This is a genomic window from Streptomyces sclerotialus (genome assembly GCF_040907265.1).
Lineage (GTDB): Bacteria > Actinomycetota > Actinomycetes > Streptomycetales > Streptomycetaceae > Streptomyces > Streptomyces sclerotialus.
Genome location: NZ_JBFOHP010000002.1, coordinates 4,659,765 through 4,888,189, shown reverse-complemented (window position 1 = coordinate 4,888,189; position 228,425 = coordinate 4,659,765). Strand labels below are relative to the sequence as shown.

202 protein-coding genes, 1 tRNA gene, 3 rRNA genes, 2 pseudogenes and 1 riboswitch (2 of these 209 cut by a window edge) are annotated in these 228,425 nt (G+C 71.9%); of the genes and pseudogenes, 102 read left to right on the top strand and 106 right to left on the bottom strand.

Going from position 1 to position 228,425, the window contains the following annotated elements; all coding sequences use genetic code 11:
- Nucleotides 1-224: the 3' portion of a DUF2530 domain-containing protein gene (locus AAC944_RS21770; RefSeq protein ID WP_037771498.1), read on the top strand. The gene continues 61 nt to the left of window position 1, outside the view; only the last 224 of its 285 coding nucleotides appear in the window; the start codon falls outside the window, past its left edge; it ends in the stop codon at nt 222-224.
- A 51-nt stretch (nt 225-275) separates the two neighbouring features.
- Here AAC944_RS21770 and AAC944_RS21765 read toward each other — a convergent pair whose 3' ends face one another.
- Together AAC944_RS21765 and AAC944_RS21760 are read right to left on the bottom strand one after the other, a co-directional pair.
- On the bottom strand, nt 276-3,557 hold the full coding sequence (locus AAC944_RS21765) for a sacsin N-terminal ATP-binding-like domain-containing protein (protein WP_030609990.1): 3,282 nt from the start codon (nt 3,555-3,557) through the stop codon (nt 276-278).
- Nucleotides 3,558-3,801: 244 nt separating this feature from the next.
- The gene (locus AAC944_RS21760) at nt 3,802-4,854 is read right to left on the bottom strand and encodes a DUF3027 domain-containing protein (RefSeq protein ID WP_030610001.1); all 1,053 of its coding nucleotides are present in this window, start codon (nt 4,852-4,854) and stop codon (nt 3,802-3,804) included.
- A gap of 339 nt (nt 4,855-5,193) precedes the next feature.
- On the opposite strand from AAC944_RS21760, the gene AAC944_RS21755 reads away from it, so the two are divergent.
- From AAC944_RS21755 to AAC944_RS21740, 4 genes are all read left to right on the top strand, one after another.
- On the top strand, nt 5,194-6,645 hold the full coding sequence (locus AAC944_RS21755; protein WP_196942839.1) for an MFS transporter: 1,452 nt from the start codon (nt 5,194-5,196) through the stop codon (nt 6,643-6,645).
- 95 nt (nt 6,646-6,740) lie between these two features.
- On the top strand, nt 6,741-7,256 hold the full coding sequence (locus AAC944_RS21750; protein ID WP_030610005.1) for a hypothetical protein: 516 nt from the start codon (nt 6,741-6,743) through the stop codon (nt 7,254-7,256).
- Nucleotides 7,257-7,285: 29 nt separating this feature from the next.
- Nucleotides 7,286-8,017 (top strand): futalosine hydrolase, encoded by a 732-nt coding sequence (locus tag AAC944_RS21745; RefSeq protein ID WP_030610007.1) that lies wholly within the window; start codon nt 7,286-7,288, stop codon nt 8,015-8,017.
- The gene (locus AAC944_RS21740) at nt 8,014-8,865 is read left to right on the top strand and encodes a 1,4-dihydroxy-6-naphtoate synthase (RefSeq protein ID WP_030610009.1); all 852 of its coding nucleotides are present in this window, start codon (nt 8,014-8,016) and stop codon (nt 8,863-8,865) included. Before AAC944_RS21745 ends, AAC944_RS21740 begins: the two co-directional genes overlap by 4 nt.
- Nucleotides 8,866-8,923: 58 nt before the next feature.
- Here the strand turns inward: AAC944_RS21740 and AAC944_RS21735 are convergent, their stop codons facing one another.
- A complete protein-coding gene (locus AAC944_RS21735; RefSeq protein ID WP_030254499.1) occupies nt 8,924-9,307 on the bottom strand; it encodes a cold-shock protein in 384 nt (127 codons plus the stop codon).
- A gap of 181 nt (nt 9,308-9,488) precedes the next feature.
- On the opposite strand from AAC944_RS21735, the gene AAC944_RS21730 reads away from it, so the two are divergent.
- Nucleotides 9,489-9,788 (top strand): SUR7/PalI family protein, encoded by a 300-nt coding sequence (locus AAC944_RS21730; RefSeq protein WP_037771502.1) that lies wholly within the window; start codon nt 9,489-9,491, stop codon nt 9,786-9,788.
- On the opposite strand, the gene AAC944_RS21725 is transcribed toward AAC944_RS21730, so the two are convergent.
- The gene (locus AAC944_RS21725) at nt 9,761-10,390 is read right to left on the bottom strand and encodes an HAD family hydrolase (RefSeq protein ID WP_030610012.1); all 630 of its coding nucleotides are present in this window, start codon (nt 10,388-10,390) and stop codon (nt 9,761-9,763) included. The genes AAC944_RS21730 and AAC944_RS21725 overlap by 28 nt on opposite strands.
- A gap of 132 nt (nt 10,391-10,522) precedes the next feature.
- Between AAC944_RS21725 and AAC944_RS21720 the strand changes: the two genes are divergently transcribed.
- The 4 genes from AAC944_RS21720 (at nt 10,523) to AAC944_RS21705 (ending at nt 14,574) form a co-directional block, all read left to right on the top strand.
- The gene (locus AAC944_RS21720; protein WP_438272747.1) at nt 10,523-11,560 is read left to right on the top strand and encodes a FecCD family ABC transporter permease; all 1,038 of its coding nucleotides are present in this window, start codon (nt 10,523-10,525) and stop codon (nt 11,558-11,560) included.
- The gene (locus AAC944_RS21715) at nt 11,557-12,657 is read left to right on the top strand and encodes a FecCD family ABC transporter permease (protein ID WP_030610016.1); all 1,101 of its coding nucleotides are present in this window, start codon (nt 11,557-11,559) and stop codon (nt 12,655-12,657) included. Before AAC944_RS21720 ends, AAC944_RS21715 begins: the two co-directional genes overlap by 4 nt.
- The gene (locus AAC944_RS21710) at nt 12,654-13,478 is read left to right on the top strand and encodes an ABC transporter ATP-binding protein (RefSeq protein WP_030610019.1); all 825 of its coding nucleotides are present in this window, start codon (nt 12,654-12,656) and stop codon (nt 13,476-13,478) included. Before AAC944_RS21715 ends, AAC944_RS21710 begins: the two co-directional genes overlap by 4 nt.
- Before the next feature lie 70 nt (nt 13,479-13,548).
- Nucleotides 13,549-14,574 (top strand): ABC transporter substrate-binding protein, encoded by a 1,026-nt coding sequence (locus AAC944_RS21705; protein WP_030610021.1) that lies wholly within the window; start codon nt 13,549-13,551, stop codon nt 14,572-14,574.
- 97 nt (nt 14,575-14,671) lie between these two features.
- On the opposite strand, the gene AAC944_RS21700 is transcribed toward AAC944_RS21705, so the two are convergent.
- A complete protein-coding gene (locus tag AAC944_RS21700) occupies nt 14,672-15,769 on the bottom strand; it encodes a hypothetical protein (RefSeq protein WP_030610025.1) in 1,098 nt (365 codons plus the stop codon).
- Nucleotides 15,770-15,962: 193 nt separating this feature from the next.
- Between AAC944_RS21700 and AAC944_RS21695 the strand changes: the two genes are divergently transcribed.
- The gene (locus tag AAC944_RS21695) at nt 15,963-18,509 is read left to right on the top strand and encodes a helicase-associated domain-containing protein (RefSeq protein WP_030610027.1); all 2,547 of its coding nucleotides are present in this window, start codon (nt 15,963-15,965) and stop codon (nt 18,507-18,509) included.
- 206 nt (nt 18,510-18,715) lie between these two features.
- Nucleotides 18,716-20,364: pseudogene (locus tag AAC944_RS21690) on the top strand (DNA repair helicase XPB).
- Between the two features lie 199 nt (nt 20,365-20,563).
- Here the strand turns inward: AAC944_RS21690 and AAC944_RS21685 are convergent.
- The gene (locus AAC944_RS21685; RefSeq protein ID WP_490368268.1) at nt 20,564-21,916 is read right to left on the bottom strand and encodes a glycosyltransferase 87 family protein; all 1,353 of its coding nucleotides are present in this window, start codon (nt 21,914-21,916) and stop codon (nt 20,564-20,566) included.
- A gap of 103 nt (nt 21,917-22,019) precedes the next feature.
- Nucleotides 22,020-22,232: a hypothetical protein gene (locus AAC944_RS21680; RefSeq protein WP_030610033.1), complete on the bottom strand. Its 213-nt coding sequence runs from the start codon at nt 22,230-22,232 to the stop codon at nt 22,020-22,022.
- A gap of 261 nt (nt 22,233-22,493) precedes the next feature.
- Between AAC944_RS21680 and AAC944_RS21675 the strand changes: the two genes are divergently transcribed.
- The gene (locus tag AAC944_RS21675; RefSeq protein WP_051871491.1) at nt 22,494-24,581 is read left to right on the top strand and encodes a HelD family protein; all 2,088 of its coding nucleotides are present in this window, start codon (nt 22,494-22,496) and stop codon (nt 24,579-24,581) included.
- A gap of 28 nt (nt 24,582-24,609) precedes the next feature.
- Here the strand turns inward: AAC944_RS21675 and AAC944_RS21670 are convergent, their stop codons facing one another.
- Nucleotides 24,610-25,311, bottom strand: coding sequence for a copper homeostasis protein CutC (locus AAC944_RS21670; protein WP_030610039.1), 702 nt, complete (start codon nt 25,309-25,311; stop codon nt 24,610-24,612).
- A gap of 150 nt (nt 25,312-25,461) precedes the next feature.
- Between AAC944_RS21670 and AAC944_RS21665 the strand changes: the two genes are divergently transcribed.
- The gene (locus tag AAC944_RS21665) at nt 25,462-26,175 is read left to right on the top strand and encodes an HD domain-containing protein (protein WP_030610042.1); all 714 of its coding nucleotides are present in this window, start codon (nt 25,462-25,464) and stop codon (nt 26,173-26,175) included.
- A 74-nt stretch (nt 26,176-26,249) separates the two neighbouring features.
- Here AAC944_RS21665 and AAC944_RS21660 read toward each other — a convergent pair whose 3' ends face one another.
- Nucleotides 26,250-26,480, bottom strand: a complete 231-nt coding sequence (locus tag AAC944_RS21660; RefSeq protein ID WP_030610045.1) for a hypothetical protein — start codon at nt 26,478-26,480, stop codon at nt 26,250-26,252.
- 159 nt (nt 26,481-26,639) lie between these two features.
- Here AAC944_RS21660 and AAC944_RS21655 point away from each other — a divergent pair, with 159 nt between their 5' ends.
- The 3 genes from AAC944_RS21655 (at nt 26,640) to AAC944_RS21645 (ending at nt 29,198) form a co-directional block, all read left to right on the top strand.
- Nucleotides 26,640-27,476 (top strand): helix-turn-helix domain-containing protein, encoded by an 837-nt coding sequence (locus AAC944_RS21655; protein ID WP_030610049.1) that lies wholly within the window; start codon nt 26,640-26,642, stop codon nt 27,474-27,476.
- Nucleotides 27,469-27,780 carry a DUF397 domain-containing protein gene (locus AAC944_RS21650; RefSeq protein WP_078888370.1) on the top strand — a complete coding sequence of 104 codons (312 nt, stop codon included), beginning with the start codon at nt 27,469-27,471 and terminating at the stop codon, nt 27,778-27,780. Before AAC944_RS21655 ends, AAC944_RS21650 begins: the two co-directional genes overlap by 8 nt.
- A gap of 167 nt (nt 27,781-27,947) precedes the next feature.
- On the top strand, nt 27,948-29,198 hold the full coding sequence (locus AAC944_RS21645) for a Cmx/CmrA family chloramphenicol efflux MFS transporter (protein ID WP_107054081.1): 1,251 nt from the start codon (nt 27,948-27,950) through the stop codon (nt 29,196-29,198).
- Between the two features lie 46 nt (nt 29,199-29,244).
- On the opposite strand, the gene AAC944_RS21640 is transcribed toward AAC944_RS21645, so the two are convergent.
- Complete coding sequence (locus tag AAC944_RS21640) at nt 29,245-29,514, bottom strand: DUF4031 domain-containing protein (protein WP_030610057.1); 270 nt, start codon at nt 29,512-29,514, stop codon at nt 29,245-29,247.
- Nucleotides 29,515-29,524: 10 nt separating this feature from the next.
- Nucleotides 29,525-29,887: a DUF8819 family protein gene (locus AAC944_RS21635; protein WP_030610060.1), complete on the bottom strand. Its 363-nt coding sequence runs from the start codon at nt 29,885-29,887 to the stop codon at nt 29,525-29,527.
- Between the two features lie 124 nt (nt 29,888-30,011).
- On the opposite strand from AAC944_RS21635, the gene AAC944_RS21630 reads away from it, so the two are divergent.
- The 3 genes from AAC944_RS21630 (at nt 30,012) to AAC944_RS21620 (ending at nt 33,793) form a co-directional block, all read left to right on the top strand.
- A complete protein-coding gene (locus AAC944_RS21630) occupies nt 30,012-30,995 on the top strand; it encodes a MurR/RpiR family transcriptional regulator (protein ID WP_438272746.1) in 984 nt (327 codons plus the stop codon).
- A 52-nt stretch (nt 30,996-31,047) separates the two neighbouring features.
- Nucleotides 31,048-31,989: an N-acetylmuramic acid 6-phosphate etherase gene (murQ, locus tag AAC944_RS21625; protein ID WP_030610067.1), complete on the top strand. Its 942-nt coding sequence runs from the start codon at nt 31,048-31,050 to the stop codon at nt 31,987-31,989.
- Between the two features lie 121 nt (nt 31,990-32,110).
- Nucleotides 32,111-33,793 carry a PTS transporter subunit EIIC gene (locus AAC944_RS21620; RefSeq protein WP_030610069.1) on the top strand — a complete coding sequence of 561 codons (1,683 nt, stop codon included), beginning with the start codon at nt 32,111-32,113 and terminating at the stop codon, nt 33,791-33,793.
- Nucleotides 33,794-33,912: 119 nt separating this feature from the next.
- On the opposite strand, the gene groL is transcribed toward AAC944_RS21620, so the two are convergent.
- From groL to thrC, 4 genes are all read right to left on the bottom strand, one after another.
- A complete protein-coding gene (gene groL, locus AAC944_RS21615; RefSeq protein WP_030610071.1) occupies nt 33,913-35,535 on the bottom strand; it encodes a chaperonin GroEL in 1,623 nt (540 codons plus the stop codon).
- Nucleotides 35,536-35,833: 298 nt separating this feature from the next.
- A complete protein-coding gene (locus tag AAC944_RS21610; protein ID WP_003986833.1) occupies nt 35,834-36,037 on the bottom strand; it encodes a cold-shock protein in 204 nt (67 codons plus the stop codon).
- Between the two features lie 456 nt (nt 36,038-36,493).
- Entirely contained in the window at nt 36,494-36,772 is a 279-nt protein-coding gene (locus tag AAC944_RS21605; RefSeq protein WP_030610080.1) for a MoaD/ThiS family protein, read from the bottom strand.
- Nucleotides 36,773-36,840: 68 nt separating this feature from the next.
- Nucleotides 36,841-38,124: a threonine synthase gene (gene thrC, locus AAC944_RS21600; protein WP_030610082.1), complete on the bottom strand. Its 1,284-nt coding sequence runs from the start codon at nt 38,122-38,124 to the stop codon at nt 36,841-36,843.
- 17 nt (nt 38,125-38,141) lie between these two features.
- Nucleotides 38,142-38,300, bottom strand: a riboswitch (SAM riboswitch).
- A 180-nt stretch (nt 38,301-38,480) separates the two neighbouring features.
- Between thrC and AAC944_RS21595 the strand changes: the two genes are divergently transcribed.
- Together AAC944_RS21595 and AAC944_RS21590 are read left to right on the top strand one after the other, a co-directional pair.
- Nucleotides 38,481-39,446, top strand: a complete 966-nt coding sequence (locus AAC944_RS21595) for a glucosyl-3-phosphoglycerate synthase (RefSeq protein WP_030610084.1) — start codon at nt 38,481-38,483, stop codon at nt 39,444-39,446.
- Nucleotides 39,447-39,580: 134 nt separating this feature from the next.
- A complete protein-coding gene (locus tag AAC944_RS21590) occupies nt 39,581-41,062 on the top strand; it encodes an alpha,alpha-trehalose-phosphate synthase (UDP-forming) (protein ID WP_030610087.1) in 1,482 nt (493 codons plus the stop codon).
- Nucleotides 41,063-41,209: 147 nt separating this feature from the next.
- Here AAC944_RS21590 and otsB read toward each other — a convergent pair whose 3' ends face one another.
- From otsB to AAC944_RS21575, 3 genes are all read right to left on the bottom strand, one after another.
- Nucleotides 41,210-42,085, bottom strand: coding sequence for a trehalose-phosphatase (otsB, locus tag AAC944_RS21585; RefSeq protein ID WP_030610090.1), 876 nt, complete (start codon nt 42,083-42,085; stop codon nt 41,210-41,212).
- 68 nt (nt 42,086-42,153) lie between these two features.
- Nucleotides 42,154-42,399 (bottom strand): DUF3263 domain-containing protein, encoded by a 246-nt coding sequence (locus AAC944_RS21580; RefSeq protein WP_051871492.1) that lies wholly within the window; start codon nt 42,397-42,399, stop codon nt 42,154-42,156.
- A gap of 92 nt (nt 42,400-42,491) precedes the next feature.
- Entirely contained in the window at nt 42,492-43,715 is a 1,224-nt protein-coding gene (locus AAC944_RS21575; RefSeq protein ID WP_078888355.1) for an extracellular solute-binding protein, read from the bottom strand.
- Nucleotides 43,716-44,129: 414 nt separating this feature from the next.
- On the opposite strand from AAC944_RS21575, the gene AAC944_RS21570 reads away from it, so the two are divergent.
- The 3 genes from AAC944_RS21570 (at nt 44,130) to pfkB (ending at nt 47,392) form a co-directional block, all read left to right on the top strand.
- Nucleotides 44,130-45,119: an ROK family protein gene (locus AAC944_RS21570; protein ID WP_030610099.1), complete on the top strand. Its 990-nt coding sequence runs from the start codon at nt 44,130-44,132 to the stop codon at nt 45,117-45,119.
- Nucleotides 45,119-46,276 (top strand): N-acetylglucosamine-6-phosphate deacetylase, encoded by a 1,158-nt coding sequence (nagA, locus tag AAC944_RS21565; RefSeq protein WP_030610102.1) that lies wholly within the window; start codon nt 45,119-45,121, stop codon nt 46,274-46,276. The genes AAC944_RS21570 and nagA overlap by 1 nt, the downstream gene beginning before the upstream one ends.
- Nucleotides 46,277-46,462: 186 nt before the next feature.
- The gene (gene pfkB / locus AAC944_RS21560) at nt 46,463-47,392 is read left to right on the top strand and encodes a 1-phosphofructokinase (protein WP_030610104.1); all 930 of its coding nucleotides are present in this window, start codon (nt 46,463-46,465) and stop codon (nt 47,390-47,392) included.
- A 70-nt stretch (nt 47,393-47,462) separates the two neighbouring features.
- Here pfkB and AAC944_RS21555 read toward each other — a convergent pair whose 3' ends face one another.
- Complete coding sequence (locus tag AAC944_RS21555) at nt 47,463-48,419, bottom strand: carbohydrate-binding protein (RefSeq protein ID WP_030610106.1); 957 nt, start codon at nt 48,417-48,419, stop codon at nt 47,463-47,465.
- 369 nt (nt 48,420-48,788) lie between these two features.
- A complete protein-coding gene (cdgB, locus tag AAC944_RS21550; protein ID WP_030610108.1) occupies nt 48,789-50,453 on the bottom strand; it encodes a diguanylate cyclase CdgB in 1,665 nt (554 codons plus the stop codon).
- Nucleotides 50,454-50,959: 506 nt separating this feature from the next.
- Here cdgB and AAC944_RS21545 point away from each other — a divergent pair.
- A complete protein-coding gene (locus AAC944_RS21545; protein WP_438272833.1) occupies nt 50,960-51,595 on the top strand; it encodes a flavin reductase family protein in 636 nt (211 codons plus the stop codon).
- Between the two features lie 387 nt (nt 51,596-51,982).
- Here AAC944_RS21545 and arfB read toward each other — a convergent pair whose 3' ends face one another.
- A complete protein-coding gene (arfB, locus tag AAC944_RS21540; RefSeq protein ID WP_030610111.1) occupies nt 51,983-52,420 on the bottom strand; it encodes an alternative ribosome rescue aminoacyl-tRNA hydrolase ArfB in 438 nt (145 codons plus the stop codon).
- A 225-nt stretch (nt 52,421-52,645) separates the two neighbouring features.
- Here arfB and AAC944_RS21535 point away from each other — a divergent pair, with 225 nt between their 5' ends.
- Nucleotides 52,646-53,221 carry a TerD family protein gene (locus tag AAC944_RS21535; protein ID WP_030610113.1) on the top strand — a complete coding sequence of 192 codons (576 nt, stop codon included), beginning with the start codon at nt 52,646-52,648 and terminating at the stop codon, nt 53,219-53,221.
- 349 nt (nt 53,222-53,570) lie between these two features.
- On the opposite strand, the gene AAC944_RS21530 is transcribed toward AAC944_RS21535, so the two are convergent.
- Complete coding sequence (locus AAC944_RS21530; protein ID WP_030610115.1) at nt 53,571-53,894, bottom strand: helix-turn-helix domain-containing protein; 324 nt, start codon at nt 53,892-53,894, stop codon at nt 53,571-53,573.
- A 148-nt stretch (nt 53,895-54,042) separates the two neighbouring features.
- On the opposite strand from AAC944_RS21530, the gene map reads away from it, so the two are divergent.
- Nucleotides 54,043-54,810: a type I methionyl aminopeptidase gene (gene map / locus AAC944_RS21525; protein WP_030610117.1), complete on the top strand. Its 768-nt coding sequence runs from the start codon at nt 54,043-54,045 to the stop codon at nt 54,808-54,810.
- A gap of 224 nt (nt 54,811-55,034) precedes the next feature.
- On the top strand, nt 55,035-55,532 hold the full coding sequence (locus AAC944_RS21520) for a hypothetical protein (protein ID WP_030610119.1): 498 nt from the start codon (nt 55,035-55,037) through the stop codon (nt 55,530-55,532).
- 80 nt (nt 55,533-55,612) lie between these two features.
- Here the strand turns inward: AAC944_RS21520 and AAC944_RS21515 are convergent, their stop codons facing one another.
- From AAC944_RS21515 to AAC944_RS21495, 5 genes are all read right to left on the bottom strand, one after another.
- Entirely contained in the window at nt 55,613-56,359 is a 747-nt protein-coding gene (locus AAC944_RS21515) for a pentapeptide repeat-containing protein (RefSeq protein ID WP_078888356.1), read from the bottom strand.
- Nucleotides 56,360-56,673: 314 nt separating this feature from the next.
- Nucleotides 56,674-57,807 (bottom strand): aminopeptidase P family protein, encoded by a 1,134-nt coding sequence (locus AAC944_RS21510; protein ID WP_030610125.1) that lies wholly within the window; start codon nt 57,805-57,807, stop codon nt 56,674-56,676.
- 212 nt (nt 57,808-58,019) lie between these two features.
- Nucleotides 58,020-59,585 (bottom strand): ABC transporter permease, encoded by a 1,566-nt coding sequence (locus AAC944_RS21505; RefSeq protein WP_368396394.1) that lies wholly within the window; start codon nt 59,583-59,585, stop codon nt 58,020-58,022.
- A 5-nt stretch (nt 59,586-59,590) separates the two neighbouring features.
- A complete protein-coding gene (locus tag AAC944_RS21500; RefSeq protein ID WP_030610130.1) occupies nt 59,591-60,652 on the bottom strand; it encodes a nucleoside hydrolase in 1,062 nt (353 codons plus the stop codon).
- Nucleotides 60,653-61,141: 489 nt separating this feature from the next.
- Nucleotides 61,142-61,215 (bottom strand) — tRNA-Thr (locus AAC944_RS21495).
- Nucleotides 61,216-61,420: 205 nt separating this feature from the next.
- On the opposite strand from AAC944_RS21495, the gene AAC944_RS21490 reads away from it, so the two are divergent.
- The 3 genes from AAC944_RS21490 to AAC944_RS21480 all read left to right on the top strand — a co-directional run bounded on the left by AAC944_RS21490 (nt 61,421) and on the right by AAC944_RS21480 (nt 64,675).
- On the top strand, nt 61,421-62,557 hold the full coding sequence (locus tag AAC944_RS21490; RefSeq protein WP_030610133.1) for an ABC transporter ATP-binding protein: 1,137 nt from the start codon (nt 61,421-61,423) through the stop codon (nt 62,555-62,557).
- Nucleotides 62,558-63,067: 510 nt separating this feature from the next.
- Nucleotides 63,068-63,499, top strand: a complete 432-nt coding sequence (locus tag AAC944_RS21485; protein ID WP_030610136.1) for a hypothetical protein — start codon at nt 63,068-63,070, stop codon at nt 63,497-63,499.
- A gap of 435 nt (nt 63,500-63,934) precedes the next feature.
- Nucleotides 63,935-64,675: a nucleotidyltransferase family protein gene (locus AAC944_RS21480; RefSeq protein WP_030610140.1), complete on the top strand. Its 741-nt coding sequence runs from the start codon at nt 63,935-63,937 to the stop codon at nt 64,673-64,675.
- 382 nt (nt 64,676-65,057) lie between these two features.
- Here the strand turns inward: AAC944_RS21480 and AAC944_RS21475 are convergent, their stop codons facing one another.
- The 6 genes from AAC944_RS21475 to AAC944_RS21450 form a co-directional block, all read right to left on the bottom strand.
- Nucleotides 65,058-66,917, bottom strand: coding sequence for a DoxX family protein (locus tag AAC944_RS21475; protein ID WP_078888358.1), 1,860 nt, complete (start codon nt 66,915-66,917; stop codon nt 65,058-65,060).
- A gap of 268 nt (nt 66,918-67,185) precedes the next feature.
- Nucleotides 67,186-68,139, bottom strand: coding sequence for a 23S rRNA (guanosine(2251)-2'-O)-methyltransferase RlmB (gene rlmB, locus AAC944_RS21470; RefSeq protein ID WP_030610146.1), 954 nt, complete (start codon nt 68,137-68,139; stop codon nt 67,186-67,188).
- A 151-nt stretch (nt 68,140-68,290) separates the two neighbouring features.
- Complete coding sequence (gene cysS, locus AAC944_RS21465) at nt 68,291-69,688, bottom strand: cysteine--tRNA ligase (protein ID WP_030610149.1); 1,398 nt, start codon at nt 69,686-69,688, stop codon at nt 68,291-68,293.
- A 237-nt stretch (nt 69,689-69,925) separates the two neighbouring features.
- The gene (ispF, locus tag AAC944_RS21460; protein ID WP_030610152.1) at nt 69,926-70,417 is read right to left on the bottom strand and encodes a 2-C-methyl-D-erythritol 2,4-cyclodiphosphate synthase; all 492 of its coding nucleotides are present in this window, start codon (nt 70,415-70,417) and stop codon (nt 69,926-69,928) included.
- Nucleotides 70,418-70,550: 133 nt separating this feature from the next.
- The gene (gene ispD, locus AAC944_RS21455; protein WP_030610155.1) at nt 70,551-71,300 is read right to left on the bottom strand and encodes a 2-C-methyl-D-erythritol 4-phosphate cytidylyltransferase; all 750 of its coding nucleotides are present in this window, start codon (nt 71,298-71,300) and stop codon (nt 70,551-70,553) included.
- A 446-nt stretch (nt 71,301-71,746) separates the two neighbouring features.
- The gene (locus AAC944_RS21450; protein ID WP_003953493.1) at nt 71,747-72,229 is read right to left on the bottom strand and encodes a CarD family transcriptional regulator; all 483 of its coding nucleotides are present in this window, start codon (nt 72,227-72,229) and stop codon (nt 71,747-71,749) included.
- Between the two features lie 750 nt (nt 72,230-72,979).
- Here AAC944_RS21450 and AAC944_RS21445 point away from each other — a divergent pair.
- The gene (locus AAC944_RS21445) at nt 72,980-73,630 is read left to right on the top strand and encodes a copper chaperone PCu(A)C domain-containing protein (protein ID WP_030610158.1); all 651 of its coding nucleotides are present in this window, start codon (nt 72,980-72,982) and stop codon (nt 73,628-73,630) included.
- Between the two features lie 233 nt (nt 73,631-73,863).
- On the opposite strand, the gene phoP is transcribed toward AAC944_RS21445, so the two are convergent.
- Nucleotides 73,864-74,535: a two-component system response regulator PhoP gene (gene phoP / locus AAC944_RS21440; protein ID WP_465270440.1), complete on the bottom strand. Its 672-nt coding sequence runs from the start codon at nt 74,533-74,535 to the stop codon at nt 73,864-73,866.
- Nucleotides 74,536-74,540: 5 nt separating this feature from the next.
- A complete protein-coding gene (gene phoR, locus AAC944_RS21435) occupies nt 74,541-75,854 on the bottom strand; it encodes a two-component system sensor histidine kinase PhoR (protein ID WP_030610162.1) in 1,314 nt (437 codons plus the stop codon).
- Between the two features lie 297 nt (nt 75,855-76,151).
- Between phoR and phoU the strand changes: the two genes are divergently transcribed.
- Nucleotides 76,152-76,829 (top strand): phosphate signaling complex protein PhoU, encoded by a 678-nt coding sequence (phoU, locus tag AAC944_RS21430; RefSeq protein ID WP_030610165.1) that lies wholly within the window; start codon nt 76,152-76,154, stop codon nt 76,827-76,829.
- 370 nt (nt 76,830-77,199) lie between these two features.
- Here phoU and AAC944_RS21425 read toward each other — a convergent pair whose 3' ends face one another.
- Nucleotides 77,200-77,961, bottom strand: coding sequence for a phosphoglyceromutase (locus tag AAC944_RS21425; protein ID WP_030610168.1), 762 nt, complete (start codon nt 77,959-77,961; stop codon nt 77,200-77,202).
- A 165-nt stretch (nt 77,962-78,126) separates the two neighbouring features.
- Here AAC944_RS21425 and AAC944_RS21420 point away from each other — a divergent pair, with 165 nt between their 5' ends.
- Nucleotides 78,127-79,428: an MDR family MFS transporter gene (locus AAC944_RS21420; RefSeq protein WP_030610172.1), complete on the top strand. Its 1,302-nt coding sequence runs from the start codon at nt 78,127-78,129 to the stop codon at nt 79,426-79,428.
- Here AAC944_RS21420 and AAC944_RS21415 read toward each other — a convergent pair.
- The 3 genes from AAC944_RS21415 to mshA form a co-directional block, all read right to left on the bottom strand.
- A complete protein-coding gene (locus AAC944_RS21415) occupies nt 79,382-81,031 on the bottom strand; it encodes a glycosyl hydrolase family 28-related protein (RefSeq protein ID WP_030610175.1) in 1,650 nt (549 codons plus the stop codon). The two genes, AAC944_RS21420 and AAC944_RS21415, sit on opposite strands and share 47 nt — an antisense overlap.
- Before the next feature lie 117 nt (nt 81,032-81,148).
- The gene (locus tag AAC944_RS21410; RefSeq protein WP_030610178.1) at nt 81,149-81,655 is read right to left on the bottom strand and encodes a type III secretion system chaperone family protein; all 507 of its coding nucleotides are present in this window, start codon (nt 81,653-81,655) and stop codon (nt 81,149-81,151) included.
- A complete protein-coding gene (mshA, locus tag AAC944_RS21405) occupies nt 81,648-83,027 on the bottom strand; it encodes a D-inositol-3-phosphate glycosyltransferase (protein WP_030610181.1) in 1,380 nt (459 codons plus the stop codon). The genes AAC944_RS21410 and mshA overlap by 8 nt, the downstream gene beginning before the upstream one ends.
- A 176-nt stretch (nt 83,028-83,203) precedes the next feature.
- On the opposite strand from mshA, the gene AAC944_RS21400 reads away from it, so the two are divergent.
- Entirely contained in the window at nt 83,204-84,031 is an 828-nt protein-coding gene (locus AAC944_RS21400; protein ID WP_030610184.1) for a class I SAM-dependent methyltransferase, read from the top strand.
- A gap of 85 nt (nt 84,032-84,116) precedes the next feature.
- Here the strand turns inward: AAC944_RS21400 and AAC944_RS21395 are convergent, their stop codons facing one another.
- The 5 genes from AAC944_RS21395 to mshD all read right to left on the bottom strand — a co-directional run bounded on the left by AAC944_RS21395 (nt 84,117) and on the right by mshD (nt 89,788).
- A complete protein-coding gene (locus AAC944_RS21395; protein ID WP_030610187.1) occupies nt 84,117-84,542 on the bottom strand; it encodes an Hsp20/alpha crystallin family protein in 426 nt (141 codons plus the stop codon).
- A gap of 137 nt (nt 84,543-84,679) precedes the next feature.
- Nucleotides 84,680-85,096, bottom strand: coding sequence for an NUDIX hydrolase (locus AAC944_RS21390; protein ID WP_030610190.1), 417 nt, complete (start codon nt 85,094-85,096; stop codon nt 84,680-84,682).
- Complete coding sequence (locus AAC944_RS21385; protein ID WP_078888372.1) at nt 85,093-86,217, bottom strand: CHAD domain-containing protein; 1,125 nt, start codon at nt 86,215-86,217, stop codon at nt 85,093-85,095. The genes AAC944_RS21390 and AAC944_RS21385 overlap by 4 nt, the downstream gene beginning before the upstream one ends.
- 111 nt (nt 86,218-86,328) lie before the next feature.
- Nucleotides 86,329-88,581: an RNA degradosome polyphosphate kinase gene (locus tag AAC944_RS21380; protein ID WP_030610196.1), complete on the bottom strand. Its 2,253-nt coding sequence runs from the start codon at nt 88,579-88,581 to the stop codon at nt 86,329-86,331.
- A 277-nt stretch (nt 88,582-88,858) separates the two neighbouring features.
- Nucleotides 88,859-89,788 (bottom strand): mycothiol synthase, encoded by a 930-nt coding sequence (gene mshD / locus AAC944_RS21375; RefSeq protein ID WP_030610199.1) that lies wholly within the window; start codon nt 89,786-89,788, stop codon nt 88,859-88,861.
- Between the two features lie 256 nt (nt 89,789-90,044).
- On the opposite strand from mshD, the gene AAC944_RS21370 reads away from it, so the two are divergent.
- The 3 genes from AAC944_RS21370 to AAC944_RS21360 all read left to right on the top strand — a co-directional run bounded on the left by AAC944_RS21370 (nt 90,045) and on the right by AAC944_RS21360 (nt 94,833).
- Nucleotides 90,045-91,850: a bifunctional metallophosphatase/5'-nucleotidase gene (locus tag AAC944_RS21370; protein WP_051871493.1), complete on the top strand. Its 1,806-nt coding sequence runs from the start codon at nt 90,045-90,047 to the stop codon at nt 91,848-91,850.
- Nucleotides 91,851-92,027: 177 nt separating this feature from the next.
- Complete coding sequence (locus AAC944_RS21365; protein WP_368396390.1) at nt 92,028-93,257, top strand: LmeA family phospholipid-binding protein; 1,230 nt, start codon at nt 92,028-92,030, stop codon at nt 93,255-93,257.
- Between the two features lie 118 nt (nt 93,258-93,375).
- Nucleotides 93,376-94,833, top strand: a complete 1,458-nt coding sequence (locus tag AAC944_RS21360) for an FG-GAP and VCBS repeat-containing protein (RefSeq protein WP_030610207.1) — start codon at nt 93,376-93,378, stop codon at nt 94,831-94,833.
- A 3-nt stretch (nt 94,834-94,836) separates the two neighbouring features.
- Here AAC944_RS21360 and AAC944_RS21355 read toward each other — a convergent pair whose 3' ends face one another.
- The 5 genes from AAC944_RS21355 to AAC944_RS21335 form a co-directional block, all read right to left on the bottom strand.
- Nucleotides 94,837-96,225 (bottom strand): sensor histidine kinase, encoded by a 1,389-nt coding sequence (locus AAC944_RS21355; RefSeq protein ID WP_078888373.1) that lies wholly within the window; start codon nt 96,223-96,225, stop codon nt 94,837-94,839.
- A 59-nt stretch (nt 96,226-96,284) separates the two neighbouring features.
- On the bottom strand, nt 96,285-97,019 hold the full coding sequence (locus AAC944_RS21350) for a response regulator transcription factor (RefSeq protein WP_030610213.1): 735 nt from the start codon (nt 97,017-97,019) through the stop codon (nt 96,285-96,287).
- Between the two features lie 122 nt (nt 97,020-97,141).
- Complete coding sequence (locus AAC944_RS21345) at nt 97,142-98,197, bottom strand: S1C family serine protease (RefSeq protein ID WP_030610216.1); 1,056 nt, start codon at nt 98,195-98,197, stop codon at nt 97,142-97,144.
- A 100-nt stretch (nt 98,198-98,297) separates the two neighbouring features.
- Nucleotides 98,298-99,323 carry a LacI family DNA-binding transcriptional regulator gene (locus AAC944_RS21340; RefSeq protein WP_030610219.1) on the bottom strand — a complete coding sequence of 342 codons (1,026 nt, stop codon included), beginning with the start codon at nt 99,321-99,323 and terminating at the stop codon, nt 98,298-98,300.
- Between the two features lie 24 nt (nt 99,324-99,347).
- Nucleotides 99,348-100,160 (bottom strand): response regulator transcription factor, encoded by an 813-nt coding sequence (locus AAC944_RS21335; RefSeq protein ID WP_030610223.1) that lies wholly within the window; start codon nt 100,158-100,160, stop codon nt 99,348-99,350.
- A gap of 299 nt (nt 100,161-100,459) precedes the next feature.
- Here AAC944_RS21335 and AAC944_RS21330 point away from each other — a divergent pair, with 299 nt between their 5' ends.
- Nucleotides 100,460-101,326 (top strand): alpha/beta hydrolase, encoded by an 867-nt coding sequence (locus AAC944_RS21330; protein ID WP_030610225.1) that lies wholly within the window; start codon nt 100,460-100,462, stop codon nt 101,324-101,326.
- Here AAC944_RS21330 and AAC944_RS21325 read toward each other — a convergent pair.
- Nucleotides 101,286-102,158, bottom strand: coding sequence for an NAD(P)-dependent oxidoreductase (locus tag AAC944_RS21325; RefSeq protein WP_037771515.1), 873 nt, complete (start codon nt 102,156-102,158; stop codon nt 101,286-101,288). The genes AAC944_RS21330 and AAC944_RS21325 overlap by 41 nt on opposite strands.
- 119 nt (nt 102,159-102,277) lie before the next feature.
- Between AAC944_RS21325 and AAC944_RS21320 the strand changes: the two genes are divergently transcribed.
- Nucleotides 102,278-102,898 (top strand): TetR/AcrR family transcriptional regulator, encoded by a 621-nt coding sequence (locus tag AAC944_RS21320; RefSeq protein ID WP_051871504.1) that lies wholly within the window; start codon nt 102,278-102,280, stop codon nt 102,896-102,898.
- 38 nt (nt 102,899-102,936) lie between these two features.
- Here the strand turns inward: AAC944_RS21320 and AAC944_RS21315 are convergent, their stop codons facing one another.
- A complete protein-coding gene (locus AAC944_RS21315) occupies nt 102,937-104,838 on the bottom strand; it encodes an ABC transporter ATP-binding protein (protein ID WP_030610234.1) in 1,902 nt (633 codons plus the stop codon).
- A 131-nt stretch (nt 104,839-104,969) separates the two neighbouring features.
- Nucleotides 104,970-106,703 carry an ABC transporter ATP-binding protein gene (locus AAC944_RS21310; protein WP_030610237.1) on the bottom strand — a complete coding sequence of 578 codons (1,734 nt, stop codon included), beginning with the start codon at nt 106,701-106,703 and terminating at the stop codon, nt 104,970-104,972.
- A gap of 168 nt (nt 106,704-106,871) precedes the next feature.
- Here AAC944_RS21310 and AAC944_RS21305 point away from each other — a divergent pair, with 168 nt between their 5' ends.
- From AAC944_RS21305 to ygfZ, 10 genes are all read left to right on the top strand, one after another.
- A complete protein-coding gene (locus AAC944_RS21305) occupies nt 106,872-107,117 on the top strand; it encodes a MoaD/ThiS family protein (RefSeq protein WP_037771517.1) in 246 nt (81 codons plus the stop codon).
- Nucleotides 107,118-107,125: 8 nt separating this feature from the next.
- Complete coding sequence (locus AAC944_RS21300; RefSeq protein ID WP_030610243.1) at nt 107,126-108,343, top strand: hypothetical protein; 1,218 nt, start codon at nt 107,126-107,128, stop codon at nt 108,341-108,343.
- A gap of 138 nt (nt 108,344-108,481) precedes the next feature.
- Nucleotides 108,482-109,183, top strand: coding sequence for an LmeA family phospholipid-binding protein (locus AAC944_RS21295; protein ID WP_030610246.1), 702 nt, complete (start codon nt 108,482-108,484; stop codon nt 109,181-109,183).
- A gap of 242 nt (nt 109,184-109,425) precedes the next feature.
- On the top strand, nt 109,426-109,533 hold the full coding sequence (locus AAC944_RS21290) for a putative leader peptide (protein ID WP_361558979.1): 108 nt from the start codon (nt 109,426-109,428) through the stop codon (nt 109,531-109,533).
- Nucleotides 109,534-109,680: 147 nt separating this feature from the next.
- Entirely contained in the window at nt 109,681-110,526 is an 846-nt protein-coding gene (locus AAC944_RS21285; RefSeq protein ID WP_030610248.1) for a sulfurtransferase, read from the top strand.
- Nucleotides 110,527-110,562: 36 nt separating this feature from the next.
- Nucleotides 110,563-110,850 (top strand): DUF1416 domain-containing protein, encoded by a 288-nt coding sequence (locus tag AAC944_RS21280; protein ID WP_030610252.1) that lies wholly within the window; start codon nt 110,563-110,565, stop codon nt 110,848-110,850.
- 168 nt (nt 110,851-111,018) lie between these two features.
- Nucleotides 111,019-111,279 (top strand): DUF3099 domain-containing protein, encoded by a 261-nt coding sequence (locus tag AAC944_RS21275; protein WP_030610255.1) that lies wholly within the window; start codon nt 111,019-111,021, stop codon nt 111,277-111,279.
- 294 nt (nt 111,280-111,573) lie between these two features.
- Nucleotides 111,574-112,167 carry a heme-binding beta-barrel domain-containing protein gene (locus tag AAC944_RS21270; RefSeq protein ID WP_030610260.1) on the top strand — a complete coding sequence of 198 codons (594 nt, stop codon included), beginning with the start codon at nt 111,574-111,576 and terminating at the stop codon, nt 112,165-112,167.
- A gap of 34 nt (nt 112,168-112,201) precedes the next feature.
- Entirely contained in the window at nt 112,202-112,660 is a 459-nt protein-coding gene (locus AAC944_RS21265) for a Fur family transcriptional regulator (RefSeq protein WP_030610263.1), read from the top strand.
- A gap of 67 nt (nt 112,661-112,727) precedes the next feature.
- Nucleotides 112,728-113,696, top strand: a complete 969-nt coding sequence (ygfZ, locus tag AAC944_RS21260) for a CAF17-like 4Fe-4S cluster assembly/insertion protein YgfZ (protein ID WP_030610266.1) — start codon at nt 112,728-112,730, stop codon at nt 113,694-113,696.
- A 14-nt stretch (nt 113,697-113,710) separates the two neighbouring features.
- Here the strand turns inward: ygfZ and dtd are convergent, their stop codons facing one another.
- Nucleotides 113,711-114,136 carry a D-aminoacyl-tRNA deacylase gene (gene dtd / locus AAC944_RS21255; protein WP_030610269.1) on the bottom strand — a complete coding sequence of 142 codons (426 nt, stop codon included), beginning with the start codon at nt 114,134-114,136 and terminating at the stop codon, nt 113,711-113,713.
- A gap of 406 nt (nt 114,137-114,542) precedes the next feature.
- Here dtd and AAC944_RS21250 point away from each other — a divergent pair, with 406 nt between their 5' ends.
- The 5 genes from AAC944_RS21250 to AAC944_RS21230 all read left to right on the top strand — a co-directional run bounded on the left by AAC944_RS21250 (nt 114,543) and on the right by AAC944_RS21230 (nt 118,901).
- The gene (locus tag AAC944_RS21250; RefSeq protein WP_030610272.1) at nt 114,543-115,085 is read left to right on the top strand and encodes an RsiG family protein; all 543 of its coding nucleotides are present in this window, start codon (nt 114,543-114,545) and stop codon (nt 115,083-115,085) included.
- A gap of 260 nt (nt 115,086-115,345) precedes the next feature.
- Nucleotides 115,346-116,278 carry an asparaginase gene (locus AAC944_RS21245; protein WP_037771520.1) on the top strand — a complete coding sequence of 311 codons (933 nt, stop codon included), beginning with the start codon at nt 115,346-115,348 and terminating at the stop codon, nt 116,276-116,278.
- A 79-nt stretch (nt 116,279-116,357) separates the two neighbouring features.
- Complete coding sequence (locus tag AAC944_RS21240) at nt 116,358-117,599, top strand: GNAT family N-acetyltransferase (protein ID WP_030610277.1); 1,242 nt, start codon at nt 116,358-116,360, stop codon at nt 117,597-117,599.
- 79 nt (nt 117,600-117,678) lie between these two features.
- Nucleotides 117,679-118,110, top strand: coding sequence for an ankyrin repeat domain-containing protein (locus AAC944_RS21235; RefSeq protein WP_030610280.1), 432 nt, complete (start codon nt 117,679-117,681; stop codon nt 118,108-118,110).
- Nucleotides 118,111-118,337: 227 nt separating this feature from the next.
- Nucleotides 118,338-118,901 (top strand): NADPH-dependent FMN reductase, encoded by a 564-nt coding sequence (locus AAC944_RS21230; protein ID WP_030610285.1) that lies wholly within the window; start codon nt 118,338-118,340, stop codon nt 118,899-118,901.
- A gap of 80 nt (nt 118,902-118,981) precedes the next feature.
- On the opposite strand, the gene AAC944_RS21225 is transcribed toward AAC944_RS21230, so the two are convergent.
- A complete protein-coding gene (locus AAC944_RS21225) occupies nt 118,982-119,563 on the bottom strand; it encodes a TetR/AcrR family transcriptional regulator (RefSeq protein ID WP_030610287.1) in 582 nt (193 codons plus the stop codon).
- A 170-nt stretch (nt 119,564-119,733) separates the two neighbouring features.
- On the opposite strand from AAC944_RS21225, the gene AAC944_RS21220 reads away from it, so the two are divergent.
- On the top strand, nt 119,734-120,147 hold the full coding sequence (locus AAC944_RS21220; protein WP_030610290.1) for a VOC family protein: 414 nt from the start codon (nt 119,734-119,736) through the stop codon (nt 120,145-120,147).
- A gap of 351 nt (nt 120,148-120,498) precedes the next feature.
- Entirely contained in the window at nt 120,499-121,146 is a 648-nt protein-coding gene (locus AAC944_RS21215) for a class I SAM-dependent DNA methyltransferase (RefSeq protein WP_030610293.1), read from the top strand.
- Nucleotides 121,147-121,259: 113 nt separating this feature from the next.
- Here AAC944_RS21215 and AAC944_RS21210 read toward each other — a convergent pair whose 3' ends face one another.
- The 3 genes from AAC944_RS21210 to AAC944_RS21200 all read right to left on the bottom strand — a co-directional run bounded on the left by AAC944_RS21210 (nt 121,260) and on the right by AAC944_RS21200 (nt 123,921).
- Nucleotides 121,260-121,667, bottom strand: a complete 408-nt coding sequence (locus tag AAC944_RS21210; RefSeq protein ID WP_030610295.1) for an RNA-binding S4 domain-containing protein — start codon at nt 121,665-121,667, stop codon at nt 121,260-121,262.
- A 358-nt stretch (nt 121,668-122,025) separates the two neighbouring features.
- Nucleotides 122,026-123,012 carry an aldo/keto reductase gene (locus AAC944_RS21205; protein ID WP_030610297.1) on the bottom strand — a complete coding sequence of 329 codons (987 nt, stop codon included), beginning with the start codon at nt 123,010-123,012 and terminating at the stop codon, nt 122,026-122,028.
- Nucleotides 123,013-123,159: 147 nt separating this feature from the next.
- A complete protein-coding gene (locus AAC944_RS21200; protein WP_030610299.1) occupies nt 123,160-123,921 on the bottom strand; it encodes a class I SAM-dependent methyltransferase in 762 nt (253 codons plus the stop codon).
- 239 nt (nt 123,922-124,160) lie between these two features.
- Between AAC944_RS21200 and AAC944_RS21195 the strand changes: the two genes are divergently transcribed.
- The 5 genes from AAC944_RS21195 to AAC944_RS21175 all read left to right on the top strand — a co-directional run bounded on the left by AAC944_RS21195 (nt 124,161) and on the right by AAC944_RS21175 (nt 128,876).
- Complete coding sequence (locus AAC944_RS21195) at nt 124,161-125,222, top strand: M20 family metallopeptidase (protein WP_078888374.1); 1,062 nt, start codon at nt 124,161-124,163, stop codon at nt 125,220-125,222.
- A gap of 118 nt (nt 125,223-125,340) precedes the next feature.
- Complete coding sequence (locus tag AAC944_RS21190) at nt 125,341-125,913, top strand: DinB family protein (protein WP_078888362.1); 573 nt, start codon at nt 125,341-125,343, stop codon at nt 125,911-125,913.
- A 180-nt stretch (nt 125,914-126,093) separates the two neighbouring features.
- Nucleotides 126,094-127,017: an alpha/beta hydrolase gene (locus AAC944_RS21185; protein WP_030610304.1), complete on the top strand. Its 924-nt coding sequence runs from the start codon at nt 126,094-126,096 to the stop codon at nt 127,015-127,017.
- Nucleotides 127,018-127,118: 101 nt separating this feature from the next.
- Nucleotides 127,119-127,859: a MerR family transcriptional regulator gene (locus tag AAC944_RS21180; RefSeq protein ID WP_030610306.1), complete on the top strand. Its 741-nt coding sequence runs from the start codon at nt 127,119-127,121 to the stop codon at nt 127,857-127,859.
- A gap of 183 nt (nt 127,860-128,042) precedes the next feature.
- Nucleotides 128,043-128,876 (top strand): NAD(P)H-binding protein, encoded by an 834-nt coding sequence (locus AAC944_RS21175; RefSeq protein ID WP_030610308.1) that lies wholly within the window; start codon nt 128,043-128,045, stop codon nt 128,874-128,876.
- Nucleotides 128,877-128,994: 118 nt separating this feature from the next.
- Here the strand turns inward: AAC944_RS21175 and AAC944_RS21170 are convergent, their stop codons facing one another.
- A complete protein-coding gene (locus AAC944_RS21170; protein ID WP_030610311.1) occupies nt 128,995-129,369 on the bottom strand; it encodes a VOC family protein in 375 nt (124 codons plus the stop codon).
- A gap of 271 nt (nt 129,370-129,640) precedes the next feature.
- On the opposite strand from AAC944_RS21170, the gene AAC944_RS21165 reads away from it, so the two are divergent.
- The 3 genes from AAC944_RS21165 to AAC944_RS21155 all read left to right on the top strand — a co-directional run bounded on the left by AAC944_RS21165 (nt 129,641) and on the right by AAC944_RS21155 (nt 131,313).
- Nucleotides 129,641-130,138, top strand: a complete 498-nt coding sequence (locus AAC944_RS21165; protein ID WP_037771523.1) for a helix-turn-helix domain-containing protein — start codon at nt 129,641-129,643, stop codon at nt 130,136-130,138.
- Between the two features lie 28 nt (nt 130,139-130,166).
- Nucleotides 130,167-130,868, top strand: coding sequence for a hypothetical protein (locus AAC944_RS21160; RefSeq protein ID WP_030610316.1), 702 nt, complete (start codon nt 130,167-130,169; stop codon nt 130,866-130,868).
- A gap of 103 nt (nt 130,869-130,971) precedes the next feature.
- Nucleotides 130,972-131,313 (top strand): DUF2516 family protein, encoded by a 342-nt coding sequence (locus AAC944_RS21155; protein ID WP_030610318.1) that lies wholly within the window; start codon nt 130,972-130,974, stop codon nt 131,311-131,313.
- A gap of 151 nt (nt 131,314-131,464) precedes the next feature.
- Here AAC944_RS21155 and AAC944_RS21150 read toward each other — a convergent pair whose 3' ends face one another.
- Nucleotides 131,465-132,943, bottom strand: a complete 1,479-nt coding sequence (locus AAC944_RS21150) for a PP2C family protein-serine/threonine phosphatase (RefSeq protein WP_030610321.1) — start codon at nt 132,941-132,943, stop codon at nt 131,465-131,467.
- A 345-nt stretch (nt 132,944-133,288) separates the two neighbouring features.
- Nucleotides 133,289-134,350 (bottom strand): C40 family peptidase, encoded by a 1,062-nt coding sequence (locus tag AAC944_RS21145; RefSeq protein ID WP_368396388.1) that lies wholly within the window; start codon nt 134,348-134,350, stop codon nt 133,289-133,291.
- A 415-nt stretch (nt 134,351-134,765) separates the two neighbouring features.
- Here AAC944_RS21145 and pstS point away from each other — a divergent pair, with 415 nt between their 5' ends.
- The 4 genes from pstS (at nt 134,766) to pstB (ending at nt 138,892) form a co-directional block, all read left to right on the top strand.
- Nucleotides 134,766-135,884, top strand: a complete 1,119-nt coding sequence (gene pstS / locus AAC944_RS21140) for a phosphate ABC transporter substrate-binding protein PstS (RefSeq protein ID WP_030610328.1) — start codon at nt 134,766-134,768, stop codon at nt 135,882-135,884.
- 95 nt (nt 135,885-135,979) lie between these two features.
- On the top strand, nt 135,980-136,975 hold the full coding sequence (pstC, locus tag AAC944_RS21135) for a phosphate ABC transporter permease subunit PstC (RefSeq protein WP_030610330.1): 996 nt from the start codon (nt 135,980-135,982) through the stop codon (nt 136,973-136,975).
- A complete protein-coding gene (gene pstA / locus AAC944_RS21130; protein ID WP_030610332.1) occupies nt 136,972-138,054 on the top strand; it encodes a phosphate ABC transporter permease PstA in 1,083 nt (360 codons plus the stop codon). The genes pstC and pstA overlap by 4 nt, the downstream gene beginning before the upstream one ends.
- 58 nt (nt 138,055-138,112) lie before the next feature.
- Nucleotides 138,113-138,892: a phosphate ABC transporter ATP-binding protein PstB gene (gene pstB / locus AAC944_RS21125; protein ID WP_030610333.1), complete on the top strand. Its 780-nt coding sequence runs from the start codon at nt 138,113-138,115 to the stop codon at nt 138,890-138,892.
- 152 nt (nt 138,893-139,044) lie between these two features.
- Here pstB and AAC944_RS21120 read toward each other — a convergent pair whose 3' ends face one another.
- Together AAC944_RS21120 and AAC944_RS21115 are read right to left on the bottom strand one after the other, a co-directional pair.
- Nucleotides 139,045-140,043 carry an inorganic phosphate transporter gene (locus AAC944_RS21120; protein ID WP_030610335.1) on the bottom strand — a complete coding sequence of 333 codons (999 nt, stop codon included), beginning with the start codon at nt 140,041-140,043 and terminating at the stop codon, nt 139,045-139,047.
- Between the two features lie 9 nt (nt 140,044-140,052).
- Complete coding sequence (locus AAC944_RS21115; protein ID WP_030267458.1) at nt 140,053-140,673, bottom strand: DUF47 domain-containing protein; 621 nt, start codon at nt 140,671-140,673, stop codon at nt 140,053-140,055.
- A 219-nt stretch (nt 140,674-140,892) separates the two neighbouring features.
- On the opposite strand from AAC944_RS21115, the gene AAC944_RS21110 reads away from it, so the two are divergent.
- On the top strand, nt 140,893-141,294 hold the full coding sequence (locus tag AAC944_RS21110; protein ID WP_030610337.1) for a metal-sensitive transcriptional regulator: 402 nt from the start codon (nt 140,893-140,895) through the stop codon (nt 141,292-141,294).
- A gap of 121 nt (nt 141,295-141,415) precedes the next feature.
- Here the strand turns inward: AAC944_RS21110 and AAC944_RS21105 are convergent, their stop codons facing one another.
- Both AAC944_RS21105 and AAC944_RS21100 read right to left on the bottom strand, forming a co-directional pair.
- On the bottom strand, nt 141,416-141,661 hold the full coding sequence (locus tag AAC944_RS21105; RefSeq protein ID WP_368396386.1) for a hypothetical protein: 246 nt from the start codon (nt 141,659-141,661) through the stop codon (nt 141,416-141,418).
- A 144-nt stretch (nt 141,662-141,805) separates the two neighbouring features.
- A complete protein-coding gene (locus tag AAC944_RS21100) occupies nt 141,806-142,663 on the bottom strand; it encodes an SCO4651 family lipoprotein (RefSeq protein ID WP_030610342.1) in 858 nt (285 codons plus the stop codon).
- Nucleotides 142,664-142,811: 148 nt separating this feature from the next.
- On the opposite strand from AAC944_RS21100, the gene AAC944_RS21095 reads away from it, so the two are divergent.
- Both AAC944_RS21095 and AAC944_RS21090 read left to right on the top strand, forming a co-directional pair.
- Complete coding sequence (locus tag AAC944_RS21095; protein ID WP_051871507.1) at nt 142,812-143,027, top strand: hypothetical protein; 216 nt, start codon at nt 142,812-142,814, stop codon at nt 143,025-143,027.
- A 188-nt stretch (nt 143,028-143,215) separates the two neighbouring features.
- Nucleotides 143,216-144,751 carry an FAD-binding oxidoreductase gene (locus tag AAC944_RS21090; protein WP_030610345.1) on the top strand — a complete coding sequence of 512 codons (1,536 nt, stop codon included), beginning with the start codon at nt 143,216-143,218 and terminating at the stop codon, nt 144,749-144,751.
- Between the two features lie 99 nt (nt 144,752-144,850).
- Here AAC944_RS21090 and AAC944_RS21085 read toward each other — a convergent pair whose 3' ends face one another.
- Together AAC944_RS21085 and AAC944_RS21080 are read right to left on the bottom strand one after the other, a co-directional pair.
- Entirely contained in the window at nt 144,851-145,642 is a 792-nt protein-coding gene (locus tag AAC944_RS21085; RefSeq protein WP_030610348.1) for a phosphatase PAP2 family protein, read from the bottom strand.
- A 231-nt stretch (nt 145,643-145,873) separates the two neighbouring features.
- Nucleotides 145,874-146,878 carry a bifunctional lytic transglycosylase/C40 family peptidase gene (locus AAC944_RS21080; protein WP_030610352.1) on the bottom strand — a complete coding sequence of 335 codons (1,005 nt, stop codon included), beginning with the start codon at nt 146,876-146,878 and terminating at the stop codon, nt 145,874-145,876.
- Between the two features lie 378 nt (nt 146,879-147,256).
- On the opposite strand from AAC944_RS21080, the gene AAC944_RS21075 reads away from it, so the two are divergent.
- The 6 genes from AAC944_RS21075 (at nt 147,257) to AAC944_RS21050 (ending at nt 155,335) form a co-directional block, all read left to right on the top strand.
- The gene (locus tag AAC944_RS21075) at nt 147,257-147,565 is read left to right on the top strand and encodes a DUF8827 family protein (protein ID WP_030610355.1); all 309 of its coding nucleotides are present in this window, start codon (nt 147,257-147,259) and stop codon (nt 147,563-147,565) included.
- Nucleotides 147,566-148,004: 439 nt separating this feature from the next.
- Nucleotides 148,005-148,865: a hypothetical protein gene (locus tag AAC944_RS21070; protein WP_030610358.1), complete on the top strand. Its 861-nt coding sequence runs from the start codon at nt 148,005-148,007 to the stop codon at nt 148,863-148,865.
- Nucleotides 148,855-150,192, top strand: a complete 1,338-nt coding sequence (locus AAC944_RS21065; protein WP_030610361.1) for a hypothetical protein — start codon at nt 148,855-148,857, stop codon at nt 150,190-150,192. Before AAC944_RS21070 ends, AAC944_RS21065 begins: the two co-directional genes overlap by 11 nt.
- Nucleotides 150,189-151,751, top strand: coding sequence for an SCO6880 family protein (locus tag AAC944_RS21060; RefSeq protein ID WP_030610363.1), 1,563 nt, complete (start codon nt 150,189-150,191; stop codon nt 151,749-151,751). The genes AAC944_RS21065 and AAC944_RS21060 overlap by 4 nt, the downstream gene beginning before the upstream one ends.
- 28 nt (nt 151,752-151,779) lie before the next feature.
- Nucleotides 151,780-153,246, top strand: a complete 1,467-nt coding sequence (locus AAC944_RS21055) for an ATP-binding protein (protein ID WP_030610365.1) — start codon at nt 151,780-151,782, stop codon at nt 153,244-153,246.
- 181 nt (nt 153,247-153,427) lie between these two features.
- Nucleotides 153,428-155,335 carry a type VI secretion protein gene (locus tag AAC944_RS21050; protein WP_368396385.1) on the top strand — a complete coding sequence of 636 codons (1,908 nt, stop codon included), beginning with the start codon at nt 153,428-153,430 and terminating at the stop codon, nt 155,333-155,335.
- A gap of 66 nt (nt 155,336-155,401) precedes the next feature.
- Here AAC944_RS21050 and AAC944_RS21045 read toward each other — a convergent pair whose 3' ends face one another.
- The 4 genes from AAC944_RS21045 to AAC944_RS21030 form a co-directional block, all read right to left on the bottom strand.
- Nucleotides 155,402-155,914 (bottom strand): GNAT family N-acetyltransferase, encoded by a 513-nt coding sequence (locus AAC944_RS21045; protein WP_030610371.1) that lies wholly within the window; start codon nt 155,912-155,914, stop codon nt 155,402-155,404.
- A gap of 63 nt (nt 155,915-155,977) precedes the next feature.
- A 5S ribosomal RNA gene (rrf, locus tag AAC944_RS21040) occupies nt 155,978-156,094 on the bottom strand.
- A gap of 76 nt (nt 156,095-156,170) precedes the next feature.
- A 23S ribosomal RNA gene (locus AAC944_RS21035) occupies nt 156,171-159,292 on the bottom strand.
- 310 nt (nt 159,293-159,602) lie between these two features.
- Nucleotides 159,603-161,131, bottom strand: a 16S ribosomal RNA gene (locus AAC944_RS21030).
- The 16S, 23S and 5S rRNA genes sit together here, the layout of an rRNA operon.
- Before the next feature lie 934 nt (nt 161,132-162,065).
- Here AAC944_RS21030 and trpS point away from each other — a divergent pair.
- Nucleotides 162,066-163,058: a tryptophan--tRNA ligase gene (gene trpS / locus AAC944_RS21025; RefSeq protein ID WP_030621634.1), complete on the top strand. Its 993-nt coding sequence runs from the start codon at nt 162,066-162,068 to the stop codon at nt 163,056-163,058.
- Between the two features lie 151 nt (nt 163,059-163,209).
- Here trpS and proC read toward each other — a convergent pair whose 3' ends face one another.
- Together proC and AAC944_RS21015 are read right to left on the bottom strand one after the other, a co-directional pair.
- On the bottom strand, nt 163,210-164,019 hold the full coding sequence (gene proC / locus AAC944_RS21020; protein WP_030621635.1) for a pyrroline-5-carboxylate reductase: 810 nt from the start codon (nt 164,017-164,019) through the stop codon (nt 163,210-163,212).
- Nucleotides 164,020-164,113: 94 nt separating this feature from the next.
- Entirely contained in the window at nt 164,114-165,202 is a 1,089-nt protein-coding gene (locus tag AAC944_RS21015) for a helix-turn-helix domain-containing protein (RefSeq protein ID WP_051872219.1), read from the bottom strand.
- 338 nt (nt 165,203-165,540) lie between these two features.
- On the opposite strand from AAC944_RS21015, the gene AAC944_RS21010 reads away from it, so the two are divergent.
- Nucleotides 165,541-165,912 (top strand): SH3 domain-containing protein, encoded by a 372-nt coding sequence (locus tag AAC944_RS21010; protein WP_051872220.1) that lies wholly within the window; start codon nt 165,541-165,543, stop codon nt 165,910-165,912.
- Nucleotides 165,913-165,992: 80 nt separating this feature from the next.
- Here the strand turns inward: AAC944_RS21010 and AAC944_RS21005 are convergent, their stop codons facing one another.
- Together AAC944_RS21005 and AAC944_RS21000 are read right to left on the bottom strand one after the other, a co-directional pair.
- Nucleotides 165,993-166,907, bottom strand: coding sequence for an ABC transporter permease (locus AAC944_RS21005; protein WP_368396384.1), 915 nt, complete (start codon nt 166,905-166,907; stop codon nt 165,993-165,995).
- Nucleotides 166,908-166,917: 10 nt separating this feature from the next.
- Nucleotides 166,918-167,796: pseudogene (locus AAC944_RS21000) on the bottom strand (ABC transporter ATP-binding protein); the annotation flags it as partial.
- Nucleotides 167,797-168,100: 304 nt separating this feature from the next.
- On the opposite strand from AAC944_RS21000, the gene AAC944_RS20995 reads away from it, so the two are divergent.
- The 3 genes from AAC944_RS20995 to AAC944_RS20985 all read left to right on the top strand — a co-directional run bounded on the left by AAC944_RS20995 (nt 168,101) and on the right by AAC944_RS20985 (nt 172,050).
- Nucleotides 168,101-168,511 (top strand): hypothetical protein, encoded by a 411-nt coding sequence (locus AAC944_RS20995; RefSeq protein ID WP_030621643.1) that lies wholly within the window; start codon nt 168,101-168,103, stop codon nt 168,509-168,511.
- A gap of 265 nt (nt 168,512-168,776) precedes the next feature.
- A complete protein-coding gene (locus AAC944_RS20990) occupies nt 168,777-170,462 on the top strand; it encodes a SulP family inorganic anion transporter (RefSeq protein WP_078888853.1) in 1,686 nt (561 codons plus the stop codon).
- A gap of 175 nt (nt 170,463-170,637) precedes the next feature.
- A complete protein-coding gene (locus AAC944_RS20985) occupies nt 170,638-172,050 on the top strand; it encodes a M1 family metallopeptidase (protein ID WP_030621648.1) in 1,413 nt (470 codons plus the stop codon).
- Nucleotides 172,051-172,172: 122 nt separating this feature from the next.
- Here AAC944_RS20985 and AAC944_RS20980 read toward each other — a convergent pair whose 3' ends face one another.
- Both AAC944_RS20980 and AAC944_RS20975 read right to left on the bottom strand, forming a co-directional pair.
- On the bottom strand, nt 172,173-172,721 hold the full coding sequence (locus tag AAC944_RS20980) for a hypothetical protein (RefSeq protein WP_030621650.1): 549 nt from the start codon (nt 172,719-172,721) through the stop codon (nt 172,173-172,175).
- Nucleotides 172,722-172,808: 87 nt separating this feature from the next.
- On the bottom strand, nt 172,809-173,120 hold the full coding sequence (locus tag AAC944_RS20975; RefSeq protein ID WP_030621653.1) for an SH3 domain-containing protein: 312 nt from the start codon (nt 173,118-173,120) through the stop codon (nt 172,809-172,811).
- Nucleotides 173,121-173,329: 209 nt separating this feature from the next.
- On the opposite strand from AAC944_RS20975, the gene AAC944_RS20970 reads away from it, so the two are divergent.
- Nucleotides 173,330-175,690 carry a protein kinase domain-containing protein gene (locus AAC944_RS20970; protein WP_030621655.1) on the top strand — a complete coding sequence of 787 codons (2,361 nt, stop codon included), beginning with the start codon at nt 173,330-173,332 and terminating at the stop codon, nt 175,688-175,690.
- 62 nt (nt 175,691-175,752) lie between these two features.
- Here AAC944_RS20970 and ilvD read toward each other — a convergent pair whose 3' ends face one another.
- The 4 genes from ilvD to AAC944_RS20950 form a co-directional block, all read right to left on the bottom strand.
- Nucleotides 175,753-177,606 carry a dihydroxy-acid dehydratase gene (gene ilvD / locus AAC944_RS20965; protein WP_030621658.1) on the bottom strand — a complete coding sequence of 618 codons (1,854 nt, stop codon included), beginning with the start codon at nt 177,604-177,606 and terminating at the stop codon, nt 175,753-175,755.
- 219 nt (nt 177,607-177,825) lie between these two features.
- Nucleotides 177,826-178,452 carry a TetR/AcrR family transcriptional regulator gene (locus tag AAC944_RS20960; RefSeq protein ID WP_030621660.1) on the bottom strand — a complete coding sequence of 209 codons (627 nt, stop codon included), beginning with the start codon at nt 178,450-178,452 and terminating at the stop codon, nt 177,826-177,828.
- Between the two features lie 2 nt (nt 178,453-178,454).
- Complete coding sequence (locus AAC944_RS20955; protein WP_196943225.1) at nt 178,455-179,279, bottom strand: sugar phosphate isomerase/epimerase family protein; 825 nt, start codon at nt 179,277-179,279, stop codon at nt 178,455-178,457.
- 144 nt (nt 179,280-179,423) lie between these two features.
- A complete protein-coding gene (locus AAC944_RS20950; protein WP_030621663.1) occupies nt 179,424-180,365 on the bottom strand; it encodes a Ppx/GppA family phosphatase in 942 nt (313 codons plus the stop codon).
- Nucleotides 180,366-180,410: 45 nt separating this feature from the next.
- On the opposite strand from AAC944_RS20950, the gene AAC944_RS20945 reads away from it, so the two are divergent.
- The gene (locus AAC944_RS20945; protein WP_030621664.1) at nt 180,411-181,274 is read left to right on the top strand and encodes a DUF3109 family protein; all 864 of its coding nucleotides are present in this window, start codon (nt 180,411-180,413) and stop codon (nt 181,272-181,274) included.
- Nucleotides 181,275-181,364: 90 nt separating this feature from the next.
- Here the strand turns inward: AAC944_RS20945 and AAC944_RS20940 are convergent, their stop codons facing one another.
- A complete protein-coding gene (locus tag AAC944_RS20940; RefSeq protein WP_030621665.1) occupies nt 181,365-183,113 on the bottom strand; it encodes a sigma-70 family RNA polymerase sigma factor in 1,749 nt (582 codons plus the stop codon).
- Between the two features lie 232 nt (nt 183,114-183,345).
- On the opposite strand from AAC944_RS20940, the gene radA reads away from it, so the two are divergent.
- Both radA and disA read left to right on the top strand, forming a co-directional pair.
- Nucleotides 183,346-184,788: a DNA repair protein RadA gene (gene radA / locus AAC944_RS20935; protein ID WP_030621667.1), complete on the top strand. Its 1,443-nt coding sequence runs from the start codon at nt 183,346-183,348 to the stop codon at nt 184,786-184,788.
- Nucleotides 184,789-185,012: 224 nt separating this feature from the next.
- On the top strand, nt 185,013-186,137 hold the full coding sequence (disA, locus tag AAC944_RS20930) for a DNA integrity scanning diadenylate cyclase DisA (RefSeq protein WP_030621669.1): 1,125 nt from the start codon (nt 185,013-185,015) through the stop codon (nt 186,135-186,137).
- A 96-nt stretch (nt 186,138-186,233) separates the two neighbouring features.
- Here disA and AAC944_RS20925 read toward each other — a convergent pair whose 3' ends face one another.
- Together AAC944_RS20925 and AAC944_RS20920 are read right to left on the bottom strand one after the other, a co-directional pair.
- Complete coding sequence (locus AAC944_RS20925; RefSeq protein WP_030621670.1) at nt 186,234-187,064, bottom strand: hypothetical protein; 831 nt, start codon at nt 187,062-187,064, stop codon at nt 186,234-186,236.
- A gap of 156 nt (nt 187,065-187,220) precedes the next feature.
- Nucleotides 187,221-187,703, bottom strand: a complete 483-nt coding sequence (locus tag AAC944_RS20920; protein ID WP_030621672.1) for a pyridoxamine 5'-phosphate oxidase family protein — start codon at nt 187,701-187,703, stop codon at nt 187,221-187,223.
- Nucleotides 187,704-187,946: 243 nt separating this feature from the next.
- On the opposite strand from AAC944_RS20920, the gene AAC944_RS20915 reads away from it, so the two are divergent.
- Nucleotides 187,947-188,996, top strand: a complete 1,050-nt coding sequence (locus AAC944_RS20915; protein WP_078888855.1) for an HhH-GPD family protein — start codon at nt 187,947-187,949, stop codon at nt 188,994-188,996.
- A 52-nt stretch (nt 188,997-189,048) separates the two neighbouring features.
- Here AAC944_RS20915 and AAC944_RS20910 read toward each other — a convergent pair whose 3' ends face one another.
- On the bottom strand, nt 189,049-190,068 hold the full coding sequence (locus AAC944_RS20910; protein WP_368396382.1) for a YncE family protein: 1,020 nt from the start codon (nt 190,066-190,068) through the stop codon (nt 189,049-189,051).
- A 461-nt stretch (nt 190,069-190,529) separates the two neighbouring features.
- Between AAC944_RS20910 and AAC944_RS20905 the strand changes: the two genes are divergently transcribed.
- From AAC944_RS20905 to cseC, 4 genes are all read left to right on the top strand, one after another.
- Nucleotides 190,530-191,081 carry a SigE family RNA polymerase sigma factor gene (locus tag AAC944_RS20905; RefSeq protein WP_030621679.1) on the top strand — a complete coding sequence of 184 codons (552 nt, stop codon included), beginning with the start codon at nt 190,530-190,532 and terminating at the stop codon, nt 191,079-191,081.
- 66 nt (nt 191,082-191,147) lie between these two features.
- Nucleotides 191,148-191,849, top strand: a complete 702-nt coding sequence (locus AAC944_RS20900; protein ID WP_368396381.1) for a hypothetical protein — start codon at nt 191,148-191,150, stop codon at nt 191,847-191,849.
- Between the two features lie 8 nt (nt 191,850-191,857).
- Entirely contained in the window at nt 191,858-192,571 is a 714-nt protein-coding gene (cseB, locus tag AAC944_RS20895; protein ID WP_030621684.1) for a two-component system response regulator CseB, read from the top strand.
- 6 nt (nt 192,572-192,577) lie between these two features.
- Nucleotides 192,578-193,885, top strand: a complete 1,308-nt coding sequence (cseC, locus tag AAC944_RS20890) for a two-component system sensor histidine kinase CseC (RefSeq protein ID WP_030621685.1) — start codon at nt 192,578-192,580, stop codon at nt 193,883-193,885.
- A 28-nt stretch (nt 193,886-193,913) separates the two neighbouring features.
- On the opposite strand, the gene AAC944_RS20885 is transcribed toward cseC, so the two are convergent.
- The gene (locus AAC944_RS20885) at nt 193,914-194,261 is read right to left on the bottom strand and encodes a hypothetical protein (protein WP_196943226.1); all 348 of its coding nucleotides are present in this window, start codon (nt 194,259-194,261) and stop codon (nt 193,914-193,916) included.
- Between the two features lie 230 nt (nt 194,262-194,491).
- Nucleotides 194,492-196,078, bottom strand: a complete 1,587-nt coding sequence (locus tag AAC944_RS20880; protein ID WP_051872222.1) for an MDR family MFS transporter — start codon at nt 196,076-196,078, stop codon at nt 194,492-194,494.
- A gap of 156 nt (nt 196,079-196,234) precedes the next feature.
- Here AAC944_RS20880 and AAC944_RS20875 point away from each other — a divergent pair, with 156 nt between their 5' ends.
- The gene (locus AAC944_RS20875) at nt 196,235-196,819 is read left to right on the top strand and encodes a TetR/AcrR family transcriptional regulator (protein WP_037773057.1); all 585 of its coding nucleotides are present in this window, start codon (nt 196,235-196,237) and stop codon (nt 196,817-196,819) included.
- 20 nt (nt 196,820-196,839) lie between these two features.
- Here AAC944_RS20875 and AAC944_RS20870 read toward each other — a convergent pair whose 3' ends face one another.
- Entirely contained in the window at nt 196,840-197,550 is a 711-nt protein-coding gene (locus tag AAC944_RS20870) for a M23 family metallopeptidase (RefSeq protein ID WP_030621692.1), read from the bottom strand.
- Between the two features lie 499 nt (nt 197,551-198,049).
- Between AAC944_RS20870 and AAC944_RS20865 the strand changes: the two genes are divergently transcribed.
- Together AAC944_RS20865 and AAC944_RS20860 are read left to right on the top strand one after the other, a co-directional pair.
- Complete coding sequence (locus AAC944_RS20865; RefSeq protein ID WP_051872223.1) at nt 198,050-201,172, top strand: NACHT domain-containing protein; 3,123 nt, start codon at nt 198,050-198,052, stop codon at nt 201,170-201,172.
- Nucleotides 201,173-201,247: 75 nt separating this feature from the next.
- Nucleotides 201,248-203,887: an NACHT domain-containing protein gene (locus tag AAC944_RS20860; RefSeq protein WP_030621696.1), complete on the top strand. Its 2,640-nt coding sequence runs from the start codon at nt 201,248-201,250 to the stop codon at nt 203,885-203,887.
- Between the two features lie 78 nt (nt 203,888-203,965).
- On the opposite strand, the gene AAC944_RS20855 is transcribed toward AAC944_RS20860, so the two are convergent.
- On the bottom strand, nt 203,966-206,491 hold the full coding sequence (locus AAC944_RS20855) for an ATP-dependent Clp protease ATP-binding subunit (protein ID WP_030621698.1): 2,526 nt from the start codon (nt 206,489-206,491) through the stop codon (nt 203,966-203,968).
- A 488-nt stretch (nt 206,492-206,979) separates the two neighbouring features.
- Between AAC944_RS20855 and AAC944_RS20850 the strand changes: the two genes are divergently transcribed.
- Nucleotides 206,980-207,675, top strand: a complete 696-nt coding sequence (locus AAC944_RS20850; RefSeq protein WP_438272745.1) for an SCO3374 family protein — start codon at nt 206,980-206,982, stop codon at nt 207,673-207,675.
- Here the strand turns inward: AAC944_RS20850 and AAC944_RS20845 are convergent, their stop codons facing one another.
- The 10 genes from AAC944_RS20845 to AAC944_RS20800 all read right to left on the bottom strand — a co-directional run bounded on the left by AAC944_RS20845 (nt 207,676) and on the right by AAC944_RS20800 (nt 215,877).
- The gene (locus AAC944_RS20845) at nt 207,676-208,008 is read right to left on the bottom strand and encodes a histone-like nucleoid-structuring protein Lsr2 (RefSeq protein ID WP_030621700.1); all 333 of its coding nucleotides are present in this window, start codon (nt 208,006-208,008) and stop codon (nt 207,676-207,678) included.
- Between the two features lie 156 nt (nt 208,009-208,164).
- The gene (locus AAC944_RS20840; protein WP_051872224.1) at nt 208,165-208,683 is read right to left on the bottom strand and encodes an amino-acid N-acetyltransferase; all 519 of its coding nucleotides are present in this window, start codon (nt 208,681-208,683) and stop codon (nt 208,165-208,167) included.
- A gap of 9 nt (nt 208,684-208,692) precedes the next feature.
- Entirely contained in the window at nt 208,693-209,106 is a 414-nt protein-coding gene (locus tag AAC944_RS20835; protein ID WP_078888858.1) for a BlaI/MecI/CopY family transcriptional regulator, read from the bottom strand.
- Nucleotides 209,107-209,269: 163 nt separating this feature from the next.
- Nucleotides 209,270-209,449 (bottom strand): hypothetical protein, encoded by a 180-nt coding sequence (locus tag AAC944_RS20830; RefSeq protein WP_030621706.1) that lies wholly within the window; start codon nt 209,447-209,449, stop codon nt 209,270-209,272.
- A 47-nt stretch (nt 209,450-209,496) separates the two neighbouring features.
- Nucleotides 209,497-210,141, bottom strand: coding sequence for a hypothetical protein (locus tag AAC944_RS20825; protein WP_196943227.1), 645 nt, complete (start codon nt 210,139-210,141; stop codon nt 209,497-209,499).
- Nucleotides 210,142-210,254: 113 nt separating this feature from the next.
- On the bottom strand, nt 210,255-211,052 hold the full coding sequence (locus AAC944_RS20820; protein WP_030621709.1) for a type III pantothenate kinase: 798 nt from the start codon (nt 211,050-211,052) through the stop codon (nt 210,255-210,257).
- A complete protein-coding gene (gene nadC / locus AAC944_RS20815; protein WP_030621711.1) occupies nt 211,052-212,080 on the bottom strand; it encodes a carboxylating nicotinate-nucleotide diphosphorylase in 1,029 nt (342 codons plus the stop codon). The genes AAC944_RS20820 and nadC overlap by 1 nt, the downstream gene beginning before the upstream one ends.
- Nucleotides 212,077-213,789, bottom strand: coding sequence for an L-aspartate oxidase (locus tag AAC944_RS20810; RefSeq protein WP_030621713.1), 1,713 nt, complete (start codon nt 213,787-213,789; stop codon nt 212,077-212,079). The genes nadC and AAC944_RS20810 overlap by 4 nt, the downstream gene beginning before the upstream one ends.
- A gap of 16 nt (nt 213,790-213,805) precedes the next feature.
- Complete coding sequence (gene panC / locus AAC944_RS20805; protein ID WP_078888859.1) at nt 213,806-214,951, bottom strand: pantoate--beta-alanine ligase; 1,146 nt, start codon at nt 214,949-214,951, stop codon at nt 213,806-213,808.
- Nucleotides 214,948-215,877: a Rossmann-like and DUF2520 domain-containing protein gene (locus AAC944_RS20800; protein ID WP_030621716.1), complete on the bottom strand. Its 930-nt coding sequence runs from the start codon at nt 215,875-215,877 to the stop codon at nt 214,948-214,950. The genes panC and AAC944_RS20800 overlap by 4 nt, the downstream gene beginning before the upstream one ends.
- Nucleotides 215,878-216,091: 214 nt before the next feature.
- Here AAC944_RS20800 and AAC944_RS20795 point away from each other — a divergent pair, with 214 nt between their 5' ends.
- Nucleotides 216,092-217,246, top strand: coding sequence for a threonine aldolase family protein (locus tag AAC944_RS20795; RefSeq protein WP_037773059.1), 1,155 nt, complete (start codon nt 216,092-216,094; stop codon nt 217,244-217,246).
- Here AAC944_RS20795 and AAC944_RS20790 read toward each other — a convergent pair.
- Nucleotides 217,157-217,459, bottom strand: coding sequence for a hypothetical protein (locus tag AAC944_RS20790; RefSeq protein ID WP_063760005.1), 303 nt, complete (start codon nt 217,457-217,459; stop codon nt 217,157-217,159). The genes AAC944_RS20795 and AAC944_RS20790 overlap by 90 nt on opposite strands.
- A gap of 145 nt (nt 217,460-217,604) precedes the next feature.
- Between AAC944_RS20790 and AAC944_RS20785 the strand changes: the two genes are divergently transcribed.
- Nucleotides 217,605-218,717 (top strand): DUF5937 family protein, encoded by a 1,113-nt coding sequence (locus AAC944_RS20785; RefSeq protein ID WP_037773081.1) that lies wholly within the window; start codon nt 217,605-217,607, stop codon nt 218,715-218,717.
- A 42-nt stretch (nt 218,718-218,759) separates the two neighbouring features.
- Here AAC944_RS20785 and AAC944_RS20780 read toward each other — a convergent pair whose 3' ends face one another.
- The 3 genes from AAC944_RS20780 to AAC944_RS20770 all read right to left on the bottom strand — a co-directional run bounded on the left by AAC944_RS20780 (nt 218,760) and on the right by AAC944_RS20770 (nt 221,188).
- Nucleotides 218,760-219,185: a DnaJ family domain-containing protein gene (locus AAC944_RS20780; RefSeq protein ID WP_030621723.1), complete on the bottom strand. Its 426-nt coding sequence runs from the start codon at nt 219,183-219,185 to the stop codon at nt 218,760-218,762.
- Between the two features lie 36 nt (nt 219,186-219,221).
- On the bottom strand, nt 219,222-219,905 hold the full coding sequence (locus AAC944_RS20775) for a response regulator (RefSeq protein ID WP_030621725.1): 684 nt from the start codon (nt 219,903-219,905) through the stop codon (nt 219,222-219,224).
- Between the two features lie 77 nt (nt 219,906-219,982).
- Nucleotides 219,983-221,188, bottom strand: coding sequence for a sensor histidine kinase (locus AAC944_RS20770; RefSeq protein ID WP_030621727.1), 1,206 nt, complete (start codon nt 221,186-221,188; stop codon nt 219,983-219,985).
- Nucleotides 221,189-221,312: 124 nt separating this feature from the next.
- On the opposite strand from AAC944_RS20770, the gene AAC944_RS20765 reads away from it, so the two are divergent.
- Together AAC944_RS20765 and AAC944_RS20760 are read left to right on the top strand one after the other, a co-directional pair.
- Nucleotides 221,313-222,374, top strand: coding sequence for an SAM-dependent methyltransferase (locus AAC944_RS20765; protein WP_030621729.1), 1,062 nt, complete (start codon nt 221,313-221,315; stop codon nt 222,372-222,374).
- The gene (locus AAC944_RS20760; RefSeq protein ID WP_030621730.1) at nt 222,371-223,513 is read left to right on the top strand and encodes an NADH-quinone oxidoreductase subunit D; all 1,143 of its coding nucleotides are present in this window, start codon (nt 222,371-222,373) and stop codon (nt 223,511-223,513) included. The genes AAC944_RS20765 and AAC944_RS20760 overlap by 4 nt, the downstream gene beginning before the upstream one ends.
- A 149-nt stretch (nt 223,514-223,662) precedes the next feature.
- Here AAC944_RS20760 and AAC944_RS20755 read toward each other — a convergent pair whose 3' ends face one another.
- From AAC944_RS20755 to AAC944_RS20740, 4 genes are all read right to left on the bottom strand, one after another.
- Complete coding sequence (locus AAC944_RS20755) at nt 223,663-225,024, bottom strand: hypothetical protein (protein ID WP_078888860.1); 1,362 nt, start codon at nt 225,022-225,024, stop codon at nt 223,663-223,665.
- Nucleotides 225,025-225,088: 64 nt separating this feature from the next.
- A complete protein-coding gene (locus AAC944_RS20750) occupies nt 225,089-226,042 on the bottom strand; it encodes an ABC transporter substrate-binding protein (RefSeq protein ID WP_030621735.1) in 954 nt (317 codons plus the stop codon).
- A gap of 61 nt (nt 226,043-226,103) precedes the next feature.
- Nucleotides 226,104-226,850 carry an ABC transporter permease gene (locus AAC944_RS20745; protein ID WP_030621737.1) on the bottom strand — a complete coding sequence of 249 codons (747 nt, stop codon included), beginning with the start codon at nt 226,848-226,850 and terminating at the stop codon, nt 226,104-226,106.
- Between the two features lie 3 nt (nt 226,851-226,853).
- Nucleotides 226,854-227,642 (bottom strand): ABC transporter permease, encoded by a 789-nt coding sequence (locus tag AAC944_RS20740; RefSeq protein ID WP_051872225.1) that lies wholly within the window; start codon nt 227,640-227,642, stop codon nt 226,854-226,856.
- Between the two features lie 159 nt (nt 227,643-227,801).
- Here AAC944_RS20740 and AAC944_RS20735 point away from each other — a divergent pair, with 159 nt between their 5' ends.
- Nucleotides 227,802-228,425: the 5' portion of a betaine/proline/choline family ABC transporter ATP-binding protein gene (locus tag AAC944_RS20735; RefSeq protein WP_030621741.1), read on the top strand. Its footprint extends 540 nt past the window's final position; only the first 624 of its 1,164 coding nucleotides appear in the window; it begins with the start codon at nt 227,802-227,804; its stop codon lies off the right edge, out of view.

Below are 228,425 nucleotides of genomic sequence, written 5' to 3'. Positions count from 1 at the left end.
CCATCACCGGCGGCACCGTCATCTGGTTCGTGCTCTTCCTGGCCCAGCTCCCCTTCTACGGCTGGTTCGACGACCGGGGCACCACCTGGTGGGTCTGGACCTGCCTGGCCGGCGGCGGTCTCGGCCTGCTCGGCGTCTGGTACGTCCGCAAGCGCGACGCCGCGATAAAGCGCGCCGCGGCGGCGAAAAGCGCCGAGGGCCAGGCCGCCGTTCCCGACGCCTGACCCTCGGATGATCCGGGCCCCCGCCCGCCGTCCGGTCCCGGACTCCGTCCGTCAGTCGAACCAGCGGGCCCGCGCCAGTTCCTCCGTACGGGTCGGGTCCTCCAGCAGCGCCGCCACCTCGAAGCGGCGCGGCCACTGACCGGTGGCCCAGGCCAGCCCGGCCGCCACGCCTTCGAACGTGGCCGCGTGCACCGTGCCGTCGGCGGCCCGCCGCCAGTCCAGCCCGGTGTCCCCGGCGTCCGCCGCCACCAGCAGTTCGTCGTGCTCGACGTACGTAGCGGGCGTGTCGGGGCCCAGCAGGGCGCGTACCGCGTCCGGCACCTCGCGCACCGTGCCCTCGCTCCGCACCTCGGCGGTGCACTCCTCGCTCAGCCGGCGTACCTGGAGCAGCTCGGCCAGGGCCGCGGCGCGGGCCGGACCGACCGGCAGCAGCGGCCGGTCACCGGCCAGCGGCAGCAGATCCGGCGCGTCCGCGATCACCGCGTCGGCCGCGTCCACCACCCGTACCGCGTCCCCCACCACGGCCCGCAGCTCGTCCGGCAGCGTCACCTGTTCGGGGTCCAGCCCGGCCAGCGCGCCGTACAGGGCGTGCAGCTGAGCGGGCGTCACCTCGGAGTCCTCGTCGGCCAGCCGGGAGAGCAGTTCGGCGGCGCCGCCCGGCTCGTCCAGCAGCGCCGCCACCGAGGTCCGCACGCCGAGCGCGCGCAGCACCTGCGCGTCCACCTCGCCGGCGTCCGCCGACTCGTACAGGCCCGCCAGCAGCGGATCGCCGCCCGCCGCGCGCAGACCGGCGGGGCGCCGGCCGTCGAGCACGGGGTGGCCGCGCAGCCACCACGCCGTGTACGGGCGCACCGTCTCCGTCGTGCCGTCCGGGAGCAGCACCCGGACCGGCGCGGTGAGCGCGTCCCGCAGCGGCGGCTGCGACAGCATGGCCAGCACCTGCGGCCAGGCGTCGTCGTCGACCAGTTCCAGGTCGCGGACGGCGACGATCTCGGTGGCGACCGGCGGCACGGGAGTCTCCGGCAGGCCGTCGAGGACGTCCTCGCACCAGACGTCGACCGCGTCCAGCAGGCCGACGTCGTCCGGCTCGGCGAAGTCGCCGTCCCGGGGCTCCAGCTCGTCCGGGTCCAGGACCACGTCCTGGGCGCGGACCAGCGCGAAGTCCGCCAGCACGCCCACCGCGGTCAGCGGCTGCTCGCCCCAGCGGGCCGCCAGCTCCTCGTCCACGCAGGCCAGTTCGCCGTCCCGGATGACCCGCTCGAACGCGCTGCCCGGGTAGACCAGCTCCCCCGCCGGGGCCGGCTCGCCGTCCTCGTCGGGCAGCGCGAGCGCGCCCAGCCACGGCTCGTCGCCCGGGGCCAGCCCCGCGTCGCGGACCAGTCCGAGCACGGCCTCGGCCAGCTCCTCGCCGCTCAGGGCGCCGCCGGGGCCGTCCGCCGGCTCCTCCTCGAAGACGTCGTACTCGTCCTCGGCCGCCTCCAGGGAATGCGCGACCGCGGCGCGTACCTGGGGGGTCCGCAGGACGGCGCGCGGCGTGGCGGACACCGCGCCCAGCTTCTCCAGCAGCGGGTGCACCGCGTCCGGGTGCGCGACCTTCAGGCCCAGCCGGGCCAGGGTGCGGTGCCGGGACGCCGCTTCCGTCCCCGTGTCCGGAAGGGGCAGCAGGACCTGGCGGGGGCCGATCGTCGTCCGGACGCCCCCGCCCTCCTGGGACGGGCCGCCCGCGAGCGGTACGGGGAGCCCGCTCAGCCGGTCCGGGTCGGTGCCGGCCAGCGACTCGTACAGCCGCCACCACCAGGACGGCGTGCGCTCCACCCCGGCCAGCCGGTCGATCACCTCGCCCAGCGGCACCCGGGCCACGCCCAGCGCGCGCAGCTCGGGCCGCCGCTCCAGGCCGGCGGGGAGCAGGCTGGGGAAGAGCTCGGCCAGGACGGCGACGGTCCCGGCGCCCGCGCCCTCGACCAGCTCGGCCTCGACGGGGCGCAGCACGTACGGCCCGTCGGTCCCGGTGCCGGCCGGTTCGCCGGCCTCCGGCCAGGTGTCGAGCGCGTGGCCGGCCTCCCGGCGCACCGCGGCGCCCGTCGCGGCGCTGGGCAGGAACGGCACCCGCGGCAGCCGTTCCAGCACCAGCCGCCGCAGCTCGCCGTCCAGGCCGCCCTTGCCGAGCGGCCCCGGCACGAGGCCGATGGTGCCGACGGAGGCCGGCTCCCAGTCCCGCAGCAGCGTGGCGTACGTGTCGGCGGCGCGCTCGGCCAGGAAGTCCGCGAGCGGGCCCGGCGCGACGTGGCGGCGGGTCGGCTCCAGCGGCAGCGAGGCGATGAGCAGCGCGGGCAGCCCCAGCGGTTCGTCCGTGGGGGTCGGCGCGTGCAGCACGGGCGCGGTGGCGGGGCGTACCGGCTCGCCCTCGGCGTCCACCGGGACCGCCCACGTCACCGACCAGGCGGGCCGCAGCCGTTCCTCGACGGGGCGGTCACTCAGCAGTGCGGGGTCCAGCGGACCGCCGTCGGAGGCGACCCGCCACCGGACCGTGCCGCGCACGCTGTCCTCGACGACGACGTACGGGCCGTCGGCGCCGCGGCGCAGCTCGCGCACGCCCTCCGGGGTCTCGATGACCACCTCGGCCAGCCCCGGCAGGGTCAGCAGCAGCGCGTCGTCGGCGGCGGCCAGCAGACGGCGCGTCAGGTCCTCGGCCGCGCCGTCCCGGAGCGGCAGCACCACGGCGGTGTCGTACCCCTCGGGGGCCGTCCCCTCGGCCGGCAGCGGCAGCCGCAGCAGCGGCACATGGCCGTCCCGGCGCCGCAGTTCGTTGCCCAGGCCCGGACTGTGGGCCGCGACGTCCAGCGCCATCGACCGGGCCTCGGCCAGCGACCAGCGCACTCCGCCGGTCCGGCCGACCACCGCCGGCTCGTCGGTCACCGCCAGCACGGCGGCGAAGCCGACGCCGAAGCGGCCGACCGCGCCGGAGGCCGCGTCGCTGTCCCGCTTGGCGGAGGCGCGCAGGGTGGAGAGCGACTCGACGCCCGCCGCGTCCAGCGGCGCGCCCGTGTTGGAGGCCACCAGGACCGCGTGCGCGCCGTCCTCGCCCGGATGCAGCGTCAGGCGCAGCCGGCCGGGCACTCCGGCACGCGCGGCCGCGTCGGCGGCGTTCTGGGCCAGCTCGACCACGAGCCGGTCGCGGTACCCGCCGAGGGCGAGGTCCTCCTCGGCGTTGGCGTCCTCGCGGAAGCGGGCCGGGGAGCCGGCCCAGGCGTCCAGCACACCCCGCCGCAACCGCGCGGCTCCGAAGGGGTCCGCACCATCGACGGGATTCCGGACGGTCGCCCTACGGCTCACGACTGCTCCCTCGCACACAGCTTCCCGCCCCGCGGCGGCTTCACGTGTCATTCTTCCGCCTCGGGTGCCCCGCCGACGGCCGGGGTACGACATGCCGCACCAACGGGGCGCGAACGTGACCCAGGGCCCGGGGCCCCGGTGTGCGGCGGCCGGCAGGTGACCCACGGCACCCCGGAGCGTGTCGCGCGCCGGGGGCCGGTGCGGCCGGCGGCCGGTACTGCTGCGGTTCGGGAGGCCGGCCGGCTCAGCTGTGGCCGAGCTCCTCGGCCGGTTCGCCCTCCGAGACCGAGCCGCCCGTGCGGTCCGGACGGAGCGGCAGCGGCTCGACGACCGTCTCGTCGATGACCGGCGGCGCCGGGCGCGGCGGCTTCGGCATCACGGCGGCCTCGGAGTGGCCACCGCAGCCGTACGCCAGCGAGACGACCCGGCCGTCCGCCGGGGAGAACTCGTTCGCGCAGACGCCGAAGGCCTGCCGGAGCGAGCCGGCGAGCGGTACGAGGAAGCCGCAGCTCATGCAGGCGGCGGGGGCGGCCTGCGCCATCGGGGTCTTGGCGCCGTACGCCTCCTCCCAGCGGTCAGCCGCGGTGTGCAGCCCGTACCGGGAGAGCACCCGGTGCCGGGCCATGCCCAGCTCCTCGGCGACCGCGGCGATGCTGCCGCGGGCCGGGGCCGTGGCCTGGTGTGCGGGAGTCCCGGCGACGACGTCCGCGTCCTCCGCCTCGGCCAGCTCCGCGAGCGGACCCCTGGCGGCCTCGGCGGCCTCCGCGGCGTCCGCGGCTCCGGCCTCCCGCGCGGAAGCGGAACGGGCGGCGCGCGCCGCGTCGGCGCGGTCCGCCGCCGTCGGACCGGTGGCCTCGGCGTCCGGCGAGCCGGGGGCGACGGGCGAGACGACCACGCCGCCGTTGTCGCCGAACGTCTCGTCGGCCATGAACCCCGGCTCCAGCCGCAGGTCCTCCGCCTCCGTCGGCAGCAGGTCGCCCGGGCCCATGTCGCCGGGGCGCAGCCGCTCGCTCCACGGAACCCATTCGGGGGCCAGCAGGGCGTCGGGGCCGGGCAGCAGGACCGACTCGTCGAGCGTGACGACCTTGGCGCGGGAGGCACGGGCGACGGTGACGGCCCAGCGCCAGCCCCGGTAACCCGGCTCCCGGCACTCGAACAGATGGGTGACGACGCGGTCCCCGTCGGCGACTGCGTCGACGTGCTCACCGACCATGCCCGGCAGGGCGGCCTCCTCGGCCGCCGCACGGGCGAGTTCGACGGCCTCGGCGCAGAGGCGGTCGGGCGTACGGCTTCGCATCGCAGCACTCACAAGAATCGATTCTCTCTTCCACGCCGTCTCACGAGCGCGCCGGCCGGAGCCGTCCTGAACCTGTCCGGACGACCGACGGGCCGGGGCGGGCGGAGCGGACCTGGGGACCGCGTCGACGTCCGCGCCCGATCAGCCCTCCAGAAGCAGCGCGCCTATACGAACCATTCTGCGGGATCGCGGCAAGGCGCGCGGCCAAGAGCGACCGCCGGTGGCGCGCTACACACGCTACCCCTTCAATCGTGTACGACCCCCCGGCGGGAGCGGCAAATGTCACCGGCAGCCGCCACGGGCCCGTCCGCCACCCCCTGCCCGCCGGGGCAGGAACCCATGGAAACTCATGGAAACTGGCATCAGCTGGGCGAGTTGGGGCGGCGTTTCGGGCAGTATGACGACGTGGCCGCCGCCAGGGCATCGACCGAAGGCAGCGGCCCGGTCCGTGGCGCGGGCCGGGCCGTGGGCCGCGCGGGCCGGGCCGCGGGGGCCGCGGTACGCCGGCCGTTCACCGCCACCGGGCGCGCCGTCCGCCGGGCGACGCACGCGCACGGCGCGGGCGAGTCGGGCCTCGGCAAGCTGATCGAACTGCACGCGGTGAACTCCGCGGGCGACGTACTGATCACCGTCGCGCTCGCCTCCACCGTCTTCTTCTCCGTCCCCACGGACCAGGCGCGCGGCCGGGTGGCGCTGTATCTCGCGGTCACCATGGCGCCGTTCGCGCTCCTCGCGCCCGTCGTCGGCCCGCTGCTGGACCGGATACCGCACGGCCGGCGCGCCGCGATGGCCGGGGCGATGCTGGCCCGTGCGGTACTGGCGCTCACCATGTCGGGCGCGGTGGCCACCGGCGGGCTGGAGCTGTACCCGGCCGCGCTCGGCGTGCTGGTGTCGTCCAAGGCGTACGGCGTGGTGCGTTCGGCGGTGGTGCCCAGACTGCTGCCGCGCCGCTTCTCCCTCGTGAAGGCGAATTCCAGAGTCACCCTCGCGGGGCTGCTGGCCACCGGCGCGGCGGCCCCGCTGGGTGCCGGGCTGCACCAGCTCGGCCCGGCCTGGCCGCTGTACGGCGCGTGCGCGGTGTTCGCCGCCGGCACGTTCCTGTCCTTCTCACTGCCGCACAAGGTCGACTCGGCGCGCGGCGAGGCGGAGGCCCCGGTGGGGCGGCGCGCGGGCCGCCCCCGGCCCGGACTGCGCACGGTGGGCCGGTCCGTGCTGCGCGGCCTCCAGGCGAACGCCGCGCTGCGCGCGCTCTCCGGCTTCCTCACCTTCTTCCTGGCGTTCCTGCTGCGCGAGCATCCGCTGGGCGGGCTGAGTCCGGCGATGTCGCTGGGGCTGGTGGCGGTGGCGGCGGGCACCGGGAACGCGCTGGGGACGGCGATCGGGGCCTGGCTGCGGGCGCGCGGCCCGGAAGTGATCATCGCGGTGGTGCTGGCGCTGGCCCTCGGCGTCACGGTCGCCGCCGCCCTGCTCCACGCCGTACTGGCGAGCGTGATGGTGACCGCCACGGCCGCGGCCGCCGGGCTGTGCCAGGCGCTGGCGAAGCTGTCACTGGACGCGCTGATCCAGCGGGACGTGCCGGAGTCCTTCCGTACGTCCGCCTTCGCCCGGTCCGAGACGCTGCTCCAGCTGTCGTGGGTGGTGGGCGGGGCGCTGGGCATCGCCCTGCCGCTGCACGGCGTACTGGGCCTCGCGGTGGCCTCCGCCGGCCTCGCCGTGGCGGCCGCCACGACCGTACGGGGGCTGCTCACCGCGGCCCGCCGGCACGGCGCGGCACGCCCCCGCGTGGCGTAACCCGCGCACACGAAGTGGCGTAACCCGCGGCACACGAAGGAGCGCGCACCGTACCCCGGCGTCGTGCGGGCCGGACGGCCAGATAGCCTGCCCGCATGACCGCGTTCTCCTCCTCGCTCCGGGGCAAGGGCCGCCGTGCCGTCGCCGCCGCGGGCGCCGTGTCCCTGGGACTGCTCGTCCTCTCCGCCTGTGACCAGCCCACGCCGCGGGCCACCGTGACCGCCGGCCAGGACAGCGTCACGGCCGAAGCCTCCTGCTACGAGGACGGCAAGACCCTCGGTGACCTCACTTCCAAGAAGAAGGCCGAGCAGGCCAAGTTCGAGAAGTGCATGACCGCGGAGCCGGAGCAGACGCTCACCGTGCACCCCGGTGACAAGGTGCGCCTCGGCGTCGAGCCGGACATGGCCGAGCAGGGCTGGATCGCGATGTCCAACGGCATGCCGATGACCAGCCTGAGCAAGCAGACGTACACCTCGCTGGAGAGCGACCGCGTCTTCTACAGCCAGCAGACCCAGCAGATGTCGGACTCCGCGACGATCTCGATCATGACGTCCAAGGGCGGCAAGTACACCGGCGTCTGGAACATCAAGCTCAAGCGCGCCGACTCCTGAGCGCCGCCGCTGAACCGCCCGGTCACCTGATGCACATCCTGGTCGTCACCGCCGTCCCCGCCGAACGCGACGCGGTCACCGCCGCGGCGGCGGGACGGCCCGAGCGCATCCCCGTACCGGGCGGCTTCGCGCTGCACCGCACTGTGCGGCCCGAATCCCCCGAGGGCCCGTACGCCCTCGACGCCCTCGCCGCCGGCGTGGGCCCGGCCGCCGCCGCGGCCGGCACCGCCACGGCCCTCACGGCCGCCGCGCTGTCCCCCGCGACCTCGTACGACCTCGTCGTCTCGGCCGGCATCGGCGGCGGCTTCGCGCCCGGCGCGCCCGTCGGCTCGCTGGTCGTCGCCGAGGAGATCGCCGCCGCCGATCTCGGCGCCGAGACCCCCGACGGCTTCCTGCCGGTCACCGCGCTCGGCTTCGGCACGGACGCGCACCGCCCGCCCGAGGACCTGGTCGCGGCCGTCGCCGCGGCCACCGGCGCGCTGCCCGGCACCGTCCTCACCGGCTCCACCGTCACCGGCAGCGCGGCCCGCGCGAAGGAGCTGCTGGCCCGCCACCCGCGTGCGCTCGCCGAGGCGATGGAGGGCTTCGGCGTCGCCGAGGCCGCCGCCGCGCACGGCCTGCCCGTGCTGGAACTCCGTACGATCTCCAACCCCGTCGGCCCGCGGGACCGCGCCGCCTGGCGGATCGGGGAGGCGCTCGCCGCCCTCACCGCCGCCTTCGCCGATCTGCCGCGAGCCCTGTCCGCAAGGAGCACGCCATGAGCCAGGCGCTCAAGATCGCGTTTTCGCCCTGCCCGAACGACACGTTCGTCTTCCACGCCTGGGCGCACGGCAAGGTCCCCGGCGCCGCGGCGCCGGAGGTCACCTTCGCGGACATCGACCTCACCAACGGCATGGCCGAGCGCGGCGAGCTGGACGTGCTGAAGGTGTCCTACGCCGAACTGCCCTGGGTACTGGACGAGTACGCGCTGCTGCCCTGCGGCGGCGCGCTCGGCCGCGGCTGCGGCCCGCTGGTGCTGACCAAGGACGCGGCCACGCCGGCGGACCTCAAGGGCCGTACGGTCGCCGTGCCCAGCGAGCGGTCCACGGCGTACCTGCTGTTCCGGCTGTGGGCGGCGGACCAGGTGCCCGGCGGCGTGGGTGAGGTCCGGGTCATGCCGTTCGACGAGATCATGCCCGCGGTGCGGGACGGGCTCGTCGACGCGGGGCTGGTCATCCACGAGGCCCGCTTCACGTACCAGAACTTCGGCCTGACCTGCCTCGCCGACATGGGCGAGCACTGGGAGACCACGACCGGGCTGCCGATCCCGCTCGGCGCGATCATCGCCAAGCGCTCGCTGGGCGAGGAGACGCTGCGCGAGCTGGCCCGGACGATCACCACGTCCGTACGCATGGCGTGGGAGGACCCCGAGGCCTCCCGCGCCTGGGTCCTGGAGCACGCGCAGGAGATGGACCCGGCCGTCGCCGACCAGCACATCGGGCTGTACGTGAACGAGTTCAGCGCGGACCTGGGCGAGGACGGCTACGCGGCGGTGCGCGGGCTGCTCACCCGGGCCGCGGCCGAGGGACTCGTACCGCCCCTCGGCCCGGATGCGCTGAAGTTCGTATGACGTCCGCACCCCCGCGGGAATCCCGCGGGGGTGTCCCGGGCCGGCCGGTGCGCCCTCCTCAGACGTCCAGCTGGTCCGCGACCGCGCGCAGCATGCCCGCGATCTTGCCGCCGTGTGCCTTGTCGGGGTAGCGGCCGCGCTCCAGCTGCTGCGCGACGCCTTCCAGGAGCGTGGTGAGGTCCTGCACGATCGACGCCAGCTCGTCGGGCTTGCGCCGCTGGGCCGCCGCGACGGAGGGCGCGGGGTCGAGGAGGGTCACCGAAAGTGCCTGGTCACCGCGCTGGCCTGCCACCACGCCGAATTCGACGCGCTGGCCCGGCTTGAGTGCGTCCACGCCGGCGGGCAGCACCGAAGAGTGCACGAAGACGTCACCGCCGTCGTCGCGGGAGAGAAAGCCGAAGCCCTTCTCGCTGTTGAACCACTTGACCTTGCCGGTAGGCACGTCTGTCCTCGTCCTCGTACTCGTCGGGAAAAATGGGATAGCTGCGCACACAACAGCTCTGGAATAGCAGTGCAGCGGGTCTCGGACCCGCCGCTACCCAAGGCTAATGGTCCGGGGCCTGGTGACAAGACGTCGCCGGGTGGTTCCTCAGCGCTTCCGGGCGGGGACTTACCCTGGTCGTGTGTCTGACAACCCTCCCGTCCGGGGTGCGACCCCGGAGACCGCCGAAGGTCCGCGCGCCGGGGACGCCCTCGTCCGGATCGGCGCGATCGTGTTCCTTATTGGCGCCTTCGCCACGCTCGCGACGATGATGCCCCTTTTCCTCGGCTCCGACCCTTTGCCGTGGGTCTTCTACTGGGTCTGCATGCTCATGGGCGCGGGCTTCCTGATCGCCGCCGCCGGAGTACTGCGCTCCGTCGCGGCCCAGCGCCGTCAGGCGCGCGAGGCGCCGGCTCAGCCGCGCGAGGCGTCCGCGAGGTAGCCCTCCAGCCAGGCCGGGAAGGCGCTCAGGCCGGGCAGGACGACGTCCGCGCCGGCCTCCCGCAGCTCCTCCTCGGAGCACGGCCCGGTGGCCACCGCGACCGACAGGGCGCCCGCAGCGCGGGCGCCGCGCACGTCCCCGGTGTGGTCGCCGACGTAGACGCTCGCGCCGTACTCGCGCAGCGCCTCGGCCTTGCCCTCGGCCCACAGCGAGCCGACGACCGCGTCCGCGTTGATGTCCAGGTGCTTGAGATGCAGCTTGGCGTTGGGCTCGTACTTCGCGGTGACCACAATGGCGCGCCCGCCCAGGCGCTGCACTCCCTCGATCGCCTCGCGGGCGCCCTCCATGGCGAGCGTGCCGGTGATGGCGTGCTCGGGGTAGAGCGCGCGGTAACGGTCGGCGATCTCGGCGACCCGCTCCTCGGGGAACCAGTTGCGGATCTCCTGCTCCAGCGGCGGCCCGAGCCGGGTGGTCACGAGGTCGGTGTCGATGTACGTACCGGTGGCCGCGGAGAGCGCGGCATAGGCGTCCTTGATGCCCGGCCGGGAGTCGATCAGGGTCATGTCGAGGTCGAAGCCGACCGTCAAGGTATGCGTGGCCATGGCACCCATTGTGCCTCTGGCCCTCAAGCCCACGATCCGTACACTTAGCGTAGCCTTACCTTCATCCTCTGCAGCGGACGCCGCTCCTCCGGTACGTGTGCCTGCACCATCTGAACACTGCGCTCCCGCGAAATGGAACCGATGTCAGTCGCCCTGGCCGGCAGCCCCAGAACCTCTCTGGCGCGGCGCCGCATCTGCTGGACTGCCGCAGCGGCACTCGCGCTGCTGCTCGCGATGCTCCTCTCGCTCGCGGTGGGCAGCCGCGCCATCGCGCCCGGCGAGGTCCTCGACGCGCTCTTCCACGGCGGCAACAGCGAGGCGGCCCAGATCGTGCTGCTCCTGCGGCTGCCGCGCACCCTCGTCGGGCTGCTGGTCGGCGCCGCGCTCGCACTGGCCGGCACGGCGATGCAGGGCATCACCCGCAATCCGATCGCCGACCCCGGGGTCCTCGGCATCAGCCAGGGCGCCTCGGCCGCCGTCGTCCTGGCCATCGCCTTCGCGGGCGTCCACACGCTCTCCGGCTACGTCGGCGCCGCCTTCGCCGGTGCCGCGCTCGCGGCCGTCCTCGTGTACGCCGTCGCCGCGCGCGGCCGCGGCGGGGCCACCCCCGTCAAGCTCGCGCTGGCCGGCGCCGCGATCAACGCGCTGCTGGTCGCGGTGACCATGGCGGTACTGACGACCCGGGCGGCCGCGCTGGACGAGTTCCGGTTCTGGCAGGTCGGCTCACTGACCGGCCGGGACGCCGCGGTGGCCGCGCAGATCTGGCCGTTCCTGCTGGTGGGCGCGGTGCTGGTACTGGCCGTCGCCCGCGGTCTGGACGCCCTGGCACTCGGCGAGGACGTCGCCAAGGGGCTGGGCCAGAAAGTCGCCACCGTACGCATCGTGGGCGGACTCGGCGCCGCCGTGCTGACCGGCGCGGGTGTCGCGGCGGCAGGCCCGGTCGCCTTCGTCGGCCTCGCCGTGCCGCACCTGGCCCGCGCCCTCGTGGGCAGCGACCACCGCTGGGTGCTGCCGACGGCCGCGCTGCTCGGCCCGGTGATGGTGCTGGTCGCCGACACCGTGGGCCGCCTCCCCTTCCCGCCCTCCGAAGTGCCCGCCGGGGTGATGACCGCCCTGATCGGCGTCCCGTTCCTGGTCGCACTGGTCCGCCGGAAGGCGGTGGCCGCATGACCCCGGCCCCGGCGTCCGCCGCCCCGGCTCCGATACGTCCGGTCCGTCCCGCCGGGTACGCGCTGCTGCGCGCCGGCCGCGCCGCCTTCCTGGTCCACCGCAGGGCCGCGCTCGTCGCCACCGTGCTCACCGCCGTACTGGCCGCCGCCTGCGTCGCCTACCTCTCCCTCGGCGAGCGCGCCGTCGCGCCCGGCGAGGTGGTCAGGGTCGTACTGGGACAGCCCTCGCCGGACGAGCTGGTGGTCGGCACGCTGCGGCTGCCCCGGATGTGCGTCGGACTGCTGGCCGGAGCCGCCTTCGGCGTGGCCGGCGCGCTCATCCAGACCCTCGCCCGCAACCCGCTCGCCAGCCCCGACATCATCGGCATCACCCAGGGCGCGAGCGCGCTGACCGTCGGCGCGATGACCTTCGGGATCAGCTCGTACGCCGTACTGCCGTACCTGTCCGTCGCGGGCGGACTGCTCGCCGCGGCGCTGGTCTACGTCTTCGCCTGGCGCGGCGGACTGCACGCCACCCGCTTCGTCCTCATCGGCATCGGCTTCGCCGTCGCGCTGCGCTCGGTCACCCAGCTGTTCCTGACCAAGGGCGACTACCTCGTGGCGCAGAAGGCCCAGGTCTGGATGGTCGGCTCGCTCAACGGCCGGGGCTGGGCCGAGGCCGTGCCGCTCGCCTGGGCACTGCTCGTCCTGGTCCCCTTCGTCCTGTGGGCGGCCCGCGCGCAGCGCACCGTCTCGATGGACGACGACACCGCGACCGCGCTCGGCGTCCGGCTGGGCCGCACCCGGCTGGGCCTCGCGACCCTCGGCGTCCTGCTGGCCGCGCTCGCCACCGGCGCGGCCGGTCCGGTCGACTTCGTGGCGCTGCTGGCGCCGCAGATCGCCCGCCGGCTGACCCGTACCGCGCAGATACCGCTGCTCTGCTCGGCGCTGCTGGGCGCCTGCGTCGTGGTCATCGGCGACCTGCCGGCCCGCATGCTGTTCGCGCCGACCGAGCTGCCGGTCGGCGTGCTGACCGCGGCCATCGGCGCCCCGTACCTGATCCGTCTGCTCGTGAGAGGGCACAGCGTCCGGCGCCGTGCCGCGGGAGGAAGAGCGTGACCACCACCGGCGACCGCACCGCGAGCAGGCTCACCGCACGCGGACTGACCCTCGCCTACGAGGACCGCACCGTCGTCGACGGCCTGCACCTGGACGTCCCGCACGGTGCCGTCACCATCATCGTCGGCCCGAACGCCTGCGGCAAGTCCACGCTGCTGCGGGCGCTGGGGCGGCTGCTGAAGCCGCGCGCGGGCGCGGTACTGCTCGACGGGACGGACCTCGCGCGCATCCCCACCAAGAAGATCGCCCAGTCCGTCGGCCTGCTGCCGCAGACGCCGGTCGCGCCCGAGGCGATCACCGTCGCCGACCTGGTCGCGCGCGGCCGCCAGCCGCACCAGCACTGGTGGCAGCAGTGGTCGGAGGCCGACGAGCGGGCGGTCACCGAGGCGATGGCCCGTACCGACGTCGCCGACCTCGCCGACCGGCCCGTCGACGAGCTCTCCGGCGGCCAGCGGCAGCGCGTCTGGATCGCGATGGCGCTCGCCCAGGAGACCGACCTGCTCCTCCTCGACGAGCCCACCACCTACCTGGACATCTCCCACCAGGTCGAGGTGCTGGACCTGGTACGCCAGCTGAACCACGAGCGCGGCCGCACCGTCGTCGCCGTCCTGCACGACCTCAACCAGGCCGCGCGCTACGCCGACCACCTGGTGGCGATGAAGGCCGGGCGGATCATCGCCCAGGGCCCGCCCGCCGAGACCGTCACCGCCGACCTGGTACGCGATGTCTTCGGCCTCGACTCGGTCGTCGTCCCCGACCCCGTGACCGGCTCCCCGCTGGTCGTACCCGGCCGCCCCTGGCAGTCCCCCGCCGGCGGCTGACCGTCCCCGCTCCGGGCCGTCCCCTCCGCCTCGGAGCCTCCTCTCCGCTCACCCTCCGAAAGGCCCGCTCATGGTCCCCTTCACCCGCACCCTCCGTGCCGCCACCGCGCTGGCGGCTGCCGCCGTCACGCTGACCGCGTGCGGCGCCATCGGCGCCACCGGCGGCAAGAACGGCTCCGGCGGCTCCTTCAAGGCCGCCGACTGCCCCGCCCAGCCGAAGACGACCTGGGCGAAGCCGGCCACCGGCGCGCACACCGTGCCGACCGCCATGGGCGACGTGCAGGTCCCCGCCGCCCCGAAGCGCGTCGTCGTCCTGGACACCGCCGAGCTGGACTCGGCCCTCACCCTCGGCGTGCAGCCGGTCGGCGCCACCCACGCCGACGTGGCCTCCGGCTTCCTGGCGTACCTGCCGAAGGACAAGGTCGCCGGGATCAAGGACGTGGGCACCATCGGCGCGCCCGACATGGAGGCGGTCGCGGCCCTGAAGCCGGACCTCATCCTCACCAGCAAGGTCCGCGACGGCCAGCGCTACGAACAGCTCAAGAAGATCGCCCCCACGGTGATGACCGAGACCACCGGCTACCCGTGGAAGCAGAACTTCGCCACGCACGCCGACGCGCTCGGCAAGGTCGAGGAGGGCAAGAAGGTGGCTGCCGCGTACGAGAAGCACGCGGCGGAGGTCACCGAAGCGCTCGGCGGCGCCGACGCGGCGGCGAAGAGGACCACCAACGTCGTCCGCTTCGTCGAGGGCGCCGACACCCGCGTCTACGGCTGCCAGAGCTACATCGGCACCCTCCTGGACGACATCGGCACCGCCCCCACCGACGTGGTCAAGGACGCCAAGGACGGCCTGATGACCGAGGTCGGCCCCGAGCAGATCACCCGCGCCGACGCCGACACGGTCTTCTACTCGGCGTACGGCAGCCCCGAGAAGTCCCAGGAGAGCCAGGTCACCGGCGGGGCGCTGTGGAAGAACATGAAGGCCGTCAAGAACGGCAAGGCCTTCCGCGTCTCCGACCAGCTCTGGATCCAGGGCATCGGCTACACCGCCGCCGACAGGATCCTCGACGAGCTGGAGAAGGACCTCACGAAGTGACGACCGGTCGGCGTGACGACCGGTCGGCGTGACGACCGGTCGGCGTGACGACCGGTGCCGTACCCGGGGGCCGGTCCCGGCGGCCCGTCACCGCGGCTCACTGCGGCCGTCGCCGCATCCGCCACAGGAGGAACAGAGCGGAGGCGACGGCCGCGACGCGGACGACGACCGGGAAGGCATCGGTCAGCACCGGGCCGAGGCGGTCCTGGCCGAGGGGGTCGCCCCACTTGCCGGCGAACCGGCCCCACAGCCAGACCAGCACCCCGGCGCACACCAGCCCCGGCACGCCCAGCGCCGCGAACTTCGCCTCGGGCCGCGACAGCTTGCGCGAGGAGTACGCCACGATCCAGCCGAGCGCGGCGGCGAGCCAGCTGCCGACCGCGGCGCCCGCGGCGAGCAGCACCACCGCGAGCAGCAGCACCGGGCTCGGCTTCGGCCGCGGCGCCGCCGCCACCGCCTCGCCGGCCCCCTCGGCCGCGGGCGCGGCGGCCGGCGCAGCAGGAGGCGCGGCGGACGCCCAGCGCCGCCAGGGCAGCACCTTGCCCGAGGCCTTCTTCAGCACGCCGGGCAGCCCGCGCCGACCGGATTCCGCGGCCTCCGTGCCGACCGCCGCCGGCTCCTCCGCCTCCTCCTCGTCGGTCTTCGGCGGCCGGCGTATCTCCTCGATCTCGATGCCGCCGACGAACCCCGGCACCGTCTCCCCGGGCCCGAACGGCGTGGTCTCCGTGGGGCCGTACGGCTCGGCCGCCACCCGCCACCAGTCCGGCTCCTCCTCGGCCGTCGCGTCCCGGTCGCCGAGCTGGTCCAGGCTCGCGAGATGCGGCGGCGGGGCGCCCTGCTGAGGGACCGCGGGCCGCGCGCCGCTGCGGGGCGCCGGCACCGTGCCGCCCTGCTTCGGCTGCCGCTTGAGCAGCGAGGGCAGCCCGCCCGGCCGACGCTCCGCCGCGCCGCCGGCCGGCTCCTCGGGCACCGGCTCCTCGCCGCCGGCCGCCGCCGCGACCACCTTCTCCGGCGTGCCGAGCTTCGCGAGGAGGCGCTTGACGTCGCCGCCGCCGGCGGCCCGCCCGGCGTCTATCCGCGTCCGCAGCCGCGCGACGAGCTCCATGCGCTGCCTGGCCGTCAGCCCCCGCCCCTGCGCCAGGTCGCCGACCCGGCTCAGGTAGTCGAAGACCTGCTGATCACTCTCGATCCCCACCGAAAACACCTCTGCGCCAGGCCGATTCCCACCGCTCCGACGGTACCCCTCCGGCCGCCCCGTGCAGCGTTTTTCCACAGGGCTCCGGCAACGGTTGTCCACAGGGCGCCGGCACCGGCTGTCCACAGCGGCGGACACCGGCTCCCCACCGCAACCATCGGATCATCCGCCACCAGGCGGTAACGTGGGGCGAATGAGCGGCAGCAATCCGTCCCCCCGCACGCTGGCCGAGGAGTTGCGCAACCGGCCGGACGACGACCTGTCCGCTCTGCTGCGCGCCCGCCCCGACCTGCTCAACCCGGTCCCCGGTGACCTCACCCAGCTGGCCACCCGGGCCGGCACCCGCGCCTCCGTGGTCCGCGCCGTGGAACGGCTGGACAGCTTCGCGCTCCAGACGGCCGAGGCGCTCGCCGTCGCCCCCGACCCCTGCCCGTACGCCACGCTCGCCGGGCTGATGACGGGCGACGAGGACGCTCCCGACACCGACCCCGGGCTGCGGAAGGCCGTCGCCGACCGCCTCCCCGAGGCGCTGGCCACCCTCCGCGCCCAGGCCCTGGTCTGGGGCCCGGACGACCGCCTCCGGCTCGTCCGTACCGCACGCGAACTGCTCACCCCCAGCGCCACCCACCCCTCCCCCACCGGCCTCGGCCCCACCGTCGCCGAGGCGACCGCCGGCATGTCCCCCGGCCGCCTCCAGGAGATCCTGGCCACCGCCGGACTGCCCACCACCCCCGACCCGGTGACCGCCGTCGCCGCGCTGACCTCGCTCTTCGAGGACCGCGCCGCCATGTCGGCGCTGCTGGACGACGCGCCCGCCGAGTCGCTCGCCGTCCTGGACCGGCTGGTCTGGGGCCCGCCGTACGGCGCGGTGACCGCGCACCCCGCGCCGCACCTCCGCTGGCTGCTGGACCGCGGCGTCCTGCTCCCGGTCGGGGCGCGCAACGTCGTGCTCCCCCGCGAGGCCGCCCTGCATCTGCGCGCCGGGCGCGCGCACCGGGCACCGGAGCCGCAGCCGCCCGCCCTCGCGCCGGCCACCGCACGCGACCCGGACATGGTGGACCGTACGGCGGCCGGCCAGGCGTTCACCGCGCTCGCCACGGTCGAGGAGCTGCTCAAGGAGTGGGACCTCGGCGGCCCGGCCGTACTGCGCGCCGGCGGCCTGAGCGTCCGCGACCTCAAGCGGACCGCGACCGCGCTGGACACCGGCGTGCACACCGCCGCTTTCTGGCTGGAACTGGCGTACGCGGCCGGGCTGGTGGCCTCGGACGGCGAGGCCGACGAGCGGTACGCGCCCACCCCCGCCGCCGAGGACTGGCGGCAGCTGCCCGCCGAGGAACGCTGGGTCCGGCTGGCCACCGCCTGGCTCGCCGCGACCCGCACGGCAGGACTGGTCGGCACCGCCGACGCCAAGGGCCGCACCCTCGCCGCGCTCGGCCCGCACCTGGACCGCTCCCCGGCCCCGGACGTACGCCGCCGCGTCCTCACCCTGCTCGGCAGCGTCCCGCCGGGCACCGCCGTCCCGCAGGACGCCGTCCTGGCCCGGCTGCGCTGGGAACGGCCGCTCCGCGGCGCGGCGCAGGCAGCCCCCGGCACCGCCGAGGACAACGGCCACGCCGCCGATCGGAACGCCGCCCAGAACGCGGCGCACGCCGCCCCCCAGGACCTCCGCTCCCGCATCGCCCTGTGGTCCCTCCACGAGGCCGAACTCCTGGGCCTCACCGGCCGCGGCGCCCTGGCGGGCCACACCCGCGCCCTCCTGGAGACGGCACCGGACGCCGACCCCGCGCAGGCCGGCCGGGCCGCCGCCGCTGCCCTCGCCCCGCTGCTGCCCACCCCCCTGGACCACGTCCTCCTCCAGGCCGACCTGACCGCCGTCGCGCCGGGCCCCCTGGAGCGCCCGCTCGCCGACGCGCTCGACGTCCTGGCCGAGGTGGAGTCCAAGGGCGGCGCGACGGTCTACCGCTTCACGCCCGGCTCCGTACGCCGCGCCCTGGACGCCGGCCGGTCCGCCGCCGACATCCAGGCCTTCCTCGCGGCCCACTCCCGTACGCCGGTGCCGCAGCCGCTGGCGTACCTGATCGACGACGTGGCACGCAGACACGGACAGCTGCGGGTCGGCGCCGCCTCCGCCTACGTGCGCTGCGACGACGACGCGCTGCTGAACGAGATCCTGGCCGACCGGCGCGCCGACGGGCTCCGGCTGCGCCGCCTCGCGCCGACCGTGCTGGCCGCGCAGGCCGCGCCGGACGCGCTCCTCGAAGGGCTGCGCGCGATGGGGTACGCGCCGGCCGCCGAGTCCGCCGAGGGCGATGTGGTGATCGCCCGCGCCGACGCCTACCGCACCCCGCCACGCGCCGCCCCGGCCCCGGTCCCCGACGGCCCGCCGCCCCCGGACAGCACGCTGCTGGAGGCCGCCGTACGGGCCATCCGCGCGGGCGACCTCGCGGCCACCGCCGAGCGGAAGCCGGGCCCGGCCGCCGCGGCGCCCGCACCGGGCCGGCTGCCGCGCACGACATCGGCCGAGACGCTGGCCACGGTGCAGGCGGCGGCGCTGACCAGTTCGGCCCTGTGGATCGGCTACGTCAACGCCGACGGCGCCGCGAGTCAGCGCGTCATCGCGCCGGTCCGGGTCGAGGGAGGCTTCGTGACCGCGTACGACCACACCGCCGACGAGGTCCGCACGTACGCGCTGCACCGCATCACGGGCGTCGCCGAACTCGCCGACGACGCGGCTTCCTGAGACCGGCGTCCTCGGATCGCGACGGCATCCTGCGATCGGCGTCCTCGGACCGCGCCGGAGCGCGCCACCGGCGGTGCGCGTCCGGGCCGCGCTCCGGGCCCGCCCCTGCCACCGCGCCGATGCGGCACACTGGACGTTTGGCCGTACGGACGGCCGGGCCGTACGGCGACGGCGGCCGGGCGCAGGCGAAGCGAAAGGCGAGGCGCGTGAACGGACCCCTCATCGTCCAGAGCGACAAGACGCTGCTGCTGGAGGTGGACCACGAGCAGGCGGACGCCTGCCGGCAGGCCATCGCCCCCTTCGCGGAGCTGGAGCGCGCCCCGGAGCACATCCACACCTACCGGGTGACGCCGCTCGGCCTGTGGAACGCGCGGGCCGCCGGCCACGACGCGGAGCAGGTCGTGGACGCGCTGGTGGCGTACTCCCGCTACCCGGTCCCGCACGCGCTGCTCGTCGACATCGCCGAGACGATGTCCCGGTACGGCCGCCTCACGCTCAGCAAGCACCCGGCGCACGGCCTCGTCCTCACCACCACCGACCGCCCGGTGCTGGAGGAGATCCTGCGGTCGAAGAAGGTGCAGCCGCTGGTCGGCGCCCGGATCGACCCGGACACCGTCGTGGTGCACCCCTCCGAGCGCGGGCAGATCAAGCAGACGCTGCTGAAGCTGGGCTGGCCGGCCGAGGACCTGGCCGGTTACGTGGACGGCGAGGCGCATCCGATCGAGCTGGACCAGGACGGCTGGTCGCTGCGGCCGTACCAGCAGCAGGCGGTGGAGAACTTCTGGCACGGCGGCTCGGGCGTCGTCGTGCTGCCCTGTGGCGCCGGAAAGACGCTGGTCGGAGCCGGTGCGATGGCCGAGGCCAAGGCCACCACGCTGATCCTGGTGACGAACACGGTGTCCGCGCGCCAGTGGAAGCACGAGCTGGTGAAGCGCACGTCGCTGACCGAGGACGAGATCGGCGAGTACAGCGGTACGAAGAAGGAGATCCGGCCGGTCACCATCGCGACGTACCAGGTGCTGACGACCAAGCGGAAGGGCGTCTACCCGCATCTGGAGCTGTTCGACTCCCGCGACTGGGGCCTGGTGGTCTACGACGAGGTGCACCTGCTGCCCGCGCCGGTCTTCAAGTTCACCGCCGACCTCCAGGCCCGGCGCCGGCTCGGCCTGACCGCGACGCTGGTCCGGGAGGACGGCCGGGAGTCCGACGTGTTCTCGCTCATCGGCCCGAAGCGGTTCGACGCGCCGTGGAAGGAGATCGAGGCGCAGGGCTACATCGCGCCTGCCGACTGCGTCGAGGTCCGCGTCAACCTGACGGATTCCGAGCGGCTGGCGTACGCCACGGCGGAGAGCGACGAGAAGTACCGCTTCTGCGCGACCACCGCGTCCAAGCAGCAGGTGACCGAGGCGCTGGTGCGCCGGCACGCGGGCGAGCAGACGCTGGTGATCGGGCAGTACATCGACCAGCTGGACGAGCTCGGCGAGCATCTGGACGCGCCCGTCATCAAGGGCGACACCAGCAACGCGCAGCGCGAGAAGCTCTTCAACGCGTTCCGCGAGGGCGAGCTGTCCGTGCTGGTCGTCTCCAAGGTCGCGAACTTCTCGATCGACCTGCCGGAGGCGACGGTCGCGATCCAGGTGTCCGGCACCTTCGGGTCGCGCCAGGAGGAGGCGCAGCGCCTCGGCCGGGTGCTCCGCCCGAAGGCGGACGGCCACGAGGCGCGCTTCTACTCGGTCGTCGCCCGCGACACCATCGACCAGGACTTCGCGGCCCACCGCCAGCGCTTCCTGGCCGAGCAGGGCACGCGTACCGCATCGTGGACGCGCATGAACTGCTGGCGGACGAGGGGGCGTGAGGGCGGGACGGACGGGACCGGGGGCCCGGGGGGGCGGGCGCGTTGCCGGAGGCGGCCGCATTGCCGGGGGCGGCCGCGTTGTCAGTGCCCCTCGGTACTGTGTTGAGAAGGGGACCTGTTGCACCCCCATGGGGGAAATCCGGGGCGGAACGGTACGCCTAGGGCGCACCCAGACGCACCCAGACGCACCCAGGCGCACCTAGCGCGGTGACCGGGGCGCAGGTACGGCCTCCCGGCCCGCCGCGGCGGGCCGGACCAGCGCCCCCGCCGCCACCCCCGTCAGCACGCCTCCGCGCCAGAACACCGCGGCGAGCAGTACGGCCGTGCCGAGCAGCGGGTACGGGGCGGCCAGCGGCTGCTGCCACCACGGGAGCGCGAGGTCCAGGTCGCCCTTGTGCGGCGTCAGCCACATCGTGCGGGCGGTGAACAGCACGGCCAGCGCCCACCAGGCCGTACGCCGCCACGCGTCGCCTCGTACGTGCGTGGCGAGCACCGCCAGCAGCGGCACGCACCACACCCAGTGGTGGGACCAGCTGATCGGCGAGACGAGCAGCGCCGTGAGCGCCGTGCACAGCACGCCCCACGCCTCCCGGCCCGCGACCAGCCCCGTCCGGCGGGCCGCCGCCATCCCCACCACGGCCGTGAGCCCGGCGGCGGCCGCCCAGACGAGGCCGGGGTGCGTGGTGTGCAGCAGGCGCGCGACGAGGCCCTGGAGCGACTGGTTGTCGACGATCCAGGCCTCGCCGACCCGCCCGGTCTCGTAGAGCCGCTGGGTCCAGAACTCCACGCTGGCGCCGGGCATCGCGACGACGCCGAGCAGGACCGTGCCGGCGAAGCCGGCGAGCGAGACCAGCGCTGCCCGTACCCGCCCGGTGAGCAGCAGGTACACCGCGAAGAGCGCGGGGGTGAGCTTGATGCCGGCCGCGATGCCGATGGCAAGGCCCTTGCCGCGTGCGCCGTCGGGACGGGTGAGGTCCCACAGGACGAGGCAGGTCAGCGCGAGGTTGATCTGCCCGAAGACGAGCGTCTGGTACACCGGCTCCAGCCAGACGGCGAGCGCGGTGGCGGCGAGCAGCGACGGGACGCGGTGCGTGGTGTGCAGCCCGGCGAGGCGCGCGGAGAGGTGGATCAGCAGGGCGAGCAGCGCGACGTTGCCCAGTACCGAGGCGACCTGGAGGGCGCCGGGCGGGAACCACGCCAGCGGTACGAACAGCAGGGCGGCGAAGGGCGGGTAGGTGGCGGGGAGGTGCCACTTCGTGACCCGGAAGCCGTAGAGGTCGCCGCCGGTGAGGACGGAGTCGCCCATCGCCCGGTAGACGAGGATGTCGGAGTTGGGCATCGGCACTATCAAGTGCACCGCGCCGAGCGCTGCCAGGGATGCCGCGAGGAGGACCGCTGCGGGGAGCGTGTGGCGCGGGAGGGTGCGGCGCGTTCGAGGGGACCGGGTGGAGACCGTACGGCCCGCCGGGGGGTCCGGCGTTTCCCGGGTGGTGCGTGGCCTGCCCACGAGGGGCGTTGTCCGCTGGATCGGCTTCCCGTCGGCGGCAGACACGCGGGTGACCCCTCCTTGTCGCCATATGCTGATTGCGCACTGTTTACAGCGACGTTAATCGATCACACACGAACTTTCGTGACGCTTTCCAGACGTCCGGATGTCATTCCTCGGGCCGGGAGGTGCCGGGGGACCGGTCGTCGGCGTACTCCCCCAGTACGGCGACGCTGAAGGCGGTACCCGCGAACACCTTCACGGCACGCAGGGCGCTGCCCACGGGGTGCCGGTGCTCCGTGTCACGGACGGCGGCACTGGCGCCGTGTCTGGCACGGCCGGCCGCCTTGGGATCGGGTGGCGGATTCAGGTGACTGTTCATGTCTCCATGATGGGATTCACCCGGACGCCGCACATCCGACCATCGGCCGATTCGCGTGTCGCCCGGTGTACGGCTCCGGAAGCACCGCGTCGCGGCCCACCCCTAGGGGCCGCGTGGCCCCGTTAATTCGGTCGCGCCCGCACTAGGTGCTGACTACAATCGCGCGTCTGCCCGCCTCCCGACGGCTCTCGCCGAGGGGCGCCGCCGCCCGGTCGGAAACCGGTCGGCCCCAGACCACCGCAGCTGCCCGGAGGCGAAGCCGTGCCCTCGCACGCCCAGGAAGAGAAAGCCGAGAAGACCGAGCACCACGAGAACGACCCCCTGGAGCGGGAGCGCCGGCACCTCGCCGCCTCCCGTGCCGCGCTCCGCGCCATGCGCGCGGACGCCGAGGCACTGAACATCAAGGACGTCACCGCGAACTGGGTCAACGCCGAGGTGCTCCAGGGCGAGATCGACGCCCGCATCAAGGCGCTCGCCGACCTCTCCCACACCCCGCTCTTCTTCGGGCGGCTGGACTACCTCCACGCACCGGGCATCGACCTGGCGGAGGGCGCGGAAGGAGAGAACTTCTACATCGGGCGGCGGCACGTCCACGACGCCGACGGCGACCCCATGGTCATCGACTGGCGCGCGCCGGTCTCCCAGCCGTTCTACCGGGCTTCCAAGAAGGACCCGATGGACCTGCGGCTGCGCCGCCGCTTCGGGTACACCGGCGGCGAGCTGACCGCGTACGAGGACGAGCACCTCACCGATCCGGCCGAGGCGGAGCAGACGTCCAAGCTCCTCCAGACCGAGATCGAGCGGCCGCGCGTGGGCCCGATGCGCGACATCGTGGCGACCATCCAGCCCGAGCAGGACGAGATCGTCCGGGCCGGGATCGGCGGCACGGTCTGTGTCCAGGGTGCGCCCGGTACGGGCAAGACCGCCGTCGGCCTGCACCGGGTCGCGTACCTCCTCTACGCCCACCGCGAGCGGCTGGCCCGCGCCGGCACCCTCGTCATCGGGCCCAACAAGTCCTTCCTGCACTACATCGAGCAGGTGCTGCCCGCGCTGGGCGAGCTGGAGGTCAAGCAGGCCACGGTGGACGACCTCGTGGCGCACGTGGAGGTGCGCGGTACGGACGACGCCGCGGCCGCGACCGTGAAGGGCGACGCGCGGATGGCGGAGGTGCTGCGCCGCGCCGTCCGCTCGCACGTCACGCTCCCCACCGAGGCGTGCGTGGTGGTCCGCGGCTCCCGCCGCTGGCGCGTACCGGCGTACGAACTGGAGGAGATCGTCACGCAGTTGCTGGACCGCGGCATCCGGTACGGCGCGGCACGTGAGGCGCTGCCGCAGCGCATCGCGCACGCCGTGCTCGTCCAGATGGAGCGGGCCGGCGAGGCGCCGGACGACCGGGTGCAGGACGCGGTCGCCCGGAACGCCGCGGTGAAGGCCACGGTCAAGGCGGTCTGGCCGCCGGTCGACCCGGCCAAGCTGGTGCTGCGGCTGCTGAGCGACGCGGACTTCCTTGCCGAGCACGCCGACGGCGTCCTCACCGAGGAGGAGCAGAAGACGATCCTGTGGACCCGGCCGGCTCGCAGCGTGCGCAGCGCGAAGTGGTCCGCCGCCGACGCCGTCCTCATCGACGAGGCGCACGACCTGGTGGAGCGCACGCACTCGCTCGGCCACGTGGTCCTGGACGAGGCGCAGGACCTCTCCCCCATGCAGTACCGGGCCGTGGGCCGTCGCTGTTCGACCGGTTCGGCGACCGTGCTGGGCGACATCGCCCAGGGGACGACCCCGTGGTCGACGGACACCTGGGAGGAGGCGCTGGCCCACATGGGCAAGCCGGACGCCACCGTCGAGGAGCTGACCCAGGGCTTCCGTGTGCCGCGCGAGGTCATCGCGTACGCCTCGCGGCTGCTCCCGGCGATCGCGCCGGACCTCTCCGAGGCGACCTCGATCCGTGAGTCGCCGGGCGACTTCGCGGTCCGTCCGACGGCGCCGGAGGCGCTGGACGCGGCGGTGGTCGGCGCCTGCCGTGACGCGCTGGCCGAGGAGGGCTCCATCGGCCTGATCGCCGCCGAGCCGCGGATCCCCGCGCTGCGCGAGGCGCTGGAGGCCGCAGGGCTGGCCACGCTCGCGCCCGGCGAGGAGACGTCGGCGGACGCCCGGCTCACGCTCGTGCCGGCCACGCTCGCCAAGGGCCTGGAGTACGACTACGTGGTCCTGGACGAACCGGCGGCGCTGGTGGACGCGGAGCCCGACCACCGGACCGGCCTGCGCCGCCTGTACGTCTGCCTCACCCGTGCCGTCTCGGGGCTGACCATCGTGCACGCGGCGCCGTTGCCGGAGGAACTGGCGGACTGACCCGGCCCGGGACGGGCGGGACGGTCGCTCAGGCGTCCAGCGCCGTCCGCCAGGTCTCGACGGCGGCCGGGGCGACCGGCGCCGACCAGCCTGCCGGGCGCGCCGCGCCGCCGATGTGGAAGGCGGTGACGCCGGCGGCGCGGAGGCGGGGGACGTGGGCGAGGGTGAGGCCGCCGCCGGCCATGATCTGCGGGCCGTACCCCGGTTCGCCGGTCGCGGCGCGGGCGGCCTCGGCCAGCAGGACCGGCAGTCCGTCGTCGACGCCGGCGGCCGAGCCGGCGGTGAGGTAGGTGTCCAGGCCGGGCCGGCCGTCCAGGCGCTTGCGCAGGCCGTCGCGGTCGGCGGCGCGGTCGATGGCCCGGTGGAAGGTCCAGCGGCAGCCGTCGATCACTTCGGTCAGCGCGTCCAGCGCGGCGAGGTCGGGGCCGCCGTCCTCGGCCAGAAAGCCGAGGACGAACTCCTCGGCGCCTTCGGCCCGGAGCGCCGCCGCCTCCGCGCACAGCGCGTCGAGCGTACGGGCGTCGCCCGCGGCGAAGCCGTCCGCCGCGCGCAGCATGACGCGCAGCGGGATGCCGACGGCGGCCCGTACGGCGGCGACGGTCTCGCGCGGCGGGGTCAGTCCGTCGGACGCCATGTCCGTGACCAGTTCGAGGCGGTCCGCCCCTCCGGCCTCGGCCGCGGCGGCGTCCGCGGCATCGAGCGCGATCACCTCGAGAATTGGTCTAGACATGTGCTCAAGAGTGCCACAGCCGACAGGCCACCGCTACGGAGCGACACCGATACGGCGCGAAAGCGGCCCGGAAGTTCCGCTCGGGACACGCCACCGATCGGCGCGGATCACTGTGGTGAGGCCACCGGTCCGGATGCGCACAATGGGCGTATGGCTTCCTCTCCGACGGACCCGACGGACCGTACGGACGGCGCGGACCCGGGCGGGCACCTGCGCCGCCGCTGGCACGACGCCGTCCTGGCACTCCGGGACGCCGGCGCCACCGCGTCGGGCACCGCACCCGCCACAGCACCGGATCCCGCTCCGTACGCCGACAACCTGCTCGCGCGCTGGGCCGAGCCGCAGCGCCGGTACCACACGACCGACCACCTGACCGCGGTACTGGACCGGATCGACGAGCTCGCCGCGCACGCCGCGGAGCCCGATGCGGTACGGCTCGCCGCGTGGTTCCACGACGCCGTCTACCGCCCCGACCGTTCGGAGAACGAGGAGCGCAGCGCGGCGCTCGCCGAACGGGCACTGCCCGAGCTGGGGATCGCCGACCGGTACACGGCGGAGGTCGCGCGGCTCGTGCGGCTCACGGTCACGCACGATCCGGCCGAGGGGGACAGCAACGGCGAGGTGCTGTGCGACGCCGACCTTGCGGTACTGGCCGGCGCGCCCGAGCAGTACGCCGCGTACGCCGCCGCGGTCCGGGAGGAGTTCGGGTTCGTGCCGGACCCGGCCTTCCGGGCGGGGCGGGCCGATGTCCTGCGTCAACTGCTGGCGCTGCCCCGGCTGTTCCGTACGCCGGCGGGCCACGACAGATGGGAGCGGCTGGCCCGGCGGAACATCAGCACGGAGCTCGACCTGCTGACGTCGTGACGACCGGGGAGGGCCGGGAGCGCCAGGGTCCGGGGCGCACGGCTCGCACGTTCAGCTCTCCCCGCCGGCGCCGCTCAGCGGCGCTCCCCCCGGCTGCGCGCGTTGGCCAGCGCGGTCCTGGCCGCCAGGCGTTCCCGCGGGGTGGCCTCCCGGGCGTCGCCCGGCGGACAGTCCCACTCGCGCCCGCCCCCCGGCGGGCGCAGCTGCACGTAGGGCCCTTCGTGCCCCATCACCTCTCCGATCCTGCCGAACCTGGTGTCGACCACGTACGACCCCTTCGCCGGGAGCGTCACCGGGTACCTCATCTCTCCGGTCGCTGACCTCACTGCGCCTCACCGCGCCTCACTGCGCCCTCACCGCGCTCCGTCACGCCTCACTGGTTGTGTCTATATGGTGACGGTGCGGGGTTAAGCTTGACAGAGGGTGACATCCAACAACACCAGGTGCACGACAGGGAGTGGGCCATGCCGAAGCCGAAGCAACTGGACGCATCGCTTTCACCGAGGGCGCTGTACGGCGCTGAACTGCGGTTCAAGCGGGAGAGGGCAGGGCTGACGCAGGCCGAGCTCGGAGCGCCGATGTTCGTGAGCGGGTCGTTCATCGGCCAGCTCGAATCGGGCGCGCGGCGGATGCAGACGGAGTACGCACGACGGATCGACGAGATCCTCGACACGGACGGATTCTTCGAGCGCAACGCCGACGCCGCCCAGCGCTCCCGCTATCCGGAACACTTCGCGGACGCCGCCGAGTTCGAGGCGTTAGCCGTGTCGATCAGGGAGTACGCACCCCTGCTCGTCCCGGGACTGCTGCAAACGGAGGAGTACGCGCGCGCCGTGTTCCGCGCGGTGCATCCGGTCGCACCGGAGAGCTTGATCGAGGGCCTGCTGTCCGCGCGCCTGGACCGGGCCCGCATCCTCGACGATCCAACAAAGCCGATGTTCTGGGCGGTGCTGGACGAGAACGTGCTGCGCCGCCCCGTGGGCGGTCCGGGCGCGATGCACACCCAGCTCGCCCATATCGCGGCACTCATGCGCCGCAATCGCGTCATCGTGCAGGTCCTGCCGTACTCGGAGGGTGCCCACGCCGCGCTCGAAGGTTCGCTGAAGTTGATGACATTCGCAGATGCACCGCCCGTCGCTTACCTACAAGGCCTTGAAACAGGTCAGATGTTGGATGAGCCTTTGCGTGTGGAACGGTACGGCCTGGCTTACGATCTCGTCCGGGCCGCTGCACTGTCACCCGAAGCGTCCCTCGTTCTCATCGAGTCGGCGGCGAAGGATTTTCAGGATGATCATGGATAACCACACGTTCCACCCGGCGCGGTACGGCGCCGTTCACGGCGCGGGCCACGGTGCGCACAGCACCGCGGCCCGCCCCCCGGCGAGCCACGCGCTCGACCTCTCCGGCATCCGCTGGCGCAAGAGCAGCTACAGCGGCGGGAGCGGCGGCGACTGCGTCGAGATGGGCCACGGAGCGCCCGGCGCGGTCCCCGTGCGGGACAGCAAGATCCCCTGGGGGCCGGCGATCGTCGTGCCGCCGGCCGCCTGGTCGGCGTTCGTCACGGCGGTACGCGACGGCGCGCTGGACCAGGTCACCGGCGCCTGACAGCCGCCGGACCAGGGCGGCGGTAACGGCCGTGCCACCTGCCGGTGACGGCGGCCGTACCGGCACATGAAGGTCGTCTCGGCGCGAAGAAACCGGGAATGACAGGCGCGTTCACACTGTTCATGCGTGTCATGCCTGTCCCTACCGATCGCGCCGAACGCGCCCGAATGCCCATCGCCGTCTACATCCTCGGCCTGTCCGTCTTCGCTCTCGGCACGAGCGAGTTCATGCTCTCCGGGATCCTCCAGCCACTGGCCCGGGACATGGACGTCTCCATCCCGCAGGCCGGCCTGCTCGTCTCCGCGTTCGCGATCGGCATGGTGGTCGGCGCTCCGACGCTGGCCGCCGCCACGCTCCGCCTGCCGCGCCGTACGACACTGATCGCGCTGCTCGCGGTCTTCGGCCTCGGCCAGGTCGCGGGCGCGCTCGCGCCGTCGTACGGCGTGCTGTTCGTCTCCCGAGTGGTGAGCGCGCTGGCCTGCGCGGGCTTCTGGGCGGTCGGCGCCGCGGTGGCCGTCTCGCTCGTACCGTTCACCGCGCGTGCCCGCGCGATGGCCGTGATGGTCGGCGGTCTCAGCATCGCCAACATCGCGGGCGTGCCGGCCGGTGCGCTGCTCGGCCAGACCGCCGGGTGGCGCGCCGCGTTCTGGGGTGTGGCGGTCCTCTCCGCGATCGGCCTCGTCGGCGTGATCGCCCTCGTCCCGCGCACGGAGGTGCCCACGGGTGAGGACCGCCCGCAGCTCCGCCGCGAGCTGAAGATCTACCGGGACAAGCAGGTCTGGCTCTCGCTCAGCGCCACCGCGCTGAACGGCGCCGCGGTCTTCGCCCTCTTCTCGTACCTCTCCCCCCTGCTCACGCGTACCGCGGGGCTCGCCGAGAGCTGGGTGCCCACGGTCCTGGCGCTCTTCGGCGTCGGCGCGCTCATCGGTACGTACATAGGCGGCCGGATCGCCGACGCGCACCTCTTCCCGACCCTCTTCGGCGGCATCGCCGCCTCCACCGTCGTCCTGGCGGTCCTCGCGCTCACCGCGCACAACTCCGTTGCCGCGGTCGCGCTTTCGCTGATGCTGGGCGTCACGGCGTTCACCACGGCACCGGCCCTCAACGCCCGGATGTTCAACGTGGCCAACGCCGCGCCGACGCTGGCCGGCGCCACCACGACGGCCGCCTTCAACATCGGCAACACGCTCGGCCCCTGGCTCGGCGGCCTGGTCATCAGCGCGCACTGGGGCTACCCGGCCGTGGCATGGACCGGCGCCGCGCTGGCAGCCGCCGCCGTCGTCGCGACCGCCCTCTCCTACCGGCTGCAGCGCTCGACGGGCGCGGCCTCCCGGCTGGTCGCCTCCTCGGACGCGCCGCACGCCCATGAGGCCGCTGCGGACGACCGCGACGCGCCGGCGGTCACGAAGCACCTCTGAGGACAGGCGCCGCCTCCCTGAGGCGGCGCCCGCCCCGAACGTGGCCTTACGCGGGCGGGCGGTGTTTCGGGCGGCGCAGGCCCGCTGCCGTGAGGCGGCGCACCAGTTCCTTGCTGCCGACCTCGACCGCGCCGGCGCGTACGGCGTCGGCGTACCGTTCCGCCGGCAGGTCGTAGTGGTCGCGTTCGAAGGCCCGTCGCGGCGCGCCGATCCCCGCGGCGAAGGCGTGCAGCTCCTCGAACGACACGTCACTCACCAGGTGCGACCACAGCCGGCCGTGCCCCGGCCAGGTCGGCGGATCGATGTAGACGGCCACGCCGGGCGCCTCAGCGTCCCAGGGACGTGCCGAGCGACCCGACGGGGGCCACCGCGACCGCCGTCTTCGGGCAGACCCAGTGCGGGTCGGGCCCGAGCTCCGGCTCCACGTCCAGCGCGTGCGGGTCGCCGCCCTCCGTGCACACCGGGCACAGCGGCCAGCGGCCGTACCGCTCCAGCAGGGAGTCCTGGACGTCCTGCGCGACGAGCCCGGCGACGAATTCGACGCCCTCCGGCCACTGCTCGACCCACCAGCGCCGGTGCGCGACGGCGTCCTCCACCAGCGAGACGATGTCCGCGTCGGCGACATCGCCCGCCACCAGGTCCGCGATCACCAGGGCCCGTGCGGCATGCAGCGCCTGTTCCAACTCCATGTGCCCATTGTCGCGCGTACGCGCCGGAGCCCCACACGCGTTCCCTTTCTCCTCCGGGACTCAAGTTGTCCACAGGCCACGGAGAGGTATTGACGCCGCAGGCGGCTGAAATTACTTTTCAGTGGTGAGCTCCAACCTGAAGGAAACTTTCAACGGCACGGCACCCGGCGCTCCGGCTCCTCCCCGGACCGGCCCCGGCGCCGCCCGACGCGCCCAGCCGGACCGGACCCCGCCCGCCCCGGCGGCCCTCGCCGCCAAGGTGCGGACGCTGGCGCCGTCCATGACCCGCTCCATGCAGCGGGTCGCGGAGACCGTCGCCGGCGACCCGGCAGGCTGTGCCGCGCTCACCGTCACCGGCCTCGCCGAACGCACGGGCACCAGCGAGGCCACCGTCGTCCGCACCTCCCGCCTGCTGGGCTACCCGGGCTACCGCGACCTCCGGCTGGCGCTCGCCGCGCTCGCCGCACAGCAGGCCGCCGGCCGGGCGCCCGCCGTCACGGCCGACATAGCGGTCGACGACTCCCTCACCGACGTGGTCGCCAAGCTCGCGCAGGAGGAGCAGCAGTGCCTCGCCGACACCGCTGCCGCGCTGGACACCACCCAGCTGGAGGCGGCCGTGGCCGCGCTCGCCGGCGCCCGCAGGATCGATGTGTACGGCATCGGCGCCTCCAGCCTCGTCGGCCAGGACCTGGCCCAGAAGCTGCTGCGCATCGGCCTCATCGCGCACGCGCACGCCGACCCGCACCTCGCGGTGACCAACGCCGTGCAGATGCGGACCGGTGACGTCGCCGTCGCGATCACCCACTCCGGTCGCACCACCGACGTCATAGAGCCGCTGCGGGTCGCCTTCGACCACGGCGCGACGACGATCGCGATCACCGGCCGCCCGGACGGCGAGATCGCGTCCTACGCCGACCACATACTCACCACGTCCACGGCCAGGGAGAGCGAGCTGCGCCCGGCGGCCATGTCGTCACGCACGAGCCAGCTGCTCGTCGTCGACTGCCTCTTCGTCGGCGTCGCCCAGCGCACGTACGAGACGGCGGCGCCCGCCCTCTCCGCCTCCTACGAGGCCCTGGCGCACCGCCACTCCCCCCGCCCCCGCTGACCCGCCCGCACGCGCCCCCCACCCCGAGCCGTACCGGAGAGACCCCCACGCCATGACTTCCACCGCTGATCACGCCGCGCTGCGGGCCCAGCTGGAAACCCTCACCACCGAGGCGTTCCGGCCGGAGCTCGCCGAGATCGACCAGCTGTCCACCCTGGAGATCGCCCGCACGATGAACGGCGAGGACGCCACCGTCCCGGCCGCCGTCGCGGAGCAGCTGCCGCGGATCGCCGCGGCCATCGACGGCGCGGCGGCCCGTATGGCCCGCGGCGGCCGGCTGATCTACGCCGGCGCCGGCACGGCGGGCCGGCTGGGCATCCTGGACGCCAGCGAGTGCCCGCCCACCTTCAACACCACCCCAGAAGAGGTGATCGGCCTGATCGCGGGTGGTCCGCCTGCCATGGTCACCGCGGTGGAGGGCGCCGAGGACAGCAAGGACCTGGCCGCCGCCGAGCTGGACGCGCTCGGCCTGACCGCCGACGACACGGTGGTCGGCATCTCCGCCTCGGGGCGCACGCCGTACGCCATCGGCGCCGTCGAGCACGCCCGCGCACAGGGCGCGCTGACCGTCGGCCTGTCCTGCAACGCCGGCTCCGCGCTCGCGGCCGCCGCCGACCACGGCATCGAGGTCGTCGTCGGCCCCGAGCTGCTGACCGGCTCGACCCGCCTGAAGGCCGGTACGGCCCAGAAGCTGGTCCTCAACATGCTCTCGACCATCACGATGATCCGGCTGGGCAAGACCTACGGAAACCTGATGGTCGACGTCCGGGCGTCCAACGACAAGCTGCGGGCCCGTTCCCGGCGCATCGTCGCGCTGGCCACCGGCGCGTCCGACGCGGAGATCGAGGACGCGCTCGCCGCCACCGACGGGGAGGTGAAGAACGCCATCCTGACCATCCTCGGTTCCGTGGACGGCCCGACCGCGGCCCGCCTGCTCGCCGACTCCCGAGGCCATCTGCGCGCCGCCCTCCGGGCCGCCGCCCAGGAAGGCTGACCGCCCCGCCCAGGACTGACCGCCCCGCCCACGCCTGACCGCCCGCGCCCTCCCTCCGGGAGTGGCGCCCGATCCTCCCCGCGCAACGACGCGCAGCCCTCCGACAGAACAGCGCCTGCACATGACCTCTGCATCTCCTCAGGGGAACTCCGGCTCCCCGGACAAGAACCGCGCCACCGCCGCCGCGCTCCTGCCCCTCGTGGGCGGTGCTGCCAACATCACGTCCGTCGCGCACTGCATGACCCGGCTCCGCCTCGGCATCGAGGACCGTGCACTGGTCCAGGACGAAGCGCTGAAGGCGCTGCCGGCCGTCATGGGGGTGGTCGAGGACGACACGTACCAGATCGTGCTGGGCCCCGGTACGGTCGCCCGCGTCACGCCTCTCTTCGAAGAGCTGGTCGAGGAGGAGCGCGCGGCCGCCCCCGAGCCCGCGGCGGCCGCCCCCGAGCCGGCCGCCGCCACCGCCGGCCCGGCTGCTGCCACCGGCCCGTCCGGTACGTCCGGCACATCTAGTACATCCGGTATGCCTGGTGCGTCCGACGGTCAGGGCGCGCCCGGCGCCCCCGCTCCCACCACCGCCGACGAGCTGGCCGCCCAGGGCGCCGCGATCAAGGCGCGGCGGAAGGCGGCCAACGCCACCCCCTTCAAGCTGTTCCTCCGCAAGATCGCGAACATCTTCGTCCCGCTGATCCCCGCCCTCATCGGCTGCGGCATCATCGCGGGCTTCAACGGCCTGCTGACCAACCTCGGCTGGCTGCCCGCCCTCGTCCCCGCGCTGACCGCCATCGCCTCCGGCTTCATGGCGCTGATCGCGGTCTTCGTCGGCTTCAACACCGCCAAGGAGTTCGGCGGCACGCCCATCCTCGGCGGCGCGGTCGCGGCGATCATCGTCTTCCCGGGCGTCGCGCACATCACCGCCTTCGGCCAGCAGCTCTCCCCCGGCCAGGGCGGCGTCCTCGGCGCGCTCGGCGCCGCCGTACTGGCGGCCCACATCGAGAAGTGGTGCCGTAAGTGGGTCCCCGAATCACTCGACGTCCTGGTCACCCCGACCCTCACCGTCCTCGTCACGGGCCTGGTGACGGTCTTCGGCCTTATGTACGCCGCGGGTGAGGTGTCCACCGCGATCGGTACGGCCGCCAACTGGCTGCTGGGCCACGGCGGCGCGCTCGCCGGCTTCGTCCTCGGCGGGCTCTTCCTCCCGCTGGTGATGCTCGGCCTGCACCAGGCCCTCATCCCGATCCACACCACCCTCATCGAGCAGCAGAGCTACACCGTCCTGCTGCCGATCCTCGCGATGGCGGGCGCGGGCCAGGTCGGCGCCGCCATCGCCGTCCACCTCCGCCTCCCCCGCAACGGCTCGATCCGTACGACCATCAAGTCCGCCCTCCCGGCCGGCTTCCTGGGCGTCGGCGAGCCGCTGATCTACGGCGTCTCGCTCCCCCTCGGGCGGCCGTTCGTCACGGCCTGCGTCGGCGGGGCGTTCGGCGGCGCGTTCGTCGGCCTCTTCAACCAGCTCGGCACGGCCGTCGGCTCCACCGCCATCGGCCCCTCCGGCTGGGCCCTCTTCCCGCTCCTCAAGGGCAACCACGACCTGGGCGCGACGGCCGTGATCTACGCCGTCGGCCTGCTCGCCGGCTATGTCGTCGGCTTTCTGGCCACCTACTTCTTCGGCTTCAGCAAGCAGATGCTCACCGACCTGAACGCCGACTCCGACGCTTCGCGGTCCCCGGTGGCCGGCGGCACGGGGACCGGCGCGGCCCCCGCCGGCGGGCCCTCCACCGCGAAGGAGCCCGCGTCCGTCTGACCCGGCGGCCACGACAGCCACGACAGCCGTGCGAACGCCCGAGGGCGGCACCCCCATGGTGGGAGTGCCGCCCTCGGTCCGTGCAGCTGAACAGCTGATCCGTTCCCGGAAGGGGTGGATCAGAAGTCCATGTCACCGCCGGGCATGCCGCCCGGAGCGGCCGCGGCGGCCTTCTCCGGCTTGTCGGCGATGACGGCCTCGGTGGTGAGGAACAGCGCCGCGATGGAGGCGGCGTTCTGCAGCGCGGAGCGGGTGACCTTGGCGGGGTCGATGATGCCCTCGGCGATCATGTCGACGTACTCGCCGGTCGCGGCGTTCAGGCCGTGGCCCACGGTCAGGTTGCGCACCTTCTCCACGACAACGCCGCCCTCGAGGCCGCCGTTGACGGAGATCTGCTTCAGCGGAGCCTCCAGGGCCAGCTTCACAGCGGCGGCACCGGTGGCCTCGTCGCCCTCGAGCTCGAGCTTCTCGAAGACCGAGGAGGCCTGCAGCAGGGCCACGCCACCGCCGGCGACGATGCCCTCCTCGACGGCCGCCTTCGCGTTGCGGACGGCGTCCTCGATGCGGTGCTTGCGCTCCTTGAGCTCGACCTCGGTCGCGGCACCGGCCTTGATGACCGCAACACCGCCGGCGAGCTTCGCCAGGCGCTCCTGCAGCTTCTCGCGGTCGTAGTCGCTGTCCGAGTTCTCGATCTCGGCGCGGATCTGGTTGACGCGGCCCTGAACCTGCTCGCTGTCACCGGCACCGTCGACGATGGTGGTCTCGTCCTTGGTGATGACGACCTTGCGGGCGCGGCCGAGCAGGTCGAGACCGGCGTTCTCCAGCTTGAGGCCGACCTCCTCGGAGATGACGGTGCCACCGGTGAGGATGGCGATGTCGCCGAGCATGGCCTTGCGGCGGTCACCGAAGCCCGGGGCCTTCACGGCGACGGACTTGAAGGTGCCACGGATCTTGTTGACGACCAGGGTGGACAGCGCCTCGCCCTCGACGTCCTCCGCGATGATCAGCAGCGGCTTGCCCGACTGCATGACCTTCTCCAGCAGCGGAAGGAGGTCCTTCACGTTGGAGATCTTGGAGTTGACGATCAGGATGTACGGGTCGTCGAGCGACGCCTCCATACGCTCCATGTCGGTGGCGAAGTACGCCGAGATGTAGCCCTTGTCGAAGCGCATACCCTCGGTGAGCTCCAGCTCCAGACCGAAGGTCTGGGACTCCTCGACGGTGATGACGCCTTCCTTGCCGACCTTGTCCATGGCCTCGGCGATGAGCTCGCCGATCTGGGTGTCGGCGGCGGAGATGGAGGCGGTGGAGGCGATCTGCTCCTTGGTCTCCACGTCCTTGGCCTGCTCCAGCAGGGCGGCGGAGACGGCCTCGACGGCCTTCTCGATGCCGCGCTTCAGGGCCATCGGGTTGGCGCCGGCCGCGACGTTGCGCAGGCCCTCGCGGACCAGGGCCTGGGCCAGGACGGTCGCGGTCGTCGTGCCGTCACCGGCGACGTCGTCCGTCTTCTTCGCGACCTCCTTGACCAGCTCGGCGCCGATCTTCTCGTACGGGTCCTCGAGCTCGATCTCCTTGGCGATGGACACACCATCGTTGGTGATCGTGGGGGCGCCCCACTTCTTCTCAAGGACGACGTTGCGGCCCTTGGGGCCAAGGGTGACCTTGACGGCGTCGGCGAGCTGGTTCATCCCGCGCTCGAGACCGCGCCGTGCCTCCTCGTCGAACGCGATGATCTTGGCCATGTGAAGTGGTCCTCCCGGACAGGGGTGGATTGCTCCGGACCGCGTGGCGCCCGCGACGGACGGCCTGCGCCTGGTGGTTCCTTCCCCACCCGGCAACGGGCCTCACCGACCCGGTCCTTCTGTCACTCTCACCTTCAGAGTGCTAACGCAATGATTAGCACTCGACCCCCTCGAGTGCAAGCGGCTCGGGGTGCGAGCTGCCGCGGCGACGGGCTCGCGGCTCGACCGCGTTCACAACAAGAGGCCCGCACCCCCTCAAGGGGGCACGGGCCTCCGTACGCTGCAGTCGGTCGGCGCTTCAGCCGGCCACGCGAACCATGTCCGCCTGCGGCCCCTTCTGGCCCTGCGAGATCTCGAACTCGACCCGCTGACCTTCCTCAAGGGTGCGGTAGCCGTCCATCTGAATCGCGCTGTAGTGGACGAAAACATCCGCACCACCGTCGACCGCGATGAAGCCGTACCCCTTCTCCGCGTTGAACCACTTGACGGTGCCCTGAGCCATTCCTAACTCCCCTATTGCTGGCCCTTGCGCAGGACCGCACTCCGCGGACCCGGGTCAGACCTCACCCCCAAGGAGGGTGTGCGCCGGAACGCGTCGACCGCCGCTGAATGTATCTGCACCGATGCCCAGCGCAACAGGTCAATCGGACGAGAATTCTGCCCACGACCATTCGCCGATAACGGCCGAAGTCGCGATAATTCTGGGCAAGCCGGGCCGGGCATAGCTCATCAACGCGACAAATTGCGCACACACTTTGGGCACATCTTGTCGCGTTCTCATATGCGTCAGGCACGCGCGCGAAGAGGATTCACCTCAACTGTATCGCCTTTAACGACATGGAATCGCCCCGTCCGCTTCTGCTGCGGACGGGGCGATTCCGGGGAGTGCGTGCCGTCATTCACCGGACGGTGCACAAGGGGCGCACACAGGGCGCGCAAAGGGGCGTACGGAAGCTTTTCAGCAGCCGCCCGCCACCGCGGGGATGATCGAGACGCTGGCGCCGTCGGGCGTCGCCGCCTCCAGACCGCCCTCGAAACGCACGTCGTCGTCGTTGACGTAGACGTTCACGAAGCGGCGCAGCTTGCCCTGGTCGTCCAGGACGCGGGCCGCGATGCCGGTGTGGTTCTTCTCCAGGTCGGCGATGACCTCGGAGAGCTTCGCGCCCTCGGCGGGCACCTCGGCCCGGCCGCCGGTGTAGGTGCGCAGGATGGTGGGGATGCGGACGTTCACGCTCATGGTGTTTCTCTGCCTTCCGGGTTCAGTGGCAACGAGTGCGGGGCAGCGTTCCGGCCGGGGGCCGGGGCTCAGCCGAGGCCGGCCTCGCGGAAGGAGTCCAGGCTCGGGCGGATGGTCGCGGTCGGGCCGGTCGTCGGCGCCACTGCGTCCAGCGTCTTCAGGCCGTCGCCGGTGTTCAGGACGACCAGCGACTTCGCCGGGTCGATCTGCCCGTTCTCGATCAGCTTCTTGGTGACGCCGACGGTCACGCCGCCCGCGGTCTCCGCGAAGATGCCCTCGGTGCGGGCCAGCAGCTTGATCGCGTCCACGACCTGCTCGTCGTCGACGTCCTCGACCGCGCCGCCGGTGCGGCGGGCGATGTCGAGCACGTACGGGCCGTCCGCCGGGTTGCCGATGGCCAGCGACTTGGCGATGGTGTTCGGCTTCTGCGGGCGGACCACGTCGTGGCCGGCCTTGAAGGCGGTGGACACCGGCGAGCAGCCCTCGGCCTGGGCGCCGAAGATCTTGTACGGCTTGTCCTCGACCAGGCCGAGCTTGATCAGCTCCTTGAGCCCCTTGTCGATCTTGGTGAGCTGCGAGCCCGAAGCGATCGGGATGACGAGCTGGTCCGGCAGCTCCCAGCCCAGCTGCTCGCAGATCTCGTACGCGAGCGTCTTGGAACCCTCGCCGTAGTACGGGCGGAGGTTGACGTTCACGAAGCCCCAGCCCTCGCCCAGCGGGTCGCCGATGAGCTCGGAGCAGAAGCGGTTGACGTCGTCGTAGTTGCCCTCGATGCCGACCAGGTCGCCGCCGTACACCGCGGCCATGACGACCTTGCCCGCCTCCAGGTCGTGCGGGATGAACACGCAGGAGCGGAAGCCGGCCCGGCGCGCTGCGGCGCCGACGGCGCCGGCGAGGTTGCCGGTGGAGGAGCAGGAGAGGGTGGTGAAGCCGAAGGCGCGGGCCGCCTCGACGGCGATGGCCACGACGCGGTCCTTGAAGGAGTGCGTCGGGTTGCCGGAGTCGTCCTTCACGTACAGGCCGCCGGTGACGCCGAGCTCGGCGGCGAGGCGGTCGGCCTTGACCAGCTTGGTGAAGCCGGGGTTCAGGTTGGGCTTGTCGGCCACGTCCGCGGGGACGGGCAGCAGCGGCGCGTACCGCCAGATGTTGTCCGGACCGGCCTCGATCTGCTTCCGGAGGCCCTCGGGGTCGCCGCTCGGCAGGTCGTAGGCCACTTCGAGCGGCCCGAAACATTCCTGGCACGCGAAGATCGGGCCGAGCGGGAAGCGGGTGCCGCACTCGCGGCAGGACAGCGCCGCGGCGGGACCGAGGGAGACGGAGGTAGCGGTGTTCTCAGCAGCTTGCACAGCCATGGAGGCGAGGCCCTTTCTCCTCATCTTCCTCACGACGCATCTCGCCGTGAGACGGATTTGGCACCTTCCCTAGCCGGGAGCCTCGCGCGGCGGACATCAGCGTCCTGGCGGCAAGACCGGCTGGAGGGTTGCCGGGGCTTCAACGGGCCGTATCCCTCTGCCCCTCTGGATGAGCGGTATGGCCTGCGTGCGAAAGGCAGGCATTTGTTCAGCGGTGACCCCGGCATGCGGTGGTCATCCGCGTTGTTCAAGACTGTAACCGAAGGGGTGGACGGTTGAGATAGCCGTCCGAACCGCGAGATGGCTCACATCGCGTAGCCGGATGGCTCAGACGCGTAGCAAAAGGAGACGGATACGTGCTGGAAGAGGTGGAGCGCTGGCTGGCCGGACGCTCCTGGTCCGCCGCCGACCGACCGCTCGACCAGCTGTTGGCCGCGAAGAGCCGTACGGGGCGGACGGTCAGCGTCGTGCTGCCCGCGCTCGACGAGGAAGCCACGGTCGGCACGATCGTGGAGATCATCCGCCGTGACCTGATGTCCGACGCGGTGCCGCTGGTCGATGAGCTGGTCGTGGTGGACTCCGGCTCCACCGACCGCACCTCCGAGGTCGCGGCCGCGGCCGGCGCCCGGGTCGTGCACCGCGACGCGATCCTGCCCCGGCTGGCGACGGTGCCCGGCAAGGGCGAGGTGCTGTGGCGCTCGCTGCTGGTGACCAGCGGCGACATCGTCTGTTTCGTCGACGCCGACCTGCGCGAGTTCTCCGCGGACTTCGTGTCCGGGATCGTCGGGCCGCTGCTGACCGACCCGGACGTGCAGTTCGTGAAGGCCATGTACGACCGGCCGCTGGGCGGCGAGGCCGGCGGTCCCAGGGCGGGCCAGGGCGGCCGGGTCACCGAGCTGGTGGCCCGCCCGCTGCTCAATCTGCACTGGCCGCAGCTGGCCGGCTTCGTCCAGCCGCTGGGCGGCGAGTACGCGGCGCGCCGCTCGCTGCTGGAGCGGCTGCCCTTCCCCGTCGGGTACGGCGTCGAGCTGGGACTGCTGGTCGACGCGCTGCACACGGTCGGCCTGGACGCGCTGGCGCAGGTGGACGTGGGGGTGCGCAAGCACCGGCACCAGGACGGGCAGGCCTTGGGCAGGATGGCCGCGGCGATCTACCGCACCGCCCAGCTGCGGCTGGCGCGCGGGCACCTCGTACGGCCCCGGCTCACCCAGTTCGACCGGGGCGAGTCGGGCGGCTTCGTCCCGCGTACGACCGACGTGGACACCGAGGAGCGGCCGCCGATGCGCGGCGTACCGGAGTACGAGGCGCGGCGGGCGGCCTGAGGCCCGCGGCCCGTGAGCGGTCCGGCTCTCCGGTCCTGGCCACGGGCCGCGCGCGGCGCCCGACGTGCGGCTGCGCCCGCGACGCGCTGCGGGCCGTACGTTTGAGCGGATCTGTGGCGGGTTAGGTCATCGGCATGGTCTCCTCCAGCTCAGGTGCCCAGGTTCTCGTCGCGTCCAACCGCGGCCCGGTCTCCTACGCCCTGGGCGAGGACGGCACGCTCACCTCCCGGCGCGGCGGCGGCGGACTGGTCTCCGGCCTGTCCGCGATCGGCTCCGACGCCGGAGCCGTCTGGGTGTGTGCCGCCCTCGGCGACGGCGACCGGGAGGCGGCCCGGCGGGCCGCCGCCGGTGACGGGCTGCTGGACCCCGCCGACACCGGCGGGCAGTCCGTCCGGATGCTGGACATCCCGCCCGGGGTGTTCGCCGACGCGTACAACGGCATCGCCAACTCCGTGCTGTGGTTCGTCCACCACCTGCTGTACCAGACGCCGCTGGAGCCGGCGTTCGACGCGGACTTCCGCGGCCAGTGGGCGGCGTACGAGGCGTACAACGCCGCCTTCGCCGACGCGCTCGCCGAGTCCGCCGCGCCGGGCGCCGCCGTCCTCGTGCAGGACTACCACCTCACGCTGGTCCCGGGGCTGCTCCGCGAGCGCCGCCCGGACCTGCGCATCGGCCACTTCTCGCACACCCCGTGGGCGCCGCCGGACTACTTCCGGCTGCTGCCGGACGACGTCGCGGCGCAGGTGCTGCGCGGCGTCCTGGGCGGCGACCGGGCGGCGTTCCTGACCCGCCGCTGGGCCGAGGCGTTCGCCGAGTGCTGCGCGGCGGTGCTGGGTGCCGAGGTGGCGCGGGACGGGGACGCGGGCCTGCGCGTCACGTACGAGGGCCGGACCACCCGGCTCGGCGTGCACGGCCTGGGTGCCGACGCGGACTTCCTGCGCGACCGGTCCCGGCAGCCGGACGTCGACGACCGGCTGGCGGACCTGCGCGCGCAGATCGGCACCGACGAGGACGATGCGCCGCGGAAGACGATCGTGCGGGTGGACCGCACGGAGCTGTCGAAGAACATCGTGCGCGGGCTGCTGGCGTACCGGCGGCTGCTGACCGACCGGCCGGAGTGGCGCGGCCGGGTGGTCCACATAGCGTTCGCCTATCCGTCGCGGCAGGACCTGGCGGTGTACCGGGAGTACACCGAGGAGGTCTCGCGGCTGGCCGGGGAGATCAACGACGAGTTCGGCACGGACGGCTGGCTGCCGGTCGTGCTGCACGTGAAGGACGACTTCGCGCGCTCCCTGGCCGCCTACCGGCTCGCCGACGTCGCGCTGGTCAACCCCATCCGCGACGGCATGAACCTGGTCGCGAAGGAGGTGCCGGTGGTGTCGGAGGCGGGCTGCGCGCTGGTGCTGTCCCGGGAGGCCGGGGCCTGCGCGGAGCTGGCGGACGACGCGCTGGTGATCAATCCGTACGACGTCGAGGCCACGGCCGGGGCGCTGCACGAAGCCCTGACGATGCCCCAGGACGAGCGCGCCGACCGCTCGAAGCGGCTGGCCATGGCGGCGACGGCGCTGCCGCCCACGCAGTGGTTCCTGGACCAGCTCCGCGCGCTCTCGGCCTGAGGCCGGTTCTCCGGGCGCGCGGGCGCCACGGTCTGTGGCCGGCCCCCGGTTCCGGGTGCCCCGGGCGGTGCTTCGCCGGCTGACCCGCCGTCGCGGTCGCTCGCGCGGTTCCCCGCGCCTGAGGCTGCGCCCCTGCGGGGCGTTGCCTCAGGCGCGCGCCAGCGCCTCTGCCAGGCTCGTCAGCAGTTCGACGACCCCCGCCGGGCCCGGTACGACCAGGTCGGCGCGGTCCGCCAGTTCCTCGGCGCCCTCGCCGACCGTCGCCGAGCTGCACACCAGCACCCCGGCCGTCCCCTCGGCGCGGAGCGCGTCGACGGCTGCGTACGCGGCCAGGTCCCCGAGGTCGTCACCGGCGTAGAGGACCGCGCCGGCACCGACCTCGCGGAGGTACGACGTGAGCGCGACGCCCTTGTCGACGCCGGGCGGGCGCAGCTCCAGGACGAAGCGGCCCGGCTCGACGATCAGGCCGTGCCGCTCGGCGAGCTCGGCCAGCGGCGCGCGCAGCCCTTCGAAGGTGCCCTGCGGGTCGGCGGTGCGCCGGGTGTGCACGGCGACGGCCCGGCCGCCCTTGGTCTCGATGGCGGCCTCGACCGGCTCGCCGCGCCAGGCGCCGGAGCGCTCCAGCAGCGCGGGCAGCTCGGCGGTCGCGGCGGCGACGCCGGGCGGCGGCTCGGGCGCCTCGACGCGGCCGGTGGCCGCCTCCCAGCGCTCCGCGCCGTAGTGCCCGAGGACCACGAGGTGGTCCAGGCCGTCCGCTTCGGCGAAGCCGCCGAGCCGTACGGCCGTCTCCGCCGGGCGGCCGGTGATCACGACGACGGCGCGCAGCAGGGGGGCGAGCCGGGCGAGCGCCCGGACGACTCCTGGGTGCGCGCGGGCCTGTTCGGGGTCGGGGACGATGTCGGCGAGGGTGCCGTCGAAGTCGAGCGCGACGACGGCTTCGGCGGGCCGGGCGAGGAGGGTGGCCAGGCCCGCGCGGCCCGCTTCGGACACCGGCTGCGCGAGGAGGTTCTCAGGGCTGCCCATGGGGCCGAGCCTATCGGTGAGGCAGGGTGTGCGGAGGGGAGATCCGGCAGGCCGCGCGCGGCACCGGCTCAGCGACGGGCCCGCCGCTCCTCCCGCACCCGGCGCAGCCGGTTCACCGTCACAGGGTCGTGGGCGAGCGCGCGGGGATCGTCCAGGAGGGCGTTGAGCAGCTGGTAGTAGCGGGTCGGCGAGATGCCGAGCCGCTCGCGTACGGCGCGCTCCTTGGCGCCGGGCCCGGCCCAGGAGCGGCGCTCCACGGCGAGCACGGCCTCGTCACGCGCTGACAGCCGCTCGGACGGCGATTCGGACACCACACGCCCACGATAGCCCCGCGGTACGACATCCCTACTGATCACCCGGGCGGGCGGCCGCTGATCACCCGGGCGGGCGGCCGCCCCGGCGGGCGTCAGCGTGTCGCGCTGTCCGCTTCGTTGGCGGTGTTCTCGATGTCGGTGAGGACCTGCTGCGGGTCGCCGTCGCTGCCGACCGCACCGCCCATCTTCGCCTTGATCGTCTTGCTGACGAGCGGCCAGGAGGTCTTGTCGGCGGGGTAGAACTCCGCGTCCGGCAGCTGCTGCAGGAAGCCGTGCAGCTTCTTGTACTTGTCCTCGGCGAGCATGTCCTGGGAGGCGGAGACGGTGACCGGCAGCAGGCCGTAGTCGCCGGAGAACTTCAGGACGTTGTCCTTCTCGTAGACGAAGTCGAGGAACTTCCCGATCTCGGCGCGGTGCCCGTGCTGCTTGAAGCCCATCATCCAGTCGGCGACGCCCATGGTGGACTTGGCGGGGCCGTTGATGCCGGGGAGCGCGACGGTGCCGTAGTCCACGCCCTTGGCCTTGGCCTGCTGCATCAGGGTGGGGTGGCCGTTGAGCATGCCCACCTTGCCGTCGGCGAAGGCGTCGAAGCCGGCCTGCCGGTTGAGGTCCGCGGGGTCGCCGCCGGTCAGGCCCGGAGCGACGAGGTTGTCCTTGATCCACTTGAACGTGCGGACGTTCTGCCGCGAGTCGATCGTGTACTTGCCGATGGAGTCGGTGTAGCCGCCGCCCCCGCTCAGCATCCAGATCATGGTCTCGGCCTGGGTCTCCTCGGGGCCGAGCGGCAGCGCGAACGGCGTCTTCACGCCCGCGTCCTTCAGGAGCTGCGCGTCCTGCTTGATGTCGGACCAGGTCTTGGGCGGGCTGGTGATGCCGGCCTCGGCGAAGAGCTTCTTGTTGTAGAAGAGGCGGCGGGTGCTGGCCCCGAAGGGCAGGCCGTACTGGACGCGGTGGTACTCCCCCGCCTCGGCGAGGCCGGGCGTGAAGTCGGCCTGGGTGCTGATGGAGAGCAGGTCGTCGGCGCTGTAGAGCTTGCCCTCGGCGGCGTAGTCGGCGTAGGCGCCGATCTGTGCCATGTCCGGGGCGTTCCCGGCCTTGACCCGCTTCTCGACCTCCTTGTCGACGTCCTTCCAGCTGTAGACGTCGACGTCCACCTTGATGTGCGGGTGCTTCGCCTCGAAGGCCTGCACCACGTCGTTCCAGTAGTGCTTGCTGGAGTTGGCCTCGCTGCCGCCGTAGTCGGCGGCGACCAGCTTCAGGGTGACGTCGTCGCTGCCGCCGGGTCCGCCGGAGCAGGACGCCAGGGTCAACGTCATGGCCGCCGCGACACCCGCCGCCGCCAGGCTCCTGTAGCGTCGCTGAACTGCCATTACGTACCCTTTTCCGCCTTCGTGTGCCGTCTTGGTGTGCCGTACGTCCGGGACGCGCCGCGGCAGCGAGGATCACCCCCGCCGGGCGCATGAGCTGCGAGTCTGCCCCGCATACCCTCACAAGGTCTACACCACACAAGGTCTCCGTTCCGCATCGGTGAACCGGAAGGGAAGCCTCCTCCGGGGCTCGGCATGACCGGTCGGTAACCCCGCCGCCCGCCGACCACCCGGTGGCGCCCCGGCGAACCGCCGTCCAACTCCCCGTTCACCACGCCCGAACGGCGCCCCGGCGCGGCACGTACCCACGAGGACCGCAAGTGGACTAGACCTCTCGGCGCTTCTCGCGGGAGACTGGCCCGCGTGAGACATGTCATCGCCCTCGATGTGGGCGGCACCGGGATCAAGGCCGCGCTCGTCGGTACGGAGACGGCGCCCTCCGGAGGCGCGCCCGCGCAGCCTTCAGGAGGCGCGCACGCCCGGCCCCCCGTACTGCTGCACGAGGCCCGCCGCCCCACGGAGCGCGAGCGCGGCCCCGAGGCGGTGATCGAGACGATCCTCGGTTTCGCCGCCGAGCTGCGCGAGCTCGGTGCCCGGCGGTACGGCGTACCCGCCGCGGCGGCCGGCGTCGCCGTGCCCGGCATCATCGACGAGGCCACCGGCACCGCCGTGTACGCCGCGAACCTCGGCTGGCGGGACGTCCCGCTGCGCCGCCTGCTCTCGGAGCGGCTCGGCGGCGTCCCCGTGGCGCTCGGCCACGACGTCCGCACCGGCGGACTCGCCGAGGGCCGGATCGGCGCGGGCAAGGGCGCCGACCGGTTCGTCTTCCTGCCGCTGGGCACCGGCATCGCGGCCGCCATCGGCATCGGCGGCCGGATCGAGGCCGGGGCGCACGGCAGCGCGGGCGAGATCGGACACATCGTCGTACGCCCCCAGGGCGCGCCGTGCGGCTGCGGCCGGCGCGGCTGCCTGGAGACGCTGGCCTCCGCCGCGGCCGTCGGCCGGGCCTGGGCCGCTGCCTGCGGTGACCCGGACGCCACGGCCGCGGATGCCGCCAAGGCCGTCGAGTCCGGCGACCCGCGGGCCGTCGCCGTATGGCAGGAGGCCGTCGACGCGCTCGCCGACGGCCTGGTCACCTGCCTCACCCTGCTCGACCCGCGCACCCTGATCATCGGCGGCGGGCTCGCCGAGGCGGGCGACACGCTGTTCGCGCCTCTGCGGGAGGCGGTCCGGCGGCGGGTTACGTTCCAGCCGCTCCCCTCGATCGTTCCGGCGGCGCTCGGGGACGCCGCCGGCTGCCTGGGCGCAGGACTGCTGGCCTGGGATCTTCTCTCCACGGAGGTAACTGCCTGATGGCGGACCGAACCATCCTCAGCGGCGCCCGGGTGGCGCTGCCCGCCGGTGTCGTCGACGACCTCGCCCTCACGGTCGACGGGCGGCAGCTCGCCGTGGGCCCCGCGTCGGGCGGCACCACCGTCGACCTGTCCGGCCACCTGATCGTCCCCGGCTTCGTGGACATGCACGTGCACGGCGGAGGCGGCGGCTCCTTCTCCTCCGCCGACCCCGAGGAGTGCCTGAAGGTCGCCGCCACCCACCGCAGCCACGGCACCACCTCCATGGCCGCCTCCACCGTCACCGGCGACCTCGCCGACCTGGCCCGGCAGGCGGCCGTCCTGTCCGAGCTGGTCGAACAGGGCGAACTGGCCGGCATCCACTTCGAGGGCCCGTTCATCTCGGCCCACCGCTGCGGCGCCCACCAGCCCGAACTGCTCCGCGACCCGGAGCCGGCGGACGTCCGCAAGCTGGTCGACGCGGCCCGCGGCACCGCGAAGATGATGACCCTCGCGCCCGAACTGCCCGGCGGCCTGGACTCGGTACGCCTGCTGGCCGACTCCGGCGTCATCGCGGCGATCGGCCACACCGACTCCTCGTACGAAGCGACCGTCGAGGCCATCGACGCGGGTGCCACCGTCGCCACCCACCTCTTCAACGCCATGCCGGGCCTGAACCACCGCACCCCCGGACCGATCGCGGCGCTCCTGGAGGACGAGCGGATCACCGTCGAGCTGATCAACGACGGCACCCACCTGCACCCCTCCGTGCTGGAGCTGGCGTTCCGTCACGCGGGCGCGGACCGCGTCGCGTTCATCACCGACGCGATGGGCGCGGCCGGCATGAGCGACGGCAGGTACCCGCTCGGCCCGATGCAGGTCGAGGTCAAGGACGGCGTGGCACGCATCGCCGACGGCCCCACCGCCGGATCGATCGCGGGCTCCACGCTCACCCTGGACCTCGCCTTCCAGCGCGCCGTCACGATCGACGGCCTCGGCATCGAACAGGCCGTCCAGGCCCTGTCGGCGAACCCGGCCCGGCTGCTGGGCATCGACGACCGCACCGGATCCATCGAGCCGGGCAAGGACGCCGACCTGGTCGTCCTGGACGCGGCGTACGACCTGGTGGGCGTCATGCGCCGGGGTGAGTGGGTGGTACGGCCGCCGCAGGCGGGGTAAACACCCAGGTGCGGACGCGGTCCGGGCGGCACCCCGCCCGGGCTGGGCCGATTGATCCGTATCCGCGGCGTCGGCGGCCACCGCGCTCTGTGCCAACTGCCGTAAGCGATGGCATGATCGCTCGCGCACTCGTCCGTACCCGGCCGTTCACCACGGCCGTCCGACCACTGCGCGGGAGGGGGAACCATGATCCTCACGGTCACGCTGAACGCCGCACTCGACCTCACCTACCGGGTACCGCGGCTCCGCCCGCGCGGCACCCACCGCGTCACCGAGGTGAGCGAACGTCCCGGCGGCAAGGGCCTGAACGTCTCCCGGGTGCTCGCCGCCCTGGGGCACGCCACCGTCGCCACCGGTTTCGCCGGCGGCGGCACCGGCGAAGCGCTGCGCGCCATGCTCGCCCAGGACACCGGCGTCACCGACGCGCTGGTGCCCATCGGCGCCGCCACCCGGCGCACCGTCGCCGTCGTGGACACCGCCGGCGGCGACACCACCCAGCTCAACGAGCCCGGCCCCACCGTCACCCCCGCCGAATGGGACGCCTTCCTCACCCGCTACCGCGAACTCCTCGACGGCGCGCAGGCGGTGGCCCTGTGCGGCAGCCTGCCGCCCGGCGTCCCCGTGGACGTGTACGCGCGCCTCACCCGTACGGCCCGCGCCGCCGGCGTGCCCGTCCTCCTCGACACCAGCGGCGAACCGCTGCGCCGCGGCCTCGCGGCCCGGCCCGACCTCGCCAAGCCCAACGCCGCCGAGCTGGCGTCGCTGACCGGCCACAACGAGCCGCTGCGCGCGGCCCGGGACGCACGCCGCCGGGGCGCGCACACGGTCGTGGCCTCGCTCGGCGCCGACGGCATGCTCGCGGTCACCGCGGACGGCTCCTGGCAGGCGGCACCCCCGCGCCGGATCGCCGGCAACCCCACGGGCGCGGGCGACTCGGCGGTGGCCGGGCTGCTGTCCGCCCTGGTGGAAGGGGCCTCCTGGCCGGACCGGCTGGCCCGCGCCGTGGCCCTGTCGGCCGCGACGGTACGGGCCGAGGGGGCCGGCGAGTTCGACCGGGCCACGTACGAGGAACTGCTGGGCGAGGTCACCGTGACGGACGGACCGGCCGCGGCCTGAGGCGGCGCCGGCCGGGGCACCGGCCGATGACCGCAGCGGCCCCGGCCGGTGGCCGGCTACCGGCTGCCCGCTACGGCGTGGTGACCTGGCCCGCCTTCAGCCACACCTGGTCGAGGTTGAAATCGCACTGGTTCCCCTGCTCGCAGGAGATCTTGACCGTGTTGGTGCCCTTGTTCAGCTGCACGTAGGCGTAGGTCCGGGTCCAGCCCTTCTCCCAGTCGCCTTCCTGCGCACCGGCGAAGTTCTTCATGTTCAGCGCCGAGTCACGCGCCTTGCCGTTGATCGACAGCGTCGCGTCGGCGTCCTTGCCGGGCACGCCGTATCCCACGAAGACGGTGTACTGGCCGTCCTTGGGCACGTCCAGCTTCCACGTCGCCGCGGCACCCTGCGTGTTCATGCCGGTGACGTACAGGCCGCCGGCCGAGCGGGCACCCGGGATGTCCTTGGCGGTGGTCGCCGAGCCGTCCAGCCGCAGGCTGCCCGCGTCGGCCTTCGGCAGTTCGACCTCGGCCGGCTTGTCGGACGGCTTGCTGCTCGGCTCAGCGCTCTCGCTCGCGGCCGCGCCGGTCCCGCCGGCCTGGGCGTCCTTGTCCTCGCCGCTGTTGGAGACCATCGCGACGCCGATGCCGACGCAGACCACGGCGACCACGGCGATGGCACCGATGAGCAGACCGTTGCGGTTGCGGCGCGGGGCCTGGCCGGCGCCGGCGGCACCGTGCCCCGCACCCCGTGCGCGCTCGCCGCCCGGCAGCGTCTCGGGCGCCGCGTAGTGCGCGTTCTGCCGGCCGTACGCCTGCTGCTGCCCCTGCTGGCCGTACGGCTGCTGCCCGTGCTGCTGCTGCCCGTACTGCCGCTCGCCGACGGCACGCACCTGGTTGTAGGACCTTCTGGGAACGCCCGGCTGCCGCACCGCCGCGCCGGCGCCCGACGTACCCTGCGCGCCTGCCTCGCCGCCCTCCGAGCGGTAGAGGTAGCCGAACGGATCGTCGTTCTCCGGCGTGTCCGTGCCGTTACTACCGGCCGTCATTCCGCGTCACTCCCCAGCGGTCTTGCAAACTGATGTCTACGTGGCTGATGTCTGCATGCTGTGGTCCACATGCTGCGGTCCACCTGCTTGTGAGGCCCCCGGCGGCCAGCGCCGCATCGGCGCAGCCTACCCGGTGCGGAGCCGCGTACGCCGGTTCCGTACGGCCACAAGATCACTACAGCACGGTGAACACCGGGCGTTCACCGGGGTCATCGGCGGTCAGCGCGCTGCGCCCGGCGTCCGGCGCCCGAGAGGTGTCTTCCGACACATGGCCGAGAGGGGCGGGGCGGGGCCGAGGGGCGGGGGCCGGGCCAGGCCGCCGGACGGGCCGGCGGGGCGGTGGCCCGCCCCCGTCCGGCCGGGCGGCCCTCAGCTCACCCGCCGGTTCGCCTTCGAGCGGGACCGCTTCTCGACGTACATCCGCTGATCGGCGGATTGCAGGACCTCCTCGGCCGACATGCCGCAGCCGGCCCAGCCGATCCCGAAGCTGGCACCGACCCGCACGGCCCGGCCGTCCACCCGGATCGGCGGAATGATCGCGTTCCGCAGCCGTACGGCCAGGTCCTCCGCGTCCGCCTTGCCCAGCCCGTCCGCGAGCACGACGAACTCGTCACCGCCGAGCCGGGCGACCGTGTCGCCGTCCCGCACCCCGTTGGTCAGCCGCCGGGCCACCTCGATCAGCACCGCGTCACCCGTGTGGTGCCCGAACCGGTCGTTGATCGACTTGAAGCCGTCCAGGTCGCAGAAGAGCACGGCCAGCCCCTTGGCCCCGTCGTCCTCGGGCCCGTCCGACGGCGCGACCGCGTGCACATGGCTGTCGTAGACCGGGCCCGGACGGGCCAGGTGGAAGCCCTCGAACGCCTCGGCCCCGCCGTCCGGCAGGAAGTCGTGCCCGTCGTCCTCCCCGGCGGCCGCCGAGGCGAACGCGTCCGCCTCGTCAGCGCCGGGCGGCCGGGAGCACAGCCGGGCGCTGAGCCGGGCCCGCAGCTCGGCCGCGTTGGGCAGGCCGGTCAGCGAGTCGTGGCTGGCCCGGTGCGCGAGCTGCAGCTCGTGCCGCTTGCGCTCCTCGATGTCCTCGACGTGCGTGAGCAGGAAGCGCGGCCCGTCGGCGGTGTCGGCCACGACGCTGTTGCGCAGGCTCACCCAGACGTACGAGCCGTCCCGGCGGGCCAGCCGCAGCTCGGCCCGCCCGCCCTCGGCGGAGGTACGCAGCAGCGTCCCGACGTCCTCGGGATGCACCAGGTCGGAGAAGGAGTAGCGGCGCATCACGGAGGCCGGGCGCCCCAGCAGCCGGCACAGCGCGTCGTTCGTGCGCAGCAGCCGCCCGTGCTGGTCGCCGCCCATCTCGGCGATGGCCATGCCGCTCGGCGCGTACTCGAAGGCCTGCCGGAAGCTTTCCTCGCTCGCCCGCATCGCCTGCTGCTCCCGCTCCAGACGGACCAGCGCTCGCTGCATGTTTGCCCGCAACCGGGCATTACTGATCGCAATCGCGGCCTGGAAGGCGAACATCTGCAACGCCTCGCGGCCCCAGGCGCCCGGACGGCGCCCGTTACGCGGCCGGTCGACGGAAATCACGCCGAGCAGCTCGCCGCCGCCCGAGGAGGCCGAGTACATGGGCGCGAAGAGGCGGTCCATGGGGTGCCACTCGTCGGGGAAGCGCGGCGTGGGCCCGGAGGCGTGCCACTGCGGGACGTCGTCGTCGTCCAGCACCCAGCCCTCGGTGTGCGGGATGAAGCACAGGTCGCCCCAGCGCTCACCCATGCTCAGCCGGCGCTCCCAGGACTCCCGGGAGCCGATCCGGCCGGCCAGCAGCGCCTCGGCGCCCGCGCTACCTGCGACCGCGGCCACCACGAGGTCGCCGTCGGGGCGTACGAGATTGACCGCGGCGAGCTCGTAGCCCAGCCCGGTGATCGCGCCGTCGGCGACGGCCTGCAGCGTGTCTGCAAGGCTGCGTGCGGTGTTCAGGTCGGCGACCACTTGGTGCAGCTGCCGCAGGGTCGCAAGACGGACGTATGGCTCCGACTCGGTCTCCATCGCTCGCTCTCCCCGAGACCTCGACAGCAACTCCAGGCTTCTTGTCGTCCTCTAGTCGTCCGATTGCCACGGCCACTGAATCACAGTGAGCTGTACACCCGGTACACAGGGTCAACAATTACCCCCTGCTGTGACTCAAGTCACAGGACACGCCAAGAAGTTACCGCCCTCTCAAGAGGACCCCTCTCACGCCTCCATAAACTTCCTGAAAGCAAATTCCGCCACCCGGGGGCCTCGGTCGACAGACCTAGGACGCGGCTCGTCCCAGGGCCCGATGCGGCCCGCCCGCGGCCCCGATTAGCGTTCATGACGTGTTCACGAACAACCCCGCCGCCGCCGTCACCACCCAGCCTGCCGGCTCCATGCCTGCCCCTGACCCCGCTCCCGGCCCTGGCTCCGCTCCTGGCCCTGGCTCCGCTCCTGGCCCTGGATCGCGTACGGACGCGGGGCCGGGCCCGGAGGCGGGGGCGAGCCCCTCAAGGGAGACCGATGCTCGCCCGGAGGCGATCGACTCGCACCCGGAGGCGACCGACCCGCGCCCGGAGGCGATCGGCCCTCGCTCGGAGGTGATCCCGCATGCTGATGGGGTGAGTGCCGACGAGTTCCGTGCTGCCCTGTCCCGGCTCGCTGCCGGGGTCGTACTGATCACCGCCCTCGACCCGGAGGACGACCCGGCCGAGGGCGACGGCCCCGGCGACGGGGACGGCCCCGGCGACGGCGGCATCCCTGCCGGGGAGGACGCGGGAATGACCGCCACCGCGTTCATGTCCGTCTCGCTCGACCCCCCGCTGGTCATGGTCAGCGTCCGCAACGAATCCCGGATGGACGACATCCTGGAGCGGCAGCCCCTGTGGGCCGTCTCGGTCCTGACGGAGGGCCAGCGCAACATCGCCGGCCAGTTCTCCATGAAGGGCCGTCTCAGCGACCGGCTCCTCTTCGCGAGCGTCCCGCACGTACGGGGCGAGAAGACGGGCGCCGCACTCGTGGAGGGCGCGCTCGCCACGATGGAGTGCCGCACGGAACAGCGCGTCGTGGCCGGCGACCACACCCTCACCATCGGCCGTGTCCTGACCGCCCACACCCCGCACGTCGAGAGCAATCCCCTGACGTACTTCCGCGGCCGCTACCGAAAGCTGGGCTGAGGCGACCGACCGCCCGAGAGACGACCACCGCGTCCCGCCAAGCGGCCCGCCAACCAGCCCGACAACCAGCCCGGCTCCTCAGGCACCGGTGGACTCCCGTGCACCGGTCTGGCTCCTCAGGCACCGGTGGGCTCCCGGGCACCGGCCTGGCTCAGGCGTTGATGAGGCCCCAGGTACCGGCCTCCTGTCTCGGGCAGGCGCCGGCCTGTCTCGGGCGCTGGCGAGGCCCCAGGCACCGGCCTCCTGTCTCGGACGGACACCGGCCTGTCTCGGGCGCTGGCGAGGCCCCAGGCCCGGCCGCCTGTCTCAGACGGACACCGGCCTGTCTCGGGCGTTGGCGAGGCCCCGGCACCGGCCGCCTGTCTCGGGCGAGACCGCGGTCGGGACTCAGTGCCAGTCGCGGCCCGAGCGCCCCCGCTTGGTCTCGCCGCGCTGCTTCTTCTCCCGCAGCCTGCGCTCATTGATACCCCGCGGAATCCGCGTCTTACGGCGCGGCTTCGGCGGTGGCGCGGACGCCTCCGCCAGCAAGGAGGCGAGCCGGACCGCCGCGGTCTCCCGGTTCCGCCACTGCGAGCGGTGCTCCGAAGCCCGTACGGACACCACGCCGCCGTCCACCAGCCGCCCGCGCTCGCCCAGCCGCTGCAGCGCGCGCTCCTTCCAGACCTCGGGCAGCGCCTCGGTCCTGGCAAGGTCGAAGCGCAGCTCCACCTGGCTGTCGGAGGTGTTGACGTGCTGGCCGCCCGGCCCGGACGACCGCGAGAAGCGCCAGAGCAGCTCCGCCTCCGGAAGGACGACCGAACCGCGGATGACATAGGGCCCGGACATGCCCCCATGATCCCGCGCCCGCCCCCGGCCCGTCACCCGCATTTCCCCGATCACCCAGCCACCCAGCCGCCCGAGGCACACAACGCGTCCCCGGCACCCGTCAGGACTTGGCAAAGAAAGTAAAGATAGCTGGAACCTCATGGTCCTCGGCCGACGTTGTGCAGGGTGACGGTAGCTTCGTCCGGAGTACGGAGCCCGACGATTCGACGAGGAAAGGGCACTCCCATGGCTGTAAGCCTGTCCAAGGGCGGCAACGTCTCGCTCACCAAGGAGGCTCCGGGCCTGACCGCCGTCACGGTCGGCCTCGGCTGGGACGTCCGCACCACCACGGGCACGGACTTCGACCTCGACGCGAGCGCGATCGCGGTCAACCCGAGCGGCAAGGTCTACTCGGACCAGCACTTCGTGTTCTTCAACAACAAGGCCACGCCGGACCAGTCCATCGTGCACACCGGTGACAACCTCACCGGCCAGGGCGAGGGCGACGACGAGCAGATCAACGTCAACCTCGCCGCGCTGCCCGCCGACGTCGAGAAGATCGTCTTCCCGGTCTCCATCTACGACGCCGAGAACCGCAGCCAGAACTTCGGCCAGGTCCGCAACGCCTTCATCCGCATCGTGAACCAGGCCGGCGGCACCGAGATCGCCCGTTACGACCTCAGCGAGGACGCGGCGACCGAGACCGCGATGGTCTTCGGCGAGCTGTACCGCAACGGCGCGGAGTGGAAGTTCCGCGCGGTCGGCCAGGGCTACGCCTCGGGCCTGGTCGGCATCGCCCAGGACTTCGGCGTCAACGTCTGACCCGATTCCCGACAGCACTGACGAAGGCCGCCTGCCCGCCCCCGCGGACCAGGCGGCCTTCGCCGTTCCCGGTCCGCCCGCAGAGCACCACACCCTCCGCCCTCTGCCCTCCGCTCTCCGCCCTCCGCCCTCCGCCCTCCGCCCTCCGCCCTGAGAGTCGACCGCGCCCCCTCGGAGCCGTCCGCAGCCCATTTCAAGAGCCGCGTCCGCAGCCCCTCAGGCACCTTCCAGGCCCCTTCCAGGCATCTTCAGGCACACCCTCAGTGGCCTCGAACGATCTCAGGTTGCCTCAGGTGCCCTCAGGCAGCCTCAGGCGCCCTCGAGCGACCTCGGGCGACCTCGGGCGACCTCAGGCGGCCTCGACGCGCACCGGCCTTGAGCTGGCAGCACCACCAGCCCCCGCGGCCCCTTCGGCCACCGCGCCCTCCGTCGGCGGTGCGGCAAACACTGCCAACTCGTCGAGCGAGAGCCCGAGCGTCGTGGCGAGAGCCGCCACGGTGAAGAAAGCGGGCGTCGGCACCCGCCCCGTCTCGACCTTGCGCAACGTCTCCGCGGAGATCCCCGCAGCCGCCGCGATCTCGACCATGCTGCGCTCGCCGCGCGCCGCCCGCAGCAGTGCCCCCAGCCGCTCGCCGCGCTCGCGTTCCCACGGAGTGAGTGGTGTACGAACCATGCTGTGATACTAATACCGGTAAACAAATACCGGTATAAAAATTGGCGCGCGTCGACGGGCAGTGAGCCACAGGCGATGAGCGGCATGCACGATCAGCGGCATGCACGATCAGCGGCACGCAGCGCGCCCCGAATACGGAGGACCCACCATGGTGGAGATCAAGACCGACACCGCCCTCGACGCCATGCGCCCCGCGGGCCGCGTCGTCGCCGACATCCTGGCGGCCACTCGCGCCGCCGCCACCCCCGGCACCCGGCTGAGCGAACTGGACGAGGTCGCCCGCGCGATCCTGCGCGAGGCAGGCGCCACCTCCCCGTTCCTCCACTACCGCCCGTCCTTCGCCCCCACCCCCTTCCCCGCCACCATCTGCACCTCCGTCAACGACGCGATCGTGCACGGCATCCCGAGCTCCTACCGGCTGCGCGACGGCGACCTGCTCAGCATCGACTGCGGCGCGGTGGTGGACGGCTGGGCGAGCGACGCGGCGATCACCGTCGCGGTGGGCACGCCGCGCCCTGAGGACCAGCGCCTCATGGACACCACCCGGCGCGCCCTGGAGGCCGGAATCGCGGCCGCCGTGGTGGGTGCCCGCATAGGTGACATCTCGCACGCCATCGGCAGCATCGGCCGCGCCGCCGGCTACGGCATCTCCGCGGACTTCGGCGGACACGGCGTGGGCCGCCACATGCACGAGGACCCGTCGGTACCCAATGAAGGCCGCCCCGGTCGCGGCTTCGTACTCCGCCACGGCCTCGTCCTCGCCCTCGAGCCGATGTTCCTCTCCGGCGGCGGTGACGCGTACTACACGGCGAACGACGGTTGGACGCTGCTCACGGCGGACGGCAGCCGCGCCGCCCACTTCGAGCACACCATCGCCGTCACCCACGACGGCCCCCGTATCCTCACCCAGCCCTGACCACCCCAGCCCTGGCCCCTGACCCCGACCACAGCCCTGCCTCTGCCCCCAGCCCTGGCCCCTGACCCCGACCACAGCCCTGCCTCTGCCCCCAGCCCTGACCCTGACCCTGACCACAGCCCTGGCCTGCCCCCAGCCCTGACCCTGACCCCAGTCCCGGCCCGGCCCCCGACCCGGCCCCCGGCCCGAGCGATCACCTCGACCGACATGCGACCATCACCTACGTGATCGACCTCGGCTACTCGCTCTCGCGGCGCTTTCCGGACCCTCCGCAGACGGACTACCGCACCGCGGACACCCGCGCGCTGCGCCACGACCTGTTCTGCGGAGACGTCTACCTCGCCGACACCGAGAAGGACCGGGAGCTGTCCACGTCGTGGGGCTGGGTCCCCGTCCTGGACTTCGCCTGGGCGCTCTGCGACATCGTCGAGCAGCTCGACCGCGACCCGCACGGCAGCCGCGCCGCCCGCCCGCAACACGCGGAGCTGGACTTCACCGAGTCGACCGACCGGTTGCTGTTCGAGCGCCGTTTCGGCTGGGTGGACATCACCGCCGACTGGATGCCGGTCGAAGAGGCCCCCCTCAGCTTCAACCATGCCGCGCTACGCCGCGAGGCCCGCGACTTCCTGCACGACCTGATCGCCGACCTCACCGACATGCACGACGGGCTGGACGACAACCCCCTCGTATGGGACCTCCAGGCCCGCTACCCCCGCGTCTGATCACCTCCCCCTCCCCTCCATCACTCCCTCCCCCCACTCCCTCCTCCCCCTCACTCTCTCCCTCGCTCCCTCCCCCTCACTCACTCCACGAGCACACCCACCTGGGCCGCGAACGCCGGCGCCAGGTCCATCAGCTGTGACGGGCTGATCACCGCACCCGCGAGCCGGTCGACGCCCCGTGCGATGTCCAGCGCCGCCGCACCCCGCAGATCGACGTCCCGCATCCGCACCTCACTCAGATCCGTACGCGTCAAGGTGCAGCCGTCGAACGTCACGCGCTCCAGTTCGGCACCGCCGAAGTCCGCCTCCACCAGCACGCACTCCTCGAAGGCGACGTCCCGCAGCTTGGCCTGGCGCAGGTTCAGGAAATCGATCTTCCCTCCCCGCACCACGACCCGCTCCAGCACCGCACCGTGCAACTGCACCCCGCCGAGCCGCGCGTCCAGTACCTCCACATCGCGCAGCGACACCCCCGACAGGTCCGTGCCGACCCCACGCACCCCCTCCAGCACGCTGTCGAGGAAACGCGCCCGGCTCAGCACCGTCTCGTCCCACGCGCACCGCCGCACCGCGCAGTCGAGGAACCGCGCGCCCCGCGCCGACTGTCCCCCGAAGTCCGCGTCCGCGAACTCCAGCCCGTCGTAATCCCCCTCCGGCTCCCACTCCCCTCCGTCGTACGCCACCAACTCCGGCAGCCGTACGTCCGGCCGCCGCACCGCCCGCCTCGCCGGCCCGGCGCCCCCGGCCCCTCCTGCTCCCCCGGCCCGCCCGGCGCTCCCGGTCCCCCCAACGCTCCCGGTCGGCCCGGCCGCACGATCCCCGCTCATCCCGCACCACTCCGTCTCCGCCCACGGCCCCCAACCGCACACACGCCCCTGACGAACCCCTCGTCGTCGGCATCGCCCGACCCCCGGCCAGCCGACCACCCGACTTCGCCCTCGTCCCGACCCATCCTGCACCCCACCACTGACAATCCCCCCGACACCCGCCCCGACCTGCGGAAACCCCCGTCGCGGCGACAGAGGCGAGCGCCGACGCCACCCGCCGCGCCCCGCCCTCCCGACCGCGCACGCCCGTCCCCCGGCGGCCGGGGCGGGGCCGCCGGGAAACGGGCGCTGCCCCGCCGCCTACCGCCTACCGCCTACCTAACGATCCCCATCTCCCGCGCCGTGTTGTTCAGCCGCCGCCCGCCCGTCTCCGTACACGTCACGATGTCCTCGATCCGCACCCCGAACCGCCCCGGCAGGTAGACCCCCGGCTCGATCGAGAAGCACATCCCCGGCACCAAGGGCAAGTGTTCGCCCTCGACCATGTACGGCGGCTCGTGCGTCGTCACTCCGATGCCGTGCCCGACCCGGTGAATGAAGTACTCGCCGTACCCCGCCGCCTTGATCACCTTCCGCGCCACCCGGTCGATGTCCTGGCACGCGGCCCCGGGCCGCACCGCCTCGAACGCCGCCTGCTGCGCCTCCCGCACCAGATCGTGGACCTTCCGCTCCTCCGCGGTCGGCTCGCCCACGTGCACGGTGCGCGTCGTGTCCGAGCCGTACCCGTCCTTCAGGCCACCGAAGTCCAGTACGACCATGTCACCGTCCTCGATGACCCGGTCACCCGCCTCGTGGTGCGGATCAGCCCCGTTGGGCCCGGAACCCACCACCGTGAAGTCCACTTGGCTGTGCCCGTGTTCGAGCAGCAGCCGCGCGAGGTCCCCCGCCACGTCACACTCCCGGCGCCCCGCGAACGGCACACCCAGGATCTCCTCGTACGTGGCGTCCGCGGCCGCACCCGCCGCCGCCAGCCGCTCCACCTCGTACGCGTCCTTGACCGCCCGCAGCATCGGCAACGCCTCCGTGAGCGAGGCGTACGCACTCCCCGGCAACGTCCGCTGCAGCCCCAGCAGATGCATCGCCCACGCCGAGTCCGAGATCCCGTACCGCCGCTCCGGCTCCAGCAGTTCCGCCAGCACCGCATACGGGTCCTCGCCGTCCCGCCACCCCAGGATCTCGGTCGCGCCGGCACCGGCCGCGTGCTGCGCGTCCGCCCGCTCCAGTACGGGCACCAACAGACGCGGCCGCCGGTCGACAGCAACGACCAGCGCGGTCAGCCGCTCGGTGACGGCGGTCGGCCGGTACCCGGTGAGCCACACCAGATCGGGCCCCGGCGTAACGATCACCCCGGCCAGCCCGGCATCCGCCGCCGCCCGCCCGACCCGCGCCATCCGCCGCTCGTAGTCCTCGCGCGTGATCCCAGCCCGCACACCCTCACCAGCCGTCATCCCCACGCTCCCCGCCCCCTCCGTCGTCCCCTCAGCAGTCGCCATACCTCGAACCTACGCCGCAATCACCCCACCCGCCCTCGACCGACACCGCGGAACACCACGGCCCGGTACCGCGAACACTGCGACTGACACCGTCCCTACGTGAGCAACACCTACGCGCGAGCACCAACGAGGCCACCCGAGCACGACGACACCCGAGCCCGGCTGCCTCAGCGTTTCGGCCCACCGTTGTTGTTACCCGGTGGTGGGTTTCCCGGCTGTCGGGGTACCCACCGCGGCCCGGTGCCCTGGGTCTTACCGGTCTGCGCCTTACCGGTCTGCGTCTTGCCGGTCTGCGCCTTGCCGGTAGGCGCCTTGCCGGTAGGCGAATTGGTGGTAGGCGAATTGGTGGTGTTCTGCGCGCCAGAGGTTCCGGAGGTCTTCCCTCTGCGGTGGAGTCTCGCCGCCTCGGCCACCGATGTTCCCGCGCCGCCGGCCTTCGACGAAAGGGAGGTCGCTGACGCCGCCACGACACCACGAAGGTGTTCCTGCGGCGTACTGCCGCTCCCCGGCACCGGCGTGGTGGCGTCCTTGAGGAACTGCTTCTTCTCCTCCAGGCTCGTCAACTCGCCGTACCGTTTCCACAGCGGAACGGCCTCCCGCTGGTGAACGCCCGCCTGTTTCAGCGCTCTGTCCAGGTCTTTGACGACGTTCTTGTCCGCGCGCCGGACGAAGCTGTCCAGGACAGGGGCGAGCCTGCCGTCCGTCCGGCCGTCCCGGGAGACCCAGGACCGCACCTGATCGGTGAACCGCTCCCGCGCCTGGCGCAGTTCGCCCTTCCAGTCACGCCCCGCGTCCCGGCTCCGGGCTGCCTCCAGCGCGCTGTCGTGCACGGCGAGCACGGCGGCCGCTTTGACGGCTTCGCGCACCTTCGGATCACGGTACTGATCCGCGACGACCACCGGGTTGATGCCCACCAGCGGCTGCTGGTCCAATTGCTGCGGTAATTGCCGGGGACCTTGGGCGGTGACGCTCAGCGGACTGGCCAGGGGCCCGTGCAGCGTCTCCTCGATGACGCCGAGCGCGTCCTGGTTGCCGAAGGTCTGCGACCGCTGTTCCGGCAGGTACGACTGGGGAAGCCCCTGCCAGACGGCGTCCGGTTCTTGATGGAAGACGTAGCCCTGCTTGGTTGCCGGGTGGGGGTCCTGCGGGGAGATCGCCAGGAACGCGTAACGCCCCTGGATCTGCGTCTGCGGATAGGCCGCGGACATCAGTTCCTGGACCGTCCCCTTGAAACTGGTGTCGACCACGGTGACCGAACTGCCCGGCAGTCCCATCGGGACCCCCGAGGCACGGAGGTAGTCGGTGAGATGACGATAGGAACCATCGACGTCCGCGGGGTTCACCTTGTTACGGGCACCGCGGAACGCCTCGGCCTCCGGGAAGCTCTCTCCGGCGTTCTTCTCCAGGTCCTGGAGCGCCGCGTCGACCACGGCCCTGGACACCACCACCTCGCGGCAGTGCTGGTCGAAGAACTCCGGGTCCAGTCCGCGCACGGCCGCGGCCAGACTGTGCCCGTCCCGGCCGAGAAATGCGATCACCTGATCAGGGTTCTGCCGTACGTCCGCCCGCAGGTCGTCGAGCATCTCCGCGGCGACGGACACCATGAACGGACCGCTGTGCTCGCGGAAGACGTCGTACGCCTCCTCCACCGCCTGACGCTGCGCGGGATCCGTCAGCCCGTATGCCGTGTGGATGTCAGCGACATGGCCGTACAGCTCATCAACGGGATGCACCGCCATCATGCATGCGCTTCCGACGGCTGCCAGACCGGGTCGAGCCGCTGCGAAAGCCAGTGCATGAAAGCGGGGTAACGAGCCGACAGGCTCAGCCAGACCGGTACACCTGCATCGGCGCGGGAGGTCCGCCCGATGCCGTCCACCGCCACCGGCATCTTGTCGAAGTCGACGAAGGGCAGCTGGAGCGCGGCCGACAGGGTCAGCGCATCGTGCTGGATGGTGCCCGGGTGGAAACGCGCGAACCACTGCCGCGTGTGCGCCGCCAGCAGCGCAGCCCAGGCCGGCGCGTCCGGTGCGGCAAGGGTCCGGTGGACGGGGTGGTCGGCCGTGATTTCCATGGCCGAGGTGAAGGTGACCTCGGAGGTGACGAAGTACGGAGTCGGCAGCAGTCCCCTGTTCACCGCGTCGAAGATCCGGTGTACGGACGGAACGTCCAACCGGAAGTTGTGCTCGGCACGGCTCGGGTCGCGATAGTTCAGCGCCCCGCCCATCTGGGTCACATGGAGCCGCGAGGCCAGTTCGGGAGCGGCCTCCAGAACCAGTGCCAGGTTACTGAGAGGGCCCATGCCGACCCACTGCACGGGCCCCGGCACAGCCGCGCACACGGCGCGCACCGCCCCGACCACGTCAGCCGGCTGCGAAGGGAGCTCACCGGGTACCAGGCCGTCCGCGCAGAAGTACCGGGTGTCCCCAAGAGAGACGCCCGACGCCACCGCCACATCCGTGCGGCCGGTCAGGTCCAGCAACAGCCTGGCAAATCGCGCCCTCGCACCGTAACCGACAGCCGGCCCGGTCTCGTCGCTGGTGAGCACCAGGGCCAGCCGAGGCAGCGAACGGGCCGCCGCCACAACCGCCAGGGCATCGTCCGCGTCACCACCGATGTCCGTATCGATGATCATCGGTGCCGAGCGGAGGTCCTCCGGCCAGTTCCCCGTGGCCCGCATACGGGCACTCAGCGTATCGAGCCCCGATCCCGGCAGCGCTTCCCCGGCCTCGACGACGGCACGCCACTCGGCTCGGATCTCTTCCCTGGAGACAGCTTCTTCGTCACGGCTCTCCCCCATGGCCTACCTCTCTCCGCCTCGGCAAAGTCACTGCCCTCCGCCCGGCCCGGCGCACGAAGGGACCTGCAGTCTAGAAGCCACCGACGCACCCGACCCCCGATCATCCCCTGACTTCTCAACTGCCCCGTTTCCCCCACCACGGCACCACGCCCGGCATCACTGAAGCAGCAGATCTCCACCAACGACACAACAACGGAAGGCGCCACCGACCGCTGCCGAACGGACCAGAAGACCAGCACAGCCCTGACCGCAGACCGCAGACCGCAGACCGCAGACCGCAGACCGCAGACCGCAGACCGCAGACCGCAGACCGCAGACCGCAGACCGCAGACGAAGGTCTCCTGCTTCCTCCCACCCGCCGCAACCGGCCACCGATGCCCTGACCGAACCACCAAGGCTGAACTCAACCGATGCCCGAGCCCCTGCGACAACACGCCAAACGCCTCGAACCGATCCCGGCCCGAGGCGTTTGTGCTGTTCAGCGCTCTGAGCCCCCTGTCGGATTCGAACCGACGACCTTCGCTTTACAAGAGCGGTGCTCTGACCAGCTGAGCTAAGGAGGCGTGTCTGGTGAAGTGTACCCAGGGCTGAAGGTTACCTGGCGTGCGAATTTCGTGATGTCCGACCTACTGACACCGGGTGCCGGTGCGGGTACCGTCCCTGGCAGCTCGTGTGAAGTGGACTACACCACCGACGCACCGGGCTGCCCCATTCCTTCCTTTACTCGGATCGTCCGGCACGTTCCTGCCGGTGAAGGGAAACATCACCATGGCTACGGTCACGTATGACCAGGCGACCCGGATCTACCCGGGTTCCGACAAGCCCGCCGTCGACAAGCTCGACATCCAGATCGAGGACGGGGAGTTCCTCGTCCTGGTCGGGCCGTCCGGGTGCGGCAAGTCCACCTCCCTGCGGATGCTCGCGGGCCTGGAGGACGTCAACGGCGGCGCGATCCGGATCGGCGACCGCGACGTCACGCACCTTCCGCCCAAGGACCGGGACATCGCCATGGTGTTCCAGAACTACGCGCTCTACCCGCACATGACCGTCGCGGACAACATGGGCTTCGCGCTCAAGATCGCGGGCGTGAACAAGGCCGAGATCCGGCAGAAGGTCGAGGACGCGGCGAAGATCCTGGACCTGACCGAGTACCTGGGGCGGAAGCCGAAGGCGCTCTCGGGTGGTCAGCGGCAGCGCGTGGCCATGGGCCGTGCCATCGTGCGTGAGCCGCAGGTGTTCCTCATGGACGAGCCGCTGTCGAACCTCGACGCGAAGCTGCGCGTGCAGACGCGTACGCAGATCGCCGGACTGCAGCGCCGTCTCGGGATCACGACGGTGTACGTCACGCACGACCAGGTCGAGGCCATGACGATGGGCGACCGGGTGGCCGTCCTCAAGGACGGTCTGCTGCAGCAGATCGACTCGCCGCGGAACATGTACGACCGGCCGGCGAACCTGTTCGTCGCGGGCTTCATCGGGTCGCCCGCGATGAACCTCGTAGAGGTGCCGATCACCGATGGCGGCGTGAAGTTCGGGAACAGTGTCGTGCCGGTGAGCCGGGAGGCGCTGAGCGCGGCGGCGGACAAGGGCGACCGTACGGTCACCGTCGGCGTCCGGCCCGAGCACTTCGATGTCGTGGAGCAGAACGGCGGCGCCGCGAAGACGCTCGCCAAGGAGGCCGCGGACGCGCCGGCGGGGCTCGCCGTCACCGTGAACGTGGTCGAGGAGCTGGGCGCGGACGGGTACGTGTACGGCACGGCCGATGTCGGTGGCGAGGTCAAGGACCTGGTCGTCCGCGTGAACGGGCGGCAGGTGCCGGAGAAGGGCGCCCAGCTGCACGTCGTGCCGCGGCCCGGCGAGACGCACGTCTTCTCGACGTCTACCGGTGAGCGGCTCAGCGACTGAGTCGTCAAAAGTGGCTCGGCCGTCGAAAGCGGCTCGGTCGTCGAGTGGCTGAACGTGGGCAGGCGCCCGAAAGGGTGGCTGTCGGCGGCCGTCAGCGCAGCTGGCAGGTGATGGCTTCGGGCGGGGCGGGCTTCCTGAGTGGAGGGCCGCCCCGTCGTCGCGTGGGTGGGCGGTCCTCCCCCGTGGCTTCGGCGGGCCCTGGCCTGACCACACCGGGACGGATGGCACCGGACGACAACGGGCCGGGCCGGGCCGGGCCGGACCGAACCGCGCCGCGCCGCGCCGCACGACACCGGATCGGACCGCACCGGGGCACGGTCGGGCCGGTCGGTTTGAGATGGGGGGCCGGGTGGGGAGGTACGGGGCTTTCTTGTTGTCGACAAATACCCCGGCAGTTCCGCCATTTCGAGCAGTGTGCGTCAACATCATTTAGCACTCGACAGGCGAATTCATCCCTCGACCGGGTGACTAAATGTCGCCATATCATCACCGCTCGCTACCATCACGGACGTGAACTCCGCAGCCCGGCGTATCGGCCGAACTCTCGCTCTCGTCCTGCCCGTCGTCCTCGTACTCTCCGGGACGCTCGCCGTCACCCGCGTACCGTGGGCCTCGCCGACCTCCGAGTCGCAGATGCTCACCGCGTCGTCCGGTACGGCGGCCAACCACCAGACCAGTCACCAGGCCCGCCAGCGTGCCCCGCAGGACGTCCTGCGGGACCGGCTGCTGGCCGACCTCCAGGAGAAGGACCCGGGGACCGCCCTCACCCACCTCCAGGAGGCCACCACCAAGCGGCCGTCGATGGCCAAGCACTGCGCGTCCATCGCCCGAGCGCTGGGCCGTGCCGCAGTTCAGAAGTACGGCGCCGCGCACCGCGCCCAGGCGTACTCGCGGCCCGTCTGTGACACGTCCTTCGCGAGCGGGGTCGCCACTGCTCAGTGACGGCTCACCGGGTGCTGCGCGCAGTGCGCGTAGTGACAGAACGATGTGAAGAACGATGTGGTGACCGATGTGGTGATCGATGTGGTGAAGGGCGTATCGCCGTGAGCCGCGCCGTTGGTCGTACGACTACCGGTCGTGCGACCAACGGTCTTACGGCTGCCGGCCACACGATCAACGGCCGTGCTGCTGGCCGTCGTGCGACCAACGGCTGTACGGCTGCCCGACGGACGGGAAGCCGGGTGACAGGGCTCGGCGCTTGTTGCCTGATCGGCAGCACAGCCGCCAGGGCCAGGACGGCCTCCGGCTTCAGGACGGCCTCCGGCTTCAGGACGGCCTCCGGCTTCAGGACGGCCGCCACGATCGCCGCGGACGCCAGGTCCTGCACAGTCACCACAGCCACCACAGCCACCACAGCCAGCGCATAGGGTGCGGATCATGACAGGTGTCCCGTACCCGCATCCCACGCAGGCCGTGGTCCTGGCAGGCGGCCAGGGCTCACGGCTCCGCCCGTACACCGACAACCGGCCCAAGCCGATGGTCGAGATCCCGGGCACCGGGGCCCCGATCATCGGCCATCAGCTCGCCTGGCTGGCTGCCGAAGGCGTCACCGACGCGGTCATCTCCTGCGGCCATCTCGCCGAGGTCCTCCAGGACTGGCTGGCGGAGGCCGAACTTCCCCTGCACGTCACCACCGTCGTGGAGACCGAACCCCTGGGCCGTGGTGGCGGGCTGAAGTACGCCGCCGCCTCTCTTCCCCGTCCCGGTCAGCCCTGGTACGCGACCAACGGGGACATCTGGACCCGCTTCTCCCTGCGCGAGATGGCGGACTTCCACCACGAACGCGGCGCGGAGGCCACGCTGGCGCTGGCCCGGCCGCGGATTCCCTGGGGTGCCGTCGAGACCGACCCCTTCGGGCACGTGCTGGACTTCATCGAGGCGCCGCCGTCGCCGTATCTGATCAACGCGGGTGTGTACGTCTTCTCCGCGGCCTTCACAGACCTGCTGCCGGACCGTGGCGACCATGAGCGCATGACGTTCCCGCGGCTCGCGCGCGAGCGCCGGCTGGCCGGTTTCCCGCTGCCGCACGGTGCCTACTGGCGCGCGATCGACACGGCCAAGGACCTCACCGAGGCGGCGAGCGAACTCGCTCGATACAGCCACGGGCAGGGGCAGTGACGTAGGGGACACGGACGCGGCAAGGGATCCCACCCTGGCCAGGGCAGCGCTCCCGCTCAGCGCGGTGAGGCCGCAGCCAGCCGCACCTGATGCCCCTGCGCACGTAGCTCCGCGCATGTACCTCCGCGCACGTACCTCCGCATACGTACGCCCACACACGTACGCCCACACACGTACGCCCACACACGTACGTCCGCCACCCACCCTCACCGCCCGTAAAGGCCGCGAAGGGGGTGGCAGTTGTATGTAGATACGGCCGGAGCCGTACACGGTCAGGGGCTTTGGGTCGAGTTCGAGTCCGGGAGCAGTCCCGAACTCGGCCCCGGACCCGAACTCGGCCCCGGACCCGAACCCGGACCCGGAACCGCTCCCGGGCCCGACATCACCCCAGCAGCCCGCCCAGCGTCTCCCCACCCCCGTCGGAGTCTCCTGAGGAGCCGCCCGAGGAGGAGCCGCCGGTGGAGGAGCCGCCCGTCGTGCCGCCGCCGGTGCCGGCCGTGGAGGTCGGGGGCTGGGTGGCGGGTGCGGGGTCGGCCGGGACCGACTGCTGGGGCGGGCCGCTCGTCGTCCGGCCCGGCTGGGCGCCCTGCGTGGCGCCGGCCGTCTCCCTGGCCGTGCTCGGCTGCGAGGCCGACGGGGTGGCCGAGGAGTTCGTACCGCGGGAGGCGCCGGCGGTGGGCGAGGCGCTGCCCTGGGTCGTGCCGCCCGTGCGGCCGCTCTCCGTACGTCCGGGGTCCTCGCGGTGGGTCTGCAGCGGGCGGCCGGGCAGGCTGTTGGTCGGCGGCTCACCCGGCTTCGGGACCGTCGGGCCGGAGGCGGACCGTACGGCGCCGCCGAGAAGGGAGCCGATGAGCAGCGTGAGACCGGCGACCACCGCGGTCATCACGGCGCCGCGGCGCAGCACCCGGCGCCGCAGGTCCCAGACCTCGACGCGGGGGCCGAGGTTGCGCCAGGCCTCGCCGGCCAGCCGCGCGTCCAGGGAGTAGACGGGCGCGCCCGCGATGATCAGCGGGCTCCAGGCGGCGAGGTAGATGATGTCCGGGGCGTCGTACACAGGCACGTTGCGCCAGCTGACGGTCATCAGGAGGGCCGCCGAGAGCAGCGCGCCCATGGAGGCGGCGACCCGTTGCCACAGGCCGCAGATGGTCAGTACGCCGACGACGACCTGGAGGAAGGCGACGGTGAGGCCGGCGCCGACCGGGTGCGCGAGGGCGAAGTCGCGCAGCGGCGTGGCGAGCGCCCAAGGGTGCAGCGACTCCAGCCACTTGACCATCGAGCCGCGCTCGCCGCCGTCGAAGTACACGGGGTCGCAGAGCTTGCCCATGCCGGCGTAGACGGTGATGAAGCCGAGGAAGACGCGCAGCGGGAGCAGGACGACGCCGAGGTTCATCCGGCGGTCGGGGTAGAACGCCTGCTTGTCGCCGGCGAAACGGCGGCCGTCGCCATGGCGGGGCTCGAATTCGGCGTCGGTGTACGGGCCTTCGTCCCCGTCGCGTCCGGCAGCGCCGGAGTCACCGGTCCCTCCGGACGGGGCACCGTATGCATCACCGTACGAATCGGCGTACGGGTCGGCGTACGAACCGGCGTACGCGCCGTCGGTCGTGGCGTACGAGCCGGAGTGGGGGTCGTGAGCGCCGGTGTGCGCTCCGTCGTGCCACGTACCGACCCCGCCGGCGCCCCCGCCGGCGCCCGCGCCCGCCGTGACGTACGCGTCGCCCTCGGACCCGGCGTACGTGCCGTCGGACCAGGTGTCGTCCGTGGGGCGGGACTGCGGGAGCCGGGGCATCAGCTCGGTGTCGTCGGAGGCGCCACGGGGGCCGATCACACCGGCCGACGGAGGCGGTGCGTAGGCGGCGGTCCCGTCCGGCAGCACCCGGGGCAGGACCTGGGTCGCGCCCGCGTCGTCGCTCCGGCCGCCCTCGCTGTTCCGTACGGCGTGCAGGAGTTGGGTGGTGGGCGCCGAGGTGTCGCCCGGTGTCGTGCGGCCGCTCCAGACGACGGGCGCGCGCCGCCGGGTGCGGCCGGTCGCGGCCGGTCCGGTACCGGATGCGGCGCCGGCCGTGGCACCCCGCGCGGCGCCCGCCGACACGGGGGCCGCGAGCTGCACGCGGAAACTGGCGTGATTGACGATGACCTGCGCGGGGTCGCACGGCACCTTGACCGAGCTCAGTACCGGCTCGTCATCGAAGCCCGGCGAGCGTCCCCCCGTAGGCGTGCGGGGTGTTCTGGTGTCCACGCTCATCTAACCGAGTGACCAGCGTTTAAGACACTGCCTTGACCGCGTCGATCTGTCCGAGACCCGTCAAAACTTCCCGGGTTGTACGGAGGGTGATGTTCTGCCCGGGGTTATGGCCGGTTCCCAGGCCACTTCCGAGACCGTTTCCCCGATCTCTTCCTAGGCTGCTTCGCCCCGGTATGCGACTGCCCCGGGAAGTGGCCGGAGAGACTGCGCACGCGGGGGCGGACAACCGACCATCCGCCCCCGCGAGGCGCGCACGCATGCGCGTACGTCACGCCCTGCGGCGGGCCGCCTCCCAGAGCACCACGCCCGCCGCGACGCCGGCGTTCAGCGACTCGGCGCCACCCGGCATCGGGATGCGGACGCGTACGTCACAGGTCTCGCCGACCAGGCGGGAGAGGCCCTTGCCCTCGCTGCCGACCACGATGACGACCGGGCCGTCCAGGACCTCCAGGTCCTGGAGCTCGACGTCGCCGTCGGCCGCCAGGCCCACGACCGTCATGCCCGCCTTCTGGTAGGTCTCCAGCGCACGGGTGAGGTTGGTGGCGCGCGCGACCGGCGTGCGCGCCGCCGTACCGGCGGAGGTCTTCCACGCGCCCGCCGTCATCCCGGCCGCGCGCCGCTCCGGTACGACCACGCCGTGGCCGCCGAACGCGGAGACGGAACGGACGACAGCACCGAGGTTGCGCGGGTCGGTGACGCCGTCGAGGGCGACGATCAGCGGGTCCTCACCGTTGTCGAACGCGGCCGCCGAGAGGTCCTCGGGGTGCGCGTAGTCGTACGGCGGGATCTGCAGTACCAGGCCCTGGTGGTTGAGCCCGTTGGTCATCCGGTCCAGCTCGGGGCGCGGCGCTTCCATGAGGTTCATGCCGCGCTCGGTGGCGAGCTGGAGCGCCTCGCGCACCCGCTCGTCGGTGTCGATGAACTGCTGGACGTAGAGGGTCGTCGCGGGGATGTCCTCGCGCAGCGCCTCCACGACCGGGTTACGGCCGACGACCAGCTCCGCCGTGCCCTTCGCGCCGCCGCGGCGCGGGGCCGGGCGGCGGTGCGACGCCTGCTTGGCCTTGGCGTTGGCGATGCGGTTCTTCACATGTCCCTTGCGGGCGGACGCGGGCGGGGTGGGGCCCTTGCCCTCCAGGCCCCGGCGCCGCTGTCCGCCGCTGCCGACCTGCATGCCCTTCTTGTTGGACGTGCGGCGGTTCCTGCGCTGGCTGTTGCCGGCCATGGGTCACCTGTCTCTTACTGCTCTCGACGTCTCGCGACGTGGATGTCTGCTGTGTATACGTATGAGTGTCGCCCGTGACGGCCTGTGCGGGCGACCGGGAGGACATCGCACTGCCCGCGCCCACCGATCGGGGCGCGGGCATCGCCGTCCGTCACGACAGCGACCAGCGCGGCCCCGACGGGGTGTCCTCGATGGCGAGGCCGGACTGCTGGAGCTGGTCGCGGATCGCGTCGGCGGTGGCGTAGTCCTTGCGGGCGCGGGCCGCCTGGCGCTGGTCCAGGACCATGCGTACGAGGGAGTCGACGACGCCGTGCAGGTCCTCGCCGCGCTCCGAGCCGCCGCCGGACCACTGCTCGTCCAGCGGGTCCAGGCCCAGCACGCCGAGCATGGCGCGCACCTCGGCCAGCCGGGCGACGGCGGCTTCCTTGTCGTCGGCGGTCAGCGCGGAGTTGCCCTGCCGGACGGTGGTGTGCACGATCGCCAGCGCCTGCGGGACGCCCAGGTCGTCGTCCATCGCCTCGGCGAAGGCCAGCGGCACCTCGTCGGCGGGCTCGACCGGTCCCCCGGCCAGCTCCACGACGCGCTGGACGAAGCCCTCGATGCGCGCGAACGCGGACTCGGCCTCGTGCAGCGCTTCCTCGCTGTACTCGATCATCGAGCGGTAGTGCGGGGTACCGAGGTAGTAGCGCAGCACGATGGGGCGCCAGCGCTTGACCATCTCGGAGACGAGCACGGAGTTGCCCAGCGACTTGGACATCTTCTCGCCGCTCATCGTGACCCAGGCGTTGTGCGCCCAGTACCGCGCGAACTCGTCGCCGTAGGCCTTGGCCTGCGCGATCTCGTTCTCGTGGTGCGGGAAGACGAGGTCGACGCCGCCACCGTGGATGTCGAAGCGCTCGCCCAGGTACTTGTGCGCCATCGCCGAGCACTCCAGGTGCCAGCCGGGCCGGCCGCGGCCCCAGGGGGTCTCCCAGCTGGGCTCCCCTTCCTTGGCCGCCTTCCACATCGCGAAGTCGCGCGGGTCCCGCTTGCCGGTCTCGCCCTCGCCCGACGGCTGCTTCAGCTTGTCCAGCTCCTGGCCGGACAGCTGGAGGTAGTCGGGGAAGGAGCGGACGTCGAAGTAGACGTTGCCGTCGACGGCGTAGGCGTGGCCGCGTTCGATCAGGCCGCGCATCATTTCGATCATCTCGGGGACGTGGCCGGTCGCGCGCGGCTCGTACGTCGGCCGCAAGCAGCCGAGGGTGTCGTACGCGGTGTTGAACGCGACCTCGTTCTCGTACCCGATCGACCACCACGGGCGGCCCTGCTCGGCCGACTTCTTGATGATCTTGTCGTCGATGTCCGTGACGTTGCGCACGAACGTCACGTCGTAGCCGCGGTACTCGAACCAGCGGCGCATGATGTCGAAGTTCAGTCCCGACCGGATGTGCCCGATGTGCGGGGCGGCCTGCACGGTCGCGCCACACAGGTAGATCGAGACGCAGCCCGGCGTGAGCGGGGTGAAGTCACGGATCTGCCGGGCGCTGGTGTCGTACAGGCGAATGGTCACGCATCAAGGGTAGACGGAATGAGGCAGTGCCCCGCGACCCGATGGGCCACGGGAACACAGAAGCGTGACACTGACGGGTGTTCCATGTCACTTCACGGCGGTGTGGGGCGGTATACGGCTCATGAGGTGGCCGGGGCCGGGTCGGTACTCCAGCAATGTGCTGACACGGCACCGCATTCCCCCGCCTCGGACGCCCCGCCTCGGGCGCCCCGGCCCGCGCTCAGCCCCGGCCCGCGCTCAGCCCGCTCGGTACACCAACGCCGTGGCCAGTGCGGCCAGTCCCTCGCCGCGGCCGGTCAGGCCCAGGCCGTCGGTGGTGGTGCCGGAGACCGCGACGGGCGCGCCGGCCGCGGCCGAAAGCGCCTTCTGGGCCTCCTCGCGGCGCTTGCCGATCTTCGGGCGTACGCCGATGACCTGGACGGCGATGTTGCCGATCTCGAAGCCCTCGGCCCGGACGATGCGGGCGGCCTCGGCGAGCAGGGTCACGCCGGAGGCGCCGGACCACTCGGGGCGGCTCGTACCGAAGTGCGCGCCGAGGTCGCCGATGCCGGCCGCGGAGAAGAGGGCGTCGCAGGCGGCGTGCGCGGCGACGTCGCCGTCACTGTGCCCGGCGAGGCCGTAGCCGCCGCTCGCCGCCTCGTCCCACAGGAGACCGGCGCACCACAGCTCACGCCCCTGCTCGAAGGCGTGTACGTCCGTCCCGATCCCCACCTGGGGCAGCGCGACCATGAAAACTTCCTCCTTGCGAGTGAACATCGAACCGCGCGAGAACTCCGCTCCGCCCCCGCTCGTCAGGCGGGTAGGGGGCCCACCCCGCGGCCCCCGTATACGCCCCGCCCCTGCCTCGAACAGGCTCCGCCCCTCAGGCGTACCCGTCCGTCACCCGCCGGCGGGCCAGTACGGCCTCGGCGAGCACCAGGTCCAGCGGGCGGGTGACCTTGAAGGCCTCTTCGTGGCCGGGCACGACGACGACCGGCGCGCCGAGCCGTTCGACCATGCCGGCGTCGTCGGTCGCGCCCTCGCCGTCGAAGGTGACGGTCGTGTGGGCCTTGACCAGGGTGGCGCGGTCGAAGCCCTGCGGGGTCTGTACGGCGCGCAGCCGGGCGCGCTCCGGCGTGCCCACCACCGGCTCGTTCTCACCGTCGGGATCCGGCCGTACTTCCTTGACGGTGTCGGCGAGCGGCAGGGCCGGTACGACCGCGGGGGCACCGGCCCGTACGGCGGCGATCACGGTGTCGACGGTGTCGACCGGCACGAGGGGCCGCGCGGCGTCGTGGACGAGGACCACGTCGACGTCGTCGGGCAGCGCCTCCAGGCCGCGGCTCACGGACCGCTGGCGGGTCTCGCCGCCGGGTACGACGAGCAGCTCGGTGCGCTCGGGGAACGTGTGGCTGTCCAGCAGCGCGCGGACCTCGGACGCGCCGTCGGGCGGCGCGACCACGACGACGAGCGAGACGGCGCGGGAGGCCGCCATGGCGCGTACGGCGTGGATGAGCATGGGTGTGCCGGCCAGCGCGCGCAGGGCCTTGGGGGCGCCGGGCCCGAGGCGTACGCCGCGGCCGGCCGCGGGGATGACCGCCGCCGTGCGAAGTCGGCGGGAATCTTCAGACATCGGTTGCACTCCGTGAGCCGGGGGTCGCACCCCGAATTTCGAGCGACAGGTTTGTTTACTCGGCCGGGGTGGGTATGGCCACACCGTGCCGGGCGCGACGCCCCGACCGGACCCTTCCGTGACGACCGGTCGAGCCAGCTGCCCGGGCCCGGCACATCCGCGCACCTCGGAGCGGAAGAGGGTTTTCCTCGGACCGCGCGGGGATCACAGACACCGACTGGGCTCGGACGCCGACGGGACTTCCGGCCTTCGGCGACCGCCGGGCAGGGCGGACGACGCCAGGCAGGGCGAGGGCCGTCGGTCGCGCCAGATATGCCGCAGCGCCCGGCAACGGACCGCTTCCGGGGGAAGCAGTCGTCGCTCGGGCACCGCGGCATTTTCGTGCTGAGCACCGCCGAGCACCACCACTGAGGGCGATCTCCGTGGAGGCCCGGCAGCGTCGGGCGTCAGGACGCGAGGACCTCGTCGAGCAGAGCCTCGGCCTTGTCTTCGTTGGTGTTCTCCGCGAGGGCGAGCTCGCTCACCAGGATCTGGCGGGCCTTGGCGAGCATGCGCTTCTCACCTGCGGAGAGTCCGCGCTCACGCTCACGGCGCCAAAGGTCGCGAACAACCTCGGCGACCTTGATCACGTCGCCGGAGGCGAGCTTTTCGAGATTTGCCTTGTAGCGACGGGACCAGTTCGTCGGCTCTTCGGCATATGGTGCGCGAAGCACCTCGAAGACCCGGTCGAGCCCGTCCTGGCCGACCACATCGCGCACACCGACGAACTCCGCATTGTCCGCTGGCACACGAACCGTCAGGTCGCCCTGGGCGACCTTCAGCACCAAGTAGGTCTTGTCCACGCCTTTGATCTGGCGAGTTTCGATGGCCTCGATCAGCGCGGCCCCGTGATGGGGATAGACCACGGTGTCGCCAACCTTGAACGTCATGTGACAGGTACCCCTTCCGTGGCTATCCATCCTAACACGGGAACGGTTGGTTCTGAATGGCGTTTTCGCAGGTCAGGGCGTATCTCGGGGCTTGACAACGACGGTCGTGACGTGCATCGGCCGCCTGCCGGAAGCAGGTATTCGCAGGTCGGAGCCGCTTCTTGAGCAGAGCGAAACGCGTCCGTCACACGTCCGGAAGAGCCTGATCGAGAGGACGAACGTCCCGTTTTGCGAGGATCCGGATGGCGTGCTTCCACTACTCCGTTCGGCCTCTCAGGATCACTCCCGTCCGAATCGAGAATTGATCATCCCGTCACCCGGCCGGGTGCACCAGACATGATCAATTCGTGTGACGCGGCGCATTCCTTTGCCATTGCCGCTATTCCTGCGGCGGGCCCGGCGGATTCGTCCGCGGCGGCCACTCGAACGGGCGTCAGGTGAATTCTTCCGGCAGTTCCGGTGAGGACTTCGGCAATCCGGCCGCGCGCCGCCGGCGAGGCCGCCGGGAGGCGGGACGGACGCGTCCCGGCCCGCCGGTCGTGAGCGTGTGGCCGGTGCGTGATCGCTCAGGGGCGGGTCGGGTGCGGGGACGGAAGGGCGGCTCGGTAACCTAGCGGCGCTGACACACCCTTAGGGCGGCTTTACGTACGGCGCCGGCAGACGGCGTACGGAACGGCCGCCCCAGCCGTCCACCCGCGACCGGGCATCACCGTTCGGCCGCCGAAGCTCGTCCTAGGAGATGCCGCCGCCGTGAGCCGCAGCCTTCGACGCGGCGCCCTCGCCGCCACCGTCCTCACGCTCTCGATCGCCTCGCTCTCCGCGTGCGGGGCCGGAAACGACGCCGCGACGCTGCAAGTCAAGCCGGACAACGCCGCGACCTCCGTCGGCGACATCAAGATCCAGAACGCCACCGTGATCACCCAGCCGAAGCCGGACGCCAAGGGCCCGGCCGTCGTGTCCGCGACGCTGTTCAACGACGGCGCGAAGGACCAGACCCTGGACTCGGTGACGCTCGACGGCGGCAACCAGGCCGAACTGAAGCCCGCCAAGGGCTCCGGCAAGATCACCGTGCCGGCCGGCGGCTCCGTCGTCATCGGCGGCAAGGGCAACGCCTCGGCCGTCCTGGCCAGCGGCCGTGAGGCCGTCAAGGACGGCGACGCGCAGCCCGTGACCTTCGACTTCAGCCGTACCGGCAAGGTGTCGCTGCGGGCGTTCGTCGTCCCGGCGAACAGCTACTTCAAGGAGTACGGCCCGGCCGAGGTCCCGCAGCCCGGCCAGTCCGGCTCCGCGACGCCGTCGGGCACCGCCTCGCCGTCCGAGTCCGCTTCCGGGAAGCCGTCGGAGTCGGGCAAGCCGTCCGAGGCCGCCTCCGACGCGGAGTCCGCGCACGCCGGTCACTGAGCCGCAGGGCGCCGTCCCGGCGCCGCCCGGCCCGGCTGACGCCCGCCGTGCCCCGCCGCCCAGCGGGAGCACGGCGGGCGCGGCTGTGCCCACGGAGGGCGCGGCCGTACGCGACGGGCGCGGGCGCGTGTACGGCAGGCAGGCCGGCAACGCCACAAGCGCCCCACCCGGTATCGGGGCGGAGCGCTGGAGCGACGCGTGTCGTACGGGCCGGCCGGCGGGTACGGGCCGGCCTACGGCTCGAACTTGTATCCGAGGCCGCGGACCGTGACCAGGTAGCGCGGGGCGCCCGGGTCCGGCTCGATCTTGGCGCGCAGGCGCTTGACGTGGACGTCGAGGGTCTTGGTGTCGCCCACGTAGTCGGCGCCCCAGACCCGGTCGATCAGCTGCATACGGGTGAGCACCCGGCCGGCGTTGCGCAGCAGCATCTCCAGCAGGTCGAACTCCTTGAGCGGCAGGTCGACCTTGCCGCCGGAAACCGTGACGACGTGCCGGTCGACGTCCATGCGGACCGGACCGGCCTCCAGGGCCTGCGGGGTGACCTCCTCCGGCTCACCGCGGCGGCGCAGGACCGCGCGGATGCGGGCGACCAGCTCCCGCGAGGAGAAGGGCTTGGTGACGTAGTCGTCGGCTCCTATTTCCAGGCCGACGACCTTGTCGATCTCGCTGTCCTTGGCGGTCACCATGATGACCGGGACGTTGGAGCGGCCGCGCAGCTGCCGGCAGACCTCCGTACCGGGCAGGCCGGGCAGCATCAGGTCGAGCAGGACCAGGTCGGCGCCATTGCGCTCGAACTCGTCCAGTCCGTCGGGGCCGGTCGCGGCGATGGCGACCTCGAAGCCCTCCTTGCGGAGCATGTACGACAGAGCGTCGCTGAAGGACTCCTCATCCTCGACGACGAGCACTCGGGTCACGGAAGGACCTCCGGGGCAGGATAGGGCGCGCGTAGCGCTTCCGGGGAAGTGTGGTGGTGGGTGACGGCCGGGCCGTTGAAGGTGTCGTACGGACCGTCCTCGCCATCGAGGTCGTCCGGGTCTGTCGCGGCGGCGTTCCGGCGGGCGTCGCGGTCGCGGACCGCGCCGGCTTCCGGGAGCCGCAGGGTGAAGGTGGAGCCCTGTCCTTCCGAGCTCCACACCGTGACCTCCCCGCCGTGCGAGGCGGCCACGTGCTTGACGATGGCGAGACCGAGTCCGGTACCGCCGGTGGCGCGGGAGCGCGCCGGGTCGACGCGGTAGAACCGCTCGAAGATCCGGTCCCGGTCCTTCTCCGAGATGCCGATGCCCTGGTCGGTGACGGCTATCTCGATCATCGCGCCGCCGGACGCCTGGACGCGGCGGCCGGCTATACCGACGCGGGTGCGGGCCGGGGAGTAGTTGACGGCGTTCTCGACGAGGTTGCCGAGGGCGCCGGCGAGCTGGCTGCGGTTCCCCCATACGTAGAGGTCAGCAGCGCCGCCGACGGCCATGGTGATGGACTTGCTGCTGGCCTGCTGGCGGCAGCGGTCCATGGCCTCCTCGACCAGCTCGTCCACGCGGACCGGCTCGGAGTCCTCCAGAGGGTTGTCGTTCTGCACCCGGGAGAGGTCGATCAGCTCCTGGACGAGGCTGGTCAGGCGCGTGGCCTCGGCCTGCATGCGGCCCGCGAAGCGGTTGACCGCCTCGGGGTCGTCGCTGGCGTCCATGACGGCCTCGGAGAGCAGCGAGAGCGCGCCGACCGGGGTCTTGAGCTCATGGCTGACGTTGGCCACGAAGTCGCGGCGCACCGCTTCTATGCGGCGCGCCTCGGTGAGGTCCTCGACCAGGAGCAGGACGAGGCGGGAGCCGAGCGGGGCGACTCTGGCGGAGACGGCGAGGGCGTCGCCGCGGCCGGTGCCGCGGCGCGGCAGGTCCAGCTCGACCTGTCGTATCTCGCCGTCCCTGCGGGTGTCGCGGGCCATCTGCAGCATCGGGTCGACGGCGAGCTTGCCGCCTCGTACGAGCCCGAGGGCGTACGCGGCCGAGCTGGCCTTGACGACGCCGTCGGCTTCGTCGAGGACGACGGCGGAGGACCGCAGCACCGAGAGGACGGTGTCCACGCCGGGCGGCAGGACGGCGTCGGTGTGCAGGGAGGTACGGGTGGGTTTGGCCTGGTCGCGTTCGCTCCAGCGGAACGCCAGCATGGCGATCACGCCGGTACAGCATCCGGCGATCGCTGCCACTGCGGCGATGGCCGCGTCCACGTTCATGAGTCCAGGTTATGCGCCGGTTGTGACAGTTCCACAGCCGTCAGAGGGTCACCTCGAACACCCGTTGCCGAGAGTTCACCTTCACGTCGGTACTGGTTCACTCCGGATGGGCGAACCGGTCGCATCCGGCCCCGAACGTGGGAGCGTGGGGATCCTAGACCCACGCCACCAGGGGCGCAGCCCTCGCAACCACGCAGGGCACGGGCCCGGAGGGCGACGGGCGTCACAGGCCCGCACCGTAAGGGACGGGCGTCGCAGGCCCCACACCGTAAGACTCGATGCGAGAGAAGGTCACTGATGCGGGACGCGTACCACGAGGAGCTTGACTCGATCGGCGAAGGCCTGGTCGAGATGGCCAGGCTCGTCGGCTCCGCGATCGGGCGCGCCACCACGGCGATACTCGACGCGGACCTGAAGCTGGCGGAGAACGTGATCGCCGGCGACGAGAAGGTAGACGATCTGCAGCGGGACCTGGAGGCCCGGGCCATAGCCCTGCTGGCGCGCCAGCAGCCGGTGGCCACGGACCTGCGGATCGTCGTCACGTCGCTGCGGATGAGCGCGGACCTGGAGCGGTCCGGTGACCTGGCGCAGCACGTCGCGAAGCTGGCGCGGCTGCGGTTCCCGGAGACGGCGGTGCCGCGGGACCTGCACGCCACGATCCTGGAGATGGGGCAGCTGGCGCAGCGCCTGATGGCGAAGGCCGGCGAGGTCATCATCACCAAGGACGTCGACCTGGCGCTCCAGCTGGAGCAGGACGACGACGCGATGGACCTGCTGCACCGCGCGCTGTTCCAGCACCTGATGGACGACCGCTGGAAGCACGGCATCGAGACGGCGGTGGACGTCACGCTGCTGGGCCGTTACTACGAGCGGTTCGCCGATCACGCGGTGTCGGTGGCCAAGCGTGTGGTGTACCTGGTCACGGGCGAGCACGCCGACGAGATCGCACCGTCGGCGGCGGTGGAGGGCGCCTGAGCGCTCCGCGAGCGGGGCGTGCGGAGGGGCCGGAGTGTCCCGCACGTGGGGCGCGCGGAGGTACGCGCGCCCTGACCCGTGCGGCCACGCGCCGTTGGTGCGCCTCCCCTGATGGGTAAGGGAGGGAAGGAACCTCCCTCATGGCTGCCAACCAGGAGGCACTTCATGCCCCACTCGTCTGTTTCCACCACCCCCGCGCCCGACACGGCCAACGGCTGCTCCTGCGGCCCCGGCTGCAGCTGCGGCTGCCAGTCGGGCGGTCCCTGCCAGTGCGGCGGCAGCTGCGGCTGACCCGCCCCTCACGGCACCGAGCCCCCTGCCCGCGGGAAACCGCAGGCAGGGGGCTCGTCGTTGCGGAGACGCTGCGGGCTTACTTCTTCTTGCCCTGGTTCTTCACTGCCTCGATGGCGGCCTTGGCGGCTTCCGGGTCGAGGTAGGTGCCGCCCGGGTTGAGGGGCTTGAAGTCGGCGTCGAGCTCGTAGGTGAGCGGGATGCCGGTGGGGATGTTCAGGCCGGCGATGTCCTCGTCGGAGATGCCGTCGAGGTGCTTCACCAGGGCGCGGAGGCTGTTGCCGTGGGCGGCGACCAGGACGGTGCGGCCGGTGAGGAGGTCCGGGACGATGCTGTCGAACCAGTACGGCAGCATCCGGATGACGACGTCCTTCAGGCACTCGGTCTGCGGGCGCAGCTCCGGCGGGATGACGGCGTAGCGGGCATCGGAGAACTGGGAGTACTCGGCGTCGCGGTCCAGCGCGGGCGGCGGGGTGTCGTAGGACCGGCGCCACTTCATGAACTGCTCCTCGCCGAACTCGGCGAGGGTCTGGGCCTTGTCCTTGCCCTGCAGCGCGCCGTAGTGGCGCTCGTTCAGGCGCCAGCTGCGGTGGACCGGGATCCAGTGCCGGTCGGCGGCCTCCAGGGCCAGCTGCGCGGTGCGGATGGCGCGCTTCTGGAGGGAGGTGTGCACGACGTCGGGGAGCAGGCCGGCGTCCTTGAGCAGCTCACCGCCGCGGACCGCCTCCTTCTCGCCCTTCTCGTTCAGGTTGACGTCCACCCAGCCGGTGAACAGGTTCTTCGCGTTCCACTCGCTCTCGCCGTGGCGGAGGAGGATGAGCTTGTACGGTGCGTCGGCCATGCCTTTGAGCGTAATCGAAGAGGGGGGCCGTTCCGGCAGGGGCCCGGCCTGTGGACACGCGGGCGCTCGTCTGTGCCGGGGCGGTGACGTTTGACGGTTCGTGTTAATCCAGTGGCCGGGTGTGACCTGGATATGTAGGTTCTCCTTCGTGGGTGTGCCACTTACATGGGTGCGGGCGGGGGAGACAGCGTGAGACAGGCGGTCGTCGCGAGTGTGGCGGGGTTGCCACGGCAGTTCTGGTGGCTGTGGACGAGCACGCTGATCAACCGGCTGGGCGCGTTCGTCGCGACCTTCCTGGCGCTGTACCTCACGGTCGAGCGCGGGTACTCGGCCTCGTACGCGGGACTGGTCGGCGCGCTGTACGGGCTGGGCGGCGTCGTCTCGTCCGTGGTGGCGGGGGTGGCGACCGACCGGCTCGGGCGGCGGCCCACGATGCTGATCGCCCAGCTGGCGACCGCGGTCTCGGTGGCGCTGCTGGGCTTCATGACGGACCCGGTGGCCATCGCGGTGGTGGCCTGCGTGGTGGGCATGGCGACCAACGGCTCACGGCCCGCGGTGCAGGCGATGATGGCGGACATCGTCGCGCCGGAGGACCGGGTGCGGGCCTTCGCCTTGAACTACTGGGCGCTGAACATGGGCTTCGCGATCTCCTCGTCGCTGGCCGGGCTGCTCGCCCAGTACGGCTATCTGCTGCTCTTCCTCGGTGAGGCGGCGCTGGTGCTGGCCTGCGCGGTGGTGGTGTTCGTGAAGCTGCCCGAGTCCCGGCCGAGTGAAAGGACATCGGAAGGCAGCACTGCGCAGGAGCCGGTACGGCCCGTGTCGATGACGAGCGTGCTGCGGGACGGGCGTTTCATGACCGTCGTCGGGCTGAATCTGCTGCTCGCGCTGCTCTTCCAGCAGGCGTACGTGTCGCTGCCGGTGACCATGGGTCAGGCGGGCTTCAGCAGCTCGGACTTCGGGCTGGTGATCGCCACGAACGGCGTGCTGATCGTACTGCTGCAGATCCCGGTGACCCGCTTCATCGAGCACCGCAGCCCGGCGGCGCTGCTGATCGGCTCGGCGCTGCTGACCGGGTACGGGTTCGGGCTGACCGCGTTCGCCGGTTCGGTGGCGCTGTTCGCGGTGACGGTCGCCGTCTGGACGCTCGGCGAGATCATCAACTCGCCCACCCAGATGGGGCTGGTGGTCCGCCTCTCCCCCCTCCACGGCCGGGGCCGCTACCAGGGCATGTACGCACTGTCCTGGTCGGTGGCCGCGCTGGCGGCCCCGCTGCTCGGCGGGACCGTCATCGACCGGTACGGCCCGGAGGCCCTGTGGACCGGCTGCGCGGCCGTCGGCACGGTGGCCGCACTCGGCTACGGGCTGCTGCTACGGCGGATGAACGCCGAGGACCGCGCGCGGGCCGCGGCCCCGGCCCCCCTCACGGACGCAGCCGGCGCTGTGCCTCGTACAGGTTCCGTGGCCTGACCGATCCGGGGCGGCCGTAGGCGACGAGCCTGCTGTGCAGGTCGCCCGTGAAGTCCGGTTGGTCGATCTGGCCGAACTCGCGGACCTTCGAGATGCCGGCGGTGACGCTGTACGGGGCCAGGCCGTCGATCTTCACCATGCCGGCCCGCCCGTTCGTGACGCGGACGTTCCAGTGCGTGAAGCGGGCCCCGAAGAGCGGCCCCGCACGCAGGTCGCCGCCGTGCTCGCCGGTGTTGTCGATGACGATGTCGGTACGGACGTTGGCGAACGGCATGCCCCGGTGGGAGTCGAACGTGCCCATCTCCATGCGGCCGCGCGACCAGACGTTGTAGCTGGACAGGTTCTCGACGTTGATGCCGTGCAGGATGGTGCCGGGCGGCGCGGGGACGCTGCGCCGCTCGATCACGAAGTCCTCGAAGAGGTTATCGTGCGCGCCCTCGCGGCAGTAGTACGGATGGTGGGACCCGCGGCCCGCGACACGGGTGTCGCTGATCGTGCAGGAGGACGAGGCGGTCAGCCCGAAACCGTTGTCGACGTGGCGTGCGACGACGTCCCGTACCCAGCAGTCGTACGCGCACTGCAGGAGGACGCCGTTGTAGCCCTTGTCCTGGAGGTGCAATGACTGCGGCGTCTCGACCGCCTCGATCGTCAGGCCCTCGACCCCGGCGCCGGTGAGCGCGGGTACGTGCGTGGTGAGCCGCGGGGTCCACTCCGGACGCACGTCGAGGGGCAGCGGGCGCTCCAAGGTCACCCCGCGCCCCTTGATACGGACGATGCGTACGGGCCACTCGTACGGGACGAAGCTGTTGAGCTTCTCCCTGCCGTCCCAGGTGTACGAGGCGGGCCCTGGACCGCCGCCCGCCATGTGCTGGAGGAGGGTGTGGTCCTTGTCGTCGGCCAGCTGGAGGAGGACGAGGGCTCCGGGGCGCAGGCGCGAGGTGTCGGCGACCGTCACCGTCCGGTCACCGCGGCGCGCCGGGCGTACGGCGGTGAGCGGGCGCCACTCGTCGCGCCGGTTGCCCGTCCAGCCCTCGAACGGCCATTGCTTCTTCCTGATCGCCGCGACGAGGGAGTCGTACCGGGCCGTGGGGCAGAGCCAGATGAGGCCGCCGGTCCAGGACCAGGCGGACTTGTCGCCGCCGTACCGGCTGCCGTACGGGCCGATCAGCTCGGTGAGGTGCTTGGTGGCGAGCAGCTTCGTCCGGCCGCTGCCGGCGCCGCGCAGCACGACGCCGTCGCGGCCGATGCGGATCACGTCGTCGATGCGGAAGGTGCCGGGCGGCAGGGTGACGGTGCCGCCGCCGCGGCGGCCCGCGGCCTCCAGGGCGCGGTTGATGGCAGGGGCCGAATCCGTCCTGCCGTCCGCGCGGGCGCCGTGGTCGCGTACGGCGTCGATGACGGGCCCCTGGCCGGCGGCCCGGGGGCCGCGCCGGCAGCCGGCCAGGCCGACGTACGGGATCTGCGGATGCGTGAAGGGCCGGGCGGTGAACTCGTTCCAGAGAGCCGTGTCGTGGCCGGCCGCCGAGGCCGGGAGAGCGGGCAGCGCCGCGGCCGCCGCCGCGGCGGTCGCGCTGCCCAGCAGGGTGCGCCTGCTGATGTCCATGGGGCCGCCCTTCATGCAGGTGAAGAGGTGCATGGGAGAGGAGGCCGCGAGCATGGCACGCGCCCGCCGGGCGGTGGAAGAGCCGGGAAGGGTGACCGCGAAATGGGCCGGAAAGTGCTACTTGTCTCGGCCGGTCAGATGGGCGAACGCCTCGAGGTTACGGGTGGACTCGCCGCGCGCGACCCGCCACTCGTACTCCTTGCGGATCGCGGAGGCGAAGCCCATCTCCAGCAGGGTGTTGAAGGAGCCGTCGGCGTTCTCCAGGACCGTGCCGAGGATGCGGTCCAGCTCCTCGGGGGTGACGGCCGCCAGCGGCAGCTTGCCGACCAGGTACACGTCGCCGAGCTTGTCGACCGCGTAACTCACGCCGTACAGCCGGGTGTTGCGCTCCAGCAGCCAGCGGTGGACCGCTTCGTGGTTCTCGTCCGGGCGGCGGACGACGAACGCGTTGACCGACAGGGAGTGCCGGCCGACCAGCAGCGAGCAGGTGGTGGAGAGCTTGCGGGTGCCGGGCAGCTTGACGACGTAACTGCCCTCCGCCGGTGACTCCCACTCCAGCCCGGCGTCGTTCAGTGTCTCCTCGACGACCTGCCGCGCGTCCGCGGCCCTGCTGTCCTCAGCCATGCGGTGATCGTAGGCGACGGCGCCGCTCCTGCATCGCGGCGGTGTACACGTCGGCCGTCGCGGAGGCCGCCGCGTCCCAGCCGAAGGAGGCGGCGTGCCGCGCGGCCGCCGCGCCCATCCGCAGCGTGAGCGAGGGGTCGTCGGCGAACCGGCGCAGCGCGCGGGCGTAGTCCGCCGGGTCGTGGCCGTCGACGAGGAAGCCGCTGACGCCGTCCTTCACGGCGACCGGCAGGCCGCCCACCGACGCGGCGATCACCGGGGTGCCGCACGCCTCGGCCTCGATGGCCACCAGCCCGAAGGACTCGCTGTACGAGGGCATGACCAGCACGCTGGCCGCGCGGTACCAGTCGGCCAGCTGGTCCTGGCCGACCGGCGGCCGGAACCGTACGACGTCGGCGATGCCGAGCCGCGCCGCGAGCTTCTGCAGGCCCTCGGGCTTGGCCAGGCCGCTGCCGCTGGGCCCGCCGACGACGGGGACGACGATCCGCGAACGCAGCGAAGGGTCCTGGTCGAGCAGTACCGCGACGGCCCGCAGCAGGATGTCGGGGGCCTTCAGGGGCTGGATGCGGCCGGCGAACAAGGGGATCAGCGCGTGCTGGGGCAGGCCGAGGCGCTCCCGGGCCGCCGCCCGCTCGTCCGCGACCTCGCTGCCGGCCGTGCCGCTCGCCGGGCGGAAGCGGTCGAGGTTGACGCCCGGGTGCACGACGGCGACCTTGCCGGGCTCGGCCTCGTAGTGCCGGACCAGCTCGCCGGCCTCCTCGGCGGTGTTGGCGATCAGCCGGTCAGAGGCGCGCACGATCTGGGTCTCGCCGATGACGCGCGCTGCCGGTTCGGGGGTGTCGCCCTCCGCCAGCGCGGCGTTCTTGACCTTGGCCATGGTGTGCATGGCGTGCACGAGCGGCACGCCCCAGCGCTCGGCGGCGAGCCAGCCGACGTGGCCGGAGAGCCAGTAGTGCGAGTGGACCAGGTCGTAGTAGCCGGGGCGGTGACCGGCCCAGGCCTGCATGACGCCGTGCGTGAAGGCGCACAGCTGGGCGGGCAGGTCCTCCTTGTTCAGCCCCTCGTACGGGCCGGCGTCCACGTGGCGTACGAGGACGCCGGGCGCCAGCTCGACGGAGGGCGGCAGGGTGCCGTTGGTGGCGCGGGTGAATATCTCGACCTCGATGTTGAGCGAGGCGAGCTTCCTGGCCAGCTCGACGATGTAGACGTTCATGCCGCCCGCGTCGCCCGTGCCGGGCTGGTGCAGCGGGGAGGTGTGCACGCTCAGCATCGCCACCCGGCGCGGCTTGCGGGAGCCCCCCAGCCGCAGCCGGGCGGGGCCGGCGAACTGGCTCTGGGGACGGCCGCGGAGCCGGGACACGTATTGGCTCACTGCGAGCTACCTCCCAAAATCCGGCAGAAATCCGGCGCAAGAGCGCCTCTCAACCGGCCAACAACGGAGTCGCCCGAGCCATTTCCCGCCAGGCGCCGCACCCCGCCCTCTTTGCCAAAGCGTGACCCTCGTGGGCATCGGTCCGGGGCCCGCCGCGCAGCACATAAAGTCATGTCATGGCCCGCAGCTCCTCCCCGTCCCCCTCCGCACGCCCGGTCGGGAACGCCACCCGCGGGACCACCAACCCCAACCGGTTGCGCCGCATGGACCGCTGGATCGCGGCCACGCACGGCCCGCAGCTGCGCCGTACCGCCGATCCGGTCGCCGTCGACCTCGGTTACGGGGCCGCGCCCTGGACGGCCGTGGAGCTGCTGGACCGGCTGCGGACGGCGCGCGGGGACGCGGCGGTGGTGGGGGTCGAGATCGATCCGGAGCGGGTCGCGGCGGCCCGGCCGTACGAGCGGGACGGGCTGGTCTTCCTGCACGGCGGCTTCGAGGTGCCGCTGCCGGGCGCACCGGGCCGCGCCCCCGCGCTCATCCGGGCGGCGAACGTGCTGCGGCAGTACGGGGAGGCCGAGGTGGCCGAGGTCTGGGCGCGGCTGTGCGCGCGGCTGGCGCCGGACGGGCTGCTGGTGGAGGGCACCTGCGACGAGATCGGGCGGCGGCACGTCTGGGTGGCGCTCGGCCCCGAAGGTCCGCGCACGGTCACCTTCGCGGCCCGCCTCGGTTCCCTGGAGACCCCCTCCGACCTGGCCGAACGGCTTCCCAAGGCGCTGATCCACCGCAATGTGCCGGGCGAGCCGGTGCACGCCTTCCTGCGGGACTTCGACCGGGCCTGGGCGGCGGCCGCCCCGTACGGCGCGCTCGGCGCCCGCCAGCGCTGGATCCGGTCGGTCACCGCGCTCCACGCCGCGGGCTGGCCGCTGGCCGACGGGCCGCGCCGCTGGCGCCTGGGCGAGGTCACCGTCCGCTGGGCGGCGCTGGCACCGCGGGGCACGGCCTAGGACCGGACTTCCGGACACGCGTGGGCGCCGCGCGGAGAGCCCGCGCGGCGCCCTCTGTCCGCCTCCGGCTGCGGCCTTCTCCGCCTCAGCCCTGGATCTGCTGCGGCCCGCTCGTGCCGCCGCTGATCTCGATCCGGCGGGGCTTGGCCTGCTCGGCGACCGGGATGCGCAGCGTCAGGACGCCGTTGTCGTACGAGGCGTCGATGTGTTCGGTGTCCAGGCTCTCGCCCAGGAAAAGCTGGCGGCTGAACGTGCCGGTGGTGCGCTCGGCGGCGATCAGCTCGGCGCCCTCAGGGGCGGGCGTGCGGCGCTCGGCACGGACGGTCAGGACGTTCCGCTCGACGTCGAGGCCGATGCTCCCGGGGTCGACGCCGGGGAGGTCGAAGTGGACGACGAAGGTGTCGTCCGCGCGGTAGGCGTCCATCTGCAGGGACGCGGGCCGCGCCGCCGTACCGAACAGCTGCTGGGTGAGCCTGTCGAACTCGCGGAAGGGGTCGGTACGCATGAGCATCACGGGTCATCTCCCTTCGGATCGCTGTCTGCTGACTGCGATGCCCTTCGCACTCCGGTATAGCCCTACGAAGAAAAATTGACAAGCCCCGACTCAAGTCAGTGCGGGGCTTGCCCGGATTTCCGCGTCACCCCAGGTCAGGCCGTACGCAGTGCCGCCAGGAACGCGTCGACCAGCGGCCGGTCCCGGTCCTGGGTGAGCAGGCCACGGGCCTCGGCGGGCGGCAGCCAGGCCACCCGGTCGACCTCGTCGTTCGGGACGAACGTGCCGCCGCACGCCTCGGCCGCCCAGTAGCGGACCTCCTTGGGACGGCCGTTCACCTCGTAGTACGTGGCCGGCAGCTCGGGACCCGGGCGGCAGTCCATGCCGGTCTCCTCCGCGACCTCGCGCACCGCCCCCGCGAGGGCCTCCTCGCCCCGCTTGAGCTTGCCCTTCGGGTGCGACCAGTCGTCGTACTTCGGCCTGTGCACCAGGGCGATCTCCACGCCGCCCGGCGCGGACGCGCGGCGCCACAGGACACAGCCCGCCGCCCGGATCACCGTTCCGTCGCTCATCCGGCCCGCCAGGCCCGGCTGAAGGCGTAGCGGGCCGCCTCGACCTCGTGGCGCTGGTCGGCGTGGAGGATGCCGAGGGCGTAGGCGGTGGCCGGGGCGATACGCGGGGTGCGGGCGGCAGCGGCGGCGGCAGCGGCGGCCTCGGCCGCGTCCCGGTGCCGCTCCAGCGCCCGCCCCGCCTCCACCAGCCGCAGGTCGGTGACGCCGCCGTCGGCGACCTCCTGCGCGTACCTGCTGTGCCGCAGCAGCAGCCGGGCCTGGTGCCAGGGGGCGTCGTGGCGGTCGTCGGCGATCAGCGCCGCCGCGTTGTACGGATGTCCGGCGCGGGTCAGCGGCAGTGCGGCGACGGCCTCGGCCAGCCGGCGGTGCGCCTGGTCGGCCAGCGGCGGCAGCGCCTCGCCGGCGGGCCGGTCGGCGGCGTTCTTGTCCAGCGGGGCCTCGGAGGCGAGCACCGCCACGGCGTCCGCGACGGCGTGGAAGCGCGAGGAGCCGAGCGCCTGCAGGGCGGCGGAGTGGGCGCGGGTGCGGGCCAGGGTCAGCTGCCGGTCCAGCAGCGCGCCGGCCCGGGCGGCCCCGGCCGCGGTGGTGGCGGCCGGGTCCTTGGGGTCGCGGGTCCGCTCCTCGCGTGCCCGGCCTTCTCTGCTACCGGTGTCTCCGGCCCCCGCCGTGCGGGACGGCGTCCGCTGGGGCGCGACACCGCCCTCGGACGCTCTGGAGGTCCCGCTCGGTTCGGCGGGGCCGGCCACGCGGTGCAGCGCGGCCAGCAGGCGTTCGAGCCGGTCGGCGTAGGAGTGCTCGCGGGCCAGGGTGCCCGACAGCCAGCCCAGTTCGGCGCGCAGCTGGTCGGCCCAGGCCTCGTCGGTCAGCGGCCGGAAGGTGAGCAGCGCGCCGCTGATCCGGCGTGCGGCGGCGCGCAGTTCCCGCGCCGCGTCCCCGGCGCCGCGCACGTCCGAGCCGCCCTCGCGGTGCAGCCGCAGGCCGCGCAGGAACGCCGTCGACTGTTCGTGGAGGTAGCCCGAGAGCACCTCGCCGGCGGTCACGCGGTCACGCGGCAGGCCGGTCACCGCGCCGAGCAGGCCGGCCGGTGCGGGCGCCGTGCTCCGGTTCGCTCCGTGCGTCATGCCGTCCTCCTCACGGTGGCCGCGGCGGCCGGGCACGCGGCGGCAGCCGGTCCGGCCGCCGCCGCGCGGGCACGGCTCCGTGCGCGGGGCGGGGAGCCGGTCGGGGAGGGATCAAGTCGCAAGGCCACGCCGGCGCCTCCGGGCGTCGATGAGCATTTCTTGTACGTTCCGCAGCGGCCTGCCGTCCGCGTCGGTCGCGTGCCGGGTCCAGTTGCCGTCCGGGCCGAGGTGCCAGGACGAGGTGGCGTCCGACATGCCGGTCTCCAGCAGGCGGACGAGGGAGGCGCGGTGCGCCGGGTCGGTGACCCGGACCAGCGCCTCGATCCGCCGGTCGAGGTTGCGGTGCATCATGTCCGCGCTGCCCAGCCATACTTCCGGCTCCCCTCCGTTGCCGAAGGCGAACACCCGCGAGTGTTCCAGGAAGCGGCCCAGGACGCTGCGGACCCGGATGTTCTCGCTCAGCCCCGGCACGCCCGGCCGCAGTGCGCAGATTCCGCGTACCCAGATGTCCACCGCCACACCGGCCTGCGAGGCGCGGTACAGGGCGTCGACGACGGCCTCGTCCACCATGGAGTTGACCTTGATGCGGACGTACGCCTGGTGGCCGGCGCGCTGGTGCGCGATCTCCTTGGTGATGCGCTGGACCAGGCCGTCGCGCAGCGACTTCGGGGCGACCAGCAGCCGCCGGTAGGTCTCCCGGCGGGAGTAGCCGGAGAGCCGGTTGAACAGGTCGGAGAGGTCGGCGCCCACCTGCTGGTCGGCGGTCAGCAGACCGAGGTCCTCGTAGAGCCGGGCCGTCTTGGGGTGGTAATTGCCGGTCCCCACATGGGAGTAGCGGCGCAGCATCTCGCCTTCCTGGCGGACGACGAGGGAGAGCTTGCAGTGCGTCTTGAGGCCCACCAGGCCGTAGACGACGTGGCAGCCGGCCTCCTCCAGCTTCCGCGCCCACTTGATGTTGGCCTGCTCGTCGAAGCGGGCCTTGATCTCGACCAGGACGAGGACCTGCTTGCCGGACTCGGCGGCGTCTATCAGGGCGTCGACGATCGGGGAGTCGCCGGAGGTTCGGTACAGCGTCTGCTTGATCGCGAGGACGTGCGGGTCGGCGGCGGCCTGCTCCAGGAAGGCCTGCACGGAGGTGGAGAAGCTGTCGTACGGGTGGTGGAGCAGGACGTCGCGGGCGCGCAGCGCGGCGAAGATGTCGGGCGCCGAGGCGGACTCGACCTCGGCGAGGTCGCGGTGGGTGCCGGCGACGAACTTGGGGAACTTCAGCTCCGGCCGGTCCAGCGCGGCGATGCCGAAGAGGCCGGTCAGGTCCAGCGGTCCGGGCAGCGGGTAGACCTCGGCCTCGGAGATCTTCAGTTCCTGGACGAGCAGGTCCAGGACGGCCGGGTCGATGGACTCCTCGACCTCCAGCCGGACCGGCGGGCCGAAGCGGCGCCGCATCAGCTCCTTCTCCAGGGCTTTGAGGAGGTTCTCCGCGTCGTCCTCCTCGACCTCCAGGTCCTCGTTGCGGGTGACCCGGAACATGTGGTGCGCGCGCACCTCCATGCCGGGGAACAGCTCCTCCAGGTGTGCCGCGATGACGTCCTCTATGGGGACGTAGCGCTGGGGCGAGGCCTCCAGGAAGCGGGAGAGCAGCGGCGGGACCTTGACCCGGGCGAAGTGGTCGTGGCCGCTGACGGGGTTGCGGACGACCACCGCGAGGTTCAGGGAGAGGCCCGAGATGTACGGGAAGGGGTGGGCCGGGTCCACGGCGAGCGGGGTGAGCACCGGGAAGATCTGGTGGCGGAAGAGGGTGAACAGGCGGGCCTGTTCCTTCTCGGTCAGCTCCGGCCAGCGGATCAGGTGGATGCCCTCGCCGGCCAGCTCCGGTGCGACGTCCTGCTGGTAGCAGGCGGCGTGCCGGGCCATGAGCTCGCGGGAGCGGGTCCAGATCAGGTCCAGCACCTCGCGGGGCTGGAGACCGGAGGCGGAGCGGGTGGCGACACCGGTGGCGATCCTGCGCTTGAGGCCCGCGACCCGGACCATGAAGAACTCGTCCAGGTTGGAGGCGAAGATCGCCAGGAACTTGGCGCGCTCCAGCAGCGGCGTGGCCGGGTCCTCGGCCAGCTCCAGTACGCGTTCGTTGAAGGCGAGCCAGCTGCGCTCGCGGTCCAGGAAACGGCCGGCGGGCAGCTCCACGCCGCCGTCACCCAGCGCGCCGTCGACGTCGTACGCGTCCAGGTCGGCGTCGAGATCCGGTTCCAGCTCGGGCAGGGAGGCGGCCACCGTGTTCGGCCGGTGCGCGGCGATCGAACCGACCGAGGGCTGAGCCTGTGCGGACGGCGTCTGGGGCGTTGCCTGGGCGCTGGTCTGCTGGTCCATGACCTCATTCTTCCGCGCTCCCGGCCGGGAAAGCGCGTCGGGAGGCGGCGGGGCGACTCGGAGCCGGCGGTCACCGGCCGGCTGCGCGGAGGGCTGCATTCAGTGATGCTCGCAAGCGAGTTTGAATCGCCGGTAACGCAGACATGGCGGACAGGCAAGCGGGGTGCTACCCACAGGGGATATTCCGGTGCGGGCGGCAGCGGCGCGGCGGCGGGCCGGGCACCGCCGCCACGCCATGACACACCGTCAACACCGGTACGGGGCAGCCCCGCTGCCGTCAGAGCTCGGTGCGGTACATCAGGTCCGTCTCGTGCGTGACGAAGCCGAGGCGCTCGTAGACGGTGACGGCGGGGACGTTGTCCGCGTCGACGTAGAGCATCGCCGTCGGCACGCCCTCGGCGGCCAGGTGGCGCAGTCCGATCGTGGTGAGCGCCTTGCCGAGCCCGCCGCCCTGCGCCTCGGGCCGCACGCCCACGACGTAGACCTCGCCCAGGCCCTCCTCGGCGTGCTTCTTCGTCCAGTGGAACCCGACCAGTTCCCCGGCCTTCTCGGCCAGGAAGAAGCCCTGCGGGTCGAACCACGGCTCGGCCTTGCGGTCGTCCAGGTCACGCTGGGTGAGCGAGCCCTGCTCGGGGTGGTGGGCGAAGGCGGCGGCGTTCGCGGCGAGCCAGGCGGCGTCGTCGGCGCCGGGCCGGAAGGCACGGACAGTGACGCCTTCGGGCAGCACCGGCTCGGGAAGCTCCAGGCCGGTCAGCGGCCGGCGCATCTGCCGCAGCTCGCGGAAGAGGGTCAGGCCCAGGGTCTGCGCGAGGTGGCGGGCCGCGGGGTGGCCGCCGTGCGCCCACAGCCGCAGCCGCCGGCCGGACTCCTCCAGCAGCGCGCTGCCGAGCTTGCGGCCCAGGCCCTGGCCGCGGGAGCCGGGGTGCACCACCAGTTCGGCGGCCGGCGCCTCGACCGGGTCGGTACCCTCCAGCTGCCCGTATCCGGCGATGCGGTCGCCCTCGGCCCGCACCAGGATGTGCTTCACGCCCTCCCGGTGCCCGCCGCGCAGCTGCAGCCGCCCCTGCTCGGAGACGGCCGGCTGGCCGTCCGTCCGTGCCGCCGTCTCGATCAGCTCCAGTACGGCACCGGCCACGTCCGGCGTGAGCGCGTCCAGTACCTGCATGCCCCGGCCGGGCCGGCCCGTTTCCTGTGCAGCGTCAGTCATGCCCCGAAGGGTACGGCGCGACGCCCGGCGGGTGACGGCCGCCACCGTCCGTGCCCGGCACTGTACGGGTTCGTGCCCGGCACCGTACGGGTCCGCGGGCGGCACCGTACGCGTCCGCCGGCGGCCCGCCGTCCCCGTACCGCAACCGTGCCTTTACCTGCCACCCCTGTTGCGCTACGCGCGTTGACCGTAGGCTTCCGGTCGCTCGGCCACTCCTCATCCCGCAGTCCACAGCTGTCCACAAGGGGGACGACCCATGTCAGTTACTCCGCACCGGCGCCGTTTCCGGCGGCGTCTGGCGGCCGCCGTGACGGTACTGGCCGCGGCGGCCGGCGTCACGGCGGCGGCCCTGCCCGCCGGCGCCGGCGCCCACGGCGGCCCCGGCCACTCCTCCCGTACCGTCGACGTGCAGCTGCTCTCCTTCAACGACTTCCACGGCAACCTGGAGCCGCCGCAGGGCTCGTCCGGCACCGTGGAGGAGGAGCAGGCGGACGGCAGCAAGAAGAAGATCGACGCGGGCGGCGTGGAGTACCTGGCGAACTCCCTGCGTACGGCGCGCAGGGGGCATCCGTACTCCGTCACCGCCGCGGCCGGTGACCTGGTCGGCGCGAGCCCGCTGCTCTCCGGCCTCTTCCACGACGAGCCGACCGTGGAGGCGATGAACAAGCTCGACCTGGACGTGACGAGCGTCGGCAACCACGAGTTCGACGAGGGGCGCGCGGAGCTGGCCCGGCTGCAGAACGGCGGCTGCCACCCGAAGGACGGCTGTTACGAGAAGGGCCGGACGTTCGGGGGCGCCGACTATCCGTACCTCGCCGCGAACGTCACCGACGAGAAGACCGGCAAGCCGGTCCTGAAGCCGTACACCGTCTGGAAGCACAAGGGCGTGAAGATCGGCTTCATCGGCGTCACGCTGGAGGGCACCCCGGACATCGTCAGCGCCGAGGGCGTCAAGGGCCTGAAGTTCCACGACGAGGCCGAGACCATCGACAAGTACGCCAAGGTGCTGCGGAAGCAGGGCGTGAAGTCGGTCGTCGCGCTGATACACGAGGGCGGCGCGCCCGCGTCCGCCGCGTACAACTACGACTGCGACAGCCCAGGCCCCGGCGACGGCATCTCCGGGCCGATCACCGAGATCGCCAAGAAGGTCACGCCCGAGGTCGACGCGCTGGTCACCGGGCACACGCACCAGGCGTACGCGTGCACGATCCCGGACCCGGCCGGGCAGCCGCGGACGGTCACCTCGGCGTCCTCCTTCGGCAAGCTCTACACCGACACCACGCTGACGTACGACCGGAGGACCAAGGACATCGTGCGCACGGCCGTGAAGTCGGCCAACCACGTCGTGCACCGCACCCAGCCCAAGGCGGCCGACCTGACCGCGCTGATCAAGCGCTGGGACAAGCTGGCGGCGCCGGTCGCGAACAAGCCGGTCGGCTACATCTCCGCGGACATCCCGGGCCGCGGCGCGAGCACCCCGGAGTCGCCGCTCGGTGACCTCATCGCCGACGCGCAGCTGGAGGCGACGGCGGACAGCGGCAAGGGCGGCGCCCAGCTGGCCCTGATGAACCCCGGCGGCGTCCGCTCCGACCTGGCGTTCAAGGCGTCCGGGAGCGAGGGCGACGGGGTGGTGACGTACGGCGAGGCCTTCACGGTGCAGCCGTTCACCAACATGACGAACGTGGTCTCGCTGACCGGAAAGCAGCTGCTCACCGCGCTCCAGCAGCAGGTCAGCGGTGCCAACGAGGCCTCCCCGAAGATCCTCCAGGTGTCGAAGGGCCTCACCTACACCCTGGACATGACCAAGTCCGGTGCCGACCGGGTCGTCACGGACTCGGTGCGGCTGAACGGCGCGCCCGTCGACCCGGCGAAGAGCTACCGCGTCGCCGTGAACGAGTTCCTGGCGGGCGGCGGCGACGGATTCACCGCGTTCAAGGACGGAACGGACAAGTACGTCGGCCCCTCCGACCTGGAGGCGCTCACCGCGTACCTCGGCGCGCACTCCTCGGCGTCCGGCCCGCTGGACCCGCCGAAGGCGGACCGGATCACCGTGGTGAAGTAACCGCTCATATCCGCACTTACCGACAGTAAGACTTGCGTTCGACGGCCGTACGCATGGTGGGATGTGCCGATGCGACCCCCCACACGCATAGCCGCATCACACGGACCGCAGGACGCGCGGGAGCCGCAGCAGCCCCGCGCGTCCCAGGGCCCGGACATACAGGGTGACACCCGGGAAATGACGCCGGTCAACCCGTACGCGGAGCTCGCCGGGCTGGCCGATCCCGAGCCGGAGCCGGGCCCCGCGCGGACGTACCTCAACGCGCGCGACGACAGTGACGACCCCCTGGGGCTCGGGCTGCGCCCGGACGACGGGGACGACGAGGCCTGGTCGCCGCCGAACCACCGCAAGGCCCGGCGCGGCATCGGCCGGTTCGCCGCCGTGCCGCTCACCGTGAAGATCGTCGCCACGGTCCTGGTCGCCGCCTCCTTCGCGGGCCTCGCCGACCGGTTCGCCGTGCTGTACGCGCAGAACAAGGCCGCCGAGAAGCTCAAGGACTCGCTGCACCTGGCGGCCGACCCCGAGGTCGACATCGAGGGCTTCCCCTTCCTCACCCAGGTCGCCGACAAGCGCCTGGACCGGGTGCGGGTGGCCATCCCCGACCTCGCAGCCGACCGCGTCTCGCTCGCGAAGTTCGAGGCCACGGCGGAGGACGTCACCCTCGACGGCGACCTGCCCACCTCCCTCAAGGGCGGCACGGTCGGCCGGATGCACGGCGACGTACTGCTCTCCTTCGAGGACATGAACCGCGAACTGGGTGCCTCGCAGGTGAAGTTCAGCGAGCTCGGGCCCGACGCGGTACGCGCCGAGGGGCGGCTGCCGATCGCCGGGCACGAGCTGCGGATGCACGCCCAGGCCCGCATCCGGCAGGCCGGCGACCGCGGCATCTCCACCGAGATCAGCGGCATGCGGCTGGACATCGGGGACATCGCGGTCTACCGGCCCGGCACCGGCAAGGGCGAGGGCCTCCAGCTGACCCGCAGGACGGCCCGGGAGCTCAGCCGGCAGGCCGCCAAGATCAAGTCGATGCTCGCCGTCCCGGCGATCGCCGACCGCATCGGCATCCCGCAGGACACCATCGACGCCGCGCTGCACAACGAGGAGAAGCTGCACGACCTGGTCGGCACGCCGCGCTTCATCGGCAAGCTGATGAAGGTCAACCTCGTCGACGTGGTGGCCGACCACCCCTGGCTGCTGAAGAAGGTCGGCATCGACCCGAAGATCCTCGGCGGCCTGGCGGGGCTCACCAAGCCGGAGATCGCGGACCGCTTCGACCTGTCCTTCCGGCTCCCGGCCACCCCCGGTGACGTGCGGCTGCGCACCGTCTCCGTGGAGCGGGACGGCATCCGCGCCCGCCTGACGGGCACTCAACTCCCCTTCGGTGACGCGGCGAAGAAAGGGTCCTGACGCGATACGCACGGGACACAAGGGGCGGGTGTAAAGAACCACGGACGCGGTAATTCCGTCGTATCAGGTGAACGAACGGTGCACCCGGGATGTCCGGGTGCCGACGTCAGGAGGAACCGTGCGCCACCGTTCCACCCCCACCGCAGCGCGCTGCGCCGTGGTGGCCGCCCTGCTCACGGCCCCGCTCGCCTTCGCCGCCCCGGCGAGCGCGGCCCCCGCCGACAGCGCACCGGCCGCCGCCGCGAAGGGACCGGCCGGCACAGCGCCGCAGGCCGACTTCAACCACGACGGCTACGCCGACATCGTTGCCGGGGCCCCCGAGGCCACGGTCGGCGGCAAGGCCAAGGCCGGGTACGTCACCGTCGTCTACGGCTCGGCCTCCGGTGCCGCCACCGGCAAGCACCAGGTCATCAGCCGCGCCACCGCCGGCGTGCCCGGCGACCCCGGCGAGAACAACCGCTTCGGGGACCGCACCGTCGCCCGCGACCTGGACGGTGACGGCACCAGCGACCTCGCCGTCAACGGCGGCGGTCAGGTCCTCGTCCTGTGGGGCTCCACCGACGGCAAGGGCGGCACCGCCACCCTTGAAGGCACCGACGGCGACAACCTCACCGCCGGGGACTTCAACGGCGACGGCCACGCGGACCTGGTCTCCGACACCGACGGCGACGGGACCGAGTCCTCCGGCCTGCACGTGATGTACGGGCCGTTCAGCAGAGCCGGGGCACCGGCCCGTACCGCCGACATCCTGACCGACCACCTCTTCCGGTCCGAGGACCTGGTGGCCGGTGACCTCGACGGGGACGGCCGGGACGACCTGGTCAGCATGCACGCGTTCGAGGAGAGGTCGGAGTCCAGCGAGCTGTGGAAGGGCGGCGCCGACGGCCTCGCCACCACCTCGACGGAGCTGCCGGACGCCGCCTCCGCCACGGTCGGCGACGTCGACAAGGACGGCTTCGGCGACCTGATATACCGCCCGGTGCCGGGTGGCGTCGTCGAGGACCTCCCGTACGACAAGGGCACCGTCAAGGTCGCGTACGGCTCGGCGGACGGCCCGGGCACGCGCTCGACGACGATCACCCAGGACACGGCGGGCGTCCCCGGCGCCGGTGAGGAGGGCGACCAGTTCGGCTACTCGCTCAGCGCGGGTGACGTGAACGGCGACGGCTACGCGGACGTCGCGGTCGGCGTCCCGTACGAGGACCTGGCCGCGTCCTCCGGCGCCGGCCTGACGGACGCGGGCAGCATGGTCCTGCTCAAGGGCGGCAAGGGCGGTCTGACCGGCACCGGCGCGCAGGCGCTCAACCAGACCACCGCCGGGGTCCCGGGCGTCGCCGAGTCCGGTGACCGCTTCGGCGAGGCGGTCTCGCTGCTGGACACGGACAAGGACGGCAAGGCCGACCTCGCGGCCGGCGCGCCCGGCGAGGACGGCACGAGCCTGAAGGACACCGGCGCGGTGTGGGCCCTCCGGGGCGCGACCGGCGGGCTGACGACGACCGGTGCCGTCTCGTACGGGCCCGGCGCGCTCGGCGCCCCCGAAGCCGGAGCCGGCCTGGGCTCGGGCTTCGCCCGGTAGGGCTCACTCCGCCGCGGGCGGTTCCTCCGGGGGCGGCACCGCCGCCCCCGGCAGGGTCAGCTCCGCCAGCGTGCCGCCGCCCTCCGCGGGACGGAGCCGGACGCCGCCGCCCGCCTGCTGTGCCGTGCGGGCCACGATCGACAGGCCGAGACCGCTGCCGGGCAGGCTGCGTGCCGAGGGCGAACGCCAGAACCGCTCGAAGACGTGCGGGAGTTCGTCCGCCGGGATGCCGGGTCCGTGGTCCCGTACGGTCAGCAGGCCGCCCCGCAGCCGGACCTCGACCGTGCCTCCGGACGGGCTGAACTTCACGGCGTTGTCGAGGAGGTTGACCACCGCGCGCTCCAGCGCGGCCGGCTCGGCCCGTACGTACCAGGGGTCGAGGGCGGCGTCGAGGGTGAGCGACGGGCCGCGCAGCCGGGCCCGCTCCAGCGCCGCCGCCGCGATGTCGTGCAGCGCGACGACCGGCGGCGCGCTGTGGCCGCCGGCCCCGTGGTCGGGGGTCCTGGACAGTTCCTGGAGGTCACCGATGAGCGCGGCCAGCTCACCCATCTGGGCCTTCACCGAGTCCAGCAGCGCGAGCTTGTCGTCGGCCGGAATGGCCCGGCCGGTGCGCTCGCTGCGCTCCAGCAGGTCGATGTTGGTGCGCAGCGAGGTCAGCGGGGTCCGCAGTTCGTGGCCCGCGTCCGCGATCAGCTGCTGCTGGAGGTCGCGGGAGGCGGCGAGCGCGGCGGTCATGGAGTTGAAGGACCGGGAGAGCCGGGCGATCTCGTCCTCGCCGTCGATGGGGATGCGGACGGCCAGGTCTTCCGTACGGGCGACGTGTTCGACGGCGGCGGTGAGCCGGTCCACCGGTTTCAGGCCCGCCCTGGCCACCCACAGGCCCGTCGTCGCGGCCCCCAGCACGCCGACCCCGGAGACGATCAGCAGGATCAGCGCGAGCTGGTTGAGCGGCCGGGTGACCTGGTCCATGGGGGTCGCGACGGACACCGCCACCTGATTGCCGAAGGCGTCGGTGGCGGACCCGCGGGACACCTCGGTCGAGACCCGCATCTCCGCTCCGTCGGCGGCCCGCGTGGTGTGCAGCGCGCCACGGGTGCGGCCCTGCGCGACCTCGACGTCCGCGTGCGTGGCGGGGATCTGCGACCGCTCCGGCGAGGTGCACACCCGGCCGTCCACCGACACCAGCTGGACGGTGTACGGGCCGGCGGGCGGGAAGCTCACGCCCTGCGCGGTGCCGTTGCACTCGGCGCTCAGCGCCCGCACGTACGCGTCGTTCACGCTGACGCTCTTCAGGGTCGTGTCCAGCTGTTCCGTGAGCCGGTCGCGGGTGATCAGCCAGCAGGCGGCGGCCGAGGCGGCGACCGCGAGGGCGACGGCGAGCGCGGTGAGCATCGCCAGCCGGGACCGCAGCGGCAGCCGGCGGTAGCGCTGGGCCGCTCTTTCCCGCAGGTTCACTCGGCACCGCCGGAGCGCAGGACGTATCCGACGCCGCGCACCGTGTGCACCAGCCGGGGCTCGCCGCCGGCCTCGGTCTTGCGCCGCAGGTACATCACGTACACGTCCAGGGAGTTGGAGGAGGGCTCGAAGTCGAAGCCCCAGACGGCCTTGAGGATCTGCTCACGGGTGAGGACCTGGCGCGGATGGGCCAGGAACATCTCCAGCAGGGTGAATTCGGTGCGGGTCAGCTCGACCGGGCGGCCGCCGCGGGTGACTTCGCGGGTCGCGAGGTTCATCGTCAGGTCGGCGAAGGTGAGCGTGTCGCCCTCGTCGGGGGCCGCACCGGCCGCCGCCGCGTACGAACTGCGGCGCAGCAGGGCGCGGATGCGGGCCAGCAGTTCGTCCAGTTCGAAGGGCTTGACCAGGTAGTCGTCGGCGCCCGCGTCGAGCCCGGTGACCCGGTCGCCGACCGTGTCGCGCGCGGTGAGCATCAGGATCGGCACGGTCAGGCCGCTCGCGCGCAGCCTGCGGGCCGCGGTCAGGCCGTCCATGCGGGGCATCAGCACGTCCAGCACGATCAGTTCGGGCCGGTAGGCGGCCACCTTCTCGACCGCGTCCAGGCCGTCGACGGCCTCTTCGGTGGCGTACCCCTCGAAGGCGAGCGAGCGCCGCAGTGCTTCGCGGACGGCGGGCTCGTCGTCGACGATCAGGATGCGGGCTGACTCTGCTGCGCTGGGGTCGGGCGTCATGGCTGCGGTGCTCCCGGGCTGGCGGTTCGTCGGCGGCAGCCCCTGGGTGGTGCGGTGCGCGCTACGTTCCGGCGGTGGACGCGGCTTCCCGCGGTGGGGGCTTCTGTCGTGATGACCGTACGTCAGGCATTGCCGCTGCCGCCGGACCGCAGGTCGTCCAGGTCCGCCTTGACGGTGTTGATCGGGATGGCGAAGCCGAGGCCGACGCTGCCGGCGCTGCTGCTGGTGGCGTCGCTCGGCGAGTACATCGCGGAGTTGATGCCGATGATCCGGCCGGACATGTCGATCAGGGCGCCGCCGGAGTTGCCGGGGTTGAGCGAGGCGTCGGTCTGGATGGCCTTGTAGGAGGTGGTCGAGGAGCCGGTCTCGCCGTTGTACTGGTTGCCGCCGAACTCGAACGGCCACGGCATGTCGCCCTGGCTCTGCTGCTGCCGCTGTTGCTGCTGCTGGTCCTCCTTGGGCACGGTCACCTCCCGGCCCAGCGCGGAGACGATGCCACTGGTCACCGAGCCGGTGAGCCCCTCGGGCGAGCCGATCGCGACGACCTGGTCGCCGACCGCCAGCTTGCTGGAGTCGCCCAGGGTGGCGTGCGTGAGGTCCTTGGCGCCCTTGACCTTGATCAGGGCGAGGTCCTTGTCCGGGTCGGTACCGACGACCTCGGCGGTCTTCGAAGAGCCGTCGCTGAAGGAGACCGAGACGGTACCGGCGCCGGAGACGACGTGGTTGTTGGTGATGATCTCGCCGTCGCCGGTGATGACGACGCCGGAGCCGGTGGACTCGCCCTGGGCCGTACGGGCCTTGATCTCGACTATCGCGGGGCTGACCGCCTTGGCCACCGAGGACACCCCGTTGCTCGACGTGGCGCCCGCGTTGACCACGGCGGTGCTCTGGCCGCTGCTGCCGCCCTGCGTGGCGCTCCCGATGAGCGCGGCGCTGCCGCCGCCGATCAGACCGGAGGCCAGCGCGACCGCGGCGATCAGCGCGACGGGGCGGCGCATCCGGCGGCGCGGGGCGTCCGCGGGACCGTCGTCGGCGGGCGGGGCCGGCGGGGCGTACGGGGGCGGCGGCGGGTAGGCCGCCTGCGCGGAGCCGTACGTGCCGAAGGCCGCGTACGGGGTGGTCTGCCGGGTGTCGTACTGCGGGGTCTCTTCGCCGCTTCGGCGGTAGCTCTCGGTCATGTCTATGACTCTGCGAGCCGTGTATGAGAACCGGCTGAGAGCACCCTGAGAGGTCCGGCAGAAGTGGGTATGCCCGGTATAAAGACGCCCCTCGGGCGGCTCAGCCCCCGCAGCCGCAGGACCGGCGGACCACCAGCCGGGACGGGTACTGCCGCAGCCGCTCGCGGCGTGAGCCGGCCAGCCGCAGCGCGTCGTCCAGCACCAGGTCCACCGCCGTACGGGCCATCGCCTCGCGGTCCGAGCCGATCGTGGTCAGCGGCGGGTCGGTCAGCGCGGCTTCCTTGACGTCGTCGAAGCCCGCGACCGCCAGCTCGCCCGGCACGTCGATGCGCAGCTCGCGGGCCGCGCGCAGCACCGCTATGGCCTGGTCGTCGGTGGCGCACATGATCGCCGGCGGCCGGTCCGGGCCTTCGAGGAGCTTCAGTGCGAGGGGGTAGGCCTCGTAGCGGTTGTACGGGGCGTGGAAGTAGCGGCCCTCGGTGGCGAGGCCGGCCTCCTGCATGGCCCGCTGCCAGCCCTTGACGTGGTCGGTGACCGGGTCGCCGGACTTCGGGGTCTCCTCCAGGCCGCCGAAGAACGCGACGTAGGGGTGGCCGTGCTCCAGGAGGTGGCGGGTGGCGAGCTGGGCACCGCCGATGTCGTCCGCCATCACGGCGACATCGTCGATGGCGTCCGGGCGGCGGTGCAGCAGCACCACGCGGGCGTCCCAGGTGTCGATCTCGGCGGCGGCGTGCTCGCTGGGGCCCTGGCTGATCAGGATGAGCCCCGCGACCCGCATCCCGAGGAAGGCGCGGAGGTAGTGGACCTCCCGCTCGTCCTCGTAGTTGGCGTTGCCGACCAGGACCATCTTGCCGCGCTCGGAGGCGGCCCGCTCCACGGCGTGTGCCATCTCGGCGAAGAACGGCTGCCGGGTGTCGGGGACGATGAGCCCTATGAGGTCGGTGCGCCGGGAGGCCATGGCCTGCGCGACGCGGTCCGGCCGGTAGCCCAGCTCCTTGATCGCGGCGAGCACCCGCTCGCGCGTGGCCGGGGCGACCGGCCTCGGTCCGTTGTTGATGACGTAACTCACCACGGCGGTGGACGTCCCCGCCAGCCTCGCCACATCATCCCGCGTCACCTTGGCCACGCGCGGCAGTCTACGCGGGTGGTGCTACCGCTCGGCAGGGCGTGCGCCCCCGGCCGCCGCGCTCCGGTCGGCGGCGTGCTCGCGGCTCTCGGCCACGGCCCGCGCGGCGGCGCGCTCCACCTGCTTGGCGGCCTTCTCCTTGGCCTCCTCGGCGGCCCGCTCGACCTTCTCCGGTACGACGAAGCGGTAGCCGACGTTGCGCACGGTGCCGATGAGCGACTCGTGCTCCGGGCCGAGCTTGGCGCGCAGCCGTCGTACGTGCACGTCGACCGTGCGGGTACCGCCGAAGTAGTCGTAGCCCCAGACCTCCTGGAGCAGCTGGGCGCGGGTGAACACCCGGCCCGGGTGCTGCGCGAGGTACTTCAGGAGCTCGAACTCCTTGAAGGTCAGGTCCAGGACCCGGCCCTTGAGCTTGGCGCTGTACGTCGCCTCGTCCACCGACAGGTCGCCATTGCGGATCTCCATGGGGCTGTCGTCCGTGGTGATCTGCTGGCGGCCCATGGCGAGCCGCAGCCGCGCCTCGACCTCGGCGGGGCCCGCGGTGTCGAGGAGTACGTCGTCGATGCCCCAGTCGGCGGTGACGGCGGCGAGGCCGCCCTCGGTCACGACCAGGACGAGCGGGCAGCCGGGGCCGGTGGAGCGCAGCAGCTGGCACAGCGACCGCACCTGCGGCAGGTCACGGCGCCCGTCGATGAGGATGACGTCGGCGCCGGGGGTGTCGACGAGGGCGGGGCCTTCGGCCGGGGCGACGCGCACGCTGTGCAGCAGGAGGCCGAGCGCGGGCAGCACTTCGGTGGAGGGCTGGAGGGCATTGGTGAGGAGGAGCAGCGAGCTCATCGGGCCCCACCGCCCGCCGGGGTCGTCCGTCGTCGCCTGTCCGTTCGGTGTTCCTGCACGCTTCGCTCGCCCATCGGTTCCTCCTCGGTCCCTGCCTGCGAGGACTTTTGCGGCACTGCTTCGTACGGTCGCGGGCCCCGCGCCGTTGCGAGGTTCGCGTGCCTCCGGAACGTGAGCACTCCGGTACGCTCCGCGCCCTGGAGCACACCCGCGCTCATCCGCGCACCGCGCGTCTGAAAGCACAAAAGGATCCGGGGGCTACGCTGCCCGGATCCTTCATGCCCGCCAGAATAGCCCACATGCCTTCCCACCCGACGGCCGACTTTGCGCGATCTTGTGTTCCTTCGATCACTTCGAGTGGCCGGCGCGTAGCCCTGTTGACGGACGACGGCGTGTGCATCGAGGCCGAGTACTCCCCTCGCGCCGACGCGCCGTCCGCCGCGCCCGACGGCCTCGTCGTGGTCCTCGCGCACGGCTTCACCGGCTCCCTGGACCGCCCCGCGCTGCGCCGTGCCGCCGCCGCGTTCGCCCAGTACACCCCCGTGATCACCTTCTCGTTCCGGGGCCACGGCCGTTCGGGTGGGCGGTCGACGGTGGGCGACCGGGAGGTGCTGGACCTGGCGGCCGCGGTGCGCTGGGCGCGCGCCCTGGGCCACACCCGGGTGGCCACGGTCGGCTTCTCGATGGGCGGCTCGGTGGTCGTCCGGCACGCCGCCCTGTACCACCCGGAGCACGAGGGGCGCACAGGTGCGCACACCGACATGGTGGTGGCGGTGAGCGCTCCTGCCCGCTGGTATTACCGCGGTACCGCGGCGATGCGGCAGCTGCACTGGGTGGTGGAGCGGCCGCTGGGCCGCCTGGTGGGGCGGCTGGGGCTGCGCACCCGTATCCACTCCGAGGCGTGGGACCCGGTGCCGCTCTCCCCCACCGAAGCGGCTGCCGGGATCGCCCCCACGCCGCTGCTGATCGTGCACGGCGACCGCGATCCGTACTTCCCGCTGGACCATCCCCGGGCCCTCGCTGCCGCCGCCGCGCCCGGCTCCGCCGACCTGTGGATCGAGCGTGGCTACGGCCACGCGGAGAACGCGGCGGCCCCGGAACTGCTGGACCGGATCGCGGGGTGGCTCAGGCAGCGGGCTTCCGCAGCACCTCGACAAGGCTGGTGAAGCTCTCCGCACCGTGCCCCTCGGCCACCCCCCGGCCGAACAGCGCCGCCAGGGCCGCGGGCACCGTGGTGTCCAGCCCCGCGTCCCGCGCCGCGTGCAGCGCGTGCTCGGCGCTGGCCGCGCACATCGCGAGGGTGCCCTCGTCGCCCGGGTACCGCCCGGCCTCGACGTCCTTCGCGATGCCCGGCAGGAAGTACGCCGCGGTTTCGGCCGCCTGCACCGCGTACGGCAGGTACTCGGCCGCCGTGACGCCGTGCGCGCCCACCAGCGCCTGCGCCTGGAGGTGGGCGGTCATCGTCGTCCAGAAGACCGTCATCAGGGCCTGGTAGTAGACCTGCGAGAGGCCCGGGTCGGCGCCCCGGTGATCAGCTTCGGTGAGCACCTCCAACGTGGCGCGGTGCGCCTCGAAGACGTCCTCCGGGCCGCTGTAGAAGGTCGCGGACCCCGGCTGCCCGATCAGCCGCGCCGGGACCTGCACGCCGCCGGTGAGGTACCGGGCGCCGTGCCGGGCCGCCCACTCCGCACCCGCGCGGGCCTGCTCCGGGGTGTCGGAGCTGAGGTTGACCACGACCCGCCCGTCCAGCGCGGCGGCGGCCGGCTCCAGTACGGCGTACATCGCGGCGTAGTCGGTCAGGCTCAGCACCACCAGCTCGTTGGCCGCGAGCGCGTCCGCGACCGTGGCGGCCCGCACCGCCCCCTCCGCCACCAGGCCGTCCGCCTTGCCCGGGGTCCGGTTCCACACCGTCACCGGGTGTCCGGCCGCCAGCAGCGCCCGGACCATCGCCTGCCCCATCGGCCCGAGGCCGATCAGCGTCACACCCTGCCTGCTCATGTCCCACCCCTTCGTACGCCCGGAACGAGCGCCTAAAGCGATCGTTCTATTCAGAACGCGAGCACGATAACATCCTCTGGAACGAACGCTCTACTGTGTGCGTCGGTACGATCGGCACCATGCAGAAGACCAAGGGCGGCACGACCGGGGCCGGTGCGCACGGCGGCGAAGCCGCCCCCGGCACGCGCGAGCGCATCCTCGAAACCACCGCGCGGCTGCTCCAGCGCCAGGGCTACGAGGCCAGCGGCATCAAACAGATCGCCCGCGAGGCGAACGCCACCCTCGGTTCCGTGTACCACTTCTTCCCCGGCGGCAAGCAGGCGCTGGCCGCCGAGGCGATCCGGCACAGCGACCGCGAGATGACCGAGCTGCTGCGGGAGTCGATGGCGAGCGCCGAGGACCCCGCCACCGCCGTCGTGAACTGCACCCGCATGCTCGGCGAAGCGCTGCGCGCCTCCGGCTGGACCGACGGCTGCCCGGTCACCACCACGGCCCTGGAGGCCGTCGGCCGCGCCCCCGAACTGGAGCGCGCGTGCGCCGAGGCGCTGCAGAACTGGCAGGACGTGCTGCACGACACGTTCCGCGCCGGCGGCATCCCCGAACCCGACGCGGGCGAGCTGGCCCTCACGGTCATCAACACCCTGGAGGGCGCGGAGATGGCCGCCCAGCTCCAGCGCAGCGAAAAGCCGCTCCAGGTGGCGGGTCGCCATCTGGAGCGGCTGATCAGGCTGTACGTCTGAGCCGGGACCCGGTCCGGGCTCGCACCCGGACCCGGCTCTCAGTCCGTCTCCGCCACCGCCTGCGCGAACTGGGCCGCGTACAGCCGCGCGTACGCCCCGTCCGCCGCCAGCAGGGCGTCGTGCGTGCCCTGTTCGACGATCGAGCCGGACTCCATGACCAGGATCAGGTCGGCGTCGCGGATCGTGGAGAGCCGGTGCGCGATCACGAAGCTCGTCCGGCCCGACCGCAGCTGCGCCATGGCCTGCTGGATGAGCAGTTCGGTACGGGTGTCCACCGAGCTGGTCGCCTCGTCCAGGACCATGATCGCGGGCTCCGCGAGGAACGCCCGGGCGATGGTGATCAGCTGCTTCTCACCGACCGAGACGTTGCCGCCCTCCTCGTCGATGACGGTGTCGTAGCCGTCGGGGAGGGTGCGCACGAAGCGGTCGACGTGGGTGGCCTTCGCCGCCTCCACGATCTTGTCCATCGAGGTGCCCTCGGGCGCGCCGTACGCGATGTTCTCGGCGATGGTGCCGCCGAAGAGCCAGGTGTCCTGGAGCACCATGCCGATGTTGGCGCGCAGCTCCTCGCGGGCCATCGCGGCGATGTCCACGCCGTCCAGCGTGATCCGGCCGCCGCTCACCTCGTAGAACCGCATCAGGAGGTTGACCAGCGTGGTCTTGCCGGCGCCCGTGGGCCCGACGATGGCGACGGTCTGGCCGGGGCTGACGGCCAGCGACAGGTCCTCGATGAGGGGCTTCTCCGGGTCGTACCGGAACGAGACGCGCTCGAAGGCGACCTCGCCCGTCACGTGGGCGGGGCGCGGGGCCTCCTGCGCGTCCGGCTCCTGCTCGTCGGCGTCCAGCAGCTCGAAGACCCGCTCGGCCGACGCGACGCCGGACTGCACCATGTTGGCCATCGAGGCGACCTGGGTGAGCGGCTGGCTGAACTGCCGTGAGTACTGGATGAACGCCTGCACGTCACCGATGGAGAGCGCCCCGGAGGCGACGCGCAGGCCGCCGACCACGGCCACCAGGACGTAGTTGAGGTTGCCGATGAACATCATCGCGGGCTGGATGACGCCCGAGATGAACTGCGCCTTGAAGCCCGCCTCGTACAGCGCCTCGTTCTCCTTGCGGAAGAGCTCGGCGGACTCCTGCTGACGGCCGAAGACCTTCACCAGGGAGTGCCCGGTGTACATCTCCTCGATGTGCGCGTTGAGCTTGCCGGTGGTCCTCCACTGCTGGACGAACTGCGGCTGCGCACGCTTGCCGATCCGCGTGGCGACCACCACCGACACCGGCACGGTGACCAGCGCGACCAGCGCCAGCAGCGGCGAGATCCAGAACATCATCGCCAGCACGCCCACGATCGTCAGCAGCGAGGCGACGATCTGGCTGAACGTCTGCTGGAAGGTCTGCTGGACGTTGTCGATGTCGTTGGTCGCGCGGGAGAGCACTTCACCGCGCGGCTGCCTGTCGAAGTAGCTCAGCGGCAGCCGGGCCAGCTTCTCCTCCACCTGCTCGCGCAGCCGGAAGACCATCCGCTGGACCACCTTGGTGACGATGCGCGCCTGCACGAAGCCGAACAGCGAGGAGGCCACGTAGATCAGCAGCACCCAGAGCAGGACGGTACCGACCGCGGCGAAGTCGATCCCCTGCCCGGGGACCACCGGCATCGTGCCGAGCATGTCGGCGAGCCCGTTCTCGCCCTTCCGGCGCAGGGCCTCGACGGCCTGCTCCTTGCTGAGCCCCGCGGGCAACTGGCGCCCGACGATGCCGGCCATGATCAGGTCGGTGGCGTGGCCGAGCACCTTCGGCCCGGCGACCGTCAGCGCGACGCTGACCGTACCGAGGAGCAGCGCGACGGTGACGACGGCGCGCTCGGGGCGCAGCCGGCGGAGCAGCCGCTTGCCCGAGCCCTTGAAGTCCATGGACTTCTCGGTGGGCTGGCCGCCCATGAAGCGGGCCGGGCCTGCGCCGGGTCTGGGCCCCGCCTGCTGTGCCGGCTTCTGCGCGGCGCCCTTGTCCAGGCCGCTGCCCTTGTCCTGGGCACTGCCCTTGTCCAGGCCGCTGCCCTTGTCCGGGGTACTCACGCCGCCTCCTGCTCGGTGAGCTGGGAGAGCACGATCTCCCGGTACGTCTCGTTGTCCGCCATCAGCTCGGCGTGGGTACCGGTGCCGACGACGCGGCCCTCGTCCAGGACCACGATCCGGTCTGCGTTGCGGATGGTGGACACCCGCTGCGCGACGATCACCACGGTCGCCCGGCCGGTCTCGCGGGCCAGCGCGGCCCGCAGGGCGGCGTCGGTGGCGTAGTCCAGCGCGGAGAAGGAGTCGTCGAAGAGGTAGATCTCGGGCTTGCGGACCAGCGCGCGGGCGATGGCCAGGCGCTGCCGCTGCCCGCCGGAGACATTGCTGCCGCCCTGCGCGATCGAGGCCTCCAGGCCGCCCTCCATCCGCTCGACGAAGTCGCGGGCCTGCGCGGTCTCCAGCGCGTGCCACAGCTCCTCGTCGGTGGCGTCGGGCCTGCCGTAGCGCAGGTTGCTCGCGACGGTCCCGGAGAAGAGGTACGGCTTCTGCGGTACCAGGCCGATGGCGTCGGAGAGGGTGCGCGGGTCCAGGTCCCGTACGTCCTCGCCGTCCACCAGCACCGTGCCGCCGGTCGCGTCGAACAGCCGGGGCACCAGGCCGAGGAGGGTGGACTTGCCGCTGCCGGTGGAGCCGATGACGGCGGTGGTCTCGCCGGGCCGGGCGACGAGGGAGACGTCCTTGAGGACCGGCTCCTCGGCGCCGGGGAAGCGGAACTCTACGTTCCGGAGCTCCAGTTCGCCGTGCCGGCGCAGCTCGGTGACGCCGGCGGCGGGCGGGGTCACGCTGGTGTCGGTGGCCAGCACCTCCTGGATGCGCTCGGCACAGACCTCGGCGCGCGGCAGCATCATGACCATGAACGTCGCCATCATGATCGACATCAGGATGTACATCAGGTAGCTGAGGAAGGCCGTCAGCGCGCCGATCTCCATGCCGCCGCTGTCGATGCGGTGTCCGCCGAACCAGACGACGGCCACGCTGGAGGCGTTCCCGATCAGCATGACCAGCGGGAACATCGTCGACATCAGCCGGCCGGCGCGCAGCGAGACGTCGTAGAGGTCGGTGTTGGCCTTCTCGAAGCGGGTCCGTTCGTGCTGGTCCCGGACGAAGGCGCGGATGACCCGGATACCGGTGATCTGCTCGCGCAGCACGCGGTTGACGGTGTCGATGCGCTCCTGCACGCCCCGGAAGAGCGGCCGCATCCCCCGTACGATCAGCGCCACCAGCACGCCCAGTACGGGCACGATGACCAGCAGCAGGGCGGAGAGCTGCACGTCCTGGTCGAGCGCCATGACGACGCCGCCGATCATCATGATGGGCGCCGAGACCATCATCGTGAACGTCATCAGCACCAGCATCTGGACCTGCTGGACGTCGTTGGTGGTGCGCGTGATGAGCGAGGGCGCGCCGAAGGAGCCGAGCTCCCGCGCGGAGAAGGACTGCACCCGGTCGAAGACGGCGGCCCGGATGTCCCGGCCCAGGGCCATGGCCGTACGGGCACCGAAGTAGACGGCGCCGATCGCGCAGACGATCTGCAGCAGCGTCACGGCGACCATGAAGCCGCCGGCGCGAAGGATGTAACCGGTGTCGCCCTTGACGACACCGTTGTCGATGATCTCGGCGTTGAGGGTCGGGAGATACAGCGTGGCCAGCGTCTGGACGAGCTGGAGTACCACGATCAGGGATATCGAACGTCTGTGGGGGCGCAAATGCGCCATGGCGAGTCGGACCAGCACCCGCCGAGCCTATGCGAACGTTTGCGCGCAGCAACCGATATTTCTGTCTTACGGGACCTGGTTCCCCAGGTATTGCCCATCCTTGCCCGGGCCCGGCCCGTCGGCGGCGTAGGCCATCATGGAGACGGCAACGAAGGAGAAGGGGCCGTCGTGACAACAACAGGCACCGTGCGCTACTGGGCGGCGGCGAAGGCCGCGGCCGGCACGGCCGAGGAGCCGTACGCCGCGAGCACGCTCGCCGAGGCGCTGGAGGCGGCGCGCGCGGCACACGCGGCGAACCCGGAGTTCGCCCGCGTCCTCATGCGCTGCTCGTTCCTCGTGGACGGCACCGCGGTCGGCGCCCGCGACCACGCCGCGGTCCCACTGTCCCAGGGCGGCACCGTCGAGGTCCTCCCGCCGTTCGCGGGAGGATGAGCCCCGAGATGAGCGACCAGCAGTACGGCCCTTACTACGGGCAGCACGATCCCTACGGGCAGCAGTACGGCCGGCACGGCCGGCACGGCCGGCAGTGCGAACCGCACGAGCCGCAGGGCCCGTATGCCGTTCCGGCGCAGGACCCGTACGCCGCTCCCCAAGAGGGCGGGTACGACAACGGGGCGTACGACAACGGCGCTCACGGCGGCGAGGCGTACGGCAACGCACCGTACGGCGGTCATGGGTACGGCCACGGTGACGGCTACGGCGGCCATCCGCAGGCCCCCTACGCCCAGCCGCAGGCACAGCCGCAGACCCAGACCTGGGACGGCGCGACCTGGGAGACCGACGCGCGGCAGCCCGCGCACGCCTCCGCCGCCGCGGAGACCACCCACCTCCCCGCCCAGCAGGCAGCTGCCCACGAGCCCGCACCGCGGCACGCCGCCGCGCCCGCCGACGACCTCTCGCACCTCGCGCCCAACCAGCGCGCCCGCGCCCTGGGCCACTCGCCGATCATCCCGCCCGGCTTCCAGTCCGCCGCGCTCACCGCGGGGCTCGCCGTGCTGCTGGCGCTGGCGGCGCCGCTGCCGCAGCTGTTCCCGGCCCTGGTGGTCGCGGTCCTGCAGGCGGTCACGGCGGCGGGCTGGTTCCGGCTGAACGGCATGTGGCCGGCCCGCCAGGGCATCGCGCTGGCGTTCCTCGGCGGCCTGGTCACCGATGTCGCGCTGCTGGCCACCGACCGGGACGACGCGCCCGTGGTGGGCATCGGCACGCTCGGCGTGTGGTGCCTGCTCGTCCTCGTCCTGCAGCTGCGCAACCGCAGCAGCGCCGACGAGCGGATGTACGCACTGACCGCGGGCCTCACCTCGTCCGCGCTGGCGGTACTGGCCGCCGGCCACCTCGCGGCTGCGCCGCACGCCACGGTGACCGGCGCGGTGGCGGTCGCGGTCGCCGTGCTCGCCCGCGCGCTGCCGCTGCCCGGGCCCGTCTCGGTGGTGCTGGCGCTGCTGGCCGCCACCGGCGCGGGGATCGCGGCCGGGCAGTTCGGCGGCCAGGGCACGGCCGGTGCCTTCCTCGGCTTCGCGGCCGGCGGCTGCGCGCTGATCGGCCTGCGGGTCGCCAGCTACGACTACCCCTCGCGGTTCGTGCACCTGACGGCCGGGGTGGCGCTGCCGCTGGCGCTCGCGGCGCCCGCCGTCTACGTCCTGGGCCGCGCCCTCGGCTGAGCTTCCCGCGCGTACGGGGCAACCTCAGGTGGCCGGTCACGCTCCTTACGGAGGGAGCGTGACCGGCCGGTTCCTGCCACCGCGCCGGTGGCCCGGTTAGGCTCGGCGTCACACCGAAGCATGGGGGGAAGGGGTTCGATGCGTGCTCTGAGAAGGCTCTTGGTGCTGTTGGTCGTCGTCGGGGTGCTGTTCGTGGCCGCCGACCGGCTGGCGGTCGACTTCGCCGAGGACAAGGCGGCCGAGAAGATCCGCGGCAGCCTGGGGCTGAGCGGGACGCCGCAGGTCTCGGTCAAGGGCTTCCCCTTCCTGACGCAGGTGGCGAGCGGCACCCTCACCCAGGTCGACGCCTCGCTCGGCGGCATCGAGGCCACCGCGGAGGGCCACCGGCTGCGGGTCACCGAGCTGTCGGCACAGTTCCACGACGTAAAGCTGAGCAGCGACTACACCTCCATCGAGGGCGCGGCGTCCGCGACCGGCGAGGCCCGGATCAGCTATGCCGACCTGACCAAGGCGGCGGGTGAGGGCGTCCGCATCTCGTACGGCGGCGCCGGCGGCGGCAAGAGCCAGGTCAAGATCTCGCCGGACGTCCCCGTGCTCAGCTCGCTCGACGTGGTCGGCACCGTCTCCACGGTGGGCGGCGACACGATACGACTGCGCGCCGACGAGCTTCCGGCGCTGTGCACCGCGGTCCCCGGCTGCGAGGACAAGGTGCGGGCCCGTACGGACCACGACTGGAAGCTGGACGAGCTGCCGGCCGGGCTGAAGCTCGACCGCGTGACGACCACCCGGGACGGCATAGTGCTCTCCGCGACGGGCACCGACGTCGAACTGCCGGGCTGATCAGCGGTTAGCTGCACGGATCTCACGGACCGCTGCAAGGGTTTCCGGGGCACGTCGGCGACCGGCCGTCCACTTCCTGAGACGCTGCTGTCCGCAGCGCGGCCTGCCGAGGCCGCCCGACCCGCCGCCGGACCGCCTCCGAACGGGTGTGCCCACGCCCCGCTTCCACATCGCGGACATCCACGTCTCAGCATCCGACACACCGGTGACACGCCCCGCCGTCCCTCTTTACGATCGGTGGCATGCAGAGCCTGATGAGCCGTTCCCGTACGCGGGGACAGGCGGATCTCACGAAGCGGCGGGCAGTCGACCTGTGCCGCGTCGCCGCCATGCTCTGTCGCTCCGTCTGACGGGTTTCTGCCACCCGTTCCCCCGGCCGCGAGGCCCACACCCTCGCAGCATCCCCTCGTATCCCCGCGCAGCGCCGCGCGCCTCTGATGCCGCCGCGCGTGACCGGCGTACCCCTGCGCATCCGCAACTGCCCCGGAGGAGAAACCATGAGCCGTAGCGACGTCCTCGTCGACGCCGACTGGGTCGAGGCCCACATCGACGACCCCAAGGTGGTCATCGTCGAGGTGGACGAGGACACCTCGGCCTACGACAAGAACCACATCAAGAACGCGGTCCGTATCGACTGGCAGCAGGACCTGCAGGACCCGGTGCGTCGTGACTTCGTCGACCAGGAGGGCTTCGAGAAGCTCCTGTCGGAGAAGGGCATCGCCAACGACGACACCGTCGTCCTCTACGGCGGCAACAACAACTGGTTCGCGTCCTACGCCTACTGGTACTTCAAGCTCTACGGCCACCAGGACGTCAAGCTCCTCGACGGCGGCCGCAAGAAGTGGGAGCTGGACTCCCGCGACCTGGTCGACGGCTCGCAGGTGCCGAACCGCGCGAAGACCGAGTACAAGGCCAAGCCGCAGGACACCTCCATCCGCGCCTTCCGCGACGATGTCGTGAACGCGATCGGCAACAAGAACCTGGTGGACGTCCGCTCCCCCGACGAGTTCAGCGGCAAGCTGCTCGCCCCGGCGCACCTCCCGCAGGAGCAGTCGCAGCGCCCCGGCCACGTGCCGAGCGCCCGCAACATCCCGTGGTCGAAGAACGCCAACGACGACGGCACCTTCAAGTCCGACGAGGAGCTCAAGGCCCTCTACGAGGACGAGCAGGTCGACCTGGCCAAGGACACCATCGCCTACTGCCGCATCGGTGAGCGCTCCGCGCTGACCTGGTTCGTGCTGCACGAGCTGCTGGGCCAGGAGAACGTCAAGAACTACGACGGCTCCTGGACCGAGTACGGCTCGCTGGTGGGCGTGCCGATCGAGCTCGGCGCCAACAAGTAAGCCCCGACCCTTCCCTCTACCCCTCAAGGAATTCCCATGTGTGGAGCACAGGCCGGCGGCCCCGACGCGTCGACCATCAAGCCCGGTGAGACCACGATCCAGGGCAGCGTGACCAAGGACGGCGAGCCCGTCACCGGTTACGTCCGCCTGCTGGACAGCACCGGCGAGTTCACCGCCGAGGTCCCCACCTCGGCCACCGGACAGTTCCGCTTCTACGCGGCCGAGGGCACCTGGACGCTGCGCGCGCTCGTCCCCGGCGGCACCGCCGACCGCACCGTGGTCGCCCAGAAGGGCGGGCTGGCAGAGGTCGCCATCGCCGTCTGACGCGGACCGTCGCCCGGACGGTCCGCGGACGGCCGGAGGGCCGCACCCCAGGGGTTTGGACGCCTTGGCCGGTGGTGCGGCCCTCCGCGCGTGCCCGCCCTCCGTACGGCCCGCCGTACGGAGGGCGCAGCGCTGTTCAGACCCGCCGGCCGGATCTACCGTGGAGGTATGTCCGTCCAGCGCCGTCATCGCAGGTACTACGCCATGATGGCCACCTGCATCGCGCTCTTCGTCCTGGCGTGGGGCGTCGTGCGGCTGTGGTCCGTGCCCGCCGCGGTGGCGATGTGCGTCGTCGCGATGGTCATCCCGCCCTTCGCGGCGATCGTCGCCAACCGCAGAGAGCCGGGCGAACGCTGGTGGGACGAGTCCGGCGACCCGGAGTCCGACCGCTGGTGGCGCGAGCTGGACGACAAGGACCGCCGCCGGTGAGCGCCGGTACCGCCCCTGAGGCGAATCTCCCCCTCGGGGCGGGCCTCCCCCCTGGGGCGGACCTCACAGCGCCGCCGCTTCCCGCGGCGACTAGACTCACCTACGGTCCGTAAACCCTCACTCCGTCCGAGGAGCGCGCTCGTGCTTGAGGCATTCTTCACCGCCCTGCTTGTCCTGGTCGCCGTCGGCGTCGTCGCCTTCGCCGGTCTGACCTGGAAGAAGCTCTACCAGGGTCAGCGCTGAAGGCGCACGGACCGAGACCTTCCCCTCTCTCTATAGATCGCCTGAGCTCTCATGATCGAGATCCCGTCCGACCTGAACCCGGCCCTCGTACCGCTGGCCTTCCTCCTGGGCAACTGGGAGGGCGCGGGCGTCGCCGACTTCCCCGGCACCGAGAAGTGCAACTTCGGGCAGGAGGTCACCTTCACCCACGACGGGCGTGACTTCCTGGAGTACACCTCGCACAGCTGGGTGCTCGACGGGGAGGGCAAGAAGGTCCGCCCGCTGGAGACCGAGAGCGGCTACTGGCGCGTCGACAAGGACCGCAAGGTCGAGATCGTCATGATCCGCGACCAGGGCGTCGTCGAGGTCTGGTACGGCGAGCTGGCCGACCAGAAGCCGCAGATCGACCTGGCGACGGACGCCGTGGCCCGCACCGAGGCCTCGGGCCCGTACAGCGGCGGCAAGCGGCTGTACGGCTACGTCAACGGCGACCTGATGTGGGTCGGCGAGAAGGCCACGCCGGACGTGCCGCTGCGCCCGTACATGTCGGCCCACCTCAAGAAGGTCGCGGACGCCGGCCTCAAGGAGTGGGCGGAGAGCCTCCCCGAGGACATGCCCGACGGAGTTTCCTTCTTCAACGCGGACGGCACGCCCTACAAGCCGTAACCGCACGCCAACGGGCGTACCTACACTGGGGGGCGTGGTGACCACCGACTGGCAGAGCGACCTCCGCAAGCGCGGATACCGTCTGACGCCCCAGCGGCAGCTCGTGCTGGAGGCGGTCGACCGGCTGGAGCACGCCACGCCCGACGAGATCCTCACCGAGGTACGCAAGACGGCGGGCGGCGTCAACATCTCCACGGTCTACCGCACCCTGGAGCTGCTGGAGGAACTGGGCCTGGTCAGCCATGCCCACCTCGGACACGGCGCGCCCACCTACCACCTCGCCGACCGGCACCACCACATCCACCTGGTGTGCCGGGACTGCACGGACGTGATCGAGGCCGACCTGTCGGTGGCGGCGCCCTTCCGGGAGACGCTGCAGGACATGTTCGGCTTCGACACGGACCTGAAGCACTTCGCGATCTTCGGCCGGTGCCGGAAGTGCACCGCCAAGGCCTCCGAGGCCGACGCGGCGCCGGCGGCGGACTCCGGCTGAGCCGCACCAGGCTCACCCACCGGGACGGACCGGCCATCCGGTACTACCGGGACGTAGGCTTGGCACCATGAAGAGCCCCTTGCTGTCGCTCCCCGGTGCCGTCCCCGCCGAGGCCCCCGACGAAGGCGTCGCCGCGCACTACGGCGACCTCTTCCGTGAGCAACGCGCCCTCGCCGACGGCGCGGGCTTCGTGGATCTCTCGCACCGCGGCGTGGTCACCGTCTCCGGTCCCGAACGGCTGAGCTGGCTGCACCTGCTGCTCACCCAGCACGTCAGCGAGCTCGCGCCGGGCCACGCCACCGAGGCGCTGATCCTCTCCGCCAACGGTCACATCGAGCACGCGCTCTACCTCGTCGACGACGGGGAGACGACGTGGCTGCACACCGAGCCCGGCACCCAGGAAGCGCTGATCGCATACCTGGAGAGCATGAAGTTCTTCTACCGGGTCGAGGTCGCCGACCGGACGGACGACCTCGCCGTCGTGCACCTGCCGGCCGGGTCCATCACCGAGACGCCGCAGGACGCCGCCGCCGTCCGCGAGACGCCGCACGGCCGCGACCTCTTCCTGCCGCGCGCCTCCCTGGAGGACTTCGCCGCCGCGCACGGCCCCGCGATCGGTGTACTGGCCCTGGAGGCGCTGCGCGTCGAGGCGCACCGGCCGCGGCTCGGCCTGGAGACCGACCACCGCACCATCCCGCACGAGCTGGGCTGGATCGGCACGGCCGTGCACCTCCAGAAGGGCTGCTACCGCGGCCAGGAGACCGTCGCCCGCGTCCACAACCTGGGGAAGCCGCCGCGCCGGCTGGTCTTCCTGCACCTGGACGGCAGCGAGGTGAAGCTGCCGGGCCACGGCGCGCCGGTCCGGCTCGCCGCCGACGGCCCCGAGGGGCGCCAGGTCGGCTTCGTCACGACGTCGGCCCGCCACCACGAGCTGGGCCCGATCGCCCTGGCGCTGGTCAAGCGGAACGTGAAGGCGGACGCCGAGCTGCTGGCCGACACCACGGCGGCGGCCCAGGAGGTCGTGGTCGAGCCGTAGCGTCCTCCCGCGCGCTACACCTCCACGAGCACCGTGAACGGGCCGTCGTTCGTCAGCGAGACCTTCATGTCCGCGCCGAACCGGCCCGTCTCCACGTGCGCGCCGAGCGCCCGCAGCTGCGCGACGACCTCGTCGACCAGCGGCTCGGCAACGGGCCCGGGAGCCGCGGCGTTCCACGTGGGCCGACGCCCCTTCCGGGCGTCCCCGTAGAGCGTGAACTGGCTGATCACCAGCAGCCCGGCGCCCGTGTCCGAGCACGACTTCTCGCCGTCGAGGATGCGTACCGACCACAGCTTGCGGGCCAGCTGCGCGGCCTTCTCCGGGGTGTCGTCGTGCGTCACGCCGACCAGGACGCACAGCCCCTCCCCGACGATCTCGCCGACCGTCTCACCGGCCACGTCGACGCGTGCGCCGTTCACCCTCTGCACCACTGCTCGCATACCGCCATGATGCCGGGCGCCACCCGAGGCCACCCCAGGGGGGCGACGCGCCGGACCACCCGGACGGCCCAACCGCGTCGTCCGGCATACCCCCACACGGACCGTTCGCGGGCCGATGACCCTGCGCGCGCACCACTCGCAGTGGCACGATGCGTGCACGCGGTGCACGGGGGCCACGTGGCTCCGGACCGCACCGCACGAGGGGACGGACAGACGCATGAGCACCGCCGGCACCGGGCAGACATCCTCCGGTTCCGTACCATTTGCCCGTACATCCGCCCAAGGGGCAGCGGCGGCCTCCGCGCGCGGGCCCCTGCCCCCGCCGACGACGTCCACGCCCCGGCCCGAGCCGACGCCCCCGTCCGGGCGCCCGGCCCGGCCCGGTGACCGCACCGAGGATGGCCCCATGCTCCCCGCAGGCCCGGCACAGCCCCGCCCCCCGCTGCAACGCGACCGCTTCCGTCCGGCCCCCCGGCCCGACCTCTCGGGCCGCGGCCTGCCCGAGATCCGCAAGCTGCGCCGGGACGCGCAGCAGGAGGAGGCCGACCTCAGCTACGTACGGCGGCTGCTCCAGGGCCGCATCGACATCCTGCGCGCCGAGGCCGCCCGGCGCGCCGCGCCGCAGACCACGGTCCTGGACCGGCTGCCGGAGATCCTGACCGACGAGCCGTCGCGGCACCGCTCCTCGGCCCGGCACGTGACGGTCGGAACCCCGCACAGCGAGGAGTACCGCCGGCTGGCCGAGGACATGCTCGGCGAGGTCGAGCTGTCCGACCTGTCGGCGCGTACGGACACCGAGCTGCGGGAGGCGATGGGCCGGCTGGTCCAGTACGAGCAGCAGGTCTCGCTGCGCCGCCAGTCCCTGCAGCGCACGGCCGACGATTGCAGCGCCGAGATCGCCCGCAGGTACCGTGAAGGGGAAGCACAAGTAGACGACCTGCTCTCCTGACCCGGCGGCCACCGGACCCGAAGGAGGCGGTCCGTGATCCCGTCCCCGGAAGGCCCGCGATGACCTCCTCCTCCGCCGCCGAGCCCACGCCCGAGTCCACCGGTCCGATATCCGGCGCGGACGCAGCGATATCCGGTACGGAGACCGGGACCTCTGCGGATGCGCAGGCTGGGGCGCCCTCGGGTGCCGGGACTGGGGCGCTCTCGGGTGCCGGAGCTGGGGCGCCCTCGGGTGCCGGAGCTGGGGCGCCCGTCGCGCCCGTGCTCGCCGAGGTCGTCCGTTCCGGCTTCGTCGAGGGCGTGCACCGCGGTTCGCTGGTCGTACTGGCCGCGGACGGCAGCGTGGACCTGGCGCTCGGTGACGTGGCCGGGCCGGTCTTCCCGCGCTCCACGAACAAGCCGATGCAGGCCGCCGCGATCCTCCGCGCGGGCCTGGACCTCTCCGGCGAGCGCCTGGCCCTGGCCGCCGCCAGCCACTCCGGAGAATCCTTTCACCTCGACCTCGTGCAGAAGATGCTCGCCGAGCACGACCTCACCCCCGAGCAGCTGCAGACCCCGCCCGACCTGCCGCTCGACCCCACCGAGGCGGAGAACTACCTGGCCGCCGGCAAGGTCCGCGACCCGCTGACCATGAACTGCTCCGGCAAGCACACCGCGATGCTCGCCGTCTGCGCAGCGAACGGCTGGCCGCTGGCGAACTACCTCGACCCCGCCCACCCGCTCCAGCAGCTGGTCCTGGCGGCCGTGCAGGAGGCGAGCGGCGAGGAGGTGGCCCACGTCGGCACCGACGGCTGCGGCGCGCCCCTGATGTCGCTCTCACTGACCGGCCTGGCCCGCGCGTACCGGCACTTCGTGCTGGCGGCGCCCGGCACCCCCGAGCGCCGGATCGCGGACGCGATGCGCGCCCACCCGGAGTACGTCGCCGGCACCCGCCGACCCGACACCTGGCTGATGCGGGAGATCCCCGGCGTGCTGTCCAAGATGGGTGCCGAGGCCGTACAGGCACTGGCCCTGCCCGACGGCCGCGCGCTCGCCTTCAAGGTCGACGACGGCGCGACCCGCACGCTCGGCCCGATCCTGGCCCGCACGCTGCGCCTGATGGGCATCGACGCCCCGGTACTCGACCGGATAGCCGACGTCCCGCTGCTGGGCGGCGCCGAGCGCGTGGGCGAAATCCGAGCGGCGGCCTTCTGACCACCCGGCACCGCCACCGCTTCTCTCGGCCCCGCTAAATCATGCGACAGCCCGTCAGGAGTGTGGCTAGCGTACGGGTATGAGCCTTGAGGTGCGCACGGTCGGCGAGGAGGAGTTCACCGACTGGATGGAGGCGATGGCCACCGGTTTCACCCGGCCGCCGGGGATCACCAAGGAAGAGCTCGACTTCCGCCGCTCGGGCACCGACTTCGCCCGTACGCAGGGCGGTTTCGACGGTGAGCGCTGCATCGCGACCTTCCGCAGCTTCGCGCAGGAGCTGACGGTCGTGGGCGGCGCCCGGGTGCCGGCCGACGCCGTGTCCCAGGTGACCGTCTCGCCCACGCACCGCCGCCGCGGCCTGCTCAGCCGGATGATGGCGCAGGACCTGACGGCGGCGAGGGAACGGGGCGAGGTGGTGGCCACGCTGATCGCCGCGGAGTACCCGATCTACGGACGGTACGGCTTCGGGCCCGCGACATCGTTCACGGAGTGGACCATCGACGTGGCCCGCGCCCGGCTCGGCTCCCGGTACTCCGGCCCCGAGTGCGGCGGCCGGGTGGATTTCGTGAGCCCCGCGGAGGTCCGCACCCTCGGCCCGGCCCTCCACGACCGCTTCCGGGCCCGGCAGCACGGCGCCGTCTCACGCGGCGAGCGCTGGTGGCAGCAGGCGACCGGCGAGGTCCAGTGGCCGGCCATGGCGTGGCAGGAGCCCTTCCACGCCGTGTACCGGTCGGCGGACGGCGAGGTCGAGGGCCTGGTCACGTACACCACCGACGACCGGTGGGAACGGAAGCAGCCCGAGCAGACCGCCCACGTCAGCCAGCTGATCGCGGTCACTCCGGAGGCGGAGCGCGCCCTGTGGCACTTCCTGTGCTCCATCGACTGGGTGTGGCACGTGAAGACCGGGCAGCGCGCCCCGGACGACACCCTGCCGCTGCTGCTCGGCGACCCGCGCGCCGCGAGCATCGCCGAGCACGCCGACTACCTCTGGATCCGGCCGCTGGACGTGCCGAAGCTGCTGGAGGCGCGGACGTACGGGGTGCCGGGTTCGCTGGTCCTGGAGGTGCGGGACGCGGCCGGGTACGCCGCCGGCCGGTACCACCTCGACGCGGGACCCGAGGGCGCCACCTGTACGCGTACGCAACGCTCCGCCGACCTCACCCTGGACGTACGCGAACTGGCCTCGCTGTACCTGGGCGACGAGTCGGCCACCCGGCTCGCGGCGCTCGGCCGGGTCCAGGAGGACCGAGCGGGGGCACTGGCCACGGCGGACGCCCTGCTGCGGGCGGCGCGACGGCCATGGTGCCCGGACATGTTCTGAGCCGTATGGCCGCCCGAGGCCGTGGCCTGCATAAAGTGGCAAGTGCAGGCGCACACCACGAGAGCAGGAGGCCGACAGCATGAGCGAGACGACCCCAGGCGCACAGGGGCCCGAGTCGATCGAGCACGCGCACGACCCCGAGGTGCTGCAGCTGGCGGCCAAGGTCTTCGACCTGGCCCGGCAGGGCGACACCGACACGGTCGCCGCGTACGTCGACGCGGGAGTGCCCGCCAACCTCACCAACGAGAAGGGCGATTCGCTGATCATGCTGGCCGCGTACCACGGCCACGCCGCGACCGTCGAAGCCCTGCTGCGGCGCGGCGCGGACGCCGACCGGCCCAACGACCGCGGTCAGACCCCGATCGCGGGCGCCGTGTTCAAGGGCGAGGACGCGGTCGTACGGCTGCTCCTGAGCAACGGCGCCGACCCGAAGGCAGGCACGCCGTCGGCGGTGGACACGGCCCGCATGTTCGAGAAGAAGGAACTGCTCCAGCTGTTCGGGGAGGAGTGATCCGGGGGAAGGCAGGGGGCGAAGCCGGCCCCTTTCCCTTCCTCTTCCTCTTTCCTCCGGTCACTCCCGTCCGTTCCCATCCACTCCCGTCCGTCCCCATCCATTCCCGTCCTACTCGTCCGTCCCCACCCGCTCCCGTCCACTCCCGTCCGCTCACACTTGACCTGAACTTTTGTTGAGGTTTTAGCGTCGTCTCTGCATTCGCCACCGCTTCAGAGAGGCATGTCATGTCTGCAGAGACGCTCAACCTCGCCGTCATCGTCGGAAGCACCCGGGAGGGACGGTTCGCGCCCGTCGTCGCGGACTGGTTCACCAAGCACGCGGCGGCGCGCGCCGACCTCGGCGTGGACGTACTGGACCTGGCCGAGATCCAGCCGTACGCGCTGCGCGGCGGCCCCGAAGCGGAGGCGTTCGCCAAGCGTGTCGACGCGGCGGACGCCTTCGTCGTGATCACCCCGGAGTACAACCACTCGTTCCCGGCGCCGCTGAAGCACGCCATCGACCTGCTGCACGCGGAGTGGCAGGCCAAGCCGGTCGGGTTCGTCTCGTACGGCGGGATCTCCGGCGGCCTGCGCGCCGTCGAACAACTGCGGCTGGTCTTCGCGGAACTGCACGCGACGACGGTCCGGGAGACCGTCAGCCTCCCGATGGCCGGCCAGCTCTTCGACGCCGAGGGCCGGCTCCGCGCCCCCGAGGGCCCGGACCGCGCGGCCGACACCCTCCTGAACCAACTGATCTGGTGGGCCCACGCCCTCCGCGACGCCCGCCGCACCCGGCCGTACGGGGGCTGAGGGGACCGGCGGGGACGGCGGCAGGCGGCCCGGGCGGGGAGACGAGTGGTGACTGGCGACTGGCGACTGGCGACTGGCGACTAACGGCCGTCGGCCGGGATCACCCGGTCCACCAGGGCGGCGATCAGCCCGTCCGTCTCCTCGCCCGGCACCACGCCCGGCAGCGTGAGCTGCTCCAGCATCAGCCCGGTCATCGCGAGATACATCAGCATCACCGCCGTACGGTCACCCGGCAGCCCGCCCTCCTCGTGGAAGCGGATGTCCTCCTCCAGCACTCCCCGGATGGTGGCGGTCAGCTCCGTGCGCAGCTCGGGCCGCCGGGTGGCCTCCAGTCGCAGCTCCAGCATCGCGAGGTAACCGGTGCGGTTCTCGGTCACCCTGCGGTTGATCCACCCCATCAGCTCGGTCACCAGCTCCCGCCCGTGCGGCGCCTTCATGACCTCGATGACCTCGTCGGGGTCCGGCGCGATGCGCTGGTGGATCTGGCCGGTCACCTGCGCGAGCAACTCGTCCCTACTCGCGAAGTAGTTGGACGCGGTGCCCTTCGGGACGGCAGCCTCCGCGTCCACGGCGCGGAACGTCAGCCCGCGCGCACCGTCCCGCGCCAGCACCTCGATCGCCGCGTCCACCAGCGCCGTACGCCGCTCCGGATTGCGCACCACGGAAAGCCTCCTCCTCAACCCCTTGCAACCACTACACCCAACGTACTACAACTGAAGTACTCGCAAACACTACGCACGAAGTGGTTATGAGTGGCCATGGCGGCATCGAGCCACCACGCCGCCATGCCGCCATGCCGCCATGCCGCCACCGGGGAGAGGAACAGCGACACATGCGATTCGAAAAACTCGGCACGGCCGTACTCACCGACGACACCGCCGCCAGCAGCCGCTTCTACATCGAGCACTTCGGCTTCACGCGCGTCGCCGACCTGGGCTGGTACGTCAGCCTGCACCACCCCGAACACCCCGCGTACGTCCTCGACTTCGTCCAGCGCGGCCACGAGAGCATGCCGGAGAACTTCCGGACGCAGGACACCGCCGGCCTCTGCCTCGCCTTCCTCGTCAAGGACGCCGCCGCCGAGGAAGCCGCACTGCGCGCCAAGGGCGTACGGATCACCGAGCCGCTACACGACGAGCCCTGGGGCCAACGCCGCTTCCACATCGAAAGCCCGGAAGGCATCCTGATCGAGGTACTCCAAACCACCACCCCGGACCCCGACTGGCTGGCCGCGAACGGGGGCTGACCCGTACGCCTGCCGGACCCGGGGACACGCGTCGGCCGAGCGCCGGGGCGCGGCCGATACCTCTGCAGCACCCGGGAGGCGCACGTCAGCCGAGCGCCGGGGCGCGGCCCGTACCTCTGCAGCACCCGGGGGGCACACGTGGCCGAGCGCCGGGGCCCATACCTCTGCAGCACCCTCCGGGGCCCCTCCCCCCTCCCCCTCCCACCCCACCCCCTCGTGCACAGCCGCTCACTCGTGCACAGCCACCCCTCGTGCACAGCTGCTCAGTCGTGCACAGCCGCTCAGTCGTGCGCAGCTGTTCAGTCGAACGTTCTTGCCGCGCAGGTCCTCTCCTCCCGCTACGGTCTCCGGGTGACCGAACTCGACACTTTGCACGCCACCCGTGAGGCCTACGACGCCATCGCCCCCACCTACGCGCAGCTGTTCCACGACCCCCTGCGCGACCGCCCGTTGGAGCGCGCCCACCTGAGCGCCTTCGCGGAGCTGGTACGGACGAACGGCGACGGCAAGGTCGCGGACCTCGGCTGCGGACCGGGCGACCTCACAGCTCACCTTCATGGGCTGGGCCTGGATGTCTTCGGCGTCGACGCCTCCCCTGTAATGATCGAGCTCGCTCGCGACGCCCACCCCGGGCTGCGGTTCGAGGTCGGCTCGATGGCCGCGCTGGACATCGAGGACGGCGCGCTCAGCGGGGTGCTCTCGCGGTGGTCCGTCATCCACACCCCACCGCAGGACCTGCCCGCCATCCTGGCCGAGATCGCCCGAGTCCTGGCCCCTGGCGGGCACCTACTGATCGACTTCCCCGCCACCGACGGCCCCCACCACGAGACGCAGGCCTACGACCACGCGGTGGCGACGGCCTACCGCTGGTCCCCCGATCGCCTCGCCGAGCTCCTCCGCGAGCACGGATTGGCAGAGTCGGCCCGCCTGGTGATCGAGCCGAAGCCCACTGACCAGCGGCAGTTCCAGGAAGTCCAGCTCCTCGCACACAAGGCGTAGACCGAGGAGCCACTCAGCCGACCCCGTGACCGCACCGGCTCGGATCGCCGGTCAGCCCGGATCACCGGTCGGCCCGGATCACCGGTAGGCCCGGACAGCGCCTGAGCCCTGGCTCAGGGCTTCGGGCCGTCTCCGGGGATCGCCGGCGGGCGGCCCCACAGGCGCTCCATCTCGCGCCGGTCGCGCTTGGTGGGGCGGCCCGCGCCGCGGTCGCGGACCGGAACCTGCACGGCCACCTCGCGCGGGGGCGGCGGCGGGCTGTTGTCTATGTAGCACTCGGCCGCGACCGGCGCCCCCACTCTCTTCTTCACCAGCCGCTTCACGACCACGATCCGCTCCCGCCCCGCGTGCCGCAGCCGGACCTCGTCACCGGTCCGCACGCCGTACGCCGCCTTCACGCGGTCGCCGTTGACCCGCACGTGGCCACCCCGGCATGCCGTGGCCGCCATCGATCTCGTCTTCATGAGCCGCACGGACCAGATCCAGCTGTCGATCCGCACGCTCCCCTCGTCCTCACTCATGTCTCCGACTTTACGGCGGCACGGCGAACGGCGAGCGGGCCTGTGGAAAACCTCGGAGTGGCGTACACCCACGACTCAGCAGGCTGTGGACAACCGACAACCCCATGGTCAGCAGCGGCAGCCGGTACAACCAGTACCGGTACCAGCCGGTACAACCAGTACCGGTACCAGCCGGTGCCGGTACCAGCCAGTCCCGGTACCGGCACCGATGCCTGTGCCGCTCATCCCGGCTCATCCGGTCGTACACGGCTGCGGTCGCACCCGGCAGCCGGTCGCACCCGGCAGCCGGTCGCACGCGGCAGCCGGTCACCCGCGGCAGCCGGTTACACGCGGTCGTACGCGGCAGCCGGCATGAGCGTCACCGGTTGACGAAGGACAGGCTCGTCGCGTCGTAGCGGGTGCCGGCGACCGCGTCGGCCGGGGCGACCGCGTCGATGGCCGCCAGTTCCTCGGCGGACAGCCCGATGGCGACCGCGGCGACGTTCTCCAGCAGGTACTTCTCACGGCGGGTGCCCGGAATCGGCACCACGTCGGCGCCCCGGTGCTGCACCCAAGCGAGCGCCAGCTGCCCGGCCGTGACGTCCTTCTCCGCGGCCAGCTCGTTCAGCTTCTCGACGATGGCGAGGTTGCGCTCCAGGTTGCCGTCGGCGAAGCGCGGCTGCGTACGGCGCATGTCGCCCTCGGCCAGCCCCGCCACGGACGTGTACCGGCCGGTGAGGAAGCCGCGGCCGAGCGGCGAGAACGGCACGAGGCCGATGCCCAGCTCCCGGCAGACCGGCGCGATCTCCTGCTCCAGGTCACGCGTCCACAGCGACCACTCGCTCTGCAGCGCGGCGATCGGGTGCACCGCGTGCGCCCGCCGGATCGTCTCGGCGCTCGCCTCGGACAGGCCGAGGTGCCGTACCTTGCCGGCCGCGACCAGCTCCGCCATCGCCCCGACCGTCTCCTCGATCGGCACCTCGGGGTCGACGCGGTGCTGGTAGTACAGGTCGATGTGGTCGACGCCGAGCCGGCGCAGCGAGGCGTCGCAGGCCTGGCGTACGTACGCGGCGTCGCCCCGGATCACGGTCGGGTCGCCCAGCTTGTTGGTGAAGCCGAACTTGGTGGCGATCACCGCCCGGTCGCGGCGGTCGGCGACGGCCCGCCCGACCAGCTCCTCGTTGTGCCCGAATCCGTAGAAGTCGGAGGTGTCCAGGAGGGTGACTCCGAGGTCGAGCGCACGGTGGATGGTCGCGATCGACTGCGCGTCGTCCGAAGCGCCGTATCCGTGGCTCATCCCCATGCAGCCGAGCCCCTGCGCGGAGACGGTCAGATCGCCGAGCTGGCGAGTAGGAATGCCGGTCATGCCATTACCTCCTGAAGTGCCCCGTCCCCCGTAGGCGAGGACTGTGTCGGGCTGACGTCAGGGACGGTAGGAGTTGGAGCGCACTCGAAGTCAAACACCCTGCCCGCCCGTCCCGGAGCCCGGCCCCTCCGTCGGCAACGGGCGCCGTCACTCCGGCTTACGGGCCACGAAGAGGGAGCGCGTGGAGTGGGCGACGAACGGACCTTCGTCCTGGATCTTCTCGTGCAGCTCGCGCAGCCGGTCACGGAACGCCTCGACGGTGAAGCCGGGCACCATCCAGATCACCTTGCGCAGGAAGTACACCACCGCACCGATGTCGAAGAACTCGATGCGCAGCCGCTCGAAGCGCAGGTCAGCGATCTCCAGCCCGGCCGCCTCGGCCGCCGCACGCTCGTCGTCGGGGTGCCGGCTCCGCCGGACCTCCGCGGGCTGCGGCCCGAGGAAGTACTCCACCAACTCGAACACGCTCTCGTGCCCTACGTGCTGCGCGAAGTACGTCCCGCCGGGCCGCAGTACACGCGCGATCTCCGTCCACCACACGGTCGCCGGATGACGGCTGGTCACCAGGTCGAAAGCGGCGTCGGCGAACGGCAGCGGCGGCTCGTCCGGATCGGCGACGACCACCGCGCCGAGCGGGTGCAGCAGCTGGGTCGCCTTCGCGACGTTCGGCGGCCAGGACTCGGTGGCCACCATCACCGGCGGCAGCTTCGGCGCCCCGGCGAGCACCTCGCCCCCGCCGGTCTGGATGTCCAGCGCGGCCGACGCCCCTGCCAGCCGCTCCCCCATCAGCCGCTGGTACCCCCATGAGGGCCGCGCCTCGGTCGCCCGCCCGTCCAGCCACGAGAAGTCCCAGCCCGCCACGGACACGGCCCCGGCCTCGTCCACCAGCTCATCGAAATCACGCACCATACCGGCATCCTCATCCCGCTCCCGGACATCGGCAAACGTTTTCCACGCGCCGTAAGCCGTGCGCCCCAACTGACAGCTGACAGCTGCCGGCTGCCGGCTGCCAGGAACAGTCGATCCGGTTCTTCAAGGCGTACCTAGGCGTGCCAAGTCGCCCCCAGGCGCACCCAGGCGCACCCAAGCGCACCAAGTACCCTTCCCCCGTGACGACGCACGAGCCCGTCGACGTGAGTGTCGACGCGATGATCGAGGACCTCAGGACACTCGTCGAGGTCGAGTCCCCGTCGCGCGATCTCGACGCCCTGGCGGCATCGGCCGAAGCCGTCGCCGCCGTCATCGAGAGCCGCCTCGGCGGGCAGGCCGTCCTCGTGGAGAGCGAAGCCGGGCCGCACGTCCACTGGTCGGCCGGCGGCGATCCGAAGGTACTGATCCTCGGCCACCACGACACCGTGTTCCCGCTCGGCACGCTCGCACGCCGCCCGTTCCAGGTCGAGGGCGGGCATGCCACCGGCCCCGGGGTCTTCGACATGCTCGGCGGTCTGGTGCAGGCCGTTCACGGTCTGGCGACGCTCGATGACCGGTCGGGTGTCGAGATCCTGGTGACCTGCGACGAGGAGGTCGGCTCACGCGCCTCCAGGGCTCTCATCGAGGAACGGGCCCTCGCTTGCGGCGCGGTACTCGTGTTCGAGGGCGCCGCTGACGGCGGAGGCCTGAAGACCGGCCGTAAGGGGTGCGGCACGTTCGAGCTCTCCATCAGGGGCCGGGCCTCGCACGCGGGCCTCGAACCGGCGGCCGGGGTCAACGCGCTGGTCGAAGCCGCACACCAGGTACTGGACATCGCAGCGCTCAGCCGCCCCGACCTCGGCACGACCGTCACTCCGACCGTCGCGTCCGCCGGCACCCTGGACAACGTCGTACCGGCAGAGGCGACCGTCATCGTCGATGTCCGGGTCGAGTCGGCCGACGAGAAGGACCGTGTCGAAGCCGCGTTCGCGGCACTGGCTCCACACCTCGATGAGGCGGAGATCGCGGTCCAGGGAGCCGTCGGCCGGCCGCCGATGCCCGAGTCGGCGTCCGCCGAGCTCTTCGAGGTGGCGAAGCGGCTGGTTCCCGGCCTCGAAGGCAAGGCGGTCGGCGGCGGCAGCGACGGCAACTTCACCGCGGCGCTGGGGGTACCGACTCTCGACGGCCTCGGCGCGGTCGGCGGCGGCGCCCATGCCGATCACGAGTACCTGGTGATCGGAGCCATGGCCGAACGCGCGCACCTCGCCGCCGGCCTGGTGCGGGCGATCCAGCGCGCGTAGGCGCAGGAGAGACGCGGGTCCCGCACTCCTACAGGTCGCCGACACGGCACGCAACGGTGCCTCGAAGCCAGGCAGTTGCACACAATTCACTGGCAGGGGCCGCCTCTCACGCACCACCATGGACCGCATGAGTGGTGACCGACCCGCACGGTGGAGCCAGGCGACCGTCTACCCCGACATGTGGGCCGACCCGGACGACGACCTCCGCAACAGCGAAGGCGTCAGTCCGGACGGCGAGCTCGCGACGTTGCAGGACTTCCTGACGAACTACCGCCTGACGTTGCGGATGAAGTGCGAGGGCCTGAACGCGGAGCAGCTGGCCCGTCGTTCGGTTCCGCCGTCGACGTTGTCGCTGCTGGGCCTCGTGCGGCATCTCGCCGAGGTGGAACGCGACTGGCGCAACTGGATCAGCGACGGCGATCCGCTGCCGAAACTGTACGGCGAGCGCGATGCCGACTTCGACGGAGCCGTCGCCGACCAGGCCGAGGTCGACGCGGCGTACGCCGCGCTGGAGCGCGAGCAGGCCGCGACCGACGCCGCGCTGGCCGAGCACCCGGACCTGGGCGAGCGCCTGGGGAAGGACGGGTTCGCCGTACGGGAGCTGTTGGTGCACCGGATCGAGGAGTACGCACGGCACTGCGGCCAGGCCGACCTGCTGCGCGAGTGCATCGACGGGAGGGTGGGCCAGTAGGCCCCGGGCCGTTACGAGAGCGAGGACCAGCGAGCCACGACCCGGGCCCATCGAGCCACGACCCGCGCCCATCGAGCCACGGCCCGGGCCCATCGAGCCAAGACACAGCGCCCCATCGGGCGAGGCACTGCGACGGGGAAGCTTGACCCTGACCCTACGTCAGGGTCAGAGCCTGGCCACATGACGAACGACAGCAACAACACCACTCCCTCGACCCGGTTCACTCCGCCGGTCGGCGGGTTCCAGGAGATCGACGGCCGCGGCATCTTCGTGCATCGGTCGGGCAGCGGCGGACCGGCCGTGGTGTTCCTGCCGGGCGCCGGCGCGGTCGGTCTCGACTATTTCGGCGTCCAGCAAGGGGTTTCGCAGTTCACCACCGCCGTCGTGTACGACCGCGGCGGTACGGGCTACAGCGATCCCCTCCCGCTGCCGCGCACCGCTGCCGAGGTCGCCACGGAACTGCGCGAGCTGCTGCACGCCCAGAAGATCCCCGCCCCGTACGTCCTGGTGCCGCACTCCCTCGGCGGCTTCTACGCGCACCGGTTCGCGCAGCTGTACCCCCAGGACGTCGCCGGGCTGGTCTGGTTGGACGCCTTCCACCGTGACTGGGACGCCGCCATGCCTCCCGCGGCGAGCCTGGCCGCGGTCGAGCGGATGGCACCTGACCGGAAGCAGCTGGAACAGATGCGTCCGGCCCTGCACGAGATGTTCGCCGAACTGCTCACGGACTACCCGGAGCACATGCGGCAGGCGCTGACCGAGGCCAAGGTGAGTGACGAATGGACCGACGTCGGCATCGCCGAGCGCACCGAGCTGGCCGGACTGGCCACCGAGCTGCGGGCCGGGCCGAACGTTCCCGACGTCCCGGTCGTCGCGCTCACCGTGGTGGGCACCGACCCCGGCCAGGAAGCACGCACGCCGGAGCGGACGTGGCAAGAGATGCAGGACGGCAGGAGGCGACTGGACGCGGCCTTGGTGAGCGCGGTCTCGTACGGAGAACAACGCATCATCTCCGGCACCAGCCACCACCGGCTCTGCTTCGACCGGCCCGATGCCGTGGTCCAGGCGGTCCGCGGCGTCGTCGACCGGGCGGCTCGTCCTTAGACTCGACACGTTCCCCGCTGCACGAGGGCTTCAGGAAGACGGAGGACGGAGGACGGGGGACGGAGGACCGGGGGGGGACGGAGGACGGGGGACGGAGGACGATGCTCACGATCGGCCAGCTCGCGGCGACCGCCGGCGTGACCGTGCGCACCGTCCGCCACTACCACCACGTCGGCCTGTTGCCCGAGCCCGAACGCGATGCCTCCGGCTACCGCCGCTACAGCGCGCAAGCGGCGGTGGACCTCATCCGGATCAGGACCCTCGCGGATGCCGGGGTACCGCTGGCCCGTATCGACGCGCTGCTGCACGCACAGCCGGCCGAGTTCGCCGCGGCCATAGCCGACATCGACGCCGAACTGCAGCGCAAGATCGACCAGCTCACCGAGTACCGCCGCCGGATCACCGAACTGGCCGGCGGCGAGCGGCTCGTCCTGCCCCCCGAGGTGGTCGCCATCCTGGACCGGATGCGCAATCTCGGCGTCAGCGAACGGAGGGTGCGGCTGGAGCGGGACTCGTGGATCCTGATGCAGGCACTGGATCCGCTCGCCGTGCCGCAGCGGATACGCGACAAGAACGCAAGCCTCGACGACCCCGAAACGATGCGCCTGTACCTCGCCTGCGATCAATCAGTCGACTGGGACCCGGACGATCCACGCCTGGACCGGCTCATCGACGACCTGGACGCATGGGAGAGCGCACACGAACGCAACGGCGGCCGCCCAGAGTTCCTGAAGCTGGTCTCCTCGCAAATCGCCGACGCCTCACCCGCATGGCAACGCATCCTCGAAGCGCTGGCCCACCGAGCCGGGCAACGCCGCCCCGCCGCCCACGACAGCCGCTGAACACGACTGCCGGCTGCCGACCGCCGATCCCGGGCAACGCACGCTGCGGTGCCGCCGCTTACGTCCTTGACCTCAATCAAAGTTGAGGTTTTAACGTGTCGCTGACGTGATCAGCGGCTGACGACAGGCACGACGGCACGACTGGCACGACAGGTGCTACAGGCACGGCAGAAAGAAATGACGATGATCCTGGTGACCGGCGCGACCGGAAACATTGGGCGCACTCTGCTGGAGGAGTTGCACCTGGCCGGCGCTGCATCTGTGCGAGGTCTGACCCGTGATGCAACACGGGCTTCGTTCCCCGGAAGCATCGAAGCCGTCGAGGGCGATCTCGCTCATGCAGATTCCCTGAAGGCCGCGTTGGAGGGAGCGCGCTCGCTGTTCTTGTTGTCGGGCATGGGGGCGGACGCAGAGATCCTGGCGGCCGCCCGGCAGGCAGGCGTGGCGCACGTGGTACTCGTATCGTCGATCACGGTGCAGACTCATCCGCACCTGCCGGCGGCCTCCGAGAACGCGGCAGTCGAGCGGTTACTCAAGGACAGCGGCATGGCCTGGACCGTTCTGCGGCCGACGCAGTTCGCCTCGAACGCCATGTGGTGGGCGCAGACGATTCGCGAGCAGGGCGTGGTCCGAGCGCCGTATGCGGACATCGGGCTGCCCACCATCCACCCAGCGGACATCGCGGCGGTGGCCCGCGCGGCGCTGACCGAGCCGGGCCACCAGGGACAGACGTACGCCCTGACCGGGCCGACCTGCATCACGGCCCGGCAGCAGGTCGCAGCCCTTGCCGCGGCGTCGGGGCGGGAGATCGCCTTCCTCGAGATCAGCCGGGAGGAAGCCCACGGCCCGATGGCTTCCTTCATGGGAGACGAGACCGCGGATGCGGTCCTCGACTTGCTGGGCGGGGACGTCAATGACGAATTGCAGAAGGTACGCGATACCGTTCCCCGGGTCACCGGTTCCCCGGCCAGATCGTTCCAGCAATGGGCGACGGAGCACAGTGCCGCCTTCCACTGAGACCGCATCGGCACCCCTGCGAACCCGCCACCCGCGCTCGGCGCCACCGGGAGAACCGGACGTAGACAGCAGACCGCTCTGAGATGTGGTTCCGGCGTTCGCCGGAGCGAGCCGGTGCTCAGCTCAGGCGGGCTCGCAGCAGGCAGAATTCGTTGTCCTCGGGGTCGACCAGGACGTGCCACTGCTCCTCGCCGGTCTGGCCGATGTCGGCCGGGCGTGCCCCCAGCTTCAGGAGTCGTTCGAGTTCGGCGGCCTGATCGCGGTCGGTGGCGTTGACGTCGAAGTGCATGCGCAGCTTGCCCGTCTTGGGCTCGGTGGTGGGGCTGAAGACCAGCGTCGGCTGCAATCCGCCGAACCCTTCCCGAGGGCCGATCTCCACCGCGCCGTTGTCGGTGTCGTCGAGCACGATGAAGTCCAGTACCTCGCACCAGAACGCCGCCAGCCGCTGCGCATCCCGGCAAGGAATGATGAGTTCGGAAATCCGACAGGCCATGGCCGGCACCCTACGGCGCACCAACCTCCCGCAGCCAGTGATTAAACGGCTCAAGCTCAAGCCAGTGATTAAACGGCTCAGGGCCCGATGGAGTGGGGTGGGCATGAAGTGCCGCACGACTCCGAGCGTCCTCAGGCCGGGGCGGCCACCTCACCCCCTGTGGCACCTGACGCATCCCCCTCCACCTCTCCCGCCCCGTACCGGCATGACGCGGAACACTTTTGCTAGCGGGTGCTTGCAATAGTTAGCGTCAGGAGGCAGCATCGGAGGCATGGCATCACTCAACGTCGGCAATCTCGGGGAGTTCCTGCGGGAGCAGCGGCGCAATGCGCAGCTGAGCCTCCGGCAGCTCGCCGATGCCGCCGGGGTGTCCAACCCGTACCTCAGCCAGATCGAACGCGGTCTGCGCAAGCCGAGTGCGGAGATCCTGCAGCAGCTGGCGAAGGCGCTGCGGATCTCGGCCGAGACCCTGTACGTACAAGCGGGGATCCTCGACGAACGGCGGGACCCGGACGGACTGGAAGTGCACAGCGCGATCCTGACCGACCCGGCCCTGAACGAGAAGCAGAAGCAGGTACTGCTGCAGATCTACGAGTCGTTCCGCAAGGAGAACGGCCACAGCTCGGACATCGCACGCGCCGAGGGTCTGGACCTCGACCGGACCGCGCCGGAAGGCGAGCAGGACAGCGGCGACGAGCGGCAGCGCGGCGGTACGGGCAAGAACAAGAAGGGCACCCGTGGGGCCGACGGCGACCCGCACGCCACCTGAGCAATCCGATTCCAGGAGGAAGAACGGCATGGCCATCACCGACGACATCGTCAAGAAGGTGACCGACCCCACCCCCCTGTACGCCCTGGCCGGCACCGCGGATCTCGCGAGCGAGAAGCTCAAGGAGGTGCCGGCGCTGGTGGAGCGGCTCCGCACCGAGGCGCCCAAGCGCTTCGAGGAGGTGCGCACCACCGACGCCAAGGCCGTGCAGGACCGCGTGTCCAAGCAGGCCAAGGAGGCCCAGGACAAGTTCTACGAGCTGCTCGGCTCCCTGGACACCGACCTCAAGAAGATCCGTGAGCAGGCGCAGGACATCGCGCTGCAGAGCGTGGGCCGGGCGGCGGAGTACGCCGTCAAGGCCGGCGACACCTACAAGGAGCTGGCCGAGCGCGGCCACCGCGCCGTGCAGACCTGGCGCGGGGAGGTCGCCGAGGAGGTCGAGGAGCTGGCGGTCGCGATCGAGCCGGAGACGGAGCCGAAGGCCAAGGAGGAGCCGAAGGCCGCCGGTACCAGGAGCGAGCCGGGCAAGGCCGGGGAGACCAAGTCGGCCACCGGTAAGACCGCGGCCGAGACGAAGCCGGCGTCGACTTCCTCCTCGGCTTCGACCTCCGCTTCGTCCTCGGCCTCGACGTCGAATTCGGCCTCGAATTCGACGTCGGCGAAGAAGACGACTCCGCCGGCCGCTCGCAAGACGACGACGGCGAAGAAGACCACGCCGCCGTCGAAGTGAGCCACGGGGACATGGGAGCGGGCCGGGCACGTACGACGTGCCCGGCCCGTTCTACCGGTACGGTGACGAGGACAGTCCGACAGTCAACGGGTGGTGGAACGGCGTGCTGATCCAGGGGTTCAACAATCTGCTGTGGCTGATCTCGCTCGCCATGCTGGTGTTCAGCGGGTTCGCGTTCGTCGACTCGGCCATCCGCCGCGAGGACGCCTACCGCGCCGCCGACAAGCAGTCCAAGCCGTTCTGGCTGATCATTCTGGGCCTGGCGACGCTGGTGAACCTGCTGTTCGGGGTCATGGCGTTCCTGCCGATCATCGGGCTGATCGCGACGATCGTGTACATGGTCGACGTCCGCCCCGCGCTCAAGCGGGTGTCCGGCGGCAAGGGCCCGCGCCGCGGCGGCTCCAGCTCCGACGGCCCGTACGGTCCGTGGAACGGCGGTCGCTGACCACCGGCCGACCGGCACTGACCACCGGCCGCCGGCGCTGACCACCGGCCGCTGAGCGCCCGCAGCTGATCTCCCAGGAGGGCCGCACGGCACCCCGTGCCACCAGAAACGCCTCGTCGGCCACTCCTGCGCGTCAGCCCCCTCCCAGGTGTCAGCCCCAGGTGTTTCCCCGGTCCAGCAGCAGCACCGCGAGGTCGTCGGTCAGTTCGCCGCCGTTGAGGTCGCGCACTTCCTTGACCGCGGCGTCGAGCAGCGCCTCGCCGCGGAGGCCCGCGGCCATCCGTGCGGCCACCAGTTCGACCATGCCGTCCTGGCCGAGGCGCTGGTTGCCGTCGCCGACGCGGCCCTCGATCATGCCGTCCGTGTACATCAGCAGGCTCCAGGCGCCGCCCAGGGTCACCTGGTGGCGGGGCCAGCGCGCGCGGGGCAGCAGGCCGAGCGCGGGGCCGCCGCTCTCGAACGGGAGCAGCCGCGGCGGGCGGCCGGCCCGGGCCAGCAGCGGCGCCGGGTGGCCGGCCATGCAGACCCCGGCGTTCCGCCCGTCCGGGGCGATGTCGACGGTGCACAGCGTCGCGAAGATCTCGTCGTTGTCCCGCTCGTTCTCCAGGACCCGCTGGAGGGTGGAGAGCAGCTCGTCACCGCAGAGGCCCGCGAACGTCAGCGCGCGCCAGGCGATACGGAGTTCGACGCCGAGGGCCGCCTCGTCGGGGCCGTGGCCGCAGACGTCGCCGATCATGGCGTGAACTGTTCCGTCCGGCGTACGCACCGTGTCGTAGAAGTCGCCGCCGAGCAGGGCGCGGCTGCGCCCCGGCCGGTAGCGGGCCGCGAAGCGCAGGTCGGAGCCGTCCAGCAGCGGCGTGGGCAGCAGCCCGCGCTCCAGCCTGGCGTTCTCCTGGGCCCGCAGCCGGGACTCGGTGAGCTGGCGCTGCGCGAGGTCGGCGCGCTTGCGTTCCACGGCGTACCGCACGACCCGGCTGAGCACCGTGCCGTCCAGCTGCTCGCGGGACAGGTAGTCCTGCGCTCCTACGCGTACCGCCTCGGCGCCGCGCTCCGCGTCCGCCTCGGCGGTGAGCGCGAGCACGGCGTGGCGCGGGGCGAGCCGCAGGACCGCGCGCAGCGGCTCCAGCTCGTCCGGCGCCTCGGCCGCGCCGGTGTCCGGGCGGCTCTCGCGGTCCTCGGACTCACGCGCCTCCCGGCCCGGCATGGCCGCGAGGTCGAGCAGGACGCAGTGCACGTCGTCGGTGAGCAGCCGCTGGGCCTCGGTGAGGTTGCGGGCGGTGCGGACCCTGACCTTGTGGCCCTGGCCGTCGGACATCTCGGGGACGGAGCTGGTGGGGTCCTCGCCGATCACCAGCAGGGTCAGCTGTCCGTGGTTGCCGGTACCTGCCGCGGCCGGGTGGAGCGCGTCGTCCGGGTCCGACAGCGGCCCGACGGGGTCCGTCAGCGGGGCGGTGGGGTCCGTGTCCGCCGGGCCCGTACCGCTCTGCGGGCGCGCGGCGCCCTGCGCCGGGCGCGCGGGCTCGGGCGCGGCGTCCCCCTGCGCCGGGCGCGCGGACGCGGGTGCGCCGGTCGCCGGGCCTGCCGCCGGGGGCAGCACGGCTGTGCGCTCACGCGGACCGGGTACGGACATGTTCTCTGTTCCTTCCCTCCCCCCGAGGGTGCGGCGGCGGTGACCGACCGGCGCACCACCGTGCCCGGTTCCGCGCCGCTCTCGGTCGTCAGAGCGGTGCGCCACCGGGCACCGGAAAGCGACCTTAGCGCCAGTACGGGCCCGTACGGAATGGCGGACCGTATGACGTCAGCTTCATATACCGGGGTGAGGAAGCGTTTTGACCTCCCCCGGGAGAAATGCGGAATGACGAACATCACCCCGGGCACACGCTCGGCGACCGGACGGTGACGGTGTCGGCCCCGGCCGGATGCCGGAAACACCGTAAGGGCACGGCGCGCACACAGCGCGATACGGGGCGTCGAGTCAGGCCTTCGCGTCCGGCCGTACGACGCCCAGGATCCGCATGGAACCGGCCCCCGCGACCGTCACCTGACGGCCGGGGCGCGGGGCGTGCACGATCGTGCCGTCGCCGAGGTACATCCCCACGTGGCTCGCGTCCTCGTGATAGATGATCAGGTCGCCGGGGCGCATGTCCTCGATGTCGATGCGGGGCAGTTGCCGCCACTGTTCCTGCGACGTACGCGGGATGGCGCGGCCGGCCGCTTCCCACGCGCGCATCGTGAGTCCTGAGCAGTCGAAGGTGTCCGGTCCTTCGGCGCCCCACACGTAATTCTTGCCGATCTGTGCGGTGGCATAGGAAATGGCCTTTTTCCCCTGGGCTGACGCGACTCCGCCGATCTCATCGAGAATTCCGGAGTCCAGCCATTTCGCCTGGGCCTGGTGCGCCCGGTCCTCTTCCAGTTGCTTCAGCCGTTCCTTTTCCTCGGCCTTCAGCTGTGACTCGATCCGTTCGGCGGCGTCGATCTTCTTCTCGATGTCCTTCTTCGCCGCGGCCTTCTTCTTGCGTTCCTTCTCCAGCCTGTCCCAGCGGTCGGTGGCGTCCTGGGCGTAACCCTGCAGATCACTCTCGGTGCGCGCCAGCTGTCCCAGTACGGTCCGGACCGCGTGCTGTCCCTTGCGGGCGAGCGTGGCGTGGTCGAGGAACCCTTCCGGGTCCTTGTTCAGCATCAGTTTCGCCTCGGCGGGCAGGCCGCCGCCGCGGTACTGGGCGCTGGCCAGCGAGCCGGCCTGCCGCTTCAGCTCCTTGCGCTTCTCCTGCGTGCTGACGATGTCCTTCGCCAGCTGCACGATCTCCTTCTGCTGGCGCTCGACCTGCTCCTTGGCGGCGTTGTACGCGTCGGTGGCCCGTTCGGCGCGGCGGTAGAGGTCCTCGATCTTCCTGTGCACCTCTTCCAGGTCCCGCTTGCCCTCGGGCTCCGGTGCCGCGTACGCCGCCGGTACCGGGCCCACCAGGGCGCCCGTCGCGCACAGCACCACGGCGGCGCAGGCCACCGCCGCGCCGCGTCCCACGTTCCGCCGTTCCACCGGGCTCCTCACGGGCCACCTCCGGTCACTCGCCGTACGCGTCGTCCGGGCGCGAGCGCTCCGCCTGCGGCGGGGCTCGGAGCCTGTGCCACACCCCACAAGCTCTCAGCCGCGGATGCTGCCATACCGGCCGGTAATACAGAAGAGCACCGCACCACTTCTTCCGGGAGATCACCGTCCGGTCCGGTGTGGACCGGGCAATACCGGCCGCACCCATCCGACGGCCGAGGTTCACCCCTCGTTCACTCTCTTCCATCGACGGCTTCACCTGATCTGCCTAATTTCGGCCTTACCGAGTGCGCGTCTCGCCCGGAGGCCGGCGCGGCACCGGCATAGCTGGACACCTCTCATCTGATTCATTTCACGGCCCAGCACGCCACTGACCACGGCGGGCCCCAGGAAGGAACTCTCGACAGTGAAGCTTCAGCGCAAGAACCGGGTTCGCGCCCTCGCGGTTGGCGCTCTCGCCGTCTCCGGAGCCCTGGCCCTCTCGGCGTGCGGCTCGGACGACACCACGGGCGGCCCCGGAGCCCCCGCGGCGTCGGCGAACATCAAGTGCGACGGCAAGGGCAAGCTGCTCGCCTCCGGCTCCTCGGCACAGAAGAACGCCATGGACGTCTGGGTGCAGAACTACTCCGGTGCCTGCAAGGACACCGAGATCAACTACCAGCCCACGGGCTCCGGTGCCGGTATCACCACCTTCCTGCAGGGCCAGACCGCCTTCGCGGGCTCCGACTCGGCGCTCAAGCCGGAAGAGGTCGAGAAGTCCAAGAAGATCTGCAAGGGCGGCGAGGCGATCAACCTGCCGATGGTCGGCGGCCCGATCGCGGTCGGCTACAACGTCCCGGGCGTCGACGACCTCGTGCTGGACGCCGAGACCCTCGGCAAGATCTTCGACTCGAAGATCACCAACTGGAACGACCCGGCGATCAAGAAGCTCAACCCGGGCGCCAAGCTGCCGGACCTGAAGATCCAGGCGTTCCACCGCTCGGACGACTCCGGCACCACCGACAACTTCACCAAGTACCTCAAGGGCGCCGCGCCCAAGGCGTGGCCGCACGAGCCCGCGAAGACCTGGGAGGGCAAGGGCGGCCAGGCGGCCTCCGGCTCCTCCGGCGTCTCTTCGCAGGTCAAGCAGACCAGCGGCGCGATCTCCTACTTCGAGCTGTCCTACGCGACGGCCAGCAAGATCGACACGGTCAAGCTGAACACCGGCGCCCAGAAGCCGGTCGAGGCCAACGTGGACAACGCCTCCAAGGCCATCGCCGAGGCCAAGCAGGTCGGCGAGGGCAACGACCTCGCCCTGGACCTGAACTACACGACCAAGGCCGAGGGCGCTTACCCGATCACCCTGGTGACGTACGAGATCGCCTGCGACAAGGGCAACAAGGCCGAGACCCTGCCCGCCACCAAGTCCTTCCTGACCTACCTCGCCAGCGAGGACGGCCAGAAGACCCTCAAGGAGCAGGGCTACGCCCCGCTGCCCACCGAGATCGCCGGCAAGGTCCGCAAGGCCGTCGCGTCGCTCTCCTGACCCACCGGGCGGCGGCCGGCGCACCACGCGCAGGCCGCCGCCCGTCCGGTGCACCGCCGCCTGGAGCCCGCCGGCTCCGCAGACCGGAGAACCCCATGGATACCTCAGCGATACCCCAGAACCCACCCCCCGCAGCGCCCGCCGCACCCTCCGAGGTCAGCGGCAAGTCCGTACGCCCCGGTGACCGCGTCTTCCTCGGTCTCTCGCGCGGCTCCGGCATCGCGCTGCTGGTGATCATGGCCGCCATCGCGGCCTTCCTCACCTACCGCTCGGTCCTCGCCATCCAGGGCGACAAGGCCAACTTCTTCACCACCTTCGAGTGGGACCCCAGCGGCGCCGAGCCCAAGTTCGGCATCGCCGTCCTCGCCTTCGGCACCGTCGTCAGCTCGATCATCGCGATGGTCATCGCGGTCCCCGTAGCGGTCGGCATCGCGCTGTTCATCTCGCACTACGCGCCGCGCAAGCTGGCCTCGCCGCTCGGCTACGTCATCGACCTGCTCGCCGCGGTGCCCAGCATCATCTACGGCCTGTGGGGCGCCCTCTTCCTCGTACCGAACCTGGGCGGTCTCTACAGCTGGCTGGACGACTACCTCGGCTGGACCGGGATCTTCAGCTACTCGCAGGGCGCCGCGCGCTCGCTGTTCACCGTCGGCATCCTGCTGGCGATCATGATCCTGCCGATCGTCACCAGCGTCAGCCGCGAGGTCTTCCTCCAGGTCCCCAAGATGCACGAGGAGGCCGCGCTCGCCCTCGGCGCCACGCGCTGGGAGGTCATCCGCATGTCGGTGCTGCCCTTCGGCCGCTCCGGCATCATCAGCGCCTCGATGCTGGGCCTGGGCCGCGCGCTCGGCGAGACGATGGCCGTCGCCACGGTCCTCTCCCCCAGCTTCCTGATCGGGCTCAGCCTGCTGGACCCGGGCGGCGGCACGTTCGCCCAGAACATCGCCAGCAAGTTCAGTGAGGCGGACACCTTCGGCCAGGACGCGCTGATCGCCTCCGGCCTCGTCCTCTTCGTCATCACCCTGCTGGTCAACGGCGCGGCCCGCCTGATCATCGCCCGCCGCAAGGAGTACTCGGGGGCCAACGCATGAGCAACGTCATCACCGAGAAGCGGCCGGTCGCGGACAGCGCGCCGCTGCCCCCCGTCTCCCTCAAGCAGGCCCGCCTGCCCCGCTGGTCCCCGCCGGTCTTCGCAGCAGCTGCGCTCGCCGCGGGCGCCGGTATCGGTCTCGTCGCCGGCCTGGACAGCAAGATCCAGTGGGGCCTGATCGCCGCGCTGCTCTTCATCATCGGTACGTTCGGTATCGCCGCGAAGGTCGAGGGCGCCCGGCAGGCCAAGGACCGGCTGGCCACCAGCCTGGTCTGGATCGCCTTCCTGCTCGCCGTCCTCCCGCTGGCCTCCCTGATCTGGGAGACCGTCGTCCGCGGCAGCAAGGTCCTGGACGTCTACTTCCTGACCCACTCCATGGGCACCCTGCCGGACGCCATGGTCGGCGGCGGCATCAACCACGCGATCACCGGCACCCTGCAGCAGGTGGGCCTGGCGACCCTGATCGCCGCGCCGATCGGCCTGCTGACCGCGATCTACCTCGTCGAGTACGGGCGCGGCAGGCTCGCCAAGGCCGTCACCTTCTTCGTCGACGTCATGACGGGCGTCCCCTCGATCGTCGCCGGCCTCTTCGTCCTCTCGGTGTGGATCCTGATCCTCGGCTTCGGCCCCTCCGGCTTCGCCGGCGCCATGGCCCTGGCCATCCTGATGATGCCGGTCGTGGTCCGCTCCACGGAGGAGATGCTCAAGCTCGTACCGAACGAGCTGCGCGAGGCCTCCCTCGCCCTCGGCGTACCGAAGTGGCGCACCATCCTCAAGGTCGTCCTGCCCACCTCCATCGGCGGCATCACCACCGGCGTCATGCTGGCCATCGCCCGCATCACCGGTGAGACCGCCCCGGTGCTGCTCCTGGTGTGGGGCGCCAAGACGATCAACAACAACCCCTTCGAAGGCGCCCAGCAGTCCCTGCCGCTGTACGTGTACCAGCAGTGGCAGCAGGGCTCCGAGGCGAGCTACGACCGCGCCTGGGCCGCGGCCCTCGTCCTCATCGCCTTCGTCATGATCCTCAACCTGGTGGCCCGCGGCATCGCCCGCTGGAAGGCCCCCAAGACCGGCCGCTAAGGCACCCGATGATGCGGCTCCGCCGAATCGGGGCCACCAGAAAGAAGCAGTGATTCCCATGGCCAAGCGAATCGACGTCAGCGGCCTCTCCGCCTTCTACGGCAGCCACAAGGCCATCGACGACATCTCCATGACCGTCGAGCCCCGCTCGGTGACGGCCTTCATCGGCCCCTCCGGCTGCGGCAAGTCCACCTTCCTGCGGACCCTGAACCGCATGCACGAGGTCACCCCCGGCGGCCGCGTCGAGGGCAAGGTGCTGCTGGACGACGAGAACCTGTACGGCTCGGGCGTCGACCCGGTCGCCGTCCGCCGCACCGTCGGCATGGTCTTCCAGCGCCCCAACCCCTTCCCCACCATGTCGATCTTCGACAACGTGGCGGCGGGCCTGCGCCTGAACGGCTCGGTGAAGAAGAAGTCCGAGCTGAACGACGTCGTCGAGAAGTCCCTCAAGGGCGCCAACCTCTGGAACGAGGTCAAGGACCGGCTGAACAAGCCCGGCTCCGGCCTCTCCGGCGGCCAGCAGCAGCGCCTCTGCATCGCCCGCGCCATCGCGGTCGAGCCGCAGGTCCTGCTGATGGACGAGCCCTGCTCCGCGCTCGACCCGATCTCCACCCTCGCCATCGAGGACCTGATCGGGGAGCTCAAGGAGCGCTTCACGATCGTCATCGTCACGCACAACATGCAGCAGGCCGCGCGCGTCTCGGACCGTACGGCGTTCTTCAACCTCGCGGCCGTCGGCCAGCCCGGCAAGCTGATCGAGATCGACGAGACCGAGCGGATCTTCTCCAACCCGTCGGTCCAGGACACGGAGGACTACATCTCCGGCCGCTTCGGCTGATCCGTCGCCGCCGCCGGCGGCGAGGTGACCGGCACACCGAGTGTCCTGTGGTGCTGCATGGCGGTGCCACCACAGGACGAGGGCCCGCCCCCCGGGAACGGGGGCGGGCCCTCATCGTGTCGTCGAGCGTTCTTCCGCTCAGCCGCGTCGCCTCAGCCGAACGCCAGGTTCACCACCCAGTACGACGCGGCGGCCACCGCCGCGGCGGCCGGCATCGTGATGAACCAGCCCAGGATGATGTTCTTCGCGACGCCCCAGCGCACCGCGCTGACCCGCTTGGTGGCGCCCACACCCATGATCGCGGAGGTGATCACATGGGTGGTCGAGATCGGCGCGTGGAACATGAACGCGGTGGTGAACATGATCGACGCACCGGTCGCCTCCGCCGCGAAGCCCTGCGGCGGGTCCAGCTCGATGATCTTGCGGCCGAGCGTCCGCATGATGCGCCAGCCGCCCGCGTACGTACCGAGCGACAGCATCGCCGCACAGGCGATCTTCACCCAGATCGGGATCGGGTCGCCCGGGCCCTCGACACCGCCGATGACCAGCGCCATCACCACGATGCCCATCGTCTTCTGGGCGTCCTGCAGACCGTGGCCGAGCGCCATGCCCGCCGCCGAGACCGTCTGCGCGATACGGAAACCGCGCTTGGCCTTGTGCGGGTTGGTGCCCTTGAACATCCACAGGATGGCGACCATGACGAAGTAGCCGGCGATCAGACCGACCAGCGGCGACAGGAACATCGGCAGGACGATCTTCTCCCAGACGCCCGACCAGTAGACGACGGAGGAGCCGGCGAGCGCCGCGCCCACCATGCCGCCGAAGAGGGCGTGGGAGGAGGACGAGGGCAGACCGAAGTACCACGTGATCATGTTCCACGCGATGGCGCCCACCAGCGCCGAGAAGAGGATCATCATCCCCTGTTTGCCGGTGGGCGTCTCGATCAGGCCCTCACTGACGGTCTTGGCGACCCCGCTGCCCAGGAAGGCGCCGGCGAGGTTCATCACCGCCGCCATCGCGAGTGCGGCCCGCGGCGTCAGCGCACGCGTCGAGACCGAGGTCGCGATCGCGTTGGCGGAGTCGTGAAAGCCGTTGGTGTACGTGAATCCGAGCGCGACCGCGATGGTCACGACGAGTGCGAAGGTGTCCATGGCCGGGGCTCAGGACTCCTTCACCGCGATGGTTTCGACGGTGTTCGCCACATGCTCGAACGCGTCGGCCGCCTCTTCGAGGATGTCCACGATCTGCTTGAGCTTGAGCACCTCGATGGCGTCGTACTTGCCGTTGAAGAGGTGCGCGAGCAGCTTGCGGTGGATCTGGTCGGCCTGGTTCTCCAGACGGTTGACCTCGATCCAGTACTCGGTGAGGTTCGACATCGTCCGCAGGTTCGGCATGGCCTCGGCGGTCAGTTCCGCCGCCCGCGCCAGGACCTCGATCTGCTGGTCGACTCCCTTGGGGAGCTCCTCGACGTTGTAGAGGACGACCAGGTCGACGGCCTCCTCCATGAAGTCCATGATGTCGTCGAGCGACGAGGCGAGGTTGTAGATGTCCTCGCGGTCGAACGGCGTGATGAACGAGGAGTTCAACTGGTGGAAGACCGCGTGGGTGGCGTCATCCCCCGCGTGCTCCGCCGCTCGCATCCTCTCGGCGATCTCTGCCCGCGCGGAGGCGTCCGCCCCGAGCAGTTCCATCAGGAGTTTGGAGCCCGTGACGATGTTGTCCGCGGAGGCGGCGAACATGTCGTAGAAGCTCGTCTCCCTGGGGGTCAGACGAAAGCGCACGTGAAATCCTCGGGGTGCATCGGATTCGGTCGAGTTGATGCTAGGCGCATCATCCAGCCACTGCTAACCGGCATTACCTCAGTGTCGCCCATCGGGCAGCATGCTCTGCACGGGGTACCTGCCCCGCAAGGTGCGCGGGGTACCTCTCCCGTGCGCGAAATTCTGTACCATATACCCGCCAGGGGTATATGAACCGGCTACGTACCAGGGGAGAAGCCCATGTCGACCACGGACGCCGAGCCCGATGGCACCACCGCAGCCGCCGGGGGCTGCCACGGCGCGGAGCCGCAGGGCGTACCCCAGGGCGACCCTCATGCCGTGACACGTCACGATCTGGGCATTCATGGGTACGCACAGCAGAAGGACGCCCACATCAAACGGCTGCGCCGCATCGAGGGGCAGATCAGGGGCCTCCAGCGGATGCTGGAGGAGGACGTCTACTGCATCGACATACTCACCCAGGTCTCGGCCAGCACGAAGGGCCTGCAATCCTTCGGCCTGCAGCTTCTCGAGGAGCACCTGCGGCACTGCGTCGCCGACGCGGCAGTGAAGGGCCCCGACGCCATCGACGAGAAGGTCAAGGAAGCCACCAAGGCGATCGAGCGCATGCTGCGGACGTGACGTACACCGCCGGCAGGAATGTGGGGCAGGGTCCGGGCCCCGATTGCGGGTCTTGGTCGTGCGGGTGAGTGATCCGGCGTGACGTATCCCACGCCGGGACCGCGGCCGAAAACAACCGTTCCTACGGCAGATCGGCGGCTGCGGGGCCCTGCCCCGCCTCCACCGCGGCTCTTCTGTCGCCACGGTCCGCATCCACGTCCAGAACCTCGTCGATCCGGTCCGGGCTCAGACGGTCCTCGGGGGACGTCGCCGCCGCGATCATCAACTCACCAGCCAGGTCGATCTCGACGAGGGCCACGTGGTCCTGAGTCGTCTGACTGCGGTGCGGCGCCACGTACAACACCTCCTCCTTCGAGGCCCATGCCACTCTTCTGGCGGTTACCACCAAGGGTAGGGACGGGTGCACGCCCCGCGCATGGCACGGATGGACCATTTACGCCAGCCGGCAAGCCCTGTGGGCACGTGCCGCCGCGCGGCCGTACGGAAGTTCCGCGCGCCGTCCCGGCGCGGGTCAGCCGGCGCCGGGCGCCGCGATCCGGCCCGTGTAGATGTCCTCCCGGTGCGGCAGCCGCACCGGCGCCCCGGTCCCGAAGCCGGTGTACCCGACCGTGGACGTCACCTCGGTGCCGCGCGGCGAGCCGTTGGCGAAGGTGAACCGGTACCGCACCTTCCGCAGCCGCCCCGCCTCGTCGAGGTACGCGTCGAAGGGCACCACATCGGTGGTGAAGCCCTCATCGGCAGCGGCCAGCGAAGGTGCCGTGCCCTCCGAGGCCGCGTCGGCCGCCACCCCGATGTCGGCCGTGCCCCGGTAGTGCCGCACCCGCTCGCCGCGCAGCCGCTCCTCGCCCGCGTACGTCGCCCGGCGGGTGCCGCGCAGCAGCTCGGCCGCCGCCAGCGGGTCGGTCGCGCCGCCGGTCACGAGATTGCCGTCGGACAGCGCGGTGGTGTCCACCCGCACCCACTTGTCGGCGGGCACCCCGGCGCCGCGGTTCTTCATGTAGAGCGCGCCGGGCGCGAAGATCTCGGTGATCGGCTTGCGCACCCGGCCGTCCGGCCCGGCCGGCTCCGGCAGTACCAGCCGCAGCCGGCCCGTGCCGTGGCGGTAGTCGTAGCGGCCGGCGCCGCTGATGGCGACGCGGGTGCCGCCGCTGGTGGTCTCCAGCGTCGTACGGACCCGTGAGGTGCCGTCGCGTACCAGGGAGTCGGCGGCCTGCCGGAGGAGCACCGAGGGAGCCGGGCCCGCGGGAGCGTCGTCCGCGGCGGCGCCGTCCGTCGTACACCCCGATGCCAGCAGGCCCGCGCTCAGCGCCAGGCCCGCCGCCGTGGCGACGGAGACGGCTCCGCCGGTCCGTCTGTCCTGCACCACCATCGCGCACGAGCCCCCTGCCGCTGTCGCGCCGCCGTCCCGCCGCCGCACGGCGCGGCCGGCATCGGGCAACCATTTCGTTCAACGACCGTTCATGTGGCCCGTCACGCCCGCCTGATACAACCGGCAGTAGCGTGGGGGTGTGTCGTACCTGACCCAGGACCCGCAGCAGACCGCCGAAGCCGCCCGTGCCGGGGACGGCACGACAGCGGACCACCGCACCACGACCGTCGAGCGCGGTGCCTTCTGTCTCGCCCGGTGCAGCTGCGGCTGGTCGGGCCCGGCCCGCCGCGCCCGCTCCCAGGCCCGCACGGACGCCGAACGGCACGTCGGCGACGACCGCCGGCACCCCGACGACGACCGCTGAGCCGGCGACCGCAGCCCGGCCGACCGCAGCCCTGAGACGCCGGGGCCGGCGCCCCGCGCACCACGGAAGCAACCCCCTTCACTCCTCACACCCCCTCCCCTGCGGAACCTGCTGCCCCACTTCCGCATCTGGCTAGGGGAAAGGCATCGGGAAGGCGCCTCCGGGCGCTGTTCGGCAAGGGGGCGGCCGTGAAGCGGCGCACAATTCTGCAGGCGGGCGGCGGGCTCGCCGCGACCACGGCGGCCTGGCTCGCGGCGGGCGGCACGGGGGCGGGACTCACGCCCACGAAGGCGGCGGCCGCCAAGTCACCGTGGGACGCGCTCCGCAAGGGCCTGGACGGGCAGCTGATACGGCCGGGCGACGCCGCGTACGCCACCGCCCGCCGCCTCTACAACACCCGCTTCGACACGCTGAAGCCGGCGGCCGTGGCGTACGTGAAGCACCCCGGGGACATAGCGGAGTGCCTGGCCTTCGCCCGCCGGAACGGCACGCCCGTCGCCATCCGCAACGGCGGCCACTCCTACGCCGGCTGGTCCAGCGGCGACAACCGCCTGATAGTCGATGTCTCCGCGCTGTCCAAGGTCTCCGCGCCGTCCGGCGGCACCACCCGCATCGGGGCCGGCGCCAAGCTCATCGACGTCTACGAGGGCCTGGGCAAGCACGGCGTGACCATCCCCGGCGGCTCCTGCCCGACCGTCGGCGTGTCCGGCCTGACCCTCGGCGGCGGCCACGGCGTCACCTCCCGCGCGTACGGCCTGACCTGCGACAGCCTCGTCGGTGCGACGCTCGTCACGGCCGCGGGGAAGACCCTGCACTGCGACGCGAAGGAACACGCCGACCTCTTCTGGGCGCTACGCGGCGCGGGCAACGGCAACTTCGGCGTGGTCACCGAGCTGCGCTTCCGTACGCACCAGGCGCCGGACGCGGTGATGGCGTACCTGACCTGGCCGTGGTCCAAGGCGGCTGCCGTACTGCGCTCCTGGCAGGAGTGGGGCCCGGCGCAGGCCGACGAGATCTGGTCCAGCTGCCACCTGGACGCCCGACCCGGCTCCACCCCCACCGTCTCCGTCGCCGCGTTCTCGCTCGGCTCGTACCGCGATCTCCAGAACGCCGTCGACAAGCTCGCCGACCGCGCGGGCGGCCCCGGCCCGGCGTCCTCGGTCTCGCTCAAGCCCAAGGCCTACCTGGACGCGATGGAGGCGTACGCGGGCTGCGCCACGAAGACCACCGCCCAGTGCCACCAGCCGGGCAGCGTCCCCGGGCGGAACCCGGCCGGCAAGCTGGGCCGGGAGACCTACGCGGCCCGCTCGGACTTCTTCGACCGCTCGCTGAGCGCGGCGGGCATCCGTACGGTCATCGACCGGATCGAGCGCGCGGGCCGCAACGGCGTCAACGGCAACGTCGCCTTCACCGCCCTGGGCGGCGCGATCAACCGCGTGCAGCCGACGGCCACCGCCTTCGTGCACCGCCGCTCCCGCTTCCTCGCGCAGTACCTCGCCTCCTGGGCCCCCGGCGGCCAGGGCAAGGCCCAGAACGCCTGGCTGAGCGGCATGCACACGGCGATGCGCCGCCACGCCTCCGGCGCCGCGTACCAGAACTACGCGGACCCGGCCCTGAAGGACTGGAAGAAGGCGTACTACGGGGCGGCCGCCGGCCGGCTGGACCGGGTGAAGCAGACGTACGACCCGCAGCACCTGTTCCGGACGTTCCCGCAGGCGCTGTAGAGGCGCGGCGCGCCCCAGCGGCGGCGGGAACGCGTCGGCCCCGCCCGGAGTGTCCGGGCGGGGCCGACGTGCAGGTGATCTGGGCTGGGCGGCGGGCTCTCAGGCCGCGAGGTCCTTGTCGCGGTTCACGCGGCCGTCGCGCGGCGCTCCGGGCTGATCCGGAAACCCGTCGGGGCCCCCGGCCCCGACGGCACCGGCCGCCCCCGCGGGCCCGAACGCGTCCGTCACAGCCGCGCCGTCCCCCTCGCCCGCTCCGCCTGCGTGCGCCGTCCCCGCGCGGGGCGCCTGGACGAGCGCCCCGATGCGGGAGGCCGCGATCGCCTTCATCAGCGGCACCAGCAGCGCCTGGGCGAGCGGCGCGAACAGCAGCGCGACCGCCGTACCCAGCGCGAAGCCACCGATGACGTCCGTCGGGTAGTGCACCCCCATGTAGACCCGGCAGAGGCCTTCGAGCAGCGCGAGGCCGATTCCGATCAGCCCGTACTTGCGGTGCGCGAGGAAGATGCCGACGCCGACGGCCATCGTGAGCGTGGCGTGGTCGCTCACGAACGAGAAGTCGTTCTTGCCCTGCACCAGGACGTCGAGGCCCGTGTGGTCCTTGAAGGGACGCGGCCGTGCCACGAACTCCCGGATGGGGATGTTGGCCAGCAGCGCGATGCCGGCCGCCAGCGGTGCCCAGACCAGGCCCGCCACCGCGGCGGGCGCGTCGGACTTCTTACGGGCGCCCCACCAGGCGACCAGGCAGAGGACCGCCAGCCCGGCGATGATGCCGTACTCGCCGACGTACTCCATCACCTGGTCGAACCAGTGCGGAGCGTCCTTGGCGATGCCGTTGACCTCGAAGAGCAGGCCAACGTCGGGGTTCGACCCGTCCAGTGCGAGTCCAGCCATGTGCCGCGGCCCCTAACCTTTCGCGCGCGCGAGCGCCATCCGAGTGCTGCCAACCCCCGTGGTCGTCGAGCATTGCCGTGCCGGCCGCGTCTTCTGTCAGCCGTGCTCCGCAGTGCCGCTCACACCCACTCCAAGGAAACGTCATGCGCCCGCACGACGTTCCACTTTCCACCGGATGATCACCAGGACGTTATCGAAGCTTGACTCATCGCCGCAGCTCAGGCCCCATGTTCACGCAGCGTTCCGACGGGGGAGCGCTTTTGCGCCATCTTCGGTGACGCGGGTCGCGCCGATGTAGTCAGGCGTGTCGATCTTGTCGAATCTGATCACGGCGCCCGTGTACGGAGCGTTGATCATGTAGCCACCGCCCACATAGATGCCCACGTGGTGGATCGACCGCGGGTCGTTCAGATTGTGGGCGAAGAACACCAGGTCACCCGGGAGCAGTTCGTTCCGCTTCGGGTGCGGCCCCGCGTTCCACTGGTCGTTGGCCACGCGGGGCAACTCGATCCCGACCGATCTGTACGCGGCCTTGGTCAGGCCCGAGCAGTCGAACCGCCCGCCCTGCTCCGGCGTTCCGTTCCCGCCCCAGAGGTACGGCGTACCGAGCTTCTTCTGCGCGTAGTAGATGGCCCCGGCGGCCTGCCGCGAGGGCTCCACCTTCTGGACCGGCGCCTCGAAGCTCTTCGCGAGGGTGGTGATGACCTTGACGTAATTCTGCGTCTCCCGGTACGGCGGCACCCCGTCGTACTGGATGACCCGGTAGGCGCCCGCGTTGTACGCCGCGAGCATGTTGTGCGTGTCGTCCCCCGGGACCTTCTCCACGTACTTGGCCAGTTCGCAGTCGTACGAGGCCGCCGACGCGATCGCGTCCACCGGGTCCCAGACGTCCTTGTCGCCGTCACCGTCGCCGTCCACGCCGTGCGTGGCCCAGGTGCCGGGGATGAACTGCGCGAGCCCCTGCGCCGCCGCCGGGCTCTGCGCCTTGGGGTTCCAGCCGCTCTCCTGGTACAGCTGCGCGGCGAGCAGCGCCGGATTGATGGCGGGACACAGCGTGCCCCACTTCTGCACGTGCGGCTGGTACGCCGCCGGCACCGCGCCCTTCGCCAGCCCGACGGCCCGTCCCGCGGCACCGCCGATCCCGCCGGCCGCGGCGTACGTTCCGATGATCAGCAGCGCGAGAAAGCAGGCACCGAGGCCCGCGCCGATCCCCGTTCCCACCCAGACCTTGCGCACCGCACCCCTCACCCCCACATCGACCCCCGTCAGGCTACCGACGAACCGGTCCCGTGTCCGCCCCGCCCGACCTGGGCCTCAGCCGACAGGCGCCGTCCGGCGGCCACTTGGCGGCATCCCGTGGTCACCGGGACGCCGAGCGCTCTCCGTGATCACCTTCCGCCCCAATATTGCTCAGAGTGACGGCGCATGGTACACACGGTGAGAATACTGGGCCCTGTGGGCGACGCGTGCACCCCTGCTACCGCCGCCCACACGGGATCCGCCAAAGTTTGACGCCAAGTCGACATCGCCACGGGCAAATGTCAGCGAAGATAGAGACTGGCCGCGCCGTCTGGTGCGGGAGACAACTACCCATTAGGGGCGGTGAGTTCAAAAATGTTCATTGCGGCCGAAAAGGGCGACATCACCACCATTATCGGCGGAATCGCCCCGGACTGGGGCCCGTTCGGCACTCTCGGCAACGAAGCGCGGGTAATGATCGAAGTAGTGATGGCGGTGGCCATCCTGCTCTGTCTCGGCATCGCGATCTGGGGCGCGGCGAAGCAGCGCATCGGCGCCACGGCCCTGCGCGACACCTTCAGCGCCGAGCAGGGCAAGGGCCTGATCGTCGCCGGTCTGACCGGCGTCTTCATCATCGGGTCACTGGGCACCCTCTTCACCATCGTCTACGGCATGGCGGTCTAACCGGCCGAGACGTCACCTCCCGCCCGCCGGGCAGCGCGGCCCCCGCGGCACGCCTGCCCGCCGCGCCCCCGAACCGCACATCCGTCGTACGCCCGTCCGTACGCCCCACCCGTCCGTCCGCGCGCCCGCCGCGCGCTCTACCGCGCCACGCCCAGGCTCACGTCCCATGGTCGTCGTCTGTGCGCGACCGCCACACCTGGCCCATATCCCTGCCCGAGGCCACATGCTGATGCCCAGTCCGTCAACTCGTCCACAGCCGACTCCGAACCAGCCGCGTAGTTGTCCACAGGCACTGCGGGCGGGTTCGCCGTTCCGTCACAGTGGGGTGTACTCGTATCAGGACGACCTGTCCGCCTCGCGCGCGGCTACGGTCGTGCACGGGTTGCGGCAAGGCGACGGCGAGAACGGCAGCGATGCCGGTTGAGGGGGCACAGGCACCATGAGTCTCGGTGACGACGGAGCGTACGGCGGCGGGGAGTACAGCGGCCAGGGCCCCGGCCAGACCCGTACCAGACTTCCCGGCGGCGAGGGCGACGTGTACGGCGCCGGCCGCCGGTCACGCGGCGGCATGTCCAGCCGCAACCTGGTGACGATCGTCGGCGTCGTCGTCCTGCTCATCGCGGCCATCGCCTTCGCCAACCGCGGCGGCGACGGCTCCGGTTCCGGCTCCGCCGACGGCAGTTCCGGCGCCCCGGCCGCCCAGCCCACCGCCCCCACGGGCCAACGCCCCGTCTCCGGCAAGAACACCCGCAACCCCGCCATCCCCTCCGGCTTCCCCAAGTCCGAACAGGGGGCGCAGTCGGCGGCGGCGAATTATGCGGTGGCGCTCGCCAGTGACGGGATGTACCGGGCCGACGAGCGCGACGCGATCATCGAGGCGGTGTATTCACCGGCCACCGCGGCCGCCCGCAAGGAAGCCATGGGAAAGGTCTACGACGACCCGGAGTTCCTGGCCGGCGTCGGCCTCGAGAAGGACGGCAGCGCGCCGGACGGCATGACGTTCGTGTCCCGGGCGAACCCGGTGGGCACGAAGGTCGAGAAGTTCGGGGAGAAGTCGGCCACGGTCGCGGTCTGGTACTCCTCCCTCTTCGGCCTCGCCGGTGAGGGCTCGGAGAACCCGGTCACGGAGAGCTGGTACACGACCACCATGAAGCTCCAGTGGACCGGTGGTGACTGGAAGGTCACCGAGGTCTCGCAGAAGAAGGGGCCGGCGCCGGTCGGCCGCGACCAGGCCGCGGCGACGGCCGAGGAGATGTCCAAGGCCGTGGAAGGGTTCGGAGGGTTCACGTATGCCCGGTAAGTCTCCCCGCACCGGTATGTCCGGCCGCCGTGGTCTCTCGCTCGCGGCAGTGTTCGCCGGCGTCCAGACCTGGGCAGTGCTCCTCGCCTCGCGTGCCTTCGCCGAACCGTCGCCGAAGCCGAGCGACGGAGCCTGTGACCTCCTCACCGACAAGGCCAAGGAGCTCTGCGAGGAGCGCAGCTCGGGAGGGAGCAGCGGCACGCCCTCGCCCTCCGTGGACAGCAACCCCCTCGACCCCCTCCAGTCGCTTGCCAAGGGGTGTGCCGACGCCGCCGCGTGGATCGTCACGAAGCTGTCCGACGCCGTGAAGGCGACCTCGCAGGTCGACTTCACGAACGCCGCGTTCCTGCGGCAGTACGCCGTCGTCTTCGCCGCCTCCACGATCCTCACCCTCGTGCTCTGGCTGCTCGCCGTCGCCAAGCGCGCCGTCCGCGGCGTCCGCCTCACCGAGGCGATCAGTGAGGCGGTCGGCTTCCTGTGGCTCACCGTCCTCGCCTCCGCCTTCACCCCCCTGATCCTCTACACCGTCGTCTCCGCCACCGACGGCGTCACCGAGATCATCGCCAAGGGGACGGGCGCCCAGACGGACATCTTCTTCGGGTCGTTCTCCGAAGCCCTCAAGAAGGGCACGGACATCGGCGGCGGCCCGATCATGCTGATCGTCGTCGCGCTCGTCTCCGTCCTCGCGGCCGGCATCCTCTGGCTGGAGCTGGTCATCCGCGCCGCCCTGCTCTACGTCGGCGCCCTGCTCGGCACCGTCGTCTACGCCGGCCTCGTCGACAAGAACATGTGGGGCCACGTCCGCCGCTGGGCCGGCATCATGATCGCCGTGATCATGGTGAAGCCGGTCATCGTGATCGTGCTGGGCATCGCCGGCGCCCTCTCCTCCGAGAAGGGACCGGACTCCTTCTCCGCCGTCGTCTCCGGCCTCGCCATCATCCTGCTCGCCATCTTCGCGAGCGCCATGATCTACCGCTTCGTCCCCGGCTTCGGCGACGAGATCATGGCGGCCCGGACCAACAAGAAGGCGGCGACCGACGGCAGCCAGGCCGCGGCGCTCATCTCCTCCCCCGCCGCCCTCGTCTCACAGGGCATCAAGACCCACAGCTCACGCAGCGGCGGCGGCAACACCGGCGACAACGGCAGCAGCGGCGGCCAGTCCCGCCCGGCCGACGCCGTAGCCGGCGGCGTCGCCGCGCACAGCTCCCGCGGCGGCTCCGGCCCGGCCGGCCCACCCGCGCCCCGTACGAGCCCCGGCCCGCGCCCCGGCGCGGCTTCGGGCGGTTCCGCCCGCACCGGCAACACAGCAGGAGGTGATGGGCGTTGAGCACCCAGTCCCACCCGGTCACGCCCCGACGCACATATCTCATCGGCCGCGCCCGCCCCAACGCCGTCATCGGCAAGAACCGCGAGACGGGCGAGATCGCCCTGATCATCGCGGGCGCGTTCCTCGGCATGATGTGCGGCCTGCTGGTGCCCGTCCTGCCACTGCGCATCGTGACGCTCACCGGCTTCCCGATGCTGGCCCTGGCCGCCGTGTACGTCCCGTACCGCGGCCGGACGTTCTACAAGTGGTTCGAGATCAACCGCAGCTACAAGCGGATGCGGCGGCGCGGCACGACGTACCGCTCCGGCGCGCCCGAAGCCGGCATCAGCCTGGACGGCCGTGAGGTCGAGATCGGCCCGCCGCCCGGCATCGGCCGTATCAACTGGCTCTCCGCGCCCTTCGGTCCGGACGAGATCGCCGTCCTGCTGCACGCCGACCGCCGTACGGTCACCGCGGCCATAGAGATCGAGGGTCCGGGCGTCGGCCTGCGCGACAGCGAGGACCAGGAGGCGCTCGTCGACCGCTTCGGGACGCTGCTCAAGCACGTCGCGAACGGCGACGGTTTCGTGACGCGCCTGCAGATGCTGGCCCGTACGCTCCCCGCCGACCCGGACGCGCACGCCAAGGACGTCGCCCAGCGCGGCGACCAGGCCGCCCCCCAGTGGCTGCAGGACTCCTACGACCAGCTGCAGTCGATGGTCTCCACCTCCTCCGAGCAGCACCGCGCCTACCTCGTCGCCTGCATGCACTACAACCGTGAGCTGGCCACCGAGGCCGAGACCATGGCCCGCGCGGCGCGCATGCACAACGGCGGACCGCTGCGGAAGCGCCTGGACAAGGACGCGGGTCTGGCCGTGGTCATGGCCCGCGAGCTGACCGACATCTGCGCCCGGCTCGCCGAGGCCGACATCCGCGTACGCCAGCCCCTCGGCCAGGCCCGCCTCGCCTCCCTCGTGCACTCCATGTACGACCCGGACCACCCCATCGACCACATCCAGGCGATGAGCAAGCGCAACGCCTGGCCGGCCGAGCTGGACGCGATGGAGCCCACCTACCTCCAGGCCAAGACGCGCGAGTCGATGACCCGCGCCCCGTGGTGCCACGCCACCGCGTGGGTCAAGGAGTGGCCGCTGACCCCGGTCGGCGTCAACTTCCTGGCCCCGCTGCTCGTCCACACCCCCGACGTCATCCGCACGGTCGCCGTCACCATGGACCTGGAGCCGACCGAGGTGGCGATCGAGCGCATGCTGACCGAGAAGACCAACGACGACGCGGAAGCCAGCCGCGCCGCCAAGATGAACCGCGTGGTGGACCCGCGCGACGTCGCCCACCACGGCCGCGTCGACCAGCGCGGCGAGGACCTGGCGTCCGGCGCGGCAGGGGTGAACCTCGTCGGTTACATCACCGTCTCGTCCCGCTCCCCCGAGGCGCTGGCCCGTGACAAGCGGACCATCCGCGCCTCGGCCGGCAAGTCCTACCTCAAGCTGGAGTGGTGCGACCGCGAGCACCACAGGGCCTTCGTCAACACGCTTCCGTTCGCGACCGGGATCCGCCGCTAAGCCGCTGGGAGGCGCGTACGTCATGGCCATGCTCGATCCGCTCGCCGCGATCACCGAGGCCTTCACCAGCTTCCTGTTCGGGAAGGTGGAGACGACCAGGCTGCCCGTACGGACCTCCACGGGGCAGGCCCAGGCCGTCTATCTGCCCACCGCCGCGCCAGGACTCGGCGACTCCGGCGTGATCATCGGCCGCGAGGTGTACAGCGGCAAGGGGTACATCTACGACCCCTTCCAGCTGTACGGCCAGCAGCTGCCGGCCCCGCACTGGCTCGTCCTCGGCGAGTCCGGCAACGGCAAGTCCGCACTGGAGAAGACGTACGTCCTGCGCCAGCTCCGCTTCCGCGACCGCCAGGTCGTGGTGCTCGACGCGCAGGGCGAGGACGGCGTCGGCGAGTGGAACCTCATCGCCGAACAGCTCGGTATAACCCCGATCCGGCTCGACCCCACGGCGGCGCTGAACGGCGGCATCCGCCTCAATCCCCTCGACCCGTCGATCACCACGACCGGCCAGCTGGCGCTGCTCCGCACGATCATCGAGGTGGCCATGGGCCACGGCCTCGACGAGCGCTCCGGCTTCGCGCTGAAGGTCGCGCACGCGGCAGTACTCAACGAGGTCGGCTCCGCCAAGGGCAACGGGACGCGCACCGACCGACAGCCGATCCTCACCGACATCGTCGAGCAACTGCGGCATCCGAAGCCGGAGTCGGCCGAGGCGATGAACGTCGACCTGGACGACGTACGGGCCTGGGGCCTGGACGTGGCCCTCGTGCTGGACCGCCTCGTCGACGGTGACCTCCGCGGCATGTTCGACGGCCCGACGACCGCGGGCATCGACCTCGACGCGCCGCTGATCGTCTTCGACCTCTCGCACATCGACCGCAACTCGATCGCGATGCCGATCCTGATGGCGATCGTCGGAGTCTGGCTGGAGCACACCTGGATCCGTCCCGACCGGAAGAAACGGATCTTCCTGGTCGAGGAGGCCTGGCACATCATCAACTCCCCGTTCGTCGCCCAGCTCTTCCAGCGCCTGCTGAAGTTCGGCCGACGCCTGGGCCTCTCCTTCGTCGCCGTGGTCCACCACCTCAGCGACGTGGTGGACGGCGCGGCGGCGCGGGAGGCGGCGGCCATCCTCAAGATGGCGTCGACCAGGACGATCTATGCCCAGAAGGCCGACGAGGCACGGGCCACGGGGCGGGTGCTGGGGCTCCCACGCTGGGCGGTGGAGATCATCCCCACCCTCACCCCCGGCATCGCGGTCTGGGACGTCAACGGCAACGTCCAGGTCGTCAAACACCTGATCACCGAGGCCGAGCGCCCGCTGGTCTACACGGACCGCGCCATGACCGAGTCCTCCGTCGCCGACGCCTCGGCGCAGCCCACGGAGGAGGCCCGCGCCCTGGAGCGCGCGGCGGACGCCGAGGCCGAAGCACGCGCCGAAGCCATGGCCATGGCCCGCCAGCTCAGCAACGAGTCGAGCGAGACGGTGGCCTGAGAACTTCGACGGCCCCGGACGATTCAATGGCCTCGGACGATTCAATGGTTCCGGGCGATGCAATGGCCTCGGGCGATTTAATGGTTCCGGGCGATGCAATGGCCTCGGGCGATTCAACGGTTCCGGGCGATGCAAAGGCTTCGGACGAGCAGCACGGCAGCACGAAGGACGGGTCGGTGGCGTGAGCGACGGGTACGACCGGTACGGCCGGCAGGGGCAGGCGTACGGAGAGCACGGCCCCGGCGGCGGAGCGGGCCACGACGGCGGGACCGGGCCCCGGCGCCGGGAGCGAGGCATCCCCGACTCGCTGCTCGTCGGCGTGCTGGCCTTCCTCCTCGGCCTGACCGTCCTCGTATGGCTCGCCACAGGCCTCTCCGGTCTCTTCGCCCACGGCGGCTGGCCCGAGCAGCTGTCCTTCGCCCGTACCCCCCTCGCCATGCGCGAACTGGTCACCCAGCCGCACGACCTGGCCGCGGCCTGGCCCGCCACCCCGCGCGGCCAGCTCTCCGGCTACGGCCTCTTCTGGGGCGTCTTCATCAGCGAGCTGATGGTCCTGATCGTCCTCACCGTCTTCGCCCTCGGCACGATCACCCGCTTCCGCGCGGTACGTGCCCAGCGGCGCGCGGAACGCAGGGCGGTCCGGAACGACCCCGAAGCCACCCCGGGGCAGAGCGCCTCCCCCGTACCGGGACAGCCCTCCGGCGGCGCCGTACAGATGACCAAGGCCCCGGCGCCGGACGCCTCGGCCGGGGCTCCGGCGGCGCCCCCTGCTCCGGCCCCGGCCCCAGCGCCGGCCGCCACGCCAGAAGGGCCCGAGGGGCCCGAGGCCGCCGTGAACGGCGTGCCGACGCCCGCAGAGGCCGCCGCCGCACCAGCAGTCGCACCGGCCTCCCAGCCGCCCGCAGACGCCCGTACGAGCGCCCCGGCCGAAGCAGTCCCCGCCCAGGGCTCAACCAGCCCGGTGGTGCCCGCCCCGGCCGTCACCGCGGCCGCCGCGGACGGTACCGCAGGAGCGATCGGCGCCATCGGTACGGCCGATACGGCCGCTACTGCCGGTAAAACCGTCACGCCCGGTACGTCCGGTACGGCTGGTACGCCCACCGCGCCCCCTCCGACCGGCATCGTCGGCAGCCCCGCCGGGCCGGCCGGCACCGTGCTTCCCCGCGTCCAGTACCACCGCTCCGCTCGTGCCGCCGCCCGCGACGCCGCGCTCGGCGTGATCAACGCTGCCGAGGGCCCGCTCCTCGTGGCGACGACCGACCCGGCCCTCTGGGCCGAGACCAAGGACGCACGCGCGAAGCTCGGCCCGCTGCACACCTACGACCCGCTGCACGTCCTCGACACCCCCGCCCGCCTCCGCTGGTCCCCGACCGCGGGCTGTGCGGACGTCGCCGTCGCCGGCAGCCGTGCCACTGCGCTCCTCGCCCCCGTCCGCCCGATGAGCACGCTCGATTCGGCCCTGGCCGACGCCGCGGAAACGCTGCTGCGCTGCTGGCTGCACGCGGCCGCCGTGGACGGCCGGCCGTTCCGGCAGATCCACCGCTGGGCCCAGGGCAGCGGCGCCGCGCACGAGCCCGTACGCATTCTCCGTACGAACTCCAAGGCCGCGTCCGGCCGGGCCGGCGAGCTGGAGTCCGTACTGACCGCGCACCCCGAACGCCGCGACATGGCACAGCAGCTGGTCGCCCGCGCGCTCGCCGCCCTCTCTTCGGTGCACATCCGCGACGCTTGCAATCCAGGGCGATCCGATGCGCTCGCGCTCGAATCATTTGTCGCCGAAGGGGGAACGCTTTATGTTGCGGGCGAGTCGATCGAGGATCCGCGTACCGCACCGGGTGCGATGCCCTTGCTCACCGCACTCGTCTCCAGCGTGGTCGAGCGCGGCCGCCGCATGGCCGAACGGTCATCTGACGGTCGCCTCGACCCACCACTCACCCTGGTACTCGACGACATCGCGGCCCTCGCGCCCCTGCCGGCCCTCCCCGCGCTCATCGAATCGGGCGCCGCACAGGGCCTGCTGACGCTCGCCACGCTCCGCTCCCCCGAGCAGGCCCGCGCCCGCTGGCCGCACTTCTCACCGCCGGCCTGACCTCCCGGAGGCCGACCGGCTCTCGGGGAACGCTTCCCGTCGGCCCACGGGACCGCCTCCGTCGGCTCACGGAGTCCGCTTCTTTGCGTACTCCCATATCCTCCCCGTGTCGTCCTCCTCGTCCTCGCCCGTACGCACGAACCCGTGCGCCTCGTACAGCCGTTGCGCGCGGACGTTGCGCTCGTGCACCGACAGGAAGACGCTCTCCGCGCCTGCCGGGCCCTCGGTGGCACGCTCGACCGCAGCCCGCAGCAACGCGCCTGCCAGCCCCGTCCGCCGGTGCTCAGGACGTACGTAGAAGCCCACCACCTTGGCCTTCGGCTGCTCCGGAGTCTCCAGGAGTACGGTTGCCATCCCGGCCCAGCCACCGTCGGAAGCCACCCCGACGTACGTCACGACGCGGCTTCCGAGCTCGCTCGCCCGAGCGTTCTCCTGCCACTGCTCGTCGGGGTATGCGGACGCCTGCGCGTAGGTCGTGAGGAAGGCGATGGAGGCCGCCGGGTCCGAAAGGGCCGAGAGCCGCAGCTCCTTGAGGCTGCGCCATTCGCCGGCCGACACCGGCCTGATCTCATAATCCATCATCGAAGCCTAGAACGCAGGAAAGCCCCGCACCATACGGTGCGGGGCTTTCCCACAAAAATTGTTCGGCGGCGTCCTACTCTCCCACAGGGTCCCCCCTGCAGTACCATCGGCGCTGAAAGGCTTAGCTTCCGGGTTCGAAATGTAACCGGGCGTTTCCCTAACGCTATGACCACCGAAACACTATGAAGATAACAACTCCAGCCGACAAGGCGAGTTCGTTACTTCAGAACAAACACAGTGGACGCGAGCAACTGAGGACAAGCCCTCGGCCTATTAGTACCAGTCAACTCCACCCGTTACCGGGCTTCCATATCTGGCCTATCAACCCAGTCGTCTACTGGGAGCCTTACCCTCTCAAGGAGGTGGGAGCACTCATCTCGAAGCAGGCTTCCCGCTTAGATGCTTTCAGCGGTTATCCCTCCCGAACGTAGCCAACCAGCCATGCCCTTGGCAGGACAACTGGCACACCAGAGGTTCGTCCGTCCCGGTCCTCTCGTACTAGGGACAGCCCTTCTCAATACTCCTACGCGCACAGCGGATAGGGACCGAACTGTCTCACGACGTTCTAAACCCAGCTCGCGTACCGCTTTAATGGGCGAACAGCCCAACCCTTGGGACCGACTCCAGCCCCAGGATGCGACGAGCCGACATCGAGGTGCCAAACCATCCCGTCGATATGGACTCTTGGGGAAGATCAGCCTGTTATCCCCGGGGTACCTTTTATCCGTTGAGCGACGGCGCTTCCACAAGCCACCGCCGGATCACTAGTCCCGACTTTCGTCCCTGCTCGACCCGTCAGTCTCACAGTCAAGCTCCCTTGTGCACTTACACTCAACACCTGATTGCCAACCAGGCTGAGGGAACCTTTGGGCGCCTCCGTTACCCTTTGGGAGGCAACCGCCCCAGTTAAACTACCCACCAGACACTGTCCCTGATCCGGATCACGGACCCAGGTTAGACATCCAGCACGACCAGAGTGGTATTTCAACAATGACTCCACCATGACTGGCGTCACGGCTTCACAGTCTCCCACCTATCCTACACAAGCCGAACCGAACACCAATATCAAGCTATAGTAAAGGTCCCGGGGTCTTTCCGTCCTGCTGCGCGAAACGAGCATCTTTACTCGTAGTGCAATTTCACCGGGCCTATGGTTGAGACAGTCGAGAAGTCGTTACGCCATTCGTGCAGGTCGGAACTTACCCGACAAGGAATTTCGCTACCTTAGGATGGTTATAGTTACCACCGCCGTTTACTGGCGCTTAAGTTCTCAGCTTCGCCTGGTCGAAACCAAGCTAACCGGTCCCCTTAACGTTCCAGCACCGGGCAGGCGTCAGTCCGTATACATCGCCTTACGGCTTCGCACGGACCTGTGTTTTTAGTAAACAGTCGCTTCTCGCTGGTCTCTGCGGCCACCACCAGCTCAGAGGGAAAACCTCATCACCAGCAATGGCCCCCCTTCTCCCGAAGTTACGGGGGCATTTTGCCGAGTTCCTTAACCATAGTTCACCCGAACGCCTCGGTATTCTCTACCTGACCACCTGAGTCGGTTTAGGGTACGGGCCGCCATGAAACTCGCTAGAGGCTTTTCTCGACAGCATAGGATCATCCACTTCACCACAATCGGCTCGGCATCAGGTCTCACCCTTCAACGTGCGACGGATTTGCCTACCGCACGGGCTACACCCTTACCCCGGGACAACCACCGCCCGGGCTGGACTACCTTCCTGCGTCACCCCATCACTCACCTACTACAAGTCTGGTTCGTCGGCTCCACCACTCCCCTACGCTCCGAAGAGCTCAGGGCGGCTTCACGGACTTAGCATCGCCTGATTCGATGTTTGGCGCTTCAAAGCGGGTACCGGAATATCAACCGGTTGTCCATCGACTACGCCTGTCGGCCTCGCCTTAGGTCCCGACTTACCCTGGGCAGATCAGCTTGACCCAGGAACCCTTAGTCAATCGGCGCACACGTTTCTCACGTGTGAATCGCTACTCATGCCTGCATTCTCACTCGTGAACCGTCCACAACTCGTTTCCACGGCTGCTTCACCCGGCACACGACGCTCCCCTACCCATCACGATCCCCGTTGGGGGTCATATCGCAATGACACGACTTCGGCGGTGTGCTTGAGCCCCGCTACATTGTCGGCGCGGAATCACTTGACCAGTGAGCTATTACGCACTCTTTCAAGGGTGGCTGCTTCTAAGCCAACCTCCTGGTTGTCTCTGCGACTCCACATCCTTTCCCACTTAGCACACGCTTAGGGGCCTTAGTCGATGCTCTGGGCTGTTTCCCTCTCGACCATGGAGCTTATCCCCCACAGTCTCACTGCCGCGCTCTCACTTACCGGCATTCGGAGTTTGGCTAAGGTCAGTAACCCGGTAGGGCCCATCGCCTATCCAGTGCTCTACCTCCGGCAAGAAACACACGACGCTGCACCTAAATGCATTTCGGGGAGAACCAGCTATCACGGAGTTTGATTGGCCTTTCACCCCTAACCACAGGTCATCCCCCAGGTTTTCAACCCTGGTGGGTTCGGTCCTCCACGAAGTCTTACCTCCGCTTCAACCTGCCCATGGCTAGATCACTCCGCTTCGGGTCTTGAGCATGCTACTGAAGTCGCCCTCTTCGGACTCGCTTTCGCTACGGCTTCCCCACACGGGTTAACCTCGCAACATACCGCAAACTCGCAGGCTCATTCTTCAAAAGGCACGCAGTCACGACATACAGCAAGCTGTATGCGACGCTCCCACGGCTTGTAGGCACACGGTTTCAGGTACTATTTCACTCCGCTCCCGCGGTACTTTTCACCATTCCCTCACGGTACTATCCGCTATCGGTCACCAGGGAATATTTAGGCTTAACGGGTGGTCCCGCCAGATTCACACGGGATTTCTCGGGCCCCGTGCTACTTGGGTGTCTCTCCAACGAGCCGCTGATGTTTCGGCTACGGGGGTCTTACCCTCTACGCCGGACCTTTCGCATGTCCTTCGCCTACATCAACGGTTTCTGACTCGTCCCACAGCCGGCAGACTGCAGACAAGAGATCCCACAACCCCGCACTGGCAACCCCTGCCGGGTATCACACCAATACGGTTTGGCCTCATCCGGTTTCGCTCGCCACTACTCCCGGAATCACGGTTGTTTTCTCTTCCTGCGGGTACTGAGATGTTTCACTTCCCCGCGTTCCCTCCACACTGCCTATGTGTTCAGCAGCGGGTGACAGCCCATGACGACTGCCGGGTTTCCCCATTCGGAAACCCCCGGATCAAAGCCTGGTTGACGACTCCCCGGGGACTATCGCGGCCTCCCACGTCCTTCATCGGTTCCTGGTGCCAAGGCATCCACCGTGCGCCCTTAAAAACTTGGCCACAGATGCTCGCGTCCACTGTGCAGTTCTCAAGCAACGACCAGCCACCCATCACCCAGACCAAAGCCTGGTGCACTGGGGCCGGCGTCTGTGAAGGACAGCCTTACGGCCGTGCCCTCAGACACCCAACAGCGTGCCCGACACATCCAGCCGACGACTGCGTTCCACGCTCCGAAGAGCAGTACTGACGGTCACCAGACCGAGTGTGCCGAGTAGTCAACGTTCCACCCATGAGCAACCAGCATCAGACGTTCGCTGATGTTCTGGCCTCTGAACCAGCCCCGAAGGACCGGCTTAGAAGTGCTCCTTAGAAAGGAGGTGATCCAGCCGCACCTTCCGGTACGGCTACCTTGTTACGACTTCGTCCCAATCGCCAGTCCCACCTTCGACGATTCCCTCCCACAAGGGGTTGGGCCACCGGCTTCGGGTGTTACCGACTTTCGTGACGTGACGGGCGGTGTGTACAAGGCCCGGGAACGTATTCACCGCAGCAATGCTGATCTGCGATTACTAGCGACTCCGACTTCATGGGGTCGAGTTGCAGACCCCAATCCGAACTGAGACCGGCTTTTTGAGATTCGCTCCACCTCGCGGTATCGCAGCTCATTGTACCGGCCATTGTAGCACGTGTGCAGCCCAAGACATAAGGGGCATGATGACTTGACGTCGTCCCCACCTTCCTCCGAGTTGACCCCGGCAGTCTCCTGTGAGTCCCCATCACCCCGAAGGGCATGCTGGCAACACAGAACAAGGGTTGCGCTCGTTGCGGGACTTAACCCAACATCTCACGACACGAGCTGACGACAGCCATGCACCACCTGTACACCGACCACAAGGGGGCGCCTGTCTCCAGACGTTTCCGGTGTATGTCAAGCCTTGGTAAGGTTCTTCGCGTTGCGTCGAATTAAGCCACATGCTCCGCCGCTTGTGCGGGCCCCCGTCAATTCCTTTGAGTTTTAGCCTTGCGGCCGTACTCCCCAGGCGGGGAACTTAATGCGTTAGCTGCGGCACGGACGACGTGGAATGTCGCCCACACCTAGTTCCCAACGTTTACGGCGTGGACTACCAGGGTATCTAATCCTGTTCGCTCCCCACGCTTTCGCTCCTCAGCGTCAGTATCGGCCCAGAGATCCGCCTTCGCCACCGGTGTTCCTCCTGATATCTGCGCATTTCACCGCTACACCAGGAATTCCGATCTCCCCTACCGAACTCTAGCCTGCCCGTATCGAATGCAGACCCGGGGTTAAGCCCCGGGCTTTCACATCCGACGCGACAAGCCGCCTACGAGCTCTTTACGCCCAATAATTCCGGACAACGCTTGCGCCCTACGTATTACCGCGGCTGCTGGCACGTAGTTAGCCGGCGCTTCTTCTGCAGGTACCGTCACTTGCGCTTCTTCCCTGCTGAAAGAGGTTTACAACCCGAAGGCCGTCATCCCTCACGCGGCGTCGCTGCATCAGGCTTGCGCCCATTGTGCAATATTCCCCACTGCTGCCTCCCGTAGGAGTCTGGGCCGTGTCTCAGTCCCAGTGTGGCCGGTCGCCCTCTCAGGCCGGCTACCCGTCGTCGCCTTGGTAGGCCATTACCCCACCAACAAGCTGATAGGCCGCGGGCTCATCCTGCACCGCCGGAGCTTTCCACACGGAGACCATGCGATCCCGTGTCGTATCCGGTATTAGACCCCGTTTCCAGGGCTTGTCCCAGAGTGCAGGGCAGATTGCCCACGTGTTACTCACCCGTTCGCCACTAATCCACCACCGAAGCGGCTTCATCGTTCGACTTGCATGTGTTAAGCACGCCGCCAGCGTTCGTCCTGAGCCAGGATCAAACTCTCCGTGAATGCTTCCCCGTGATCGGGGCGAACACCACGAGAGCGGAACAGATCGGAGGAATAGTCCGATCCGTTCACAGCGTCCTCGCTGTGTTGCCTCCCAAGCTTGGGAGGGCTTTCAAAGGAACCTCGTCCCAGCAGAGTTGCTGGAGACGGGGTATCAACATATCTGGCGTTGACTTTTGGCACGCTGTTGAGTTCTCAAGGAACGGACGCTTCCTTTGTACTCACCCTCTCGGGCTTTCCTCCGGGCGCTTCCCTTCGGTCTTGCGTTTCCGACTCTATCAGATCCTTGCGGCTCCGATTTTCGCCGGTGCGTTTCGGCCTTTCGGCTTCTTCGCGGTTCCAACCTTACCAGATCCGCTTGGCGTTTCCGGCCCCCTGTTGGAGCGGGGTTCGCTTTCCGGTCGGCCCTTTCGGGCTTTCCCTTTCGGCGAGTCCGACTCTATCAGACGCTTTCCGGCTCGTTTCCGGTCCGAATTCGCTTCCGAATCCCCGTCGGCGGGGTTTTTCGCGCCTTCCGGCGTGTCCACTACTTTAGCGGTTTTCCCTGCCGGTTCATAATCGAGCCGGTCGGTCGAATTTCGGCATGCCGAAATTGTTCCCGAAGGAAGGTCGTGCAGTAGTGGGTTGCCGCCGGTGCGGCGTGAGTGGCTGCCGGGAGCCGATGACTCCGTGGCAACTCGGAGGACACTACACGAGGGCTCGGGTTCGTTCAAACCCGTGCCTGGGCGCCCTCCGCGGCGTACCGTAGGCGCCATGCATACGCGTGCGCTCGTACAGCAGTGGTGGCCCGCCTGACGGCGGCCGACCACAGCGCATGCATGAACACGGCCGCCGCCCCCGGCGGCCGTTCGCGTATCTCCCTCCCGCAGCCGGCCGGTCGGATCGGTGCGGCGGTCTCCACGAAACCGAGCGAGTGAGCAGGTAAGGGGACCGAGAGATGACGCGGATCTTCAGTGGTGTGCAGCCGACCGGGCATCTGACGCTGGGCAATTACCTCGGGGCGATGCGGCGCTGGGCCGAGGAGGACCAGTACCGGGCGGACGCGCTGTTCTGCGTGGTCGACCTGCACGCGCTGACCGTCGAGCACGATCCGGCGCGGGTGCGGCGGCTCAGCCGGCAGGCCGCGACGCTGCTGCTGGCCGCCGGGCTGGATCCCGAGCGGTGCACGGTGTTCGTGCAGAGCCAGGTGGATGAGCACGTGCGGCTGTCGTACCTGATGGAGTGCACGGCCACGGACGGCGAGATGCGGCGCATGATCCAGTACAAGGAGAAGGCGGCACGGGAGCGCGAGCGCGGCGGGAGCGTACGGCTGTCGCTGCTGACGTATCCGGCGCTGATGGCCGCGGACATCCTGGCGTACGGGACGGACGAGGTGCCTGTGGGTGAGGACCAGGCGCAGCATGTGGAGCTCACCCGGGATCTGGCGGTGCGGTTCAACCAGCGGTACGGGCAGACGTTCGTGGTGCCGAAGGCCACGCTTCCGGCGGTGGGGGCGCGGGTGATGGACCTGCAGGAGCCGACGGCGAAGATGGGGAAGTCGCGGGTCCGTACGGCGGGGATCGTCTATCTGCTGGACGAGCCGGACGTGGTGCGCAAGAAGGTGATGCGGGCCGTCACGGACGCGGGCAGCGACGTCGTGTACGACCGGGCCGAGCGTCCGGGGGTCGCGAACCTGCTCGACGTGCTGGCGGCATGTACGGGCGGTGATCCGCGGGTGCTGGCCGATGAGTACGACTCGTACGGGGCCTTGAAGAAGGACACGGCCGAGGCCGTGGTGGAGACGGTGCGTCCGGTGCGGGAACGGCATGCGGAGCTGGCCGCGGATCCCTCGTATGTGGACGGGGTGCTGACGGCGGGTGCCGAGCGGGCCCGGGCGATGGCCCGGCCGCGGGTGGACGCGGCGTACCGGGCGGTCGGGCTGGTGGCATGAGAACCCTCCGGCCGCGGTGGCCCGCCGGCCACAGCGAACGGACGGGACGAGCGTGACGGTGCAGGAGGGCGAGAGGGCGTAGAGGGCCTAGAGGGCTGGGAGAACGCTCGTCGCGGCGGTTGCCTGGAGGGCAGCCGCCGCGGGGCGGGCGTCAGCCGTTGCCGGAGGCCAGGGCGCGGCTGCGGTCGCGGGCGGCTTCGAGCGCGGCGATGAGGGCGGCGCGTACGCCGTGGTTCTCCAGCTCGCGGATGGCGTTGATGGTGGTGCCGGCCGGCGAGGTGACGTTCTCGCGCAGCTTGACCGGGTGCTCGCCGCTGTCGCGGAGCATCACGGCGGCGCCGATGGCGGCCTGGACGATCAGGTCGTGCGCCTTGTCGCGGGGCAGGCCGAGCAGGATGCCGGCGTCGGTCATGGCCTCGACGAGGAAGTAGAAGTAGGCCGGGCCGGAGCCGGAGAGGGCGGTGGCGGCGTCCTGCTGGGACTCGGGGACGCGGAGCGTCTTGCCGACGCCGCCGAAGATCTCTTCGGCGTGTGCGAGGTGCTCGTCGGTGGCGTGGGTGCCGGCGGAGATGACGGACATGGCCTCGTCGACGAGGGCGGGGGTGTTCGTCATGACCCGTACGACCGGGGTCTCCGGGGCGAGCCGCTCCTCGAAGAACGAGGTGGGGATGCCGGCGGCGCCGCTGATGACGAGGCGGTCGGCGGGGACGTGCGGGGCCAGCTCGTCCAGGAGCGCGCCCATGTCCTGCGGCTTGACGGTGAGGATGAGCGTGTCGGCGGCCTTGGCGGCGTCGGCGTTGCTGACGGCCTCGACGCCGTAGCGCTCGCGGAGCTGGGCCGCGCGCTCGGGCCGGCGGGCGGTGACCAGCAGGTCGGACGGCGACCAGCCACCGCGGATCATGCCGCTGAGCAGGGCTTCGCCGATCTTTCCTGTGCCTAGGACGGCGACCTTGTGGGACATGCGGTTCACCTCGCCGGTGGGACTTCGTGGTGCGCGCCGGGCGCGCGGTACCGCGTCATCCTCGCATTCGGCCGCGCGCGGACGCCGGGGCGTTTCACGTTGTGGGCGAGGGCGGCCGTCCGGCGGGAGCTGCGGTGATGCGGAAGAGCTGGTCGTCCGAGGCCGTGCAGCGGGTGACGACGGCTTCCGAGCCTTCGGCGGTGGCCGGGGCGGCGATGGTGACGCAGCCCTGGCCGGCCTCCACGCGGAAGCGGAAGAGAGCGGGGTCGTCTTCGGGGGCATGGCTGTCTTCGCGGGCGGGGTCGTCTTCGCGGGTCCGGTCGTCTTCGCGGGTGGGTGCGGGGTCGATATGCAGGCGGGTGGCGTTGCCGCAGTCGTTCTGGGGTTCCAGGAGGCCGGCGGCGGCTGCGTCGGTCCGTAGCGTGAGGCAGCCGGTGCCCTGGTCGGGGCGCCACCACTCGATGCGGTACGTGCCGCCACCCGCCGGGACGAGCCGGGTGCGCTGCGGTGCCACGTCGGAGCAGGGCCGTTGGACGGCCACCACGGAGTCGTACCGGCGGTCCGGGACGTATCCGTCGGTCAGGCAGAGGTGCGGTGCGCTGAGCGGCTGGATGCGTACCGGCCCCTTGGGCGGTACGGAGCCGGCCTCCGAGGAGCGGTCGCCGGTCCCGCCGAAGGACGTCCAGGCCCAGACGGCGAGCGCGGCCAGTACGAGGACGGCCGCCGCGGCCGTCAGGAGGGCGGGCCGGTGGGGGCCGGCGGGAGCCGGCGCGGCCGCCTCTGCCGTTGATTTCAGTTCCGGTGACGGTTCCGGTTCCGGTTCCGGTTCCGCTCCGGCTTCTGCGCCTGGCGTCGGCTCCGTCGCGGAGTTCGTCGCGGACTTCGTGGCGGACTTCGTCGCGGACTTCGTGGCGAGCAGGCTGCGGGCTCTGGTCCACTCCGCGGTCCGGTCGCCTTCTCCGCACGCCCGGACGAAGGCAGCCAGCAGTTCGGGGCGCGGCAGGGACCGGCCGCTCAGCGCGTTGGCCAGGGTGCTGCGGGCGAGGGTGTCGCCTTGTGCGGCGGCCTTCTCCTCCAGCTGGCGGTAGGTGAGGCCGGACCGTTCCTTCAGGTGCCGCATCGCCTCGATGAACTCGGCGACATCCTGCGCCGCGTACGGCGCTGAGCCGTCCCGGTTTTCCATAGGTGTCATCTTGCCCAGGACATGCCATTCGGCCAATGGGCACTTCCAGTCGCTTCTGTTCGCTCCCGGTCGCTTCCGTGTCGCTCGGCTCTGTCCCGACCGGAATCCGGACAAGGCGCTGAGCTGCGGGGACAGCGGGGCGCTGTCCGGGACAGCGGGGCGCTGTCCGGGACAGCGGTACGCCGTTGACGCCGGACCGGCCGCCTCAACAGGCTCATCACGTCCCGGCCGCCCCGCCGTCCGCCGTTGTCACGGGGATCGGCGGTCGCGGGGCCCGGTACGCCCATCACCCGCGCCCCTCGCCCCCGGCGGTGGCGCAGAGCCTGTGAGGAGTATCGATGCGTATCCGTAAGGCACTGGCCGTCACGGCACTGGGAGCGGCGCTCACCTCCGGGGCCGTGCTGTTGCCCGCCACCTCGGCGGGTGCCGCGTCCTCCGCCGTGACCTGCGGCAACGCCAATTGGCCGCACCCCGACAAGGACAGTGGCACGGGCACGATCACGGCCGGCTCTGCCGCGGTGCACACCGGCCCCTACGGGGACTGCACCGTCACCGCGTACCTCGACAAGGGCATGAAGGTGACCTACGACTGCTACTCCGTCAACTCCGCCGGCAACAAGTGGACGTACGTGCGCCACCCCCAGGGCGCGAGCATCGGATGGGTCTACGGCAAGTACCTCGACGACGGCGGTGCCACGAAGCGCTGCTGACCGGTGGTCGCCGGTACCTGGTACCCCGGTTCTCAGTACCCGGCTCCCGGCTCCCGGCTCACCGGGGAGTGGGCCGGGGGCTAGCGCGTGCGGCGGCGGAGGGTGGCTGCGCCCAGGGAGAGGACGAGCAGGGCGCAGCCGGTGACGATCCCGGCGTCACGGAGGAACGCGGCCGTGATGTCGGGGTGGCGGAGGACTTCGTTCATGGCGTCGACCGCGTAGGACATCGGGAGGGCGTCGGAGAGGGCGGAGAGCACCGGCTGCATTTCGTCCCGCGGGGTGAAGAGGCCGCAGAGCAGGAGTTGCGGCATCAGGACCGCCGGCATGAATTGGACGGCCTGGAACTCGGAGGCGGCAAAGGCCGAGACGAAGAGGCCGAGGGCCGTGCCGAGCAGGGCGTCCAGGACGGCCACCAGGAGCAGGAGCCAGGGGGATCCGGTGACGTCCAGGTCCAGCACCCATAGGGACAGGGCGGTGGCGAGGGCCGACTGCACGACGGCGAGCAGGCCGAACGCGAGGGCGTAGCCGGCGATCAGGTCCGTCTTGCCCAGCGGCATGGCGAGGAGGCGTTCGAGGGTTCCCGAGGTGCGTTCGCGGAGGGTGGCGATGGAGGTCACCAGGAACATCGTGATCATCGGGAAGACGCCGAGGAGGGAGGCGCCGATGGTGTCGAAGGTGTCGAAGGCGCGGCTGTCGGCGTCGAAGACGTAGCGGAGCAGGGTGATCATCGCGCACGGGACGAGGAGGAGGAGCGCGATGGTGCGGGGGTCGTGGGCGAGCTGACGTAGGACGCGGGTGGTGGTCGCCGCGGTGCGCTGGGCCGCGGGGGAGGGGGGTGCCGTCGGGGCGCGGGCGCGCGGGCCCGGCCTCCCGCCGTCGGGGTGCCGCTGTGCCCACTCGTGCCGCCCCAGCGGCACGAGTGGGCACAGCGGTGGGGTGGGCGGGAACAGCTCCGTCGCTGCCCGCAGCAGCGGGGTGGGTGGGAGGGGCTTCATCGCCGCCCACAGCGACAGCAGCGGGCCCCTCGACCAGTGCCAGGAAGGCGGATTCCACCGTTGGGGTCGTGGGGTCGGTGGTCAGGGCGGTGGGGGTGGTGTCGGCGAGGATGCGGCCGTCGCGCATGAGGAGGAGGCGGTCGCAGCGTTCGGCCTCGTCCATGACGTGGGACGAGACGAGCAGTGTGACGCCGCGGTCGGCGGCGAGGGTGTGGAAGAGGTGCCACAGGTCCCGGCGGAGCACGGGGTCGAGGCCGACGGTCGGCTCGTCCAGGACCAGGAGTTCGGGGTCGCCGAGGAGCGCGACCGCGAGGGATACCCGGCTGCGTCGGCCGCCGGAGAGGTTCCCGGCGAGCACGTCGGCGTGCGGGGTGAGGGCGACGTCGTCGAGGGCGCGGTCGACCGCCTCCTGGCGGGCGGCGCGGGCCGCCCGTCCGGGGTTCAGTACCTCGGCGAAGTACGTGAGGTTCTGGCGGACGGTGAGGTCGTCGTACACGGCCGGCGCCTGCGTGACGTAGCCGGTCCGGGGACGCAGCGAGGCGTCTCCGGCGGGCCGGCCGAGGACGTCGAGCGCGCCGGTGACGTGCGCCTGGGTGCCGGCGATCGCGCGCATGAGGGTGGTCTTGCCGCAGCCGGAGGGGCCGAGGAGGCCGGTGACCTGCCCGCGGGGGACGTCGAAGTCGAGGGTGGCCAGGACCGTACGGCCGCCGCGTACCACCGAGAGGCCGCGTGCGCGTACGGCAGGGGCGGGGTCGTTGCCGGGTACATCGGACGCATTGAGCCCGCCCGGACCGCTCGGCGCACGTAGGGGGTCCTGTGCCGTCCGGGCATCCGGTGGCTCGTAGGGCGCGTCCGGCTCGTGCGTGCCGCCGGGCCCGTATTTCATCATGTGTTGAATACTGCGCCGAGCGGAATGAGGGCGTCAAGAACCGGGGGCGAGGGAACCTGCCGTGGGGAGATGACGTTCAGCAGAGGTGCACGAGTGTTGTGTCCCGGCCCCTGCGGCCGGACTCCGAACTGCCCGGCGTGCGGTGGTTCGGGGCGTGCTCCCGGCGGCCGCCGGAGCGTTCGGAGATGATCGTTCCGCTCTGATAACTCCGCGTTAACTTGACGGTTACACGCGGACTTGCCGTACGGGGGCTGTCTTTGGACACAATGGAATTGACTGTCCACGGGCGCCGGAGGAGGCGACGATGGGGAAGCCGGGTACCGCGATACGCCCTGCCCTGGCGATCTTCATTGCCGCGCTGCTGGCCCTGTTGACGACGGCGGGGTTCGCCTTCGCCGAGCCCGCCGAGGGCGCCGGTACCAGCATCGCCGCATCCAAGGGCGGCGCCTCGGCACCGGCCGCCGAGACCTCCGCCAAGGCCACCGTCGAAGGCGGAGCCAAGGGCGAGATCGGGCCCGAGACCTGTCATCTCCGACGGGCCGCCCGCACTTCTTCCGGGCCGCCCACGCCGCCCGATCCGCGTGCGTACTGCGTGTGCTGCCGCACCGCACCCGTGGACGATCACGAACCGACCGTTCCGCTGACGCGTTCGCACGCCAAATCACTGCAGAGAATCGGTCAACTTCCCCTCACTCTCTGTGTGTTTCGCTGCTGAGGGATGTCACACGGGCTTTCCCCCTGCCCGCGCACCGCACCACGGGCGTACCTACGCCACTGAAAGCTGACCGGAACCGACCGCTGACCGGAACCGACCGCCAGAAAAACCGCCCTACAGACGGCTGACGGCGCCCGGCCGTGCGGCCCGGCACATCCGGCCGGTCCGACGTGCCCTCGCCCGCTCCGTACGGATCCAGCCATCCATCCGCAACAGCTCCTGCCGCAGCACGCACTGCCGGCGGGTACCAGCTGGAGGCATCCTCATGCGCAATTTCGTCGAACGGATCTTCAACTCCCGTCTCGGTCCCCCGGGCACCGACGCGCCGCCGGGCGCCGCCGCCCCCCGGCGCGGCACCTTCCGCGCCGACTTCACCGCCTCGCTCGTGGTCTTCCTCGTCGCCGTGCCGCTCTGCGTCGGCGTGGCCGTGGCCTCGGGTGTCCCCGCTGAACTCGGCCTGGTCACCGGCATCGTCGGCGGTCTGCTCACCGGCCTCCTGCCCGGCTCCAGCCTCCAGGTCAGCGGCCCGGCAGCGGGCCTGACCGTGCTGGTCTACGAAGCCGTGAAGCAGTACGGCGTCGGCGCGCTCGGCATCATCGTCCTCGTCGCCGGCCTGCTCCAGCTGGTCATGGGCGCGCTCAAGCTCGGCCGGTGGTTCCGCGCCATCTCGGTCGCGGTGGTGCAGGGCATGCTCGCCGGTATCGGACTGGTGCTGATCGCGGGCCAGTTGTACGCCCTCGCGGACGCGAAGGCGCCCGGCAGCGGCCTCGCCAACCTGGGCGGACTGCCCGACCTCTTCATCGACACGGTGGGCTCGAACTCCGCGCTCGCCGCGGTGGGGATCGGCGTCGGCACGATCGCGATCCTCGCTCTGTGGCCGCGCTGGAAGAAGGGCGCGAAGGTACTGCCCGCGCCGCTCGCCGCGGTGGCCCTCGCCACGCTCGCGGTCTTCGTCTTCGACCTGCCGGTCGCGCGGGTCGAGGTACAGGGCCTGCTGGGTGCCATCCAGCCGCCGGGCGCCGACGACTTCGCGCGCGTCGCGGAGTTCGGCGTCATCGGCACGGTGCTCGCCTTCACCCTCATCGCCTCCGCCGAGTCGCTGTTCAGCGCGGCGGCCGTGGACCGGCTGCACGACGGGCCGAAGACGGACTACGACAAGGAGCTGATGGCCCAGGGCGCGGGCAACACCGTGTGCGGTGTGCTCGGTGCGCTGCCGATGACCGCGGTCATCGTGCGCAGCTCCGCCAACGTGTCGGCCGGCGCGAAGACCAAGCTCTCGCGCGTCCTGCACGGCGTGTGGCTGCTGGTCTTCGCCGCGGCCTTCCCGGCCGCGCTGGGCGTCATCCCGGTGGCCGCGCTGGCGGGTGTCCTGGTCCACGCGGGCTGGAAGCTGATGCCGCTCAAGGACATCCGTCCGCTGTGGCGCGATCACCGTGGTGAGGCCGTCGTGCTCGCGACGACCGCCATCGCCATCGTGGTCACCAACATGTTCGAGGGCGTGCTGATCGGTCTGCTCATGGCGGTCGCGAAGACCGCCTGGGAGACCTCGCACGTGCACCTGGAGGTGTCCGGTGACGGCATCGACGGCGGTACCGGGAGCCACGCGGTCCGCGAGCCCCAGAGCCGCGTCGTGGCCAAGTCGGTCCACGGCAGTGGCACCGCCACGGCCGCCGTGCTCGACGAGGCCGAGCCCGCGACCGCCCCGACGGCGGCACCGGTCCGCGTGCGCGCGGTCGGCAACGCCACCTTCCTGCGGCTGCCGCGCCTCCTCGACCAGCTGGAGGAGCTGCCCACCGACCGGGAGATCCAGCTGGACCTCTCGGGGCTCCGGCACCTCGACCACGCGTGCGAGGCGGCCCTCCTCACCTGGGCCGAGCAGCGCCGCCGCCAGCTCGCCGAGCCGGCCGGTGTGAGCATCGACCACATGCCGGTGCGCGGCGCCGCCTCCTGACCCGGCACCGCTGAAGCCGCCGGCACAGCGGTCCCGCACTGCTGAAGCAGGGCGAACGTCCTGGGACATCCCCCTGGTGGCGGAACGCGTTTCCGTCGCCGGGGGGATACAGGTTTTCGTGCGACCTCGTAAGGTCAGCGCGATCTCTCCCGTCCCTCACACCCCAGGACTTCCCGTGAAACGCCGGCCCCTGCGCGCCTGTGGCGCGACCGCCGCCCTGTCCGTTGCGCTCCTGCTGTCGTCCTGCACCTCCGAGGTCACGGCCGGCACCGCGGCCGTGGACGGCCGGGACACGCTCGACGACCCGCTCTTCCCCGCCCTCGGCAACGGCGGCTACGACGTCCGCCACTACGCCCTCGGCCTGGACTACGACGTCCCGCACGGCACGCTCGACGCCACGGCGCGGCTGACCGCCCGGGCGGGGCAGCGGCTGGCGTCCTTCTCCCTGGACCTGCACGGTCTGAAGGTGACGCGCGTTCAGGTGGACGGCGAGCGCGCCGAGTTCTCCCGCCGGGGCGACAAGCTGCGGGTACGGCCCGCGCAGGAGCTCCCGAAGGGCCGTACGTTCCGCACGACGATCAGTTACGAGGGGCGCCCGTCGGCCTTCGAGGACCCGGACGGGTCGACGGAAGGGTGGGTACGGACGGCGGACGGGGCGTTCGTCGTGGGCGAGCCGGCCGGGTCGCAGACGTGGTTCCCCGGCAACCACCACCCGAGCGACAAGGCCTCGTACGACATCACCGTCACCGTCCCCGAGGGGTACACCGCCGTCTCCAACGGGGAGTTGACGAGCCGGAAGCGGACGGCGGACGGGCGGACGGCCTTCCGCTGGCACAGCGCCGAGCCGATGGCGTCCTACCTCGCCACCGCCACCGTCGGGAAGTTCCAGGTGCGGACCGGCCGTACCCGGCAGGGCGTGCCGCTGTACGTGGCCGTCGACCCCAGGGAGGCGCGGCGCAGTGCCGCGCCGCTCGGCCGCCTGTCGGAGATCGTGACCTGGGAGGCCGGGCTCTTCGGCAGATATCCCTTCTCCTCCGCCGGGGCGATCGTGGACCACCCGCCCAAGAGCGTGGACTACGCGCTGGAGACCCAGACCAAGCCGATCTACTCCGGTGCGCCCGACGAGCTGACCGTGGTGCACGAGATGGCGCACCAGTGGTTCGGCGACTCGGTGACGCCCGGGACCTGGCAGGACATCTGGCTCAACGAGGGCTTCGCGACGTACGCGGAGTGGCTGTGGGCCGAGCGGCACGGCGGCAGGTCGCCGCAGCAGCAGTTCGACACGCACTACCGGCTGCCGGCCGACGACCCGCTGTGGGCCTTCCCGCCCGGCCGGCCCGGCGCGGCGGAGAACGTGATGGCCACTCCGGTGTACGAGCGCGGCGCGATGGTCCTCCAGCAGCTGCGGAACGCGGTGGGCGACCGCACGTTCTTCCGCGTGCTGAAGGAGTGGCCCGCCGAGTACCGGCACCGCACGGCCGGTACGGCGGACTTCATCGCCTTCTGCGAGCGGCGTGCGCACAAGGACCTGTCGGGGCTGTTCGACGCCTGGCTGTACGGGGACGGGAAGCCGGACCGGACGTACTGACGGCCGCCGCCGTCCGTCGCCGCCCGCCGCCGCTCAGCCGACCCAGGGCAGGAGCCGCGCAGCGCCCGGCGGGCCAGGGGCCGACGTAGGTCTCGCGGCGGGCGCGGGCCGGGCCCAGCTGGTCAGCGGCGCTTCTTTCCCTTGCCGCCGCCCTTCGCGCCCGGCTTGCGCGCCGCGGGGTTGCCCGTGCGGGCGGTGCGCCGGCGGGCGTGGCGTTCACGGGCCGCCTCGTACTCCGCGCGGTGCAGCTTCTCGCCGGGCGCCTCGACGAGGGCGCGGCAGAAGTAGGCCAGCAGCGAGCCGATGAAACCGATCATCATCAGGCTCTGCGCGGACTTCTCGGCCTTCTCCGCCGCGCGGTCGGCGGCCGGTTCGCGGCGCCGGACGAACCCCTCCCACGTGCGGCGGAAGGCGAGGGCGCTGCACACCGCGAAGCAGACCACGATCAGGACGTTCACCAGCGAACCGACCTCGGCGACGGCCAGGCCCTCGAAGGCGAAGCGCAGTACGAAGGCGCCGAGCGCCGCGAGCACGAGCGCGCCGAGGGCCACGCCCGCGCGGCGCAGCGCGTAGCCGCCGTCGTGGTGGACCCAGGTCGTGCCGAAGAACCGGATGGCGACCGGCTCGGGACCGGCCGGCTCACCGGCCGGGCGCTTGTGCTCCTCGCTCATGCCGTCGATTATCCCCGGCAGCTCCCGCGCGGTGCCGTCCGGCCGGGGCAGGGACGGGCTCCCGGCTCCCGCAGGGCCCGACGCCTCTCAGCTCCCGCAGGGTCCGGCGACGAAACCGTCGCTGCCGGTGCGTACGTACGTGTCGGAGACGTACTGGCCGCTGCCGATGCAGTCCCAGATGTCGCTGGTGCCGTACGGGCCCCTGACCCGCTGGCCGTGGCGCTGGCAGCGGATCGGGACCGAGGAGCCGGCCGGGAGGGTGCGGACGACCGCTGCGGTGGTGCTCGGGCCGCTGCGGACGTTGAGGCGGTAGCCCGGCGCGACCGGGTAGGTGCGGTACGCCGAGACCGTGCCGGCCTCTTCGGCCGCGCTGTCGACGGTGTTCTCCTGTGTGCTCATCGCGCACTCCCCCGTGGAATGTCGTGTGGCTGTCGTGTGAATGCCGCGTCCGGCGGGCGGGGCCGTTTTCCGGCCGCTCGCGCCGAACCGCTCGAACCTCGAACGGGGGTCAGGCTAGCAAGCGGTGTCCGGGCCGCAGCCGGTATCCACTAGGCTCCGAGCGTCGCATCTGCGGCCGATTGCGCGGCCGAATACACGGGGGTGGGGAGATGCCGCCGCTGCGGAGTTCCGGCGCCGGACCGGAAGCGGAACATCCGGAATACGCGGGGAACTACCGGCTGGAAAAGCTGCTCGGTTCGGGCGGTATGGGCGTGGTGCACCTGGCGCGTTCGGCGTCCGGGCTGCGGCTCGCGGTGAAGGTGGTGCACGCGGAATTCGCGCAGGACCCGGAGTTCCGCGGCCGGTTCCGCCAGGAGGTGGCGGCCGCGCGGCGGGTCAGCGGCGCGTTCACGGCGCCGGTCGTGGACGCCGATCCCGACGGTGAGCGGCCGTGGATGGCAACGCTCTACATTCCCGGGCCCACGCTTTCCGCCCATGTGAAACGGAACGGTCCGCTGCCCCTGGACGAGGTACGGAAACTGGGCGCCGGACTCGCGGAGGCGCTGCGGGACATCCACCGCGCCGGCGTGGTGCACCGCGATCTGAAGCCGAGCAATGTGCTGCTGGCATCGGACGGCCCGAAAGTCATTGATTTCGGTATCTCCCGACCATCCGACAGCGAAATGCGGACGGAAACCGGCAAATTGATCGGGACGCCGCCTTTCATGGCGCCCGAACAGTTCCAGCGGCCGCGCGAAGTGGGACCGGCGGCGGACGTGTTCGCGCTGGGTTCGGTGCTGGTGCACGCCGCGACCGGCAGCGGCCCCTTCGATTCGGAGAGCCCGTACCTCGTCGCGTACCAGGTGGTCCACGACGAGGCGGATCTCGCGGGCGTGCCGGAGGAGCTGGCGCCGCTGCTGCGCAGCTGTCTGGCGAAGGACCCGGCGGAGCGGCCGACGCCGAGCCAGCTGATGGCCCGGCTCCGCGTCGACCTGCCGACGGAGCTGAACCTGGAGCCGCTGTACGAGCCGCCGGCGGCCGCGGCCGTCACGGCCGCCTCCGGCTCCTTCCACGGCACGGGCTCCCTCTACGGCCCGGACTCGCTCCTGGAGGCCGACTCGACGCTCGACGCGCCGGAACCGGCGGCCGCCCCGGCCCCGCCCGAGCCGCACATACCGGCCCAGCGCGAGCCCGCCGAGGCCGTCGCCACCCACGTACGGGCCAGGCCGCCGGTGGCGCCGCCCGCATCTCCCGAGTCCCCGGCCGGGCCGGCCGACGGCACGCCCGCGCCGCGCCGGCCGCGCCGCTGGGCGGTCTGGGCGGCGGTCGCCGCGGTCGTCGTCGGTGCGGGCGGCTTCCTGGGCGTACGGACGCTGCTCCCGGAGGACGGCCCGGAGGTCAGGACCGGCAGCGGCTCGGACCCGGCGCAGACCTTCCACCCCTGGCGGACGGCCCTGCTGGAGCAGTCGGCAGGCCGCTCCGCCGAGATGCCGTTCTGCTCCTACGTGCCGCGCACCGCACCCTCCGGCGGGACGCCCGCGCCGGCGCTCTTCTGTGCCCAGCGGGACGTGCGGGCCGCACGGCTGGAACCGGAGCACGGTGCCGTGCCGTGGCGGCTGCCCGCGGGCCCCGCCGCCGACAGCGACCTGCCGCCGGCCGCGCCCGTGTACTCCGGCGGGCTGCTGTACGTCCTGTCGGCGGACGGCCGGCGGCTCGACGCCTTCGACCCCTCGGCGGACGGCAAGGGCGCCCGGCGCTGGAGCAAGGACGTCTCCGCGTACCACGGGCAGGTCGCCGTGGTGGGCGACGCCGTACTGCTCACGGCGGCCGACGGCACGGTCACCGCGCTGGACAGCCGGACGCACGAGAAGCGGTGGAGCCGGGCGTTCCCCGGGCACGCGCTGCCCCGCTTCCGTACGTACGGTGCCGGCGGCTCCACCGCGTACACGGCCACCGCGCAGGACGGCGGCCGCACCCTCGTCACCGCGGTCGGGCTCGCGCACGGCACCGTCCGGTGGGAGAAGACGCTGCCCGGGACGCTGACCCCGGCGGGCCCCGGCAGCGGCGGCGCGCTGTTCCTGACCGCGGCCGCGCCGGACTCCCGTACGGAGGCGGTGGTGCGGTACGACCCGGACCGCGGCGCGGTCCGCAGGTACCGGCTGCCGGCCCCGCTGGACGACGCGCTCGCCACGGTGCGGGGCGGGACGGTCTACCTGCTCGCCTACGGGGGCACGCTGCAGGCCGTCGGCGCGCGGGAGTGGACGGTGGAGACGTCGGTCAGCCGCGGCTCGCAGCCGGTGGTGGCCGGCGACCGGCTGTACTTCAGCGCGCCCGACGGGCGGCTGCTGGCGGTGGACACCCGGCGCGGGGCGATGCTCGGGCAGACGAAGCCGCGGCTGGCCACGGGGCGCGGCGGCTACCTGGAGACCGTGCCGTCACCGGTGGTGGACCCGGCCGCGCGGCGGGTCTTCGCCTCGGCCCCGGACGGCACGGTGTTCGGTGTGGACGCGGCGGACCCCGGCCGCTGGTAGCCGGTACGCGGACGCCCCCGGCGCACGGAGGTCCGTGCGCCGGGGGCGGGAGCCGCGTGGGGTCAGCCGAGCTTGCTGACGTCCCGGACCGCTCCGCGGTCGGCGCTGGTGGCCATGGCTGCGTACGCCCGCAGGGCCGCGGAGACCTTGCGCTCGCGGTTCTTCGGCGCGTACACGCCGCCCAGGGCGTCGCGGCGGGCGGTCAGGGTGGCCTCGTCCACGGCCAGCTCGATCGTCCGCTCCGGGATGTTGATCCTGACCAGGTCGCCGTCCTCGACCAGCGCGATGGTGCCGCCGGCGGCCGCCTCCGGGGAGGCGTGGCCGATGGACAGCCCGGACGTACCGCCGGAGAAGCGGCCGTCGGTGACCAGCGCACAGGTCTTGCCCAGGCCGCGGCCCTTGAGGAAGGAGGTCGGGTACAGCATCTCCTGCATGCCCGGGCCGCCCTTGGGGCCCTCGTACCGGATGACGACCACGTCGCCGTCCTTGACCTCCTTGTTCAGGATGCGCTCGACGGCCTCCTCCTGGGACTCGCAGACCACGGCGGGGCCCTCGAAGACCAGGATCGACTCGTCGACGCCCGCGGTCTTCACGACGCAGCCGTCCTCGGCGAGGTTGCCGCGCAGCACCGCCAGGCCGCCGTCCTTGGAGTAGGCGTGCTCCAGGGAGCGGATGCAGCCGTTCTCCGCGTCGGTGTCGAGCGAGTCCCAGCGCTCGGACTGGGAGAACGCCGTCGCCGAGCGCTTGCAGCCGGGTGCCGCGTGGAACAGCTCGACCGCCTCCGGGGAGGGGGAGCCGCCGCGGATGTCCCACTCCTTGATCCAGTCGGCCAGGGAGGCGGAGTGCACGGAGGACACGTCCTCGTTGAGCAGCCCGCCGCGGAACAGCTCGCCCAGGAGGGCCGGGATGCCGCCCGCGCGGTGCACGTCCTCCATGTAGTACGTGCCCTGCGGCGCGACGTTCGGCGCGACCTTGGACAGGCAGGGCACCCGGCGGGAGACCGCGTCGATGTCGGTCAGCCCGAAGTCCTGGCCCGCCTCCTGGGCCGCGGCCAGCAGGTGCAGGATCGTGTTGGTGGAGCCGCCCATGGCGATGTCCAGCGCCATGGCGTTCTCGAAGGCCGCGCGGGAGCCGACGTTGCGCGGCAGGACGGTCGCGTCGTCCTGCTCGTAGTAGCGCTTGGTGATCTCCACGACGGTCCGCCCGGCGCGCTCGTACAGCGCCTTGCGCGCGGTGTGCGTGGCGAGCACGGAGCCGTTGCCCGGCAGGGCCAGGCCCATGGCCTCGGTCAGGCAGTTCATCGAGTTGGCGGTGAACATGCCGGAGCAGGAGCCGCAGGTCGGGCAGGCGTTGTTCTCGATCCGGAGGATGTCCTCGTCGGAGACGTTCTCGTTGACCGCGTCGGAGATCGCGTCGACCAGGTCGAGCTTGCGGACCGTGCCGTTGACCAGCGTGGCCCGGCCGGCCTCCATCGGGCCGCCGGAGACGAAGACGGTCGGGATGTTCAGCCGCATCGCGGCCATCAGCATGCCCGGGGTGATCTTGTCGCAGTTGGAGATGCAGATCAGCGCGTCCGCGCAGTGCGCCTCGACCATGTACTCGACCGAGTCGGCGATCAGGTCGCGGGAGGGCAGCGAGTAGAGCATGCCGCCGTGGCCCATCGCGATGCCGTCGTCCACGGCGATGGTGTTGAACTCCCGGGCGATGCCGCCCGCCTCCTGGATCGCCTCGGAGACGATCCGGCCGATCGGCGCGAGGTGGGTGTGGCCCGGCACGAACTCGGTGAAGCTGTTGGCCACCGCGATGATCGGCTTACGGCCGATGTCCGCGCCCGCTACGCCCGAAGCCTGCATAAGGGCACGGGCGCCCGCCATGTTGCGGCCGTGGGTAACGGTGCGGGACCTCAGCTCAGGCACGATGGTCACTCCCTAGGGGTTCGTCGGACTCGCCGCCACGCCGGCGCCTGGCGGGGCCCTGCGCCGGGCCTCCGGCCTGCGGCGCAGTCACGTCACGGCAGTCACATATCAGCTGATCCGAGACTACGCCTCCGATCCAAGATCTGGACAGCCTCTCCGGAATGTGAGACATCCGCTCGCCATGCGGACGCGGTGCGCCACGCCCCGGAGCGTCGCGGGTCAGGCCTCCGTGAGGTACCGCTGGAGCGTCGGCGCGACCGTCCGGACGATGTCCTCGGTGTCCGCCGTGGCCAGCGGCTCGACCTGGATGACGTACCGCAGCATCGCGATGCCGACGAGCTGCGCGGCGGCCAGCTCGGCCCGGAAGCGCGGCTCCGGCACGGCCAGTTCCGCCGCGACCCGCTCCAGCATCCGCCGCAGCACGAAGCCGCGCAGCACCTTCGCCGCGGTGTCGTGGGTCATCGCGGACCGGATCACGGCGAGCAGCGGGGCACGGGTCGCCGGGTTCTCCCAGATGCCGAGGAAGTACCGCGCGAACCGCTCGCCGATGCCGTCCGCGCCCCGTGCCAGCAGGTCGGGGAGGTGCAGCGCGGGCTCGAAGCTGACCTCGATCGCCGCGCCGAAGACCTGCTCCTTCGTGCCGAAGTAGTGGTGGACCAGCGCGGGGTCCACCTGCGCCGCCTTGGCGATGCCGCGGATGGAGGTCTTGTCGTAGCCGCGTTCGGCGAATTCCGTACGGGCAGCGGCGAGAATCCGCTCCCGCGCGCCGGGGCCCGCCGCGCTCTCCGTACGGGAGGGGCGGCCGCGCCGCCGCGGCGCTGCCCCGGAACCTTCCGTCCCGGGCACGCTCACGGGCCGTACACCCGGTTCGGCGAGGCGAGGTGGAGCCGGGTGAAGGCGAGGGCCTCGGCGAGGTCGGCCTCGCGTTCGGCGGCCGAGAGGGCGCGGCGGGTGTTCACCTCGATGACGATGTGCCCGTCGTAGCCGGTGGCGGCCAGCCGCTCCAGCAGCTCGGCGCAGGGCTGCTTGCCGCGCCCCGGGACCAGGTGCTCGTCCTTGTTGGAGCCGTTGCCGTCGGCGAGGTGGATGTGGGCGAGCCGGTCGCCCATCCGGTCCACCATGTGCAGCGCGTCGCTGCGGGCGGTCGAGGTGTGCGAGAGGTCGACCGTGAAGTGCCGGTAGTCGTCCTTGGTGGGGTCCCAGTCCGGCGCGTACGCCAGCATCTCGCGGTCGCGGTACCGCCAGGGGTACATGTTCTCGACGGCGAACCTCACGTCCGTCTCGCCCTCCATGCGCCAGATGCCGCGCACGAAGTCCCGGGCGTAGTTGCGCTGCCACCGGAACGGCGGGTGCACGACGACCGTGGAGGCGCCGAGCTTCTCCGCCGCGTTACGCGCCCGCTGGAGCTTGGTCCACGGGTCGGTGGACCACACCCGCTGGGTGATCAGCAGACACGGCGCGTGGACCGCCAGCACCGGCACGCCGTGGTAGTCGGACAGCCGGCGCAGCGCCTCGATGTCCTGACTGACCGGATCGGTCCAGACCATGACCTCGATGCCGTCGTACCCCAGGCGTGCGGCGATCTCGAAGGCCGTCGCGGTCGACTCCGGATACACCGACGCCGTGGACAGGGCGACCTTCGCATCCGGGATGCGCACCACTGGCTCCGTCACGAGGGACAGGGTACGGGCCGTTGCGGTACCGGGGGCAGGCGGTCCGGTATGTCGGACGCCACCTTGCCGCGCCCATGACGCATTTCTTACGGCCCGGGACGCCCGTCCTACGGCCCGGGACCGCCCGCAGGCGCCCCTGGCGGCTCAGCCCGGCTCGCCGTTCGGCAGATGGTCCAGCCGCCGCAGGATGACGCCCTCGCGCAGCGCCCACGGGCAGATCTCCAGCTCGTCCACCTTGAAGAGGTCCATCGCGGCCTCCGCGACCAGCGCCCCGGCCAGCAGCTGGCGGGCCCGGCCCTCGGAGACGCCGGGCAGGCCCGCGCGCTTCTCGACGGACATCGTGGCGAGCTGCGGCACCCACTCCTCCAGCGTCTTCCGGCTCAGCCCGCGCTGCACGTACAGGCCCTCCGCCGAGCCCGGCGCCCCGGCGATCCTGGCCAGCTGCTTGAAGGTCTTGGACGTGGCCACGACGTGGTCCGGCGCACCGAAGCGTGTGAAGTCGCTCACCACGCGGGCGATCTCGGCCCGGACCCGGCGCCGCAGCGCCCGCACGTCCTCCGGATCCGGCGGGTCGCCGGGCAGGTCGCTGTTGGTGAGCCGGCCCGCCCCGAGGGGCAGCGAGACCGCCGCGTCCGGGTCCTCGTCCAGGCCGTACGCGATCTCCAGGGAACCGCCGCCGATGTCCAGGAGCAGCAGCCGCCCGGCCGACCAGCCGAACCAGCGGCGGGCCGCGAGGAACGTGAGCCGCGCCTCGTCCTCGCCGGAGAGCACCCGCAGCGTGACGCCGGTCTCCTCGGCGACGCGCGCGAGCACCTCCTCGCCGTTGGGTGCGTCACGTACCGCCGAGGTCGCGAACGGCAGCAGGTCCTCGACGCCCTTGTCCTCCGCGACCTGCGTCGCCTCGCGGACCGTGGCGACGAGCCGGTCGACGCCCGTGCCGCCGACGTTCCCGTCCTCGTCGAGGAGTTCGGCCAGCCGCAGCTCCGCCTTGTGGGACCAGGCGGGCAGCGGGCGCGCACCGGGGTGCGCGTCCACCACCAGCAGATGCACCGTATTGGAACCCACGTCGAGAACACCGAGTCGCATACCCAGAAAGCTACTGCGGGCCTGTGGCGCCTTTAGGCTGGGGATGTGGCGAAGACGAAAAAGGCGAAGCAGGAAAAAGCCCTCAAGAAGCTTCAAAAGCAGCAGGCGCGCGGGGCGGCGTCCGACGAGGTGACCGACGAGGTCGGCCTCGACTTCGCCCGTGCCTGGGTCACCTTTCCCGACCCGGCCGACGACGAGCAGGTCTTCAGGTGCGACCTGACCTGGCTCACCTCGCGCTGGAACTGCGTCTTCGGCGGCGGCTGCCAGGGCATCGAGGCGGGCCGCGCCGACGACGGCTGCTGCACCCTCGGCGCGCACTTCTCCGACGAGGAGGACGAGGAGCGGGTCGCCCAGCACGTGGCGCGGCTCACGCCGGACATCTGGCAGTTCCACGACGTGGGCACCACGACCGGCTGGGTCGAGGAGGACGAGGACGACGGCGAGCGCCAGACCCGGCGCTGGAAGGGCTCCTGCATCTTCCAGAACCGCCCCGGCTTCCCCGGCGGCGCCGGCTGCTCGCTGCACATCCTGGCCCTCCAGGAGGGCCGCGAGCCGCTGGAGACCAAGCCGGACGTCTGCTGGCAGCTCCCGGTCCGCCGCACGTACGACTGGATCGACCGGCCCGACGACACCCGCGTCCTCCAGATCACCATCGGCGAGTACGACCGCCGCGGCTGGGGCCCCGGCGGCCACGACCTGAACTGGTGGTGCACCTCGGCGACGTCCGCGCACAGCGCGTCGAAGGCGGTGTACCAGTCGTACGCGCCCGAGCTCATCGAGCTGATGGGCAAGGAAGGCTACGACCGCCTCGCGGAACTCTGCGAGGAACGCCTGGCGACGGAGACTCCGATGGCCCCCCACCCGGCGGACCCGGTCCTGCTGCCGATGCCGGTCGTGCCGAAACGCTGACCTCCGGCACCCCCAGCCCGTCCGGGGGCGCCTCCCGGCGGTAGCTGGGGGAGCTCGAGGACCGGGGGTCCGGGGCGGAGTCCCCGAAGCTCAGCCCGCCGGGCTGCCCGAGTCCGACGGTGACGGCGTCGAGCTGGGCGGCGGCTCGCTCGGCGGCGGATCCGAAGGCGTGGGCGTCGGGGACGGCGGCGGGTCGCTCGGCGACGGGTCGGAAGGCGTCGGAGCGGGCGTCGAGGACGGCGGCGGATCCGTGGGCGTCGGCCGCGGTCCTCCGGGGTCCGGCCGCGTCGCGCCCCGCCCCTCGATCGTGACCACCGCGCCGGCCGGGTCCACGGCGATCCGGGCGCGCCAGTAGCCGGACGGCTCCCGGTCGTGGTCGACGTACACCTTGACGGTCGTGGTCTCCCCCGGCTCCAGCACCCCGGCCGTCGTACTGAACTGCAGCCACGGCGCCCCGGAGTGCGCCGCCCACCGCACCGCCGTCCCGCCGGAGGCGGACAGCGTGATGAGGGTGAGGTCGCCGCTCGGCTGCGCCGCGACGGTCAGCCGTCCCGGCCCCGTGCGGGACCGCGAGGGACTCGGCGCGGCTTCCCGCAGCCGCTCGCCGTGCGCGCCGATGACCTTCACCGAGACGTCCGGCGAGTGCGTGCTGAGGCCGTACCGGGGGTCGGGCGTGGTCTGCGCGCTGCCCGCCTTCTCGTACGGGCGGGCGCCCAGCCGGTCGCTCTCGGCGTCGCCCGCGGTGACGGCGGAGCCGTCGGTCTCCCCGGTCAGCGGGGCGCCGCGGTACGCCGCCCAGAGCGCGAGCACGGGCGCCGCCAGCACGGTGGCCACCACGGTCGTGGTGAGCGCGCGGCTGCGCAGCCGGGCGTTGCGGGCCGCCCGGTCCTTGGGCCCGAGGGGGAACCCGCTGCGGTCGTAACGGGGTGCAGAACCGTTTACGCCGACCGCCCGTTTCGTGCGCCCCTGCGCCCCCTTCTCCAGCGGCTCCACCGCCCGCCCGGTCCGCGACCGCAGGGCGGCGCGCATCGCCACGCGGGCCGCCGCCCGGGGCGCCGTGACCATCGGGAGCGGCCCCTGCGCCACCGGCTCGGTGCCGGGCCAGGGACCGCCCGCCGTCGCGCGCTCGGCCGTACGGCGGCACTCCTCGCACACGTCGACGTGGCGTACGAGCTCCCGGCGCAGCGCCGTGCCCAGCAGCGTCCGGGCGTCCCCGGCCAGCCGGGCCACGTCGGCGCAGCGGCCGAACTCGGCCACGGCGAGCGCCGCGCGGGTGCGCTCCACCTCACAGGCGGCGGTGGAGAGCAGGGCGCGGGCCGCGACCGGCTCCACCCCCAGCACGGCGGCCAGCTCACGGTGGCCCAGTCCGTGCCGCACGGACAGCTCCAGGGCCTCGCGCTGCTCGGGCGTGGTACCCGCCGCCTCGGGCCAGGCCAGAGCGGCCAGTTCGCGCCGCTGGTCGGTCCCGTCCCCGGCCACCGGCTCGGGGCGCGCGTCCGGGTCGGCGAGCCGGCGCAGACAGGCCCAGCGGGCCAGCGCGTACAGCCAGGGGCGGTACAGCGCCTGGTCGGACGGGCGTCGCGCGTGCTGCCGCTCGGCGAGCGCGAGCACCTCGCCGAGCACCTCGGTCGCCGCGCCGTGTTCGCACAGGACGGAGAGGCAGTACGTGAACAGGCCGTCCACGTACGGCTCGTAGCGCTCGACGGAGAGGTCGTGGCGGTCGCGGCGGTCGGACCGGGCGGCACGGCCGGCCCGGCCCTGCCCCCGGTGCCGCTCCGCCCGGGCGGCGGGGGGCGGTTCGACGGTGGTGTGCGTGGGGTGTCCGGGCCTGCTGCTCATCACCCGGCGACGGTAGACAGGTGACGGTGTCCGGTCAGAGCCGCTTGGCGGCTTTTCATTCTTTCGGGTGACGTACTCCCGCAAAGGGGTACAGACGTCCGATCCGTCCCCTCCCCCACACACGCCTCAGCCGCCCCTGTCGCCCGGAACGCGACGTCCGTCCCACCGCCCGGCCGGCCGCTCGGACCGCTGCCCGGCCGCGTTGTCAGTCCCCACGGCTACGGTGGCTTCCATGGCAACCCGCAAATCCCCGGCCAAGGACCGCCCGTCGTACCGCTGCACCGAGTGCGGCTGGACCACAGCGAAGTGGCTCGGCCGCTGCCCCGAGTGCCAGGCGTGGGGCACGGTCGAGGAGGCCGGCGGCAGCCCGGCCGTCCGGACGACGGCGCCGGGCCGGGTCACGACGGCCGCGCTGCCGATCGGCCAGGTCGACGGCCGGCAGGCCACCGCGCGCTCGACCGGCGTGGCCGAGCTGGACCGTGTGCTGGGCGGCGGCCTCGTCCCCGGCGCCGTGGTGCTGCTCGCCGGCGAGCCCGGCGTCGGCAAGTCCACCCTGCTGCTGGACGTCGCCGCCAAGGCCGCGAGCGACGACCACCGCACGCTGTACGTCACGGGCGAGGAGTCCGCGAGCCAGGTGCGGCTGCGCGCCGACCGCATCGGCGCCCTCGACGACCACCTCTACCTCGCCGCCGAGACCGACCTCTCCGCCGTCCTCGGCCATCTGGACTCCGTGAAGCCGTCGCTGCTGATCCTGGACTCCGTCCAGACCGTCGCCTCGCCCGAGATCGACGGCGCGCCCGGCGGCATGGCCCAGGTCCGCGAGGTCGCCGGGGCGCTCATCCGCGCGTCGAAGGAGCGCGGCATGTCCACGCTCCTGGTCGGCCACGTCACCAAGGACGGCAACATCGCGGGTCCCCGGCTGCTGGAGCACCTCGTCGACGTGGTGCTCAGCTTCGAGGGCGACCGGCACGCCCGCCTCCGCCTCGTACGGGGCGTCAAGAACCGGTACGGCGCGACCGACGAGGTCGGCTGCTTCGAGCTGCACGACGAGGGGATCACCGGCCTGGCCGACCCCTCGGGCCTCTTCCTGACCCGCCGCGACGAGCCGGTGCCGGGCACCTGCCTGACCGTCACCCTGGAGGGCCGCCGCCCGCTGGTCGCCGAGGTCCAGGCGCTCACGGTCGACTCGCAGATCCCGTCCCCGCGGCGGACGACCTCCGGCCTGGAGACCTCCCGGGTCTCCATGATGCTGGCCGTCCTGGAGCAGCGCGGCCGGATCTCCGCGCTCGGCAAGCGGGACATCTACAGCGCGACGGTCGGCGGCGTGAAGCTCTCCGAGCCGGCCGCCGACCTGGCCGTGGCGCTCGCGCTGGCGAGCGCGGCGTCCGACACGCCCCTGCCGAAGAATCTCGTCGCGATCGGCGAGGTCGGCCTCGCGGGCGAGGTGCGCCGGGTCACGGGCGTGCAGCGCCGGCTCGCCGAGGCGGCGCGCCTGGGCTTCACCCACGCCCTGGTGCCGGCCGACCCTGGCAAGATCCCGGCGGGCATGCGGGTCCGGGAGGTCGCGGACGTCGGCGAGGCGCTGCGGGTGCTGCCCCGCCGGCCGCGCCGTGAGTCCCCGCCGAAGGAGGCCCTGCCGGAGGAGGCCGGAGCGTCCCCGCTGAGCGGTCACTGAGCGGTCGGCGAGCCGCGGAGGCCGCCTCCGGTGCGCCGGGCGGGTGCCGCCCCGCGCCGCCCGGGCGGGACTCCCCTAGGTAAACGGCGCGTCGCCGGTAGACTTTGCCCTGGTCTCGCCCGTCAACGCAGTCCTGCCGCAGATCGCGTCCGCGACGTACGTACGCGGCCAAGGCAACTCCGGGCGGGCTGCGGCACCGACAGACCTTGCGACGGAGGAGTGCAGTGGCAGCCAACGACCGGGCGTCGTCCCCCGGAAGGTCCGGCGGTAGCTCCGGCGGTGACAGTCTGATGCGCGCCTCGCTGAGCGCGGTCGCACCGGGCACGGCACTGCGCGACGGACTGGAGCGCATCCTCCGCGGCAACACCGGCGGCCTCATCGTCCTCGGCTTCGACAAGACCGTCGAGTCGATGTGCACCGGCGGCTTCGTCCTCGACGTGGAGTTCAGCGCGACCCGCCTGCGTGAGCTGTGCAAGCTCGACGGCGCGCTGGTGCTCGACAAGGACATCACCAAGATCCTGCGGGCCGGTGTCCAGCTCGTCCCCGACGCCTCCATCGCCACCGAGGAGACCGGCACCCGGCACCGTACGGCGCAGCGGGTGTCCATCCAGGCCGGTTTCCCGGTCGTCTCGGTCAGCCAGTCCATGCGGCTGATCGCGCTCTACGTGGACGGCGAGCGCCGGGTGCTGGAGGAGTCCGCCGCGATCCTCTCCCGCGCCAACCAGGCGCTCGCGACCCTGGAGCGGTACAAGCTCCGCCTCGACGAGGTCGCCGGCACGCTCTCCGCGCTGGAGATCGAGGACCTGGTGACGGTCCGGGACGTGACCGCCGTGGCCCAGCGCCTGGAGATGGTCCGCCGGATCGCCACCGAGATCGCCGAGTACGTCGTCGAGCTGGGTACGGACGGGCGGCTGCTCTCCCTCCAGCTGGACGAGCTGATCGCGGGCGTCGAGCCGGAGCGCGAGCTGGTCGTCCGCGACTACGTCCCCGAGCCGACGGCCAAGCGGTCCCGTACGGTCTTCGAGGCGCTCGCCGAGCTGGACGCGCTCTCCCACACCGAGCTGCTCGAACTCCCCATCGTGGCGCGTGCCCTCGGGTACAGCGGTTCGCCCGAGACCCTGGACTCCGCGGTCTCCCCGCGCGGCTTCCGCCTCCTCGCGAAGGTCCCGCGGCTGCCCGGCGCCGTCATCGACCGCCTCGTCGACCACTTCGGCGGCCTCCAGAAGCTGCTGGCCGCCAGCGTCGACGACCTCCAGACGGTGGACGGCGTCGGCGAGGCCCGCGCCCGCTCCGTCCGCGAGGGCCTCAGCCGCCTCGCGGAGTCCTCCATCCTGGAGCGCTACGTCTGAGCCGTACGCGCCGGCTGTACGGCTGAGCCGTGCGCACCCGGCGGTACGTCCGGGCCGTACGCGCCGGTGCGGCCCGCGGAGCCGCACGGCAGGGCGTCAGTCCTTCGCGAGGACGAAGGACTTGCTGTCCGGCTTGAGGCCGGAGACGGTGAGTTCGGCGAGGTAGGTGCCGGCCTTGGCGGACTTGGCGGCGGGGGTGGCGCACTGCGGGGCCGTGGGCTTGCGGTCCCACTCGACGGTCCGGGTGACGGCCGACCCGGCGGGGACCTTCACGAGCGCGGCGCCGGTGTCCGGCGGGCAGTCGTCCGAGGCGTAGACGTGGTCGTCGCTGTCGGTGTGGCTGATCGTCAGGACCGCGGACCTGCGGCCGAGGTCGACCTTGCAGTCCTGTTCCGAGGTGTTCTTGACGGTCAGTTCGAACCGCGGGCGGTCGTCGGGGCCGTAGGTGTTCTTGACGCTGCGCAGCGTCAACTCGGTGCTGGAACCCTGGCAGTCGGCGAGCGAGGAGCCGCTCGGTACGAGGACGCCGCCGCCGCTGCCGGCGCCCGCGCCGGATCCCGTGCCGCCGCCCTCGCCGATGGGCGTGCCGCCGCCGGTGCCGGAGCCCGGTCCGGTCGCGCCGCCGCTGCCCGCACCGCCGGAGCCCGCGTCGGCGCCGCCGGACCCGCCGCCGTCGCCCGCTTCGTCGCGGCCGCCCGGCTTCTGGCTGATCCCGGAGTCGGTGGCGTTGGGGCCCGGGGTGATGGACGTCGCGGGACCGCCGGCCGAACCCTTGTCGTGCGAGCTGCCGTCACCGCTGGTCCCGCCCATGCTGACGGTCCACACCACGAGCAGCACGAGGAGCGCGAGGATCGCGAGCGCGACCGCCCTCCGGCGCCAGTAGATGGAGGAGGGAAGCGGCCCGATCGGATTGCGCAGAGATCCCACGCGGAAACTGTACGAGAGATCAGCCCGGATGCCAGCCAGTACCCGCCGACGGGGCCCCGACTTTTCCCATCATCTGCCTGGTTCTTCCTGGTCAGGAACGAGAAATAGCCCGGACGAGGGGCCCCTGGCGTCAACGGGGTACCTCTCGGGGGGACTTCAGGCGGTCCATTCCTCCTTGTGGCCGAAGCCCCGGGCGTTGTCGATCAGCCGGAGCCACGTGGGCCGGAGCTCCCAGAAGGCGGTGTGGTCCATGGCGCTGCGCAGCTTGGGGCTGAGCGCCACGTACGGGAAACGGTCGGCGTACGTACGCCAGGCCCGCCGGCGCTCCGCACCGTCCAGGCGGCGGCACCTGCCGCGCCCCTGGATCCCCGTCAGGCCCGTCCACTCCTGGTCGTCGCGCTGGGCGGTGAAGGCGACCGGGGCCGCCGGGTGCGCGGCGGTCAGGGCCCGGCCGTGGCGGGTGGACCCGGACGTGACGAAGAGGAGGACGGGGGCCGGACCGTCGGTCGCGGCGTACAGGACGGCGCAGGCCTGGGGGCCTTCGTCGTCGGTGTAGGCGAGCGTCATGGTCGTGTGGTCGGCCAGGGCCCGCAGGATCTCGGGCGGGCAGGGACGGTCCGGGGGCGTGCTGTGGGTCATGGGAGCATCCTCGCTCGCCGGCCGGGCGGCGGAAGCGGCGCCCCGCGGCCCGGCCGGCCCTGACCGGGGCCGGCGCGCCCCGCAGCCCGCACGGCCCCGGCCGCCACGTCCGGCCGCCACGTCCGGCCGCCGTCGCGCACGCCCCGTTGCAGCAGTGCGATTACCACGTGCAGGTGCACAACGGGCGGCACGCACCGGGGACGTTTCACCCTTCTGGGACGCCGTGTCAGGATCGACGGTGCCATGACTTCCACTCCTGCCCCCGCCCAGCCCGCCGGCGACGCCGCCGTGGAGCCCGGCATCGGACGCACCGCCGGGACCCCCGCGCCGCGCCCCGCCGAGTCCGCCGCCGCCTCCGCCCCTGCCGCCGCATCCGCCACCGGCACCGCAACGGATGCCGCCGACGCCGTCGGCAGCGCCGGCCGGCGGCTGCACGAGCCGGTCAACGACTGGTTCGACGAGCACGCCCGCGATCTGCCGTGGCGCCGCCCCGAGGCAGGTGCCTGGGGCGTGATGGTCAGCGAGTTCATGCTGCAGCAGACGCCCGTCAACCGGGTCCTGCCGGTGTACGAACAGTGGCTGGCCCGCTGGCCGCGCCCCGCCGACCTGGCCGCCGAACCGTCCGGTGAGGCCGTACGCGCCTGGGGCCGGCTCGGCTATCCACGGCGCGCGCTGCGGCTGCACGCCGCCGCCTCCGCGATAAAGGAGCGGCACGGCGGCGACGTACCGCGCGAGCACGCCCAGCTGCTGGCGCTGCCCGGCGTCGGCGAGTACACCGCCGCCGCGGTGGCCTCCTTCGCCTACGGGCAGCGGCACGCGGTCCTGGACACCAACGTCCGCCGCGTCTTCGCCCGTGCGGTCACCGGCCGCCAGTACCCGCCGAACGCCACCACGGCCGCCGAGCGCAAGCTCGCCCGCGCGCTGCTGCCCGAGGACGAGGCGACGGCGGCGAAGTGGGCGGCGGCCACGATGGAGCTGGGTGCGCTGGTGTGCACGGCGCGCAGCCCGGAGTGCGTACGCTGCCCGGTCGCCGCGCAGTGCGCCTGGCGGCTGGCCGGTTCGCCCGAGCACGAGGGCCCGCCGCGGCGCGTCCAGACGTACGCGGGGACCGACCGCCAGGTGCGCGGCAAGCTGCTGGCCGTGCTGCGCGAGGCCGTCGCGCCGGTGCCGCAGGCGAAGCTGGACGCGGTGTGGCACGAGCCGGTCCAGCGGGGCCGCGCGCTGGACGGGCTGGTCGCCGACGGCCTGGTGGAGCCGCTTCCGGACGGCCTGTACCGGCTCCCGCTGACCTGATACGGGCCGGCCCGGCCCCCGGCCGGGCCACGGGGCCCGGCCGGGGCGACGGTCAGCGGGGCGTGATGGCGATGCCTTCCGGCTGGTGCCCGGCGGGCAGCGTGGTCGGACTGCCCGGGGCTGCCGGGTTGACGACGGTCACCGTGTCGGAGGCCTCGTTGGTGACCCACACCCGGCGTCCGTCCGGGGTGATGGCCACGCCCTGCGGGTTCACGCCGACGGGCACCCGGGCCCGGATCCGGCCGCTGGAGACATCGACGATCACCAGCTGGTTCCCGCCGGAGTCGGCGACGTACAGGGTGCCGCCGCTCGGGCTGACGGCGTTGCCGACCGGCGCCTGGCCGGCCGGCAGGACGTCGATCACCTGGTTGGAGGACGTGCTGATCACCGAGACGGTCCCCGAACCCGTGTTGGAGACGAAGACCCGGTCACCCCGGGGGGTGGCACTGATCCCGCTGGGGAAGTCCCCGACGCGGATGACGTCGGTGACGCCGAGGCCGGGGCTGATGACCGACACGGTGTTGGAGCCGCTGTTGGTGACGTACGCCTCGCCGCCGGGGATGGTGGCGATGCTGTGCGGCAAGCGCCCCACGGGCACCTTGCCGATCACCTGGCGGCCCGGGACGCTGATCACGGTGACGGTGTTCGAACCGAAGTCCGCGGTCAGCACGCGGCTGCCACTCCTGTTGGGCATGGCGGCGAAGGGCTGGTCCCCGACCCTGATGACGGCGAACACCTGCCGGGTCTCGGTGTTCACGAAGGCCACGGTGTCGCTCTTGCTGTTGGCCACGTAAACGGTGTTGCCGTTCGGCGCCGCGCCCACCCCTGTCGGGCCGCCGCCCACCGGCGCGGCGCCCAGCGGCCGTTCCAGCCGGGCGTCGTACGCGGAGAGCGAGTTCGAGCCGGTGTTGGCGGCGAACGCCAGGATGCGTACCGGGTACCGCGGGCCCGCCGCGCTCCGTACCTCACCCGCACCCTGCGCGTCCTGAGCGCCCCCGGCGTTCTTCACTCCGCAGGTGGCTGTCGGCAGGGCCGCGAGCACGAGGAGGACCGCGCACCACCGTCTCCTCACGCGGCGTCGTCGGGGGGCCGGCTGCACGGACCTCTCGGTCGCTGCACCGGTCGGTGGGCTGTGGGCGGCGGCGAGGCGGCGCATGACAAAGTGCATCCTTCCGGGCAAAACGGAAATGTCTCTGCTATACGACCACAGGAAAGGGGCGTCGGCATATGCCGATACCGCCGAATGCCGCGCTCGGTGGAACCCCCCTGCCGGAGGGCCCGTCCTCCCCCCGTGGAATGACTTCGCGGCCCTTCCCGTCCCCCGCGAGGAGGAGCGCCGGACCGTTGTTACACAACCGACGGATTTCCGTGCATCCGCTGTGGGGCAGCCGCGCACCACGCCGCAACACCCCCTCCGTAGCGTCCTCTCCCGTGCTGGAGAAAAGGACCGCGCCGACATGCGTACGGCGCCCGGTCCGCGACCACCGGCACGGACAACGTGGGGAACGCAGGCAGAGGATCGGAGGCGTCGGTATGGCGACCAGCGGCGGCAAGGTACTGGACTTCGAAGAGTACGTGCGTACGCGGCAGGACGCCCTGCTGCGGAGCGCCCGGCGTCTGGTGCCCGACCCGGTCGACGCCCAGGACCTCCTGCAGACGGCCCTCGTACGGACGTACGGGCGCTGGGACGGCATCGCCGACAAGTCCCTCGCCGACGCCTACCTGCGCCGCGTCATGATCAACACGCGGACCGAGTGGTGGCGGGCGCGCAAGCTGGAGGAGGTGCCCACCGAGCAGCTCCCGGACGCGAGCGTGGACGACGGCACCGAGCAGCGCGCCGACCGCGCCCTGCTGATGGACATCCTCTCGGTGCTGGCTCCCAAGCAGCGCAGCGTCGTCGTCCTGCGACACTGGGAGCAGATGAGTACGGAGGAGACCGCGGCGGCGCTGGGCATGTCCACGGGGACGGTCAAGAGCACGCTGCACCGGGCGCTGGCCCGGCTGCGCCAGGAGCTGATGAACCGCGAGGCCGACGCGCGCGTACTGGAGCGTGACGACCAGGAGCGGGAGCGGTGCGCGGCCTGACCGGCCGCTGGACCGCCGGTCCGCGGGCCGGCGACGGGTGACAGGCACATGGTGAGCAGGAGCGGTGTGACCAGGGGCGAAGGAGCCGACGGCGGACCGGCCGAGGAGCGGCCGGCCGCTCCCTCGCGCCTGCCCGCGACCTTGTGGCGCACGGTCGGCACGGCCCTCGCGGGGATCGCCGCGGTCGCGCTGCTGCTGGCCGGGTGCGAAGCGTCCGGCGACGGTGTGCGGTCCGAGGGCTCGGCGGCCGACACGCCCGTACCGTCCCGGGACCGCAGCGTGACACCGACGCCCTCCCCCTCGTCCTCCGTCGGCTACAAGAAGGTCGACGCGCGGGCGCTGCTGCGCGCCGACCCCAAGGTCGGCGCCGAGGTGAAGAAGACCCTGGCCAAGCCGTGCACGGCCGACGAGTACCCGATCGACGTCACCTACGCCCCGCTGACCGGCGGCAAGGCCCCCGACGTCATCGTCAACGTGATGACCTGCGCGGACTCCGTCGGCATCGGGTCGTACGTGTACCGCAAGGACGCCAAGGGCTACGAGAACGTCTTCAGCGACGAGCAGCCGCCGGTCTACGCGGGGGTCAGCAAGGGTGAACTCCAGGTCACCAGGCAGACCTACGACTCCGACGACGCCGTCTGCTGTCCCACGGGCGAGGATGTGCTGACGTACCGCTGGTCGAAGGACCACTTCCGCGAGTACGTCCACACCTACACCGACTACAGCAAGACCGGCCCCGACGCCGAAGCGACACCATCGGAGGATTGAGAACTCGCATGGCCGAGACCCATGTGCTCTTCGTCGAGGACGACGACGTCATCCGCGAGGCCACCCAGCTCGCCCTGGAACGGGACGGCTTCGTGGTGACGGCCATGCCGGACGGGCTCTCGGGCCTGGAGGCGTTCCGCGCCGACCGGCCCGACATCGCCCTGCTGGACGTGATGGTGCCCGGCCTGGACGGGGTCAGCCTGTGCCGGCGCATCCGGGACGAGTCGACGGTCCCGGTGATCATGCTGTCCGCGCGCGCCGACTCCATCGACGTGGTGCTCGGCCTGGAGGCGGGCGCCGACGACTACGTCACCAAGCCGTTCGACGGTGCGGTGCTGGTCGCCCGGATACGGGCGGTGCTGCGCCGCTTCGGACACGCCAGCGGCCCGGACGGCCGCGGCGGTGCGGGCAAGGACACGGCGTCGGCCGCCGACGACGGGCTGCTGCGCTTCGGTGACCTGGAGGTGGACACCGAAGGCATGGAGGTGCGGCGCGACGGCCGGCCGGTCGCGCTGACGCCGACCGAGATGCGGCTGCTGCTGGAGTTCTCCGACGCGCCGGGCACGGTGCTCTCCCGCGACCGGCTGCTGGAGCGGGTGTGGGACTACGGCTGGGGCGGTGACACCCGGGTCGTCGACGTGCACGTGCAACGGCTGCGCGGCAAGATCGGCCAGGACCGGATCGAGACGGTCCGCGGCTTCGGCTACAAGCTGAGAGGCTGACCACGGGTGGTCGGACTCGCCCTGCGTACGGGACTGCGCTGGAAGCTCAGTGCGGCGATCGCGCTCGTCGGAGCACTGGTCGCGATCGCGCTGAGCCTCGTCGTGCACAACGCCGCCCGGGTGTCCATGCTCGACAACAGCCGCGACGTGCAGATCGAGCGGCTGAACTTCACCCAGCGGATCTACGAGACCACCGCCCGCCTCCAGTTCGGCGCCCGGCTGGACGACCCGAAGCTGCCCAAGGCGCTGCGCGCCGAGGTCGCCGAGGGCCGGCGCGCCACCTATCTGGAGGACAACGGGGAGGCCGCCCCTGAGGTGTGGGCCGCGGCGCCGCTGGACGACGGCCGGGTGCTCTCGATCCACAACGACTTCCCCGACCGCTTCACCGTCCTGGACGACCTCGACCAGGCGCTGTTCATCGGGTCCATCTCGGTGGTCGCGGCCGGCTGCGCGCTGGGCGTGCTGGTCGGCGGCCGGCTCTCCAAGCGGCTGCGGAAGGCGGCGGAGGCGGCCCGCAAGCTCGCCGAGGGCGACACCTCCGTCCACGTACGGGACGAGATCGGCGGGCGGGTACGGGACGAGACCGACGAACTGGCACGCGCCATGGACGCCATGTCGGACGCGCTCCAGTCCCGGATCGAGGCCGAGCGGCGGGTGACGGCGGACATCGCGCACGAGCTGCGCACGCCCGTCACGGGGCTGCTCACCGCGGCCGAGCTGCTGCCCCCGGGCCGCCCGACGGAGCTCGTACGGGACCGGGCGCAGGCCATGCGGACGCTGGTCGAGGACGTACTGGAGGTGGCCCGGCTGGACGGCTACGCCGAGCGGGCCGAGCTCCAGGACGTCGAGCTCGGGGAGTTCGTCCGGCGGCGGGTGCGGGCGCTGGGCCCGGACATCCGCATCGAGGTGCTGCGGGACGCGGAGGTCAGCACCGATCCGCGCCGGCTGGAGCGCATCCTCGGCAACCTCATCGCCAACGCCTCCCGGCACGGCAGGCCGCCGGTGGAGGTCACGGTCGAGGGCCGGGTGATCCGCGTCCGCGACCACGGGCCCGGCTTCCCCGAGTCGCTGCTCCGCGAGGGCCCGAGCCGCTTCCGTACCGGCAGCAGCGACCGGTCGGGCCGCGGCCACGGCCTGGGCCTGACCATCGCGGCGGGCCAGGCCCGGGTGCTCGGCGCCCGGCTGACCTTCCGCAACGCGGAGGCCGCCGTGGACGGCACCAGCGGCGCCGTCGCCGTCCTCTGGCTCCCCGAGAACGCCCCGACCGCCACCGGCAGCTTCCCGGTGATCCGGCTCCCGGGCCCGGAGGACTGACCGCGCCCGCGGCCGGATCACCCGGTCGTCAGCGCCGTTCCCGCTTCGTGATCCGGATGCGGATGCCGATGCGGAACAGCAGCAGCACGCCCACCGTCACGGCGACGGTGACGGGGAACCGCATGTTCAGCTCGGGCTTGTACAGCTGCACGAACTCATGCAGGTACGGCTCCAGGTAGGCCCACGCCCTGTCGAGCCATTCCTGGACCTGCGAGCCCGTCACCTCGGCGGCGCGCTGCCCCTCTGCCGCGCCCGCGTCGCCGTGTCCGATCCGCCAGGTCACCGCCCCCATGGTGACCAGCGCGAGCATCCCTGCCACCGCGGCCTTCGCCACCCCTCGGCGTGGCGTCCGGGCCGGCTCCTTCGTGCCCTTCATGATCTTTCGCCCCCCTTGCGGGCACCGGCCGGCGCCCGCATCCAGCAGCCCTCATGGACTGCTGACACCAGTCCACTCCGGAAAGCAAGGGCGGAAACCGCCGCGGCACGCCTTGTCCCCGGACCGGTGCAATCGTCACCCGGCCCGGACGAACGGCACGCTCCGGTGACACCACGGCGCCGGCACCGTGGACCGGTGCCGGGGCCGTGCTCGGGTCATGTCGTGCGAGGTCAGACCCCCTGGGTGGCCTCCGCCCGGGGCGCATCCTGCGGCTCGCCGCCCGGCTCCGGCTGCGCCGGGCCGCCGCGCAGCGGCACCTCCTTGAGGAACCAGGCCGCCAGGAAGCCGATGACGCTGACGGCCGCGCCCCACAGGAAGACCAGGTGGGTACCGTCGGCGACCGCGTGCAGGTACGCGTCCTTCAGCGGGCCCGGGAGCTGCGCCAGGCCGCCGGAGTCGAGCTGCGTGCCGCCCTCCATGGCCTTGCCGGCGGCCGCACCGCCCCGCTCGGCCATGGTGTTCTGCACCTGGTGGGTGAAGAGCGCACCGAAGATCGCCACGCCGAAGGAGCCGCCGATGGTCCGGAAGAGCGTGGCGGACGAGGAGCCGACGCCCATGTCCTTCATCTCGACGCTGTTCTGCGCGATCAGCATGGTCGTCTGCATCAGGAAGCCCATGCCGGCGCCGAGGACGGCCATGAAGGCGCCCGAGGTGAAGCGGCTGGTGCCGGTGTCCATCAGGGACAGCAGGAAGAGCCCCGCGGTGATCAGCGCGCCGCCGCCCACGACGAAGATCTTGTACCGGCCGCTGCTCGTGGTGACCCGGCCCGCGATCAGCGAGACGGCCATCATCGCCAGCAGCATCGGCAGGAGCAGCAGGCCGGAGTTGGTGGCCGAGGCGCCCTGGACGGTCTGCTGGAAGAGCGGCAGGAAGGTCATCGACCCGAACATCACGAAGCCGACCAGGAAGCCGATCACGGTGACGAGCGAGAAGTTGCCGTTGCGGAAGATGTGCAGCGGCAGGACGGGCTCGCTGACCTTGCTCTCGACGAGCACGAACGCGAGGAGCGACACCACGCCGAGGGCGCCGAGGCCCACGATCTGCGCCGACAGCCAGTCGTACTCCGTACCGCCCCAGGTGGTGATCAGGACGAGCGCGGTGATGCCGACGGTGAGGAGCGCGGCGCCCACGTAGTCGATGCGCGCCTGGGAGCGCTTCCTGGGCAGGTGCAGCACGGCCGTGATCATGGCCAGGGCTATCGCGCCGAGCGGCAGGTTGATGTAGAAGCTCCAGCGCCAGCCGAGGTGGTCGGTGATGGTGCCGCCGACGAGCGGGCCGCCGATCATGGCGACGGCCATGACGCCGGCCATCATGCCCTGGTACTTGCCGCGCTCCCGGGGCGGGATCAGATCACCGATGATCGCCATCACGCCGACCATCAGACCGCCGGCGCCCAGGCCCTGGACCGCGCGGAAGGCGATGAGCTGGCCCATGTCCTGGGCCATGCCGGAGGTCGCCGAGCCGATCAGGAAGATCACGATCGAGGTGAGGAAGACGCCCTTGCGGCCGTACATGTCGCCGAGCTTGCCCCAGATGGGCGTGGAAGCGGCGGTGGCGAGGGTGTAGGCGGTGACCACCCAGGAGAGGTGGTCGAGGCCGCCGAGCTCGCCGACGATCGTCGGCATCGCGGTGCCCACGATCATGTTGTCGAGCATCGCGAGCAGCATCGCGATCATCAGTGCGAAGAGCACCACGCGGACACTGGCGGGCTGCTTGCCCCCGGTGTCCGCCGGCGCGGCGGCCTGGGTTGCGGCCATCACTCCCCCGTTCCTCACTTACTTGCCGCCCGGCAAGTTGGCTTACGGCGAGGACAGTAAGGGCATAACTAGCCGGGCGTCAAGTAAGTTAATGATTGCCCCGGCCTGACCAGGGATAGCCTGCGAGAACCCGCACCGACGACGTAGGAGAGCACCATGGGCACAGCACACGCGCGCAGGGGCAACACCCGCCAGCGCATTCAGGACGTGGCCCTGGACCTCTTCGCGCAGCAGGGGTACGAGAAGACCTCGCTGCGGGAGATCGCCGAGCGGCTGGAGGTCACCAAGGCCGCCCTGTACTACCACTTCAAGACCAAGGAAGACATCGTCATCAGCCTCTTCGAGGACCTGGCCAGGCCCTGCGACGAGCTGATCGCGTGGGCCGGGGACCGGCCGCGCACGCTGGAGACGAAGCAGGAGGTCCTCCGCCGTTACAGCGAGGCGCTGCGCGACGCCGCCCCGCTCTTCCGCTTCATGCAGGAGAACCAGGCCACCGTCCGCGACCTCAGCATCGGTGAGTCGTTCAAGGCGCGGATGCTGACGATGATCGGGCTCCTCAAGGAGCCCGATGCAGAACTCAAGGACCAGGCGCGCTGCGTCACCGCACTGGTCTCGATGCACGCCGGAATGTTCGCCATGGGAAACGTCGAAGGCGACCCCGAGGAGAAGCGCGCGGCCATCCTCGAAGTCGCCCTCGAATTGGTCACCGCGGCGAATACCGCCGCGGCACCACAGGATTAAGTTCTCGTCGGCCGGCCGGCTCAGACGTCCACGTGCTCGCCGCGGAGGAAGTCCACCGGCTCGATACCGGTGCCGTAGTCAGCGCCGGTACGGACCTCGAAGTGCAGGTGCGGTCCGGTGGAATTACCGGTGCTGCCGGAAAGGCCGATCCGGTCACCGGCGGAGACCTTCTGGCCGACCTGGACCTGGATCTTCGAAAGGTGCGCGTACTGCGTGTACGTGTGGGCACCGTGCTTGATCACAATGGCATTGCCGTACGCGGGACCGTCACCGCCGCCGTTCGGGCCCGCCTTCACGACGGTGCCTTCGTGCGCGGCCTTCACCTGGGTACCCGTGGGCACCACGAAGTCCTGGCCACTGTGCTTGTGCGACCAGTGACTGCCGGCCAGACCGAACTTCTCGCCGAGGCCGTACTTGTCCACCGGCTTCTCCCAGCCGTTGGTCTTCTGCAGCTGCCGCTCGGCACGCTCGTGCCGGTCAGCGGCCGCCTTGGCGCGGTCGGCCTTGGCCTTCTTCTCCGCGTCGATCGACTTCTTCTGCGCGTCGGCCTGCGCGCTCACCGTGCTCGCCACGTCCGTGGAGAGGCCCTGGAGCGATACCGCGCCGCCGTCCATCGCCGAAGCAGCACCGGCACCCAGCGCGAGGGAGGCGCCCATGCCGGCCACCAGAACGGTGGCGCGGGTACGCAGGGCGGGCTTCTTCGAATACCGGGTGAAGGAGAACTTCGACATGCGGGAATTACCTCCGAAAGAAAGACTCCCGGCCGGGACCAACCGGGATCGCCATTCCTTGGTAACCGCCGCTCGCAGGCCTGCCAAGAAGCCTTTCTACTACCTGACCCCGTAACAAAGGCAACGGGAATCAGCCCCTTGCCGTACCCGCCGCGCCCGCTTCAAAACATCCCGCCCGGACAATCCCCGGAACCGCCTTCCCGCCCCGGATTCCGCCCCCACCTGCCATTCCCTTGATCCTCGACTTCTCTGCCGCAGGTCCCCTCCACCCCCCTGCCAAAAGTCCCACGGCACCAGGGAAAGGCGGCCCGCGGCCCCACCCGGCGCCTTTCCTATGCCTTTTAGTAGGCGCGAAATCCGCTGTGCGGCATGTCACCGAACCCCCCGATCCGCCCGCTTTGCCCAAGGTCCTTGGTATGTCCGTTCCGGGACCAAGGACCTGTGACCCCGGTAACCTCGTCGGCGCGTACGGCCGGCAGCGACAGGGGGAGGGCCCGGCATGGATCCGGCAACGGTGGGGGCCCGGCTGGCGTCGTCCGTCGTGGCACCGCTCGTGAAGAAGCTCTTCGTGAAGGAGGGGCCGGGCGCGGGGCTGGCGGAGAGGCCGGTACGGGTGTCCGCGCTCGTCTCGTTCACGGGCGAGAAGCGCACGCTCACCGAGGGCGAGCTGCGCAAGATCGCCGGGGAGCTGGTGGCGCGCGCCGTGCGGGCCGCCGGTCCCGGGGAACGGCCCGTCGCCGCCGCCGAGGAGGCCGCCGTCGCCGACGCGCTCACCCGGACCCTGCACGCCCTCGGCGGGCTGGCCATGGACGACGTACAGGCCGTCCGGCTGGGCGCCCCGGCGCTCGCCCGCCGGCTGCGCCAGGAGGCCGGCCAGGAGGCGCTGAGCGCGCTCTCCCGGGATGCCGAGCAGCTGTACGACACCCTGCTCGGCATCGCCTGCCTGCACATCGTGCACTTCTTCACCCAGCGGTCGACGTTTGTCGCCCGCACCCTCGTCGAGCAGAGCCGGGACCTGGACCGGCTCATCGCCCTGACCGACGAGCTCATCGCGCGCAACCCGTCACCCCGGACCGCGGACACCGCCTTCGAGCGGGACTACCTCGCCCACCTCGGCAGGAAGCACGGCCGTCTGACGATCTACGGCATCGACCTGGCGCACTCGCCGGACCGCTGGCCACTGGACACGGCGTACCTGAGCCTGCACGCCACGTACGCGCAGGACGGCGCGGCACCGGACGCCGAGGCCGCGTACGACGGCCTGCGCGGCACCCCGGCCCCGCCCGCCTCACCGGTACCCGCCGACCACGCGCTCGCCGGGCACGACCGGGTCCTGCTGCGCGGCGTCGCCGGCTCGGGCAAGAGCACGCTGGTGCAGTGGCTCGCGGTCTCCTGCACCCCGGCGGGCGGCACGGCCGCCCTCCCGCACCTCCACGGACGCATCCCCTTCGTCCTCCCCCTGCGGACGCTCCAGCGGTCCGGCGCCGACCTCCCCACCCCCGACCGCTTCCTCGCGGCCGTCGGCTGCCCCGTGTCCGGCGCGCAGCCGGACGGCTGGGCGCACCGGGTCCTGGCGGGCGGGCGCGGGCTGGTCCTCGTGGACGGGCTGGACGAGATCCCGGAGCGGGAGCGCGAGCGGGCCCGGCGCTGGCTGCGCGACCTCCTCGACGCGTTCCCGCACAACCTGTGGATGGTGACCTCGCGCCCCTCCGCCGTCCGCGAGGACTGGCTGGCGGCCGAGGGCTTCACCGAACTGACGCTCGCCCCGATGAGCCGCGACGACGTGGCCGCGTTCATCGGACGGTGGCACGCCGCCGCCCGCGCGGGAACCCCGGCGGACGAGGACCGGCTCACGGCGTACGAACGGTCGCTGCTGCACGCCGTACACACCAAGCAGGACCTGGGACGGCTGGCGACCAACCCCCTGATGTGCGGGCTGATCTGCGCGCTCCACCGCGACCGGCGCGGCTACCTGCCGCACGGGCGCAAGGAGCTGTACGACGCGGCGCTGACGATGCTGCTGTCGCGCCGCGACCGGGAGCGCGACATGAACGGCCCGGACGGCATCGAGCTGAGCGACGAGCCGCAGATCCAGCTGCTCCAGCGGCTCGCGTACTGGCTCATCAGGAACGGCCGTACGGAGCTGGACCGCGCGCACGCCGAGCGCATCGTCGCGGACGCGCTGCCGGCCGTACCGGCGGCGGCCGCCCAGGGGGACGCCGACGCGGTCTTCCGGCACCTGCTGCTCCGCAGCGGCCTGCTGCGCGAACCGGCGCCCGGCGCCGTCGACTTCGTGCACCGCACCTTCCAGGACTACCTGGGTGCGCGGGCCGCCGTCGAGGAGTGGGACATCGGCCTGCTGACCGCCCACGCGCACGACTCCCAGTGGGAGGATGTGATCCGGATGGCGGTGGCGCACGGACGGCCGCGCGAACGAGCGGAGATCCTGCGCGAGTTGCTGGCCCGCGCCGACGCCGCCACCGGTGAGGCCGAGCGCGCGGTGCGTACCCGCATCCTGCTCCTCGCGCTGGCCTGCCTGGAACACGCCACCGAGCTGGACCCGGCGGTCCGCAGGGCCGTGGAGGACCGCACGGCGGAGCTCCTGCCGCCCCGCTCCGCGGAGGAGGCCAGGGAACTGGCGGCGGCGGGGCCGCTGGTGCTGGAACTCCTGCCGGGCCCCGAGGGGTTGACCGAGGACGAGGCCGTCGCCGTCACGGTCGCGGCCTCGAACGTGGAGTCGGACCGGGCCGTGCCGGTACTGGCCCGGTTCCGGGACCATCCGGCGCTGCGGGTCCGCTCACAGCTGGTATGGGCCTGGCACCGCTTCGACGCGGGACGGTACGCGGAGGAGGTGGTGCGGCACCTCGATGCGGACGGGCTGATGTACTCGGTCCACACCGACGACCACCTGCGGCTGCTCCGGGAGATGGGCGGTCGCGAGCGGATCGACGCGCGGAGCAAGGTCTCCCAGGAGGGGCTTGCGTCGCACGCCCGGGAGGTCGGCGCGCAGTTCCTTCGCATCGAGGCCAACGACGTCCACGCCCTCGGGTTCCTCCGGGACACGCCACGGCTCACGCGGCTGACCCTCTACGACACCCCGCGCCTCGGCGACCTCTCACCGCTCGCCGGATTGCCCTTGGAGTGGCTCGCCCTCTTTCACCTCACCGGGCTCCGGGACCTGCGCCCCCTCGCTTCACTGCCCGGGCTCACCAACCTGACGGTCCACCTGCCGGACATCCCCTGGAGCCCCGACGACCTGCCGAAGGACGCTCCGCTCCAGCGTCTGCGGCTGGGCGGCACCGCCTCCCGCGGCTGGTCGGGCCCCCTCGCCGTGCGAGCCTGGCCGGAGCTGCGGGAGCTCCTGCTCGACTCCCAGGCCTGTCCGCGGGACGCCGCGGGCTGGGCGGAGATCGCCGCGCTGGAGTCGCTGACGCACCTCAGCGTGGACGCCGACTGCCTGGCCGCCTGCCCGGCCGGGCTCACGCTCCCCGGCCTGGTCAGCCTCAGGCTGTTCGACCCCGCGGGCACGTTCCCCGGCCGGGCGGCCGTCGCACACCACTTTCCCGGTCTGCGAAGGCTCGACGTGGTCGGACCGTCGAATGCCGTTCCGCTCCCCTCCTGACTCCGCCGCGCTCCCCTACCCTGGGAGCCCCAACAGCGTTTGAAACTCCCACCAGTTACCGGGGGACACCGCCGCATGGATCCCACGACCGCCGCCGCCCGCCTCACCCCCGGCCTCGTCGGGCCGCTCGTCAGAACGCTGTTCATGAGTGAAGAGGAGAGCGCGGCGGCGGGCGTGGCGGACGACCGTCCGGTGCCGGTGGCGCGGCTCGTCGCCTTCCGCGGGGAGAAACCGGCGCTCACCGAGGAGGACCTCGAACGGCTGGCGGAACGGCTCGTGGCCCCGGCCGCGTCCGACGAGGCGGCGATACCGCCCGTGTCCGGCGCACTGGCCCGTACGTTCGGTGCGCTCGCCACCAGCGAGCTGGACGACTGGCAGGCCGTACGCCTGCGGCCCGCCGACTTCGCGCAGCGGATGCGCGCCGCCGTGCCGGACGTGGAGCGCGGTCTGACCGCCGACGGCCGCGCGCTGTTCCGGGCCGTGCTGGACGCCGTGGCCGTGCACATCCTGCACTTCTTCACACGGCGGTCGGAGTTCGTGGCGCGCACCCTCGTGGAGCAGACCCGGCGGCTGGCGGAGCTGGCGGCGGGAAAGGACGGCGCCGGTGACGGGGACGGCGCCGCGGGCGAGCCCGCCGTCGGGACCGCCCCGCCCCGGGGCTCCTCGGCCGATGCCGCCTTCGAGGAGCGGTACGCGCGGGACGTCGCCGTACTCCACAACCACCTCACGATCTTCGGCATCGACCTCGCGCACTCCCCGGACAGCTGGCCACTGGACGCCGCCTACCTGGGGCTGCAGTGCGAGCGCGGCCAGCCGGAGCTGTCCGGGCCGCCGGCCGGCGAGCGGCAGGATCCCGGCCCGCAGGCCCCGCCCGTCCCCGCCGAGCAGGCGCTGGCCGGGCTGGACAAGGTCCTCGTCCGGGGTGTCGCGGGGTCCGGCAAGACGACCCTGCTCCAGTGGCTCGCGGTCGCCACGGCGCGTGACGAACTGCCGCCCGCGCTGGCCGGACAGCTGCCGGGCCGGGTGCCGTTCCTGCTGCCCGTACGGCGCTTCGCCTCGCACTCCGGCATTCCGTCGCCCGACGGCTTCCTGGCCGCCATGGGGTACGCGGGCGCCGACGCGCAGCCGGCCGGCTGGGCGGAGCGCGTGCTGCGCGCCGGCCGCGGGCTGCTGCTCGTCGACGGTGTGGACGAGGCGCCGGAGGACGACCGTGAGCGGCTGCGGGTGCGGCTACGGGAGTGGACGGCCCGGTACCCGGGCAACGTGTGGGTCGTGACCTCACGGCCGTCCGCCGTGCCGGAGGACTGGCTGGCCTCCGACGGGTTCACCGAGCTGCGGCTGGCGCCGATGAGCCGGGAGGACGTCGCGGCGTTCATCCAGCGCTGGCACCGTGCCGCGGCGCAGCAGTCCCCCGCGGACCTGGACCGGCTCGGGCACTACGAGCGCACGCTGCTGAACGCCGTACGCATCACCCGGGACCTGGGGCGGCTGGCGACCAATCCGCTGATGTGCGGGCTGCTGTGCGCGCTCCACCGGGACCGGCGCGGCTACCTGCCCAGCGGACGCAAGGAGCTGTACGACGCGGGCCTGTCGATGCTGCTGGAGCGGCGGGACCGGGAGCGGGCGATGGTACCCACCGACGCCATCGACCTGCCGCGGCAGCCGAAGATACAGCTGCTCCAGAAGCTGGCCCACTGGATGCTGGTCAACGGGCGGTCCGAGATGGGCCGGGACGTCGCCGTCGACACGCTCGCCCGGCATCTGCCCGCCATCCCCGACGCGGCGCGGCAGGGCGACGCCGAGGACGTCTACCGGCATCTGCTGAACCGCACCGGGCTGCTGCGCGAGACGACGCCCGGCACGGTGGACTTCGTGCACCGCACGTTCCAGGACTACCTGGCCGCGCGGGCCACCGTGCAGCAGCACGACTTCGGCCTGCTGCTGGACCACGCGCACCACACGGAGTGGGAGGACGTCATCCGGATGGCCGTCGCCCTCGCCCGGCCCGACGAGTGCGCCCAGCTGCTGAACGGGCTGCTGGCGCCGCACGCGGGCGTACGCGCCGCGGAGGCCCGGCACCGCAAGCTGCTGGCCGCCGCCTGCCTGGAGCACGCCACCGAGCTGGACCCGGAGGTCCGCCGGCGCGTGCAGCGCTTCACGCGCGACATGATGCGGCCGACCACACCGGCCGGGGCCCGCGCGCTGGGCTGGATCGGGCCGATCGTCCTGGAGATGCTGCCGGACCCGGCCACGGCCACCAACGCCGAGGCGTACCTCCTCGCGCTCACCGCCACCTCCATCGGCGACGACATGGCCATCGACTACCTCACGGGACTGCGGGAGCGGTCCCACCTGGACATACGGGCGCAGCTGGCGAGCGCCTGGCGGAAGTACGACACCGAGCGGTACGCGCGGGAGATCATCGCCCACCTCGACGACGCCGAGCTGTACTTCCCGGTGTCCGACCTGGAGGAACTGCACGCCCTGCGCCGGCTGGGCGGCCGGCCGCACCTCCAGATCGCCGGGCGGTTCACGCCCGACCAGCTCATCGAGGGCATCGTCGCCGAGCGGCTGACCCGGCTGTGGCTCACCTCCGACCTGGGCGTCCCGCTGGACTGGCTGACCGTCTTCCCCCGCCTGGACACGCTCCTGGTCGGCAGCCGCCTCCCCCGCCCGGCCGGCGTCCCGGAGCACATCGAGGTCGTGGAGCTGTAGCCGGCCACCACCCGCGGGAAAAACGCCGCTGCCCCGGAACCACCTGGTGGTTCCGGGGCAGCGGACTCGGACTCGTGGTTACGCGTCCTTGTTCAGGTTCGGGCCCGAGCCGCCGGTGGCGGACTCGATCGGCGGGGCGTCGGGCAGCGCCGACTTCTCCTCGCCGCGGAAGGTGAACTTGGCGTTCTCCCCCTCGCCCTCGATGTCGACGACCACGATGTGGCCGGGACGCAGGTCGTTGAAGAGGATCTTCTCCGACAGGGCGTCCTCGATCTCGCGCTGGATCGTCCGGCGCAGCGGGCGGGCGCCCAGCACCGGGTCGTAGCCGCGCTTGGCGAGCAGCTTCTTGGCCTCGGTGCTGAGCTCGATGCCCATGTCCCGGTCCTTGAGGCGCTCGTCCACCTTGGCGATCATCAGGTCGACGATCTGGATGATGTCTTCCTCGGTGAGCTGGTGGAAGACGACCGTGTCGTCGACACGGTTGAGGAACTCGGGCCGGAAGTGCTGCTTCAGCTCTTCGTTGACCTTGTTCTTCATCCGCTCGTAGCCGGTCTTCACGTCACCCTGGGCGGCGAAGCCCAGGTTGAAGCCCTTGGAGATGTCCCGGGTGCCGAGGTTCGTCGTCATGATGATGACGGTGTTCTTGAAGTCCACGACCCGGCCCTGGGAGTCGGTCAGGCGACCGTCCTCCAGGATCTGCAGCAGGGAGTTGAAGATGTCCGGGTGGGCCTTCTCGACCTCGTCGAAGAGGACCACGGAGAACGGCTTGCGGCGGACCTTCTCGGTCAGCTGGCCGCCCTCTTCGTAGCCGACGTAGCCGGGAGGCGAACCGAAGAGCCGGGAGACCGTGTGCTTCTCGCTGAACTCCGACATGTCGAGGGAGATCAGCGCGTCCTCGTCGCCGAAGAGGAACTCCGCGAGCGTCTTGGACAGCTCGGTCTTACCGACACCGGACGGGCCCGCGAAGATGAACGAACCGCCGGGGCGCTTCGGGTCCTTCAGGCCGGCACGCGTACGCCGGATGGCCTGCGAGAGCGCCTTGATGGCGTCCTTCTGGCCGATGACGCGCTTGTGCAGCTCGTCCTCCATGCGGAGGAGACGGGAAGACTCCTCCTCGGTGAGCTTGAAGACCGGGATGCCGGTGGCGGTCGCCAGGACCTCGGCGATCAGCTCGCCGTCGACCTCGGCGACGACGTCCATGTCGCCGGCCTTCCACTCCTTCTCCCGCTTCGCCTTCGCGGCCAGGAGCTGCTTCTCCTTGTCGCGCAGGCCCGCGGCCATCTCGAAGTCCTGCGAGTCGATCGCGGACTCCTTCTCCCGGCGCACGTCGGCGATCTTCTCGTCGAACTCGCGGAGGTCCGGCGGCGCGGTCATCCGGCGGATGCGCATCCGGGAACCGGCCTCGTCGATCAGGTCGATCGCCTTGTCCGGCAGGAAGCGGTCGGAGATGTACCGGTCGGCCAGCTGAGCGGCCTGGACCAGCGCCTCGTCCGTGATGGAGACCCGGTGGTGGGCCTCGTAGCGGTCGCGCAGGCCCTTGAGGATCTCGATGGTGTGCGGCAGCGACGGCTCCGCGACCTGGATCGGCTGGAAACGGCGCTCCAGGGCCGCGTCCTTCTCCAGGTGCTTGCGGTACTCGTCGAGCGTGGTCGCACCGATGGTCTGCAGCTCACCGCGGGCCAGCATCGGCTTCAGGATGCTGGCGGCGTCGATCGCGCCCTCGGCGGCGCCCGCACCCACCAGGGTGTGGAGCTCGTCGATGAACAGGATGATGTCGCCGCGGGTGCGGATCTCCTTGAGCACCTTCTTCAGGCGCTCCTCGAAGTCACCGCGGTAGCGGGAGCCGGCGACCAGGGCGCCCAGGTCCAGGGTGTAGAGGTGCTTGTCCTTGAGGGTCTCGGGCACCTCGCCCTTGACGATGGCCTGCGCCAGGCCCTCGACGACCGCCGTCTTGCCGACGCCGGGCTCGCCGATGAGGACCGGGTTGTTCTTCGTACGCCGGGACAGCACCTGCATGACCCGCTCGATCTCCTTCTCGCGCCCGATGACCGGGTCGAGCTTGGTTTCACGAGCGGCCTGCGTGAGGTTGCGGCCGAACTGGTCCAGGACGAGGGAGGTCGAGGGCGTGCCCTCGGCGGGACCGCCGGCGGCGGCCGTCTCCTTGCCCTGGTAGCCGGAGAGCAGCTGGATGACCTGCTGCCGCACCCGGTTCAGATCGGCGCCCAGCTTCACGAGGACCTGGGCGGCGACGCCCTCGCCCTCGCGGATCAGGCCGAGCAGGATGTGCTCGGTGCCGATGTAGTTGTGGCCGAGCTGAAGGGCCTCGCGGAGCGACAGCTCCAGGACCTTCTTGGCACGGGGAGTGAAGGGAATGTGGCCGGAAGGGGCCTGCTGGCCCTGGCCAATGATCTCCTCCACCTGCTGGCGGACCGCCTCGAGCGAAATCCCGAGGCTCTCCAGGGCCTTAGCGGCGACACCCTCACCCTCATGGATCAGGCCCAGGAGAATGTGCTCGGTGCCGATGTAGTTGTGGTTGAGCATCCGGGCTTCTTCCTGAGCCAGGACGACAACCCGCCGCGCGCGGTCGGTGAACCTCTCGAACATCGTTAATCGCTCCTCAGAGCGGTCAGGCAGTTAGGGGTCGGTCCCCTCCCTGTCCTTCCGCATGCTAGTCCCGCAGGGCGGGACAGCTCATTCCAACTGCCGACACCCGTCCTTGGCCTCCTGCCCCGAACAGCCGACATCTGCTCCAACCCGATGGTGCGAGACGATGTTCCCGCAGGCCAGGCATATACGCCCCATGCCAGTACGCCCATGGCGAACGCGGCCTTGCCCGACACGCCCGCGCCCACGGCGCCGCCGTCGCGAACATCCCGCTCATCGCTGCGTTTCATCGTCCCTCCCCTCGCGGAAAGTCTTACCCGCTGCCTCTGACAGTCCATCCGCGTGGCCCGCCATGCTCCGCTACGGGCGAACACCCTTGCGCCGTTTTACGCGCCCGCACGCCCGTCCTATACCCACAGGGCCAGCACGGTACGTATCCGCCCTTCAACCCAGCGTAACTTCTGAGCAATTAGGGAGTTGCACCGGTCATGGCCCTCGCGCTCCCGCGCCCCCGCGCCCCGCTTCCCGCCGCCGGCTCCGCCGCGCGGCGGTGGTACGAGCGGACCCTGGGCTGGCCGGCCGCAGGCGGCCCGCCGCTCCGGCTGCGTACGGGAATCCGCTTCGACGTCCTGGAGATGCCCGCCGACGCCGGCTTCGCCACGCTGCGCCGTGCGGGCCGCACGGGCCCCGTCGCGCTCGGCAGGAGCGAGCGGCACGGAAACGGCTCCCTGGCGCCCGGAGAACCGGTTCTGCGCGTCCTCGTGGCCGCAGGTGCGGCGGAGGAGCTGCCAGAGGTGCTGGAGTGGCTGGAGTGGAGCTCGGTGGCCCTTGAGCTGACCGCTCTCGGCTCCGGTGACCTGATGCCCGCGCCACCGCCTGCGGCACCCTGGACGCCGGCCGGGCCGGCGGCGCCGTTCCGGGCAGCGGGGCCTGGGCTGCCTGCGGGGGCCGGGATGCGGGGAGCCGCGTGGGTACGGCCTCCGGAGCCGGGCTGCGATGTCGAGGCGACACTGCCCTCCACGGGGAGCGGGGCAGGCCTCGGGGGCGGTGGTGGGGTTCCCCGTACGTCACGTATGGGGCGCGCCCCCCGACCTCGTACGGCTCGTGAGCGTGGCGGCGACGGAATGCCACCGGGCCCGGTTGCTGCGCGTAGGAAAAGGTCGAACGGATCGCTTCCGCGGTGATCAGCCGTTGGCCTTCTCGTACGCCTCACGGACCGTCGCGGGGACGCGGCCGCGGTCGTTGACCTCGTAACCGTTCTCCTTGGCCCACTTACGGATCTCAGCGGTGTCCTTGTTGCCGGAGGAGGCGGCACGCGCCTTGCCACGGCCGCTCGCGGCACGACCGGTACGACGGCCGGCCTTCACGAACGTCTCAAGGGCGTCGCGCAGCTTCTCCGCGTTGCCGGTGCTGAGGTCGATCTCATAGGACTTACCGTCGAGCGCGAACGTCACCGTCTCGTCCGCCTCGCCACCGTCGAGGTCGTCGACAAGAAGAACCTGAACCTTCTGTGCCACCGGTTTCCCTTTCATCGAATGTGGATTACGACGGAAAGCAAACCGCTTTTCCGGGAAAAACACAAACCCCCGGGTCGGGTTCAGATGCGGCGGCCTCGGGGAACACCGGGTTCGACAGCTATGAGATAGGGGCGCGATTCGGACATAGAACGCTGATCACAGGTGCAGAAGCATGCGGCTGTTGCCTAGGGTGTTGGGCTTCACTCGTTCGAGACCGAGGAACTCCGCGACGCCCTCGTCATAGGAACGCAGCAGCTCGCTGTAGACATCACCGTCGACCGGAGTCTCGCCGATCTCCACGAAGCCGTGCTTGGCGAAGAAGTCCACTTCGAAGGTCAGACAGAAAATACGGCGCACTCCCAGCCAGCTTGCTGTACGGAGCAGCTTGTCCAGCACCTGGTGCCCTACGCCGGCGCCCTTGAGCTGGGGGGCGACGGCGAGGGTACGGACCTCCGCGAGGTCTTCCCACATGACGTGCAGCGCACCGCAGCCCACCACCTCGGCGTCCTCGTCGCGCTCGGCCACCCAGAACTCCTGGATGTCCTCGTAAAGCGTGACGGTGGCTTTGTCGAGCAGGATCCCGTCACGCGAGTAGGAGTCGATGAGGCGGCGTACGGCGGGCACATCAGCGGTCCGGGCCCGGCGGACGGTGACGCCATTCGATAGTGGTGGCATGCAAGGACGCTATCGTTCCGACTCCGGGGGTCCCGCGTCGGGTTCCGGGACTTCCTCGGGGGCTCCCGCCTGTACGACGCGCATCGCATCGCGGAGGGCCTGGCGCTGTTCCTGCGACATCATCCCGAAGAAGGCGACGAGGGCGGCCGCCGGGTTGTCGCTGACCGACCAGGCTTCGTTCATCAGTGCGGCCGAGTAGGCGGCGCGAGTGGAGACCGCCTCATATCTATAGGCGCGGCCTTCCGCTTCTCGCCGTACCCAGCCCTTCTGGTGAAGGTTGTCCAATACGGTCATCACGGTGGTGTACGCGATGGACCGTTCCTTCTGCAGATCTTCCAGGACTTCCCGAACGGTTACCGGCCGGTTCCACTGCCAGACCCGCGTCATGACGGCATCTTCCAGTTCACCCAAACGTCTCGGCACACGAGAACAATAGTGGGAGATGTCCAGAATGCCGCGTGTTGACGGGGGTGCGCGACCGATTCATCGCAGAAAAAGACGTACGGCCCGGGATGTGCAATCCCGGGCCGTACGTTCACATTCGCGAGGCCCGAAGGCCGGAGCGGACCGCAGCGGTCCGCGTGGCTCAGGCGCCGTGCGCCTTCGGCTCCTGGCGTGCGGCCTCGGCGTTCTGGAGCACCGCGTCCACGGCCGCGTCCTCCTTGGCCTTGTTCGCACCGCCCTGGCTCTTCACGATCGTCACGATGACCCCGGTGAAGGCGATGGCCATCACGACGGGGGGAAGCAGAGCGGACACGTAATCCATGACGAAGGCCTCCTTGTGCGACGAGGCTTCCAGAGTACGCGCCGCGCTCAGGCGGTCCGGGCCGCGGGGGGCTGCGTGGGCCTGCGGCGTGGCGGGAAGACCTCGCCGGGTGTGGGCACCGGCCGGTCACGGCGGTCCGGGCGCGGGCTTTCGGGGGCGGGCTCCGGCGCCGGCTGCGGGCCGGCCGGGCGTTCCGGTTCGCCGGCCGACCGGCCGCCGGGGAGCGCCCGCAGCCGGCTCCGCGCGGAGCGCTCGGCGGCCTGCTCGCAGCAGCGCAGCAGGGCCGTACGGCGGGCCCGCTCGGCCGGTCCGGCGTCCACCGCACGCAGCACGCGGAGCGCCGCGAGGTCGTCCGGGCCGGGCGCGTAGCCGGCCTCCAGGGCCTCCTGGAGGCGCCCCAGGTAGCCGTACGCGGAGCCCGGGAGCGCGTCCCGGTACCGGGCGAGGTCGGCGAGCAGGAAGGCGCGCAGCCGACTGCCTTCGCGCGCCGCCTCGTCCAGCGCCTCCGAGAGCCGGAGACACTCCTGCACCTCTTCCGTACGCCTCGTGTCACGGGTCGCGGGTGCCGGCCCCGCGTGCGCGTGCGCGGAGACGGAGAGCGGCTGGAGGGCGGTGGCGAGGGCGCGGCGGAGCACGCGCAGTTCGTCCGCGCTGAACGCCATGCCGCCGCGGTATCCGTATGGCGTGGGCATGGCCCGACTTTAATTACTAAACGGACAAAAACCCCGGTATTTCGCATTCCCGGGTGCGGCGTACGGGGCGCCCCGGAACGCCCCTTCCGGAGCGCCCCGGGAGCGCCCGCGCCTCACTGCCGCCCGACGTTCCGCTCGTACACGAGGCGCAGCCCGATGAGGGTGAGCCAGGGCTCGTGCATGTCGATCGTGGAGGACTCGCCGAGCACCATCGGGGCCAGCCCGCCGGTGGCGATCACCGTCACGTCCTCGGGGTCCTCCGCCAGCTCCCGCGCCATCCGCTGCACGACGCCGTCGACCTGGCCGGCGAAGCCGTAGAGGATGCCGGACTGCATGGCCTCGACCGTGTTCTTGCCGATGATGCTGCGCGGCCGGGCCAGTTCGATCTTGCGCAGCTGCGCGCCCTTGACGCCCAGCGCGTCCACCGAGATCTCGATGCCCGGCGCGATGACGCCGCCGACGTACTCGCCGCGCGCGCTCACCGCGTCGAAGGTCGTGGCCGTACCGAAGTCCACGACCACCGCGGGACCGCCGTACAGCTCCACCGCCGCGAGGGAGTTGATGATGCGGTCGGCGCCGACCTCCTTGGGGTTGTCCATGAGGATCGGCACGCCGGTCTTCACGCCGGGCTCGACGAGCACGGCCGGCACGTCGCCGTAGTAGCGGCGGGTGACCTCGCGCAGCTCGTGCAGGACCGAGGGAACGGTGGAGCAGATGGAGATGCCCTCGATGCCGTCGCCCAGCTCCTCACCGAGCAACGGGTGCATGCCCATCAGGCCGTTGAGCAGCACGGCCAGTTCGTCGGCGGTACGGCGGGCGTCGGTGGAGATCCGCCAGTGCTCGACGATCTCCTCGCCGTCGAAGAGGCCCAGCACGGTGTGGGTATTGCCGACGTCGATGGTCAGCAGCATCAGCTCTGGCCTCCCTCGGTGTCCTCGCGCAGGTCGAGGCCGATGTCGAGGATCGGCGAGGAGTGGGTGAGGCCGCCGACGGCGAGGTAGTCCACGCCGGTCTCCCCGTAGACGCGCGCGTTCTCCAGGGTGAGGCGGCCGGAGGACTCCAGGAACGCGCGGCCCGCGACCAGCTCCACCGCCTCCCGGGTCTGCTCCGGCGTGAAGTTGTCCAGCAGGATCAGGTCGGCGCCCTCGGCGAGGATCGGCGGGATCTGGTCCAGCCGGTCGACCTCCACCTCGATCGGCACGCCGGGGAACTCGGTCCGTACGGCCTTGAACGCCTCGGCCACGCCGCCCGCGGCCACCACGTGGTTGTCCTTGATGAGCGCCGCGTCCGAGAGGGACATGCGGTGGTTGACGCCGCCACCGCAGCGCACGGCGAACTTCTCCAGCGCACGGAGGCCCGGTGTCGTCTTCCGGGTGTCGCGCACCTTCGCCTTCGTGCCCTCCAGGGCGTCCGCCCAGGCACGGGTGGCGGTGGCGATGCCGGAGAGCCGGCACAGGAGGTTCAGCGCGCTGCGCTCACCGGTCAGCAGGTCGCGGGTACGGGCGGTGACGGACAGCAGCTTCTGCCCGGCCGCGACCCGGTCGCCGTCCTCGACGTGCCGCTCGACCGCGAACTCGTCGGTGCAGACCACCGAGAGGATGGCCTCGGCGACACGAAGGCCCGCGACCGTACCGTCCTCACGGGCGGTGAAGTCGGCGGTGGCCACGGCGTCCTCGGGGACGGTGGCGACGGTGGTGACGTCCACGCCCTGGTCGAGGTCCTCCTCGATGGCCAGGTGCGCGATGTCCTCGACCTGTACCGGGTCCAGCCCGGCGTTCACCAGGAGCGCCGCCAGGTCCGGGTCCAGGCCGCACTCCATCGGGTCCAGCTCGAAGCCGTCACCGGAGCCGCAGCCGCAGCCGTCGCCGCAGCCTCCGGTGTCCGCGCTCTGGCCCGGACGGCCGATCTGAAGGAGGGGGAGGTCGTCGGACGTGCTCACGGGTTCGGCTCCGTTTCGAGGTGGACGGCGGGGAATTCGGCGGAGTCCGTGACACGGAACCCCACCGTGTGAGGCGGGCGGAACGTGACCACGGAGTGGCGCCGCCAGACCTCGTCGTTCCGTTCGGGGTGGTCCTCCCGCCAGTGGCAGCCCCGGGTCTCCTCTCGCGCCCGGGCACCGGCGACCAGGGCACGCGCGACCAGCAGGAGGTTCGTCGCCTCCCATGCTTCCACGCCGGGCTCGGCGGACTTGCCCTCCCCGGAGGATTCGGCCGAGGCCCTGGAAGTCAGCCGGACAAGGCCCTTGTAGGACTCCGCGATGCTCTCCGCCGACCGCAGCACTCCGACGCCCGCGGTCATGAGGCGCTGGACCTCGAAGCGTGCCTCGGGCGCGAGCAGCGGTACGGGCGGCCCGCCGGCCAGTCGGGGCTCCCCGGGCCGCGGCAGGGGGCGCGTCCCGATGTCCGCCGCGATCCGCTCGGCGAAGACCAGGCCCTCCAGGAGGGAGTTGGAGGCGAGGCGGTTCGCTCCGTGCACGCCGGTGCAGGCGACCTCGCCGCACGCGTACAGGCCCGGCACGGTCGTCCGGCCCCGCAGGTCGGTACGGACGCCGCCGGAGGCGTAGTGCGCGGCGGGCGCCACCGGGACCGGCTCGGTGACCGGGTCGATGCCGTGGCTGCGGCAGGCGGCCAGGATGGTCGGGAAGCGCTGCTCCCACATGCGCGCCCCGAAGTGCCGCGCGTCCAGGTACATGTGCTCGGTGCCCTGCTCCTGGGCGCGGCGCAGGATGCCCTTGGCGACGATGTCGCGCGGCGCCAGTTCGGCCAGTTCGTGCTGCCCCACCATGAAGCGCACGCCGTCGCGGTCCACGAGGTGCGCGCCCTCGCCCCGCACCGCCTCGGAGATGAGCGGCTGCTGCCCCTCGGCCTCCGGGCCGAGGTAGAGCACGGTCGGGTGGAACTGCACGAATTCCAGGTCGGACACCTCGGCGCCGGCCCGCAGGGCCAGCGCGACCCCGTCCCCCGTGGAGACGGGCGGGTTGGTGGTGGCCGAGAAGACCTGGCCCATACCGCCGGTGGCGAGCACCACGGCGGGCGCGTGCACGGCTCCCACGCCGTCGTGCTGGCCCTCGCCCATGACGTGCAGGGTGACACCCGCCGTACGGCCCTCGGCGTCCGTCAGCAGGTCCAGGACGAGCGCGTTCTCGATCGTTCGGAGCCCTTGGGCGCGGACGGCTTCGACCAGCGCGCGGGAGATCTCCGCGCCCGTGGCGTCGCCGCCCGCGTGCGCGATCCGGCGCCGGTGGTGGCCGCCCTCGCGGGTCAGCGCGATCTCCTCGCCGTCCTCGCCCGCGTCGAAGCGCGCACCGGTGGCGATCAGCCGCCGTACCGCGTCGGGGCCCTCGGTGACGAGCGTGCGCACCGCGGCCTCGTCGCACAGCCCGGCGCCCGCGACGAGCGTGTCGTCCAGGTGCTGCTCGGGGGTGTCGCCCTCGCCGAGGGCCGCGGCTATGCCGCCCTGCGCCCAGCGCGTGGAGCCGTCGTCCAGCCGGGCCTTGGTGACCACGACCGTACGGTGGCCGGCCGCCGCGCAGCGCAGCGCGGCGGTCAGTCCGGCGACGCCGGAGCCGACCACGACGACGTCCGCGTCGATGGCCCAGCCGGGCGCGGGCGCGTCGAGTCGTATGCCGGGCCCGGTCACCCCGGTCATCGGGGCGCTCCTGCGGTCATCGTGGTTCTCCTGCTGACGGGGGTCCGCTCTGCGGTACGGCGGGCCCGAAAGTGAGGCGGATGTTGTCTATGAGACGGGTGCTGCCCACCCGTGCGGCGACGGCGAGCACCGCCTCGCCTTCGTACCCGCCCTTGTGCGGGCCTTCGTCCGGCGCCCGGTCCGTGTCCGGGATCACCGTGAAGGTCTCCGGGTCGACCAGCTCCAGATAGTCCAGCTCCAGCGGCGGGTCGAGGCGTGCCGCGTCCTCCAGGACGGCGCGGGCCGCCGCACGGGCCACTGCCGGGCCCTGCGGGGTGCCGGCGGACGCCGCGTACGCGAGGGCGTGCGCATCGGCCGCGGCCCGGTCCTCGCCCATCGCGGCCAGGTTCACGGCGCGCGCCTCGGAGTGCGTGCCGGACCCGGCCCTGGCCCGCAGGGCTTCCTCGGCGGCCAGCCGGTCGCGGGCCGCGAACAGCGCCCTGGAGAGGGCCAGCGCGGTCCTGCGCTCGTCGGGCGAGAGGTAGCGGTTGCGGCTGGAGAGCGCCAGGCCGTCGGCCTCCCGTACGGTCTCCACGCCGACGATCCGGACGGGGAAGTTCAGGTCGCGCGCCATGCGCGTCACGATGGCCAGCTGCTGGGCGTCCTTCTGGCCGAAGAACGCCACGTCCGGCGCCGTGAGGTGGAGCAGCTTCGCGACGACGGTGGCCATGCCGTCGAAGTGGCCGGGGCGCGAGGCACCCTCCAGGACGTCGCCCATGGGGCCCGCGCTGATCCGCACCTGCGGCTCGCCGCCCGGGTAGACCTCCTCGGCCGACGGCGCGAAGACCACGTCGGCACCGGCCTCGCCGGCCACCACGATGTCGGCGTCCAGCGTGCGCGGATAGCGGTCCAGGTCCTCGCCGGCCCCGAACTGCAGCGGGTTCACGAAGACGGTGACCACGACCTGGCCCTCGGGGCCCGCGTGCGCACGTGCCGTACGGATCAGCGTCGCGTGGCCCTCGTGCAGCGCGCCCATGGTCATCACGACGGCGCGGCGCCCGCTGCGCGGCAGGGCGCGCAGTTCGGCGGCGGTGCTCACCAGGTGCGGGCGGGCCGCCCCGGAAGCGGGCGCCGCGGGGACGCGGGCCCTCGTACCTGCGAGGTGGTGTGCCGTGGTGTTCATCGGGTGCCTCCCTCCGTGCGGTCCGCGACATCGGAGAGCACGCCGAGCAGGTCCTCGGCGAGCTCCGGCTTGAGCAGTCCGTGGGCGAGCGCACGGTCCGCCGTCGTACGGGCCATGGCCAGGTACCCGGCGACCGCCTGCGGGGAGTGCTTGCGCAACTCGGTGACGTGCGCGGCGACCGTACCGGCGTCGCCGCGGGCGACCGGGCCGGTCAGCGCGGCGTCCCCGGAGCGCAGCGCGTTGTCCAGGGCGGCGCCGAGCAGCGGGCCGAGCATCCGGTCCGGGGCCGCGACCCCGGCCGTGCGCAGCAGGTCCAGCGACTGGGCGACCAGGGTGACGAGGTGGTTCGCGCCGATGGCCAGGGCCGCGTGGTACAGCGGCCGGGCGGCCTCCTCGATCCACTCGGGCTCGCCGCCCATCTCGATGACCAGCGCCTCGGCGGCCATCCGCAGCTCCTCGGGTGCGGTGACCCCGAAGGAGCAGCCGGCCAGCCGCTGCACGTCGACGGACGTACCCGTGAAGGTCATGGCGGGGTGCAGCGCCAGCGGCAGCGCGCCGGCCCGGGTGGCCTCGTCCAGCACGCCGGCGCCGAACCGCCCCGAGGTGTGCACGAGCAGCTGTCCCGGCCGTACGGCACCGGTCTCGGCGAGGCCGGCGACCAGGCCGGGGAGCGCGTCGTCGGGGACGGTCAGCAGCACCAGCTCGGCGCGCGCGAGGACCTCCTCCGGCGGCACGAGGGGCACGTCGGGGAGGAGCGCGGCCGCGCGCCGCCTGGAGGCGTCGGAGACGCCGGAGGCGGCGACCGGGCGGTGCCCGGCGAGCTGCAGTGACGCGGCGAGCGCGGGCCCTACGCGGCCGGCCCCGACGACGCCGACGGTGAGCCGGGCGGGGCGGTCCTGGGCATCTGTGGGCAGGTTCTCATTCACGCGGCGATGGCCTTCCGTTCCAGTCCGCGGGGGGTACCGGACGTTTCCTGGTCATGCTACGCGGTGTTCCCGGCGCGTCAGAGGGACGGCTGGCAGGTGAGACGGGCGTCTCGTGGCGGCCCCGAAACCGCCTCGCCGCCCACGGGCCGGTACGGCATGATCGGGCCGCGTACAAGGCGGTGCGCGAGCGGGGGGCGAGGGAGGCGGGCAGCAGATGACCGACCAGGAGGAGCGGACGCGCCGGCTCGCGGCGTGGCGCGGCTGCGAACGGACGCTGACGAGCCGCGCGGGCGACGCGACCGTGGCCGAGCGGCTGGCCCGGCTGGCCGCCGAAGCGCCCGGAGCGTACGACCTGGATTCCCCCGTGGACTTCTACGCCGACGAGGAGAGCGTCGTCGGCACCCTGGAGCGCCGCACGGCGGAGCTGCTGGGTACGGAGGCCGCGGTGTTCTTCCCCACGGGCACCATGGCGCAGCAGGTCGCGCTGCGCTGCTGGGCGGGGCGTACGGGGAACGCCACGGTGGCCGGGCATCCGATGTCGCACCTGGAGGTGCACGAGCGGGACGCGTACGCCGTGGTCAGCGGGTTGCGCATGATCCATCCGACGCGGGAGCCGCGGCTGCCGGCCGCCGAGGAGGTACGCGGCCTGGACGAGCCCTTCGGGACGCTCGCGCTGGAACTTCCGCTGCGGGACGCGGGCTTCGTACTGCCGTCGTGGGACGAGCTGGTGGCCGTGGTGGACGCGGCCCGGGAGCGGGACGCGGTGGTGCACTTCGACGGCGCCCGGCTGTGGGAGTCGGCGCCGCACTTCGGGCGCCCGCTCCCGGAGATCGCCGGGCTGGCCGACAGCGTGTACGTGTCGTTCTACAAGTCGCTCGGCGGGATATCGGGGGCTGCGCTGGCCGGCAGCGAGGACCTGGCCGCCGAGGCGCGGGCCTGGCGGCACCGGTACGGCGGGCTGCCGTTCCAGCAGTGGCCGGCCGCGCTGGCCGCGCTGGCGGGGCTGGACCAGGAACTGCCGCGGCTCCCGGAGTACGTCGCGCACGCCGGTGTGATCGCCCGGGCGCTGGGCGAGGGCCTGGCCGAGCAGGGAGTGCCGTGGTTCCGGGTGCACCCCGACCCGCCGCACACCCACGACTTCCAGGTGTGGCTGCCCTACGCCCCTGAAGTGCTGGAGGAGGCGAGCCTGCGGCTGGCCGAGGAGACCCGTACGGCGCTCTTCCGCCGCTGGTGGGGCGGTGGCGTGCCGGGCGTCGCGACGACCGAGGTCGCCGTGGGGTCAGCCGCACTGGGCTGGTCTGCCGCCGATGTGCGGAGCGTTCTCGCGGACTTCCTGGCGCGGGTGCGGACGGTGGCCGGCGGGGGCTGAGGCGTGCGCACGCCGCCCGAGGAGGCCCCGTACGGCGCGCAGGAGCCGGGCCGACAGACGGTCGGCGGGCGGGGTGACGACGGCCTTGAAACGCCGCAGGTCCCGTACGGCCCGCAGTTCCCGTACGTCGCCGGTGCCGGGCAGCGGCGGCGCGGCCTCGCCACGCTGCGCGGCGCGGTAGACGTCGATCATGTGCTGCTGCATCGCGTTCATGTCCTCAACCGTGGGCGGCATCCGCAGCCGGGGGCACGTGGATTGACGGGAGCCGTCAAACGTCGGCGGGCACGCTCCGCAGGTCACGCATGATGGCCGTACCGGGCCCGCGGCGGCGCGCACGTTCAGGGGAGGACGCATGGGCATTCAGATCGACATCACCGGCCTGCCGGAGGAGCGCATCGTCTTCGCCCCCTCGCCGCTCGCGGAGCTCGGCACCGCCCTGCACGCGCTGACGGAGCCGGGCCACCACCCGGGGCTGCACGGCTGGACGACGGCGACCTGCGCCGCGCTCAAGCCGGACCTGGCGGACCGGCTGCACGAGGCGGATTTCCTGTGGGGGCCGACGTTCTCCGACATCTCGATGCCGTTCGCGGCACTCGCCGACACCCAGGGGCTGCCCGGCGCGACGCTCGCCGACGACCTGGACCTGCTCGACCGGCTGGACGACGAGCTGTACGTCAACGCGGCGCTGGAGATCTCCTGTGCCAGCCTCTACTGCCGGGGCGGTCCGTCCCCGCTGGTCGACGCGGCGGCGCGGGAACAGGCGCTGGAGCGTGCGGCGGCGCGCGGGCCCCGGCAGGCGGAGTTCGCGCGCCGGCTGCTGGCCGACCCGCCGGCCGTACGCGCCTGGATACGCCGCCTCTTCGAGGACTGCGACGAGGCGTTCTTCGCCGATGTCTGGCAGCGGGTCCGCGTCGAACTGGCGGCCGACGCCCGGCACAAGACCGAGGTGCTGCGCCACAAGGGCCTGGCCGACGCGCTCACGGAGGTGTCCGCGGCACTCTCGGTGGACGAGGACCAGCGCCGCATCATGGTGGACAAGCTCAGCAACGGGCGGGCCACCGCCCTGAACAGTGCGGTCGGCGCCGGTCTGACGTTCGTGCCGTCGTCCTTCGGCTGGCCGCACCTGATGGTGCTGCACGCGCCGGGCTGGCGGCCGGTCATCCACTACCCGGTGGCGACGCCCGAGCTGTCCCGCACGGCCTCCGTGGAGCTGCTCCAGCAGCGCCTGGAAGCGCTGGCCCACCCGATGCGCATCCGGATCTGCCGCAACCTCGCCAGGACCGCGTACAGCACCGGCGAACTGGCCGCCGAGCACGGCATCTCCGCGCCCGAGGTCTCCCGGCACCTGGCCGTCCTGAAGAAGGCGGGCCTGATCCGGACCCGCCGCCGCGGCCGGTACGTGCTGCACCAGCTGGACCTCCAGGTCGTCGCCCGGCTGGGCAGCGACTTCCTGGAGGGCGTGCTGCGCTGACCGGCCCTCAGGGGGCGCGGCCGGGCGCCTGCCGCGTGCCTTCTAAGAGGCGTTCCGCTTGCGGACCCGCTCCCGCAGGTCCGCGCGCCAATTCCCGACGACCTTCTCGGCATCGAAGGGTGAGAGGCCCAGCGGCGGCCCCGGAGGGGGGTTCTTCAGCGCTTCCCGGATCTTGTCGTTGATGTCCGCGACGATGCGCCGCACCTCGCGCTCGGAGCGGGCCCCGCGCGCCGCGGCCAGCGCGTCCTCGGCCTCTTTGCGCAGCGTGAGCGTGGGCGGGAGGCAGGACAGGCTCTCCCGCTCCATCTTGTCCCGCACCCACCACATCTCGTCGTACGGCTTGTCCAGGCCCTTCAGGGGCTGCCCCGCGCCGGGCAGATCGTCGAACTCGCCGCGTTCGGCGGCTTCCCTGATCTGCCGGTCGACCCAGGTCTCGAAGCTGACGCCCGGCGGCTTGCGGTCGGTCACGGTGCGCTCCCTGGAAGCTAGGGGACGGCGGTCCTTCTATGATGCGCCGCCGCCGGCCCGTACCAGGCCCGTTTCGTACGCCAGCACGACCGCCTGCACACGGTCCCGCAGTTCGAGCTTGGTGAGGATGCGGCCCACGTGCGTCTTGACCGTCGCCTCGGAGAGGACGAGACGGGCGGCGATCTCACCGTTCGACAGGCCCTGCGCCACGAGGAGCAGCACCTCGCGCTCCCGTTCGGTGAGCCGCCCCAGCTCCGGCCGGCCTTCCTGCGGCGTGGCCGACGGCAGCATCGGGGTGAAGCGGTCCAGCAGGCGGCGGGTGGTGGACGGCGCCACCACCGCATCGCCGCTGTGCACCGCGCGGATCGCCGCCAGCAGCTCGTCGGGGGGCACGTCCTTGAGCATGAACCCGCTGGCCCCGGCCTTGAGCGCGGAGAAGGCGTACTCGTCCAGGTCGAACGTGGTCAGGATGAGCACCTTCGGCGCGTCCTCCACCGTGCCGTCCCCGCAGATCCGCCGGGTGGCCTCCACGCCGTCCAGGTTGGGCATCCGCACGTCCATCAGGATCACGTCGACCCGGGTGGCCCGCAGCGCCTCCAGGGCGGCCACCCCGTCGCCCGCCTCCGCGACGACCTCCATGTCCGGCTGGGCGGCCAGCACCATCCGGAAGCCGGTGCGCAGCAGCACCTGGTCGTCGACGAGCATCACGCGGATGGTCATGGCAGGGGTCCGTCCCTTCGGGGCATCGGTCAACAAGGTGGCGCGCCGGGCCGGCGCGTCCGAGGGCGGCGCGTCCGTCACCGCACCGGGGTGAGCGGCAGCACGGCACTGATACGGAAGCCGCCGCCCGGCCGCGGCCCCGCGTCCAGGCTGCCGCCGACCATACCGACGCGCTCCCGCATGCCGATGAGGCCGTGGCCCAGCCCGTCGGCGCCGCCTTCGTCGTACAGCTCGTGCCGGGCGCCCCGGCCGTCGTCCTCGACGAGCAGCTCCAGGCTCTCCTCCCCGTAGACGAGGCGGACCGTCGCGGCCACGCCCGGCCCGCCGTGCTTACGGGTGTTGGTCAGCGCCTCCTGGACGATGCGGTACGCGGTCAGCTCCACGCCGCTGGGCAGCGGCCGTTCGGCACCACGGACCGTGAACTCCACGGGCAGGCCGGCGCCGCGCACCTGCTCCACGAGTTCGGCGAGCTGCTCGACGCCGGGCTGGGGGACGTACTCGCCGGCCTCGGCCCCCTCGCCGGTCCGCAGCACGCCCAGCAGCCGGCGCATCTCGGCGAGCGCCTGCCGGCCCGTGCCGGAGATGGTCGCCAGGGCCTGCTGGGCCTGGTCGGGCGCGGACTTGAGGACGTAAGCGGCGCCGTCGGCCTGCACCACCATCACCGACACGTTGTGCGCGACGACGTCGTGCAGCTCGCGGGCGATGCGGGCGCGCTCGGCCGCCACCGCGATCCGGGACTGGGTCTCGCGCTCCTTCTCCAGGCGGGTGGCGCGCTCCTCCAGCTGCTCCCAGTAGGCGCGGCGGGTGCGCAGCGAGTCGCCCATCACCCAGGCCAGCACGAACGGGACGGACAGGAAGATCACGACGATCGCGTCCTGCCAGGCCGTGGTGTAGGGGCTGGGCTCGTGCCACCGGAGCCGGGACAGGAACGGCGCGAGGATGCCGCCGATCAGCGCGTACCGGGAAGCCCAGCGGACGTTGCCGTACGCGACGGTGTAGATGATCACCATCATCGCGAAGTCGGCGGGGTTGGTCTCCACGTCGAAGACCAGCTGCGCGAGGCCGGCGGCGGTCGCCAGCACGAGCATCTGCACCGGCGCCCTGCGGCGCAGCGCGACCGTCGTGCACAGCGCCAGGACGACCAGCAGCCCCACGAAGCTCTGGACGAGGCCTTGGAGGGAGTCCGACATCAGCCACAGCCCCGAGAACCCGAGGAGCAGCACCGCCCAGAAGGTGTCCACACCTGTCGGGTGCCTGCGGAAGAAGTCGTAGAGACGCTGCACGTCACCCAGCGTAGGCAGCGCGTATAGGTGTACGGGTCAACCGGAGGAGCGATCCTGTGCGCGCCTCCTACTCCCCAAGGTGGATACCGGAGCGCACCCCGGTCGCCCGTACCGTGGGGCGGTGATGAACGAGTGGTGCGGCTGGCGGGACGCGACGGAACGGGCGCTGTACGGACCCGGCGGCTTCTACACACGCGCGGACGGCCCCGGGCCCGCCGGGCACTTCCGCACCTCGGTGCACGCCTCGCGGCAGTACGCCGGGGCGGTGGCCGCGCTGCTGGAGCGGGTGGACGCCGCGCTGAGCCGTCCCGAGCGCCTGGACGTCCTGGACATCGGCGCGGGGCGCGGCGAGCTGCTGAGCGGCGTGCTGGCGGCCCTGGACGACGGCGGGCGGGCGGACGGGACCCTGCCCGGACGGCTGCGCGCGTACGCCGTCGAGAGGGCGCCCCGCCCGGACGGGCTGGACCCCCGGATCACCTGGCTCGACGAGCTGCCCGCTCCGGGGACGCTCACCGGGCTGGTCTTCGCCAACGAGTGGCTGGACAACGTCCCGGTGGACGTCGCCGAGGCGGACCCGGAGGGCGTGCTGCGCCACGTCCTCGTACGCCCGTCGGACGGCGCCGAACGCCTCGGCGAACCGGTGACGGGCGAGGACGCGGCGTGGCTGGAGACGTGGTGGCCCCTGGACGGAGGCGCGTCCGGCTCCGCACCTCAAGGCCTCCCTGCGTCCGGGCTGCGGGCGGAGATCGGGCGGCCGCGGGACGCGGCCTGGACCCGTGCGGTGCGGACACTGCGCCAGGGGTTCGCCGTGACCGCGGACTACGCGCACGTACGGGAGACCCGCCCGCCGTACGGCACGCTCACCGGTTTCCGGGACGGCCGCGAGGTGGCCCCCGTACCGGACGGCGGCTGCGACATCACCGCACACGTCGCCCTGGACGCCTGCGCGGCGGCCGGCGGCACCGGGGCCCTGCTGCTCACCCAGCGGGCCGCGCTGCGCGCCCTGGGCGTCGACGGGAGCCGCCCGCCGCTGGCCCTCGCGACCACCGACCCGGCCGCCTACCTGCGGGCCCTCAGCGGCGCCGGCGAGGCCGCCGAGCTGACCGACCCGGGCGGCCTGGGGGCCTTCCACTGGCTGGTCCAGCCGGTCGGCCTGCCTGCCGGAGCTGTCAGACTGTCCCCATGACGGAGACGATGGTCGGCATTGGCGGTGCGGCGGAGAGCACGGACATGGTGCTCAACATCGGGCCCCAGCACCCCTCCACCCATGGAGTGCTGCGGCTGCGCCTGGTACTGGACGGCGAGCGCATCAGCCATGCCGAACCGGTGATCGGTTACATGCACCGGGGCGCGGAGAAGCTCTTCGAAGCGCGCGACTACCGCCAGATCATCGTGCTCGCCAACCGCCACGACTGGCTGTCGGCCTTCTCCAACGAGCTCGGCGTCGTGATGGCCGTCGAGCGGATGCTCGGCATGGAGGTCCCCGAGCGCGCCGTCTGGACCCGCACGCTGCTCGCCGAGCTGAACCGCGTGCTCAACCATCTGATGTTCCTCGGCTCCTACCCCCTGGAGCTGGGCGGCATCACGCCGATGTTCCACGCCTTCCGCGAGCGCGAAGAGCTGCAGAACGCCATGGAGGAGATCTCCGGCGGCCGGATGCACTACATGTTCAACCGCGTCGGCGGCCTCAAGGAGGACCTGCCGGCCGGCTGGCTCGGCCGCGCCCGGGACGCGGTGGCCGCGGTCCGCTCCCGGATGGACGTCTTCGACCGGCTGGTGCTGGGCAACGAGATCTTCCGCGGCCGGACCCGCGGGGTCGGCGTGCTCACCCCTGAGGCGGTGCACTCGTACGGCGTCTCCGGGCCCATCGGCCGCGCCTCGGGCGTCGACTTCGACCTGCGCCGCGACGAGCCGTACCTGGCCTACGGGGAGCTGCGGGACACGCTCGAGGTCGTCACCCGCTCCGAGGGCGACTGCCTGGCGCGTTTCGAGTGCCTGCTGGAGCAGACGCACAACTCGCTGGACCTGGCCGATGCCTGCCTGGACCGGATGGCCGAGCTGCCCCCGGGCCCGATCAACCAGCGGCTCCCGAAGGTGCTCAAGGCCCCCGAGGGCGCGACGTACGCCTGGACCGAGAACCCGCTCGGCATCAACGGCTACTACCTCGTCTCCAAGGGCGAGAAGACCCCGTACCGCCTCAAGCTGCGCTCGGCCTCGTTCAACAACATCCAGGCCCTGACGGAGCTGCTGCCCGGCACCCTGGTCGCCGACATGGTGGCGATCCTGGGATCGCTGTTCTTCGTGGTGGGCGACATCGACAAGTGACGCGCGGGAGGCGTCCTGCCGTACGCGGGGTGTCCTCCAGGTGTACGCCAACAGGGCCATCCACAGGCTGTGGATAAGTTTTCGGCAGTCGACGCGGAACGCCCGCACCGGTCGGTGACCGGTGCGGGCGTTCTGTCGCTCGCGGGCTCCTACTGCGCGGCCGCGCTGCGCAGCTCGGCGACGTCGAACTGCTCCGTCTCGTCGTGCGCGGTCAGGTCGATGACCTCACCGGAGGCGGACTCGGAGGCCTGGTCCTGGGCTTCCTGCCCGGCTTCCGCCTGGGCCTCCTGCCCGGCCTTTGCCGCTGCGGGCTCCGGCCGGGGCTCCGGCTCCGCAGTGGGCTCCCCGGCGGTCTCCGGCGCGACGGGCTCCGCGGCGGCCGGGGCCGGCTCCTGAGCGGCCGTGGCGGCCTCCTCGCGCGGCTGCGCGGTCCGCGGGGCCCCCGCGGCGCGGGCCGACTGCTCGGCGACCGCCTCGTCGCCCACCACGTCCGCCAGGTCCTCCTCCAGCGGGGCCGCGGGGGCCTCCTTGGGCACGGCGACCGCGCCGGACGCGGAGACCGTGTCCGTACCGGCGGTGACACCGGCCCGGGAGGCCGTGCCCGTACCGAAGAAGTCGAAGCCGCCGGTCGTCCGCGGCGCCGGCCGGTGCTGGGGGCTGAGCGGCGCGACGGCGGCGGCCGGCACCGGACGCAGCGCGGGGCCGCCCACAGCCGCCCCGCGGACCCGTGCGGCGGCACGGGCCTGCTCGGCGGCGCGCTGCCGCTCCGCACGCTCCCGCTCCGCGCGGCGGGCCGCGTCCTGGCGGGCGGCCTCCTGCCGTACGGCGCTCTCGTTCAGCCGCAGCAGCGCCTCGTCGGCCCTGCGGAAGTCGGCCGCGCTCGGGGCCGGGGTACGGGGCGCGGAGGCGGCGGCCCGGCCGCCGGAGCCCGGCTCGCCGGGCGTGATGCCGGCCGCCGCCGTGCCGTCCGCGACGGGGGCGACCGCGGCGGGGACCACGGCCGACAGGCCCGGCACCGGCACCGCGTCGCCCGCGGTCAGCTCGCGGGCCGGGGCCGTGGCCTCGATCGCGAGCCGGCGGCGGCCCTCCAGGGCGCTGGCCCGCTCGGTCTCGGCCGTGGCGTACCGGCGGAGCAGCGCGGCGTGTTCGTTGCGCAGCCGGGCCAGCTCGGCGCGCTTGGCGCGCAGCTTGGTCTCCAGAGCGGTCCGGATCTCGCGGGACTCCTCGACGTCCGTCTCCAGCTCGGCGATGCGCTCCTCGGTCCTCCACTCGTCGCGCACCCGGGCGCGGGTGAGGTCGGCGACCCGCTTGCCGGCCGTACGGTCCCAGCGGCGGGCCAGCACGGCGCCGCCGACCGCGGCCAGCGCCGCGACGGCGGCCAGACCGCGGAGCACCAGCGCATCGCCGACCAGCCAGGCACCGGCGGCGCAGGCAATTGACGCACCGGCGACCGCCGCGGGGGGAAGGAGCCTGTGCAGGGGTGGGGAATGGCGGTGGCGTCCTCGTGGCATGGCCTGAAATTTACCGTGCGTACGAGGCTGGTGGGGCCCCACCCGGCAATCCGTTTCCCGCTGGTTACTTCTTGAGCAGCTCCTTCTCCTTCAGATAGTCCGCCGCGACATCAGCGGGCTTGCGCCGGTCGGCATCGACCTGACGGTTCAGCTCGATCAAGTCCTTGGTCGTGAGCACCTTCGTGAGCTTCCCGAGCGCACTTGCGATCGCACTGTCGCCGGCGCTCTCGGCATTCACCACCGGCAGCACATTCTCGGCGTTCTGGAGGTGCTTGTCGTCCTTGAGGAGCACCAGCCCGAAGTCGTTCAGCGTGGCGTCCGTCGTGGTCGTCAGCACCAGCTGGTCCGTGCCGTCCTTGACGGCCTGCTTGGCCGGCACCGTGCCCACGCCCTTGGGGTCGATGCCCGTGACGTCTATGCCGTACGTCCTCTTCAGGCCCGGCAGGCAGTACGGCCGGGTCTCGCACTCCTCGCCCGCCGCGAGCTTCACCTTCTCCCCGGAAGCGCCGAGATCGGAGAGCGTCTTCAGCTTGTGCTTCGCGGCGAATTCCTTGGTGACCGCGAAGGCGTTCTGGTCCGTCGCCTCGCCGTGCGGGAGAACCTTCAGTCCGCGCGGCGCGGCGAGCTTCTTCAGCGCCGCCACGGTCTCGTCCGGGTCGTTGGACGCGACGGACTTCGCCTTGGCGCCGTTCTCCTTGGCGTTGAGGAAATCGGCGAGCGTGGAGGCGTATTCCGGAACGACATCGATCTCACCCTTCTCCAGGGCAGGTTCGTAGAGCTCGCGATTCTTCAGCGTCTGCACGGACGCCTTGTACCCGGCATTGGAAATGATCTTGGAATAGAGCTCGGCGAGCACCTGCGACTCGGTGAATCCCGCCGAACCGACGACGATCGTTCCCTTGCCGCCGTCGCTCTTGCCGCCCTTTTCCTCCAGGCTCTGGCCGCCGCACGCGGAGAGCCCCGCGGCCAGCGTCAGCACCGTCCCCGCGACGAAGGCCGTCCGTGCGGTACGCGACATGCTGTTCATGCGAACTCCCCATCCAGTCTTCGAGGTCAGCCAGTGCACCACACCGGCCCCGTCACCGCGCCCGAACGCCGCGCGCGGCGGACCCGCCCGCCGCGGGCGCATCGCCCCCGCGGATGCCGACGCGCGCCCGCCGACGCCGCCCCCGCGAGGGATCGCACAGCCGCTCCGCCACCACCAGCACCGCCTCCACGAGCAGCGCCAGCCCGGCGACCAGCACCGCGCCCGCCACCACCTGCGGGGTGTCGTAATTGCCGAAGCCCGCCGTGATGATCCGGCCGAGACCACCGCCGCCGGCCAGCGCGGCCAGCGTCACCGTCGCCACCACCTGCACCGACGCCGACCGCAGCCCCGTCATGATCAACGGGTACGCGAGCGGCAGCTCGACCCGGAACAGCAGTTGCGAGCCGGACATGCCCATCCCCCGGGCCGCCTCCACCACATCGCGGTCGGCCTCCCGCATCCCGACGTACGCATTGGTCAGCAGCGGCGGCACCGCGAACAGCACCAGCGCCACGATCGTCGGCCAGTCCCCCGCCTTGCCCAGCGGACTGAGCGTCAGCAGCACCAGCACCGCGAAGGTCGGCACCGCGCGGCCGATGTTGGCGAGGTTGACCGCCAGCGCGCCGCCCTTGCCGAGGTGTCCCAGATACACCGCCACCGGCAGCGCCAGCAGACAGGAGATGACCAGGCACACCACGCTGAGCTGCAGATGCTGGCCGAGGCGGTGCCAGACGCCGTCCTCCCCGGCCCAGTTGGCCGCGGAGCCGAGCCAGTCCCACGCACCTGTGATCGCGTCCACCGCTCAGGCCACCGCCTTCCGCTCACGCCCGTACCGCCGCGTCCGTCCGGTCCCCTTGCCGCCCGCACCCGGCCGTCCGGCGCCCGCCCGGCCGGCCCGGGTCCACGGCGTCAGCGCCCGCTGCAGGCCCACCAGCAGCAGATCCGCGACCAGGGCCAGCAGCACGCACAGCACCGAGGCGGTCAGCACCTCCGCCTTGAAGAAGCCCTGCATCCCGCTGTCGATGAGGTTGCCCAGGCCGCCGAAGCCGACGACCGCGCCGATCGTCGTCATCGCCACCGTGGAGACCGTGGCGATCCGCAGCCCGGCCATCAGCGCGGGCAGCGCCAAGGGCAGTTCGACCTGGAAGAGCAGGCGCAGCGGGCCGTACCCCATCCCGCGGGCCGCCTCGCGCACCTCCTCCGGGACCGCCTGCAGCCCCGCGAGTATGTTGCGCACCAGGATGGTCAGCGAATAGAGCACCAGGCCCGTCACGACGACCGCGGCCGAGACCCCGAACACCGGGGTCAGCAGCGCGAACATGGCCAGCGACGGGATCGTGTACAGCAGCGTCGTGAGGCCGAGCACCGGCCCGGCCGCGCCGCGCCGCTGCCGGGCGAGCAGCGCCAGCGGGAAGGCGATCAGCAGTCCGACGGCCACCGAGGCGGCCGTGATCCAGACGTGCTGGACGGTGGCGTCCACCAGCTCCTGGCCACGGCTGCGGATGTACTCACCGCAGATCCAGTCGTTGGCCTGCAGACAGTTCCGCGGGCCCGCCGCCTGGCTCAGGGCCGTGCTCGGATACGTACTCATGGGCGTGCTCACGCCACGTCACCTCCCCCGTCCGCTCACTCACAAATCCGGTGACTGTCTGCGACCCTATCCCCCGCCACCGACAATCGGCCCGGACCGCCATTCACTCGCAACATCCCGTTCATCCCGCCCCGGGCGGACCGACGACAATGGGGAAGCATGATCCGTTTCGAGCACGTCACCAAGCGTTACGCGGACGGCACCACCGCCGTCGACGACCTCTCCTTCGAGGTCGCGGAGGGCGAGCTCGTCACGCTCGTCGGCCCGTCCGGCTGCGGCAAGACCACGACGATGAAGATGGTCAACCGGCTCATCGAGCCCACCGAGGGGCGCATCTTCCTGGACGGCGCCGACATCGCCACCGTCGACCCGGTCGAGCTGCGGCGGCGCATCGGCTACGTCATCCAGCAGATCGGCCTCTTCCCGCACAGGACCGTGCTGGACAACACCGCCACGGTCCCGCACCTGCTCGGCCGGCCCCGCAAGGAGGCCCGCGCCCGGGCCGCCGAACTCCTCGACCTGGTCGGCCTGGACCCGTCCGTCCACGGCTCGCGCTACCCCGAACAGCTCTCCGGCGGCCAGCGCCAGCGCGTCGGCGTGGCCCGCGCGCTCGCCGCCGATCCGCCCGTACTGCTCATGGACGAACCGTTCGGCGCGGTGGATCCGGTCGTCCGCGAGCACCTGCAGACGGAGTTCCTGCGCCTGCAGTCCTCGCTGCACAAGACGGTCCTCTTCGTGACGCACGACATCGAGGAGGCGGTACGGCTCGGGGACCGCATCGCC

Coding starts and splice junctions, on each gene's coding strand:
- AAC944_RS21760 (WP_030610001.1), bottom strand. CDS start 4,854: ATGCGAAGCCGTACGCCCGACCGCCTCTGCGCCGAGGCCGTCGAACTC.
- AAC944_RS21755 (WP_196942839.1), top strand. CDS start 5,194: ATGGAAACTCATGGAAACTGGCATCAGCTGGGCGAGTTGGGGCGGCGT.
- AAC944_RS21750 (WP_030610005.1), top strand. CDS start 6,741: ATGACCGCGTTCTCCTCCTCGCTCCGGGGCAAGGGCCGCCGTGCCGTC.
- AAC944_RS21745 (WP_030610007.1), top strand. CDS start 7,286: ATGCACATCCTGGTCGTCACCGCCGTCCCCGCCGAACGCGACGCGGTC.
- AAC944_RS21740 (WP_030610009.1), top strand. CDS start 8,014: ATGAGCCAGGCGCTCAAGATCGCGTTTTCGCCCTGCCCGAACGACACG.
- AAC944_RS21725 (WP_030610012.1), bottom strand. CDS start 10,390: ATGGCCACGCATACCTTGACGGTCGGCTTCGACCTCGACATGACCCTG.
- AAC944_RS21720 (WP_438272747.1), top strand. CDS start 10,523: ATGGAACCGATGTCAGTCGCCCTGGCCGGCAGCCCCAGAACCTCTCTG.
- AAC944_RS21715 (WP_030610016.1), top strand. CDS start 11,557: ATGACCCCGGCCCCGGCGTCCGCCGCCCCGGCTCCGATACGTCCGGTC.
- AAC944_RS21705 (WP_030610021.1), top strand. CDS start 13,549: ATGGTCCCCTTCACCCGCACCCTCCGTGCCGCCACCGCGCTGGCGGCT.
- AAC944_RS21695 (WP_030610027.1), top strand. CDS start 15,963: ATGAGCGGCAGCAATCCGTCCCCCCGCACGCTGGCCGAGGAGTTGCGC.
- AAC944_RS21680 (WP_030610033.1), bottom strand. CDS start 22,232: ATGAACAGTCACCTGAATCCGCCACCCGATCCCAAGGCGGCCGGCCGT.
- AAC944_RS21670 (WP_030610039.1), bottom strand. CDS start 25,311: ATGTCTAGACCAATTCTCGAGGTGATCGCGCTCGATGCCGCGGACGCC.
- AAC944_RS21665 (WP_030610042.1), top strand. CDS start 25,462: ATGGCTTCCTCTCCGACGGACCCGACGGACCGTACGGACGGCGCGGAC.
- AAC944_RS21660 (WP_030610045.1), bottom strand. CDS start 26,480: ATGAGGTACCCGGTGACGCTCCCGGCGAAGGGGTCGTACGTGGTCGAC.
- AAC944_RS21655 (WP_030610049.1), top strand. CDS start 26,640: ATGCCGAAGCCGAAGCAACTGGACGCATCGCTTTCACCGAGGGCGCTG.
- AAC944_RS21650 (WP_078888370.1), top strand. CDS start 27,469: ATGGATAACCACACGTTCCACCCGGCGCGGTACGGCGCCGTTCACGGC.
- AAC944_RS21645 (WP_107054081.1), top strand. CDS start 27,948: ATGCCCATCGCCGTCTACATCCTCGGCCTGTCCGTCTTCGCTCTCGGC.
- AAC944_RS21635 (WP_030610060.1), bottom strand. CDS start 29,887: ATGGAGTTGGAACAGGCGCTGCATGCCGCACGGGCCCTGGTGATCGCG.
- murQ (WP_030610067.1), top strand. CDS start 31,048: ATGACTTCCACCGCTGATCACGCCGCGCTGCGGGCCCAGCTGGAAACC.
- AAC944_RS21620 (WP_030610069.1), top strand. CDS start 32,111: ATGACCTCTGCATCTCCTCAGGGGAACTCCGGCTCCCCGGACAAGAAC.
- groL (WP_030610071.1), bottom strand. CDS start 35,535: ATGGCCAAGATCATCGCGTTCGACGAGGAGGCACGGCGCGGTCTCGAG.
- AAC944_RS21610 (WP_003986833.1), bottom strand. CDS start 36,037: ATGGCTCAGGGCACCGTCAAGTGGTTCAACGCGGAGAAGGGGTACGGC.
- AAC944_RS21605 (WP_030610080.1), bottom strand. CDS start 36,772: ATGAGCGTGAACGTCCGCATCCCCACCATCCTGCGCACCTACACCGGC.
- thrC (WP_030610082.1), bottom strand. CDS start 38,124: ATGGCTGTGCAAGCTGCTGAGAACACCGCTACCTCCGTCTCCCTCGGT.
- AAC944_RS21590 (WP_030610087.1), top strand. CDS start 39,581: ATGGTCTCCTCCAGCTCAGGTGCCCAGGTTCTCGTCGCGTCCAACCGC.
- otsB (WP_030610090.1), bottom strand. CDS start 42,085: ATGGGCAGCCCTGAGAACCTCCTCGCGCAGCCGGTGTCCGAAGCGGGC.
- AAC944_RS21575 (WP_078888355.1), bottom strand. CDS start 43,715: ATGACGTTGACCCTGGCGTCCTGCTCCGGCGGACCCGGCGGCAGCGAC.
- nagA (WP_030610102.1), top strand. CDS start 45,119: ATGGCGGACCGAACCATCCTCAGCGGCGCCCGGGTGGCGCTGCCCGCC.
- pfkB (WP_030610104.1), top strand. CDS start 46,463: ATGATCCTCACGGTCACGCTGAACGCCGCACTCGACCTCACCTACCGG.
- AAC944_RS21555 (WP_030610106.1), bottom strand. CDS start 48,419: ATGACGGCCGGTAGTAACGGCACGGACACGCCGGAGAACGACGATCCG.
- cdgB (WP_030610108.1), bottom strand. CDS start 50,453: ATGGAGACCGAGTCGGAGCCATACGTCCGTCTTGCGACCCTGCGGCAG.
- arfB (WP_030610111.1), bottom strand. CDS start 52,420: ATGTCCGGGCCCTATGTCATCCGCGGTTCGGTCGTCCTTCCGGAGGCG.
- AAC944_RS21535 (WP_030610113.1), top strand. CDS start 52,646: ATGGCTGTAAGCCTGTCCAAGGGCGGCAACGTCTCGCTCACCAAGGAG.
- AAC944_RS21530 (WP_030610115.1), bottom strand. CDS start 53,894: ATGGTTCGTACACCACTCACTCCGTGGGAACGCGAGCGCGGCGAGCGG.
- map (WP_030610117.1), top strand. CDS start 54,043: ATGGTGGAGATCAAGACCGACACCGCCCTCGACGCCATGCGCCCCGCG.
- AAC944_RS21515 (WP_078888356.1), bottom strand. CDS start 56,359: ATGAGCGGGGATCGTGCGGCCGGGCCGACCGGGAGCGTTGGGGGGACC.
- AAC944_RS21510 (WP_030610125.1), bottom strand. CDS start 57,807: ATGACGGCTGGTGAGGGTGTGCGGGCTGGGATCACGCGCGAGGACTAC.
- AAC944_RS21500 (WP_030610130.1), bottom strand. CDS start 60,652: ATGGGGGAGAGCCGTGACGAAGAAGCTGTCTCCAGGGAAGAGATCCGA.
- AAC944_RS21490 (WP_030610133.1), top strand. CDS start 61,421: ATGGCTACGGTCACGTATGACCAGGCGACCCGGATCTACCCGGGTTCC.
- AAC944_RS21480 (WP_030610140.1), top strand. CDS start 63,935: ATGACAGGTGTCCCGTACCCGCATCCCACGCAGGCCGTGGTCCTGGCA.
- AAC944_RS21475 (WP_078888358.1), bottom strand. CDS start 66,917: ATGAGCGTGGACACCAGAACACCCCGCACGCCTACGGGGGGACGCTCG.
- rlmB (WP_030610146.1), bottom strand. CDS start 68,139: ATGGCCGGCAACAGCCAGCGCAGGAACCGCCGCACGTCCAACAAGAAG.
- ispF (WP_030610152.1), bottom strand. CDS start 70,417: ATGGTCGCGCTGCCCCAGGTGGGGATCGGGACGGACGTACACGCCTTC.
- ispD (WP_030610155.1), bottom strand. CDS start 71,300: ATGTCTGAAGATTCCCGCCGACTTCGCACGGCGGCGGTCATCCCCGCG.
- AAC944_RS21450 (WP_003953493.1), bottom strand. CDS start 72,229: ATGACGTTCAAGGTTGGCGACACCGTGGTCTATCCCCATCACGGGGCC.
- phoR (WP_030610162.1), bottom strand. CDS start 75,854: ATGAACGTGGACGCGGCCATCGCCGCAGTGGCAGCGATCGCCGGATGC.
- phoU (WP_030610165.1), top strand. CDS start 76,152: ATGCGGGACGCGTACCACGAGGAGCTTGACTCGATCGGCGAAGGCCTG.
- AAC944_RS21425 (WP_030610168.1), bottom strand. CDS start 77,961: ATGGCCGACGCACCGTACAAGCTCATCCTCCTCCGCCACGGCGAGAGC.
- AAC944_RS21420 (WP_030610172.1), top strand. CDS start 78,127: ATGGGTGCGGGCGGGGGAGACAGCGTGAGACAGGCGGTCGTCGCGAGT.
- AAC944_RS21415 (WP_030610175.1), bottom strand. CDS start 81,031: ATGGACATCAGCAGGCGCACCCTGCTGGGCAGCGCGACCGCCGCGGCG.
- AAC944_RS21410 (WP_030610178.1), bottom strand. CDS start 81,655: ATGGCTGAGGACAGCAGGGCCGCGGACGCGCGGCAGGTCGTCGAGGAG.
- AAC944_RS21400 (WP_030610184.1), top strand. CDS start 83,204: ATGGCCCGCAGCTCCTCCCCGTCCCCCTCCGCACGCCCGGTCGGGAAC.
- AAC944_RS21395 (WP_030610187.1), bottom strand. CDS start 84,542: ATGCTCATGCGTACCGACCCCTTCCGCGAGTTCGACAGGCTCACCCAG.
- AAC944_RS21390 (WP_030610190.1), bottom strand. CDS start 85,096: ATGAGCGACGGAACGGTGATCCGGGCGGCGGGCTGTGTCCTGTGGCGC.
- AAC944_RS21385 (WP_078888372.1), bottom strand. CDS start 86,217: ATGACGCACGGAGCGAACCGGAGCACGGCGCCCGCACCGGCCGGCCTG.
- AAC944_RS21380 (WP_030610196.1), bottom strand. CDS start 88,581: ATGGACCAGCAGACCAGCGCCCAGGCAACGCCCCAGACGCCGTCCGCA.
- mshD (WP_030610199.1), bottom strand. CDS start 89,788: ATGACTGACGCTGCACAGGAAACGGGCCGGCCCGGCCGGGGCATGCAG.
- AAC944_RS21370 (WP_051871493.1), top strand. CDS start 90,045: ATGTCAGTTACTCCGCACCGGCGCCGTTTCCGGCGGCGTCTGGCGGCC.
- AAC944_RS21365 (WP_368396390.1), top strand. CDS start 92,028: ATGACGCCGGTCAACCCGTACGCGGAGCTCGCCGGGCTGGCCGATCCC.
- AAC944_RS21355 (WP_078888373.1), bottom strand. CDS start 96,225: ATGCTCACCGCGCTCGCCGTCGCCCTCGCGGTCGCCGCCTCGGCCGCC.
- AAC944_RS21350 (WP_030610213.1), bottom strand. CDS start 97,019: ATGACGCCCGACCCCAGCGCAGCAGAGTCAGCCCGCATCCTGATCGTC.
- AAC944_RS21345 (WP_030610216.1), bottom strand. CDS start 98,197: ATGACCGAGAGCTACCGCCGAAGCGGCGAAGAGACCCCGCAGTACGAC.
- AAC944_RS21335 (WP_030610223.1), bottom strand. CDS start 100,160: ATGAGCTCGCTGCTCCTCCTCACCAATGCCCTCCAGCCCTCCACCGAA.
- AAC944_RS21330 (WP_030610225.1), top strand. CDS start 100,460: ATGCCTTCCCACCCGACGGCCGACTTTGCGCGATCTTGTGTTCCTTCG.
- AAC944_RS21325 (WP_037771515.1), bottom strand. CDS start 102,158: ATGAGCAGGCAGGGTGTGACGCTGATCGGCCTCGGGCCGATGGGGCAG.
- AAC944_RS21320 (WP_051871504.1), top strand. CDS start 102,278: ATGCAGAAGACCAAGGGCGGCACGACCGGGGCCGGTGCGCACGGCGGC.
- AAC944_RS21315 (WP_030610234.1), bottom strand. CDS start 104,838: ATGGGCGGCCAGCCCACCGAGAAGTCCATGGACTTCAAGGGCTCGGGC.
- AAC944_RS21300 (WP_030610243.1), top strand. CDS start 107,126: ATGAGCGACCAGCAGTACGGCCCTTACTACGGGCAGCACGATCCCTAC.
- AAC944_RS21295 (WP_030610246.1), top strand. CDS start 108,482: ATGCGTGCTCTGAGAAGGCTCTTGGTGCTGTTGGTCGTCGTCGGGGTG.
- AAC944_RS21290 (WP_361558979.1), top strand. CDS start 109,426: ATGCAGAGCCTGATGAGCCGTTCCCGTACGCGGGGACAGGCGGATCTC.
- AAC944_RS21285 (WP_030610248.1), top strand. CDS start 109,681: ATGAGCCGTAGCGACGTCCTCGTCGACGCCGACTGGGTCGAGGCCCAC.
- AAC944_RS21280 (WP_030610252.1), top strand. CDS start 110,563: ATGTGTGGAGCACAGGCCGGCGGCCCCGACGCGTCGACCATCAAGCCC.
- AAC944_RS21275 (WP_030610255.1), top strand. CDS start 111,019: ATGTCCGTCCAGCGCCGTCATCGCAGGTACTACGCCATGATGGCCACC.
- AAC944_RS21270 (WP_030610260.1), top strand. CDS start 111,574: ATGATCGAGATCCCGTCCGACCTGAACCCGGCCCTCGTACCGCTGGCC.
- ygfZ (WP_030610266.1), top strand. CDS start 112,728: ATGAAGAGCCCCTTGCTGTCGCTCCCCGGTGCCGTCCCCGCCGAGGCC.
- dtd (WP_030610269.1), bottom strand. CDS start 114,136: ATGCGAGCAGTGGTGCAGAGGGTGAACGGCGCACGCGTCGACGTGGCC.
- AAC944_RS21250 (WP_030610272.1), top strand. CDS start 114,543: ATGCTCCCCGCAGGCCCGGCACAGCCCCGCCCCCCGCTGCAACGCGAC.
- AAC944_RS21240 (WP_030610277.1), top strand. CDS start 116,358: ATGAGCCTTGAGGTGCGCACGGTCGGCGAGGAGGAGTTCACCGACTGG.
- AAC944_RS21235 (WP_030610280.1), top strand. CDS start 117,679: ATGAGCGAGACGACCCCAGGCGCACAGGGGCCCGAGTCGATCGAGCAC.
- AAC944_RS21230 (WP_030610285.1), top strand. CDS start 118,338: ATGTCTGCAGAGACGCTCAACCTCGCCGTCATCGTCGGAAGCACCCGG.
- AAC944_RS21220 (WP_030610290.1), top strand. CDS start 119,734: ATGCGATTCGAAAAACTCGGCACGGCCGTACTCACCGACGACACCGCC.
- AAC944_RS21210 (WP_030610295.1), bottom strand. CDS start 121,667: ATGAGTGAGGACGAGGGGAGCGTGCGGATCGACAGCTGGATCTGGTCC.
- AAC944_RS21205 (WP_030610297.1), bottom strand. CDS start 123,012: ATGACCGGCATTCCTACTCGCCAGCTCGGCGATCTGACCGTCTCCGCG.
- AAC944_RS21200 (WP_030610299.1), bottom strand. CDS start 123,921: ATGGTGCGTGATTTCGATGAGCTGGTGGACGAGGCCGGGGCCGTGTCC.
- AAC944_RS21195 (WP_078888374.1), top strand. CDS start 124,161: ATGATCGAGGACCTCAGGACACTCGTCGAGGTCGAGTCCCCGTCGCGC.
- AAC944_RS21190 (WP_078888362.1), top strand. CDS start 125,341: ATGGACCGCATGAGTGGTGACCGACCCGCACGGTGGAGCCAGGCGACC.
- AAC944_RS21185 (WP_030610304.1), top strand. CDS start 126,094: ATGACGAACGACAGCAACAACACCACTCCCTCGACCCGGTTCACTCCG.
- AAC944_RS21180 (WP_030610306.1), top strand. CDS start 127,119: ATGCTCACGATCGGCCAGCTCGCGGCGACCGCCGGCGTGACCGTGCGC.
- AAC944_RS21175 (WP_030610308.1), top strand. CDS start 128,043: ATGATCCTGGTGACCGGCGCGACCGGAAACATTGGGCGCACTCTGCTG.
- AAC944_RS21170 (WP_030610311.1), bottom strand. CDS start 129,369: ATGGCCTGTCGGATTTCCGAACTCATCATTCCTTGCCGGGATGCGCAG.
- AAC944_RS21165 (WP_037771523.1), top strand. CDS start 129,641: ATGGCATCACTCAACGTCGGCAATCTCGGGGAGTTCCTGCGGGAGCAG.
- AAC944_RS21160 (WP_030610316.1), top strand. CDS start 130,167: ATGGCCATCACCGACGACATCGTCAAGAAGGTGACCGACCCCACCCCC.
- AAC944_RS21150 (WP_030610321.1), bottom strand. CDS start 132,943: ATGTCCGTACCCGGTCCGCGTGAGCGCACAGCCGTGCTGCCCCCGGCG.
- pstC (WP_030610330.1), top strand. CDS start 135,980: ATGGATACCTCAGCGATACCCCAGAACCCACCCCCCGCAGCGCCCGCC.
- pstA (WP_030610332.1), top strand. CDS start 136,972: ATGAGCAACGTCATCACCGAGAAGCGGCCGGTCGCGGACAGCGCGCCG.
- pstB (WP_030610333.1), top strand. CDS start 138,113: ATGGCCAAGCGAATCGACGTCAGCGGCCTCTCCGCCTTCTACGGCAGC.
- AAC944_RS21120 (WP_030610335.1), bottom strand. CDS start 140,043: ATGGACACCTTCGCACTCGTCGTGACCATCGCGGTCGCGCTCGGATTC.
- AAC944_RS21110 (WP_030610337.1), top strand. CDS start 140,893: ATGTCGACCACGGACGCCGAGCCCGATGGCACCACCGCAGCCGCCGGG.
- AAC944_RS21100 (WP_030610342.1), bottom strand. CDS start 142,663: ATGGTGGTGCAGGACAGACGGACCGGCGGAGCCGTCTCCGTCGCCACG.
- AAC944_RS21085 (WP_030610348.1), bottom strand. CDS start 145,642: ATGGCTGGACTCGCACTGGACGGGTCGAACCCCGACGTTGGCCTGCTC.
- AAC944_RS21075 (WP_030610355.1), top strand. CDS start 147,257: ATGTTCATTGCGGCCGAAAAGGGCGACATCACCACCATTATCGGCGGA.
- AAC944_RS21070 (WP_030610358.1), top strand. CDS start 148,005: ATGAGTCTCGGTGACGACGGAGCGTACGGCGGCGGGGAGTACAGCGGC.
- AAC944_RS21065 (WP_030610361.1), top strand. CDS start 148,855: ATGCCCGGTAAGTCTCCCCGCACCGGTATGTCCGGCCGCCGTGGTCTC.
- AAC944_RS21055 (WP_030610365.1), top strand. CDS start 151,780: ATGCTCGATCCGCTCGCCGCGATCACCGAGGCCTTCACCAGCTTCCTG.
- AAC944_RS21045 (WP_030610371.1), bottom strand. CDS start 155,914: ATGGATTATGAGATCAGGCCGGTGTCGGCCGGCGAATGGCGCAGCCTC.
- trpS (WP_030621634.1), top strand. CDS start 162,066: ATGACGCGGATCTTCAGTGGTGTGCAGCCGACCGGGCATCTGACGCTG.
- proC (WP_030621635.1), bottom strand. CDS start 164,019: ATGTCCCACAAGGTCGCCGTCCTAGGCACAGGAAAGATCGGCGAAGCC.
- AAC944_RS21015 (WP_051872219.1), bottom strand. CDS start 165,202: ATGGAAAACCGGGACGGCTCAGCGCCGTACGCGGCGCAGGATGTCGCC.
- AAC944_RS21010 (WP_051872220.1), top strand. CDS start 165,541: ATGCGTATCCGTAAGGCACTGGCCGTCACGGCACTGGGAGCGGCGCTC.
- AAC944_RS21005 (WP_368396384.1), bottom strand. CDS start 166,907: ATGAAGCCCCTCCCACCCACCCCGCTGCTGCGGGCAGCGACGGAGCTG.
- AAC944_RS20995 (WP_030621643.1), top strand. CDS start 168,101: ATGGGGAAGCCGGGTACCGCGATACGCCCTGCCCTGGCGATCTTCATT.
- AAC944_RS20990 (WP_078888853.1), top strand. CDS start 168,777: ATGCGCAATTTCGTCGAACGGATCTTCAACTCCCGTCTCGGTCCCCCG.
- AAC944_RS20980 (WP_030621650.1), bottom strand. CDS start 172,721: ATGAGCGAGGAGCACAAGCGCCCGGCCGGTGAGCCGGCCGGTCCCGAG.
- AAC944_RS20975 (WP_030621653.1), bottom strand. CDS start 173,120: ATGAGCACACAGGAGAACACCGTCGACAGCGCGGCCGAAGAGGCCGGC.
- AAC944_RS20970 (WP_030621655.1), top strand. CDS start 173,330: ATGCCGCCGCTGCGGAGTTCCGGCGCCGGACCGGAAGCGGAACATCCG.
- AAC944_RS20950 (WP_030621663.1), bottom strand. CDS start 180,365: ATGCGACTCGGTGTTCTCGACGTGGGTTCCAATACGGTGCATCTGCTG.
- AAC944_RS20940 (WP_030621665.1), bottom strand. CDS start 183,113: ATGAGCAGCAGGCCCGGACACCCCACGCACACCACCGTCGAACCGCCC.
- radA (WP_030621667.1), top strand. CDS start 183,346: ATGGCAACCCGCAAATCCCCGGCCAAGGACCGCCCGTCGTACCGCTGC.
- AAC944_RS20920 (WP_030621672.1), bottom strand. CDS start 187,703: ATGACCCACAGCACGCCCCCGGACCGTCCCTGCCCGCCCGAGATCCTG.
- AAC944_RS20915 (WP_078888855.1), top strand. CDS start 187,947: ATGACTTCCACTCCTGCCCCCGCCCAGCCCGCCGGCGACGCCGCCGTG.
- AAC944_RS20905 (WP_030621679.1), top strand. CDS start 190,530: ATGGCGACCAGCGGCGGCAAGGTACTGGACTTCGAAGAGTACGTGCGT.
- cseB (WP_030621684.1), top strand. CDS start 191,858: ATGGCCGAGACCCATGTGCTCTTCGTCGAGGACGACGACGTCATCCGC.
- AAC944_RS20885 (WP_196943226.1), bottom strand. CDS start 194,261: ATGAAGGGCACGAAGGAGCCGGCCCGGACGCCACGCCGAGGGGTGGCG.
- AAC944_RS20880 (WP_051872222.1), bottom strand. CDS start 196,078: ATGGCCGCAACCCAGGCCGCCGCGCCGGCGGACACCGGGGGCAAGCAG.
- AAC944_RS20875 (WP_037773057.1), top strand. CDS start 196,235: ATGGGCACAGCACACGCGCGCAGGGGCAACACCCGCCAGCGCATTCAG.
- AAC944_RS20870 (WP_030621692.1), bottom strand. CDS start 197,550: ATGTCGAAGTTCTCCTTCACCCGGTATTCGAAGAAGCCCGCCCTGCGT.
- AAC944_RS20865 (WP_051872223.1), top strand. CDS start 198,050: ATGGATCCGGCAACGGTGGGGGCCCGGCTGGCGTCGTCCGTCGTGGCA.
- AAC944_RS20860 (WP_030621696.1), top strand. CDS start 201,248: ATGGATCCCACGACCGCCGCCGCCCGCCTCACCCCCGGCCTCGTCGGG.
- AAC944_RS20855 (WP_030621698.1), bottom strand. CDS start 206,491: ATGTTCGAGAGGTTCACCGACCGCGCGCGGCGGGTTGTCGTCCTGGCT.
- AAC944_RS20850 (WP_438272745.1), top strand. CDS start 206,980: ATGGCCCTCGCGCTCCCGCGCCCCCGCGCCCCGCTTCCCGCCGCCGGC.
- AAC944_RS20840 (WP_051872224.1), bottom strand. CDS start 208,683: ATGCCACCACTATCGAATGGCGTCACCGTCCGCCGGGCCCGGACCGCT.
- AAC944_RS20830 (WP_030621706.1), bottom strand. CDS start 209,449: ATGGATTACGTGTCCGCTCTGCTTCCCCCCGTCGTGATGGCCATCGCC.
- AAC944_RS20825 (WP_196943227.1), bottom strand. CDS start 210,141: ATGCCCACGCCATACGGATACCGCGGCGGCATGGCGTTCAGCGCGGAC.
- AAC944_RS20820 (WP_030621709.1), bottom strand. CDS start 211,052: ATGCTGCTGACCATCGACGTCGGCAATACCCACACCGTGCTGGGCCTC.
- AAC944_RS20810 (WP_030621713.1), bottom strand. CDS start 213,789: ATGACCGGGGTGACCGGGCCCGGCATACGACTCGACGCGCCCGCGCCC.
- panC (WP_078888859.1), bottom strand. CDS start 214,951: ATGAACACCACGGCACACCACCTCGCAGGTACGAGGGCCCGCGTCCCC.
- AAC944_RS20795 (WP_037773059.1), top strand. CDS start 216,092: ATGACCGACCAGGAGGAGCGGACGCGCCGGCTCGCGGCGTGGCGCGGC.
- AAC944_RS20790 (WP_063760005.1), bottom strand. CDS start 217,459: ATGAACGCGATGCAGCAGCACATGATCGACGTCTACCGCGCCGCGCAG.
- AAC944_RS20775 (WP_030621725.1), bottom strand. CDS start 219,905: ATGACCATCCGCGTGATGCTCGTCGACGACCAGGTGCTGCTGCGCACC.
- AAC944_RS20765 (WP_030621729.1), top strand. CDS start 221,313: ATGAACGAGTGGTGCGGCTGGCGGGACGCGACGGAACGGGCGCTGTAC.
- AAC944_RS20760 (WP_030621730.1), top strand. CDS start 222,371: ATGACGGAGACGATGGTCGGCATTGGCGGTGCGGCGGAGAGCACGGAC.
- AAC944_RS20755 (WP_078888860.1), bottom strand. CDS start 225,024: ATGCCACGAGGACGCCACCGCCATTCCCCACCCCTGCACAGGCTCCTT.
- AAC944_RS20750 (WP_030621735.1), bottom strand. CDS start 226,042: ATGTCGCGTACCGCACGGACGGCCTTCGTCGCGGGGACGGTGCTGACG.
- AAC944_RS20740 (WP_051872225.1), bottom strand. CDS start 227,642: ATGAGTACGTATCCGAGCACGGCCCTGAGCCAGGCGGCGGGCCCGCGG.